This window comes from Mycobacterium lehmannii, assembly GCF_002245535.1.
GTDB classification, from domain to species: domain Bacteria; phylum Actinomycetota; class Actinomycetes; order Mycobacteriales; family Mycobacteriaceae; genus Mycobacterium; species Mycobacterium lehmannii.
The window spans coordinates 1-178,807 of the sequence record NZ_NKCN01000010.1 but is presented as its reverse complement, the minus strand read 5'-3'; the positions used below and the strand labels follow the sequence as shown (position 1 = coordinate 178,807).

The window sequence follows — 178,807 nt, the reverse complement described above, 5'->3', positions numbered from 1 at the left end:
AGCCATATTCGGTGGCAGCAAAAACTCCTGATCGCGCACCACCGGACGATACGAACGAGCCATACCTCATCGTTTCGTGCTCACCGGCCAACACAAAGGACATCCATCGGCATTTCGCAACAGCCACTGAGCGAACGAAATCACTCACAAATCGCTTGGGAGGGCCGGGCGCAGCCCCGCCAGCAGCGAGCGCACGCCGAGTCGCCACCGCTGCTCGATCGACGGCGCGGACGAACCCAGCCACCGCCCGAGTTCCTGGACCGCCAGCCCCTGCGCGAGCGCCAGCAGCACGTGAGCGATGTCGGCGACGTCACCTGCCAGCAGCCCCGCGTCGACGCAGCGCTGGATCCGGCCGGTGAATACCGCGCGCACCGAGGCGCCTGCCGCCGCTTCGTCGGGCCCAGGCTCCAATTCGGCGAACGGCCGCGCGAACATCAGTTGGGCGAGCCGGGGATACGACCGGCAGAACGACCGGAAGACCGGCACCAGCCGTTCGAGATCGGCGAGTGGATCCTCGGTCAGCGGAACCGTCTCCAGTTCGGCGCCCAGCAGCCGGAAGCCCTCGAAGACCATCGCCCGCAGCAGTCCCGCCTTGTCGGAGAACAGCTCGTAGACCGCGGGTACCGACGTGCTCGCCCGCTCGGCGACCCGGCGCGTGGTGAACCCCGAGATCCCGTCTTCGGACAACGTCGCGATCGCCACCTCGAGCAGGTGGTCCCTCAGCTCGGGCGTGCGCTGCTTCGCCCTCGGCATCGTGCTTCCTATCCGAGACTGAATTCGGTTGCCAGCCCGTTGATTCCGGCCCGAATGACGTCAAGCGCGGACTCGCGGGCCTTCAGCTTGGTCGCGACGTGCGCGCCGGTGTGCACGGTGTTCACCAGTTCCGTGGCCACCTCCTGCGCCCGCGTCAACACGCGATCGGCCTCGACGATCTCGTCGAGCCACCCGCCGTAGACGGCTTCGTCACCGGCGAATGTCGACGCCAGCGCCGCACCCCTCTGATAGACCGCCGGGGTCAGACGGAATCGCATGATCTCCAGCGCGGCGACCGGGATCGTCATGCCGATCGCCACCTCGATCGCCTGGCAGCGGGTCTTCGGCTGACCGACCCGGTGGTCCCCGGACAGCAGCAGGAACGACCCCATCGCGATGGCCGGGCCCGTCGCGGCCATGACCACCGGCACCGGGAAGGTCAGGCACCGCACCGCGAGCTCGAATCCGCCCGCGAGCATCCCCAGCGCCGCCTGCGCGTCGCCGGACTGAAACACGGTCAGGTCGAAACCACCGCTGAACACGCGCCCGTTGCCCGCGAGCACGACGGTCTTGGCGGCATCCTTCTCCGCGCGGTCGAGCGCCTCGTTGATCGCGGTCTGCATGGCCGGGCCGAGGACATTGACCTTGCCGTCGTCCAGCGTGATCGTGGCGACCGACTCGTTCAGTTCATAGCCAACGAGGCTGCTCATCGCTTCTCCTTTGAATGCGTACGGCTAATCGGATCGATGTTACGAAACATCGATACGATTGCCAAGAGCCATTATCTCGGCGCTGTCACGCGATACGGTGCCGCGCCGTGTTGGTCTTGAGGATCTGGGTGTGCGCTTCCTCGAATTCGGCGTCGATGTCGACCGGCCGACCGGGGACCGCCCCGTTGCGCCGTGTGCGCTGCGGGCCTTCGGTTTCCGTGCGGTACCGATCGCGAAGTTCGTCGACCGAGGACCGCACGCGGTTGATCTCCTGGCGCAGGACGTCTTCGCGGCTCTCGTTCGCCGCGTAGTGGTAGTAGGTCAGCAGATGACGCAGCAGTTCGAGCTTCTGCTTCTCCTGGCGGGCGAGGTCGTGCGTGGTCAACAGCTCCAGCCGCTCGACCGGATGCAGCGTCGACCAGTCCAGCACCGCCGTGGACCGGTACCGGTGGTGCGAGCCCTTCTTCTTGGCGTGCCCCTGCCGGTCGTAGTAGGTGACCGCGCCGTCGAACCGGGATGCGATGGCCTCGCCGAGTTCGCGACGGTCCAGCGCCGAATCCCAGACGATGCGCCATTCCTGTCCGGGCGCCAGATACGGGATCTCGGCGGGCAGGTTCAGCGGCGCGATGTCGACATAACGGTCGTCGTAGACGTTCTCGTACTTGGCCACCGTCGGCGGATGCGCGAAGTCGAACCGGATGTTGTAGGCCGGTGTCCGGCCGAAGTTCTTGACCACGAGCTCGATCAGATGCCAGTCGTTGGCCGCCGGCTCCATGAACATCGCCACGTTGGGCGCCATGAGCTCTTCGCTCTGCCGCCGTCCCCGCTGATACTGCCGCCAGGCATAAACCAGGGCGGCGATTCCCACCACGACGGCGAGCCAGGCGGCCAGCGCCGTCCACATGCCGGCCGAGAGGCCGAGAACCCCATCCGCATCCACGCACCGCTGTATATCACGCAGCCGCGGATCACACACCCTTTGCCAATTTGGCGTGGGCGTCGATTAGAAAGCCCGCTGCGGACGATCTTGACCGGCGTAATTGGTCAGGATCGGCTCGCTGGGCTCAACTCCGCGGTATTGCTGACCAGCTCGCCGAACGACGCTGCGAACCCGATGTCGGCCATCGCTTTCTCGGCCGTCGCGCCCCTCGGACTGACCAGTCGCTCACCGCGTGCCGCCCAGTCGCGGTCCGACCACGTCACGCGGGCCGGTAAGCGCTTCCAATACTGCGGATGCTCGCGCAGGTACAACTCGACACTGGAGTGCACGGCCGCCTCCTCGGGGAGCTTGCGGAGCGAGATCGTGTGGGCGGTTTCGGCGAGCGCGTCGTACTGACCGGGTGCGGGCAGCGTGTCCGTGCGCTCCTCGGAAATCGCCAGCCCAGCGCTCAGCGCGCCGTCGATCAACCAGTCGAAGCTGATGTCGGCCAGCGATCTGCACGCCCCCGGCCCTCCGGCGACGTCGCAGTGGGCGCCGCGGAACCACACCTCCTCGATGCGCTCCGACGCCGAGGTCGTCAACCGTTCGCCGGGGCGCCCGTCGATCGCGACCGCGTGCCTGCCGGATTCGACGTTGGGCATCGGGGCCGGCATCGACCGGTGCGTCAAGCCCGGGATGCTCACCGCGTCCCAGATGCCCAAAAACCGGACGGCGACGGGGATTTCGCGCTGCTGCTCCAACTCGGTGGCGATTTGTGTGACGCGCGTCCAGTCCTGCTGGTCGCGGCCGGTCCGGGGCAGGGCATACGCGCCGAGCACGAAATCCGTCAGCTCCGGAAGCACCCCGACGGTGGCCAGTAAACGGGTCAGGCTCTGGGCGCAGTAACCGCCGCGACCGACGCCGAACAGATAGATCGGGTCGCCGGGTTCCCAATTGTCGACCAGGAAGCGATACGCCTCGGCGATGGCGCCGCGAGCGTCGTCGGCCGCGGCTCTGAACGGCCGCAGCGTCATCCCGGAGTTCGCCCTGACTCCCGGGTGGTACCAGATGAGCTGGTCGGAGACGTCGTCGAGCAGACGAATGAGTCGATGCGCGTTCGTCGCGGTTCCAGGGTCGGGATAGCCACGAGTGCGGTCGAAGCACAGCACTAGCTTCTTCATCTTGGCCCCCGGCCCGAATAATTGACGCTAGGGTCTACAAGTTTGCCCCCGTGCGGCCATCTTGTCCAGAAATTCGCGCCTTTTAACCGTTATGCCGCAAGCACCTGCGAAAACGTCGGGCGCCAAACCGTCGGCGGAGTTCATGTCACAGTTGCCGAACGGTGGCGCACCCTCCGGTAGACCGCCGCCATATCCGGTGCCGTCGGTGTACTGATGCGCCACCTTTCCGGGATACGGAGGGTTGTATCCGTAGGCGGCGACCACGACCCGAAGCCCCGGCGGCTTGTGCGGCCACAGGGTGTTCAAGTCGCCGACGTTGCCGTATCCGATCACCTTCGCCGTGCTGCCGACGAACGCGCCGATCTCGCGGCAGCTGGCGTTGATCTCCGCCGAGCGGTCGCCGCGGATCTGGCCGCCCCACGACTCGACGTCGAGCATCACCGCCATCCTCGGGTGCGGAGTGCCCACCTGGTCGCGGAACGTGGCCACAGTCTCGCGCCAGTTCGGTCGCCACACGAAGTACACGAGGAAAAATGTCAGACGCCCGTCGTCGGCACTGCGGCGGCACCAGTCGTAGTTGTTGCGCCACTGACGATCTCGATACGTCCCATCGTTGGAGCGGATGCACAACACCGGGTACTGATAGCTGTCGTCGACTCCGGCCTGCCATTCCGAGACGTCGGCATAGAGCGTGTCCGCCATGTCGGCTAGTCTGTCGGAACGCTACGTCAACGGGGTTTGCACACCCGGGCTCAACGGATCGGCGTGTACCTCGATGAAGCCAGGCACCGTTCCCGTCGGCACGTCGTAGGCGAGGCCGACCAGCGCCTCGGCGCCGGAATCGATCTCGACGAATCCGCCGCCCACATAGAACATCGCCTCGTCGTCGATGGAATAGACGGTGTTTCCGGCGTGCAGCTTCTGCAGGGCGCCGCACACGGCGAGGTAGCGGGTGAGCAGTGTGCGGTTGTCGTTGGAGCGCGGTTCGGCGCGCATCCGTGGTTCGATGGCCGACGGCGGCTCTGCGGGCTGCGACGTCGGGTCCGGCGAACGGTGCTCGGTCCACGTCGAACCGTCCCAATACCGTTGGCCGCCAGCGCCGTCGGGGTCGGGATACCAGCCTGCGGGGGTGGGTGGTCTCGCAGGCGATCCTCCCGATAGGCGCCGAGCAAACGGGAGATTAGCGCAGCAGCATTCTGACCGGCGCTTTTCGCACGTCAGACCGGTACCGGCGAGTCAGCCGCCCATCAGCATGCGCCACTGGTCGAGGTTGCTGGCCCGGTAGACGTAGTTGGTCTGGCGCACCTCCGACAGGGAGGCGCTGGGCTCGGCGGAGTACCAGTGGCCGGGGAACACCGTCGGGTCGCCGGACAGTTTCGCCAGCGCCTGCAGGCTGCGGAACATGTCGTCGACGTTGCCACCGGGGAAGTCGGTGCGTCCGCACCCTTCCAGGAACAGGGTGTCACCGGCGACGAGCCGCCCGTCGAGCAAGAAGCACTGGCTGCCCGGAGTGTGGCCGGGCGTATGCAGCAGTTCGATGTCGATGTCGCCGACCTTGACGACGTCGCCGTGCTGGTGCGAGGTGAGCTCGCTGCGCGCAATGCCGGTTATCTTCGAAACCCAGTCGGCCTCAAGCTGGTTGACGTGCACCGGCACGCTCGTGCGCTCGAGCAGTTCGGCGAGCCCCTTGAGTTCGAAACCCATCATCGAACCGCCGACATGGTCGGGGTGGTGGTGGGTGACCAACACGCCGGACAGCCGCATGCCGTCGGCCTCCAGCGCGTCAACCAGATCGCCTGCGGCGTAGGCGGGGTCGACGATCACCGTGTCACCAGTCTCGCGGTCGCCGATCAGGTAGGCGAAGTTGCGCATCTGCTGGGCGATCATGTCACCGGCCGCGAAGTCGCGACCGGACAACAACTGACGGAAGTAGAGCCGATCCGAAGCCATGACCGTCAGCGTATCTGGGCCCGGATTTCGGGACTCAGTCCTGGCTGCGCAGCCGCACCATGCGGATGGTACTGCTCTCGTCGAGTTCGACCAGGTCGGTGTGCGAGCGCAGGAAGTCGCTGAAGGACTTGAACCCGAGGGACTTCTCCGAGAACGACGGGTCCATGCGCCTCATCTGAGCCTTGACCGCCGAATTGTGCAGCCAGTCGGAGTCGTCCTTGCCGTGCGCGATGCGCAGCGCCCGCTCGAGCAGCGCGGTCCCGGCGGCCTGCGGATCGGGCTGTTCTGCGTCCTGCTCGGCGTCGGCCTTGGTGCGTCGCCGCTTCGGGGCTTCCGTCTTGACCGCCGGAACGCCGGGCAGCGCGTCGTAGGAGACATACTCGTCGCAGGCCGCGGTCAGCGACCGGCTGATCGATCCGGTGATGCCGATGCCGACGACGTAGCGCCCGAGGCGTTTGCACCGCTGTGCGAGCGGGATGTAGTCGGAGTCGCCGGCGACGATGACGACGTGGGTCAGGTCGGGCAGCCGGAACATGTCCTCGACGGTGTCGACCGCGAGTCGGATGTCGGCCCCGTTCTTGCTGTACGCGGCGGCCGGGAACAGCTGCACCAGGTCGACTGCGCGCCCGACGAGCTGGTCTCGGTAGTCGGCGTTGACGTCGGTTGACCAGTCGGCGTAGGCCTTGGTCAGCACCAACGTGCCGAACGACGACGCGTAGTCGATGATTGCGCCGACGTCCACGGTTGCCTGCGTCAGCCGACCCGGATTCTTGTGAAAGCCCGCAGCCTTATCACGCTGAAACGAGTTGCGCCCGTGGATCTGGTCGTACCGCGAGATCACGATGTTGTCGAAGTCGAGGTACACCGCTACACGGGTCGCGCCGGGTTCGGTCACTGTTCCGTCCTATCACTGTCCGACTAGAGTCGGACAGTAACGGTTGCGGTGATCAGCGGTTTGGCGCGGCAATCGGCGAGAATGTACCCTCTTTAAGGCTCGCGCCGCGGTGCGCGAACCTCGAGGTAGGCAGGCCCCCTTAGCTCAGTCGGCAGAGCGTTTCCATGGTAAGGAAAAGGTCAACGGTTCGATTCCGTTAGGGGGCTCGGTGAGCGGGCGGACATCCGCCCGGATCCCGGGGCGGTGTAGCTCAGCTGGTTAGAGCGCACGACTCATAATCGTGAGGTCGGGGGATCGAGCCCCCCCACCGCTACAGGCAGCATCGAACGCGTAAACGAAGGACGAAGAACCGTGGCCTCCAGTACCGACGTACGGCCGAAGATCACTTTGGCGTGCGAGGTGTGCAAGCACCGCAACTACATCACCAAGAAGAATCGCCGTAACGACCCGGACCGGCTCGAGATCAAGAAGTTCTGCCCGAACTGCGGCAAGCACCAGCCGCATAAGGAATCGCGCTAAGACGAGTCAGCCCGTAGGCGTCGCCCGGGTGGTAGGTAGGTTCACTAACTGTGTCGTTGTCCGAGCGCATCGTCGGGATGCAATACCGCTACCCCGACCACTACGTCGTCGGTCGCGAGAAGGTTCGCGAATACGCGGTCGCGGTGAAGAACGACCATCCCGCGTTCTTCGATGAGGATGTCGTGGCCGAACTCGGCCACAAGGCGCTGCCCGCACCGCTGACATTCATGAGCGTCCTCGGGTACATGGCGCAGATATCGTTCTTCGAGCACGCAGGCGTCGGAATCAAAGACGCGAAGATCGTGCAGGTCGACCAGGTGATCAAGTACCTCAAGCCGATCTTCGCGGGCGACAAGCTCTACTGCGAGGTGCAGGTCGACTCCGTGCGTCAGGCGCATGGCACCGACATCGTCGTGTTGAAGAACATCGTCACCAACCAAGCCGGTGACGTGGTGCAGGAGACGTTCACGACCCTGGCGGGTCGGACGGGTGACGGAGAAGAGGGTTTTTCAGATGCCACTGCGTGAGTTCGCCTCGGTGAAGAAGGGCGACGAGCTTCCCGAGAAGGTGATTCCGCTGACGCGGCAGGACCTCGTCAACTACGCCGGGGTGTCGGGTGACCTCAACCCGATCCACTGGGACGACGACATCGCCAAGCAGGTCGGCCTGGACACCGCAATCGCGCACGGCATGCTGACCATGGGCCTGGGTGGCGGGTACGTCACCGAGTGGGTCGGCGATCCGGCGGCGGTCACCGAGTTCAACGTGCGGTTCACCGCTGTGGTGCCGGTGCCCAACGACGGCATCGGGGCGGAGATCGTCTTCAACGGACGCGTGAAATCCGTTGAACCCGAGACCAAGTCGGTGACCATCGCGCTCTCGGCAACGACCGGGGGCAAGAAGATCTTCGGCCGCGCGGTGGCCGTCGCGAAGCTGGCGTAGCCGTGGCTCTCAAAATCGACATCAAGGGAATGGTCTGGAAGTACCCGGAGCCCTATCACGTCGGCACGGAACAGATTCGCCAATACGCGAACGCCGTCAAGGCCCACGATCCGCAGAGCCACAGCGTGGAGGCGGCCAAGGCGTCGGGCCACGACGGGCTCATCGCCCCGCCGACGTTCATGTCGATCTTCGCGGTGATGATTCAGCGGCATTTCTTTCAGCACAACGATGTGGGCTTCGAGACCATGCAGATTGTGCAGGTGGACCAGAAGTTCAAGTTCCATCGTCCGATCCAGGCCGGTGATGTGCTGACCGGGACGCTGGAGATTCAGTCGGTGGACGAGCGCTTCGGCGCCGACATCGTCACCACCCGCAACATGCTGATCGACCAGAACGGCGTGCTCGTGATGGAGTCGTTCACCACCCTGATGGGCCACGAGGGCGACAACTCGATCTCGGCGGGCTGGGATCCGGAGACGGGGCAGGTCGTACGCAAGCCCGTCGTCCACGATCCGGTCGAGGATCCCGATGGCGCCGAGAGCGTGAACGGCGAGGCGTCCGTTTGATCGCCGGCTTGCCGGTCGAAGCCCGATGACCGGCTCGCCGGTGGATTAGTAACTCGGACGGGTGGCGCGCTACACTCGGTCCTCGGGGTTTTCCCAGTCCAGCGCGCTGTCCGTCGGTTTGAAGATCGACCGATCGGGGAGCGCGCGAATTGTGTGAGCCCCGAACGGGTGGCCTTTCGCAGTGCCACTCTGAAGGGGCGTAGCTCAACTGGCAGAGCAGCGGTCTCCAAAACCGCAGGTTGCAGGTTCAAGTCCTGTCGCCCCTGCTCAACTGAATACTCGACAAGTGTGGACACTGGAAGGTGACCCACAAACCAGATGACCAGACAAGGGAGCATGCGGTGAGCGACGAGCACGACGATGCCGGCTCCGACACCGAAAACGGCCGTGGCGCCGTCGTGACCCGACCCACCCGTCCGTCGGGCAAGCGGACCCGTCGGGCAGCCGCCGGCGAAGACGCCAGCGAAGCCGTCGACCTGTCCACCGGCACCGCGGCGTCACCCACCAAGAACGGGTCGGGCACCGCGAAGAAGGCCGCCAAGAAGCGCGCCGACGGACCGTCGCGGAACCCTTTCCTGTTCGTCTGGAACTACCTGAAGCAGGTCGTGGCCGAGCTGCGCAAGGTGATCTGGCCGAACCGCAAGCAGATGGCCACCTACACCGGCGTGGTGCTGCTGTTCCTGGCCTTCATGCTGGCGATGATCGGCGGCGTCGACTTCGGCCTTGCCAAGCTGGTCTCGCTGGTGTTCGGCTGACGAGTACGCGCGACGGATGAGAACTTCGAGAGGACTGACAAGTGACTAGCTTCGAGGGCGATACGCCTTCGGCCGACAGCGTTGACCTGATCGACGAGACGACGGACGCGACGACCGACGCGACCACCGACCCGGCGACCGAGAACGCCGACGTCGCCGGTGACGCCGTGAGCGACGAGGCGGCCACCACGGACGACGCGGCCGGTGAAGCGCCTGCCGCTGAAGTCGAGCCCGAGGAAGAGGATCCGGCGGTCGCGCTGAAGAAGGAGCTGCGGACCAAGCCGGGCGACTGGTACGTCATCCACTCCTACGCCGGTTACGAGAACAAGGTGAAGGCCAACCTCGAGACCCGCGTGCAGAACCTCGACGTCGGCGACTACATCTTCCAGGTCGAGGTGCCGACCGAAGAGGTCACCGAGATCAAGAACGGTCAGCGCAAGCAGGTCAACCGCAAGGTGCTGCCCGGCTACATCCTGGTGCGCATGGAGCTCAACGACGAGTCGTGGGGCGCGGTGCGCAACACGCCGGGTGTGACGGGCTTCGTCGGTGCGACGTCGCGGCCGTCGCCGCTGTCGCTGGACGACGTGGTGAAGTTCCTGCTGCCGCCCGCCGCGGCGAAGAAGCCCGGGAAGGCCGCCGCCGCCGCGGGTGCGACCGCCGCGGAGGCCGGGGGCATCGAGCGCGCGCCGATCGAGGTGGACTTCGAGGTCGGCGAGTCGGTCACCGTCATGGACGGCCCGTTCGCGACGCTGCCCGCGTCGATCAGCGAGGTCAACGCCGAGCAGCAGAAGCTCAAGGTGCTGGTGTCCATCTTCGGCCGCGAGACACCTGTCGAACTGACCTTCAACCAGGTCGCCAAGATCTAAGCCCGGCGATTTGGGCACGTCTAGGAGCGCTCGGCGGCGCAACAAACCGTGCACAAATCGCAGAGAACCGAGAGAGGAAACACCACACCAATGGCCCCGAAGAAGAAAGTCGTCGGGCTGATCAAGCTGCAGATCCAGGCCGGGCAGGCCAACCCCGCCCCGCCCGTCGGTCCGGCGCTCGGCCAGCACGGCGTCAACATCATGGAGTTCTGCAAGGCGTACAACGCCGCGACGGAGAACCAGCGCGGCAACGTCATCCCCGTGGAGATCACCGTCTACGAGGACCGCAGCTTCACCTTCAACCTCAAGACACCGCCCGCGGCCAAGCTGCTGCTGAAGGCCGCCGGTGTGCAGAAGGGCTCGGGCGAGCCGCACAAGACCAAGGTCGCCAAGGTGTCCTGGGATCAGGTGCGCGAGATCGCCGAGACCAAGAAGGAAGACCTGAACGCCAACGACATCGATCAGGCCGCCAAGATCATCGCCGGCACCGCCCGGTCGATGGGGATCACGGTCGAGTAGTTCGACCGATCCTCGTGGGAGGGCCAGCTGCGGCCCGGCGATGAGCGCTCGCGCGAAGAGCGTTCATCACAGACCACAACTCAGCAACTAGGAGAAACAAATGAGCAAGACGAGCAAGGCATACCGCGAAGCCGCCGAGAAGGTGGACCGCAGCCGGCTGTACACGCCGCTGGAGGCGGCGAAGCTGGCCAAGGAGACGGGATCGAAGAAGCAGGACGCGACCGTCGAGGTGGCGATCCGGCTGGGCGTCGACCCGCGTAAGGCCGATCAGATGGTGCGCGGCACCGTCAACCTGCCGAACGGCACCGGTAAGACCGCCCGCGTTGTGGTGTTCGCGGTCGGCGACAAGGCCGAGGCCGCGGAGGCCGCGGGTGCCGACGCCGTCGGTAGCGACGACCTGATCGAGCGGATTCAGGGCGGCTGGCTGGACTTCGACGCGGCGATCGCGACTCCCGACCAGATGGCCAAGGTCGGCCGCATCGCGCGGATCCTGGGCCCGCGTGGCCTGATGCCGAACCCGAAGACCGGCACCGTGACGCCCGACGTCGCCAAGGCCGTGTCCGACATCAAGGGCGGCAAGATCAACTTCCGCGTCGACAAGCAGGCCAACCTGCACTTCGTGATCGGCAAGGCCTCGTTCGACGAGAAGGCGCTGGCGGAGAACTACGGCGCCGCGATCGACGAGATCCTGCGGGCCAAGCCGTCGTCGTCGAAGGGCCGTTACCTCAAGAAGATCGTCATCTCGACCACGACCGGCCCGGGCATTCCGGTCGATCCGTCGGTGACGCGCAACTTCGCCGAGGCCTGAGCAAACCCGTGGCGCGGGTTTGCGCCACGACGTAGGGCCATTGAGCCGAGAACACCCTCGGGGGCGCTTCGCCCGACTGATGGCGATCGGTAGCTGGTAGTTGCGCTAAGCGACTCAAGGCCCGTTCTTCGGTCGGCTCGAGATCACCGACCGACGCCTCGGGAAAGTCCACGTCGTCGGCGGCGCAGCGGGGACGACGGCTGCGTTGGGCGAGTAGCGAACTGGCCAACCGAAAATCCCTCGGCGAACTTCGCCTGTTTCGTCGTCGCTGGCGCTGCTCCTGTGTGAAAGTTGACCCATGCGTAAGTGCATTCGGGTCGTCTTTCTCTCTTTGCTAGGCCTGCTGAGCGCTGCCGTCCTCAGCGCCGCGACCGCGCTGCTGGCGGCGGTCAGCCTCGCCGCCACGACCGCGCTGATCGTTCCGGGAACGGGAACGCCGAACGCGAACGACGTCACCGACTACATGCCGAATTACCGCGACTACTACATGAAGCGGACGGACTGCACCGTCGCCAACAACTGCCAGCTGGACGGCATCGATTACTTCGCATCGTTCTGGCCGATACCGTTGCCGGGCTGGTGCGACCCGGGTCGATGCGAAAAGTTTGACGTATCCGTGGCCGATGGCGTGAAGAACCTGAATGAGGTGTTGGCGGCGATGGAGCGCGCCGGGTACGACGGCGACCTCGTGATCGCCGGTTATTCCCAGGGGTCGCGCGTGGTCACCATCTCGAAGATGCAGTTCGCCAGCGGACAGTGGAAAGATCTGGTCGATAGCGCGGACTCCATCGAATTCGTCTATATCGGCAACCCGAACCGCCCAAACGGCGGCATCCTGTCGCGGTTCGGAATTCTGGGACATATCCCGATTCTCGACGTGACGACCGGTCAGCCCACGCCGACGAACACACCCTTCGAAACAAAGGACTGGGCTATTCGGTGGGAGGGCATCGCGGACTTCCCGCAGTACCTGCTAAACCCGCTTGCCATCCTCAACTCGGTCATGGGCTTCTACTACGACCACGGCACCTACCTCGCGATCAACGGCAAGAGTGATCCTGGCGAGACTCCCGCCGGATACACCGTCGCCGAGTGGAAAGAGCTCACCACTTACCCCGAGAAGCACCCGGACCTCGTCCAGATTCAGAAACTCCCCAACAGCGACACGACGTACTACACCGTCAGGCCGAAGGTGCTTCCGCTGGTGCGCCCGCTGCACTCCATCCCATTGATCGGCAAGCCGATCGCAGATTTTTGGGAACCGATACTCGAGGTGCTCATCGAGGAGACCGGATACAACCGCAACATCCCGTTCGGGCAGTACTCCCCGATCGGATTGATCCCGTTCTTCAACCCGATCACGCTGGTGCTCAGGATGATTCCGGCTGTGTTCCAGGGCGTCGTGAATTTCCTTGGCAACTTCATCCCGTCGCTGGCGCCGAAGCCGATTGAGATCACGCCCGAACCGGCGACCACGTCGCTCGCGCCTGGGTCGGATGAGGACGATTCGCTGGACAATGAGGTCGAGAATCTGGCGGATGCCGGCGAGAATCAAGGCGACAATCTGCGGCGATTCGCCGCGCGGGGAGACGCCGAGGGAACGGTGCTCGCCGTCACCGGCAACGGAGAACTCGCGCTGACTGCAGGCGCGGAAGACCCGGCCATCACCGATCCGGCCGAGGGCGAGATCATCACGGACCCGAATGCGGGCGAGGTCATCGAGGGTGAGGAGTTGCCGGGGGCCGTGCTCGAGCCCATCCCGATCTCCGACCCGGAAATCGTGGAGGAGAAGATGACCGACCCGGCCGACGGCAACGCCCTGGTTGCCGTGAAGGATCCGGAGGTCAAGAAGGATCCCGAGGGACAAATGGCCCCCCAGCTCAAGAGCAACCTCCCACAGAACCGGATCGACGCGAACGGTCGCAGCGTGTCGTTGAATGCCTCGCCGAACCAGTCCGGTGAAACGCCCAAGGATGCCGGGAACGGCGCGGTGCAGAAAATCACCGCGCCGAGCCCGGAGCCCTCTGAGGGCCTCACGACGAAGCCCGAACCCACCGGGGCCATCAAAGATGCGCAGGACGCCGACGACGCGGACGTCTCGCAGGATTCTGAGCCGGCCGCGGCCTGATCGCGCTCAACCGTCGGGACCAGCGTCTCTCTGCGAACGCAAATTCGCTGTGTGTCACGATTGGTCGCGTGAGGGGCATTATCTTGGCGGGCGGGAGCGGCACGCGTCTGCACCCGATAACCCTGGGTGTGTCGAAGCAATTGGTGCCCGTCTACGACAAGCCGATGGTGTATTACCCGCTCTCGACGCTGATGCTGGCCGGCATTCGCGACATCCTGGTGATCACGACGCCCCACGACGCGGAGGGCTTCGAACGCCTGCTCGGTGACGGATCGCGCTTCGGAGTGTCGATCACCTACGCCAAGCAGCCGTCTCCGGACGGTCTGGCACAGGCTTTCACGATCGGCGAGACGTTCGTCGGCACCGACAATGTGTCCCTCGTGCTCGGTGACAACCTGCTGTACGGGCCCGGCCTGGGCAGCCAGCTCAAACGGTTCACCACCATCGACGGCGGTGCGATCTTCGCCTACTGGGTGGCGGATCCGTCCGCGTACGGCGTGATCGAATTCGACGACAACGGTTTGGCCATCTCACTCGAGGAGAAACCCGACCGACCCAAGAGCAATTACGTCGTCCCGGGTCTGTACTTCTACGACAACGACGTGGTCGAGATCGCCAAGGGCCTGAAGCCCAGTGCCCGCGGCGAGTACGAGATCACCGACGTCAACCGCTGCTACCTCGAGCGGGAGCGCCTTCAGGTGCACGTGCTGCCCCGCGGAACCGCGTGGCTGGACACCGGCACCTTCGACCAGATGACCGACGCCGCCGAGTACGTGCGCACCATGGAACGGCGCACCGGGCTGAAGATCGGCGCTCCCGAAGAGATCGCCTGGTTGCAGGGCTGGATCAGCGACGACGAATTACGGGAACGTGCCACGCCTTTGGTGAAGTCCGGCTATGGCAACTATCTGTTGAACCTCCTGGAGAGAGGACGCTGATGTCGCGACTTCTCGTCACCGGTGGAGCGGGCTTCATCGGCTCGAATTTCGTGCGGTACGTCATCGACCACACCGACCATCACGTCACGGTGCTCGACAAGCTCACCTACGCCGGCAATCGCGCCTCTCTCGCCGGATTGCCCGAAGACCGAATGACTTTCGTGCACGGCGACATCGCGGATGTCCCTCTGGTGGACGAATTGTTCGCCGACGCCGACGCGGTCGTGCATTACGCCGCCGAATCGCACAACGACAACTCACTCGCGGACCCCGAGCCGTTCCTGCACACCAACCTCGCGGGCACCTTCACCCTGCTGGAGGCCGCGCGCAAGCACGCCACGCGCTTCCATCACATCTCGACCGACGAGGTGTACGGGGACCTGGAACTCGGCGACCCGCGCCGGTTCACCGAGCAGACGCCGTACAACCCGTCGTCTCCGTACTCGTCGACGAAGGCGGGAAGCGATCTACTGGTGCGGGCGTGGGTTCGGTCGTTCGGTGTGGCCGCGACGATCTCGAACTGCTCCAACAACTACGGTCCCTATCAGCACGTGGAGAAGTTCATTCCGCGACAGATCACCAACGTGCTCCGCGGGATCCGCCCCAAGCTCTACGGCGAGGGCCGCAACGTGCGGGACTGGATTCACGCCGATGACCACTCCTCGGCGGTGCTGACCGTCCTGGACAAGGGCCGTATCGGCGAGACGTACCTGATCGGTGCCGACGGTGAGAAGGACAACAAGACCGTCATCGAGTTGATCCTCACCCTCATGGGCCAGCCGGCCGACGCGTACGACCACGTCACTGACCGAGCCGGCCACGACTTGCGGTACGCCATCGATTCCACCAAGCTGCGGGACGAACTCGGCTGGCGACCGCGATATCAAGACTTCGAGAAGGGTTTGATGGCGACGATTCAGTGGTACCGCGACAACGAAGACTGGTGGTCCCCGGCCAAGGATGCCACCGAGAGTTTCTACGCACGCCTGGGCCAGTGAGAGAACTTACGACAATGACTGAATCTCCAAAAGCACTGCGCGCCAACGAGACTCCTATACCTGGCCTGGTGATATGGGAATTGCCGGTGTTCGCGGACAATCGCGGGTGGTTCAAGGAGAACTGGCAGCGCGAAAAGATGGTCGCGCTCGGCCTGCCCGACTTCAAGCCCGTGCAAAACAACATCTCCCATAACGGTCCGGCGGGCACGACCCGCGGAATTCACGCTGAACCGTGGGACAAGTTCGTTTCGGTTGCGACCGGACGCGGCTTCGCTGCCTGGGTCGATTTGCGAGCCGGCCCCACGTTCGGCACGACGTTCAGCACCGAAATCGACCCGTCCCGGGCGGTTTTCGTTCCCCGCGGCGTCGGCAATGCGTTCCAAACCTTGGAACCCAACACCGTCTACGTGTATCTCGTCAACGACCACTACTCACCTGATGCCCAGTACACATCTGTGAACCTGGCAGACGAGACGGCCGCGATCGACTGGCCAATCCCGCTCGATAAGGCCGAGATGTCAGCCAAGGATCGCGACCATCCGCGCCTGGCCGACGTCAAGCCGATTCCGCCGCGGAAAACGCTGGTCCTAGGTGCCGGTGGTCAGCTGGGTCGGGCACTTCGTGAGGTGTTCGCCGACACCCCCAGCGTTGAATTCGCCGAACGCGGCGATATCGATCTCACTGCCCCCGGTATCGAATCCGCGCGCCGCTGGCGCGAATACGAGACCATCATCAACGCCGCCGCCTTCACGGGTGTTGACGCGGCCGAGACGCCGGAAGGCCGTGCGGCGGCGTGGTCCACCAACGTCGCCGGTGTGGCCGCGCTGGCGCGCGCTGCGTCCGACAACAACATCACGCTGGTACACGTCTCCAGCGACTACGTCTTCGACGGCCACGTCACGAGGGCGTACCGCGAGGACGATCCGGTTTCACCGCTTGGTGTGTACGGCCAAACCAAAGCGGCGGGCGACCTTGCCGTGGCGACCGTGGATCGGCACTACATCCTTCGGACTTCGTGGGTGATTGGTGACGGCCACAACTTCGTGCGCACCATGCTGTCTCTAGCCGAACGTGGGGTGAACCCGTCTGTCGTCAACGACCAACACGGCCGGCTGACGTTCACCTCTGAACTCGCACGAGCGATCCGGCATTTGATCGAGACGCGCGCCCCGTACGGCACGTACAACGTGACGGGCTCCGGTCCGGTGATGACGTGGGCTGAGGTCGCGCGGCGGACCTTCGAATTGGCTGGCCATGATCCCAACCGGGTGACGGATGTGACCACCGAGCAGTACTTCGTCGACGCTGCGAAACCTGCCGCCCCTCGACCGGCCAACAGTGTTTTGGATCTAGCCAAGGTTCAGGCCGTCGGTTTCGAGCCCGCTGATGCAGGCGGGACTCTCGCGAATTATGTGCGCGAGCAAGTGCCTGCTGCACAATAGATCTCGGCGATCCGCACCTGCTTAACGGCAGACTCTCAACGGTGCTCGCCGAATACGCGGCCCAGTTCTGCCCGTGATCTGATTCCGAGTTTCCGGTAGATGCGAGACAGGTTCGTCTCGACCGTCTTGGGGCTGATGAACAGCGCGGTGGCCACATCCTTGGTCGTCATACCCGATGCGGCGAGTTCGGCGACGCGGTGCTCCGACGGCGTCAGACCCAGATGTCCGTTGCTCGACGCGCCGGCTCGCGCGAGTTCGGCGCGCGCCCGCTGCGCCCACAGAGGGGTGCCCAAGCTCTCGAACACGTGCAAAGCCTCGGTCATCGTGGTGCGCGACGCTTCCTTCTGCCGCTGACGCCGCTGTAACTGGCCGAGTAGCAACAGCGTTCGGGCGCGCTCGAAGGGCATCGGCAGGCGCTCGTGATGGGCCAGCGCTCGCCTCGCCATGTCGGCCGCCTCGTCGACCTCACCCTGGGCTGCCAGCCAGAGGCTGCGGCACCGTGCGGCCATGGCCAGCATCCACGGCCTGTCCAACAGCCTCCCGTTGGCTTCCAGCGCCTCGATCATCGGCTCGGTTTCCGCTGCGCGGCCGAGCGCGACCATCGCCTCGACCGCGTCGGGGACGAATCCCGCGGTGATGATCTCCGTGCCGGGCAGGAACGGGAACCGGTCGACCAACGGCTGCAATATGTGCAGCGCCTGCTCGTAGTGTCCCAACGACACCTCGAGGAACGCCAGGTTGACCGAGGCCCAATCCGCCAGCCGGGGCGAACCGCAACGTTCGGCGAGGTCGATCGCCTTCCGCGCGACAGCGCGGGTCTCGTCCTGCCTGCCGGCATACGCCGCGACCGCGGACTGGATGGTCTTGGCGACCACTCGCATGTGCTCGCCGCCGAGCTGTTGTGCCCGCTCCACGGTCTCCTCGGCGATGCGGGTCGCCTCCTCGTAGCGTCCCCGCCAGATCTCGATCAGCGCACTGAACACCGCGACGAAGATCAGATCGGTTTCGGCCCCTCGCTCGTTGCAACGCGCACGCACGAAGGCCATCTGATCGATCGCCTCATCCAACCGTCCCGTGAACGCCAGCAGCAGAGCGTGATTGGCTCTGGCGCGGAACGCGATTGGCGCCTCGCTGGTCAGATCCTGCAGTGCCAAGGCTCGGCTGATGCCCGCCCAGTCGACGCCGCGACCGCACATGCAGGCGATGTTGGTGCGCACCGCCAGGACCTGACTCGTGAGGTCGGCGATCCCCACGTCTTCCGCGTACGCGGCCGCCCGTTCCGCGCTCTGCAGCGCTGCCCCGAACTCGCCGGCGTTGAGCCGTGCATATGCCAAGAGCAGCAGCGTGCGCACGCGAACCTCGCGGTCGCCCTCGTCATGGTCGAGCGCCTGTTCCAGGAGGACGACGGCATCGGTGAAGTTGTTGTGCTGAATGTGCATGCTGGCCAACAAGTTCAACGCCTTCGCCCGGTGCACGCCACCCGTCACGCGCTCGGTCAACCCGTCGAGCAGCGAACGCGTGCGCTCCAGATCGCCGGCATGCAGGTAGTGGTCAGCCGCGCGAATCCGCCGCGCCGGTGTGTCACCGCCCAGACCGATTGCGAGCTCGAGCAATTCGCCGGCCGCCGCGGGCGCACCGCGTGCAACCGCCGTATCAGCCGCGATGTCCAGTGCCTCCAGGGTGGCCGGGTCGGCGCTGGCGGCTGCCAGAGCCATATGCCTGGCTCTCGATTCGTCAAGAATCACCGCCTCGGCCAGCGACCGGTGCATCGCGCGTCGCTCACTCGGTTTGGCATCGGTGTAGACGCTGCGCGCCAACAGCGGGTGCGAAAACGCCACTGCGTCACCGTCGATGGTCACGATGCCCTTGCTTCTGGCGTCGGCCAGCAGTTCGGCCGTGCGATCGGCCGTGCTGCGGGTGACCCGCGCCAGCAGGTCGACGGTCGGGGCGGCCTCGCACGCCGCGGCCAGCAGCAGGACCTGGATCTCAGGTTCCAGACGGCCGATGCGTCGGCGCATCAACTCCGCGAGCGTCGCGGGCAACACCGACTGGGAACCGCCCGCGTCGATCGCCCGTGCCAGCTCGAGTGCGTAGAACGGGTTGCCGCCGGAGATCTCGGCAATCCGGACCATCGTCGGGCGAGGAAAGGTCCGGCCGAGCCGCGTCGAGATCAGGGCGTGCAATCCGCCGAGACTCAACGGACCCACGTGTACCCGGCGCACCCCGGATCCGTCGACCACCTGCAGCCAACACGCCGCATCGGGTCCCTCGTGTTCGGTGCGTTCGGTGACCAACATGCCCACGTGCCCGCTGAGCCGCCGCGCGGCGAAGGCCACCACGGCTTGGCTGGACGGATCCAGCCACTGCACGTCGTCGAGCGCGATGAGCACCGGCGCGTCTCCGCAGAGTTGCTCGACGGCGGCGGTGAAGGCGGCCGCCACCGCTCGCTGGTCCGTCGGTGGGCCGTCGCCGTCAGCGCGAAGCAGCACCCGATCCACAGCGAGGCGCTGCAGGTCCGGCAGGTCGGCGAAGGCTTCAGAGGGCATGTCGCCGAAAAGGTCGGCGACGGCCGCATAGGCGAGGGCGGTCTCCGCCTGTCCGGCTCGCGCCGTCAGCACACGGAAGCCGCGTTCGCGGGCCGCCGATATACCCGTCAGCCACAGGGTGGTCTTGCCGGCTCCGGCATCGCCCTCGATGACCAGTGCACCGGGCCCGCTGCCGGCGGATTCCAGGAAATCGCTCACCGCCCGAAATTCGGCCGGACGCTCGATTACGCCGGACACCAGAACCACACCCCTCATCGACAGCAAATCGAGGATATCCGCTGACGTATGAGCGCAGAAGTCGTAGGCCCGGGGATATGCAGCTAAGAGGTGTGCTTAATCGGCGGAGCCGGGAAGGGCGCGAAGTACGGCAACGTCATGTTCGGTTATGGCGCCGGATCCGGGTGCCCACCGGAGCGGACAGCCGTTGGTGTGGCGCACCCGCGGCGAGGCAGGTCCGAGAGACGATCTCTCGGGAGCCGGCGCCGAAGACGCCGTAGAGCACCTCGTCGCTGGGGACGGCCAGCGTGATCAACAGCTCGACGGGAGTCCCCTCGCCGGTGGCGGCGGCCGCCGCGGCGTCAAGACGCGCGACGAGGTCCTCGACGGATTGCTCGGTGAGCTCGGGTAGGTACCACTCCGCCAGGTAACACGCGGACTCCCCACTCCCGCTCATCTGTCGAACGGTAGCGATTCCTCACGCCGGGCGAATCAGGTATTTCCCTACGTTCTGTCCCTACGCGGCCGCGCCGGACTTGAGATAGGTGACCAGGCTGACGTCGATGCCCTCGTCGATGAAGTACCACTGGCAGCCCTTGAGGTACCGCATGTAGCGGTCGTAGTTCTCCTCGCCGGCGGCTGCGATCGCGGCGTCCTTGTTGCGCTCGAGGCGGTCGGCCCAGATGCCCAGCGTCTTGATGTAGTGGTTGCGCAGGGAGATGGCCTCGGGAACCTGAAAGCCGGCCTTTTCGCCGTGCTCGATCATCATCTGCGTTGTCGGAAGGCGGCCGCCCGGGAAGATCTCGGTGATCATGAACTTGATGAAGCGAGCCATCTCGAAGGTCAGCTTCTTACCGCGTGCGGCCAGGTCATAGGGGTGATAGCCGACGCTGCTCTGGATGGTCATCCGGCCGTCGTCGGGCAGGATGTCGAAGCACGTCTTGAAGAAGTCGTCGTAGCGCTCGAACCCGAAGTGCTCGAACGCCTCGATGGAGACGATGCGGTCGACGGGGGAGTGGAACTGCTCCCAGCCCTCCAACCGGACGTCGTAGGTGCGCTGGGTGTCCAGCTTGCTCAACAGCTGGTTGCAGTAGGCCTGCTGGTTCTTCGACAGCGTCAGCCCGATCACGTTGACGTCGTACTTCTCCATCGCACGCTGCAGCGTGAGGCCCCACCCGCAGCCAACCTCCAGCAGGGTCATACCGGGTTTGAGGTCCAGCTTGTCGAGGTGCTGGTCGACGTTGGCGATCTGCGCCTCTGACAGCGTGACATTCGGGCCGGTGAAGTATGCGCAGCTGTACTTGCGCGTCGGATCCTGGAACACGCCGAAGAAGTCGTCCGACAGGTCGTAGTGCGCCTGGATGTCCTCGAAATGAGGCCGCATGTCCTTCGTGCCGGTTGAGTTGTCAGACATATTTCCCCTGCTTGGCCTTTCCCAATGCGTGACGCGGGCCTGCACGCCGTCACGTGATGATGGTCGACACCATATCGTTCGGCGCTTGCCAGACCCTAATTCGGCTTGCCGCCACGTGGACGGCGGTTTGTGGGGAGCCGGGGCTATTTCTGGAGCGTGAACTGGTTGACGTCGATGTATCCGACGCGGAAGCCGTGCGCGCAGCCGGTCAGGTAGTGCATGTAGCGGTCGTAGACCTCTCGGGATTGGATGGCGATCGCTTCGTCCTCGTGGGCTTGTAGCGCCGCTGTCCAGCAGTCGAGGGTGCGCGCGTAGTGGGGCTGCAGGCTCTGGCGCCGGGTCAACGCGAAGCCGGCCTTTTCGGCGTGCTCGCCGACCAGTTCGATGGTCGGCAGATAACCGCCCGGGAATATCTCGGTGAGGATGAACTTCACGAACCGGGCCACCGAGAACGTCAGCGGCATACCCCGCTCGGCCATCTGCGGAAGCGTGAGCGCGGTGATGGTGTGCAACAGCATCACCCCGTCGTCGGGCAGTACGCGGTGAGCCATGGCGAAGAAGTCATCCCACCGGTCCCTGCCGAAGTGCTCGAACGCGCCGATCGACACGATTCGGTCTACGGGTTCGTCGAACTGTTCCCAGCCTTGGAGCAGCACCCGCTTGGACCTCGGGCTGTCGGATGCCGCGAAGACCTTCTCGACATAGGCGTGCTGGTTCTCGCTCAAGGTGAGCCCGACGACGTTGACGTCGTATTTCTCGACGGCCCTCATCATCGTCGAACCCCAGCCGCAGCCGACGTCGAGCAGCGTCATCCCCGGCTCGAGACCCAATTTGCCCAACGCGAGGTCGACCTTGGCGCGCTGAGCTTCCTCGAGCGTCATGTCCTCGCGCTCGAAATAGGCGCAGCTGTAGGTCTGTGTCGGATCCAGCCAGAGCCGGAAGAACTCGTCCGAGAGGTCGTAGTGCGCCTGCACGTCTGCGAAGTGCGGCGCCAAGTTGCGTGTTGCGGCCACGATGGTGCCTTTCTGGGCGGAATCAGAGCTCGCGTCGCCTGTGACAGTTCAAGGCCGAAGCACTCGGGACGAATGTACGCGCAGCCGTGCCGGCCGGCCACTCGTGGAACGCTTGCGCCGACGTCAAAAAGTCGCGGCGAAAACGGTTTTCAGTTCACCGATGATGTCGTCCCACAGCGGTTCGGGCAGTTCGTGACCCATGCCGTCGAACTGCACCAGCCGGGCGTTCTCGATGGCTTTGGCGATCGCTCGCCCGCCGGACGGTCGCATCAATTTGTCGGCCTTGCCGTGCAGCACCAGTGTGGGCGCCGTGATCTCGCGGTCGTAGGGCAACAGGCTGCCGCTGCCCAGGATCGCTGCGAAATGCCTGCCGATCCCGGCCGGGTAGTAGCAGCGGTCGTAGTCCTCGATCGCGTCGGCGCGCAGCCGCTCCTCGGACGCGGGGAAACCCGGGCTGCCGATGATCTTGCTGACCCTGATGGCGTTCTCGATGACCGCCTCGCGCGTGTTGCCCTTGGGCCGGCGCAGAATGGCGAGCAGCTGCCGCGGACCGGGTGGCGGCAGCAGCGCTTGGTTGTTGCTCGAGAAGATGATCGCCAACGACTGGGTGCGCGCTTTGTGCCGTGCGGCGAACACCTGGGCGATCATCCCGCCCATCGACGCGCCGACGATGTGGGCGCGCTCGATCTCGAGATGGTCCAGCACGGCGGCCGCATCATCGGCCATGTCTTCGAGTGTGTAGGCGGCCGGGCTGCTCAGCCCGAGCAGCGAGCGCAGCATCCGCGGCACCAGCGGTGCGTCGGTATGCAGCCCGCGCAGTTTGGACGAGAGGCCGACGTCGCGATTGTCGAATCGGATGACTCGCAGGCCCTGGTTGATGAGCCGCTCACAAAAATCCCTGCGCCACATCACAAGCTGCGCGCCGAGTCCCATGATGAGCAGCACCGCCGGATCGTTCGGGTCGCCCATGTCCTCGTAATGGATGTCGAGAACGCCGGACTTGGCATCTTTTGACTTGGCATCTTTTGACTTGGCATCTTTCGACTTGGCGATGCCGGTTCGGACCTGCATTCAGTTCCGAACCTCGCTGTCGAGTTCCGCGTCATGCTCTCGGCTGACCTCGACCATGAAGTTGGCGAAGTAGCCGGTCAGCTGCGGATCCGACATCATCTGCCACTTCGGCGCGAGTAGTTTCATGTAGCGCTCGACGTAGAGGAACTGCTTGCCGATCAGCACCAGTTCGCGCGGCAGCTTGACGTCGTAGGCCTCGGCGAGTGTCGACAGTTGCTTGCCGATCTCGGCGTAGCTCATGTCGCCCAGCGTCGACATGGTCAGCGGCGTCGCGAACTTTTCCAGGTCCTTGGCCGCCTGCGCCTCGGGCTTCATGGTGCCGACGGCGCCCATCAGCACGACGATCTTGCCTGCCGCGGCGTGGTCCTTCTTGACCAGCAGCGCGTACACCAGTTCCCGCAGCAGCCAACGGGTTCGCGGGTCGATGCGGCCCATGATGCCGAAGTCGAAGAACACGATCTTGCCGTCGTCGTCGACGTAGAGGTTCCCCGCATGCAGGTCGCCGTGGAACAGGCCGTGCCGCAGGCCGCCCTCGAAGACGCTGAACAGCAGGGCCTTGACCAGTTCGGTTCCGTCGAAACCCTTCTCGCGGATGGCTTTCACGTCGTCGATGCGGGTGCCCTGGATGCGTTCCATCGTCAGCACGCGTTCGCTGGTCAGGTCCCAATAGACCTGCGGCACACGGATGTTCTTGCCCAGCGGCGAGGCGTGCATGTGCGCGACCCACGCGTCCATCGACTGCGCCTCGAGCCGAAAGTCGAGTTCCTCGGCCAGGTTGTCGGCGAAGTCGGCCACGACGTCCTGAGCGCTCAGGCGCTGACCCAGCTTGGCGAATTCGACCAGCCGCGCCCCGCGCTTGAGGATCTGCAGATCCGCGGCGACCCGCCTGCGGATGCCGGGCCGCTGGATCTTGACGACGACCTCTTCCCCGCTGTGCAGCGTCGCATAGTGCACCTGGGCGATCGACGCGGATGCGAACGGCTTCTCGTCGAAGCTCTTGAACAGGTTCGCGGGTTCGTCGCCGAGGTCCTCGACGAACAGCTTGTGCACCTCTTGGGGGTCCGCAGGCGGAACCCGGTCGAGCAGGCTGCGGAACTCCTTGGACAGCGGCTCACCGAACGCGCCGGGGCTCGAGGCGATGATCTGGCCGAACTTCACGTAGGTGGGTCCAAGGTCGGCGAAGGCCTGCGGGACCTGCTTGATGATCTTCTGCTGCAGCGAACCGCGGCCGCCGATCTTGGAGACGACCCGCGCACCGGTTCGGGTGATCTGCCAACCCGTGGCACCGACGCGGGCAGCCTCGATCGGCAGGGGGACCCTGTCCAGTTTGGCTACATCGCGGTGCTGCGTCTTTCGCGTGGCACTCATGGGAGCCAGTGTCTCAAAATCCGCGGTGGCGCGTAAAAACCTGTGCACCGGCTCACAGTGCGCGGCGAGATTCACGCTTCGGCGAAACTGCGCTCGACCTCGTCGCGGCTCAGGACCGTGTCGTCGCCCAACCGGTATGTCGGCAGCGTGTGCGGCACGTCGGTGCCCGAGGCAACCCTGGCCTGCGCCTGGCGGAACTCCGGTATCGGGCCCTGCGCGAGGTGCAAGCCGTTGATCACCGACCAGACGGTCGCCCGGCGCGCGGTGCGCTCGAGGATGTTGGGGTCCTTGTGCTGGATCAATTGCTTGGCCCAGCGCGGCATCGTGTCGCGGATGGCCCAGTTGATCGCGCTCTGCGCCAGCGGCAGGCCCGGTCCTGTGGCGAGCGCCGTGCCGTGCGTGACGGCCAACCGCGGTAGGTAGGACTCGAGGCAGTCGGCGACCTCGGCCTTGGTCTCGGGCAGGTCGGTGCCGCCCAGTGCGTGGCCGACCCGCACGAACTCGCGGTAGTAGCGGTCGATCTTGTTGCCCCGCAACGGGTTCGGATGGTAGAGCTCGTGCGCGGTGGCCAGGCCCCACACCACGGTGGCGTAGTTCCATCGCAACCAGTCCGGGTCGTCGGCGTCGTAGCGGGCGCCGTCAGGACGTGTGCCCTTGATGGTGTGGTGCATTGAGCGGACGGCTTTCGCCAGGCGCTCGGCGGTCTCGGTTGAGCCGTAGGCGGTGCCGATGAAGAACGCGATCGAGTGCCCCAGGCGTACCGCCGCGCCCTTGGGGTCGATCTCGGGAACGGCGACCCCTGTTTTCCGGTCGCGCTTGACCAGCCGTGAGTGGTGCATGCCCATCCAGTAGATCGACGGATCGAGCCGCTCCATGAACGCCGCGCACTGCAGACCGAAGATCAGCGCCTGCATGTGCGAGTGCACATGCCAGACCGCGCTGCCGGGGCCGAACCAGCCCGGATCGCCCACCGGCGCGGCGAACTCCATACCGCGGAAGTAATTGCGCCGGATGTCCTTGTCGAAGCGCTGGTTGAGGGCCTCTCCGAGGAACTGGTGCGGCAGCAGAATCACGTCGGCTCCTAAGTCCAAACTCTGGTCACGGCTGTAGCCAGAATACATTTTGGTCACGTATGTGACCAGAGTTGGCGCGATGCCGCCTACGCTGTGATGGTGTCCAGTCCGACCCGATGGGCGGGCGTGCCGCTGACGGACCGCCGCGCCGAGCGCCGAGCCCAGCTGATCGACGCCGCCTTCCGGCTGTTCGGCGATGGCGGCGAGACCGCCCTGTCGGTGCGGTCGGTGTGCCGTGAATGCGGGTTGAACACGCGGTATTTCTACGAGAGTTTCGCCGATACCGATGACCTCCTCGGGGCCGTCTACGACGAGGTGAGCGCCCAACTGACCGATGCGATCGAAGGGGCCATGTCGCAGGCCGGCGAATCTCTGCGGGCCAGGACCCGGGCCGGGATCGCGGCGGTGCTCGGGTTCAGCTCCGAGGATCCACGACGCGGCCGGGTGCTGTTCACCGATGCGCGATCGAATCCGGTGCTGGCGGCTCGGCGTGCGGCGACGCAGGATCTGTTGCGCGAAGGCGTGCTCACCGAGGGCTGGCGACTGGAGCCGGACTCGGATCCGATCGCGGCGCAGGTGGGTGCGGCGATGTACACCGGCGCGATGGCAGAACTGGCTCAGCAGTGGCTGACGGGCCGGCTCGGGACCGATTTGGACGCGGTCGTCGAGCACGCCGTGCGGCAGTGGCTGCGCTAGGCGGGGTACCACCTGTTTCTCTGCCAGCCTCTGAGCGACTCTGTCGCTGAAATGATGACGGCCGATAGTAGATGAGCGACATTGTCGCTCCGAGGCTGGCAGAGAGGCACATACTCCCGCAGGGCGCCGGTTATCCACAGGGCCGGCCACGACGGCGGTTTTGTGTCGGTGGCCGATGCCACCGTCGAGGTATGACGCGACGGAAAGTGTTGCGCGGCACCGAGCTACGTCACGTGTTGACGATGTATCTCGCGGTGCACGGTGCGACCAGCGTCGACGCGTTGATCCGGTTACTCGACCACCACTTCTTCACGGTCGACGGGCGGCCCTCCAAAACGGTGTCCGACGCGCTGCGGTGGGAGGTTCGGCGTGGCCGCGTCCGGCGGCTCCGACGCGGCCACTACGGCCCCGGCGCGATGCCGCGCTCCACCGAGCACTACATCCACCGGCGTGTGATGGCGCTGCGCGAGGAGGCCGCCGCGCTCGCGGCCGACGACGAGTCCGACAGTTTCTGGAACCGGCTGTGCGGCGACGAGCTATGACGCCACGGCGGGACGCCACCGCTTGACGAAGTCCGTCTCCGGCCACTCCTCATTGGCGGCCATCAGCTCGTACATCGTTGCGCCGTCGATCGATTCGCGGATGATGTCGGCGTGGCCGGCGTGTCGGGACAGCTCCTCGATCAGGTGCAGCGCAACCCAGCGCACGTCCCAGTGGTCGATGTCGTGCGGGAACCACGGCACCTCGTGCGGAATGGGAACCGGTGTCGACAGATCGGCTTCACGAAGGGCCTGCAGCGTCAACTCGCTCTGTGTCCGCAGCGTGTCGAGCAGGCCGGCGAGTGTCTCGTCGTCGCGCATCACGTACTGGTCGGCGTACTCGGCCATGATCTCGTCCATCGGACGGTCGTCCTTCGGCGGGAAGTGCGGCGCCGCGACGATGCGCTCCGTCCAGCCCTTTTGCACACCGGCGGCATGTTTCACCAAACCGCCGATCGACAGCGTGCTGACCGACGGCGTCGACCGTGCCTGCTCGTCTGTCAGTCCGTACGCCACCGAGAAGAACGCGTTCTGCTGGAAGGCGAGGAAGTGCACCAGCGTCTGACGTTGGTCTGCGGCGGGCGGCGGCATTCCTGGCATCGTTACTTTCCCTTTCGATCGGTGTGGGCGTACAGGTCTCGAAGGCAAGCGATTTCGGCGCCATGGTGGATGAACTCGCGATTGATGTGCAGGACGAGCGCGATGATCGGATACTCGGCGTACGGACCTTCTGCCGGCCCGCACGGTCGGTTCAGATCCTCGTCGGACAACCCGCGCACACCGTCGATCCAGGTTTGGTACTGCTCGTCGAGCTGCCGCAGCGCCGTCGCGGCGTCGGTGGCGTACTGCCAGGACTGGTAATCGGCGGACGGGGCGCCGAAATGGCTGTGGTTGCGCATCGCGAACACGCCGACGATGACGTGCGCGAGGCGCCAGGCGATGGTCGTGAACGGTGCCGGGGTCGGTTCGGGGTAATCGAAGTCGATCGACCCGTCCGGATGCACGGTCCAGCAGTCGGGGACCGGCTGCCAGAAATACTCGTCGTCGGTGAGCCCCTCGAACCGGGGGCGCAGGAAGTTGATCCAGTGGAAGTCGGCCTGTTCGGCCAGCTCGTGCGAGATCCTCGTCGGCATAGAATCACTCTGACAGGGTTATAGGACAGTTTCGGTCCTCTGAATGAGGCAGGCTGCGTTCATGTCGGAGACGACGAGCCGGATACTGCAGCTGTTGGGGTTGCTGCAGTCGCGGCGGGTGTGGACGGGTGAGGAGCTCGCCGAGCGGTTGGGGGTGACGACCCGCAGCGTGCGTCGCGACATCGAACGGCTCCGCGATCTCGGCTATCCCGTCCACGCCAGCAAGGGCCACGGTGGCGGATATCAACTCGGCGCCGGTGCGGCGTTGCCGCCGTTGCTGCTCGACCCCGACGAGGCCGTCGCGATGGCCGTATGCCTGCGCCTGGCCGCGGGCGGAACCGTAGCGGGCGTCGGCGAATCGGCGCTGCGGGCACTGAGCAAGCTCGATCAGGTGATGCCGTCCAAGCTGCGGTCGCAGGTGGCCGCGGTGCACGAATCGACCGTCACGCTGATGGCGCCCACCTCCGATACGGTCGAACCCGACGTTCTGATGACCCTCGCGCGGGCCTGCCGCGACCACGAGCACGTGGCGACCGGCTACGTCGACATCCGCGGCAATGCCACCCAGCGTCGGATCGAGCCCTATCAGTTGGTCACCACCGGGCGGCGCTGGTATCTGCTGGCCTACGACCGCGACAAGCAGGATTGGCGCAGCCTGCGACTGGACCGGATGAACGACGTGCGCGCGCAGGGCAGCACCTTCGTGCCGCGCGAGGCGCCCGACGCGGCGGCGTACGTGCGGCGATCGATCAGCAGCTCACCGTACCGATACGTCGCGCGCGTCCACTTCAGCGCACCGGAAAGCGTTGTTGCACAGCATTTCTCACCGTCATCGGCAATGATCGAGCCTGACGGACCGGATGCATGTGTCGTCACCGCCGGCGCCGACGACCCCGAACGCATGGTGCTCTACTTCGCGGCGGTCGGATGCGATTTCCGGGTGCTCTCACCGCCGGAGGTGATACAGGCGGCGGAGGCGGTCTGGAAGCGTCTGCGACGAAGCGTCAGCCGGTGAGCCCCAAGCGGTCGGCCAGCATCAGGAACGCCGAGGCGAACGGGTTGTCGGCGGTCTCGGCGCGCAGTTGCTCCCAGTCCAGCTGTTCGCGGACCGCACGCACGGCGGGAAGCAGTGCGGCGAAGTCGCAATGGTGTTCGTTGAGGGAGTTCAGCTTCTCGCGCATGACCTCGGTCGGCGCCAGCACACGCATCCGGACCGCGAGCACGTCGTACTCCTCGGCCGCCAGGATGCTCTCCTTGTCGACCGGAACGCCGTTGAGCCGGTGCAGGACGTCGATGACGAAGTCGTCTTCGACGCACGCCTTGAACAACCAGTCCTCCGGCGTGCGCTCGACCCGGAAGCCCGCCTCCTCCAGCGTCGCCGCGGCCTTCTCGGTGTCGGGCTCGGCGACCACGAAGTCGACGTCGTGCACGGGTTCTGGACCCCCGAACACCCAGAGCGCGTAGCTGCCACCCAGGGCGAAATCGGGGCCCTGTGCGCGCAACGCCGACGCGGCACGCTTGAGCGCGTCGCGCAGATCATCGTTTCTCTGGGGCACTACTCTCCTGGGGCCGACTGATCGGCTGGCAGCCATTGTGGGTAGCTAGTACCCATGCAGATGCGGATGGCCACCTTCAACATCTTGCACGGACGCAGCGTGCACGACGGGCTCGTTCACCGAGACCGCCTCGTGGAGGCCGTCCGGGATCTCGACGCCGACATCCTGGCGCTGCAGGAAGTCGACCTCGACCAGCCGCGGTCGGGGATGGCCGACTTGACCGCGGTCGCCGCCGAAGCGATGGGCGCGGTGAGCCACCGGTTCGTGGCGGCGATCTCCGGCACGCCCGGAGCCACCTGGATGGCGGCCACCGGCGACGAGCAGCCGGGAACCGCCGCCTACGGCATCGCGCTGCTGTCGCGGTTCCCCGCCGAGTCGTGGCAGGTGCTGCGCCTACCGCGGATCCCTGTGCCATTTCCGATGTATCTGCCGGGACCGAACCGGGTGCAAATCGTCAACGAGGAGCCTCGGGCGGCGGTGGTCGGCCAGTTGAACACTGCGCTGGGACCGCTGACCGTCGCCAACACGCATCTGTCGTTTGTGCCGGGGTGGAATCGGATGCAGTTGCGCCGACTGCTGCGCGACCTGCGTGGCTTCCCGTCGCCGCGAGTGCTGATGGGCGATCTGAACATGGTGCCGCGAACGATCCGTCGCTGGACCCGCCTGCGACCGCTCGCCTCGGCGGTGACGTTTCCGGCCGACGGGCCCGACCGCCAACTCGACCACATCGTCACAGACGACCCCGGCCTGCGGGTGGAGCGGTGCTGCGCCCCTTCGCTTCCGATCTCGGATCACCGCGCCCTGGTCGTCGACATCTCCCGAGCCTGATTTCCACCGCGATGCGGGGGTGACCGCACGTAGGGTTTGGCTGTGCGGGTCATTTCGGCGGAGTCGACGGATCTGTTCGTCGGGCCCGCGGACGCGCCGTCGCAGATCGTGCGGGTCACCTATACCGATGGCGCGGGTGAGGTGCGCGTCGACGGTGACGGGCTCGAGGGCCACGCGCGAGCGGCGGCCGGTGACGGCAGCGTCGAGGTGGCGGTCACGGTCACCGACCCGGTCCCCGGTGAGCGGCGCCCGGCGCGGATCGTCACGGGCGACGGCATCACACCGTTCGCGTTCACCGTCGCCGAACCCGGCTGGACGATGTACATGATCAGCCATTTCCACTATGACCCGGTGTGGTGGAACACCCAGGCGGCGTACACCAGTGTGTGGAGCGAGGACCCGCCGGGCCGGTGCCGCCAGACCAACGGCTTCGATCTGGTCAGCGCCCATCTCGAAATGGCCCGCCGGGAACCGGAATACAAGTTCGTGTTGGCCGAGGTCGACTACCTCAAACCGTTCTGGGACACCCACCCCGAGGATCGCGACGATTTGCGCCGCTTCGTCGCCGAGGGGCGCGTCGAGATCATGGGCGGAACGTACAACGAGCCGAACACCAACCTCACCAGCCCCGAGACGACCATCCGGAATTTCGTGCACGGCATCGGGTTTCAGCGCGATGTGCTCGGCGCCGACCCGGCCACAGCCTGGCAGCTGGACGCGTTCGGCCATGACCCGCAGTTTCCGGGTATGGCCGCCGACGCCGGGCTGACGTCGAGTTCGTGGGCCCGTGGCCCACACCATCAGTGGGGCCCGATGGCCGGCGGCGGAGACCCGGAGCGCATGCAGTTCAGCAGCGAATTCGACTGGCTCTCCCCGTCCGGGCGCGGACTGCTGACGCACTACATGCCCGCGCACTACGCGGCCGGCTGGTGGATGGATTCGGCACCGACGTTGGAGGCGGCCGAAGCCCAGACCTATGGACTGTTCACGTCGCTGAAGAAGGTGGCGTTGACTCGCAACGTCCTCCTTCCGGTCGGCACCGATTACACGCCACCGAACAAGTGGGTCACCGAGATTCACCGGGACTGGAACGCCCGATACACCTGGCCGCGGTTCATCTGTGCGGTGCCCAAGGAGTTCTTCGCCGCGGTCCGCGCCGAACTGGCCGAGCGCGGTGTCGAGGCGTCGCCGCAGACCCGGGACATGAACCCGATCTACACCGGCAAAGACGTCTCCTACATCGATACCAAGCAGGCCAACCGGGCGGCCGAAGACGTCGTCCTCGACGCCGAGAAGTTCGCGGTCTTCGCTGGGCTTCTCGGTGGTGCGACCTATCCTCAGGCCGCTCTGGCCAAGGCGTGGGTTCAATTGGCCTACGGCGCGCACCACGATGCGATCACAGGCTCGGAATCCGACCAGGTCTACCTCGACCTGCTGACGAGCTGGCGAGACGCATGGGAGCTGGGCAGGGCCGCCCGCGACCATGCGCTGGCCGTGTTGTCGGGGGCGGTCGACGAATCGGTCGTCGTGTGGAATCCCGTCGCGCACAAGCGCACCGACGTCGTCACCGCCCGCGTTCCGCAGGCCGTCGGAGCGGTGCGGGTTGTCGGTTCCGCGGGTGAGGAGATACCCGCTCACGTCGAGCACGGCGGGCGAACGGTCACCTGGCTCGCCGGTGACGTGCCTTCGATGGGGTGGCAGTCCTACCGAATCGAGCGGTCGGACGGCTCGGCGGCGGGCTGGAAACCGGTGAGCGGGAACGAGATCGGCAACAACCATTACCGGCTGCGGGTCGATCCGTCACGGGGTGGTGCGGTCGAGTCGTTGGTCGAATGTGGTTCGGGCCGGTCCTTGATCGCTCCCGGCCAGGTCGGCAACGAGTTGGTGGTGTACGACGAGTACCCCGCGCATCCCGAGGCGGGCGAGGGGCCGTGGCACCTTCTGCCCAAGGGCCCAGCGATCGGCTCCTCGTCATCGCCTGCCACGGTGCAGGCTTACCGCGGCGTGCTCGGAGAGCGTCTGGTGATCGACGGCGCCGTTGCCGATGTGCTGCGCTACACGCAGGTTCTGACCCTGTGGCACGGTGTGGCGCGCGTCGACTGCCGGATCACGATCAACGAATTCACCGGCGCCGACCGGCTGTTGCGGTTGCGCTGGCCGTGTCCGGTTCCCGGGGCGATGCCGGTCAGCGAGGTCGGTGACGCGGTGATCGGACGCGGGTTCGCGCTGCTGCACGAACGCGGCCGCGACACGGCGATCGACGCCGCGACGCATCCGTGGACGCTGGACAACCCCGCATACGGCTGGTTCGGGCTGTCGTCGACGATGCGGATCCGGGTCGGCAAGGCGTGTCGCGCGGTCTCGGTTGCCGAGGTGATCACCCCGACCGAAGACGAAGCCGCGATGGTGCGGCCGTTGATGGTCGCGCTCGCGCGCGCAGGTGTCACCGCGACATGCAGCGGCTCCGACAGGCCGCGCTACGGCGATCTCACCGTCGACTCCAACCTTCCGGATGTGCGGATCGCACTCGGTGGCTCAGACCAGAACCGCTTCACTGCAACAGTTCTCGATGCCGCCGATTCGTCGTACGCCGAAGAGGTGAAGCGACAGCTCGACGCGACCGGCGCGGCCAGGGTATGGGTACCGGCGGCCCGTCGCCTGGAAGCGGCGTGGGTGCCGAGCGCGGATCTGCGCGATGTGCGCGCGCTACCGGTGCTGATTCTGGCCGGGTCGGCCCTGGACCATGTGGTGCAGGGTGTTGTCGACGACCTGCGCGGTTGGGAGATCGTCGTCGAGCAGGCCGCGCCGGCCGATATCGAACCGTTCGAAGACCGGACGGTCGCGCTGCTCAACCGCGGCGTGCCCGGGTTCGCCGTCGAATCGGATGGAACGCTGAACCTTTCGTTGATGCGGTCATGTACCGGTTGGCCCTCGGGCACGTGGATCGATGCGCCGCGACGCACCGCACCGGACGGGTCCAACTTCCAACTGCAGCACTGGACACACACGTTCGACTACGCGCTGGTCTGCGGGGACGGTGACTGGCGCCGGGCCGGTGTTCCGGCTCGCAGCATCGAGTTCTCAAATCCGCTCCTGGCGGTGACCGAGAAGTGGGGCACGGTGGGCGGTCTGCCGCCGTCGGGTTCGCTGTTGGAGATTCAGCCGACGGGCTCGGTGCGGCTGGCCGCGCTCAAGGCCGCGGGCAACCCGCTCGCGAGCGGTAGCGCGCGGCCGGTCCACCCCTCTGACGGCGTCGCGATGAGGTTGGTCGAAACCACCGGGAGCACAACCGAAGTCACGGTCACTTCGGGGTTGCGCCGGGTATCCGCCGCGGTTCGGGTGGATCTGCTCGAGCAACCGCGGGTGCAGGAGGTGACGCCCGAAGGCCTGTCGTTGCACGGTTTCGAGGTCGCCACCGTTCTGGCCCGGTTCAATCTGCCGCAGGTTCTACAGGCCGATCATGCCGCCCTCGCGCCGGAGGCGGAGCAGGCCCAGCCGCTGTATGCCAGGTACTGGCTGCACAACCGCGGTCCGGCCCCGCTCGGCGGCCTGCCCGCCGTCGCCCATCTGCACCCGCAACACGTGGTGTCATCGGGTTCGGCGCTGCAGCTTCGTCTCACCGTGGCCAGCGATTGTTGCGACGAGATTCTGCACGGCCGGGTGCGGCTGCTGTGTCCGGATGGTTGGGCGGCAGAACCCGATGTGTTGCCGTTCATGCTGCCGCCCGGCGAATACGTGGACACCACCGTGAACGTAACCCCGTCGAATGCCGTGTCACCCGGGCTGTATCCCATACGTGCCGAACTCGCGTTGACCGGTGCGCACGTTTCGATCCCGCCATCGTGGCGCCAGGTGGTCGAGGACGTGTGTGTCGTCGCGGTCGACGCGCTTCCGGACGACGCCCTGTTGCGCCTCGTCGCTGGACCGGAGCCGGTCGACGTGGTGGCAGGTGACACGGCCCGTATCGGGGTCACCGTCGGCACCGACGCGTGCGCCGACGTCGCGGTCGAGGCACACCTGATCAGCCCGTGGGGTACATGGGAATGGTTGGGCCCGGCGGTATCCGGTGTCGAGCTGAGCGCTCGCGGCACGACTGAGATCGACTTCGAGGTCGCCCCGCCGGAGTGGGTCGAACCGGGTGAGTGGTGGGCGCTCATCCGATTGGCCGCCGCCGGACACCTCGTCTATTCACCCGCGGTGAAGGTGACGGTGCGGTGAACGATTCCGGGTGGGCCGGCGTCGCGGCTACCGTGGACGGTGTGCCGGTGTCGGTCGACGAGGTCGATGCTCGCGAAGCCACCCTGCGCGCCTCACCGATCGCGTCCTCGCTGCCGCGCCCCGGCACCAGCGAAGGTCGACAGCTGCGGCGTTGGCTGACCCAGCTCCTGGTTGCCGAGCGCGTCGTGACGACCGAGGCCGCGGCACGCGGAGTGAACGTCGATGACGCGCCGGCCGAGGCCGAGGTGCTGCCGGACATGACCGTGCGGATGGAGATCGGCAGCGTGGCTGCTTCGGTGCTCGCCGACCCGTTGGCCCGCGCGGTGTTCGCCGAGGTGACGGCCGGTACCGACGTCACCGACGACGAGGTGGCCGCGTACCGGGAGCGAAACCCGTTGCGCTTCAGCGATATAGCTTCGGCCGCGGCGCACCTGCGTGCCGCCGCGCGGCGCCGGGCCTTCCGGCTCTGGCTGGACGCCCGCTGTGCGGCGGTCGTCGAGCTCGCCCCGGGCTATGAACATCCCGGGGATCCCCGTCAGCCCGACAACACCCACCGGCACTGATGGCCGACCTCGTTCTCGCGCTCGACATCGGCGGCACGAAGATCGCCGTCGGTCTCGTCGACGATGCGGGCACGCTGGTGCACAGAGCCACATTGCCGACACCGGACGGTGATGCGGAAACGATCTGGGCCGTCGCGGATTCGCTGCTCACCGAGGCCTTGGCCACCGCCGACGGACGGGTCCGCGGCGCCGGGATCGCCTCGGCCGGACCGATCGATCTGTCGGCGGGCACCGTCAGTCCGATCAACATCGGCTCGTGGCAACGGTTTCCGATCGTCGAGCGGGTGGCGATGACCGTCGGCGCACCGGTGCGACTTGCCGGCGACGGCCTGTGCATGGCGATGGGGGAGCACTGGCGCGGCGCCGGACGCGGCGCCGACTTCCTGCTCGGGATGGTGGTCTCGACCGGTGTCGGCGGAGGCCTGGTGCTCGACGGCGCCCCCTACGACGGCCGGACCGGCAACGCGGGCCACGTCGGGCACCTCGTCGTCGACCCGAACGGCGCGCCATGCACGTGTGGCGGGCGCGGCTGCGTCGAAACCATCGCCGGTGGCCCGCGCATGGCGCAGTGGGCCCGCGAGCACGGGTGGGTGGCCCCCGCCGATGCCGACGCCAAGGAACTCGCCGATGCCGCCAATGCCGGAGACGCGGTGGCGCTGAGCGCCTTTCGCCGCGGTGCGGCGGCGGTGGGGGCGATGATCGCGTCGGTCGGCGCCGTCTGCGACCTAGACCGGGTTGTGATCGGCGGTGGCGTGGCCAAGTCGGGGGCGCTGCTGTTCGACCCCGTGCGGGAAGCGCTCGCGTCCCACGCCGGGCTGGACTTCATCCGTGGCGTCGAAGTGGTGCCGGCCGAACTCGGCGGCGACGCCGGCCTGGTCGGGGCGGCCGCCCTGCTGCGCGAGCACACGGGGGGACGGCTGACCTGAGCCGGATGTGTGTCCTCTTCTGTCTGCCTGGAGTGCGTGCGGGCCCTGGTCTTTCGGCCCCAGTCGCGCAGTCTCCCAGAGCTGCCGAATGTGTCAGTACCTTGTTTTGTGTCAGCGTGATGGGCACGGTCGAGGTATGGACGCAATTGTGCACGTGCTGGCCCTGCTGATCGTCGGACCGTTGGTCGGGGTCGAACTCGCGGTCGCGGTGTTCCTCAACCCGGTGCTGGGCCGGCTGCCCGACGAAGCGTTCGCACAGGCCCGCAGCGACAGCGGGCGGGTACTGGGAAAGGTGATGCCGTTCTGGTACGCCGCGGCGCTTGTTGTTCTGATCGCGGCGGCCGTGCTGTTGCGGACGGATTGGCTGTTCATCACCGCGGCCCTGACCATGGCGCTGGCGGTGGTGGCGACCGTGGCGTTGATGGTGCCGATCAACAACCGCATCGGGCGCTGGTCCTCCGGTGCCGACGTCGACCGCGGGTTGGCGCGGCAGTGGGATCGGCTGCATTGGCGTCGGGTGGCCTTACTTGTCGTGGTGTTCGGGCTGGCGGTCGTCGCGGTGGCGGGGGTTTAGGCGGTTTGCGCACGCCCGCGTCCGGGTGAGGGTGCGCGAGCTGCTGGAAAATTGCGGTGTGTCGTGGGCAGACGCGCACGGTCGCGCGGAAAGGGATTCGCGTGGATCGGGTGCGTTTTGGCTGATGAGCAGGTAGTCGGCTATTCTCGACGGCGTTCCACCGAAGACCGTCGGTCACCGAGCAATCGGTTGAAGGTCCCGGACCACCCGGGCGGCCCACGCAGGAGGACGAGGCTACAGCTATTGCGCGCCCCGACCTGTCTGCGTCGGGGCGTTCGTCGTTTCCGGCCCCGCAACCCTTACTCGGCCCACGGTTCCCATCCACGAGGAGGCATGCATGGCCAAGGCTGACAAGGCCACCGCGGTTGCCGACATCGCCGAGCAGTTCAAGGAGGCTTCGGCGACGCTCGTCACCGAGTACCGCGGGCTGACGGTGGCCAACCTCAAGGACCTGCGCCGTTCGCTCGGTGATTCCGCCACCTACACAGTCGCCAAGAACACGCTGGTCAAGCGTGCCGCGGCGGAGGCGGGCATCGAGGGGCTCGACGAGTTGTTCGTCGGCCCCACCGCGATCGCGTTCGTCAAGGGCGAGGCCGTCGACGCCGCCAAGGCGATCAAGAAGTTCGCCAAGGACAACAAGGCCCTCGTCATCAAGGGCGGCTACATGGACGGCCGCCCGCTGAGCGTGTCCGAGGTCGAGCGCATCGCCGATCTGGAGTCGCGCGAGGTGCTGCTGGCCAAGATGGCCGGCGCGATGAAGGCGAACCTGTCCAAGGCCGCCGGTCTGTTCAACGCTCCGGCGTCGCAGGTCGCACGGCTGGCCGCCGCTCTGCAAGAGAAGAAGGCCGGCGAAGGCGAAGAAGCCGCATAACCACCCACCATCCCCGCGGTTTGTGGAGCCGCACCGGCGCTGACCGCCGGTAACACGCCACAAATCGCACTGAAAGTAAGAATCAGAAAGGACCACTCATGGCCAAGCTGTCCACCGACGAGCTGCTCGACGCGTTCAAGGAACTGACGCTGCTGGAGCTCTCCGAGTTCGTCAAGAAGTTCGAGGAGACCTTCGAGGTCACCGCCGCTGCCCCGGTCGCCGTCGCGGCTGCCGGCCCCGCCGCCGGTGGTGCGCCCGCCGAGGCCGCCGAGGAGCAGTCTGAGTTCGACGTCATCCTCGAGGGTGCCGGCGACAAGAAGATCGGCGTCATCAAGGTCGTCCGCGAGATCGTCTCGGGCCTGGGTCTCAAAGAGGCCAAGGACCTCGTCGACGGCGCTCCCAAGCCGCTGCTCGAGAAGGTCGACAAGGCTGCCGCCGACGACGCCAAGGCCAAGCTCGAGGCCGCGGGCGCGACGGTCACCGTCAAGTAGCACCGCGCCGGCGTGCCGGCAGTACCACAACTGTGGGGTCGATCCAGCAAAGCGGGTCGGCCCCACAGTCGTTTTCTCGATGGGTCACAATCAACCCCAGACTCGTGTTGTGGCCAGGAGCGGTAGGCTACAGTGACTCAAGCCACAAGCGGTGAGGCCTGTGGCGTGACGATTATTGGCGGAAGGATCTCGCGTGGGCATTGGTATCCAGATTGAGGGACTGACCAAGTCCTTCGGCCCCCAGCGAATCTGGGAGGACGTCACATTCGACCTGCCGCCGGGTGAGGTGAGCGTTCTGCTCGGCCCCTCCGGTACGGGTAAATCCGTGTTCTTGAAGTCGCTGATCGGGCTGCTGCGCCCCGAACGCGGCAAGATCATCGTCGACGGCACCGACGTGATTCAGTGCACCGCCAAGGAGCTCTACGAGATCCGCACGCTGTTCGGTGTGATGTTCCAGGACGGCGCGCTGTTCGGCTCGATGAGCCTGTACGACAACACCGCTTTCCCCTTGCGTGAGCACACCAAGAAGAAGGAAAGCGAAATCCGCCAGATCGTCATGGAGAAGCTCGAGCTGGTGGGTCTGGCCGGTGACGAGAACAAGTTCCCCGGCGAGATCTCCGGTGGTATGCGCAAGCGTGCCGGCCTGGCCCGCTCCCTGGTGCTCGATCCGCAGATCATCCTCTGCGACGAGCCGGACTCGGGTCTGGACCCGGTCCGTACCGCCTACCTTTCGCAGTTGTTGATCGACATCAACGCGCAGATCGACTGCACGATCCTGATCGTGACGCACAACATCAACATCGCCCGGACGGTGCCCGACAACATGGGCATGCTGTTCCGCAAGCACCTGGTGATGTTCGGTCCGCGCGAGGTGCTGTTGACCAGTGACGAGCCGGTGGTGCGGCAGTTCCTCAACGGTCGGCGTATCGGTCCGATCGGTATGTCCGAGGAGAAGGACGAGTCGACGATGGCCGAGGAGCAGGCCATGATCGACGCCGGTCACCATGACGGTGGTGTCGAGGAGATCGAGGGTGTGCCGCCGCAGATCCAGGCGACGCCCGGTATGCCGGAGCGCCAGGCCGTCTACCGCCGGCAGGCCCGGGTGCGCGAGATCATGCACACCCTGCCGCCCAAGGCTCAGGAAGCCATCCGCGCCGATCTCGAAGGCTCGAACACCCATGCGGGCAGCGCCTTCCCGGATGCCACGACGGCTCGGCACACCACGGTCGACGAAGAAGCACCGACCGGCGCCATCCCGCGCGCACAGCAGTAGGCCGCCCGATGTGAACGTCGACGAGCGCTTGCGCTGAGAGATGACGCGCGAGCACCGGACGACGTTCTGCCGGATCTGCGAGCCGCTGTGCGGCATGATCGCGACCGTCGAAGACGGCCGACTGGTCGAGCTGCGCCCCGACAGGGACCATCCGCTCTCATCGGGATTCGCCTGCCAGAAGGGCATCGCCTTCACCGAGGTGGTCAACGACCCCGACCGGGTGACCACACCGCTGCGACGCACTCGTTCCGGGTTCGAACCCGTCGGCTGGGACGAGGCGATGACCGACATCGCCGCCCGACTCTCCGTCATCCACTGCAGGCACGGTGCGGGCGCAATCGGCTGGTATTTCGGTAACCCGGGCGCGTTCAGCTACTCGTACACTCTGGGCCTCAACATGCTGATGGGCGGATTCGGGCTCGGGCTCCTCGGCGGTCCCGGCCGCGGCCTGCACGTGTTCACCGCCGGCTCGCAGGACGTCAACAACCGCTTCGTCGCCAGCCAGTTGCTCTACGGGTCGCCGCTCGCACTCCCGATACCCGACCTGCTGCGGACGGACTTACTGGTGGTCATCGGCGCCAACCCGGTCGTCTCGCACGGCAGCGTGCTCACCGCGCCGCGGATTCGGGATCGCATGCACGACATCGTCACGCGCGGTGGCCGCGTACTGGTCATCGACCCGCGCAGGACCGAGACCGCAGCGCAGTTCGAGTGGCTGGGCATCGTCCCCGACGGCGACGCCTACCTGCTGCTGTCCCTGCTGCATGTGATGTTCGGTGAGAACCTGGCCGACCGCCGAGGGCTCGCAGAGCGGGCCGACGGCGCGGCCTGGCTCGAGCGGCTGGCCACACCGTTCAGCCCCGAGGTCACCGAGGCGCGCACCGGGATCGACCCCGAGACCGTCCGCGCCCTGGCCCGCGACCTGGCCGGAACCGAACGGGCGGCGGTCTACGGTCGCGTCGGCACCAGCGTCGGCGAAAACGGAACGCTGACGACTTACCTGCTCGACGCCGTCAACCTGGTGGCAGGGAACCTTGATGTGCCCGGCGGCAGCATGTTCGGCCGGCTCGGTATCCCTGGGGAGCGGTGGCTGAACAAGGCCGGCGGCGCACTGCTGCGCGCCGTCTACACGCGCAAACGGTCGCGCATCGGCGGGTTTCCCTCCGTCCTCGGTTCCGAACCCGCGGGCGTGATGGCCAAGGAGATCACCACGCCGGGACGCGGGCAGGTCAGGGCGCTGTTCGTCGGCGCGGGCAACCCCGTGCTTTCCGTGCCCAACGGCGACGAACTCGAGACCGCGTTGGAGTCTCTCGAGTTGTCGGTCGGCATCGACCTCTATCTCAACGAGACGCTGGCGCACTGCGACTACGTACTGCCCGCCACGTCGATGTACGAACGCGACGACTTTCCGCTGCCGTTCCAGACGCTGCAACCCACGCCGTTCCGGCAAGCCACCGAGGCCGTTGTCGCGCCGGTGGGCCAGGCCCGCGCGGAGTGGGAGATCATCGACGACCTCACGGCCAGGATGTGGCGGGCGACGCCCGGCCTGGCGTTGCTCGCCGGTGTGCGAAAGGCATTGTCCGCGTTCGGGGTCCGACTCAGCCCGCGGATGCTCGCCGATGCGGTGATCCGGTTGGCCGCGGGCGGCGACCGGTTCGGCCTGCGACGCGGCTTGAGCTTCTCGAAACTCACCGCCAACCATCCGCACGGCACGGTGCTGGCGAACCATCTGCGGGCCGGTGTGCTGGGCGACATCGTCGTCTACCGCGGTGGCCGGGTGCGTCTGCGTCACGACGAGGTCGCCGCCGAAGTCGACAAGCTGTCGCGCCGCCGCGTCGCCGACGACTATCCGATGCGGCTGATCGGCATGCGCGAGGCGCGGTCGGAGAACTCGTGGATGCACAACTCGCCGCTTCTGATGCGCGGTGAGCGTTCGCACCGGGCACTCATGCACGTCGACGACGCGGCCGCCGCCGACATCGCCGACGGTGACACCGTGCGGATCACCTCGCGACATGGCCAGATCGAGATTCCGGTCATCGCCACCAAGGACATCGTCGTCGGCGTGATCGCGGTCCCACACGGTTGGGGACACAAGGGCACGGCGGGATGGCGCATCGCCAACGACGCCGGCGGCGCGAACGTCAACCGATTGATGTCCAGCGATCCGGCCGAGATCGAGAGCCTGGCCGGGATGGCCCGGCTCACTGGTGTCCCGGTGCGCGTCGAGCGGGTCGCGTCGGTGGCCCCGCAACCCGAGCGGGCGCAAACTTTCGGATAAGGCCGGTTCGCGGCCAGCAAACCCGTTATCTTTCTCCCGTCGTCGAGCGGGAGAGGTCATGGTCGACCGGTTTCTGATCTGGGTGAGAGCGGGTGTCGTCACCGCGGGACTGTCGGCCGCAGTGCTCGCCGGTGCGGGTGCGGCGATCGCCGACGACGGTTCGTCGTCAGATGGCGGTGGGTCCACGGCCTCGGAGTCGTCGAATTCCGCTGACAGTCCGAAGGATTCGGTCGCCGGTGAGTCCTCGGTCACGGCCGGTGGCCGGTCCTCGAACGCGCGCACCACCCGCACGAGCGGCGACGCCCCGCGCACCCGCGTCGGCGCGAAGGCTCCCGACGACACGAAGGACGCGAAGGGTTCCGAGGCCACCAGCGATACCGACCGTGGCGAGGAACGGAAAAAGCCCGCTTCGAGCCCGACGGACGCCGCCGACGCCGCAACAGATCAGGCAAAGGACGACAAGACCGCCGACACCCGAACCACCGACGACGCCGCGGGCACCGACGCCGTGGTCGAGCAACCGGTGGTCGACGCCGTGGTCGAACAGCCTGTGGTCGACGACGAGGTGATCGAGGAGGTCGTCGCCAAGTCCGACTCGGACCGTGACCACACGGTCCAGCAGGGGGCGGCCCGGGTCTCTGCGAACGTCCCCACGGTCACCTCGGACAACGACGCCACCGACCGGACCGAGCCGGACCGGACCGAGAAGAAGGCCGCACTCGTCGCGGAGACAGGCGACACCGGCGACCCGACCGCCCCTGAGCAACGCATGGCGGTGGTCCTCGAACAGCCGGTCGCCGGCGTCGTCGAGGACGCCGAGGAAGTCGGTGTCCAGGCGGTGGCCTTCGCATCGGTGCCACCGGCGGTGACCACTGCGACCGCCCCCCAGGTCCCCCTCATCCTGCGGGTGATCGGCACGATCGTGTTCGACCTGTACGCCGTCGCGACCCGACTGCTGGGCGGCCCACCGATCCTGCCGCCCAACAGCACGGTCAGCGTGCGCTCGTCGACGCTGCGGATCGACTGCGCCTGTGCAGAAGGTGAAGGCAAGGAAGTGCCCGCGGACTGGTACATCCCGGAGACGGCAACCGGCGAGCCGCCCGAGCGCCTGATCTACCTGCAGCACGGCTTTTTGGCCAGCGCCCCGTGGTACAGCCACACCGCCGCCGCGTTGGCCGAGCGGACCCAGAGCATCGTGGTCGCACCGTCGATCAGCTCCAACTTCTTTGCCGTCGACGGATGCTGGCTCGGCGGGGCGCCGATGCACGAGGCGATGGCGGGACTGTTCGACGACGGAAACACCGCGCTGGAGGACAGTGCGCGAGCCGCCGGGCACGCAGGGGACATCCCCGACCGCGTCGTGCTGATGGGCCACTCGCTCGGCGGCGGCGCGGTGTCGGGGATCGCCGGCTACCTGGCCGACGACGAGCGCATCGACAGGCTGGCCGGGGTCGTGCTGCTCGACGGCGTGGCGCTGGGCGACCCGGCGCGGATGACGGAATCGCTGAGGAAGGTCCCCGTCGACATCCCGATCTACCAGCTCGCCGCACCGGTCTACATGTGGAACAACTTCGGCGCCGGCCTCGACGCTCTGGCCGCCGCGCGACCGACCGGGTTCATCGGCGTCACATTGGTCAACGGCTCACACGTCGACGCCATGCGGGGCGGCAATCCGCTCATCCAGTTCGCCCAGGAGCTGGTGGCCGGCTTCTCGCGGCCCGAGAACGCCGCCGCCGCGCAGATACTGATGGTCGGCTGGGTCAACGACATGTTCGCCGGTGACCGGAAGACGGGTATCTACCTCGAGCGCGGCGAGCAGTTCCGCTTCGACACCCCGGCCGGGCAGGCCACCGTCGTCGCACTGCCCAATACGTTGACCAAGCCGTACCTGCTGAACTTCCTGAAGCCGTTCATGCCGTTGGCCGACGGGTTGTTCTCCATGGACCCGGTGTGTGTGCGCGAATCGGTCGGCTCGGCCGGGTCCGGACACTGCAGCAACGCGATCGCCGCCTGACGCAAAACTCCACAACAACGCGTGTTATCTCTTGACGGGAAGCCGCAGAGGGGCCAATCTGTTCTGCAGCAATGTATGGACGTATGAGAAGGATCGAGTCGCCAGCCAGCGCCCCGATGCGTGCCATACATGCGGTTGGGTTGTGGATGTTCTGCGGATGTTGAGGAATACGCCGTCCTGCGGTACTGTTGGACGTTGCGCTGGCTGCATCCTGCCCACCTAAACCCGCACCTGACACCGATGTCCTAGCCTGAGCCCAGCTCAGTGATCTAGTCGCGTGCCGTGCGTTCGGGAAGTTTGTGGTCGTGAGTGGCCAGCCGAACCGACGCAGATATCGCGACGAAACGGACCGGTGGTCTACCGGCACGATAGTCGCATGAGGTGCTGGAAGGATGCATCTTGGCAGGGTCCCGCCCAAGCAAGACAGCAGAAGCTACTAAAAACTCCGTCCCAGGAGCACCAAACCGAATTTCCTTTGCAAAGCTCCGTGAGCCCCTCGAGGTTCCCGGGCTTCTCGACGTTCAAACCGAGTCTTTCGAATGGCTGATCGGCTCCGACGCCTGGCGTGAAAAGGCCAAGGAGCGCGGCGAGGAAAACCCCGTTGGTGGCCTCGAAGAGGTGCTTTCCGAGCTGAGCCCGATCGAGGACTTCTCCGGCTCGATGTCGCTGTCCTTCTCCGATCCGCGCTTCGACGAGGTCAAGGCCCCCGTCGACGAGTGCAAAGACAAGGACATGACGTACGCGGCCCCGCTGTTCGTCACGGCCGAGTTCATCAACAACAACACCGGTGAGATCAAGAGCCAGACGGTCTTCATGGGCGACTTCCCGATGATGACCGAGAAGGGCACGTTCATCATCAACGGCACCGAGCGTGTCGTGGTGAGCCAGCTGGTCCGGTCGCCGGGCGTCTACTTCGACGAGAGCATCGACAAGTCCACCGAGAAGACGCTGCACAGCGTCAAGGTGATCCCTGGCCGCGGCGCGTGGCTGGAGTTCGACGTCGACAAGCGCGACACCGTCGGCGTGCGCATCGACCGCAAGCGTCGTCAGCCGGTCACCGTGCTGCTCAAGGCGCTCGGGTGGACCAACGAGCAGATCACCGAGCGGTTCGGCTTCTCCGAGATCATGATGAGCACGCTGGAGAAGGACAACACCGCCGGAACCGACGAGGCGCTGCTGGACATCTACCGCAAGCTGCGCCCGGGCGAGCCGCCGACCAAGGAGTCCGCGCAGACCCTGCTGGAGAACCTGTTCTTCAAGGAGAAGCGCTACGACCTGGCCCGCGTCGGTCGCTACAAGGTCAACAAGAAGCTGGGCATCACCGAGAACCCGGCGCAGACCACTTCGACCACGCTGACCGAAGAGGACGTCGTCGCCACCATCGAGTACCTGGTGCGGCTGCATCAGGGCGACAAGACGATGACCGTCCCGGGTGGTGTCGAGGTTCCCGTCGAGGTCGATGACATCGACCACTTCGGCAACCGTCGTCTGCGCACCGTCGGCGAGCTGATCCAGAACCAGATCCGGGTGGGCCTGTCGCGCATGGAGCGCGTCGTGCGTGAGCGCATGACCACTCAGGACGTCGAGGCGATCACGCCGCAGACCCTGATCAACATCCGTCCCGTCGTGGCGGCGATCAAGGAGTTCTTCGGCACCAGCCAGCTGTCGCAGTTCATGGACCAGAACAACCCGCTCTCGGGCCTGACCCACAAGCGCCGCCTGTCGGCGCTGGGCCCCGGCGGTCTGTCCCGTGAGCGCGCCGGCCTCGAGGTCCGCGACGTGCACGCGTCGCACTACGGCCGCATGTGCCCGATCGAGACCCCGGAGGGTCCGAACATCGGCCTGATCGGCTCGCTGTCGGTGTACGCGCGGGTCAACCCGTTCGGCTTCATCGAGACGCCGTACCGCAAGGTCAAGGACGGTGTTGTCACCGACGACATCGAGTACCTGACCGCCGACGAGGAGGACCGCCACGTCGTGGCGCAGGCCAACTCGCCGATCGATGACAACGGCCGCTTCCTGGAGGAGCGCGTCCTGGTCCGCCGCAAGGGCGGCGAGGTCGAGCAGATCTCGTCGAGCGAGGTGGACTACATGGACGTCTCGCCGCGCCAGATGGTGTCGGTCGCGACGGCCATGATCCCGTTCCTCGAGCACGACGACGCCAACCGCGCCCTGATGGGTGCCAACATGCAGCGCCAGGCGGTTCCGCTGGTGCGCAGCGAGGCCCCGCTGGTCGGCACCGGTATGGAGTTGCGTGCCGCGATCGACGCCGGTGACGTCGTCGTCGCCGACAAGGCCGGCGTCATCGAGGAGGTCTCGGCCGACTACGTCACCGTGATGGCCGACGACGGCACCCGGCACACCTACCGGATGCGTAAGTTCGCGCGCTCGAACCACGGCACCTGCGCCAACCAGCGCCCGATCGTGGACGCCGGCCAGCGGGTCGAGGCGGGTCAGGTCATCGCCGACGGGCCGTGCACCGAGAACGGTGAGATGGCGCTGGGCAAGAACCTGCTCGTGGCGATCATGCCGTGGGAGGGGCACAACTACGAGGACGCGATCATCCTCTCCAACCGCCTGGTGGAAGAGGACGTGCTCACCTCGATTCACATCGAGGAGCACGAGATCGACGCCCGCGACACCAAGCTGGGCGCCGAGGAGATCACCCGGGACATCCCGAACGTCTCCGATGAGGTGCTGGCCGATCTCGACGAGCGCGGCATCGTCCGCATCGGCGCCGAGGTCCGCGACGGCGACATCCTGGTCGGCAAGGTCACCCCGAAGGGTGAGACCGAGCTGACCCCGGAGGAGCGGCTGCTGCGTGCGATCTTCGGTGAGAAGGCGCGCGAGGTCCGCGACACGTCGCTGAAGGTGCCCCACGGTGAGTCCGGCAAGGTGATCGGCATCCGCGTGTTCTCCCGCGAGGACGACGACGAGCTGCCCGCCGGGGTCAACGAGTTGGTTCGCGTGTACGTCGCGCAGAAGCGCAAGATCTCCGACGGCGACAAGCTGGCCGGGCGCCACGGCAACAAGGGCGTCATCGGCAAGATCCTGCCCGTCGAGGACATGCCGTTCCTGCCCGACGGCACCCCGGTGGACATCATCTTGAACACCCACGGTGTGCCGCGTCGTATGAACATCGGTCAGATCCTGGAGACCCACCTCGGGTGGGTGGCCAAGAGCGGCTGGAAGATCAACGGTTCGCCGGACTGGGCGAGCGCGTTGCCCAAGGAGCTGCTCGAGTCCGAGCCGGGAAGCATCGTCTCGACACCGGTGTTCGACGGTGCCCGCGAAGCCGAGCTGCAGGGTCTGCTCGGGTCCACGTTGCCCAACCGCGACGGCGAGACGCTCGTTGACGAGGACGGCAAGGCGATGCTGTTCGACGGTCGCAGTGGCGAGCCGTTCCCGTACCCGGTGACGGTGGGCTACATGTACATCCTCAAGCTGCACCACTTGGTGGACGACAAGATTCACGCCCGTTCCACCGGCCCGTACTCGATGATCACCCAGCAGCCGCTGGGCGGTAAGGCGCAGTTCGGTGGCCAGCGGTTCGGCGAGATGGAATGTTGGGCCATGCAGGCCTACGGCGCGGCGTACACGCTGCAGGAGCTGTTGACCATCAAGTCCGACGACACCGTCGGCCGGGTCAAGGTGTACGAGGCGATCGTCAAGGGCGAGAACATCCCCGAGCCGGGCATTCCGGAGTCGTTCAAGGTGTTGCTCAAGGAACTTCAGTCGCTGTGCCTCAACGTCGAGGTGCTGTCGAGCGACGGCGCCGCGATCGAGATGCGCGACGGCGACGACGAGGATCTGGAGCGCGCCGCGGCGAACCTGGGAATCAACCTGTCGCGCAACGAATCCGCGTCCGTAGAAGATTTGGCCTAAATTTCTAGTCCCGCAAGGGGAAAGGGAGTTACGTGCTAGACGTCAACTTCTTCGATGAACTCCGCATCGGTCTTGCCACCGCGGACGACATCCGTAACTGGTCGTTCGGTGAGGTCAAGAAGCCGGAGACCATCAACTACCGCACGCTGAAGCCGGAGAAGGACGGCCTGTTCTGCGAGAAGATCTTCGGACCGACTCGCGACTGGGAGTGCTACTGCGGCAAGTACAAGCGCGTCCGCTTCAAGGGCATCATCTGTGAGCGCTGCGGCGTCGAGGTCACTCGCGCCAAGGTGCGTCGTGAGCGGATGGGCCACATCGAACTGGCCGCGCCCGTCACGCACATCTGGTACTTCAAGGGTGTGCCCTCGCGGCTGGGCTATCTGCTCGATCTGGCGCCGAAGGATCTCGAGAAGATCATCTACTTCGCCGCCTACGTGATCACCGCCGTCGACGACGAGATGCGCCACAACGAGCTCTCCACGCTCGAAGCCGAAATGGCCGTGGAGCGCAAGGCCGTTGAGGATCAGCGCGATCTCGATCTGGCCGAGCGGTCCCAGAAGCTCGAGGCCGACCTGGCCGAGCTGGAGAAGGAAGGCGCCAAGAGCGACGTGCGCCGCAAGGTGCGCGACGGTGGCGAGCGCGAGATGCGCCAGATCCGCGACCGGGCCCAGCGGGAGCTGGACCGGCTCGAGGAGATCTGGAACACCTTCACCAAGCTGGCGCCCAAGCAGCTCGTCGTCGACGAGGTGCTCTACCGGGAGCTGCAGGACCGCTACGGCGAGTACTTCACCGGTGCGATGGGTGCCGAGGCGATCAAGAAGCTCATCGAGAACTTCGACATCGAGGCCGAGGCCGAGGAGCTGCGCGAGGTCATCCGAAGCGGCAAGGGGCAGAAGAAGCTTCGCGCACTGAAGCGGCTCAAGGTGGTCGCGGCGTTCCAGCAGTCTTCCAACTCGCCGATGGGCATGGTGCTCGACGCGGTTCCGGTGATCCCGCCGGAGTTGCGCCCGATGGTGCAGCTCGACGGTGGCCGGTTCGCGACGTCGGACCTCAACGACCTGTACCGCCGCGTGATCAACCGCAACAACCGGTTGAAGCGACTGATCGATCTCGGCGCGCCCGAGATCATCGTCAACAACGAGAAGCGCATGCTTCAGGAGTCGGTGGACGCGCTGTTCGACAACGGCCGCCGCGGCCGTCCGGTCACCGGACCGGGCAACCGTCCGCTCAAGTCGCTGTCGGATCTGTTGAAGGGCAAGCAGGGTCGGTTCCGTCAGAACCTGCTCGGTAAGCGCGTCGACTACTCCGGCCGTTCGGTCATCGTGGTCGGCCCGCAGCTCAAGCTGCACCAGTGCGGTCTGCCCAAGCTGATGGCTCTCGAGCTGTTCAAGCCGTTCGTGATGAAGCGTCTGGTGGATCTGAACCACGCGCAGAACATCAAGAGCGCCAAGCGCATGGTCGAGCGTCAGCGTCCGCAGGTGTGGGATGTCCTCGAAGAGGTCATCGCCGAGCACCCGGTGCTGCTGAACCGCGCACCGACGCTGCACCGCCTCGGTATCCAGGCGTTCGAGCCGCAGCTGGTGGAGGGCAAGGCCATTCAGCTGCACCCTCTGGTGTGCGAGGCGTTCAACGCCGACTTCGACGGCGACCAGATGGCCGTGCACCTGCCGCTGAGTGCGGAGGCACAGGCCGAGGCGCGCATCCTGATGCTGTCGTCGAACAACATCCTGTCCCCGGCGTCGGGTCGGCCGTTGGCCATGCCGCGTCTGGACATGGTGACCGGCCTGTACTACCTGACGACGATGATCGAGGGCGACACCGGCGAGTACACGCCGGCCGCCAAGGATCAGCCGGAGACCGGTGTGTACAGCTCGCCCGCCGAGGCGATCATGGCGATGGACCGCGGTGCGCTGTCGGTGCGGGCCAAGATCCGCGTGCGGTTGACGCAGCTGCGTCCGTCCGCCGATCTGGAAGCCGAGCTGTTCCCGGAGGGCTGGAAGCCCGGTGACGCCTGGACCGCGGAGACCACTCTGGGTCGGGTGATGTTCAACGAGCTTCTGCCGCACGGCTATCCGTTCGTCAACGAGCAGATGCACAAGAAGGTCCAGGCGCGGATCGTCAACGATCTCGCCGAGCGCTACCCGATGATCGTGGTGGCGCAGACCGTCGACAAGCTCAAGGACGCCGGCTTCTACTGGGCCACCCGTTCGGGTGTCACCGTGTCGATGGCCGACGTGTTGGTGCCGCCACAGAAGCAGGAGATCCTGGACCGCTACGAGAAGGAAGCCGACCAGATCGAGAAGAAGTACCAGCGCGGTGCTCTGAACCACGACGAGCGCAACGACGCACTGGTCAAGATCTGGCAGGACGCCACCGAAGAGGTCGGCGAGGCGCTGCGGGCACACTACCCGAAGGACAACCCGATCATCACGATCGTCGACTCGGGTGCCACGGGTAACTTCACGCAGACCAGGACCCTGGCCGGCATGAAGGGTCTGGTGACCAACCCGAAGGGTGAGTTCATCCCGCGTCCGATCAAGTCCTCGTTCCGTGAGGGCCTGACGGTGCTGGAGTACTTCATCAACACCCACGGCGCCCGAAAGGGTCTGGCGGACACCGCTCTTCGTACCGCCGACTCGGGTTACCTGACCCGCCGTCTGGTCGACGTTTCGCAGGACGTCATCGTGCGCGAGACCGACTGTGAGACCGAGCGCGGCATCAATGTCACGCTGGCCGAGCTACAGGGTGACGCGTTGGTGCGCGATCAGCACATCGAGACGTCGGCCTATGCCCGGACGCTGGCCACCGATGCGGTCGACAAGGACGGCAACGTCGTCGTCGAGCGCGGCCACGACCTGGGCGATCCGGCGATCGAGGCACTGCTGGCCGCCGGCATCACCGAGGTGAAGGTCCGCTCCGTGCTGACCTGCGCCACGGGCACCGGCGTGTGCGCGATGTGCTACGGCCGCTCGATGGCCACGGGCAAGCTCGTCGACATCGGCGAGGCCGTCGGCATCGTCGCCGCGCAGTCCATCGGTGAGCCCGGCACGCAGCTGACCATGCGCACGTTCCACCAGGGCGGCGTGGGTGAGGACATCACCGGTGGTCTGCCCCGTGTGCAGGAGCTGTTCGAGGCCCGCATCCCGCGGAACAAGGCGCCGATCGCCGACGTCACCGGCCGGGTGCAGCTCGAAGAGGGCGAGCGCTTCTACAAGATCACCATCATCCCCGACGATGGTGGCGAAGAAGTGGTGTACGACAAGCTCTCTCGTCGTCAGCGCCTGAAGGTGTTCAAGCACGACGACGGCACCGAGCGTCTGCTCGCCGACGGTGACCACGTCGAGGTGGGCCAGCAGCTGATGGAAGGTGCGGCCGACCCGCACGAGGTGCTGCGTGTCCAGGGCCCCCGCGAGGTGCAGATCCACCTCGTCAAGGAGGTCCAGGAGGTCTACCGGGCCCAGGGCGTGTCGATTCACGACAAGCACATCGAGGTCATCGTCCGGCAGATGCTGCGTCGCGTCACGATCATCGACTCGGGCTCGACGGAGTTCCTGCCCGGCTCGCTGACCGAGCGCGGCGAGTTCGAGACCGAGAACCGTCGGGTGGTCGCCGAGGGCGGCGAGCCCGCGGCCGGTCGTCCGGTGCTGATGGGTATCACGAAGGCGTCGCTGGCCACCGACTCGTGGCTGTCGGCGGCGTCGTTCCAGGAGACCACCCGCGTGCTCACCGATGCGGCGATCAACTGCCGCAGCGACAAGCTGCAGGGTCTGAAGGAGAACGTGATCATCGGCAAGCTGATCCCGGCCGGTACCGGTATCAACCGCTACCGCAACATCCAGGTGCAGCCGACCGAAGAAGCCCGCGCTGCGGCGTACACGATCCCGTCGTACGAGGATCAGTACTACAGCCCGGACTTCGGCCAGGCCACCGGTGCCGCGGTGCCGTTGGACGACTACGGCTACAGCGACTATCGGTAAGAGTTCACGAAAAAGCCTCCGGGTCACGGCCCGGGGGCTTTTTCGTGCCCAGATCTGCGCGCCGAACGTGGGTTACCCGCACGTCCTGCGCGTGTTTTGCGTGCCACGAGCCCACACTCGGCGGTCGGTGACCTGATGCTGACGAACATCGTGTGGTTCCTCGCTGGGCTGAGCGCATTGATCATCGGCGCCGAGGTGATGGTCCGAGGCGGAGCCGAAGCCGCTGTGCGACTGGGGATCAGCCCGATCGTCATCGGGCTGACGGTGGTCTCGATCGGCACCAGCATGCCCGAATTGGCGGTCGGTGTGGTCGCGGCGGGGGAGGGCAGCGGTGCGCTGGCGGTCGGCAACATCGTCGGCACCAACGTGGTCAACGTGTTGCTCATCCTCGGTCTCAGCGCCGCGCTGGTGCCGCTGACGTTGCAGTCGCGCACCATCCGGTTCGAACTGCCGATCATGGCTATCGCGGCGCTGCTGCTGTTGGTGCTGGCCGCCGATGGCGTGCTGACCCGGCTCGACGGCGCCATCCTGGTCGTGTGTGCGGTCGTCTACACCGCCGCGGTGATCTGGTCGGCTCGACGCGAATCCCACGCCGTCGCCGTTGAATTCGCGGCCGAGCTGGTTGCCGAGTACGCGACCGAAGAGGTCGGCTCGGTGACGACCAAACGGCGGTGGACCTCGACCAGTGTCGCGATGACGCTGGGCGGTATCGCGGTCGTCGTGCTGGGAGCGGATTGGCTTGTCGACGGGGCGGTCGGTATGGCGCGTCAGTTCGGCGTCTCCGACGCGCTGATCGGCCTGACGGTGGTCGCGATCGGCACGTCTGCACCGGAGTTGGTGACCACCATGATCTCTACCATGCGCGGTGACAGGGACATCGCGGTCGGCAATCTGATCGGCAGCAGTATTTACAACATTCTGCTCATCCTCGGCGTGGCCTGCCTCGTGCCGGCGCAGGGGCTGAACCTGCCGTCCAGCCTCGTGACGATCGACCTGCCGATCATGGTGATCGTCGCGCTGGCCTGCATCCCGATTTTCATCACTGGGCGGCGCGTCTCGCGCGCCGAGGGCGTGGCGATGGTCACCGCTTACGTGGGCTACCTGTGTTTCCTGCTGACCACCCAGACGTGACCGCGGTTCAGCACACTCGGCCGGCTCGCCGGCGCCGCGAACGTGGGTTACCCGCACGCCTGGCACGGATTCGCGTGACATAACCCCACAGTCGGCGGGCCGGGGAGGCCTAGCTTGCTCGTCGTCGCCGGCGTAGCCGCCACGGATACTTCTCGTGCGGCCACATCTTTTCGATCTCGGCGTTGAACTCGGCGCCCAGCAACACCGCGAAAGCCGTGATGTAGAGCCACAAGACGACGGCGATCGGCACGGCGAGCTGGCTGTATACGGCGTCGTCACGCGCGCTGACCGCCAGGTAGGCGCGCAGCCCCGCTGATGCCACCAGCCACAGGACCATCGCCAGCACCGCCCCGGGGATGTCACGGCGCCAAGGCAATCGCCACGGAACACCGAGGTGATACAGCGTGACCAGTCCGACGAGGATCAACAGCGCCACGCCTGGCCAGAACAGCAGATCCAGTGCGCGCAAAGTACTTTCGGTCAACGGGTCCGGCGTCACCCACGCCACGAGGTCAGGCCCGAGGACAAGCGGCGGCAGAATCGCCACTGCGCCGAGGAGCCCGCCTGCGGTCAGCCCCAACGCCAGCAGCCGTCGTCGCCAAGCAGGCCTGGGCTCGACACCGTAGGCGATCGTGATCGTTTCCAGGTACCGATTGACTGCCCGTGAACCCGTCCACAGGCTCAGCACAATTCCGATGGAGATCACGCTTCCTCGGGATTGCATGAGCCCCGCCTCGACCACGCGCTGGTATGACTCGAAGGTTCGCTCGGCAAGGAAGGAGCTGGGCACGTCGAGCAGCAGCCGATGTAGTCGCGCGGTGCCTTCAGGGCCGAGCGCTTCGGCGATGAACCCGAGCGAGCCGAGGACAGCAATCAACAGCGACGGCAGCGAGATCAGGGAGAACAGCGCGACCTCGGCGGCCAGCCCGGGTACGCGGTCACGCAGCGTGTCGTTGACGGTGCGGGCGATCAGCCGGCCTGCCTGCCGAACCGGCCGGGGTGCACGCGACAGCATCGAAATCGTGCGTCGTTGCAGGGTCGAACGGGCGGAAGCGACCGTATCCGACCACGACGAGAACGGAGACGGGTCGCTTCCAGGTCCCACGCTCCGAGCCTAGGCGGCCGGGAGAGATGGTCTCGCCAGCCATGTCGGTGGCTCTGCCTAGACTGGCGTCGTGCTCATCGGTTCGCACGTCCACGGTGACGACCCCCTGGCCGCGGCGGAAGCTGACGGCGCCGACGTGGTGCAGTTCTTCCTCGGCAACCCGCAGAGCTGGAAGAAACCCAAACCGCGAGACGACGCGGAGACGCTCAAGGCGTCCAGCATCCCGCTCTACGTCCACGCGCCGTACCTGATCAACGTCGCGTCGGCCAACAATCGGGTGCGTATCCCGTCGCGCAAGATCTTGCAGGACACCTGTGACGCGGCGTCGGAGATCAACGCGACGGCGGTCATCGTGCACGGCGGTCACGCCGACGACAAAGACTGGGAAGCCGGTTTCGAACGCTGGGTCAAGGCGCTGGATTACCTCGAAACCGATGTGCCCGTCTACCTGGAGAACACCGCGGGCGGCGACCACGCAATGGCCCGCCACTTCGACGTCATCGCCCGGTTGTGGGACCACATCGGCGACAAGGGAATCGGCTTCTGCCTGGACACCTGCCACGCGTGGGCCGCAGGGGAGAAGCTGATCGACGCCGTCGACCGGATCAAGGCCATCACCGGACGCATCGATTTGGTGCACTGCAACGACTCGCGCGATGCGGCGGGGTCGGGCGCCGACCGGCACGCCAACTTCGGCACCGGTCAGATCGATCCGCAGTTACTGGTCGCGGTGGTGCATGCCGCCGGCGCACCCGTCATCTGCGAAACCGCAGACGAGGGCCGCAAAGACGACATCGCCTTCCTGCGCGAGCACATCACGACCTGATAACCGAACCGCAGTCGAACGCGCGGCAACTGCGGGGTGAACTAGATTCAACTAAGTGTCTGCGGTCGACGAGTCGTCAGTTGCGTCGCAGCGCGCTCCCGAGGCGGCCCAGACGCGGGACCGCCGGCTCACCTACGTGCGCAGGATCGCCGTCGCGATATGGGCTGCGGTCATCGTCTACCGCACGGTCACCGAGGGTTTCGCCTTCAACCGTGAGCTGGTGCTGCTCTACATCGCCACCGGCCTGCTGGCTGCGAGCATCGGTCAGGTCCGCCGGATGCTCTATGTCATCCGCGACTGGCTTCCGTTCGCGCTGATCCTGCTCGCCTACGACCTGAGCAGGGGTGCTGCGGACATGATCGGGCGACCGACGCTGTGGGACTGGCCCGTCGAGGCCGATCGTTTGCTTTTCTTCGGCACCGTGCCGACCGTGTGGCTTCAGGAGCAGCTCAAACAGGGACAACCACCGTGGTGGGAAGTCGTTCTGAGCTGCGTCTACATGTCCTTCTTCATCCTGCCGTACGTGGTGGCCGGGGTGCTGTGGCTGCGTGATCGCGCGGAGTGGAAGGCGTTCGTGCGTCTGTTCGTCGGCTTGAACTTCGCGGGCTTGGCCATCTACGCCCTGGTGCCGGCCGCGCCGCCGTGGGCCGCGGCCCGCTGCACCCCTGCCGACGTCGAGGGCGGACCGGCGTACGCGCGCTGCATGTTCCGGTCGGCGCGAGGAGTGCCTGACGGCGGTGTGCTCGGGGCGATGCAATCCAGTCAGGACGGGGCGAACCCGTGGATCGAGCGGATTGTCGGACGCGGGTGGGGCAACCTGAACATGCATACCGCGAGCGCGCTGCTCGATGCCGGCCAGGCCAGCGTCAACCTGGTGGCGGCGATACCGTCCCTGCATGCCGGAATGACGGCAGCGGTCGCGGCCTTCCTATGGCATCGCGTGCACGGAGCGTGGCGTCCAGTGCTCGCGGCCTATGTGCTCCTGATGGCCTTCACGCTGGTGTACACCGCCGAGCACTACGTCATCGACATCCTGCTCGGCTGGGCGCTGGCCGCCGCGGTCATCGTCGTCCTCCACCGTTACGAGAAGTGGCGACGAGCGAGGGCCTCGCGCGCTGCAGAGCGCTCCGTCGAGATGGTCCCGTTCTACGAGCGACCGGACGCCCCCGAGCCCTCGGCCGAGCCCGACCCCCCGGTTGCACCGGCGCCCATCACGAAACCGGAGCCCATTGCGAAACCGGAGCCGCGCCGCCGAGACGTCGTCGCCGAACTCGACAGCCGCTGACTGATCTGTCGCAGCCGGGGAGGGGAGGTCCAAGGCGTGAAAACCGACCTGCTGCTTACCACCGTGGGCGTTCTCGGTGTCATCGTCGCCGCGTTGTCGGCCAAGATGCGCCGACTGCCGATCTCCGAACCGCTGCTGGGGCTCGTGGCGGGAGCGCTGATCGGCTCGCAGCTGCTCGACGTGTTTCACATGGCGCCGCTGACCAGTGAGCATTCGCTGCTTCACGAGGTGAGCCGGGTGCTGCTTGCGGTGTCGGTGATGGCGGTGGCCTTGCGGTATCCGTTCGCCGACGTGAGGCGCTGCTGGCGTCCGGTGACGGTGCTGGTACTGGTGGCGATGCCGGTGATGGCGGTGGTGACGGCCGCGCTGGGCTGGCTGATCCTGTCGATTCCGATCGCGACGGCGGCGTTGCTGGGTGCTGCGGTATGTCCCACCGACCCGGTGCTGGCCTCGACCGTGGTGACCGGTGAGGACGCCGAACGAGACATCCCGGCCCGCAACCGCCAGCTGTTGTCGTTGGAGTCCGGCGCCAACGACGGCTTGGCGTTACCGCTCGTGTTGGCGGCCATTGCGCTGGCGGGAGGGATGGACGCCGGCGCGGCGGTTCGCGAGTCACTGTGGCAGGTCTTCGGCGCGGTCGCGGTCGGCGTGGCGATGGGCTGGGCCGGCGGGAAGGCGCTCAAGTGGGGCGACGAGTACGGCGCCACCGACACGGCACCGGCCTTGTTCTTCACCGTCGTGTTGGCGCTCGGGATTCTCGGGGTGTCCGGACTCCTGCATACGGACGGCGTTCTCGCGGTCTTCGTCGGTGGTCTCGTCTTCAATGTGGTTGGCACGGGCGGAGAGCGGGCGGCGGAGGTGTCGATCGACGAAGCGATCAACCGGTTCGCCGTGCTGCCGATGTTCGTTCTCGTTGGGGCGACGCTGCCGTGGCAGTCCTGGCTTGACCTGGGCTGGCGCGCGGTCGCCCTGGCGCTGGCGGTCCTGCTGCTGCGACGCATTCCCATCCTGCTGGTGCTGGGCTGTCCGCTGCGCCTGAAGATTCGGGACGCGCTCTACCTGGGCTGGTTCGGCCCGGTCGGGGTGTCGGCGCTGTTCTATCTGACGTTGGAAGCCGACCGTATGGGCGTCGACGAGACGGTGTTGGCGGCCGGGTCGCTCGTGCTCGTGGTCAGTACGGTCGCCTTCGGGCTGAGCGGGGCGGGCGGGCGCAAACTCTACGCCAGGTCGGCAGAGTCTCGTCAGGACCAGCCCGCGGAGTGACCACTGCTGTTACGACTATTGTGCAGCTGTTTGTAAAAGTGTAATAGTGGTCTCATGCCAGATACGCATGTCGTCACCAACCAGGCCCCTCCGCTGGAGGACTACAACCCGGCGACCTCGCCCGTGCTCACCGAGGCGCTGATCCGCGAGGGCGGCGAATGGGGCCTTGACGAGGTCACCGAGTTGGGCGCGCTGTCGGGCTCGCAGCAGGCGCAGCGCTGGGGCGAGCTGGCCGACCGCAACCAGCCGATTCTGCGCACGCACGACCGCTACGGCCATCGCGTCGACGAGGTCGAGTACGACCCCGCCTACCACTCGCTGATGACCGTGGCCATCAGGCACGGCTTGCATGCCGCACCGTGGGCCGACGATCGGCCGGGAGCACACGTCGTGCGCGCCGCCAAGACCTCGGTGTGGACACCCGAACCCGGTCACATCTGCCCGATCTCGATGACCTACGCCGTGGTGCCTGCACTGCGCCACAACCCCGAACTGGCGGCGGTGTATGAGCCGCTGCTGGTCAGTCGCGAGTACGACCCCGAGCTCAAGGTGCCTACCACCAAGGCCGGTATCACCGCCGGCATGTCGATGACCGAGAAGCAGGGCGGATCCGATGTGCGGGCCGGCACCACCGAGGCGGCCCCCAACGGCGACGGCAGTTACTCACTGCGCGGGCACAAGTGGTTCACCTCGGCGCCGATGTGCGACATCTTCCTGGTGCTCGCCCAAGCGCCCGGCGGGCTCTCGTGCTTCCTGTTGCCGCGAGTTCTGCCCGACGGCAGCCGCAACCGGATGTTCCTGCAGCGACTCAAAGACAAGCTCGGCAACCACGCCAACGCGTCGTCGGAGGTGGAATACGACGGCGCCGTCGCCTGGCTCGTCGGCGAAGAGGGCCGCGGCGTGCCGACCATCATCGAGATGGTCAACCTGACACGTTTGGACTGCGCGCTCGGCAGCGCGACCAGCATGCGCAACGGGCTCGCCCGCGCGATCCATCACACCCAGCACCGAAAGGCGTTCGGCGAGTACCTGATCGATCAGCCGCTGATGCGCAATGTGCTGGCCGACCTCGCGGTCGAGGCCGAGGCGGCCACGATCCTGGCGATGCGCATGGCCGGCGCGACCGATGCCGCAGTGCGCGGCGACACCCGCGAGACCCTGCTGCGGCGCATCGGCCTGGCGGCCGGCAAGTACTGGGTGTGCAAACGCGCCACCCCGCACGCGGCCGAGGCGATGGAGTGCCTGGGCGGCAACGGCTATGTCGAGGAGTCGGGCATGCCGCGGCTGTACCGGGAAGCGCCGCTGATGGGCATCTGGGAGGGGTCTGGCAACGTCAGCGCGCTGGATACGTTGCGCGCCATGGCGACTCGCCCGGAGTGCATCGACGTGCTGTTCGACGAACTCGGTCGGACCGCGGGTGCGGACGCGCGTCTCGATGCCCACGTCGAGGTATTGCGGCCGGCCCTGGGTGAACTCGAGACCATTCAGTACCGCGCCCGCAAGGTTGCCGAGGACATCAGCCTCGCGCTGCAGGGTTCGCTGTTGGTGCGCCACGGGCACCCCGCCGTCGCGGAAGCGTTCTTGGCCACCCGGATGGGTGGCGCCTGGGGCGGTGCGTTCGGAACCCTGCCCACCGGACTCGATCTCGCGCCGATCATCGAACGTGCTTTGGTCAAGGGATGACCCACGCGATCAGGCCGGTCGACTTCGACGATCTGAAGACCATGACCTACGAGGTCACGGACCGGGTCGCCCGCATCACGTTCAACCGACCGGAGAAGGGTAACGCGATCGTCGCGGACACACCGCTGGAGTTGTCCGCGCTCGTCGAACGCGCCGACCTCGACCCGAACGTACACGTGATTCTGGTTTCCGGTCGGGGCGAAGGGTTCTGCGCCGGATTCGATCTGTCCGCCTACGCCGAGGGATCGTCGTCTGCCGGTGGCGGTAGCCCCTACCGCGACACCGTGCTGTCGGGCAGGACGCAGGCCGTCAACCACCTGCCGGATCAGCCGTGGGACCCGATGATCGACTACCAGATGATGAGTCGGTTCGTCCGCGGCTTCTCCAGCCTGATGCACTGTGACAAGCCGACGGTGGTCAAGATCCACGGTTACTGTGTCGCGGGCGGCACCGACATCGCGCTGCACGCCGATCAGGTGATCGCCGCTTCAGACGCCAAGATCGGCTACCCGCCGACCCGCGTGTGGGGGGTGCCCGCGGCCGGGATGTGGGCCCACCGCCTCGGCGATCAGCGCGCCAAACGCCTTCTGCTGACCGGGGATTCGATAACGGGTGCGCAGGCCGCCGAATGGGGGTTGGCGGTCGAGGCGCCGCCGCCCGAGGAGCTGGATGCGCGCACCGAACGGTTGGTGGAGCGGATCTCCCGCGTACCGATCAACCAGCTGATCATGGTCAAGCTGGCGATGAACTCCGCGCTGTATTCGCAGGGGACGGCCAACAGCGCGATGGTCTCCACCGTCTTCGACGGCATCGCCCGCCACACCCCAGAAGGGCACGCATTCGTGGCACAGTCACGCGAACACGGCTTCCGGGAGGCGGTCCGGCAGCGCGACGAGCCGTTCGGTGACCACGGCCGCAGGGCTTCGGAAGTCTGATGACGAAGTCGCTGTCGCGGATGACCGCCCGCTCCGTCGTGCTGAGCGTCCTGTTGGGGGCACATCCGGCATGGGCGACCGCGAGTGAACTGGTCAAGCTCACAGCAGATTTCGGCATCAGGGAGTCAACGGTGCGGGTCGCGTTGACGCGGATGGTCGGCGCAGGCGATCTGGTTCGTTCCGAGGACGGCTACCGGTTGTCCGACCGCTTGCTGGCGCGGCAACGACGGCAGGACGACGCCATCAACCCCCGGACGCGGCCGTGGCGCGGCGACTGGACCACGGTGGTGATCACCAGCATCGGGTCCGACCCCCGCGCCAGGGCCGGTTTGCGAAGCACGTTGCAAGACGGCCGATTCGCCGAACTGCGCGAGGGGGTGTGGCTGCGACCGGACAACCTGGACACCGCGCTGCCACCTGAGGTGTTGCATCGGGTACGGCTGTTGGTTTCCCGTGACGCCAAACCCGCCGAGTTGGTATGCCTGCTGTGGGATCTGCCGGCCTGGGCGCGGGAGGGCCAGTCGTTGCTCGACGAGATCGGCTCGGCGCCCGAGGTTCCCGACCGGTTCGTCGCTGCGACCGCAATCGTGCGTCACCTTCTCACCGATCCGGTGTTGCCGGAGGAACTGCTGCCCGACGACTGGCCGGGCGCGGCGCTGCGCTGCGCCTACAACGACTTTGCCGCGGAGTTGTCTGCGCGGCGCGATAACACTGGATTGTCGCTCACGCGACGCGACCAACTGATGGAGGCGAGATGACGGGCGGAGTGCGGGTCGAGAAGAACGGCGCCGTGACAACGGTGATCATGAATCGACCCGAGGCGCGCAACGCCGTCAACGGCCCTGCCGCCGCCGGGTTGTACGCCGCTTTCGACGAGTTCGACAAGGACGACTCGGCCGCCGTCGCGGTGTTGTGGGGTGACAACGGAACTTTCTGTGCCGGAGCGGATTTGAAGGCATTCGGAACGCCCGATGCCAACCCGGTACACCGCACCGGCCCCGGCCCGATGGGTCCGAGTCGAATGGTGTTGTCCAAACCGGTGATCGCGGCGGTCAGCGGCTACGCCGTGGCCGGCGGTCTGGAGTTGGCGTTGTGGTGCGATATGCGCGTCGTCGAGGAGGACGCGATCATGGGGGTGTTCTGCCGGCGTTGGGGTGTCCCGCTGATCGACGGTGGGACCGTGCGGTTACCGCGGTTGATCGGCCATAGCCGGGCGATGGACCTCATCCTCACCGGCCGTGCCGTCGACGCGGCGGAGGCCTTTGCGATGGGTTTGGCCAACCGGGTGGTGCCCACCGGTGAAGCACGCCAGCGGGCGGAGCAACTCGCCGCGGATCTGGCCCAGCTGCCGCAGCAGTGCATGCGCGCCGATCGGCTGTCGGCTCTGAGCCAGTGGGGCCGCTCGGAGCCCGAGGCGATGGACTTCGAGTTCGGCAGCATGTCGCGCGTCGCCGCCGAATCCCTGGAGGGGGCAGCCCGTTTCGCGGCCGGTGCGGGCAGGCACGGCGCCAACGCCTAGCGCAGCCTGCGGACCGTCGACCCGGCGCGAGCGACCGCAAAGTGCCGCAGACCCGCGGCGTGTCTTGTGCAGACACGGTCTCTCGCGCAGAAAAGAGCGGGGTTTCAGCCCTTGGTGATCGTGTTGTTGTTGCCGGTGTCGTTGATGTTCGGATCACCGTCTTTGTAGGTCACCGTGTTGTTGAGGCCGACGACGCTGATCTCCTTGTCGACCCGCTCGAAGGTGACTTTGTTGTCGGCGCCGCCGATGTTCACGTTCGCGCAGGTGCCCTTCACCGTGAGGGTGTTGTTCGACCCGCCGATGTTGAGCGATTTGCCGTCGGCGCAGTCGATGTCGGCGGTCGTGCCGAACGAGCCGTAGTTGATCGTGTTGCCGACCTCGACCTGGGCGCCCGACGTGCCCGCCGTCGCGGTGGGGGTGTTGGTGTCTGAGCTTTCGGATCCGCAGCCTGTGAACAGAAACGCGGCGGCGGCCGCACCGATGAGGGGATAGGCGATGGATGTGGCTCGCATGCTCATGCGGGTACCCGGTTGATGCGGTTGGTCATTCCCAGTTCACGTCCGCGGTCCAAGACGATCGGGTTGCCGCTTTTGTACAACACGGTCTGGTCCCACCCGTAGACCGTGATGTCGTTGATCACGTTGTCGGCGACGACGACATTGCCGTTGCCCTGCATCGTCACCGCCCAGCAGGTGCCCAGCGTGGTGATCTGATTGTTCGCGCCGTTGACGAGCAGCGTGGAGTTGGCGCAGTCGATCGTCTCGACAACACCGATACCGGTGATCGTGGTGTCGGTTCCCTGATGGCGACCGACGACGCTGTTGTCGGCGCACTCGCGCGCCAACGGGTTGCAGACCACCGGTTCCGCCTGCGCCACGGGAGCGGCGAGGATCAGCGGGAACACCACGGCGGATGCCGTCAGTGACCGAGTCACAGCTGTCCACATCATGGAGGAAGCGTACGTCGCGACCGGCGAGATCCACAGACGTTCACCCGAGTCGCTATTGACGGTCGCGCTAGGTAGCGTGAGCGGCGATGCGTTGGCGGTTTCCGATTGCTGTCGCGGCGGTCGTGGCGGTGGTGACGGTGGCGGGGTGTGCTGAGACCGTCAGCGGAACCGCGCAGCGAGCCACGCCGGCCGTACCGGATCCCGAACGGAACTACGGTTACGTCGACGACCGCTGCGCCCTGCTCGACGACGACACCGTCCAGGAGATCCTGGGAGCCGAGAGCGTCGTGCGGCCCTACAGCGGAGCGGTCTGCCAGTACGTGGCGTTCCGCGGCGACGTGACGATCGACGCGACGTTCTCCTGGTTCCAGACCGGAAACCTCGATCGCGAACGCGCGTTGGCCACCGAGCGCGGCGCGAAGATCACCGAGACCGTCATGGAACGCCATCCGGCGTTCGTCGCGCGCCGCGACGTCACGGGCGCGGCGTGCTCGGTCACCGCCGCGGCGGGCAGCGGGGTGCTGAGTTGGTGGGTGCAGTTTCGCAATCAGCGCGCCGGTGATCCGTGCCGGGAAGCCCACCAGCTCCTCTCGGCCACCCTGAAGTCGGAGATGTGACCCGTGCCCGCGCGCTGGACTCTCCGACTCGTCGCGCTCGCCGCCTGCGCCGCCACGCTGACGGCCTGCGGATCGTCCGATGACGCGCCGGCCTCTCCGGCGCCCGCGAACCCGGACGGCGGATTCCGCAGCGTGGACTGCAACGGGATCACCGACGCCGACATCGCGGCGGCCGCCGGGACGGACGGGTTCACCAAGGCCGTCGTCAGCGACGCGGGCTGCTTCTGGCAAGAGAACACCATGTTCGGCACCGTCGGCGCGGGGATGGGCATCTCGACCTGGTGGTACCGCGGCAGCGATATGGACACCGAGCGGTCGTTGGAACAACAGGCCGGCCGCACCTTGACCGAACTCTCCGTCGACGGCAACAAAGGCTTCAAGGCGTTCGACGGAAATGCGTGCAGCTTCTATGTGGCCAAGGGCGGCGACGTCATCACCTGGTCCATCCAGACCATGAACCCCGCGACGCTGCCCGACCTGTGCTCGATCACCGAGCAACTCGCCGAGCTCAGCCAGGAGCGCGTCAACTGACTGCGAGCGTACTAGAGGTGTTAATCTACAGTCGATCCGTTCGTCGATATGCGCTCTAGCTGCGAGTTTACTACACCAGCACCGTGCACAGCGCTCCCACTGTAGGATTATTCCGAACTCGGAAGTTTGCGGAGGGTTGCCCCATGCTGGATTTGGACGATCTGCTCACGTCGTGGCTGCGCAGGCTCAAGGGTGAGCGCAAGAGCCGCCACACCATCGCCAGCTACGGCACCTCCGTGCGGTCGTTCCTGGCGTTCTGCCGCGACACCGGTCGGCCTGTCGAATTGTCCCGTGACAACGTCGTCGCCTACATGGGGTCGCGCAGCGGGGAGGTGTCCACGGCTCGGCTGAACCTGTCGGTGCTGAAAATCTTCGCCCGCTGGATCGCCACCGAGGAGGACTACGACCCGTCCGAGGTGTTGTCGGTGCGAGCGCCCAAACCCGACCAGCGCAGTGTGCCCGACCTGACCGACAACGAGGTGGCCCGGCTGCTCAAGGCGTGCGAGGGCACCGAACTGCGCGACAAGCGCGATAAGGCGCTGGTCGCCCTGTTCGCCGAGACCGGCTTGCGCGCCGCCGAGATGCTCGCCCTCGACGTCGCCGACGTGGACCTGGACCGCTGCGTCGTGCACGTGAAACGCGGCAAGGGGGGCAAAGGTCGTTACGTCCACTTCAGCGTCGGAACCGCCAGCGTTCTGGACCGTTACACCCGCGCCCGGCACCGCGCCGTCCTGCGCCCCACCGCCGGGCCGCTGTGGGTGTCGGCCAAAGGTGAGCGCCTCACCTACACCGGCATGCACACGGCGCTCAAGGCGCGCGCCGCCGACGCCGGAATCATCGGCTTTCACATGCACCGGCTGCGGCACACCGCGGCCGTGCGATGGCTGCGTGCTGGCGGTACCGAAACCGGCTTGATGGCTCACGCCGGTTGGACCAGCACCGCGATGGTCGGCAGATACGTCAAGGCCGCCTCAGAGGATCTCGCGGGTGAGGAGTTCACCCGTCTCGGTCTCGGCGTGGTGGACCTGTGAGCGCGCTTCATCGGTTCTTCTACGAGGACCCGTTGGTCGCTGCCAGGTGCACGCGCTGCGGCAAGCTGGTCGCCGTCTACTGGGGCCACGACGCCGGCTGCTCCGACTGCGACGGCGATGAGGGGTGGCGGTCCACCGGCAAGTGCCGGTGCAACCCGCCGCTTCCCGCGAGAAGTCAGATGGCCGCGCAGATCGCGAAAGCGTATGCCGCCAAACGGAAACGGCCCAAACGGAAACCGCTGCGCCACGCCGCAACCACGATCTACGTGTAGCAGGACCGACCGGCCGTTAGCATAGGGCTACACGCTTAGTCCATGCACCGGACACCCCACCCTCGGAGGCGAAGCGCTCCGGAAGCCTTGAAAGGGCCTCCGAAGCATGCTGTCCGCATCTGAGCGGGTGCTACGTGCACAACTTGCCGCCCATACGTCGTGGGCCAACACCCCAGATCGCAGCGCCCGAACCGCGCCGGGACGCCGGGCGCTGGAGGACAAGTGGCTCGCCGAAGCCGGTGGCGATCCGGTTCGCGCCGAGCATCTGCGCAAAGCGTTCTACGCCAAGATGGCGCTCAAGTCCGCTCAGGCCCGACGCCGTCGCAACGGTGGCGATGGCTCATGAAACGCGAAGCGCCGGGCCCCCTCTCAGAACCCGGCACCCGCACGGCGATCCAAACCGATAGCGACAGTCTAGGCGATGCCGGGCCGCTGACGGTGCCCGATCTGCCGCCCGACGTCGACACCCTGAGCGCCGCGCTGGCCTACGCCAAATGCGGGTTCTACGTGCTGCCGGTGCGCCGCACCGACCCCAAGAATCCCGGCAAGAATCCCGGCAGCGTCGTCGGTAACGACTGGACCGCCAAATCATCCCGCGACCCCAAGGTCATCGCCGCATGGTTCGCGGGCACCGACCACAACATCGCGTTGCACCTGGGCCGGTCCGGCGCTGTGGCGTTCGACGTAGACGACCCCGACAAGGTGCCCGACGCGCTCGCTACGGCGTGCGCCGCAGCGCCGTATCAGTCGAGCCGCCCCGACACGCCGGGCCGAGGGCACTACGTGTTCCGTCAGCCGCCCGGCCGCACGCTGGGCAACGGCACCGGCCGCCTGGCGGGCGGATGGGGCGAAGTCCGCGGCCACAACGGGGTGGTCATCGTCGCCCCGTCGTGGCACCCCGAGGGCGGCGAATACCGCTGGCAATGGGTCGGCCCGGTGCCGGTGCTGCCCGCTGGCGTCGCCGCCGACCTCGACGACGCCAGCCCCGCCGACGACGCCGCCACCGACGCCCAGATCGCGGCGTTTCTGACCTCGTGTGTCGGTGACAGCCGCCCAGGCGCGCTGGCCGGACTGGTCAAGGCGCTCGAGCGCAAGTACACCGCCGGGGAGTCCCGGCACCACTCGACGGTGACGGCGCTTGCCGGAGCGTGCAAAGAGGCAGCCGCGGGCCTGTATCCGGCGACAGCGGCCGTCGAGGCCATCAAGGCGCTGTTCCTTGCCGCCGTCGCCCGTGACCCGATGCCCGGCGGTAAGCAAGGTGCGCCGCGCGTGGGTCCGGTGGCTGAATCCGAGTGGCGCGGCATGCTGGCATGGGCGGTCGGCCAAGCGTTGGCCGCCGACCTCGACGCTGTTCGTGCCCGCGTGGACGACAAGCTGCCCGACAACTGGGCGTGGCTGAACAGGGTCGGCGCCAACGGGCAGCAGGAGGCATCGGCCGGTGAGCCCGAGGAGCCCACCGCCGAGGACACCGTCCCTGCGCTCAAGTCCCCTGCGCTCAAGTTCTCAGACGGCCACCGGCCCACCGACGTCGGCAACGCCGCCCGACTCCTGCAGGTCGCCGGGCACCGGCTCCGCTATGTGCACGCCTGGGGCAAGTGGCTCGTCTACCGGCGCGGCCGCTGGATCATCGACGAGAAGGACGCCCTGGTCACCGAGATCGCCAAGCAAGTGGCCAAGGGACTGTTCGAACTCGCCGCCAAGACCGCCGAGAACGAGCCCAACGGCGTCGCCAAGGCCGTATGGGCGTGGGCGCTCAAGTCCGGCACCTCGGGTGCCATCGCGGCGATGATCCGGTTGGCCCGCGGCGCGCCGGGAATCCTCGTCGACCACGAAGACCTCGACGCCGACCCGTGGCTGCTCAACGTCGCCAACGGCACCATCGACCTGCGCACCGGCCAGCTACGCCCCCACGACCCGGCCGACTTGTGCACCCTGCAGGCCCCCGTCGCCTACGACCCAGACGCCACCGCACCCCTGTGGGAGGAGTGCCTGCGACGGTGGCAACCCGACGATGACATCCGCGAGTATCTGCAAACCCGTGCCGGTGCCAGCGCCACCGGGGAGCCTACCGAGACCGTCGACATCGACTACGGCGGCGGCGGAAACGGCAAGTCGAGGTTCCACGGCGCGATTCAGCACGTCCTCGGCCCCTACACCGCCGTGCCCCACAAGTCCCTTCTTGTCGCCGGGCGCTTCGAACAACACCCCACCGTGGTCGCCGACCTGTTCCGCAAACGGCTGGCGGTGGCGTCGGAAACCAAGCACGCCGAAGCCCTCGACGACGAATCGGTCAAAAACCTCACCGGCGGCGACCGCCTCAAAGGCCGCCGGATGCGCGAGGACTCGTGGGAGTTCTGGCCCACCCACACCCTGATCATGTTCTCCAACCACAAGCCGTCTGTCGCCGGCCGGGACGAGGGCATCTGGCGGCGGCTGCGGCTGGTGCCGTGGGCGGTCACCATCCCCGAGGCCGAACGCGACGAGGGGCTCGCCGCCAAACTGCGGGCCGAAGCGCCGGGCATCTTGGCCTGGATCGTCGCCGGTGCCGTCCGGTTCAACAGCGCCGGGCTGCGCCCACCCGCCGTGGTCCGCGTCGCCACCGACCAGTACCGCAAGGACGAAGACGTCATCGGCCGGTTCATCGCCGAAACGCTGGAGTTCTCCCCGGCCCTGCGGTGCTTCTCCAGCGACCTCAAGAGGGAGCTCGACGCCTGGTGCGCCGAACAGGGCATCGAGACCCCGCCGCGGATGAACGAGATCGCGGCAACCCTCCGGGAAAGAGGCTGCGAAGTCGCTGGGCGCAAATCGATCCGCGGGCAACGGTCCACGCTTTGGCGCGGCGTGGCTGTCACCCAAAAAGAGGACGAAACGCCGTGACCTGCATTAATGCCACCCTTGCCACCCTCTCCTTATTCATTCCAGGAAAACGCACGCGCGAGAAACAAACCAACGGTGGGTGGCAAGGGTGGCAGCCCATCCGCGCCAGCAAACGAAAGGGCATCCGATGATCGACTGCCGACACTGCCGAGTCCCTGACGACCTCACACCGGGCCGACACCCGTGGGGCGACGGCCCGGCCCCCGCCTGGCACTGCCGTTGGTGCGGTCGCCACATCGGTCGGCGGGCACTTCACTTCGTCGTGATCGCGCGCTGGGCGCTTCGGTATGTCTTGTGCGCCGGGTGCTATCGCGCCGGACTGGCGCGCGATCTGCCCGCCGGTGATTGCACCAACCGCCCAGGAGCGTGGCGGCTGATTCTCGACGCCTATGAGCAGCACACCAGTCGGTGATCTGCGGCGCTTCCTGGCGTCGGTGCCCGCGCTGCCCGGCGCGGCGTGCAAGGGCCGAGGGCCGCTGTTCGACGGTGAGACGCCCGCCGACCGCATCCGAGCCGAACGGCTGTGCCGCGACGCCTGCCCGTCGCTGGGGCGCTGCCGTCGCTGGGTGGGCTCGCTGTCGCCCTCGCGGCGGCCGACCGGCGTGATCGCGGGCAAGTTCCGGGAAGGTCGCTGGTGAGGTGTTCAGAAGTTGAACACTCCGAGTTCGCCTGTCCCGCAATGGGTTTGACCAAATGGTCCTGGCATACCGAAAAAGATGTACGACCGTACCAGAAAGGCGCCGGGTTTGTTTTTTTCTGCTTGACTGGGCCGGCAACACCTGTCGCCCGCCGTTATAGGTTTAACGTCAGAGTTTGGCCCTGGAAAATTGAACCAGATTTGTGCGCCAACATGATTCGTCGTCACGAAGACGGGAAAGCGTCAGACTTACAGCATGTTTCGGCGCGTTACGTCCCGATTATACTCGGAACTGCTCGAAGGAGGCGGACGAATGGCGGCGAGGACAAACGCGCCGCGCGGGTTGGGCGATTCAGGTCGGCGACTGTGGCGGGCCGTGGTCGACGGCTGCGACGAAATCGACGAGCATGAGCGCGTCCTGCTGACCCGGTGCTGCCGGACCCTGGACGTCATCGACGGGCTTCAGAAGATCGTGGACGCCGAGGGCCTGATCACCGATTCGTCGCAGGGTGCCCGCGCACACCCGGCGCTGACCGAGATGCGCCAGCAAGAACTCAAGCTGGCCCGCCTGATGGCGACGCTCAAGCTGGACTTCGGAGCTGAGGTGGCCGTCCCGATGCGCGAACGCAAGACGCGATTCGAGGTGATGAAAGGTGCGTAGGCGCTGGCTTGAGTCACCCGGAGGTGAGGCCGTCGACGCCGACGCTTGGGATCGCGCCGATGCTCTCGGGCTGCCGCGCACCTGCGAGTCGGCGGCGTGGTCGCGTCCGGCGGGCCGCGACGAGATGGCCTGTGCCTTACACGGGTTGACGGTCGCCGAGCACGACACCCTGATCTGATCGGAGGCGACCCGCCGGGCCGATGGAGCCGCACTACTCGGACTCGCGCAGTTCGGGACGATCCGGCAGCCATTCTCTCCCGCGCGCCGGGGCCGATGTTGTCTCAAACCGGCGTGGTGCCCGGCGGGTCGCAATCCAGTGTCGCACCGATTTACACTCGGAGGTGCCCGGCGCTGCGCCGGGCTCGCCAGCCGAGAGGGCTTCGGTCGCTGAGAGGGCGTCGTTGGTCGAGAGGACCGTTCAGAAACGACGATTCCGAAAAGGACCCAGACCGATGCCACGATTCGACATCAACCAACTCGCCGAGCTTGAGCCTGCCGAGCTTGACGCGCGACTAGCCGAGTGCCGCAGTCGCATCAACACCCGATTCACCCTGGCCCATGACCAATGCCGCGACCTGAGCCCCGACGAGGCTGGGCAAACGGCCATCGACCGCGACGAGTTGACCGCGCTGGCCGCAGCGAAAGCCTTGAGGGCGGGCAACGATGAGCGCTCCGAGGTCATCGGTCGGGCGCTCGCCGAGGCGCGTTCGGCCGGGTGGCGCGGCGACGACGGCGGCCCGCTGGCCGAGTTCGCCGCCGGACTGGCCGCCGGGGTGCCTACACGGGCGGCGGTGGAGTGCCGCTCCGTCACCAGCGCGACAGCGGGCGCACGCGGCGCGGTGGCCGCCGAAGCGCTGGGACAGGCCGACTGGCTCTGGCAGGTGGCCAGTATCCCGTTCACGCCCGCCGACAGCCTGACCGTGGCCGGGCCGCGCTACGCCGCCCTGGTCGCCCAGGACGCCACGCCCGAGGAGGCCGACAAGCCCGCGATGGCCGATCCGGCCAAGGTCAGCGCCACGCTGGAGGCGTTCGGTGTGACCCAGGTGGTTTCGGACCAGGTGATCCGGTTCGGCATCGGCGCGACGGCGGTGAGCGCCCGACTCGCCAGCGAAGTGGTGTTCAGCGTGAACGCGGCGACCGCGGCGGCGCTGGAAACCGCGGCGGGCACCCCGCTGGGTTTCGCGGGCTCGCCCAGCTACAGCGCCGACCTGGGCATCGCCACGATATGGGCGCAGACCGGGGCGAAACCCACGCTGCTGCTGGTCAACCCGGCGGACTATCCGGAACTGTCCGACAAGGCCGCGGTCGGTCCCGGCGACACCATCGGCGCCGAAGTGGTGCGGTTCAACGGGGTTCCGCTGGCGGTCAACGCCGCGGTAACGGCAGGCGTCGGGGTGGTGCTCAACGGGCGGGCGTTCAGTGCGCACGGCACCGATGTACTGTTCGCCAGCCTGCCGAACCTGGGTGACAACACCGTCACGCTGCGGGCCGAGGCGTATTTCGCGTTGCTGCAGCACGACGCCGGTGCGGCCGTGGCCGTCGACCTGCTTGGCTCGTAACCCCCGTCTGCGCACCTGACCCCTCTCCGGCCGGGGAGGGGTCAGCAGTTCAATCGTCGTCACCTTCGGCGAGTCGGGCCTCCATTTCGGCGATCAGGCGCGCGGCGTCACCGACGATCGCAGCGTCGAGGGCTTCGTATTCGGCGGCGGCCCGCAGTAGGCCCAGCGCCAGACTGATCGCGCCCGCGGCGGTGCGCGTGCCGATCATCTGCGGCGCTTCAAGGGCGCTGCTCTGCGCCCAGAGATGGACGCAGTCGGGGCCGTGGGTGGTGAACACCCAACTGCCATCTTTGGTCCAGTCGTGGTGGGCGGGCGCTGCGGCGGGTCCGTTCCAGGTCATTGCGGGAGGTCCTTTCGGTTTGCGGGATGTCGGATAATGAGCGGCATAACGCTGGTCGGCGACCTTTGATTAGTCCTGACGGGCACAGCGCTGCCATTCCGGTTAGAGGTGTTAGTTTTCTCCGGGTATCAACCAGGACAGACCACACGGTAGGGGGCGAGGCGCGCATGGCACAGCCCCCGAGCACGTCGACCAGGAAGGCCCCCCGGCTCAGTCGCGAGACGATCGTCAGCGCCGCGCTGACCTTTCTGGATCGCGAAGGCTGGGATGCGCTGACCATCAACGCGCTCGCCACCCAGCTCGGCACCAAGGGCCCGTCGCTCTACAACCATGTCAACAGCCTCGAGGACCTGCGCAGAACAGTGCGGATGCGCGTCGTCGGCGATCTCATCGGCATGCTCACCAACGTCGCGGAGGGCCGCACCCGCGACGATGCGGTGACCGCGATGGCCAGTGCTTACCGCAGCTATGCGCATCACCATCCGGGACGGTATTCGGCCTTCACCAGGATGCCGCTCGGCGGCGACGACCCGGAGTTCACCGAAGCCACCCGGGCGGCCGCCGCGCCCGTCATTGCGGTCCTGGGCTCCTATGGTCTCGAGGGTGAGAACGCGTTCTATGCGGCGTTGGAATTCTGGTCGGCGATGCACGGTTTCGTCCTGCTGGAGATGACCGGGGCGATGGACGGTATCGACACCGACGCGGTGTACAGCGATATGGTGATGCGGTTGGCCTCCGGGATGGAGCGTCGTTAGCCACATACGCCACAGGCCTCCGGAGAAGGTCTTCTGACCTGCGGTTAGGGCATAATCGACGGGTTTGGAGCGCTGCCCCTGTCCTGGTATTGTGGACGATCGTGCCTGGCAGATAAGGCGCTTCGCGGGGCCGTGTACGAAAAGGACCTGCTAAGCGTGCCTGCACGCCGGGCCAATTCGCATGTCGCCATGCTCCGAGAATTGAGGCAATGCTTCGAATTGTTTCGGGCGGGCGCGTGCGACACACCCGGTCGCGGGGTACGTGCCCGGGGTAAAAGCGCAGTACACAGACTTGACCAGAACTTAAGAAGCAGCAACACAGAAAGCCGGTAGATGCCAACCATCCAGCAGCTGGTCCGCAAGGGTCGCCACGACAAGCCCGCCAAGGCGAAGACCGCGGCCCTCAAGGGCAGCCCGCAGCGCCGCGGAGTGTGCACCCGCGTGTACACGACCACCCCGAAGAAGCCGAACTCGGCGCTTCGGAAGGTCGCGCGCGTCAAGCTGACCAGCGCGGTCGAGGTCACGGCCTACATCCCGGGCGAGGGCCACAACCTGCAGGAGCACTCGATGGTGTTGGTGCGCGGCGGCCGTGTGAAGGACCTGCCCGGTGTGCGCTACAAGATCATCCGCGGCTCTCTGGACACCCAGGGCGTGAAAAACCGCAAGCAGGCGCGGAGCCGCTACGGCGCCAAGAAGGAGAAGAGCTGATGCCGCGCAAGGGACCGGCGCCCAAGCGTCCGTTGGTCAACGACCCGGTGTACGGGTCGCAGCTGGTGACTCAGCTGGTCAACAAGGTTCTGATGGACGGGAAGAAATCGTTGGCCGAGCGCATTGTTTATGGTGCGCTCGAACAGGCCCGCGACAAGACCGGCACCGATCCGGTGGTCACCCTCAAGCGCGCTCTGGACAACGTCAAGCCGGCACTCGAGGTTCGCAGCCGTCGCGTCGGTGGCGCCACCTACCAGGTTCCCGTGGAGGTGCGTCCGGATCGCTCGGTCACGCTGGCACTTCGTTGGCTGGTCAGCTTCTCCAAGGCCCGTCGCGAGAAGACGATGATCGAGCGCCTGGCGAACGAGATCCTCGACGCCAGCAATGGTCTGGGTGCCGCCGTCAAGCGGCGTGAGGACACCCACAAGATGGCCGAGGCAAACCGCGCGTTCGCGCACTACCGCTGGTGAGCGTCGAAGCTCGCTTCGGCGCGCGAGCGTAGCGAGCACGGCGATCCAGACCAGCCTTTAGACCGTTTACTTCCCGAAGGGAATGCTGTGGCACAGAAGGACGTGCTTACCGACCTGAACAAGGTCCGCAACATCGGCATCATGGCGCACATCGATGCCGGTAAGACCACGACGACCGAACGCATCCTGTACTACACCGGTGTCAACTACAAGATCGGTGAGACGCACGACGGCGCTTCGACCACCGACTGGATGGAGCAGGAGCAGGAGCGCGGTATTACCATCACCTCCGCGGCTGTCACCTGTTTCTGGAATGACAACCAGATCAACATCATCGACACCCCGGGCCACGTCGACTTCACCGTCGAGGTGGAGCGCAGCCTGCGTGTGCTCGACGGCGCCGTCGCGGTGTTCGACGGTAAAGAAGGTGTGGAACCGCAGTCCGAGCAGGTGTGGCGCCAGGCCGACAAGTACGACGTGCCGCGCATCTGCTTCGTCAACAAGATGGACAAGCTGGGCGCGGACTTCTACTTCACCGTGCGCACCATCGAGGAGCGCCTCGGCGCCACGCCGCTGGTGATTCAGCTGCCGATCGGCGCGGAGAACGACTTCATCGGCGTGGTCGACCTGGTCGAGATGCGCGCCAAGGTGTGGCGCGGCGAGACCGCCCTCGGTGAGAAGTACGAGGTCGAGGACATCCCCGCCGACCTGGCCGAGAAGGCCGAGGAGTACCGCACCAAGCTGCTCGAGGCGGTCGCCGAGACCGACGAGGAGCTGCTGGACAAGTACGTCGGCGGCGAGGAGATCTCGGTCGACGAGATCAAGGCCGCGATCCGCAAGCTGACCGTCAACTCGGAGCTGTACCCGGTGCTGTGCGGCAGCGCGTTCAAGAACAAGGGCGTGCAGCCCATGCTCGACGCGGTCATCGACTACCTGCCGTCGCCGCTGGACGTCGAGTCCGTGCAGGGTCACGTGCCCGGCAAAGAGGACGAGGCCATCAGCCGCAAGCCGTCGACCGACGAGCCGTTCTCGGCGCTCGCGTTCAAGATCGCGGTGCACCCGTTCTTCGGCAAGCTGACCTACGTTCGCGTCTACTCCGGCACCGTCGAGTCCGGTTCGCAGGTCATCAACTCCACCAAGGGCAAGAAGGAGCGGCTGGGCAAGCTGTTCCAGATGCACGCCAACAAGGAGAACCCGGTCGAGCGGGCTTCCGCGGGGCACATCTACGCGGTGATCGGTCTCAAGGACACCACCACCGGTGACACGCTGTCGGACGCCAACGAGCAGATCGTGCTCGAGTCGATGACGTTCCCGGACCCGGTCATCGAGGTGGCCATCGAGCCCAAGACCAAGAGCGATCAGGAGAAGCTCGGTACGGCGATCCAGAAGCTGGCCGAAGAGGACCCGACGTTCAAGGTCCACCTGGACCAGGAGACCGGCCAGACCGTCATCGGCGGGATGGGCGAGCTTCACCTCGACATCCTCGTCGACCGGATGAAGCGCGAGTTCAAGGTCGAGGCCAATGTGGGCAAGCCGCAGGTGGCCTACCGCGAGACCATCAAGCGCAAGGTCGAGAAGGTCGAGTTCACCCACAAGAAGCAGACGGGTGGTTCGGGCCAGTTCGCCAAGGTCATCATCGACCTCGAGCCGTTCACCGGCGAGGACGGGGCGACCTACGAGTTCGAGAACAAGGTCACCGGCGGCCGTATCCCGCGCGAGTACATCCCGTCGGTCGACGCCGGCGCACAGGACGCCATGCAGTACGGCGTGCTGGCCGGCTACCCGCTGGTCAACCTCAAGGTCACGCTGCTCGACGGCGCCTACCACGAGGTGGACTCGTCGGAAATGGCCTTCAAGGTCGCAGGTTCGCAGGTGCTGAAGAAAGCGGCACAGGCTGCGCAGCCGGTGATCCTCGAGCCGATCATGGCGGTCGAAGTGACCACACCCGAGGACTACATGGGTGAAGTGATCGGTGACCTGAACTCCCGCCGTGGTCAGATCCAGGCCATGGAGGAGCGATCGGGTGCCCGCGTCGTCAAGGCGTTGGTACCGCTGTCGGAGATGTTCGGCTACGTCGGCGACCTTCGGTCGAAGACCCAGGGCCGGGCTAACTACTCCATGGTGTTCGACTCGTACGCCGAAGTTCCGGCGGCCGTGTCGAAGGAGATCATCGCGAAGGCGACGGGGCAGTGAGGACACGAGGGCGCCAGCCCGAGGCCCGGAGCTGGCTCGGAGTCGAGCAATCGATCATCGCGAAGGCGACGGGGCAGTAACCCCGGTTGGTTCGCGGCGAGAAACAACTGCAAAGATCAACACTGCTTTAGACAAGCACTAACAGTCCAGGAGGACCACACAGTGGCGAAGGCGAAGTTCGAGCGGACGAAGCCGCACGTCAACATCGGGACCATTGGTCACGTTGACCACGGCAAGACGACGCTGACCGCAGCAATCACCAAGGTGCTGCACGACAAGTTCCCGGAGTTGAACGAGTCGCGCGCATTCGACCAGATCGACAATGCGCCTGAGGAGCGTCAGCGCGGCATCACGATCAACATCTCCCACGTGGAGTACCAGACCGACAAGCGCCACTACGCGCACGTCGATGCCCCCGGTCACGCCGACTACATCAAGAACATGATCACCGGTGCCGCCCAGATGGACGGCGCGATCCTGGTGGTCGCGGCGACCGACGGCCCGATGCCGCAGACGCGTGAGCACGTGCTGCTCGCCCGTCAGGTCGGCGTGCCCTACATCCTGGTCGCGTTGAACAAGGCTGACGCGGTCGACGACGAGGAGCTCATTGAGCTCGTCGAGATGGAGGTCCGCGAACTGCTGGCCGCCCAGGACTTCGACGAGGAGGCTCCGGTCATCCGCGTGTCGGCGCTCAAGGCGCTCGAGGGCGACGAGAAGTGGGTCAAGTCGGTCGAGGAGCTCATGGAGGCCGTCGACGAGTCGATCCCGGACCCCGTCCGCGAGACCGACAAGCCGTTCCTAATGCCCGTCGAGGACGTCTTCACCATCACCGGCCGCGGCACCGTGGTCACCGGTCGCGTCGAGCGTGGCGTGATCAACGTGAACGAGGAAGTCGAGATCGTCGGCATCCGCCCCGACACCACCAAGACCACGGTCACCGGTGTCGAGATGTTCCGCAAGCTGCTCGACCAGGGCCAGGCCGGCGACAACGTCGGTCTGCTGCTGCGCGGCATCAAGCGTGAGGACGTCGAGCGCGGTCAGGTCGTCGTGAAGCCCGGCACCACCACGCCGCACACCGAGTTCGAGGGCCAGGTCTACATCCTGTCCAAGGACGAGGGCGGCCGGCACACGCCGTTCTTCAACAACTACCGTCCGCAGTTCTACTTCCGCACCACGGACGTGACCGGCGTCGTGACGCTGCCGGAGGGCACCGAGATGGTGATGCCCGGTGACAACACCGACATCTCCGTCAAGCTGATCCAGCCCGTCGCGATGGACGAGGGCCTGCGGTTCGCCATCCGCGAGGGTGGCCGCACCGTCGGCGCCGGCCGGGTCACCAAGATCGTCAAGTGATCTAGTTCTGTCGCGAAGCGGCGCTCACCTATCCGGTGGGCGCCGCTTTCGTTTGTGTGCTTCGCGAGACGTACAAGGGGGCTGCGATTCTTCGACGATCGCGACCCTGGTGTACGTCTCGCGAATGTGGGCAGTAACGCACGCGGACGCCTCGACGATGTATTTCGCGTATGCCCTGGTCGGGGCGAAGAAGGGTAAGGGTTCATGTTCGGTCGTCTCACCACGCTCGCCAGCGCCGCCGCGATCGCCGGCGCCGCATTCGCGGGTATTTCCACGGCTTCGGCTCAGGCCGCGCCCGACTGCCCCGATGTGCACTGGTTCGGCGCCGCGGGGTCCGGACAGCGTGACGGCGATCTGAGCTCGAACGCCGGAATGGGCGACGACATCTACCAGTCCTACCTCGACGTGCAGCAGCTGGTGACCGCCGACGGACGGACGATGACGGCCGAGGCCGTCGCATACCCGGCGATCGCGGTGCCCGATGACGACGGCGGCGTCGGGGAGTGGCTCGGCTTCATGGGCAGCGTCGACACCGGCGCAGCTGCTCTCGAGTCGCAGTACACGGCGTTCACCCAGCGTTGCCCGGAGTCGAAGGTGGTGCTCGCCGGCTATTCGCAGGGGGCGATGGTGGTGCACCGCAATCTGCACGCCGCGGGGACGAACCCGAACGTGGTGGCCGCGTTGCTGATCGCCGACGGTGACCGCCTGCCCGCCGACCCGACCATCAACATCGGCTCGGTTAGCAGCGTCCCCGGCGCCGGCAAGGGAGTCGCGCAGGACTGGCCGATTCTGGCTCACGCACCCAAGCCGCTCCCGCCGGCCATCGGCGCCCGAACGATCAGCGTGTGTGAGCTCGGCGATGCCGTCTGCGACTATGACCCCGACGCCGAAGAAGTGTCGAAGGTCGCGACGCTGATCCACACCAGCTATACGAAGTCTTCCGGTGGATACCGCTGGACTCAGCCGCTGTATCAACTCATCGGCCCCGGCCCCGTTACGCCTGATGTGCCCGAGGCCCTCCCGGTCATCCCGCTGGCCGCGGCGACGCCGATGGCTGCGACGGCGCCGAGCGAGTAACCGCTCGCCGGGCGGTCCACAGCACGATCGCACCCGCAACCAGGAGAAGCGCACCGAGCGCGGCAAGTATGGAGTCGATCGCACGCGCAGCTGGTATTCCGTTGTGCTGCAACACTTCCAGTACGGTCGATCTCCGGCCAGCGATACCCCGGCCGCCTCTCCGGCCCGCTCGGGACGCACCACCGCCTGCGTCGCGACCGTCGTGAACGCATAGACCAGTCCGAGAGTCAGACCGCACGCGCTGAGCGCGAGCAGATAGAGCGCCCACCCGCGGGATCCGGCGAGTGCGCAGAGGCTCAGGGCGGCGACGACCGCCGTCGCACCCATCACCACTACCGGTGCGCGACGGGTGGCGAGCCTGCCGGCCAGCACACCGCCGATGGCCGCGCCCGCCGCCGGGCCCAGAAAAAATCAGCCCGGCGGTCAACGGGTTCAGTCCACGAACGTCCTGCAGGGACACCGTGGACAAGAAGATGGTCACCGCGTACACGATGTTGGCGACCGCGGCGGCCAACACCAGAATCGTGAATCTCGCGTTGCGGACCAGCGACAGATCGACCAGCGGCCACCGGACTCTGTTTTCGACGACGACGAAGGCGGCCAGCGCAAGCAGTGATCCGGAGAACGCGATCAGCGTCGTCGCCGAGACCCACCCTCGGCCGGGCGCGCGTTCAAAGGTCAAGGTGAACAATCCGATTCCCGTGCTGATGAGCGCCAGCCCGGACACGTCGATTCGCGAGCGACACCAGGGTCAGAGGCAGGTTGAGCCAGAAGATCCACCGCCAGCCGATGGTAGCGGTGAACAGCCCGCCGATGAGTGGGCCTGCCGCGTTCCCCAAAGCCGCTATGCCATAGCCAATCCGATCGTGTGGCTGGCCTTGCGGCTCTGGTAGGCGTTGGTCAGCACGCTGACGGACACAGGGAAGATCAAGGCTGCGCCGATCCCTTGCGCCACCTGGAAGGCAATCAGCACGCCCAGAGACGGCGCCAGCGCACAGGCCACCGAAGCCGCCCCGAACAACGCGACGCCCGTCAGCAGCGCCTTCGTCGGCCATCCGGGGAAGGGCGAGATTCATCGCGAAGTAGTCGATCTGCACACCGAACAGTGCCATCGCGACGGCCGTCAGGGTCCTCCTCGACCGGGTCTCTGCTCCCGACGGCATCGCCCGACGATACGGCTCCCAGGCGGTCGATTGGCGTTAATCTGACACGCAGGCCGCGGACGACGGGAGTGTGACAGGCGATGTTGTGGCGTTACATCAAGGTCCAAGCCTTCGTGCTGCTGTGCGGGATCGTCGGGCCGATCTTCCTGGTGATCTACTTCGCCACGGGCAGCGACCCGATGCTGAAGTGGATGTTCTGGACGGGCTTGCTGATCACCGCCGCCGACGTGCTGATCGCGCTGGCGATCACCGCGGGGGGAGCCCGATCGGCCGCCAGGACCGCCGAACTCGAGCAGACGGGAGTGCTGGCGCTCGCCCAAGTCACCGGTATTCACGAAACCGGAACGCGGATCAACGAACAACCGTTGGTGAAGCTGGACCTACAGATCGCCGGACCCGGCATCGTGCCGTTCGCCAGCCAGGATCGGGTGATCGCCTCGATCGCGAGGCTGCCGATGATCACCAACCGGAAACTGGTCGCGCTGGTCGACCCGATGACGAGCGAGTATCAGATCGATTGGGAGCGAAGCGGCTTGGTCAGCGGGATGATGCCCGCCACCTTCACCATCGCCGAGGACAACCGGACATACGATCTGACGGGTCAAGCCGAGCCGCTGATGGAGATTCTGCAAATCCTCAAGGCCAACAACATCGGTCTTAACAACATGATCGATCTGCGATCGAATCCCACTGCACGCCAACAGGTTCAAGAAGTGGTGCGCCGGGCTGCCGCACGCCAGGCGCGAGCCGCCGCAGCGCAGCCTCCTCCTGCCGCACCGTCCGCGACGGCCTCCACCGCGCCCCCTCAACCGTCGACCGCGCAGCGCTTGCAGGAACTGGAGACGCTGCGCGCGATGGGGTCGATCTCCGAGGACGAGTACTCGGCGAAGCGCCAGCAGATAATCGCCGACCTCTAGCCTTTGTCCGAAGTCACGCGGGCTTCTAGAACACGTTCCAGTTCGGCTGTTAACCTGTCGGAGGACTCTCACCTCCGGTGAGCGACCGCGAATGTCCGCGCCGGGGCGGCGTGTTGCGTACAGACACGGTCGCTCGCATGGGGCAGGTTCCTGGAAGGAGCAGCGGTGACGGGGATCAACCGACCACTGGAAGGCCGAGTGGCCTTCATCACCGGGGCCGCACGCGGCCAGGGCCGGGCGCACGCGGTTCGTCTGGCCACCGAAGGCGCCGACATCATCGCGATCGACATCTGCGCCCCGATATCGGAGACCATCACCTACCCGATGGGGACCTCCGAAGAACTGGCCGAGACGGTGCGCGCGGTGGAAGCGACGGGCCGCAAAGCGCTCGCCCGCGAGGTCGACATTCGGGACCTGGCCGCGCTGCAGCAGGTAGTGGCCGACGGTGTCGAGCAGTTCGGCAGGCTCGACATCCTGGTCGCCAACGCTGGTGTGCTCAGCTGGGGCCGCATCTGGGAGATGTCGGAAGAGCAGTGGGACACCGTCATCGACGTCAATCTGAACGGGACGTGGCGCACCATCCGGGCGACGCTGCCCGCGATGATCGCCGCGGGTAACGGCGGATCGGTCATCATCGTCAGTTCATCGGCCGGGCTGAAGGCGACCCCGGGCAACGCGCATTACGCGGCATCCAAGCACGGTCTGACCGCGCTCACGAACTCGTTGGCGATCGAGGCCGGCGAGTTCGGAATCCGGGTGAACTCGATCCATCCGTACTCCATCGAGACGCCGATGGTCGAGAAGGACGCGATGATGGCCATCTTCGCCAAGCATCCGAGCTATCTGCACAGCTTCGCGCCGATGCCGTACAACCCGCTCGACGAGGAGAACAAGGGTCTTCAGGGCTTCATGGAACCCGACGAAGTGGCCGACGTCGTCGCGTGGCTCGCCGGTGACGGATCGAAAACGCTTTCCGGCAGCCAGATCGCCGTCGACCGCGGCGCGATGAAGCACTGAAGCTAGTTCGCTAGAACGGCCGCGAACTGGTCGACGGCCCAGTCGATCTCGTCGTCGGTGATCACCAGTGGAGGAGCGAACCGCAGGGTCGAACCATGGGTGTCCTTGACGAGGACGCCGCGGCGCGCCAAGCGCACGCTGACATCTTTGGCCGTACCCGAGCCCGGATCGATGTCGACGCCGGCCCACAGGCCCTTGCCGCGGACCGCGGTGACACCCCGGCCGATCAACTGCCGCAATCTCTGGTGCATGTGCGCGCCGAGTTCGGCTGAGCGGCACTGGAATTGGCCACGCTGCAACATCGCCACCACCGTGGAGCCGATCGCTGCGGCCAGCGGATTTCCACCGAAAGTGGAGCCGTGCTCGCCGGGATGCAGTACACCGAGGATGCCGGAGTCGGCCACCACCGCCGACAATGGCATCACGCCTCCGCCGAGCGCCTTTCCGAGCAGGTAGACGTCGGGAACCACGTCCCAGTGCTCACAGGCGAACGTCTTCCCGGTGCGGGCCAGGCCGGACTGAATCTCGTCGGCGATCAACAGCACGTTGCGCTGTGAGCACAGCGACCGCAGACGCGGCAGGAAGTCGTCGGGCGGGACGATGATTCCGGCCTCACCCTGGATCGGTTCAATCAGCACGGCGACGGTGTTGTCGTCGATCACGTCGGCGAAGGCGTCGGTGTCACCGAACGGCACGGCGCGGAATCCTGGGGTGTACGGGCCGAAGCCGCGCCGGGCCGTCTCATCGTCGGAGAAGCTGACGATTGTCGTGGTCCGGCCATGAAAGTTGTTGTGCGCCACTACGATATTCGCCGCGTTGGCGGGGATGCCCTTGACGTCGGTGCCCCATTTGCGGGCCACCTTGATCCCGCTTTCGACCGCTTCGGCGCCGCTGTTCATCGGCAGCACCATGTTCTTGCCGCAGAGCCCGGCCAGTGCCGCACAGAAGGGTGCGAGCCGGTCGGAGTGGAACGCGCGGCTGACCAACGTCACGGTGTCCAGTTGCGCGTGTGCGACCGCGGTGATCTCCGGATTGCGGTGGCCGAAGTTGACCGCCGAGTAAGCGGCCAGGCAGTCCAGGTAGCGACGGCCCTGAACATCGGTGATCCACGCGCCCTCGGCGCTGGCTGCCACCACCGGTAGCGGGTCGTAGTTATGCGCCACACAGTGGTCGTCGATCGGGATCGCGGCACCCGTCGCTTCCAGCGTGATCACGAATGCACCTCCAACGTGCAGCATTTGATCGATCCGCCGCCCTTGAGCAGTTCGGAGAGGTCGACGCCGACGGGGTTGAACCCGGCGTCGCGCAGTTGGGCGGCAAAGTCGGTCGCCGCGGTCGGCAGCACGACGTTGCGACCGTCGGACACCACGTTGAGGCCGAAGGCGTAGGCGTCGGAACTGGTCACCTCGATCGCATCGGGGAACAGCGTTCGCAGGCTTACCCGAGAGGCGTTGCTGAACGCGGGCGGGTAGTACGCCACCGTAGTGTCGTCGAGCACCGCGAGGGCGGTATCGAGGTGGTAGAACCGAGGATCGACCAACTCGAAGCTGTACGTCGGTCGCCCGACCAACTGCGCGATCTCGCCGTGTGCACGTCGATCCGTCCGAAACCCGTATCCGGCCAACAGGATCGAACCGGCGACGAGAAGGTCGCCCTGACCCTCGTTGGTGTGGCGCGTCTGTACGGGTGCGTATCCATGGCGGACCATCCAATCGCCGTACGCAACCGCCTCGCCAGCGCGCTGCGGGTAGGCGAAGTTCGCGACCACCGCTGTAGCGCCGACCACCAGGCCGCCGTTGGCGGCGTACACCATGTCGGGCAGTCCGGAGACCGGCTCGACGAGGTCGACGACGTGCCCGAGTTCCTGGTACGTGCGCCTCAACGTCTCCCACTGGGTGAGGGCCAGCGCGGTATCGACGGGCGTTTCGATGTCCATCCACGGGTTGATCGAGTACTCGACAGCGAAGTGTGTCGGCGCGGTCATGACGTAGTGGCGCGCTCGGGCTTTACGTCTGCGGTGGCGACCCGACCGCGAGGGCGTCGCGACACTGAAAGACGTCATGAATCAACGGTAGAGACGGTTTCTGCTGCAATCCATTGCTGTTTATTGCGTGTCTAGCAGCAATTTATTGTGTACAGTCACGCCAAGCGGTGATTTATTGTGCGGAGGTGACCGTGGACCGCCTCGACGCGACCGACGAGCAGATCCTCGCGGCGCTGACCGATGACGCCCGCGCGACCTACGCCGAAATCGGGGAGCAGGTCAATCTGTCCGCGCCCGCGGTCAAACGCCGGGTCGACCGCATGCTCGACAACGGCGTCATTCGCGGCTTCACGACCGTTGTCGACCGGGCCGCCCTGGGCTGGACCACCGAGGCGTACGTGCAGGTCTTCCGTCACGGAACCATTGCCCCAGAACAACTGCGGGCGGCGTGGATCGACATCCCCGAAGTCATCAGCGCAGCCACCGTCACCGGCACCGCCGACGCGATCCTGCACGTCGTGGCGCGCGACATGCGCCACCTCGAAGAGGCGTTGGAGCGCATCCGTTCGGCCGCCCACGTCGAGCGCAGCGAGAGCGTCGTCGTGCTGACCAACGTCATCGACCGCGATCGCGGCTGAGCGCCATTGCCCGGGGTGGCGGACAAAAGGCAGTAGGGATCGTGTAAGAAACTGCCCATGACCACATCAGCGGGCATCGTCATCGTCGGCGGCGGACTCGCGGCCGCCCGCACCGCCGAACAGTTGCGCCGGTCGGAATACAGCGGTCCGGTCACGATCGTCAGCGACGAGGACCATCTGCCCTACGATCGGCCCCCGCTGTCGAAGGAGGTGCTGCGCTCCGAGACCGACGACGTCAGCCTCAAGCCCGCGGAGTTCTACGAGGAGAACGACATCACCGTGCTGCTGGGCAACGGCGCGCGGTCCGTCGACACGGCCACCCAGACGTTGACGCTCGCCGACGGCACCGAGCTGCCCTACGACGAACTCATCATCGCTACGGGCCTGGTGCCCAAGCGCATTCCGTCCTTCCCCGACCTCGCAGGAATCCACGTGCTGCGCAATTACGACGAGAGCGTGGCCCTGCGGCAGGAGGCCGGTTCGGCTCGTCGCGCCGTCGTCGTCGGAGCCGGCTTCATCGGCTGCGAGGTGGCGGCGAGCCTGCGCAAGCTCGGCGTCGATGTCGCGTTGGTGGAGCCGCAACCGGCGCCCCTGGCGTCGGTTCTCGGCGAGCAGATCGGTGAGCTGGTGGCCCGGGTGCACCGCGCCGAGGGTGTCGACGTCCGCTGCGGCGTCGGCGTTTCGGAAGTGCAGGGCTCGGATCGCGTCGAGACGGTGGTGCTCAGCGACGGCACCGAACTCGAAGCGGATCTGGTGGTCGTCGGCATCGGATCGCGCCCGTCGACCGACTGGCTCGAAGGCAGCGGCCTCAAGCTCGACAACGGGGTGGTCTGCGACGACCACGGCCGCGCCAGCGCGCCGCATGTCTGGGCCATCGGCGACGTCGCGTCATGGCGACACAACCTCGGCCACCAAGTGCGCGTTGAGCATTGGAGCAACGTCGCCGACCAGGCCCGTGTCCTGGTGCCGACGATGCTCGGGCAGGAACCCCCGACCGCGGTCTCGGTGCCGTACTTCTGGAGCGACCAGTACGACGTCAAGATCCAATGCCTCGGTGAACCGGAGGCCGAAGACGTCGTCCACGTCGTCGAGGACGACGGTCGTAAATTCCTCGCCTACTACGAGCGTGACGGTGTGGTGGCCGGGGTCGTCGGCGGTGGCATGCCGGGCAAGGTGATGAAGGTGCGCGCCAAGATCGCCGCGCGCGCACCCATCGCCGACCTCCTCGGCTGACTAGAGCTCGCCGAGGTAAAAGCGGGTGCCCTGGTCGTCGGTGCACAGCGCGGACTTCCCGTAGGACTGCTGCGACGGCTCGTCGATGACCGTGCCGCCCGCCTCCCGCACCCGCGCCGCCGCGGCATCGATGTCGTCGACCGTCCACATCGGCACGGTCACCGCATCTGCGTTACCACCTGCGACGCCGGACATCGGATGCGTCTCGCGCACCCCCCAGCCATCGTCGACGTGCCCGGGTTCGAAACTCCAGAACAAGAACCTGCTGTAGAACTCCTTGAACGCGCTGGAGTCCGGAACCTGATAGGTGATGTACGAAAGTTCCCCCGGCCCAGTGCCGTTGAGGGCTGGACGCGGTGTGCCCGGCGCCGGCCGGAAGACCGCGAATGCCATCCCGGTGGGGTCGGTGGCGTCGATGACGGTACCGAAGTCGAACTCCTGAGTCCGGCCCACGCTGCCGCCGCCGTCGACGATCGACTGCCGCGCGCCGTCGAGATCGGTGACCGCATAGCAGCACAGCATGCCCTGCGGCCTGTCGACGCTGAAGATGCCGATCCGCTGGTCGGTGTTGGTCACCTGGTGGGTCACGGGGTCATAGGTCCAGCCGAGCACATGACCGTAGAACCGCGCGGCCGCCTCGGCGTCTGGCACCCACACCGACACGTAGCCGACGTCACCGTGCTGGATCGGGACGGCCGCAGCCGTCACGGGCCCGGTGAGCATCCAGCGGTGGCCGAACGGATCGACGATCGCTGCGCTGCGCGCGCCGTAGTTCTCGTACGGCTCGCGCTGCACCTCGGCGCCGTGCCTGCGAGCCCGTTCGAGCACCGTGTCCGTATCGGCGACATGCAGCATCAAGCTCACCGAAACAGACTGCCTTGCAGGAGCTCTCAGCCCGATCTCGGGATACTCGTCGGCGAGGTAGAGCACGCCGTCGCCGATCGCCAACTCGGCGTGGCCGATGCGGCCGTCGTCCATCTCGAAGGGTTCACCGACCACAGCGGCGTCGAACGCGTCGACGTACCACGCGATCGCATCGCGAGCATTGCGGACCGTCAGGTACGGAAGTGCCGCCGACCGGGGGACCGTTGGCGCGACGGTCGGCTCGGACAGTTCGGCGATGGCGGTATCGGTTCCACTCATGACGACCTCCTCGGTTCGATTCGGTAGGGAAAGCGCCGACTCCAGTCGGGCGCGCAGCGCGGCGGCGAAAGCCGGGTCGGGGGCGACCGGAAGTTCGTCGCCGCGCAGCACGGCCAGCGGATCGTGGCTGTTGTTCACGACTGCCTCCCTTCCGGTTCCGGGTAGTGAGCGCGAAACGCTTTGCGGGCCCGCACCAGCAGCGCCTCTGTCGCGTGCACCGTGCGGCCGATGAGCTCGGCGCACTCGGGCACCGAGCAGTCGTCCATGTAGCGCAGTGCCAGAACCGTGCGGTGCTGCTCGGGCAGCTTGGCGAGCACGCTTTCGGCGACGATGCGGTCGAGTTCGGCGTCCCAGTCGTCGGGCGGCTCGACGGGTTCGGGCAGTTCGGCGACCGGCGTGGTGAACCGGTCGTGGCGGCGCCGGTAGTGGTCGGCCAACTTGTGGCGCGCCACCCCGAGCAACCACGGCACGGTCATCGGTGGCGGAGCGGCTTTTCTGGCGGCGTCCATCGCCGCCAGAAAAGTTTCCGACGTCAGGTCTTCGGCGGTTCCACGGTCACCACAGCGTCGGACGAAGTATCCGTACACCACTGGTAGGGATTCGTCGTACAGCGCGAGCAGCTCCCGTGGAGCGTCGGTGCCATTCGGTTCGGCGCTCACACCCATATCGTCGCCGTTACGCGCCGAACTCCGACGGTTCCGGCGGAACTTTTTTGCGCTGGCGGACAGGGTTGCAGGATCAGCCCCGGTATTCGGGAGTCCACCGCACGTCGGTGATCCGCTGCGCCAGCTCGTCGGGCTTGCGGGTGGGTGCGAAGCCGTCGGCGACGGCTTGTGTCGCGACCGCCTGCGCAATGCGTATGGCCACATCGGGGATGTCCGACCACGCGGGCAGCAACGGTGCCCCGGCATCGACGAGCGCGGGGGACGCGTCGCCGAGCGCCGCGGCCGCGGCCCGCATCATCTCGTCGGTCACCCGTGTCGCCTGCGCCGCGGTGACGGCCAGGCCCATCGCGGGGAAGATGTAGGCGTTGTTGCATTGGGCGATCGGCCGCTCCACCCCGTCGCGATCCAGCGGAGCGAACGGCGAACCCGTCGCCATCAATGCGCGTCCGCCGGTCCAGGTGTCGAGTTCGGCTGGGTGGGCCTCGGCCCGGCTGGTGGGGTTGGACAGCGGGAAGATGATCGGGCGATCGACCTTGGCAGCCATTTCGCGCACGATGTCCTCGGTGAACGCCCCTGTGGCGGTTGATAATCCGAGTAGGACGCCGGCATCGACATGATGGATGACGTCGGCGAGTTGAGCCGGCCCGGACAAGCCCCAGCTCGCCACCCGCCCGGCGGGTTGGGCGAAGGCCCGCTGGCCGGGGGACAGGTCGGTGCGGTCGTCGGTGAGCAGACCGTTGATGTCCACCACCCAGACCTGTGCCGACGCCTGCTGAGCCGACAGGCCCTCGCTGACCATCTGACGGTGCACCATCTGGAGCACCCCGATGCCTGCCGAGCCGGCGCCCAGCATCACCACCTGCTGCTGTGACAGCGGGCGTCCCACCACCTTGGCCGCGCCGTGCAGCGCGCCCAACGTGACCGCGGCGGTGCCTTGGATGTCGTCGTTGAAAGTGAGCAGCTTGTCGCGATAGCGCTGCAGGATCGGCAGCGCGTGCGCGGTGGCGAAGTCCTCCCACTGCAGAAGGACGTCGGGCAGCTCGTCGCGCACCGTGGTGACGAAATCGTCGATGAACGAGTAATACTCGTCGTCACCGATGCGGCGGTGCCGCCAGCCGAGGTACTGCGGGTCCTCGAGCAGCTCGACGTTGTCGGTGCCCACGTCCAGCAGCACGGGCAGCGTGCGGGCCGGGTCGATGCCGCCGATCAGCGTGTACAGGGAGAGCTTCCCGATGGGAATACCCATGCCGCCGATGCCCTGATCGCCCAGACCCAAGATGCGCTGACCGTCGGTGACGACGATGACGTCGACCTCCCGTCGCGGGCGGTTGCGCAGCATTTCGCGCAGGAACTCGCGGTCGGGGTAGGAGACGAACAGCCCGCGCGGGCGCCGGTAGATCTCGCTGAAGCGCTGGCACGCCTCGCCGACGGTCGGTGTGTAGACGATCGGCATGGTTTCGGCGATATGGTCGCGCAGCACCCGGTAGAACAGTGTCTCGTTGCGGTCCTGCAGGTTTCGAAGATAGATGTGCCTGTCCAGCGGGTCGCGGCGCCTGCTGAATTCGCGCCATGAATGTTCGGTCTGCTGCTCGAGGCTCTTCTCGGCCGAAGGAAGCAGCCCCAGCAGCCCGAATCGGCGGCGTTCTGCGTGGCTGAAAGCCGTTCCCTTCGTCCACAGGGAGTCGTAGAGCAGATCGTGACCTGTCTTCTGCTCGGCGCTGTGCTCGGCCATCGGCGTCCTTTCGCGACCGCCCCAAGCTATCGCGGTGGCCGAGCGCGCCGAGGTGATTCAGCGATCGAGTGCCCACAGCCCGTCGGCGACGGTGTCGAACGCCGCACCGAGCGCCTGAGCCAGGGAGACTTTCTCGTCGGCCAGCCAGTGTTCGTACGCCGAGAGCGCGACGCCGAGCATCGTCCACGCCACCGTCTGCGGTATCAGGTCGCCTGCGGTGGCTTCGAGGCGTTTGGCGACGAACTCGGCAACTACGCCGCGCCAGCCGGCGTACATGGTCATCGAGTAGGCCTGCAGCGCGGCGGTCTCCAAAATCACCCGCATGCGCATCCGGTGGCGCGCCGTCTCGGCGGCATCGAAGCTATTGAACGCCAGCAACGCGGTGCGCAGCGCCTCGCCGATGGGCACCTCGGGATCGAGATCGGCCAACAGGTTTCTCATGTGGGCCAGATGAGCGTCGAAATCGCCCCAGGGCAGGGCGTTCTTGGACGGGTAGTAGCGGAATAGCGTGCGCCGCGCGATTCCGGCGGCTTCGGCGATGTCGTCCACGCTGACGTCGTCGAACCCGTTAGTGGCAAAGAGGTCGATGGCAACGTTGCTGATGTGGTCCCACGTCGTGGAGCGCCGGCGGCCCACCCGGTGCTGGTCCGGCACCATAGGGGCCCCCCTTTCCATTTAGGCACTCGATGCCATATTATTGCGACCTCGATCACAGTTGTCGAGAACCGGTGATATTGAAAGGCGCAGCCATGGAGGGCCAAATGGAACCGCAGCAGCAGGACCAGAACGACGAGCTGGTTACCGAGACGCTCGTCGAAGAGGTGTCGATCGACGGGATGTGCGGGGTCTACTGATCGTGACCTCGTCGTCGGCGGTGCCCGAGCAAGGCATCGCATTCGACCCGGAGCTCGGCTGGCGGCTGCACCACCAGGTGGCGGTGCGGCCGGAGCCGTTCGGGGCGCTGCTCTACCACTTCGGGACGCGCAAGCTGTCGTTCCTGAAGAACCGGACCATCGTCGACGTCGTCAACGCCTTGTCCGACCATCCCGACGTCCGATCCGCCTGCCGTGCCGTCGGTATCGACGACGCGCAGCAGGCGCCGTACCTGCAGGCACTCGGCGTGCTTGCTCGATCGAAAATGCTGGTGCCGCAATGACATCGACCGAAGCCGTACGTGTGCCCAAGCTGGTTGAGCAGTTCGAGCACGGACTCGACGCCCCGATCTGCCTGACTTGGGAACTGACCTACGCCTGCAACCTGGCGTGCGTGCACTGCCTGTCGTCGTCGGGTAAGCGCGATCCGCGCGAGCTGACCACTGCGCAGTGCAAGGACATCATCGACGAGCTCGAGCGCATGCAGGTCTTCTACGTCAACATCGGGGGCGGCGAGCCGACCGTGCGTTCGGACTTCTGGGAGCTCGTCGACTACGCCACCGCCCACCACGTCGGTGTGAAGTTCTCCACCAACGGTGTGCGCATCACACCCGAGGTCGCGGCCCGGCTGGCCGCCAGCGATTACGTCGACGTGCAGATCTCCCTCGACGGCGCGACCGCGGAGATCAACGACGCCGTCCGCGGGGCGGGCTCGTTCGGAATGGCGACCAGGGCCCTGCAGAACCTGGCCGACGCCGGTTTCAAGGACGCCAAGATCTCGGTGGTCGTGACGCGCCACAATGTCGATCAGCTCGACGACTTCGCCGCTCTTGCAGCGCAATACGGCGCAACGCTGCGGATCACACGGCTGCGGCCGTCGGGTCGGGGCGCCGATGTCTGGGATGACCTGCACCCCACCGCCGACCAGCAGGTCCAGCTCTACAACTGGCTGGTCGCCAAGGGTGAGCGGGTGCTGACCGGCGACTCGTTCTTCCACCTCGCCGGGTTGGGTGAGCCCGGCGCGCTCGCCGGACTGAACCTGTGCGGCGCCGGCCGCGTCGTCTGCCTGATCGATCCCGTCGGCGATGTCTACGCGTGCCCGTTCGCCATCCACGACCGGTTCCACGCCGGAAACATCTTGACCGACGGCGGTTTTCAGAATGTCTGGCAAAACGCGCCGCTCTTCCGCGAGCTGCGCGAACCGCAGTCCGCCGGTGCGTGCGGCAGTTGCGGGCACTACGACAGCTGCCGCGGCGGGTGCATGGCCGCCAAGTTCTTCACCGGGCTGCCGATGGACGGCCCGGACCCCGAGTGCGTGGAGGGCTACGGCGCTCCCGCCCTGGCTCAAGATCGGGTCAAGCCGAAGTCCAGCGTCGACCACTCGCGATCCGGTCCGGTGATGCTGAAGCTGCTCACGACGCCTCCCCGATCGAATGTCGGCGCCGGGGCGCCTCCCCGATCCGATGTCGGCGCCGGGGCGCCTCCGAAACGTCTCTGCAACGAAAGTCCGGTGTGATCATGGCCGACACCTGGTTCGAAACGGTCGCCGCCGCTCAGGAGCGGGCGAAGCGCAGGCTTCCCAAGCCGGTCTACTCGGCGCTCATCGCCGCCAGCGAGAAGGGCGTGACGGTCTCCGACAACGTCGAGGCGTTCGCCGAGTTGGGCTTCGCGCCGCACGTCGTCGGCGCCACGGAGAAGCGCGATCTCGCCACCACCGTGATGGGACAACAGATTTCGCTGCCGGTGCTGATCTCCCCGACCGGCGTGCAGGCGGTCCACCCGGACGGTGAGGTCGCGGTCGCACGCGCGGCCGCCGCGCGCGGCACCGCGATGGGCCTGTCGTCGTTCGCCAGCAAGCCGATCGAGGAGGTGATCGCGACCAACCCCAAGCTCTTCTTCCAGGTGTACTGGCTGGGCGGGCGCGACGCGATCGCGGCCCGGGTCGAGCGCGCGCGGCAGGCGGGTGCGGTCGGTCTGATCGTCACCACGGACTGGAGCTTCTCGCACGGCCGCGACTGGGGCAGCCCGAAGATCCCCGAGCAGATGGACCTGCGCACCACCGTGCGCATGCTTCCGACAGGGCTGACCAAACCGCGGTGGATGTGGCAGTGGGGTAAGACCCTGCGGCCGCCGAACCTGCGGGTTCCCAATCAGGCCTCGCGAGGCGAGGAGGGCCCGCCGTTCTTCGCCGCGTACGGCGAGTGGATGGGCACCCCGCCGCCGACCTGGGAGGACATCGCCTGGCTGCGCGAGCTGTGGGGCGGTCCTTTCATGCTCAAGGGCGTGATGCGTGTCGACGACGCGAAACGTGCTGTGGACGCCGGTGTTTCAGCGATCTCGGTGTCCAATCACGGCGGTAACAACCTGGACGGGACGCCGGCATCGATTCGCGCCCTGCCGCCGATCGTCGAGGCGGTCGGTGACGACATCGAGGTGGTGCTCGACGGAGGCATCCGGCGGGGCAGCGACGTGGTCAAGGCGGTCGCGCTCGGTGCCCGCGCGGTCATGATCGGGCGGGCGTACCTGTGGGGTCTGGCCGCCAACGGGCAGGCCGGTGTCGAGAATGTGCTCGACGTCCTGCGGGGAGGCATCGATTCTGCATTGATGGGTCTGGGTCGCGCGTCGGTACATGATCTTGGGCCCGACGACGTCCTGGTCCCTCCCGGGTTCATCCGGGAGCTCGGCGTGCCCGGAGGTTCGGCCACCTGACGGCGGGCCCTGCGGTCGGGAACGTGCTGGTACAGGCGGGGCGCAGGGGGCTGGGGGGACGACGCCGGCGCCGGCGGCGAGAAATTCGGTGAATCAATTGCTGCGCATGCTTCAACAATTGGCGCACGACAGGTGAATTCGGCCTACCATCGGCGGGTGCCATCTGTCAGCTCGCTCGCGAATGCGACGTCGAAGCAGCTGCAGAGCAAGCCGTCAGCCCTCCTCGTGCCCGTCGGATCCACCGAGCAGCACGGCCCTCATCTCCCGCTGGACACCGACACCCGCATCGCGACGGCCGTTTGTGGGGCGGTTGCTGACCGGCTCGCCGACACCGACGGCGTGAACTGGATGGTCGCCCCCGCCATCGGTTACGGCGCGAGCGGCGAGCACGAGGAGTTCAGCGGCACCGTTTCGATCGGGACATCCGCGCTGAGGCTGTTGCTGGTGGAGTACGGCCGGTCGGCATCCCGGTGGGCGTCACGGCTGGTCTTCGTCAACGGCCATGGCGGCAACGTCGAAGCGCTGGCCGCCGCGACCGCTTTGCTGCGCTACGAGGGCCGGGACGCGGGATGGTGCTCGTGCACGGTGGCGGGTGCCGATGCGCACGCGGGCCATACCGAAACCTCTGTATTGCTACATATTTCGCCGCAGGACGTCCGTATCGACGAGCGGGTGCCCGGCAACATGGCGCCCCTTCGCGAGTTGATCCCCGAACTGCGGCGGGGCGGAGTGGCCGCGGTCAGTGAGGTCGGTGTGCTCGGCGATCCCACCACCGCGACCGTGGAGGACGGCGCCCGCATTTTTCCCGATATGGTCGAAACATGCCTTCGGCGGATCACGCGCTGGGCACCCGACCGCGACGGGATGCTCACATGACGGGACCGCGACTGCCCGACGGTTTCGCCGTTCAGGTGGACCGCCGGGTGAAGGTGCTCGGCGACGGGTCGGCCCTACTCGGCGGCTCCCCGACCCGCCTCCTTCGGTTGGCGCCGGCGGCGCAGACCATGCTCAATGGCGGCAGGCTCGAAGTGCACGACGCCGTCAGCGCCCAGTTGGCCCGGACCCTTCTCGACGCGACGGTCGCGCACCCCCGTCCCGCCAGCGGCCCTTCGCACCGGGACGTAACCGTAGTGATACCGGTGCGCGACAATGCTTCTGGGGTCCGTCGGCTGCTCACCGCCGTGCGCGGTCTGCGGGTGGTCGTCGTCGACGACGGCTCTGAGACACCACTCGAGGCGGCCGACTTCGCCGACGTCCACGCCGGGGTCCAGGTGGTGCGACACGAGCGCAGCCGCGGACCCGCGGCCGCCCGCAACACCGGTCTGGCCGCGTGCACGACCGACTTCGTGGCTTTCCTGGACAGCGACGTCGTACCACGGCGCGGCTGGCTGGAGGCGCTGCTGGGCCACTTCTGTGACCCCGCCGTGGCCCTGGTCGCACCGCGCATCGTCGGCCTCCGCGAACCGGACAATGTGGTCGCCCGCTACGAGGCGGTGCGCTCCTCGCTGGACCTGGGTCTGCGGGAGGCCCCGGTGATGCCCTACGGCACGGTGTCCTATGTACCCAGTGCCGCGATCATCGGCCGGCGGGCCATGCTGGGGGAGGTCGGCGGCTTCGACGAGACGCTGACCTCGGGTGAGGATGTCGATCTGTGCTGGCGACTCATCGAATCCGGTGCGCGTCTGCGCTACGAGCCCATCGCGTTGGTGGCGCACGACCATCGGACCCAACTGCGAGAGTGGTTCTCGCGCAGGTCTTTCTACGGTGAAGCCGCCGCACCGCTGTCGGTGCGTCATCCCGGTAAGACCGCTCCGCTGGTGATCTCGGGCTGGACGTTGGTGGCCTGGATGCTGATGGCGATGGGTTCGTCGATCGGATATCTGGCCTCGATCGTCGTCGCAACCATCACCGGCAGGCGCATCGCCAAGTCCCTGTCGAGTGTGGAGCCCGAACCCAAGGACGTCGCCGTCGTGGCCGCACACGGACTGTGGTCCGCAGCGATGCAACTGGCATCGGCGATCTGCCGGCACTACTGGCCGGTCGCGCTCGTCGCGGCACTCTTGTCCCGACGATGCCGACAGGTCGTGCTCGTGGCCGCGGTGGTGGAAGGGGTCGTCGACTGGCTGACCCGGAGCCGAAACACCGAAGACGAAACCCAACGGGTCGGCCTGCTCACCTACATCGCCCTCAAGCGCCTCGACGATATCGCCTACGGGGCAGGTCTGTGGACTGGTGTTGTCCGTGAGCGTCATCTCGGTGCGCTCAAACCCCAGATCCGGACCTGAGACGACCCTGCCGCGTGCGCAGTGCTCCAATACCTCCCCTCCGCAGTGACGTCCTGATCGTCGGTGCCGGCAGCGCCGGATCCGTTCTGGCCGAGCGGCTCTCCGCCGACCCGGCATGCACCGTCACCGTCGTCGAATCGGGTCCCGGGCCGTCCGACCCCCGGGTCTCGGCGCAGATCAACGACGGGCTACGGCTGCCCATCGGCACCGCGAGTTCAGTGGTGCGGCGGTACCCGACCACCTTGACCGTCGATCCGCTGCGTCATGCGATGCTCATGCGTGGCGAGGTGGTCGGAGGATCGGGCGCCGTCAACGGCGGCTACTTCTGCCGTGGGCTCCCGTCGGATTTCGACGACTGGCGCCTGCCCGGCTGGGCATGGCCGGATGTGCTCCCGCACTTCCGGGCCATCGAAACCGACCTCGACTTCGACAACGCCATACACGGCTCGGAAGGGCCGATACGGATACAGCGTGTCTCCGAATTCGATGGTTGCACAGCGTCGTTCGTGACGGCGGCCACCGAAGCCGGGCATCCTTGGATAACCGATCTGAACGGTTCGACGGACGACGCACCGGTGGGCGCCGGAGTGGGCGCGGTGCCGCTGAACATCCACCAGGGTGCCCGCATGGGTCCCGGCGGGGCCTTCCTGCAACCGGCTTTGGACCGTGCGAACCTCACCTTGCTCACCAATACCCGCGTGCACCGCATCCGCATCACCGCCGGGCACGCGGTCGGCGTGGAGTGTGCAAGCCAGGACGGTGCCACTTATCTCGAGGCGGACCGGATAGTGCTGTGCACCGGAGCAATCGGGTCGGCGCAGCTTCTGATGCTCTCGGGCGTCGGCCCCCCCGAAACCCTCGAGCGGGTGGGAATACCAGTGGCGGCGAATCTGCCGGTGGGAGCGGTGATGTCGGACCACCCCGAGTGGGTGCTGCCGGTGAACTGGACGGAAACACACGGACTCCCACCTCTCGAGGCCGTGCTCACCACCGACGACTGGCTCGAAATCAGGCCGTACACAGCCGGTTTCGGAGCTATGGTGAGCGGGCGGCGCGACGACCCCGGCGACCATCCCCATATCGGTGTGACATTGATGCGGCCGAAGTCGCGAGGCGTCGTCACGGTTGTCAGCGACGACCCCGATGTGCCTCCGGTCATCGAGCACCGCTACGACAGCGAGCCCGACGACGTCGAGAAGCTGCGCGCCGGAATCGCGTTGTCCCGCGATCTCGTCGGGGCAGCCGAGGTTGGGCAGGCATCATGGTCGACGTCGCAGCATCTCTCGGGGACCGCACCGATGGGCGACGATGACGACGACGTCGCGGTGGTGGACCCGAGGTGCAGGGTGCGCGGGGTCGAGGGGCTCTGGGTGGTCGACGGGTCCGTGCTACCGGTGATCCCCAGCCGTGGCCCGCACGCCACGATCGTCATGGTCGGGCACCGAGCGGCCGAGTTCATCGTGTGACCGCGAGACGATCCTCTCAATGAAGCGAAATTGCCTTCCGTCTCGGCCGGGTGCCCACAGCGCGATGAACGCCGCGGCAACGGCGCAGAGGACACCGAGGGCGATCAGCGAGATGTGCATGGCTTCCAGGAAGGCCAACTGCGCGAGCTCAGAGAGCCGGTCGCCCTGCGGACCCAGCCGCGCGGCCACTTCGAGCGCCTCAGCCAACGAGTTCGATGCGGGCGTGCGGAGCGCCTCGGGTAGTGCCTTCAGATGCGGCGCGAGCCGGTCGCTGTACTGCGCGGCGAGCACCGAGCCCGCCACCGCGATACCCAGAGCCGCGCCGACCTCGCGGGTGGTGTCGTTGACCGCCGACGCGACACCTTGCTTCTCGTTGGGCACCGCACCCATGATCGCCGAAGTTGTTGGTGCCGTGCACAATCCGATACCGGTGGACATGATGAGCAGCGGGAGCGCCAAGTCCAAGTACGGCGAGTCGACCTCGAGTGTCCTCGCGTAGAACAGCCCCGCCGCGATCAATGCCAGACCCGTCGACACCACGAGGCGCAGACCCAGTCGCGGCAGATACCACGGTGTGGTGATGCTGAGCAGCAGAACCGGAGCCATCAGGGGAGCCAACGCCAACGCGGTCTGCAACGGGGAGTAACCCAGCAGCAACTGCATGTATTGCATTGAGACGAAGAAGAATCCGAAGTTGGCGAGGAAGAAGAACGTCACCCCGACGGCGCCGGTGGTGAAATCCGGCTTGGCGAACAGGCGGATGTCGAGCAGCGGATGCGCGCTGCGCAGCTCCCATACCGCGAAAGCGGCCGCCAACGCCACCCCGACAGCCATGCATCCGTACACCACCGGATGGGTCCAGCCGCGGATCGGCGCCTCAAGGACGCCGTAGACGAACACCGCCACGGCCCCGCCCACCAGCACCGCGCCGGGCCAATCCAATGGCGTCGCTTCCTGATCGCGAGACGAGGCCACCGTGCAGGTGAGCACGAACAGTCCGAGACCCGAGACGACGAATGCCCAGAAGATCGACTGCCACGACCAGAAGTGAAGTAGCACACCGGATCCCAAGAAGCCGACCACCGCACTCGAGCCCGCGACGCCCGCCCAGATGCCGACGGCCTTGTTGCGCTCCGCTTTCGGGTATGCGGCCGTCAACAGCGACAGGGTGGCGGGCATGACGAACGCCGCGCCGACGCCGGCCACGGCCCGGGCGATGATCAGCGCCAGCGGACCGTCGACGATCAGCGGCACGCCCGAGGCTAGCGTGAAGATACCGAGACCCGCGAGCAGAGCACCGCGGCGGCCGTACCGGTCGCCGATCGCGCCGGCCGGCAGCAACAGACACGCCAGCACCAGGGTGTAACCGTCGACCACCCACGTTAGCTGCGACTGGGTGGCCGTGGTTTCCACCGCGATGTCGGGCAGGGCGGCGTTGAGGGCGACCATCGAGCTGATCACCAGCGCGACGCCCATGCAGGCGACGGTGAGTAGCCAGACGCGCGAACGGGAGGACAGGTCTGCGACGCTCGCGCCGATATCCTGGTCAGACCGGCTGAGGGTGTCGACCATACGTCGCTCTCTTCCGAAGGAGATTTTCGAGACTAACAGTCTTGTTAGGAGACCGATAGTCTTGTTCCCGGCGAGGAGGTGGGTTAAACGATGAGCGGGGCGAGCACCGACCCGAGGCCGGCCCGGTCGCGCGCCCGCCTGCTCGACGCGGCGACGACGCTGCTGCGGGCGGGCGGTCCGAGCGCGGTCACGATCGACGCGGTCACAAGAACCGCCAACGTCGCGCGGGCCACGCTGTACCGTCACTTCCCGAGCGCCAACGACTTGATGGCGGCGGCGTTCATGAGCCTGCTCAATCCGGCGCCGATGCCGCCCGCCGAAGGCAGCCTGCGCGACCGGCTGATCGCGGTCGTCGTCGGGTGGGCGGAGTCGATCGCCGAGGTGCCCGCGATGATCACCGCCATGACATGGATGGCGTCCGGTCCGGACGTGGGGACATACTCCGAAGTGCAGCAGTCGGATTCGGATGCTGTGGGCACCCTGAGGTCACGCATCATCGCGCTGTATTCGGCACCCTTCGACGCGATCCTCGACGGCGCCCAGGCGGCCGAAGAACTCGACGAGGTGGACCGGATCCAGACGATCGCACTTCTCATCGGCCCGCTGATTCTCGGGAGGCTGTCGACGGTGGCCGACTTCGACTACCGCGCGTGCGCGGAGGCCTCCGTCGACGGATTCCTGGCCACCCACGAGAAGAGGCCGAGCGAGATCACTTCAGCGAGTACCGAATCGGAAGATGTTTGAGCCCTCCGACGAACACCGTCGCGGCTAGTTCGGGTTCCCCGGCCAGCTCGATCGAGTCCAGCCGCGGCAGCAGTTCGGTGAATAGGCTGTTCATCTCCATACGCGCCAACGCGGCACCGAGACAGAAGTGCACCCCGTAGCCGAACGAGAGATGCTTGTTGGGATCGCGGCCGACGTCGAACTTGAACGGTTCGTCGAAAATCTCCTCGTCGCGATTGGCCGAAGCGTAAGCGAGATAGACGGATTCGCCCTTGGCGATCGGGACACCACGGACCTCGGTGTCTTCGGCGGCGGTGCGCATGAACTCCTTGACCGGCGTGGTCCAGCGGATCATCTCCTCGACCGCGGTGCCCATCAATTCCGGTTGTGCCTGAAGCCGTGCGAGTTGGTCGGGATTGTCGATCAACGCGCGGAGGCCCCCGGAGATCGCATCCTTGGTGGTGTCGTGGCCTGCGGTGGCCACGATGACGTAGTACGACGCGGTGTCCACATCGGAGAGCGGCTCACCGTTGATGGTTCCGTTGGCGATCGCCGAAGCGAGGTCATCGGTCGGGTTCGCCCGGCGTGAGGCGGTCAGCTCGTGGAAATAGGCGAAGAACTCGATCACCGTCTGCAGCTTCTCCTCGGGGGTGGTGCCGCGCTGGTACTCCTCGTCGTCGCCGCCGAAGATCTCCTGGGTCAGCTTGAGCATGCGCGGGAAGTCCTCCTCTGGCAGGCCGAGCAGCGACAGGATCACATAGAGCGGGTAGTGCACCGCGATGTCCTCGACGAAGTCGCACTCGGGCCCGATGTCGCGCATCTTGTCGACGTAGCGCTTGGCCAGCTCGTCCACCCGAACCTTCAACTCGCGCATTGCCTTGGGGCGGAACCAATCCGCGCCGATCTTGCGGACATCGCGATGATGCGGGTCGTCCATGTGGATCAGCGTTCGCAGTCCCATGCCCGCTTCCAGCTGTGCCCGTGCCAGGTCGTCGGCTTCGGCGGTCGCAAGCAGTGGCCGCGGCTCGCTCAGCCACAGGTTGTTGTCGCGCTCGATCGCCATGATGTCGGCGTGCTTGGTGATCGCGTAGAACGGCCGGTACGGCGGGTGGTCCACATAGGGCACCGGGTTGTGGGCCCGAAGATGAGCAAAGGCGGCATGCAGCCGATCGTCGTCGGCATAGGCCTTGGGATCGGCGAAGACCTTCGCGGCTTCCTGTGATTTCTGGTCCATCGTCGGCGTGCTCATGGGCTCCCTCACATCCGGTATGACGAACTTGACGGGTGTCAAGCACAGTCTATGTGACCGACACCACTTAGCGCCGCGAGGGTGGCTCCCATCGCCACAACGGGTTCGACTTCAGCGCAGCGAGTATCTGATCGGCAGGTGTTTGAGTCCGCCGACGAAGATCGTCGCGATGAACTCCGGATCGCCGGCCAACTCGATCGATTCCAGCCGTGGCACCAGCTCGGTGAAGAAGCTGTTGATTTCCATACGTGCCAGCGCGGCACCGAGGCAGAAGTGCACGCCGTAACCGAATGAGAGGTGCTTGTTGGGGTCACGGCCGACGTCGAAGCGGAACGGCTCGTCGAAGACGTCCTCGTCGCGGTTGGCCGAAACGTAGGACAGCAGCACCGATTCGCCCTGCCTGATCGGCACACCGCGCACCTCGGTATCGGCGGTGGCGGTGCGCATGAATTCCTTGACCGGAGTGGTCCAGCGGATCATCTCCTCGACCGCGGTGCCCATCAGCTCCGGGTGGGCTTTCAACCGAGCGAGCTGGTCCTGGTTCTCGATCAGCGCCAGCAGACCGCCCGAGATCGCCGCGCTCGTGGTGTCGTGGCCTGCGCTGGCGACGATGACGTAGTAGGACAGGCAGTCGACGTCGTTGAGGTACTCGCCATCGATCTTCGCGTTGGCGATCGCCGATGCCAGGTCGTCGGTGGGGTTGGCCCGGCGCTCGGCGGTCAGCGCGGTGAAGTAGCGGAAGAAGTCGGTGATGACCTCGTGCAATTCCTGCGCGCTCTTGCCGCGGGTGAACTCGTCGTCGTCGCCGCCGAACATCTCCTGGGTGAGCTTGAGCATGCGCCCGAAGTCGGATTCGGGCAGGCCGAGCAGCGACAGGATCACGTAGAGCGGGAAGTTCACCGCGACCTCTTGGACGAAGTCGCATTCGGGACCTTTTTCGACCATCTTGTCCACGTAGATCTTGGCCAGTTCGTCGACGCGGGCCTTCAGCGCGCGCATCGCCTTGGGCCGGAACCAGTCCGCGCCGATTTTGCGGATGTCGCGGTGCAGCGGGTCGTCCATGTGGATCAACGTGCGCAGTCCGCCGCCGGCGGCGAGGTTGGCCTGTGACAGATCGTCCGTGGCGGCCGTGACGAGCATCGGGCGCGGCGCATTGATCCAGAGTTCGTTGTCGCGCTCGATCGTCATGATGTCGGCGTGCTTGGTGACGGCCCAGAACGGTCGGTAGTCGGGCACGTCGACATAGGACACCGGGGCGTTCTCGCGCAGGTGGGTCAATGCGGCGTGCAGGCCCGCCTCGTCGGTGTAGGCCTTCGGATCGGCCAGCACCTTAGCGGCGTCCGCGATGATCGGCGTGCTCATAGGTTCCCTCGCTCGGGGTCATTCTTGACAGCTGTCAAGTATGCACTCTAAGCGATGGTCCGGGCCGGGGGATCCGCGCCGCGTCAGTACGCTCGCGAGGTGGCGAGTGCAAGGGGCGGCCAGCCTGTCCGGCGCGGGGTCGGTCGCGCTGCGGCGGCGCTCGTCCTGTTGGCCGCCGCGGTCTCCGGTTGCGCCGAGGGTCAGACCGCTGCGGTGGAGGTGCCCGACGACCCCGGGGTGGTGCGAACCGTTGCGGGCGCGGTCCGCGGGACCGTCGCCGACGATCACCGGTACTTCGCTGGAATCCCTTACGCCGCACCGCCTCTCGGTGTACTGCGCTGGCAGTCGCCCGCGCCGGTCGAATCGTGGACGGGATTCCGTGACGCGACTCGCCCCGGTTCGCGCTGCATCCAGGACACCAGCTCCGACGTCGACCGACGCCCGCCCAGCGAGGATTGCCTGACCCTCAACGTCTGGATGCCGCCGCCGTCGGACGAACCGCAGCCGGTGATGGTGTGGATCCACGGAGGCAGCTTCCTGAACGGCAGCGGAGACATCTACCCCGCGCGGCGGTTGGCCGGTCGCGGCGTCGTCGTCGTCACGCTCAACTATCGCCTCGGGGCGCTGGGCTTCCTCGCTCATCCCGCGTTGGGTTCCGGCGGCGACGTCGGCAACTACGGCCTCGCCGACCAGCAAGCCGCGCTGCGGTGGGTCCGCGACAACATCGCCGGATTCGGCGGGGATCCGGACAGGGTCACGATCGCCGGCGAATCGGCGGGCGGGATGGCGGTGTGCGACCACCTCGTCGCGCCCGGGTCCCGAGGGTTGTTCAGCGCGGCGATCATCCAGAGCGCGCCATGTCAGGCGCAGTACGACCTGCCGGCCGCCAAGGAGGCCAGCACCGCATACGCAGCCGATGTCGGATGCGCCGATCCCCGCGTCGCGGCGGATTGCCTACGGTCTCTGCCCGCCGATCGGCTAGCGGCCCCGCTGACGTACGCCCGGTTCGGGACCGAACGCCTGAGTGGTCCGGTGGCGGGCACCGAGGCGCTACCCGAGAAGTCGTTCACCGCAATCACCAGCGGTGAGGCCGCCCGGGTGCCGGTGATGATCGGCACCACGCAAGACGAACACACGCTGTTCGCGGCGCTGCAGGCGTTGCGCGGGCGGACATTCGACGCCGCGACCTACCCCGGACTGCTGGCCGAGGCGTTCGGACCGCACGGGCCCGCCGTGGCGGCGCGGTATCCGCCGGAACGGTACGGCGGGAACGTCGCGCTGGCGTATTCGGCGGCGGTGACGGCGGCCGAATACGCGTGCGTGACCGACCGGATGGCCGACGCCCTTGCCGACCAGCCCGTCTACGCCTACGAATTCGGCGACCGTGACGCGCCGGCACCCGAACCGTTGCTCGAGGCGCCGTTCCCGGTGGGGGCGGCGCATTCGTTGGAGCTTCGCTACCTGTTCGACGTCGGCGGCGCACCACCGCTGGACCCTGCCCAACAGCGGTTGTCCGAGGAGATGGTCGACTACTGGGCGCGGTTCGTCGCGACCGGCTCACCAGGGCCCGGTTGGCCGGAGCTGACCAGCGGGCCCGCGGGTGAGCGGATGTGGCTGCAACCGGACGGCAGCCGCGTCATCACCGATTTCGAGCAGAAACACCAGTGCGCGTTCTGGGCCGGCCTGGGAAGCTGAACCCGGACGGACGCGGACTCGACGGCACCGCTGCAGTCACGGGTACGGTGGCCCTCCGGGCCCGGCGTCAGGGCCAGCGGGTATCCCGTGGCCAGGGATTTGGAGCGTGCCGTTTTCTAGGGCATACTGTTCGGGTTGCCTTGAGCCGGGACGGTGCCTGTTCGGACCGCGTGGCCGGGGCATACGACCGGCGCCCAACCGGGCGCATCCGGTGCCAATCTCGATCGCGAAGATTTTCCGAGCGGACGAGTGCGTGTGCGGGCGACACACCCGACCGCGGGGGCCGGTGGACCACAGACAGAAGAACAGCGGCGGCATGCAGCGTGACTGCGCCGGTGAGAACGGCCCGATTCCGGGCCCAGTATGAGTGAGGTAGGAGAAGCGTGGCGGGACAGAAGATCCGCATCAGGCTCAAGGCCTACGACCACGAGGCGATCGACGCCTCGGCGCGCAAGATCGTGGAAACGGTCACCAGAACCGGCGCCAGCGTGGTTGGTCCTGTGCCGCTGCCGACCGAGAAGAACGTGTACTGCGTCATCCGCTCCCCGCACAAGTACAAGGACTCGCGGGAGCACTTCGAGATGCGTACTCACAAGCGGCTGATCGACATCCTCGACCCGACGCCGAAGACCGTTGACGCCTTGATGCGCATCGATCTGCCGGCCAGCGTCGACGTCAATATCCAATAGACATCTCAGTAGGAAGTGATACCAGGACATGGCTAGCGGTAATAAATCCGCCGCCCCGCGGCGTGGCATTCTGGGCACCAAACTGGGCATGACGCAGGTGTTCGACGAGAACAACCGGGTCGTGCCGGTGACGGTCGTCAAGGCCGGGCCCAATGTGGTGACGCGTATCCGTACCCCGGAGCGCGACGGCTACAGCGCGGTGCAGTTGGCCTACGGCGAGATCAGCCCGCGCAAGGTCAATAAGCCTGTCACGGGCCAGTATTCGGCCGCCGGGGTCAACCCGCGCCGGCATCTGGCCGAGCTGCGGCTCGATGACGAGTCCGCCGCCGCCGAATACGAGGTGGGCCAGGAGCTGACCGCCGAGATCTTCGCCGACGGCAACTACGTCGACGTGACCGGCACCAGCAAGGGCAAAGGTTTCGCAGGCACGATGAAGCGGCACGGTTTCCGCGGTCAGGGCGCCAGTCACGGCGCGCAGGCTGTGCACCGCCGCCCCGGTTCGATCGGTGGCTGCGCCACGCCCGGCCGCGTGTTCAAGGGCACGCGCATGTCGGGCCGCATGGGCAACGACCGCGTGACGACGCTGAACCTGGTGGTGCACAAGGTCGATGCCGAGAACGGCGTGCTGTTGATCAAGGGCGCAATCCCCGGCCGTAACGGCGGGCTCGTGATGGTCCGCAGCGCAATCAAGAGGAGCGAGTAATGGCTCTCAAAGTTGATGTCCACACGCCGGCGGGAGCGAAAGACGGCTCCGTCGAGCTACCCGCTGAGCTGTTCGACGTCGAGGTGAACATCGCGTTGATGCACCAGGTGGTCACCGCGCAGCTGGCCGCGGCGCGGCAGGGCACGCACTCCACCAAGTCGCGCGGTGAAGTCCGCGGCGGCGGTAAGAAGCCGTACCGGCAGAAGGGCACCGGCCGCGCGCGCCAGGGCTCGATTCGGGCGCCGCAGTTCACCGGCGGAGGCATCGTGCACGGCCCCAAGCCGCGCGACTACAGCGAGCGGACCCCGAAGAAGATGATTCGGGCCGCCCTGCGCGGTGCGCTGTCCGACCGGGCGCGCAATGACCGGATCCACGCGGTCACCGAGATCGTCGCGGGCCAGACGCCGTCGACCAAGAGCGCCAAGGCGTTCCTGGCCACGCTCGTCGCCGACCGCAAGCTCGAGAAGAACAAGGTGCTCGTGGTGATCGGCCGCGCCGACGAGGTCAGCGCCAAGAGTGTGCGCAATCTTCCGGGGGTGCACGTGATCTCACCCGACCAGCTCAACACGTACGACGTGCTGAACGCTGACGACGTGATCTTCAGCGTGGAGGCGCTCAACGCCTACATCAGCGCCAACCAGACTGCGAAAGAGGAGGTGTCGGCCTGATGGCGACCGTCACTGACCCCCGCGACATCATCCTGTCGCCGGTCATCTCCGAGAAGTCGTACGGGTTGATCGAGGACAACGTCTACACGTTCATCGTGCATCCAGACTCGAACAAGACGCAGATCAAGATCGCGATCGAGAAGATCTTCGGTGTCAAGGTCGACTCGGTGAACACCGCCAACCGGCAGGGCAAGCGCAAGCGCACCCGCACCGGATACGGGAAGCGCAAGAGCACCAAGCGCGCCATCGTCACGCTGGCCGCGGGGAGCAAGCCCATCGACCTGTTCGGAGCACCGGCTTGATTTCGTCAAGCCGGCGACTGAGGAAGACCTAGAGAATCATGGCAATTCGCAAGTACAAGCCGACGACCCCCGGTCGCCGCGGTGCCAGCGTCTCCGACTTCGCTGAGATCACTCGCGACCACCCGGAGAAGTCGCTGGTTCGGCCGCTGCACGGCAAGGGTGGTCGAAACGCGCACGGCCGCATCACCACCCGGCACAAGGGCGGTGGACACAAGCGTGCCTACCGGGTGATCGACTTCCGTCGCCACGACAAGGACGGCGTCAACGCCAAGGTCGCGCACATCGAGTACGACCCCAACCGCACCGCCAACATCGCACTGCTGCACTACTTCGACGGGGAGAAGCGCTACATCATCGCCCCCGAGGGTCTCAAGCAGGGCACCGTCGTCGAGTCGGGGCCCAACGCCGACATCAAACCGGGTAACAACCTGCCGCTGCGCAACATCCCCGCGGGCACCCTGGTGCATGCGGTGGAACTGCGGCCAGGCGGCGGCGCCAAGCTCGCGCGCTCGGCCGGCGCCAGCATCCAGTTGCTGGGCAAGGAAGGCACCTACGCGTCGCTGCGTATGCCCTCCGGTGAGATCCGCCGCGTCGACGTGCGCTGCCGCGCCACCATCGGCGAGGTGGGCAACGCCGAGCAGGCAAACATCAACTGGGGCAAGGCCGGTCGCATGCGGTGGAAGGGCAAGCGCCCCTCCGTCCGTGGCGTCGTGATGAACCCGGTCGACCACCCCCACGGCGGTGGTGAAGGTAAGACCTCCGGTGGTCGTCACCCGGTGAGCCCGTGGGGCAAGCCCGAAGGCCGCACCCGCAAGCCGAACAAAGCGAGCAACAAGCTCATCGTCCGTCGCCGGCGCACCGGCAAGAAGCGCTGAGAGTAGGCAGGTACAAGGAATATGCCACGCAGCCTGAAGAAGGGTCCGTTCGTCGACGACCATCTGTTGAAGAAGGTCGACGCGCAGAACGAGAAGAACACCAAGCAGGTCATCAAGACCTGGTCGCGTCGGTCGACCATCATCCCCGACTTCATCGGGCACACCTTTGCGGTGCATGACGGCCGCAAGCATGTCCCGGTGTTCGTCACCGAGGCGATGGTCGGGCACAAGCTCGGCGAGTTCGCCCCCACCCGCACCTTCAAGGGTCACATCAAGGATGACCGGAAGGCGAAGAGGCGCTAATGACTACAGCGATTGAATATCCGTCCGCGACGGCGAAGGCGCGCTTTGTGCGCGTATCGCCGACGAAGGCGCGCCGCGTCATCGACCTGGTGCGCGGTAAGTCGGTGTCCGAAGCGCTGGACATCCTGCGGTGGGCTCCGCAGGCGGCCAGCGAGCCGGTCGCCAAGGTCATCGCGAGCGCCGCGGCCAACGCGCAGAACAACGAGGGCCTGGATCCGTCCACTCTCGTGGTCGCGACCGTCTACGCCGACGAGGGGCCGACCGCCAAGCGCATCCGGCCACGCGCGCAGGGCCGTGCGTTCCGGATTCGCAAGCGCACCAGCCACATCACGGTGATCGTGGAAAGCAGAGTGAGCCAGGAGCAGCGTGGCGGCGGCCAGTCGGCCAGCGCGGCTCGGGCGCGTCGCGCTCAGGGCAGTAAGGCCAAGAGCGCTGAAGCGGCCAAGAAGGCTCCCGCCAACAAAACCGCAGAGCAGGTGCCCGCCAAGAAGGCACCAGCCAAGAAGGCAGCGCCCAAGAAGGCCGAAGCGAAAGCCGGCACCAAGGCTGAGAAATCGACTGCTGAAGCGTCCGATGCGAAGGAGGGCTCGGAGTAGTGGGCCAGAAAATCAATCCCCACGGCTTCCGGCTCGGTATCACCACCGACTGGAAGTCCCGGTGGTACGCCGATAAGCAGTACAAGGATTACGTCAAGGAAGACGTCGCGATCCGACGGCTGCTGGCCACCGGTCTCGAGCGCGCCGGCATCGCCGACGTGGAGATCGAGCGCACGCGGGACCGCGTGCGTGTGGACATCCACACCGCACGCCCGGGCATCGTGATCGGCCGCCGTGGCACCGAAGCCGACCGCATTCGCGCCGACCTGGAGAAGCTGACCGGCAAGCAGGTGCAGCTGAACATCCTCGAGGTGAAGAATCCCGAGTCGCAGGCGCAGTTGGTGGCCCAAGGCGTTGCCGAGCAGCTGTCCAACCGCGTGGCCTTCCGCCGCGCCATGCGCAAGGCGATCCAGTCCGCGATGCGTCAGCCCAACGTCAAGGGAATTCGCGTGCAGTGCTCCGGTCGCCTCGGTGGCGCCGAGATGAGCCGCTCGGAGTTCTACCGCGAAGGTCGCGTGCCGCTGCACACGCTGCGCGCCGACATCGACTACGGCCTGTACGAGGCCAAGACGACGTTCGGCCGTATCGGCGTGAAGGTGTGGATCTACAAGGGCGACATTGTCGGTGGCAAGCGTGAGCTGGCCGCGGCCGTGCCCGCCGGTGCGGATCGCCCGCGTCGTGAGCGTCCTTCGGGCACCCGGCCGCGTCGCAGCGGCGCATCGGGCACCACCGCGACGAGCACCGAAGCCGGCCGTGCCGCTTCGGGCGGCTCCGAGAGCGGCACGGCTCCGGCCGGAAGCGTCGCAGACAACGCCGCGGCTTCGCAGGCCGCAGCTGCGGCCGAGACGCCGACAGAAAATACGGAGAGCTGAATCATGTTGATTCCCCGCAAGGTCAAGCACCGTAAGCAACACCACCCGAGGCAGCGCGGCATCGCCAGCGGCGGCACGACGGTGAGCTTCGGTGACTACGGTATCCAGGCGCTCGAGCACGCGTACATCACCAACCGGCAGATCGAGTCCGCTCGTATCGCGATCAACCGGCACATCAAGCGTGGCGGAAAGGTGTGGATCAACATCTTCCCGGACCGCCCGCTGACCAAGAAGCCGGCCGAAACCCGCATGGGTTCCGGTAAGGGTTCGCCCGAGTGGTGGGTGGCCAACGTCAAACCGGGCCGCGTGCTCTTCGAGTTGAGCTACCCCGATGAGGCGACCGCCCGGGCGGCGCTGACCCGTGCGATCCACAAGCTGCCGATCAAGGCACGCATCGTCACCCGAGAGGAGCACTTCTGATGGCAGTGGGAGTGACGCCGGGCGAACTGCGCGAGCTGACCGACGACGAATTGAAGGATCGGCTGCGCGAGTCCAAGGAAGAGCTGTTCAACCTGCGCTTCCAGATGGCGACCGGCCAATTGTCGAACAACCGCCGGCTTCGTACGGTGCGTCAGGAAATCGCGCGCGTGTACACCGTGCTGCGCGAACGTGAGTTGGGTCTGGCCTCCGGACCCGTGGGTGAGGATTCGTAACAATGGCAGACAACGCTGCAAAAGGGCCCAAGTACACCCCGCGCAAGGACGAGGAGCGGGGCCGCCGCAAGACGGCCATCGGGTACGTGGTTTCGGACAAGATGCAAAAGACCATCGTGGTCGAGCTGGAAGATCGTAAGAGCCACCCGCTCTACGGCAAGATCATCCGCACCACCAAGAAGGTCAAGGCACACGATGAGGACGACAGCGCGGGCATCGGCGACCGGGTGTCGCTGATGGAGACGCGTCCGCTGTCGGCGACCAAGCGCTGGCGGCTCGTCGAGATTCTCGAGAAGGCCAAATAGGCTGGACCGCAAGGAAAACCCCCGAACACTTCAATGTGTCGGGGGTTTTCGCTCTGCGCTCAGTCTTCTGCAGGCCGCAGGACCGCCAGCACGGTCAGGAGCAATATCTTGAAATCCAAAAGCAGCGACCAGTTGTCGATGTAGTAGTTGTCCCATTCGGCGCGGTCGGCAATCGAGGTCTGTCCCCGGTAACCGTGCACCTGGGCCCAACCCGTCATGCCCGCCTTCACCCGGTGGCGTTGGCCGTAGCGACGCACGTGCATCTCGAACAACTCGACGAACTCCGGCCGCTCGGGGCGCGGACCCACCAGGCTCATCTCTCCACGTAGCACGTTGATCAGTTGAGGCAGTTCGTCCAGCGATGCCTTGCGCATGATGCGGCCGATGCGGGTGCGTCGGTCCTCGCCCTCGACTCCGCCCGGCGCCGTACCCTTCTCGGGTTCGAAACCCGCAGCGGCCTTCTCGGGTTGTCGCATGGTACGGAACTTCAAGCACCCGAAGACCTTTCCGTCGCGTCCGATCCGCTCTTGACTGAAGAAGATCGGGCCCGGCGAGCTGAATTTCACCGCCATCGCGAGCACGAGCAGCAACGGCGAGATGAGCACAAGTCCGACCAGCGCGGCCACGCGATCACCGCCATGCTTGACGGCGAATTGCCAGCCTTTCGGATTGACGCGGGTCAGCACCATGAGCGGTACGCCGCCCATGTGCTCGATTCGGGTGCCGCTGCCCACCGAGTCCATCAACCGCGGCACCACGCGCACACGCAACCCGAGTTCCTGAGCCAATTGCGCGGTCCGCGAAAGGTGTTCGTCGGGCAACGGCGACGGGGCGATGATGAGCTCCTCGGCCCGCGTGGCGCGCGCGGCGCTTTCGAGTTCGTTCGTACCACCCAGGTAAGGGACGTCGAACATCTCGACATCTGTGGGCCGCGTGTCGTCCAATACACCGACCGGGCACATGCCGTAGTCCCGGATCTGACGCATGCGGGAAATGAGCTGATGGGCGACCGGACCGGAGCCGACGACCAGTGCCGGCCTGCCGACTTCGAACCTTCTGCGCAGCCATCGGTTCACCAACGACCGAGCCAGGCGCACCACGGGAATGAGAATGGCGGCGAACACCCAGATCTTCAGGACGAGCTCGCTCGGGCGGACATACGGCGTGAGAACCTCACCGACCGGCAGCCGGGGCACCAGGAGCACCATCAGCGTCAACGTGGCCAAAGCGGCCACCGCGATCGACGTTGCCACGGGCTCGAACTGGTCCAGGAAGCCCTCGTTCAGCTTCTGTCGATACATCGACCGGGTGGTCATCACGATCAGCAGCATCGGGACGAAAAGCCACGAGAACAGGGCGATGTTGCGGTCCTGCTCCATGTCGCCCGGGATCCACCACTGGGCCAGCGCCACTGCGGCCACGGCCAGGATGGCGTCGATCGCCACGGTGATCACCGAGTACCACGGATCGACACGGAGAACTTCGACCCAGCGGGGTGTCGGATTGGGCGAAGGAGCCGGCACGACCTTCAACCGCGGCACCGTCGGACGGCTACTAGGCGCGTGCTCCGAGACATCCGCCTTAAGCTGCATTTATCACTCTCTCGGACGGAACTGGCAACTATGTTAGATGCACTGTACCGACCCCGATCTCAAAAAGCGCAGTCACGGCAATCGTTGAACACGCGCGTTGGCGTACCACGGATATCCAGGTTTGCTGAAGTTCCGTTATCGGGCGTTTGAAGTGGGAGGGACGCTGAAAATTCGTTCCGTAGTCAGTTGCGCGAGGTCGCTCAAAATCTGGACATGGCCGGTGCTCCACTGCCTTGGCTTGCTGTCGGACACACACAGCGTGCCGATCGCGTGGCCATCTTGATCGATCAGGGGTATGCCGAGGTAGGCGGCCATCGCACCGCCGCGCACCACGGGGTGGTTCATGAACACGGGGTCGGTCCGTGCGTCTTCGATGACCAGAGCGGCTCCATCGGCCACGGTGTACTGGCAGATGGATTGGTCGAACGGCATCGCTCGGTCCTCGATCGAGAGCTTGCCCATCCCGGCGGTGCTCTTGTAGAACGTACGGTCGGCATCGACCAGGCTCACCGCCGCAAACGGGGTCCCCAGCGCTTCTGCGGCCGCTCGGGAGATCCGGTCATAGGCAGGGTCCGGCGGCGAGTCGAGTAGTCCGGTCGAGCGCAGTGAGCTCAGTCGATCGGGGTCGTTTACCACCGTCGACACGTCCGGCATGGCATCGCTGTTCAGCACTCCTGATTCGGACAGGTGCGAGAGCAGTTCCTTCGCCGAGACGTTTGTGCGCATCTGGTCGGCGACCATTTGTGCTGCGACCGCACGTGCGACGTAGGTTTCCACGTCCGTGCCGGCATTGCGTGCGCATTCTTCGAGTTGGCGGTTGAGCCACTCATCGAAACGCCGAAACGAGCGAGTCACAATGCGAAACGGTATACGAATTGGCCGATCTGCACGTGTTGGTCGAATATCCACCGGTCGCGGGCGTCGTCGCGTCCGCTAACCGATCCTGGTGGCGATGCCGTCGAGCAGTTGACCCAATCCGGAACGGAAGTCGGCGGAAGGGTCGTTGTCGGTGGGGTCGAAGACACCCTCATGCAGCGCTGCGGCCAGTGCCGGGAACTTCTCCGGGTCGAGCAGGCCCCGAAGGAGCGCCGGATAGCCCGGCCAATCGGTTCGACCAGCCTCGATGTCGGCTGCCGCTGCGCCACGGACGAAGTGCAGGACCGCCATGACCGCGGCGAACTTGTCACGCTCGCTGAGCCCGGTGTCGGCGAGGGCGGCCAGCCCCGCGTCCAGCCACGCCACCTGGCCCGGATCGGCCGGCGGCCCGGCAGACACGGCCTGTAACACCCACGGGTGCCGGTGGTAGACGTACCACAATCCGTCTGCCCAATTCGTCAGTGCCTCAGCCCAATTGGCGGGCGCACCGGTTGGTGGACGGCCGACCGCAACAGCCGACATGAAGATCACGAGCTCGTCCTTGTTGGCGACATGTCGGTACAGCGACATCGTGCCGCACCCCAGACGCTCGGCCAGTCGGGCCATGGACAGTGCGTCCAGACCGTCGGCGTCGGCCAGTTCAACGGCGGTGCGCACAATGCGCTCCCGGTTCAGCCCAGTGGAGCGTGCGGGCTCGCTCGGCTCATTCCAGAGGAGCTTCAGTGCACGCGGTAGGGATTCGCTCATCGATGGTCAGCCTAAGCCACTGGACATCGAGCGCGTATGCCGTACGCTCTGTGCGTATGTCATACGCATCTCGTCATACTTCTCACCGGTGGGCGCTTGCACTCGCAGTCGTCGTGGCGTGCTTTCTGGGCTTCTCCGTACCCCCGTATCTGGCCGGCGGCACCCGGGTGCCTGCCACGTTCTGGCTGCACTACCCGCTGTTGGTGTTTCACGTCATGTTCGCGAGCGTCGCGATGGTCGCGGCGGTGGTGCAGATCTGGCCTCGGCTTCGTACTTCTCACCCCGCACTGCATCGCCGTTGCGGTCGCGTCTACGTCGTCGCTGCACTTCCGGCCGCCGTGTCCGCGATGGTGATCGGCGCGGTCACTCCGTTCGGACCACTTTTGGCTGTCAGCAACGTGACGTTGGGCGCGTTGTGGCTGTGGTTCACCGCGAGGGGCTATGCCGCGGCCCGGAGTCGCCTTATCTCCGAGCACCGGCGGAACATGGTGCGCAGCGCGGCGCTGGCACTGTCTGTCATCACCAACCGAATCTGGACGCCTGTCATCTATGTCTCCTTTCGACCGTTGCAGGACAACGTCTTTGGTGGCAATGCCGAACATTTCCAATGGTTTGCAGCCGGAGTCGGTGCATGGCTGGGGTGGACGGTTCCTCTCGGAATTGTTCAGTGGTGGCTGACCAGACGGGCGGTGACGGCGTCGTCGTCGAATCGTCAGCTAACCGAGACACCCCACGTGTAATCTCCGGGCCACACTGCGACGCGACACCGGACAAGGCTGGGCATGGCAACCGAATTCAACGGCAAGATCGAACTCGACATTCGCGACTCGGAACCGGACTGGGGCCCGTACGCTGCACCGACCGCCCCCGAAGGCGCCCCCAACGTGCTCTACCTCGTCTGGGACGACATCGGTATCGCCACATGGGACTGCTTCGGCGGCCTCGTCGAGATGCCCACGATGAGCCGTATCGCCGAACGCGGCGTTCGACTGTCGCAGTTCCACACCACCGCGCTCTGCTCGCCGACCAGGGCGTCCCTGTTGACCGGCCGCAACCCGACGACCGTCGGCATGGCGACCATCGAGGAGTTCACCGAAGGCTTCCCCGGCTGCAACGGGCGGATCCCGTTCGACACCGCGCTCCTGTCCGAAGTGCTGGCCGAACACGGATACAACACCTATTGCGTCGGCAAGTGGCATCTGACGCCGCTCGAGGAGTCGAATCTGGCCTCCACCAAACGACATTGGCCCCTGTCGCGCGGCTTCGAGCGGTTCTACGGGTTCATGGGCGGCGAAACCGATCAGTGGTACCCGGAGCTGGTCTACGACAACCACCCCGTCGCGCCGCCGGCCGCACCAGAGGAGGGTTACCACCTGTCAAAGGATTTGGCAGACAAAACCATCGAGTTCATCCGCGATGCGAAGGTGATCGCACCGGACAAGCCGTGGTTCTCGTACGTCTGCCCAGGAGCCGGACACGCCCCGCATCACGTCTTCGCCGAGTGGGCCGACCGCTACGCCGGCAAGTTCGACATGGGCTACGAGCGATACCGCGAGATCGTGCTGGACAACCAGAAGAAGCTCGGCATCGTGCCCTCCGACACTGAACTCTCGCCGATCAATCCGTACGGAGACGTCAAGGGGCCCAACGGTGAACCGTGGCCGACACAGGACACGGTGCGGCCATGGGACGAGCTCGGCGACGACGAGAAGCGCCTTTTCGCGCGCATGGCCGAAGTGTTCGCCGGATTCCTGTCCTACACCGATGCGCAGATCGGTCGCATCATCGACTATCTGGAGGACTCGGGTCAGCTCGACAACACGATCATCGTCGTCATCTCCGACAACGGCGCGAGCGGCGAGGGCGGCCCGAATGGCTCGGTGAACGAGGTCAAGTTCTTCAACGGATACATCGACACCGTCGAGGACGGCCTCCGTCTCATCGACAACCTCGGCGGCCCGGAGACCTACAACCACTATCCGACCGGCTGGGCGATGGCGTTCAACGCCCCGTACAAGCTTTTCAAGCGCTACGCCTCACACGAAGGAGGGATCGCGGACCCCGCAATCGTCTCCTGGCCCAAGGGGATCGCCGCACACGGCGAGGTGCTAGACAGCTACATCAACGTCTGCGACGTCACACCGACGATCTATCAGCTCCTCGGCATCACCCCGCCCGACACGGTCAAAGGAGTGCCCCAGAAGCCGCTGGACGGGGTGAGTTTCGAGGCGGCACTGCGGGATTCGTCGGCGGCAACCGACAAGCGCACGCAGTTCTACACGATGCTCGGCACACGGGGGATCTGGCACGACGGCTGGTTCGCCAACACCGTGCACGCCGCATCACCGGCAGGTTGGTCACATTTCGACAGCGACCGATGGGAGCTGTTCCATATCGAAGCCGACCGCAGTCAGTGCCACGACCTGGCCGCCGAAAACCCGGACAAGCTCGAAGAACTCACCAAGCTGTGGTTCGCCGAGGCCGACAAGTACAACGGCCTGCCGCTTGGCGACCTGAACATTTTCGACACCATTTCGCGGTGGCGGCCGGGGGTGGCGGGCCGGCGCGACTCGTACCGGTACTACCCCGGCACCGCCGACGTCGGAATGGGAGCCGCGGTCGAGATACAAGGGCGGTCGTTCGCGGCCATGGCCGAGATGGTGATCGACACGTCGGGCGCCGAAGGCGTGATCTTCAAACACGGTGGCGCGCACGGCGGTCACGTGATGTTCGTGCAGGACGGGCGGCTTCATTACGTGTACAACTTCCTGGGCGAGGACGAGCAGCGAATGTCGTCGCCGGATGCGGTGCCGTTGGGGCGGCACTCGTTCGGGGTCGCGTATGTGCGCACCGGAACCGCCGAGGGCAGCCACACCCCGATCGGAGACGCGGCTTTGTATATCGATGACCAGCAGGTCGCGACGTTGCGCGAAATGCGCGTCCATCCGGGGACGTTCGGGCTCGCCGGCGCGAGTCTGAGCATCGGCAGGAACGCCGGATCTCCGGTTTCGGGCTCGTACAGGCCGCCGTTTGCGTTCACCGGTGGCACCATCGTCGAGGTCAACATCGACGTCTCGGGCAAGCCGTATCTGGACCTGGAGAGGGAGTTCGCGCGCGCCTTCGCGAAGGACTGATCACACCGAGCATGGAGGCGGTACGGTTTCGATGAAGTACGCCGTGGGGCAGGCGATCGCTCTGACGTGGCTGCTGACCGCGTGTGTCGACAACAGCGAAGGCGTACCGATCGCAGAAGAGGCCGTCGTCTCCGACACGACGATCTCCGCCACCGCGACGCCGCCGTCGACCGCGCCGTCCGACCCGCCGGTTGACACCGCCCAGCCGGGCATCGTGCCGACCCCACAACCGTCGGCGGCCGATCGCGCTTGCGGCACGCCGCACCCCGATCAGGTGTCGGCCGCGGTGCCTGATCCGGCGGCGCCCAAGATCACGGTGGCTCTACCGGCGGGATGGTTCACGGCGGCGGGACAGGGGGATGTCGCGCTGCGGCTGACCGGGCCGGACGGGATGTGGGCGACGGTCACCATTGCCGAGACGACGCTGCCGCCGGCCGAAGCGTTCGAACGCTATGCCGACGACGCTGTGGCGGCAGCCGATATCAGCACGCTGAGCGTGCTGCCGGCCGAACTGTGCGGCTACAGCGGTCAGAAGCTGCTCGGGTCGTGGGCGGGCTCGCCGGGACCCGCGGTGCAGTTCGGCGACCGGCTCGCCCATATCCCGACGAGCACCGGCGACTACCTGGTGGCGGTGCACGTCGAAGCTCCCGCCCAGACGGCGGGCTTCGACCCGCTCGGCTCGCCGCTGCTGGGGGAGTTCGGCATCGTCATTCCCTGAGCGATCACCCATCGAGTCGAAACGACGTCGCTGATTACAGGACGCTCGGGGTCCCGCGAGCGTGCGAAAAGCGTCGAGAATCCGCGGCGGGTCGTCGACAAACACGCACGCTCGCGCCGCAGGGGAGGGCGTGATCAGCGACGATTTGGCTTCCTGCAGGTCCTCCCATAGAATCAAGCGGTTGCCTTGGGCAGACCTCGGCCAGTCGCGTGCGGCGGGCCCCGCGTGCCTTTCGGTGACAGCAAGACCGCGTACGTCCAGGTCGGTATCTGGCGTGCATACAAAAACCAGGTCGAGGAGATCGAGTGATTCAGCAGGAATCGCGGCTCAAGGTCGCCGACAACACGGGCGCCAGGGAGATCCTGTGCATCCGCGTGCTCGGCGGCTCGTCGCGGCGCTATGCCGGCATCGGCGATGTCATCGTGGCGACCGTAAAGGAAGCCATTCCCGGCGGCAACGTCAAGCGCGGCGAGATCGTGAAGGCCGTCATCGTGCGCACCGTCAAGGAGCGCCGTCGCGCCGACGGAAGCTACATCAAGTTCGACGAGAACGCCGCCGTCATCATCAAGGCCGACAACGACCCGCGCGGTACCCGCATCTTCGGTCCGGTCGGCCGCGAACTGCGCGAGAAGCGCTTCATGAAGATCGTCTCGCTTGCTCCGGAGGTGTTGTAGATGAAGGTCCACAAGGGCGACACCGTGCTCGTCATCTCCGGCAAGGACAAGGGCGCCAAGGGCAAGGTGCTGGTCGCCTACCCGGCGCGCAACAAAGTCCTCGTCGAGGGCGTCAACCGGATCAAGAAGCACACGGCGGTGTCGAGCAACGAGCGCGGCGCACAGTCCGGCGGCATCGTCACCCAGGAGGCGCCGATCGACGTCTCCAATGTGATGGTCGTCGACTCCGACGGCAAGCCGACCCGCATCACGTACCGGGTTGACGAGGAGACCGGCAAGAAGGTCCGCATCGCCAAGACCAACGGCAAGGACATCAACTGACATGACCACTGTCGAAAACACCGCAAAGGCCCTGCCGCGCCTCAAGCAGCGCTACCGCGAAGAGATCCGCGATGCGCTGGCCAAGGAGTTCGGCTACGCGAACGTCATGCAGATCCCCGGCGTGGTAAAGGTCGTCGTCAACATGGGCGTCGGCGACGCCGCCCGTGACGCGAAGCTGATCAACGGTGCGGTCAACGATCTCGCACTGATCACCGGTCAGAAGCCGGAGGTGCGCCGGGCGCGTAAGTCCATCGCCCAGTTCAAGCTTCGCGAGGGCATGCCGATCGGCGCCCGCGTCACGCTGCGCGGCGACCGGATGTGGGAATTCCTCGACCGGTTGATCTCGATTGCGCTGCCGCGTATCCGCGACTTCCGCGGGCTGTCGCCCAAGCAGTTCGACGGCACCGGCAACTACACCTTCGGACTCACCGAGCAGTCGGTGTTCCACGAGATCGATGTGGACTCCATCGACCGCCCCCGTGGCATGGACATCACCGTCGTCACCACGGCGACGACCGACGACGAAGGACGAGCGCTGCTGCGGGCGCTGGGCTTTCCGTTCAAGGAGAACTGAGTTATGGCAAAGAAGGCACTGGTCAACAAGGCCAACAAGAAGCCGAAGTTCAAGGTGCGCGCCTACACCCGCTGCCAGCGCTGCGGGCGGCCGCACGCCGTCTTCCGCAAGTTCGGCCTGTGCCGGATCTGCCTGCGCGAGATGGCACACGCCGGCGAACTGCCCGGCGTGCAGAAGAGCAGCTGGTAACCCAGCCCGAACCGACCAGACCAACCAAACAGGTTGCGGTAGGCCCGGATACCGGGAACCACCGCGAGAAAGGTGAACCGGCTGTCATGACTATGACGGACCCGATCGCAGACTTCTTGACACGTCTGCGCAACGCCAATTCGGCGTACCACGACGAGGTGACACTGCCCCACTCCAAGCTCAAGGCCAACATCGCCGAGATCTTGAAGAAAGAGGGCTACATCGCCGATTACCGGACCGAGGATGCTCGGGTCGGCAAGTCGCTTGTCGTGCAACTGAAGTACGGCCCCAGCCGGGAGCGAAGCATCGCCGGCCTGCGCCGCGTGTCCAAGCCCGGTCTGCGGGTCTACGCGAAATCCACCAATCTGCCGCGGGTTCTCGGCGGCCTCGGCGTGGCGATCATCTCCACGTCGTCGGGGCTCCGGACCGACCGCCAGGCAGCCCAAGAGGGCGTGGGCGGCGAAGTCCTCGCGTACGTGTGGTAGGCGAGAGGGAGTAGAGCTCAAATGTCGCGTATTGGAAAGCAGCCGGTCCCCGTCCCCAGCGGGGTCGACGTATCGATCGACGGGCAGAACGTGTCGGTCAAGGGGCCCAAGGGAACTCTCGAACTGGCAGTGGCCGAACCGATCCGGGTCGCCCGTGACGACGACGGCGCCATCGTGGTGTCGCGACCCGACGACGAGCGGCGCAGCCGTTCGCTGCACGGTTTGTCGCGCACGCTGGTGGCGAACCTGATCACCGGCGTCACCCAGGGTTACACCACCAAGATGGAGATCTTCGGTGTCGGTTACCGCGTGCAGCTCAAGGGTTCCAACCTCGAGTTCGCGTTGGGCTACAGCCACCCGGTGGTCATCACCGCCCCCGAGGGGGTGACGTTCGCGGTGGAGACACCGACGAAGTTCTCGATCTCCGGCATCGACAAGCAGAAGGTCGGCCAGGTCGCGGCGAACATCCGCCGCCTGCGCAAGAGCGATCCCTACAAGGGCAAGGGCATCCGCTACGAGGGCGAGCAGATCCGCCGCAAGGTCGGAAAGACAGGTAAGTAAATGGCTTCGACAACAAATTCGGCAGCGCCGACGCGCAAGCCCGTGGGCCAGAACATCTCTGAGACCCGGCGGGTGGCGCGGCTGCGTCGGCACGCTCGCCTGCGTAAGAAGATCTCCGGCACGGCAGAGGTGCCGCGGTTGGTGGTCAACCGTTCGTCGCGGCACATCCACGTGCAGCTGGTGAACGACCTCAACGGCACCACGCTGGCCGCGGCGTCCTCGATCGAGGCCGATGTGCGGGCGGTCGACGGTGACAAGAAAGCCCACAGCGTGCGGGTCGGTCAGCTGATCGCCGAGCGCGCGAAGGCCGCAGGGATCGACAAGGTCGTGTTCGACCGCGGTGGGTACACCTACGGCGGACGGATCGCGGCGCTGGCCGATGCGGCGCGCGAAGGCGGGTTGGAATTCTGATGACTGAGCTCAACACAATGGGAAGGACTGCATGATGGCCGAACAGGCAACAGCCGGCGGCCCCCAGGACGGCCGCGGGTCGCGGGGCGACCGCGACGGACGTGGTCGCCGCGACGACCGTGGCGGTCGTGGCCGCGACGGCGGCGACAAGAGCAACTACCTCGAGCGCGTCGTCTCGATCAACCGCGTCTCCAAGGTGGTCAAGGGTGGCCGCCGGTTCAGCTTCACCGCGCTGGTGATCGTCGGCGACGGCAAGGGCATGGTCGGTGTCGGATACGGCAAGGCCAAGGAAGTTCCCGCCGCCATCGCCAAGGGCGTCGAAGAAGCACGCAAGAACTTCTTCCGGGTTCCGCTGATCGGCGGCACCATCACCCACCCGGTGCAGGGCGAAGCCGCCGCCGGTGTGGTGATGCTGCGTCCGGCCAGCCCCGGTACCGGTGTGATCGCCGGCGGTGCGGCTCGCGCGGTGCTGGAATGCGCCGGCGTGCACGACATCCTGGCCAAGTCGCTGGGCAGCGACAACGCGATCAACGTGGTGCACGCCACCGTTGCCGCGCTGAAGCTGCTGCAGCGTCCCGAAGAGGTCGCCGCCCGACGCGGGCTGCCGATCGAAGATGTGGCGCCTGCGGGCATGCTGCGGGCGCGCCGGGAGGCCGAGGCGCTTGCCGCGTCGGCAGCGCGTGAAGGGTCGTCGTAAATGGCAGAGCTGAAGATCACCCAGGTGCGCAGCACCATCGGTGCACGCTGGAAGCAGCGGGAGAGCCTGCGGACGTTGGGGCTGCGCAAGATTCGCCAGTCCGTAGTCCGCGAGGACAACGCGCAGACGCGCGGCCTGATCAAGACCGTGCATCACCTCGTCAAAGTTGAAGCAGTAGAGGCCGGCGATGAGCGCTCGCGCGAAGAGCGGAAGGCTAAAGCATGACACCTATCAAACTGCACGACCTGAAACCGGCGCCCGGTTCGAAGACGGCCAAGACCCGGGTGGGTCGCGGCGAGGGTTCAAAGGGTAAGACCGCGGGTCGCGGCACCAAGGGCACCAAGGCCCGCAAGAACGTCCCCGCGACGTTCGAGGGCGGTCAGATGCCGATCCACATGCGGCTGCCGAAGCTCAAGGGCTTCCGCAACCGCTTCCGCACCGAGTACGAGGTCGTCAACGTCGGCGACATCAACAAGCTGTTCCCCAATGGCGGCGACGTCGGTGTGGACGAGCTGGTCGCCGCGGGCGCGGTGCGCAAGAACGCACTGGTCAAGGTACTCGGCGACGGCAAGCTCACCGTGAAGGTGAACGTCACCGCGCACAAGTTCAGCGGCAGCGCCCGCGAGAAGATCTCCTCGGCGGGCGGTTCGGCGACCGAGCTGTAACCCCGCGTCGACCGGGAGCCCCTGCCGTGGAGGCGGGGGCTTTCGTGTCGGGCGGTCGTAACGCGAGGCGCCGTCCGACGATATGGTGCGTAGGCGTGACACATCAGGAGCAGATATGACTTACCTCCGCCGTCTCACTGCCGTCGCTGGGGCAGCCGGTATCGCGTTGTTCGGCGGCGTGGCGACCGCCCACGCCCAGGACGACGATGCGAAGTTCGCCGATCACGTCGAGGCGCTGCAGATTCCACTCGGTGAAACCGACCTGCCTGCGTTGGGTCAGGGTATCTGCGACATGCTGACCGCGGGCCTGGACGGCAGCGCCAACCCGGTTCCTGTCGTGCGCGGTGTGGTCAACCGCCTTACCGGCACCGGTATGGATCGCGGGCAGGCCGCGGGGCTGATGCGCGCGGCGGTCGCCGTCTACTGCCCCCAGCACGGCCGCTTCATGGGGCGCTGACCGGGCTTCATTCGAGTCGACGCGGCTTCACTTCAGCTGCGGAATCACTTCTGCCGCAAGACGTTCCATCTGTTCGCGGTCTTCGGAGACATCCTCGCCGACGGGGTTGAGCAGTAGCATCTCGGCGCCTGCGTCGACGACATCGCGCAGCCCGCGGACCACGTCGGCGGGTGTGCCGGATACCGGGACCTCGTCGATGCCGGCCATACCGCCGTAGATGCGGCGCAGGCCGGCCAGTACCCGCTCCCTGGCGCGCAAGGGGTCATCGTCGACGATCAGGTACACGCGCTTGCCGACAGTGAAATCCTCTGCATCCCTTCGTTGTTCGGCCAGTTCGTGATGAACGGTTCTGACCGCTTCGGCGAACGCGGCCGTCGTCGACGAACCCGCCCCCAGGAACGCGTCGCCGTGGCGCACCGCCCTGGCGATGGCGCGAGGAACGTTGGCGCCGAACCAGAGCGGCGGATGCGGTCGCTGGACGGGTTTGGGTTGGATCGGCAGCCCGTCGACGTCACGAAACCGGCCGTGAAACGTCACCTTGGGTTCGTCGGACCAGGCCGCCTTCATCAACTCGAGCCCTTCGGTGAAGTTGCCGACGAACGTGGCCCGTTCTACGCCGAACGCCGCGAACTTGCGGGTGCCGCCACCAGGGGCCACCCCGAGGTCGAGCCGTCCGTGGCTGAGGTGGTCGACCGCCGTCACCGCTGAGGCCAGTTGAAGCGGTTCGTGCAGGGAGGTCACGAGGACGGCCACCCCCAGGCGGATCCGCTCGGTGTGTGCGGCGGCCCATGCGAGCATCTCCAGCGGTGCGAGCAGCGGTGAGGGCCCGATCGTCTGCTCCAGCGTCCACGCGCCGGTGAAGCCCAGTGCTTCAGCACGGATCAGGTAGTCGCGTGTGGCGCAGGCATCGAAGCCGCCCGCGACGCGCTGGGGGACGGAGATGTCGAATCGCACGGCACCACGGTAGACGCGCTCGCCGGGCCGAGGCGCTGCGCGGCGTCGGTAGGCTCGCAGCATGTCCGTTTTCCTGCCCGGCATGTCCGGACTCCCCGGTCTCGACGACGTGCGCGCGCTGGCGCGGCGCATCGACACCGCCCGCCACAACGGTGTCCCGAACGGATGCGTGCTCGAACTCGACCTGACGTCGGTGCCGAGCGAGACCGCCGGGTTCGACCCGCTGGCATTGATCTCCGGGGCGGGCCGTCCGCTTCTGTTGCGGGAGGCCGTCGCGGCGATCCACCGGGCGGCCGAGGACGACCGGGTCGCCGGCCTGATCGCTCGGGTGCAGCTGCCCGCTGCGTCGCCGGGCCCGGTGCAGGAACTGCGTTCAGCCATCGCGGCGTTCAGCGACCTCAAGCCGTCGTTGGCGTGGGCCGAGACCTATCCCGGCACGCTGTCGTACTACCTGGCCTCAGCATTCCGCGAGGTCTGGATGCAACCTGCGGGCACGGTGGGACTGGTGGGTTTTGCGACGAACGCACTGTTCCTGCGCGGCGCGCTCGACAAGATCGGAGTCGAGGCGCAGTTCATCGCGCGCGGTGAATACAAGTCTGCGGCAAACCGTTTCACCGAAGACGGTTACACCGAGGCCCATCGCGAGGCCGACGAACGGTTGATTCAAAGCCTGCACACCCAGGTGCTGGAGGCGGTCGCACAGTCGCGTCACCTCGAGCCCGAGGACGTCGACGCGCTCGCCGACAAGGCGCCGTTGCTGCGCGAAGACGCGCTCGCCGGAAGGTTGATCGACCGCGTCGGCTTCCGTGACGAAGCCTATGCACGCATGGCCGAACTGGCCGGCGCACCGGACTTCACGGCAGGCGCGGACGCCGACTCCGACGACGCGCCGCCGCGGCTGTTCCTGTCGCGTTATGCGCGTGCCACGGCGGAACGCCCGGCTCTGCCCGTGCCGTCCATCCCCGGACGCAAGAAGGCGACGATCGCCGTGGTGACCCTGCACGGCCCGATCGTCAGTGGTCGCGGCGGCACGCAACCGCTGCCGTTGGGCAGTTCGAGCGCGGGCGGCGACACGATCGCCGCGGCGCTTCGCGAAGCCGCGGCCGCCGAAGACGTTTCGGCGATCGTGTTGCGGGTGGACAGCCCCGGCGGCTCGGTGACCGGATCGGAAACCATTTGGCGCGAAGTGCAACAGAGCCGCGACAAAGGCAAGCCGGTGGTCGCGTCGATGGGCGCCGTCGCGGCATCCGGCGGCTACTACGTGTCGATGGCCGCCGATGAGATCGTCGCCAATTCCGGCACCATTACCGGCTCGATCGGTGTGCTGGCGGGCAAGCTGGTGGCTCGCGAGCTCAAGGGGCGTCTTGGCGTCGGCTCCGGGACGGTACGTACCAACCGCAACGCCGACGTCTGGTCGCTCAACGAGCCGTTCACCGACGAGCAGCATGCACACGTGGAGGCCGAGGCGGACCTGCTCTACACCGATTTCATCGAGCGGGTCGCCGTGGGCCGCAAGATGAGCGTCGAGGATGTCGACGCCGTCGCGCGCGGTCGGGTTTGGACCGGTGCCGACGCGCACGAGCACGGTTTGGTCGATCACCTCGGCGGCCTGCGCGCCGCGATCACGAGGGCCAAAGTGTTGGCGGGGATCGACGTCGACGCCGAGGTGCGCATCGTCACGTATCCGGGTTCGTCGCTGCTGGACCGGTTGCGGCCCAAACCGTCGTCGCTGCCGGCGGCATCGCTACCGGACGCCGTCGCCGGACTGCTCGGGCGGTCCGTGGTGCAGTTGGCCGACGAGACGGAGCGCTCGCTCAGTGGCGTCAGCGCGCTGTTGTTCGGCGATTACCGGTTCTGAGCGATCGGGTCAGAGCGAGGGGTTCAAGCAACTGCGCCCACCGGCGCGCCACTGAACGACAGAATTCCGTCGTCGATCGGATCCTCGAGCAGCAGCCGACAGTCCTTCTCGTAGTGCATGAGTACCTTCCAGGGAACGGCAGACCCTTGGCGAGGCAGAAGGTTTTGCGCGCGTCGAATGTACCCAGAATGCAAGTCGTCCATAACGCTCGCAGCTGTCGAGCAGGCATTGGAATCGCAAGGTCTTGCGACGGCGAATGCATTGTCGTCCATGTGTTTGAGCAGCCGGCACAAGTAGGCGCTCGCGATGTCGGCCTTGAGCGTGTACGCCGCATTGATGTAGCCGAACAACCAGGCGAAATTCGGCACGTCCTCGACTAGGACACTCTTGTAAGTCATGCGAGTGCTGGGATCACATGGCACGCCGTCGACCGTCAACTGCATCCCACCGAGAAACTGAAGGTTCAGCCCGGTCGCCGCGACGATAAGGTCGGCCTCGAGTTCACATCCGGACTTCAGAAGGATTCCGCCTTCGGTGAAGCGCTCGATCTCGTCGGTGACGATGGATGCAGACCCAGACTTCACTGCCTTGAAGAAGTCGCCGTCGGATGCGACGCACAGCCGCTCATCGAACGGCATGTATCGAGGCGTGAAATGCCGCATGTCAATCGAAGGACCCACCCGTCGACGAACGTGCCTTAGCAAGAGTCTCCGGGACAGCCGCGGCCAACGCCTGCACGCCAGATAGACCTTGCGTTGCATGACGATGTTGCGCTTGCGGGCAAGTCCGTACACCGTCTCTTCGGGAAGGACCCGCCCCAAGAATTCCGAGACCTTGTCGAATGCCGGCAATGACATCACGTAAGACGGCGAGCGTTGCAGCATCGTGACATGCTCAGCGCCGCTTGCCATTGCGGGGACAACGGTGACAGCGGTTGCCCCGCTGCCGATTACGACGACGCGCATACCCGTGTAGTCCAGATCCTGGGGCCAGTGCTGAGTGTGCACGAATCGCCCATTGAACTGGTCGGCGCCTGGAAAGTCGGGAAGATACCCGACGTCATAGTTGTAGTAACCGGTGCAGTTGATGAGGAACCCACAAGAGTAGTGGCGGATCTCCCCGGTGGCCTCATGCACGGCGTTCACTGTCCACCGGCAGTGGGTGGTGGACCATTCTGCGCTCAAGACTTTGAATCCATACAGAATCTTCTCGGCGATGCCGAACTCGGCTGCTGTATCGGCGATGTACTGGCGGATCTTGTCACCTCTCGCAACTATGTCGGGGCTACGCCAAGGGCGGAACCCGTATCCGAGCGTCAGCATGTCGACGTCGGACCGGATGCCGGGGTAGCGGAAAAGGTCCCACGTGCCACCCAGGTGCTCGCGTCGCTCGAGCAACGCCAAGCTCTTATGCGGGAGGCTTCTTGTCACGTGGCAAGCGGCGCCCACTCCTGCCAGTCCCGCGCCGATGATCAGTACATCGAAATCCGGTGCGCTCATGCCAGTAGCGTGGCGGCGCACGGCATTGACCGTCTTGACATTTTCCGACACACTTTTACCACTTCGCGACACCTTGGGGGTGGCCGAATGAGTGGCATGATCCGCGGCACGGCCCTGCGTGGGTATCCCGAGCTTGTTCGAGAGCTCGGAGGCGATCCCGCGGCGTATTACGCAAGATTCGCCATTCCCGCCGGCGTCGAAGAATGCGAAGACGCTCTGATACCGGTGCTTCCCTTCGGAAACATGATCACGGCGACCGCCGACGAACTACGGTGCGTGGATTTCGGTCTCCGGTTGTCTTGCATGCGTGGCATCGCCGTCGGGGGCCCCATCGCGGTAATAGTCCGGAATTCCGAATTCGTGGCGGACGCCATCCAGGCTGGAATGCGCTACAGCTACGCGCATTCCACGGCGTTCAAACTTGCCCTTGTGCCGCATACCGATACAGCCACCCGGCTCACATACGAGGTGATTGAACCGGACCTCGGGTACTACCCCTTGCAGGCGTACGAGATGAGTGTGGGGACCCTCGTTCAGGTCTTGAGGGTACTCGCGGGCAGGGAAACACCGGCCACTGTGGCATTCCGGCACGCCCGGCTGAGCCCGGAGAGCGTGTACCAAGACACCTTGGGCTGCCCGGTGCGCTTCGAACAGAGCTGGTGCGGTATCGAGCTGCCGACCTCCGTGCTCCACCGGCGCATCGACAACGTAGACCCCTTGGCCAAGCGCATCGCGGTCAAGTATGTCGAAGTCACGCATACCCCGAGCGATGGGCAATTATCCGATCGTGTCGCCGATCTGGCGCACCGCCTCCTGCCCGCTGGACTGTGCACGGTCGAATCCATCGCCGAGCAACTAGCACTGCATCCAAGGACGCTGCAGCGGCGGTTGGCAGCCGAAGGCGTTAGTTGTCAAGACCTGATCGACAGAGAACGCCGAGTGCAAGCGGCGAAGTACATGGCGATTTCAACCCTGCATCTGAGTCAGATCGCGCACCTACTGGGCTACTCCGAACAAAGTGCGTTCAATCGGTCGTTCCGCCGCTGGTTCGGTACGACGCCGCGGGAGTTTCGCGAACGTGCACATCTGTAGGGATTTTCGCGGCGCGTCGTGTGCAAACGCGCACGCTCGCGCAGCTTCGGGTCAGCGTTTGATCGCCGACAGGTAGCTCATATCGCTGAAAAAGCCGATCGTGCTGTCCTCGTCGAACGTGAAACCGTTGGCGGCATAGGCATCCGGCATGCTCTGCGTCGTGACGTCCCATCCGCGGTCGGTCAGATAGTCGACGACGTCGTTGCGCTCACCGTGATAGATGAGCTCACCCATCTCGATGTTCTGTCCGTAAGCCTGCAATTTCTCGGCGATCTCCCGGGCCCGCTCGTCGGAGAACATGCTGACGTCGGGGATGTGCTCGGTGGCCACCCGGCTATCCGGTGCGCTCAGTTCATCGATCCGGTCGAACAGCAGGTCCTGCGCTTCGGGCGGCAGGTAGATCAGCAGCCCCTCGGCGATCCAGGCCGTCGGTTGCGTCGGATCGAAGCCGTTGTCCAACAGCGCTTTCGGCCAGTCATCGCGCAGGTCGATCGCCACCACGTGCCGGTTCGCGGTCGGTTCGACCCCCAACGCCGAAAGGGTGTCGCTCTTGAACGCGATCACCTCCGGCTGGTCGAGTTCGAACACAGTGGTGCCTGCCGGCCACGGCAGGCGGTAGCCGCGGGCGTCGAGCCCGGCGGCCAAGATCACCGCCTGGCGGACACCACCAGCCGCGGCGTCGGCGAACAGCCGGTCGAAATGGCGGGTGCGCACAGCCATTCCCTCGGCGGCGCGGCGTGTGTTGAAGCGAGGGTCGATGTCGTCCAGCGATATCTCGCCGTCGAGCGCCCGGATGAAGAAGTCGAGCCCGACCGCGCGCACCAGAGGTTCGGCGTACGGGTCGTCGATCAGGCCCTCGCGGTGGCTCAGTACGCGCTGTGCGGCGACCATCGTCGCGGTCGAGCCGACGCTGGATGCCAGATCCCAGGTGTCGTTGTCGGTGCGGGCCATTCGTGCTCCTCAGTTGCGCATTGCGGTGATCGCGAGCGAATCACGCATCGGGGCAAGCAGTTCTGTGTCGGGAAATTCTCGGCCGTATCCCGCAAACACCTCGGGACGGCTCTTGGTGGAGACCTGCCAACCGTGCTCGGTCAGATAGTCGACGACGTGGCTGCGCTCGCCCTCGTAGAAGAGGTGCGAGATGTCGAGGTGGACGCCGTTCTCACCCCACTGTTTGCTGATCGCCTTACTGCGTTCGCCGATCGTCGCGGCGGCGTCGGGATGGTATTCGGTGGCGAGCCTGCTTCCCGGTGTGCTCAGCGTGCCGATGTCGTCGAACAGCTTGTCCTGCGCTTCCGGCGGCAAGTAGACGAGCAGTCCTTCCGCGCTCCACGCTGCGGGCTGTGCCGGGTCGAAACCGATGTCGCGCAACGCGTTCGGCCAATCATCGCGCAGGTCGATACCGACAGTGCGCAGCTGGGCAGAGGGGGAGGCCCCCAGCGAGGCCATCGTCGCGGTCTTGAACTCGATCACCTGCGGCTGGTCGATCTCGTAGACAACGGTCCCGTCGGGCCACGGCAGCCGGTAGGACCGCGAGTCCAGACCCGAGGCCAGAATCACCGCCTGCCGGATTCCACCTCCGGTGGAGGTGAGGAAGAAGTCGTCGAAGAACCGTGTGCGCACCGCGATCATCCTGGCCATGAAGTCGGCGCCGGCGCCGTCGATGTCGTTGCCCTCGATGCCCCCGTCGACCAGGCCCGTGAAGAAGTCGATGCCGACCGCACGCACCAGCGGCGCGGCGTACGGATCGACGAAGAGCGGGTCACTTTCGCGGCTGGCGATCGCGCGTGCGGCGGCGACCATTGTGGCCGTGGTCCCTACGCTGGATGCGGGGTCCCAACTGTCCGAATCCGTTCGGCTCATTTCTCGAGTATGCCGCTGATGTACTGCATCTCACCGAACCTGGCGTCGTCGTCCTCCGGCAGCGGAGGCAGTCCGTTCTCGGCCAGCAGCTCGCCGACCGCGCGGCGGGTCAGGCGCCAGCCCCGCTCCTCGAGGTAGGCTCCGGCCTCGTTGCGCTCGCCGATGTAGACGAGTTCGGAGAAGTCGAGTTCGAAGCCGTGTTCGCGCCACCGCTCCGCTGATTCCTGCATCCGGGCCAGCACCTTCTCGCGAGCGGCGGGGTCGCTGCTGGACGGGCCGCTCTCTACCGCGACCCGGCTACCCGGGGCGCTCAACTCGGTGATCGTGTCGAGCAGCTTGTCCTGTGCCTCCGGCGGCAGGTATCCGAGCAGACCCTCGGCGCTCCATGCGGTCGGCAGGGCGGGGTCGAAACCCGCGTCCTTCAACGCCGCGGGCCAGTCGAAGCGCAGGTCGATCGCCACCGCCCTGCGCTGTGCGGTCGGCTCGGCGCCGAGGTCGGCCATTGCCCGGGTCATGAACGCGATGACGTCGGGCTGGTCGATCTCGAAGACCGTCGTCCCGGCCGGCCATGCCAACCGGTAGGCGCGCGCGTCGAGCCCGGAGGCCAGGATCACCGCCTGCCGGACACCACCTTCGGCGGCCTCTGAGAAGAACTCGTCGAAGAACTTGGTCCGCACGGCCATGTTGTCGGTCATCCGGGCCATCCCGACCGTGGCCCCATCCGAGGTGTCACCGTCGAGGTCCTCGAGCGTGAGCTCACCGCTGGCCAGGCGGGTGAAGAAGTCCACGCCCACGGCGCGCACCAACGGTTCGGCGTACGGATCGCAGATCAGCGCGTCGGCACCCGTGCTGGCGATCGCCCTCGCCGCCGCGACCATCGTCGCCGTCGCACCGACGCTGCTGGCGAGGTCCCAGGTGTCTCCCTCAAAACGTGGACCCGTACGTGCCATCTCAACTCCTGACGCTATTGGTTAGTGGATATAACGAGATTGGTTCCACGGTATGTTCCCGGCCTGAGAGGTTGCTGTGAGGCGGGACGATCAGCGGGATGCGGGCCAACGGGACCCCAACTGTTATTCTCGTAGACTGTTTGACGGGTAACTCTGCAGGCTGCGCGCTTGACGGGGGTCCGCACACGACTTAACCAAGACGCTGGTCGAATCCAGCCCCATCCGCACGCCGCGATCAACAGGCCGGCTGCGCAGGAGGAAGAGTGCTTTCGGCTTTCATCTCATCACTGCGGACGGTCGACCTGAGGCGAAAGATCCTGTTCACCCTGGGCATCGTGATCCTTTACCGGGTCGGGGCCGCGATCCCGTCTCCGGGGGTGAACTACCCGAACGTGCAGGAGTGCATCGCTGAGGTCACCGGCGGTGAGTCCGGCCAGATCTACTCGCTGATCAACCTGTTCTCCGGCGGCGCGTTGCTGCAGTTGTCGGTGTTCGCCGTCGGTGTGATGCCCTACATCACCGCGAGCATCATCGTGCAGCTGCTGACCGTGGTGATCCCGCGGTTCGAGCAGCTGCGTAAAGAAGGCCAGTCCGGCCAGGCCAAGATGACGCAGTACACGCGCTATCTGGCCATTGCGCTGGCCATTCTGCAGAGCACCAGCATCGTGGCGCTGGCGGCCAACGGCGGCCTGCTCCAAGGCTGCTCGCTGGACATCATCCAGGGCCAGAGCGAGGGGCTGAACATCTTCACCCTCGTGGTGATGGTGCTGGTGATGACCGCGGGCGCGGCGCTGGTGATGTGGATGGGCGAGCTGGTCACCGAGCGCGGCATCGGTAACGGCATGTCGCTGATCATCTTCGCGAGCATCGCCTCGGCGATCCCTGGCGAGGGTCAGACCATCCTCGAGAGCCGCGGCGGCCTGGTGTTCGCGCTGGTCTGCGCCGGTGCGCTGGCGATCATCGTCGGCGTGGTGTTCGTCGAGCAGGGCCAGCGCCGAATCCCCGTGCAGTACGCCAAGCGGATGGTTGGCCGCAAGATGTACGGCGGCACCTCGACGTACCTGCCGTTGAAGGTGAACCAGGCAGGCGTCATCCCGGTGATCTTCGCCTCGTCGCTGATCTACATCCCGCAGCTCATCACCCAGCTCATCCAGAGCGGAAGCTCGAATCCGAACAGCACCAACTGGTGGAACACGTTCGTCGCGAACTACCTGACAGATCCCAGCAGCCTGGCCTACATCGGGGTCTACTTCGCGCTGATCGTGTTCTTCACCTACTTCTACGTCTCCATCACGTTCAACCCCGATGAGCGGGCCGACGAGATGAAGAAGTTCGGCGGCTTCATCCCCGGCATCCGGCCTGGCAAGCCGACCGCGGACTACCTGCGTTACGTACTGAGCCGGATCACCCTTCCAGGTTCGATCTACCTGGGTCTGATCGCCGTGCTGCCGAACCTGTTCCTCTCCGTGGGGAGCAGCGGGCCCGTGCAGAACCTGCCGTTCGGTGGTGTGGGCGTACTGATCCTCGTCGGGGTCGGATTGGATACCGTCAAACAGATCGAGAGCCAGCTGATGCAGCGCAATTACGAAGGGTTTCTGAAGTGAGAGTCGTTCTGCTCGGACCGCCCGGCGCCGGCAAGGGAACACAGGCCCAGAAGCTCTCCGAAAAGCTCGGAATTCCGCAGATCTCGACCGGCGACCTCTTCCGCAAGAACATCGGCGACGGCACCCCGCTGGGGCTGGAAGCCAAGAAATACCTCGACGCGGGCGACCTGGTGCCATCGGAGCTGACGAACAAGCTGGTCGAGGACCGCATCGAACAGCCCGACGCGGCCGACGGGTTCATCCTCGACGGCTACCCCCGCTCCGTGGAGCAGGCCAAGGCGCTCGACGACATGCTCAAGCGCCACGACACCAAGCTCGATGCGGTGCTGGAGTTCAAGGTTTCCGAGGACGAGCTGTTCAAGCGTCTCAAGTCCCGCGGCCGCGAAGACGACACCGAAGACGTGATCCGCAACCGCATGCAGGTCTATCGCGACGAGACCTACCCCCTGCTCGAGTACTACAGCAGCAACAACCTGCAGCAAGTCGACGCGGTCGGCGCTCTCGACGAGGTTTTCGCGCGCGCACTGCAGGCGCTCGGTAAGTAGCGGATATGGGCCTGATGGGCCTGCGCGGACGCAAGGTCGTACCGCAGCGCACCCCCGATGAACTCGACGCGATGGCCGTCGCGGGAGCCTTGGTGGCGTCGGCGCTGGCCGCGGTCCGGCAGGCCGCCGCCCCCGGCGTGACCACACTGGCGCTCGACGAGGTCGCCGAGTCGGTGATCCGCGACGGCGGAGGTGTGCCCTCCTTCCTCGGCTACCACGGGTATCCCGCGAGCATCTGCTCCTCGGTCAATGACCGTGTAGTGCACGGTATTCCGTCTGCGGCAGAGACCCTGGCGTCCGGGGACTTGGTGTCCATCGACTGCGGGGCGATCGTCGACGGCTGGCACGGCGACTCGGCGATCACGTTCGGGGTCGGGACGCTGATCCCGGTCGACGAGGCGTTGTCGCAGGCCACCAAGGAAGCCATGGAGGCCGGCGCATCCGCGATGGTGCCCGGCAACCGGCTCACCGACGTTTCCCACGCCATCGAGACCACGGCGCGCGCCGCCGAGAAGCGGTACGGCCGCAAGTTCGGCATCGTCGACGGCTACGGCGGACACGGCATCGGCAGGCAGATGCACATGGACCCGTTCCTGCCCAACGAGGGCGCGCCCGGGCGCGGACCCTATCTGGCGGTCGGTTCGGTGCTGGCCATCGAGCCGATGCTGACGCTGGGCACCACCAAGACCGTGATCCTCGAGGACGAGTGGACCGTCGTTACCACAGACGGATCGCGGGCGGCCCACTGGGAGCACACCGTGGCCGTCACCGAGGACGGGCCGCGGATCCTCACTCAGTAGGCCGCCCGCGCGAAATCATCCAAGGGCGGTTAGCCCTCGCCCATACCCTGCACGGGTTCGGGTGCGGCATCCCCGCGGACCGCCTTCTCGATCCGGGCGCCCAGATCGTCGTCGACGTTGCGCCAGTACTCCAGCGACCGGTCGAGCACCTCGCCGGTCACCCCGTCGAGGCTGCCCGCGATCGTCTCGACCGCCGCGGTGCGTTGCGCGTCGTTCCACACCTTGCGCACCATCGTGCCGGGCTGGCCGAAGTCGTCGTCCTCGGCGTGCAATGCGTAGGCCGAGCGCACCAGTTCGGCGTCTGCCTCCCAGCCGTCTTCGGCCGGGCCGGTGGTGTCCGACCACGGACGTCCGCCGCTGTTGGGTGCGTAAACCGGTGCCGCGCCGGAGTGGTGGTAGGTCATCTGGCCGTCGAACATGTAGGAGTTCATCGGCACCCCGTCGCGCGGCTGGTTCACCGGCAGCTGGTGGAAGTTGGTGCCGATCCGGTTGCGCTGCGCATCGCTGTAGGCGAACGCGCGGCCGAGCAGCATCTTGTCCGGCGACAGGCCGATACCCGGCACCGTGTTACCCGGGGAGAACGCCGCCTGTTCGATCTGGGCGAAGAAGTTCTCCGGGTTGCGGTTGAGCGTGAAGCTGCCGACCGGGATCAGTGGGTAGTCCGCGTGCGGCCACACCTTGGTCAGGTCGAACGGGTTGAACCGGTAGTCGGCCGCCTCGGCGTACGGCATCACCTGCACCGAGAGCCGCCAGCTTGGGTGCTCGCCCCGGTTGATCGCATCGAAGAGGTCTCGGCGGTGGAAGTCGCTGTCCTCACCGGCCAGGGCGGCGGCCTCGTCATTGGTGAGGAACTCCATGCCCTGGTCGGTGTGGAAGTGGTACTTCACCCAGAACTTCTCGCCTGCGGCGTTGACCCACATGTAGGTGTGCGAGCCGTAGCCGTTCATGTGGCGCCAGGTCCGCGGCAGGCCGCGCTCACCCATCAGGTAGGTCACCTGGTGGGCGGACTCGGGGTTCAAACTCCAGAAATCCCACTGCATCTGCGAGGACCGCAGGCCGGAGTCGGGCAGCCGCTTCTGGCTGCGGATGAAATGTGGGAACTTCATCGGGTCACGGACGAAGAAGATCGGCGTGTTGTTGCCGACCAGGTCGTAGTTGCCTTCTGAAGTGTAGAACTTCAGCGAGTATCCGCGCACATCCCGCCACGTGTCCGGGCTGCCCTGCTCACCGGCCACCGTCGAAAACCGGATCAGCAGATCGGTTTTCGCGCCCTTCTGGAACAGCGCGGCCTTGGTGAACTGCGAGACGTCCTCGGTGGCGTTGAACACCCCGAAGGCGCCGGAGCCCTTGGCGTGCGGGCTGCGCTCCGGGACGCGCTCACGGTTGAAGTGCGCCATCTGCTCCAGGAAATGCACGTCGTGCAGGACGAGTGGTCCGTTGGAGCCGACGCTGAGCGTGTTGCGGTCGCTGGGGGCCGGAGCGCCGGTGCCGGTCGTCGACCCGAATTTCGGTGTGGTCATGGGAATCTCCGTTTCAGTTGAGTTGTGCACTGCCTTGGCAGCCGGGGCAGATGCCCCAGAACGTCACTTCGGCCTCGTCGATCGCGTAACCGGTGTCACCGCTGGTGTGCAGGCACGGGGCCCGGCCGACCTCGCAGTCGACGTCGTCGAGGGCGCCACACACCCGGCAGACCAGGTGGTGGTGGTTGTCGCCGGTCTGCAGTTCGAAGCGCGCACGTGAGCCGGCGGGTTCGACGCGCCGCAACAGTCCGGCATCGGTCAGGGCATAGAGCACGTCGTAAACCGCCTGCGTCGACAGTGATCCGATGCGGCGGCGCGCTCCGGCGGCGATCTGCTCGACGTCCGCGTGCGGATGGGCTCGCACCTCGGCGAGCACGGCGAGTCGGGGTTTGGTGACACGCAGCCCGGCGGCCCGCAGATCGTCGTGCCAACGAGTCACGGACATGCGGCCCTCCGAATACTTGAACCAGTCAAGTTTCCATTCTGCCCCAATTCCTTGCATTCTGCAAGTCTTGCAAAAAGCAATACCTAGGAGGTCAGCAGTGCTGACTGGGTGTGCCCGCGTGCGACAATTTTGGCATGCACGCGCCCGGAATACCGACGTGACCAAGACACCAAAAGAAGAGCTGACGGCGTTCGAGGTGGCGGCCAGGGATTTGGTGGGCCTGGCGCTGCGCAGTGTCGAAGAGGTGGACGTCTCGCTGCCGCAGTTCCGGTTGCTCGCGGTGTTGCAACAGCGCGGTCGATCGACGTCGACTGAATGCGCCAAGGCGCTCGGAGTGGTCGGATCCACGGTGACGCGTCTGGCCGACCGACTGCATGCCTCTGGCCACCTGGTGCGCGGCTCGGATCCGTCGAACCGCAGCGTCGTCACCCTGGAGTTGACTGCTTCGGGCCGCAAACTGGTGCAGCAGGTCACCGCTCGTCGGCGCCGCGAACTGGCCCGGGTGCTCGACCACATCGACCCAGCCGAGCGGGCGGCGTGCGCGGCGGTGCTGCGCACCCTGCATGAACGGTTCGCCGAGAACCAAGCAGGTGCCCGGCGCAACTCCGTCCCGCTGTGAGGATGCAGCGCCGATACTGAACCGGATGACCGCCAACCTCGTGTCTAGGGCGGAGGTTGAAGTTGGACGACCCGGACGCGACCGTCATGCGGGTGCTCTATACCGAGCACGCCGCCGCGATCTGGCGCTATGCGGTCCGGCTGACCGGCGACACGGCCCGGGCGGAGGATGTGGTGCAGGAGACGCTACTGCGGGCGTGGCGACACCCCGAGGTGACGGCCGACGCCTCGAGGTCGGCGCGACCGTGGTTGTTCACCGTGGCCCGCAACCTCATCATCGACGAGACACGCAGTGCCCGCTTCCGTAGCGAAGCCGGCACCGCCGACATGGAGACGACCGCGGACCGGGCCGGGCCCGACGAGGTGGAGGCTGCGTTGAACCGAATGATGCTCGGCGAAGCCGTCGGTGCGCTGTCCGAGGAGCACCGCGCGGTCATCAGCCGCGCGTACTACCAGGGCTGGACCACGGCGCAGATCGCAGCCGACCTCCACATCGCCGAAGGCACCGTGAAGTCACGGCTGCACTACGGGGTACGAGCGCTCAAGCTCAAGTTGGAGGAGATGGGGGTGACACGGTGACGGCATTCGAACCCGTCCTCGGCCGAGCGGACGACGATCGGCACGCCACGTGGGACGCCGCCTACGTCCTGGGCTCGCTGACCGAACAGGACCGCCTCGAGTACGAGGCACATCTTGCGACCTGTGAGCGTTGCACGGCCGCGGTCGCCGAACTGCGCGACATCCCCACTCTGCTGGGCACGGTCGAACCGGCCGAGTTCGACGGCCATGAGCCCGCGCACGCACAACCCCCGCCAGAACTGTTGAGCGGGCTGTTGAACAGGGTGCGCGCGCGACGCAGGCGGTCGCGGTGGATGACCTCGGCAGCCATCGGTCTGGCCGCCGCCGTGCTGGTGGTCGGCATCGCGATCGCGGTCCGTCCGGAGACGTTCGGGTTGCAAACCGGCACACCGCCGCAGGCGTCCGGTCAGCAACTGGAGATGGCCAAGGTTTCCGAGACGCCGATCAACGCGACCATCTCGATGACGGGGTACGGCTGGGGCACTCGAATCGACATGGCATGCACCTACGGCGACTGGGGCCAACGCGATGCGCCGCCCCAGAACCTGGGGATGGTTGTGGTGGGACACGACGGCAGCCGCAACCAAGTGGCGACGTGGCTGGGGCTGTCGGGCGCGACCGCACTGCCGAGCGCCACTACGCCGATGCAGATGGACGAAATCGCTGCTGTGCAACTGGTTTCACCCGAATCCGGTGAAGTGCTTCTCGAGCGTTCGCTGTGAATGTTCTGAACCGATGAACTCCGCCTGCCCGCGCACCGTGTAACTCGCTGAAGTCCGAAAGCAGGTGAGAGATGGGCCATCGAGTCGTCGACCACATCGTCGAGTACCTTGCGGCGATCGGCGTGCAGTTCATCTTCGGTGTCGACGGTGCCAACATCGAGGATCTCTACGACGCGGCGTATTTCCGTTCCGACATCGACGCCGTGCTCGCCAAGCACGAGTTCTCCGCTGCCACCATGGCCGACGGATACAGCCGCGGCGGCTGCGGAATCGGCGTGGTGGCGGCGACGTCGGGTGGTGGCTGCCTGAACACCGTTCCCGCACTGGGGGAAGCGTTGGCCAGCCGAGTGCCGGTACTGGCGTTGATCGGACAACCGCCGAGCGCACTCGACGGTCGAGGCGCGTTCCAGGACACCAGCGGCCGCAACGGGGCACTCGATGCGCACGCGCTGTTCTCGGCGGTGTCGGTGCATTGCCGGCGGATACTCACGCCCGCGGACATCGTGACCGCACTTCCCGCAGCGATCGAGGCCGCAGCGGCCCGGCGAGGGCCGTCGGTGCTGTTGCTGCCCAAAGACATCCAGCAAGCCGCGGTGCCTGTCAACGGCGGTGTGGTGGTCGGCGAGCGTGTCGGTGTGACACCGGCTGCCCCGCATGCGGTCGCGCGGGCGCTTCGGCGAGTCGAGGGTCCCGTCACGATCATCGCGGGAGAACAGGTTGCCCGCGACGACGCGCGTGCCGAGCTCGAGGCGCTGCGGGCATTGCTGCGCGCCCGGGTGGCCACCGTGCCCGACGCGAAGGACGTCGCGGGCACACCGGGGATGGGATCGTCGTCGGCGCTGGGCGTCACCGGAGTGATGGGTCATCCGACCATCGCCTCGGCACTGGCCGACAGTGGGTTGTGCCTCCTGGTGGGCACCAGGATGACGGTCACGGCGCGGGCCGGCCTCGAGAACGCCCTGGCCTCGGTTCCCGTGTTCTCGATGGGCTGCGCCCCACCGTATCTCGCATGCACCCACGCGCACACCGACGATCTGCGCACCTCGCTTCGGGCGCTCACTGACGCGCTGTCAGGTGCGGGCCGGCCTGCGCGCCTGCGGGTGCCCGACACGGTGACCCGTGACGAGTTGCAGCCGCCGCCCCATCTCGGAACCGGCGTCCGGTATCGCGACGCGATGCTGGCGCTCGACGCGACGTTGCCCGACGGCGTGGACATCGTGGTCGACGCGGGCAATATCGGGGCGGCGGCGATTCATCACCTGCCGGTGCGGCGCGACGGCCGGTTCGTCGTCGCGCTCGGCATGGGGGGCATGGGATACAGCTTCGGCGCAGGAATCGGAATGGCCTTCGGCCGGGGCAGGCGGACGCTGGTGGTAGCGGGCGACGGCAGTTTCCTCATGCACGGCATGGAGATTCACACCGCGCGCGAGTACGGGCTGCCGGTGACGTTCCTCCTGTTCGACAACCACGCGCACGCGATGTGCCTCACTCGCGAGCAGGTGTTCTACGGCGATCGGTACAGCTACAACCGGTTCGGGCCGAGCCGGTTGGGGGCCGGACTTGGCGCGATGTTCCCGGGACTGCGCACCGCCGACATCGAGGACGTCGCGTCGCTGCCCGCCGCACTCACAGCTGCGCTCGAGACCGACGGCCCCGCCGTCATCAGCATCGAATGTTCTGCCGATGAGATTCCGCCGTTCGCGGCGTTCCTCGACCGAGACAGCGTCAAACCATCTGCCGCAGAGGAGATCCGCAACCATGTCCCTGCCCGCCCTTGACGACATCACCACCCATCGCGGCACTGGCGAGCCGCTCGACGGCCTCATTCGCGTCGAGACGTCACCGCGTGAGAAGGCCACCCCGATCATCATGGAGATGATGCGGTCGGTCTATCCGCACGACTACGTCTACGGCGAGTACTGCACCGTCAACGAGTACGTCGACTGTCCGCCCGGCGCGCTATTCGAATACCTCTCCGACACAAGGTGTCTGGAGGAATGGACCTACAGCCTGCGCGGTTTCGCCCCCACCGAGGAACCAGGGCTGTGGGTGGCCTACGACCGGCTGGGCTCGCAGACGCAGATATTCACCCGCACGGTCGCCAACGAGGCGGCCATGACGGTGGATTACCACTGCGCGTGGGATCAGGGCAGGCACCTGTGGATGATCTACCTGATGCGTGTCGTCGATGCCCAGCTTGTGTTCGACAAACCCGGTTCGGTGGTGCTGTGGACCAACTGTCATCACCCGTTCTACGACCGCAACCCGTATCCGGAGTCGGCCCCACCCGAGCGACCCGTATGGGTGGGCGACTTCTGGGATATGTTCGGCCCCGGCCACCTGCTCGAGTTGCGCAATCTCAAGGCCATCGCCGAGTACCGGCACCGCAACGGCCTTCCCGTGACGCCCGACTGGATGAGGTGAGTTCGGAATGACCGTCAGCCTTCTGGACGTATCGACGTACCTGCCCGGTGAGCCGATCGGCGCCGAATACTATGCGCAGTTCGCCGAATCCGACGATCTGCGGGACAACATGATGTTCCGCGCCCCCAGATTCCGCCATCACGTCGCGCCCGACGAGACCGCCGTCGACATGGTCGAGCGGGCGGCCGCCGGCCTGATCGAGCGTCGCGGCCAGGACGCCGTCGCCGGCGCCGACGTACTGATCACCCACACCCAGATGCCCGACGTCCCGTTCTACGGTGGCGGCGGTGCCATGGCGCACCGACTCGGTATGAAGCCGACATGGGTGCTCGATCTGCACAACGGCGGCTGCGCGGCGTTCGTGTTCGGGCTGCAGGTGGCGCGGCAGCTGCTGTCCTCCGGCGCTGGACGCACGGCGCTGGTCGCCGTCGCGCAGAACGCCGCCGGTCAGGTCTTCGACCAACCCCAGGTGCGGCGTAAGGCCCAGGCGTCGGTGCCGGGCGACGGTGCGGCCGTCGGCCTGCTGGCGGTGTCGGAGCAGTCACCGATCCTCGACGTCGAATGTCGCACCTACGGCGAGTTCGCCGGCGATATGACGATCGCGTCCGACCCGCCGCGCAAGTGGTGGCAGCCGGGCCCTGGGGAGGGTTACATCGGTTTCACCGAAAGCAAGATCACCAAGGTGCTGGCGCGAGGCAACCGCCAGGTTCCCGAGGTGTCGTACGCGGTATGCGACCGCATCGGGGTCAAGCCTCCCGATCTGAACCTGCTCGTCACCAACCAGCCGAACCGGGTGTTCTTGCGCAACTGGCGAGAAGCGCTCGAACTCCCGCCCGAGCGTCACGTCGACACCTTCGACCAGTGCGGCAACCTGTTCGCCGCGGGCATTCCGGTCAATCTCGATCGTGCAATTGACAGCGGAAGACTCAAACCGGGGGAGGTCGTGTTGATGGCGGCGTTCGCCCACGCCGGTGATTTCGCCGGGGCGGCCGCAGTGCGGTGGGGCGGCCGCGGCTGATGTCCGAACCGATGCACAGGGGAGCGGAGGCGCTCGGCGCGCTACCCACCTCGTTGGACCCGATGGCCCTGTCGCTCAACGAGAATCCCTTCCCACCACTGCCGTCCGTGCGTTCGGCGCTGAGCGCTTCGATCGAGGCGGCCAACCGGTATCCGGAGTATCTGCCCGAGCGGCTGCGCTCGCTGATCGCCGGACACACGGGCCTGCGCGACGAGCAGGTCGTGGTCGGGGCCGGCGCCACCGGTGTGATCATGCAGGTGTTGCATGCGGTGACGGATCCCGGTGATCGAATCGTCATGGCCACGCCGACGTTCGACGGATATCCGATCTTCGCGCAGATGGCGCGGCTGGAATCGGTCGCCGTTGCGTTGGACGCGCACGGTCACCACGATCTCGACGCGATGGCGTCGGCCGCGACCGGTGCCAGGGTCGTGGTGGTGTGCCGTCCGCACAACCCGACCGGCACAATCGAGCACGCCGCCGAACTCGAGCGGTTCCTTCGGTGCCTGTCGCCGGAGACAGTGGTCCTTCTCGACGAGGCCTACGCGGAGTTCCTGGCGCCGGAGTACCGCATGGACGCCGTCGGATTGGTCGCGCGGCACCCCAATGTGGTGGTGCTGCGGACGTTTTCGAAGGCCTACGGGTTAGCCGGACTTCGCATCGGGTACGGCTTCTGCGCCCCGCAGCTCGCCGGCAGGCTGTGGAGCATGCAACTGCCTTTTGGTGTCGCGATCACCGCACTCGTCGGGGTCGCGGCGTCGTTCGACGCGGAAGCCGAGCTGAGTCAACGCATCCGGATGATCACCAGCGAGCGTCGACACCTGCGCATGCGGCTGCGGTCCATGGGGGTGTACAGCACCGAGAGCAACGCCAACTTCGTCTATGTACCGGACTGTGGCCGTGGCTGGGGGAAGGTCTTCGAGACGAACGGAGTGCGTGTCCGCCAGTACGCCGACGGCGGCGTGCGCATCACCGTGGGAGACCGAAGATCCACCCGCGCCGTGGTGGCCGCGGTCGCCAAGGCCATGCGCTGAAATCTGCTGACCGCGCCGATCGATGCGGTATGAAGAGGCGTGGCCCCCCAACCGTCGCGGCAGGATGACCATGACCCGATCGCGCTCGCGCGGGCCAACTGGGAGCGCTGCGGGTGGGGCGAGGTCGCCGACGGCATGGTCGCGGTGACATCGGTGATGCGGGCCCACCAGATCCTGCTGGCGCGCGTCGAAAGCGCACTACGGCCCTACGATCTGAGTTTCTCGCGGTTCGAGTTGCTGAGGCTGCTGGCGTTCACCCGCAACGGCGCGCTGCCGATCACCAAGGCCTCCGATCGGCTGCAGGTGCACGTCACCAGTGTCACGCACGCGATCCGGCGGCTGGAGGGCGACGGTCTCGTCGAGCGGATCCCCCATCCGACCGACGGGCGCACCACGCTGGTTCAGATCACCGACCTCGGCCGCTCGACTGTCGAGGACGCCACGGTGACGTTGAACAACGAGGTCTTCGCCGACATCGGAATGTCGAGCACCGAGTCGCGGGCCCTTGCCGATTCGATCCAGACGCTGCGCCGCAACTCCGGGGACTTCTAGGTCCGGTCGGTGCGGGTCATGCCGCGTTCTGCCGCGCCACCCAGTCGTGGAAGGACAACAGATCGGGGTTCAGCGTCCGTACGAACGCCAGATCGCGCGCAGCGGTGAACCGTTCGGAGTCCTCGGCGTAGAACTGGAACATGTTGCCCATCTCGACGGCGCCGGGGAATCCCATGGCGCGCAGCTCATTCCAGGACTGCGGTCGGTAAGCTACCGGTTCTCCGTGCAGCCTGGAGAGTTCGGCGGCGAACTCGTCGCCGGTCAAGTGGTCACCGGCGATGCTCACGGTCTGGCCGATGAACTCCGGGCCCCGCTTGAAGATGCCGAGTGCGGTTCGGCCGATGTCGCCGACGGCGATCGCGGCCATCGGGCGGTCCGCCATCGGCAGCGTCAGCACCAGGTGCCCGCTCGGATCGCGGACAGGTTGGAGGTCGGAGAGGAACCCCTCGTAGAACCCGGCTGTTCGGAGAAATGTCGTGGGCACACCGTGTTCGGCGAAGGCGGCGTCCGCCTCTGCCTTCGCGTCGAAGTGCGGCACCTTGTACCGCCCCTCGACCGTCGGCACCCGTGCGTCGTCACCGAAGTGGTCCCGGGTGTCCTCCAACGTCGACCAGATGACGTGCGCCACGCCCGCTGACTTCGCCGCGCGCGCCGCCGTTTCGGCTTGGTACAGCTCCGATTCCGCCCGGGTGCGGACGGCTTCCTCTTCTGCCGTCCGCTCCGCCCAGTAATTGGTGACGACGAACGCCGCCTCGGCTCCCTCGAATGCGCGCTGCATGCCCGCGACGTCGTACAGGTCGGCCTCGACGACTTCCGCGCCCCCTGCGGCGAGCCGCTTGGCCTGCGTGGAGTGCCGGTTGCGCGTCACCGCACGAACCGAGAACTGCCCGCCGGGATCGGACAGGATCGCTCGGGCCAGTCCGCCGCCCTGGTTGCCGGTCGCTCCCACAACGGTGATCACATGCTGTGCCATGGTCATCTCCTCCTAGGTTGATACGTCAACCCCTTCGAGGGTAGTTGGCCGAGTTGATATGTCAACCTGATCCGGTAGGATCACCGTCATGGCTGGTAAAGGGCGGCTGACCGAGGAAGAACTGGGCGCCTGGCGCGCATTCGTGACGATGCGGCACAAGCTCGAGCGCCACCTGGTGATGCACCTGCAGCGCGAGTTCGGGCTCTCGGATGCCGACTTCGAGATATTGGTCAACCTGTCGGAGGCGCCGAAGGGGCGGATGCGCGCCTACGAGCTCGGCAGGGCCACCCACTGGGAGAAGACCCGGCTGTCACACCACCTGACCCGGATGCAGAAGCGTGGCCTGATCCGCCGGGAGGAGTCGACGGGCCGTTATCCCGACATCGTGCTGACCGATACCGGCCGCGCGGCGATAAAGGCGTCCGCACCGGCCAATGCGGAACGGGTGCGGGAACTGTTCATCGACGTGCTCGGGCCGAAGCGCCTCGAGGCTTTCCGTGAAGCCTCCCACGAGGTGATCGCCGCCATCGAGGAGCACCTCGCGAAGGACTGCACCCTGGAGTGACGCGGGCCTACTCCAGCACGGTCGGCAGCGGAATCGTCGCCGTCACCGCCGTCCCCGCTCCCGGGCGGGACCGGATGTTGAGCCGACCGCCGACGATCTCGGCGCGCTCGGCCATCGACAGCAGGCCGTAGCCGCCCATGTCGTCGCCGCCCAGCGGATGTTCGAAGGTATCGAAACCCACTCCGTCGTCGATGATTTCGAGACGTGCGACGTCGCCGCTGTCACCGGGGTCGACGGCGAACGTCAGCCGGGCCGACGTGGCCTTGGCGTGTTTGACGACGTTCTGCAGGCACTCCTGGGCGATGCGGTACAGCGCGAGCTCGATGTGGTCGGGGAGGCGGCGCTCGGCCAGATCCACCTCGATGCCGATCTGCGGTATCGATCGGGCGAGGCTGGCCAGTCCGCCGGCCAGTCCGAGGTCGTCGAGAACCGGCGGGCGCAACCCGCTGATCGCCGCGCGGGCCTCCTGCAGTGTCAGGTCGACCAACTCGCGTGCCTTGCCGAGCTGTTCGGCGACGATCGCGGGTTCGTCGGAACGGGTCGCGGCGTCCAGCCGATAGGACAAGGTGACCAGCCGCTGGGAGATACCGTCGTGGATATCGCCTGCAAGCCTTCGTCGTTCGAGCTCCTGAGCCTCGATCACCTGCTCGACGAAATTCTCGTGGGCCCGTTCGCGGGCCACCAGCTGCCGGTGCAGCCGGGCCTGGTGCATGGCCCCTGCGATGAGCCTGCCTATCACCACGAGCAACTCGACGTCGCGCTCGGCGAAGTCGCGGCGCTCCACGGTGTGCACGTTCAACACGCCGACAAGGCCGCCGGGGTCGGTCTCCATCGGCACCGACACCATCGACGTGAAATCGCTGCCCCGCAACGACTGAAACGGCATGTAGCGCGGATCGGACTCCTTGTCCTGCGTGATCACCACCGGCTCTCGGTGGCTGGCGACCCAACCCGAGATGCCCTGACCCAGAGGCAGTCTGATCTTTCCTATCTCGGCGTCGAACGGCGGTGTGGCACCGGCCAGCGTGAGCGACCGGTCGCTGTCGTCGAGGACATGCACGAAGCACACGTCGCTGGCGGTGGCCGCAGTGATCATCCGCGCGGCCGCGGCGGCCAGCGGTTCGACACCGGGACCCTTGGACGCGGCCTGGATCAGCTCGCGCAGCAGGGCCAGCTCGCGGTCGGCGGCCAGCGCGTACTGGCTCAGCTCCCGCACCGCGTCCGACGGACCCGATTCCGTCGTCACTTGAAGATTCCCTCGCGCAGGGCCGTCGCGACGGCGCCGGTGCGGTCGCTGACCCCGAGCTTGCGGTAGATCGAACTGAGGTGGGTCTTGACCGTCTCGTCCCCGATGACCAGCTTGGCCGCGATCGCCCGGTTGGACAGCCCGTTGACGACGAGCGAGAGGATCTCACTCTCACGCTGGGTCAACCCCTGGCGCGCGCCGGGCCAGAACTCGTCGCGCTGAAGCCGCGCCGCGGTGTCGACGGCCCTGGCCGCCATGCCCGGGTCGATCGCGGTCTCGCCACGGTGGACGAACTCCAGCTGCCGCACCAGTTCGTCGCTGCTGATGCTCTTGAGCAGATATCCGGACGCCCCGACCCGAAGGGCCTGGAACAGGTATTGCTCGTCGTCGTAGACCGACAGCATGACGATCTTGCGGTCGGCGTTGCGTTCGCGCAGTTCGGCGCACAGGTCCAGGCCGCTGGCACCCTGCATCCGCACATCGCACAGCACGATGTCGGGATCGAGATCGTCGATGACCGCGGTTGCGCGTTCGGCGCCGACGGCCTGCCCGACGACCTGTACCCGGTCGGCGAACGCCGCCAGCATGGCCTTGAGGCCCTCGATGACCATTTCGTGGTCGTCGACCAGCACAAGACGTACCGGTGGGCTGCTCGGCATGCACCTACCTTAGAGGTGCCATTTCCCAGGTGAAGCATGTCGGCGGGGTGCGGCGGGCCGAAGCGGCACCGACGATCCCCCGATTGGGGGAGGACGTCGCGTGTGATGGGGGCCACGCTCTACATATGCCGACAACGCAGGAGACGACGTGGCGCGCGGGCCGATTCTGGTGGGACTGTTCCCCTCCTGGTGCGGCGCCGGGTTCCGGCTGTGCCGTGCGCGGTCTGGTGTTCGACCTCGACGCACTGACGGACATCGAATGCGACGGCCACCGGGTCGCCTACAACGCCGCCTTCGCGACGCACGGCCTGGATTTCCAGTGGTCGGTGCCGCGCTACCGACAGCTGCTCGCGCTCACCGATGAGCGCCAGAGGGTCGCCGCCGAGCTTCGCAAGCGGTGCGTGGCCAGCGAGGCCGACGTGCTCACCAAGCTGCTGGCCGACGAGATCTACACCACCAAGACGATGCTGTTCGACGAGCTGATCCTCGAGCGTGACCTGACGCCGCGCGCCGGCCTGGTCGACTTCGTGATGGACGCGGTCGGCTGCGGGGTTCAGGTGGCCGTCGTGGTGAACGGGCAGCGCGGCTGGGCCGAGCCGCTGGTGCGCCAGCTGGTCGGCGAGGGACTCGTCGAGGTCGTGGTCTCCGCCGAGGACGTCGTCAAGCCGATGCCCGACTCGGAGGCCCACCGCCACGCGCTGTGGGAACTCGGCGTGTCGGCCGACGAGGCGTTCGCGATCAGTGGTTCGGCATCCGGGCTGCGGGCGGCCACCACCGCAGGCATGCCCGCCCTGGTGATCACGGGGGAGGGGACCCCTGACATCCCGTCCGCGGTGGCGGTGCGCCCGGACTTCGGCGGCGCCAGCCCGCTGCGATTCGCCGATTGCCAGCGCCTGCACGCCAACTGGTCGCGCGGCCGCAAGCAGACGGCCGCCTAGCTGCTCGAACCGGGCGCGTCCGCGCGCCGGCCGGCGGTAGCGTCGACCCATGACCGAGATCCCCACGACCGAAGACGCGCTCGCCCGCCTCGACATGCCGCTGGTCGACGCGATGATGACCCAGCGTGCCGTGCGCCGCGTACTACCCGACCCCGTCGACGACGCCGTCGTGCTGAAGTGCATCGAGCTGGCGCTGCGAGCTCCCACCGGGTCGAACGGGCAGAACTGGGAGTTCATCGTGGTGAAGGACCAGGCCGTCAAGGATCAGCTCGGCAAGCGTTACCGCCAAGCCTGGTCGCTGTACGGCGGAATCGGCCGGCGTCTGGCGGCCGGCGACGAATCGATGCAAAAGATTCTGCGGGCGGTGCAGTGGCAGGTCGAGCACTTCAGTGAGATCCCGGTCCTCGTCGTACCGTGCCTGCGCGGCGGTTCACGGCTGCCGTACATGCCGTCCCCGTTCGTCGGCGAGTCGTCGTTCTTCGGGTCGATCTACCCCAGCGTGCAGAATCTGTTGTTGGCTGCGCGGGCGATGGGTCTCGGTGCGTCGCTGATCACCCTGCCGCTGTGGAGCGTGACATCGGCCCGGCGAACCCTGGGACTGCCGCTGACCGTGACACCCATCTGCGTCGTGCCCTTGGGCTGGCCGCGTGGCCGGTACGGACCGACGACGCGCAAGCCGGTGGGACAGGTCGCCCACCTCGACACGTACGGCGAGCGCGCCTGGGTCGACGCCGACGCTCGGTGACGCCGGGTCAGTTGCCCCGCAGCGCCTCGATCACCGCGCTGAAGTCCTTGTCGGCATGGTCGGCGGCGAACTTCTTGTAGATCTCCGCGGCGTGGCTGCCCAACGGCGCTTTCGAACCGGTCGACTCGACCGCGGCCATGGCCAGGCCGAGATCCTTGTTCATCAACGCGGTCGCGAAACCGGGTTTGAAGCCGTTGTTGGCCGGTGACGTCGGGACCGGTCCCGGGACAGGACAATTGGTGTGCACCGACCAGCAGTTGCCGGTTGCCCCGGTGATCACGTCGAACAGCGACTGCGCCGGCAGTCCCAGCTTCTCGGCGAGCACGAACGCCTCGCCGATCGCGATCTGCTGCACCGCGAGCACCATGTTGTTGCACAGTTTGGCGGCCTGGCCGGTACCGGAGGCGCCGCAGTGAATGATCTTGCCCGCCAACGGTTCGAGCACAGGCCGGGCGCGTTCCACCGCTTCGTCCTCGCCGCCGACCATGAACGCCAGCGTGCCTGCGGTGGCACCCTTCACCCCGCCCGACACCGGGGCGTCGAGTTGCGCGAAGCCACGCTCGAGCGCCTGCTGATGAATGCTGCGCGCGTCGTCGACAGAAATGGTGGAGGTGTCGATGAACAGCGCGTTGTCCTTGGCCGCGGGGAGCACTTCGGCATAGCACGCTTTCACGATGTCGCCGTTGGGCAGCGAGGTGATCACGATCTCGGCCTCGCCGACCGCCTCAGCGCCGCTGCCGAAAACCGATACGCCCTTGTCGGCCGCGGCCGATTTCAGCGTCGGCTGGGGGTCGAACCCGCGGACCGTCTGGCCGGCGGCAACCAGGTTCGCCGCCATCGGCCCGCCCATGTTGCCCAGCCCCAAGAACGCGATCGTCGTCATTGATGACCTCTCCTAAGCGGACGCCCGCACCTTGGCGGCCTGCGACCGCCCGATGACCACCCGCATGATTTCGTTGGTTCCCTCGAGGATCCGGTGTACCCGCAGGTCCCGGACGATCTTCTCCAACCCGTACTCGTTGAGGTAGCCGTAGCCGCCGTGCAACTGCAGCGCCTGGTCGGCGACCGTGTAGCAGGCGTCGGTGACGTAGAGCTTGGCCATCGCGCACAGCTCGACCTTGTCGGGATGGTTCTCGTCCAGCGCAGTCGCCGCGCGCCATAACAGGTTTCGCGAGGTCTCGAGCGCGGTGGCCATCTCGGCCAGGGTGAACCGGATGGTGGGCTCGTCGAGAAGTGGGCCGCCGAACGCTTCGCGGTCTCGCACATACGCGGCGGCCTTGTCGTAGGCGGCCTGCGCACCGCCGAGCGAGCACGCCGCGATGTTGATCCGGCCGCCGTTGAGCCCGTTCATCGCGATCCCGAAGCCGGTGCCCTCGCCGTCGGCGCCGCCCAACATCGCATCGGCGGGAACGCGGACGCCTTCGAAGATCACCTGAGCCGTCGGCTGGGCGTGCCAGCCCATCTTTTCTTCGTCGGCCCCGAAAGTCAGCCCAGCAGCGTCCTTTTCGACGAGGAAGGTGGAGATGCCCCGCGGTCCCTCCCCACCGGTGCGCGCCATCACCACGTACACGTCGGAGGACCCGGCGCCGGAGATGAACTGCTTGACCCCGTCGAGAACGTAGTGGTCACCGTCCCGAACGGCCCTGGTGCGCAACGCACTCGCATCGGACCCCGCACCGGGCTCGGTCAGGCAGTAGCTGGCGATCGACTCCATCGACGCCAGCCGCGGCACCCAGCTCTTGCGTTGTTCGGGCGTGCCGTAGGTGTCGACCATCCACGTGCACATGTTGTGGATGGACAGGAACGCCGCCACCGTCGGATCCGCCGTCGCGAGCTGTTCGAAGATCCGCACGCCGTCGAGCCTGCGCAACCCGCTGCCACCGACGTCTTCGTTGCAGTACACCGCCGCCATTCCAAGCTCGGCGGCTTCGCGCAGCACGTCGGTGGGGAAGTGGTGCGTGCGGTCCCACTCCAGCGCGAACGGCGCGAGCCGCTTCTCGGCGAACGCGACCGCCGTCTCGGCGATCACGCGCTCGTCGTCGTCGAGCCCGAAATAGTCCATGCTGCCGGTGTTCTCGTGCGCTACTTCATGGTCGGCAGGACGAACTCCGCGCCGTCCTTGATGCCGGAGGGCCACCGCTGCGTGACGGTCTTCGTCTTGGTGTAGAACAGGATCGAATGTGGACCGTGCTGATTGAGGTCCCCGAAACCGGACCGCTTCCAACCGCCGAAGGTGTGGTAGGCCACCGGAACCGGGATCGGCACGTTGACGCCCACCATGCCGACCTGCACGCGTGACACGAAATCGCGGGCGGCATCGCCGTCGCGGGTGAAGATCGCCACGCCGTTGCCGTACTCGTGCTCCGAGGGCAGCGCCAGCGCCTCCTCGTAGTCCTTCGCGCGCACAATGCACAGCACCGGCCCGAAGATCTCGTCGGTGTAGATCGACATGTCGGTGGTGACGTGGTCGAACAGGGTGGGGCCGATGAACCAGCCGTTTTCCAGGCTGTCGTCGCCGAATTGCAGTTCGTCGCTGGCGCGTTCGCGGCCGTCGACGACGATCTCGGCGCCCGCCTCGACGCCGGCGTCGATGTAGCCGCGCACCCGCTGCAGCGCCGCCTCGGTCACCAGCGGCCCGTAATCGGCCTTCGGGTCCAGGCTGTGGCCCACCCGCAGGTTGTTGATCCGCTCGACGAGCCGGGCGCGCAAGCGATCTGCGGTCTCATCGCCAACAGGGACCGCGACGCTGATCGCCATGCAGCGCTCGCCCGCACTGCCGTAGCCGGCGCCGATCAGCGCGTCGACGGCCTGGTCGAGGTCGGCATCGGGCATCACGATCATGTGGTTCTTCGCGCCGCCGAAGCACTGCGCGCGCTTGCCGTTGGCCGTCGCGCCCGCGTAGATGTACTGCGCGATATCGGAGCTGCCAACGAAGCCGACGGCCTGGATCGCCGGGTGTTCGAGGATGGCGTCGACGGCTTCCTTGTCACCGTGCACAACCTGGAAGACGCCGGGGGGCAGGCCCGCCTCGAGGAACAGTTCGGCCAGCCGGACCGGCACCGAGGGGTCCCGCTCGGACGGCTTGAGTATGAACGCGTTGCCGCACGCCAACGCGGGGCCGGCTTTCCACAGCGGGATCATCGCCGGGAAGTTGAACGGGGTGATGCCCGCGACGACGCCGAGCGGCTGGCGCAGCGAGTACACGTCGATACCCGGTCCCGCGCCCTCGGTGAACTCACCCTTGAGCAGGTGCGGGATGCCGACGCTGAACTCGATGACCTCGAGGCCGCGCTGGATGTCGCCGAGGGAGTCGGCGTGGGTCTTGCCGTGCTCGAGAGACAGCAGTTGGGCGAGCTCGTCAGCATTCTGGTTGACCAGCTCGATGAACTTCATCAGCACGCGGGCCCGGCGTTGCGGGTTCCATGCCGCCCATGACTTCTGCGCCTCGGCCGCACCCGTGACCGCCACGTCGACGTCGGCGGCCGACGCCATCACGACCTGCGCTTGCACCTCACCCGTGCTGGGGTTGAAGACGTCGGCGGTGCGGCCCGACTGGCCATTGCTGCGCTTACCGTCGATGAAATGCGGAACCTGGGTGGTCATGAGCGTGCCCCTCACTACTAGATAGTTGGATATCCTAGTAATGCGGTGGCATGTGACGCAAGGGGCTCCGGCACGTGCGAGAGGGTGCTAGAGGCCCAATAGCCGGATGCTCTCGGCCCGCATCTCCACCTTGCGCACCTTCCCGGTCACCGTCATCGGAAACTCATCGACGATGTGGACGTAACGGGGGATCTTGTAATGCGCGAGCCTGTCCGTCGCATACGCGCGCACCGCAGCGGCGTCCACCGGAGCGCGGCCCGAACGCATCTTGATCCAGGCGCAGATCTCCTCGCCGTACTTCTCGTCGGGCACGCCGACCACCTGGGCATCCTCGATATCCGGGTGGGAATGCAAGAACTCCTCGATCTCGCGTGGGTAGACGTTCTCACCTCCACGGATCACCATGTCCTTGATGCGCCCGACGATCTGGCAGTAACCGTCGTCGCGCATCACGGCGAGGTCGCCGGTGTGCATCCAGCCGTCCGAATCGACGGCCTCGCGGGTCTTGATCTCGTCGTCCCAGTAGCCGGTCATCACCGAATAGCCCCGGGTGCAGAACTCCCCGGGGACGCCGCGTTCGACCGTCTCGCCGGTATCGGTGTCGACGATCTTGATCTCGACGTGCGGATGGACTCGTCCGACGGTGGCGGTCCGCCGGTCCAGGTCGTCGTCGATCCGGGTCTGGCACGACACCGGAGACGTCTCGGTCATCCCGTATGCGATCGACACCTCCGACATGTTCAGCTCGTTGATGCAGCGCTTCATGAGTTCCATCGGGCAGGTGGCCCCCGCCATGATTCCCGTCCGCAGGGTCGACATATCCCGGTGGGACAGATCCGGATGGGCCAACATCGCGACGAACATCGTGGGCACCCCGTAGACGGCGGTGCAGCGTTCGGTCTCGATGGCCGCCAACGTTGCGGCCGGGTCGAACCCGGGGGCCGGGATCACCATGGTCGCGCCGTGGGTGCTGCAGCCCAGATTGCCCATCACCATGCCGAAGCAGTGGTAGAAGGGCACCGGGATGCACAGCCGGTCGGCTGGCCGGAAGTTGATCAACTCCGTGACGAAGAATCCGTTGTTCAGGATGTTTCGGTGCGACAGCACCGCACCTTTCGGGGAACCCGTTGTGCCCGAGGTGTATTGGATGTTGATCGGGTCCGACGGCATCAAACCGCTCATCCGGGATCGGAGTCGGTCGGGCGATACGTCGCGGCTGCGGTCGCGCAGTTGTTGCCAGTCGTCGCTGCCGAGGAACACCACTTCGGTCAGGTCGGGCACCTCGGGGCGCACCTCGGCGACCATGTCTCGGTAGTCGGAGGACTTGAACTCGGTTGCCGACACCAGCATCCGGATGCCCGAGTGCCGCAAAACGTACGCCAGCTCATGCGTGCGGTAGGCCGGGTTCACCGTGACCAGGATCGCACCGACTTTCGCGGTGGCGTACTGCAGAATCGTCCACTCCGCGCAGTTGGGCGCCCAGATACCGACCCGGTCACCCTGAGCGATACCGCTGGCCATCAAACCTCTTGCGAAAAGATCGATTTCGGTATTGAACTCGGCGTAGGTCCAGCGACGTCCGGAGCCGATGTCGACCAGGGCCTCGACGCCGGGATGGGTCGAAACCGTGCGCTCGAGGTTGTGCCCGATGGTTTCCTCCAGCAGAGGCACATCGGTCGGCCCGGACAAGTAGGACAGGGGCGCGCCATACGCGCTGCGCAGCTCGTTCTTCAGGACCTTGCCTGCGGCGTTGCGGGGTAGCTCGTCGACGATCACGATGCGCCGCGGCAGCTTGTAGGCGGCCAGGTGCGCACGGCAGTGCGACTCGACCTCGGCCGTGGTCGGCGGATCGGCGGGATCGCGCGGGACGATCACCGCCAGCGGTGTCTCGCCCCACTCCGGGTCGGGCACGCCGATCACGGCTACCTCGGCGACCTTCGGTTGGGCCGCCAGCGCGTTCTCGACCTCGGCGCTGTAGATGTTCTCTCCGCCCGAGATGATCATGTCCCTTTTCCGGTCGACCACGTAGATGTAGCCGTCGTCGTCCTGCCGGACGAGGTCGCCGGAGTGGAACCAGCCGCCGCGGAAGGCTTCGGCGGTCTCCCTGGGCTTGTTCCAGTACTCCTTCATCACCAGCGGGCCCAGATAAACGATCTCGCCGACGGTGCCGGGGGTGACGTCGTTCATGTCCTCGTCGACGATGCGCACCTCGACGTTGAGCATCGGCCTGCCCACCGAACCGATCTTGCGGATCGAGTCCTCGCCCCGCAGCAGACATGTGATGGGGCTGCACTCGGTCTGCCCGAACGCCGCGATGACCTCGGCCTGGGGGAATGCCTCGATCATCCTCTGTAACAACGTCGTCGAGGCCGGTGCCGCACCCCACCACACGCGGCGCAGACGGGACAGATCCCAGGTCGCGAGGTCGTCCATCGCGCAGACGCTCTGCCACTGCGTCGGCGTCATGAAGCACGACGACACCCGCTCGCCGACGATCGTGCGGATCGTGGTCTCGGCATCGAAGCCGCCCGACGGCGTGATCACCACTTTGCCGCCGGTCAGGAACGTCGGCAACATTCCCGAGATACCCGCGGTGTGGAACAGCGGGGCGACCCCCATCCAGCAGTTGTCGTCGTCCCGGTGGCCGAGGCTGGCGATCGAACTGAACGCATGCAGGTAGAGGTTGCGGTGAGTGAGCACCGCGCCTTTCGGGAAACCCGTGGTACCCGAGGTGTACATCAGGAATGCGGGGTCCTCGTCGGCGAGCGCGGCGCTGGGCGCGCCGTCGGGGTCGGCACCGGCGATGGCCTCCTCGAAGTCGCCACCGATCGTCAGCATGCTGTGCACCGATGGCGCGGTGGCGCGGGCCTGGTCGGCAACGCTCGTCAGGGACGCGTCGACGACCAGCGCCGCTGAACCGCTGTCGGAGAGCACATACCCGACCTCATCGGCGACGAGGCGGAAGTTCACGGGCACCACGATCGCACCGAGACGCAGTGCAGCGAACCATGTTTCGATCAGCTCGAGGCTGTTCAGCCCCAGCACGGCGACCCGGTCGCCGTGGCCGATGCCACGTGCGGACAGCGCATGGGCCAGCCGAGTCACCCGACCGTCGAGCTCACCGAAGGTGCATCGGCGCCGGCAGTCGACGAACGCGACGTCGTTCGGACGCACGCGGGCGTGCCGGGCCAGAACGTCGCTGAGGGAGATTCCCGTGGACGGCGAGGGAACCGCCACGGTTGGTGTACTGGTCATCGTCGGCTCCTCCCGGATGCGGGGCTACAAACCGACACGGTCGGCGAGCAGCGCGCGGTGGTGGGTGCTGCTGCCGAACAGTGCCTCGGTGGTCTTGGCGCGGCGGAAGTACAGGTGAACGTCGTGCTCCCAGGTGAACGCTATGCCACCGTGCACCTGGATCGCCGAACCGGCGCACAGCGCGAAGGTGTCGGCAGCCTGCGCCTTGACCAGAGGCGCGGTTATCGCCAGCTGGTCGGGCTCTGCCGCACTCATCGCGGCGAACATGACAGCGACGCGGGTGGCGTCGATCTCGATCATCATCTCGGCGCACGCGTGCTTCACCGCCTGAAACGAGCCGATCGGACGGTCGAACTGTCTTCTGCTGCCGGCGTATTCGACGGACAGCGCGAGACACGCTTCGGCGCCGCCGAGCATCTCGGCGGCCAACAGCACCCTAGCCACGTCGAGCACACGGTCCAATCCGTCCGAACCGGTCAGCGGCTCCGCCGGCGCGTGCGCAAATGTCAGGCGGGCCACGGGTCGGGTGGCGTCGAACGACGGCAGCGGTTGCACGGTGACTCCCGGTGCATCGGCGGTCACGACAAAGGGGGTGACGGTGCCGTCGGTTTCGGCAGGGACAACGAACAGGTCCGCAACATGTCCGTGTAACACCGGCGAGCACTCACCGTGCAGGACGGGGAGGCCACTGCGGAGGCCAGCTCGCACGGTGGCCGTCGCGGGGTCGGCGGCATCGGGTCCGGCGGCGGTGAACGCCCCGATTCGCTCACCGCTCAGCAGTCCGGGCAGTAAGCGCTGTCGTTGCTCGGCATTGCCCGCCCGCAGCACGGTCTCGATAGCGAGGACACTGCCCGCCAACGGAACCGGTGTGAGCGCCCGGCCCAGTTCCTCGAAAGCGATGGCGGCCTCCGCCACGGTGCCGCCGGCCCCGCCGTACTCGGGCGGGAGGTGCAGTGCGGGCAGTTCCAGCTCGCTGCAAACCCGCTGCCACAGGCGCTGATCGTGGCCGCCCAAGCCCGCGATGTCACGCACCCGCGGCAGGGGTGCCGCCTCGGCGAGGAAGCCGCGCAGCGCGGCGCGGAAGTCGACCTGCTCGGTGCTGTAGCGGAAATCCATATCAGCGAGCTTCCTTGGGCAGCCCCAGCAGCTGCTCGCCGATCACGTTGCGCTGGATCTGCGAACTACCCGCGTAGATCGTGGCGGCCCGCGCGTACAGCAGTTCGTCCATCCAGCAGCCGACGGAGTTCGGCGTCCCGGCCACCGGAACCATCAGTGCCGCGCCGTTTCCCGGGCCGTGCGGGCTCAGCGCGTCGAGCGCGAGGATCTCGACCGCGAGTTCGGTGTAGCGCCGGAAGTACTCACTCCAGATCACCTTGTTGATCGCGGCATCGGCGCCCGGACGTTCGCCGCGCAGCAACGCGGTCAGGCCACGGTAGCCCTGATACCGCAGGATCTGGACACGTGAGTAGCACCACGCCAGCTCGTCGCGGATGTGGGGATCGGTGTGCCGTCCGCGGTCGCGGGCCAGGGCTATCAGCCGCTCCAGGTCCCTGCCGAATTCCACTGCGGCGGTGGTGATCTGCGAGCCACGCTCAAAGCCGAGCAGTGTCATCGCGGTGTGCCAACCGCCACCGACACCGCCGAGCACGTCGGCTGCCCGTGCACGGGCATCGGTGAAGAAGACCTCGCTGAAGGACGCGTGCCCCGCCGCGTTCACGATCGGCCGGACCGTGACGCCGGGTTGGTCGATCGGCACCAGCAGTACCGACAAGCCTTTGTGCTTGGGCGCAGCCGGATCGGTGCGCGCGAGCACGAAGATCCAGTTCGCCGTCGGTCCGGCCGACGTCCAGATCTTCTGTCCGTTGATCACCCACTCGTCGTCGTCGAGCGCCGCCTTCGTCCGTACCGACGCCAGATCCGAACCGGCTTCGGGTTCGGAGAAGCCCTGGCACCAGCGGTCCTCTCCGGACAGGATGCGCGGCAGGAATCGGCGCTTCTGCTCCTCGGAGCCCAACGCGATCATCGTGTTGCCCAGTAGGTCGATGCCGAGTAGGTCGTTTTCCGCGCGGTCCGGTGCACCTGCGCGGGCGAACTCTTCGGCGAGCACCGACTGTTCGATCGCCGAAAGCCCACCGCCGCCGTACTCCTTCGGCCAGGCCACCGCGATGAGGCCCCGGTCGGCGAGCACCTTGCGCCATCGAACCCCGAGTTGTTCACGTTCGTCCGGGGGCAGGACGCCGGCGCCGCCCCACTCGGCGGGCAGGTGTTCGGCCAGAAACGCCCGAATCTGGTCGCGGAAGGCGATCGCCTCGGGCGGGTAGTCGATGTCCACTTCTGGTCTCCGGTCAGGGCCGCCGCTTGGCCGCGGGCAGGATCTCCGGTGTCAGCCGCCAGTCCTCGAGGCCGTACTCGACACTGCCGATGCCCAAAGTATTGCCGGTCACGTCGGCCCAATGGGCGTGGTTGAGTTGGTGCAGCGAAAAGCAGGCGTCGAGCGCAGCGCCGAAACCCATGGCATCGACGGTCTGGTTCACCGACTCTTTGATCAGCAACGCCGTGAGTGGCGGCAGCTTGGCGATCCGGCGGGCGAATTCGACTGTGGCGTCCGGCAGTTCGTCACCGTCGAACACCTTGCTGACCATGCCGAGCGCATGCGCGTCGTCGGCAGTCAGGGCGTCCCCGGTGAGCAACAGCTCCTTGGCCTTGCGCGGGCCGAACTCCCACGGATGGCCGAAGTACTCCACTCCGCACATTCCCAGGCGAGTGCCCACGACGTCGGCGAAGATCGTGTCGTCGGCGGCGACGATCAGGTCGCAGCACCATGCCAGCATCAGGCCGGCCGACAGGACCATCCCGTGCACCTCGGCGATGGTGATCTTGCGCAGGTTGCGCCAGCGTTTGGTGTTCTGGAAGAAGTAGTGCCACTCCTGGCGATGGCGGGTCGCCACCCCGCCTAACGTCCCGCCGTTGCAGTGATACGTCGGGTGCTGACCGGGGCCCGACGATCGCTCGCGGATGTCGTCGGCGGAACCCAGGTCATGGCCCGCCGAGAAGCATGGTCCCGCACCGCGCAGGATGACCACCCGCACGGTGTCATCCTCTTCGGCGAGTTCGAACGCCGCTCCCAGCTCGACCAGCAGCCCGCGGTTCTGCGCATTGCGCTGTTTCGGGCGATCGAGCGTGATCACGGCGATTCGGCCGTCATCGAGCAGTTCGTAGTCGATGTAGTCGAAATGCTGCACGAAGTGCTCCCTTCAGGTCGTCACCGCTCGGCGCGCGGTCACGCTGCTGAGCTGCAGGCTACGCGGCGTGAAAGCAAAATGTCCATAGCCAGTACGGCAATCATAAAACTTTTGGTGAAGTAAATCACCAAGACAGTCGCCTACTTGCGCTCAATGAAGTATCTTGCTAGTACTGTGGTGCACATCGCAGCAAGCCGTCGGACGAGCGACCACTACCGAGAGGGTTGAAGATGGAACTGGGACTTTTCCTGATGCCGGCGCACCCGCCGGAGCGCAGCCTGTACGACGCAACCCAGTGGGATCTCGAGCTGATCCAACTCGCCGACGAACTGGGTTACGTCGAGGCGTGGGTCGGCGAGCATTTCACCGTGCCCTGGGAGCCGATCTGCGCACCGGACCTGCTGCTGGCTCAGGCGCTACTGCGGACGAAGTCGATCAAGCTGGCGCCCGGCGCCCATCTGCTTCCGTACCACCATCCGGTGGAGCTGGCCCACCGCGTGGCCTATTTCGACCACCTCGCCCAAGGCCGCTTCATGCTCGGGGTGGGTGCCAGCGGCATCCCCGGCGACTGGGCGCTGTTCGATGTCGACGGGCAGAACGGTGAGCACCGCGAGATGACCCGGGAAGCACTCGAGATCATGCTCAAGGTCTGGACTGAGGACGACCCGTGGGAGTACCGCGGAAAGTACTGGAATGCCAACGGGATCGCCCCGATGTTCGAAGGCCTGATGCATCGGCACATCAAGCCCTTCCAGGCGCCTCACCCGCCGATCGGGGTCACCGGATTCAGCGCCGGCTCCGAAACGCTCAAGCTTGCCGGTGAGCGCGGCTATCTCCCGATGAGCCTCGATCTGAACACCGAGTACGTCGCGACGCACTGGGACGCCGTGCTCGAGGGTGCCGCGCGCAGTGGCCGCACTCCGGACCGCCGCGACTGGCGACTGGTGCGCGAGGTCGTCGTCGCCGAAACCGACGAACAGGCTTTCCGTTACGCCGTCGACGGCATGATCGGCCGCTTCATGCGCGAGTACGTCCTGCCGACGTTCCGGATGTTCGGCATGACCAAGTACTACAAGCACAACCCCTCGGTTCCCGATGAGGACGTAACACCGGAATACCTGGCGGAGAACACTTTTGTGGTCGGCTCCGTCGAGACGGTGGTCGACAAGCTGGAGGCCACCTATGACCAGGTCGGGGGGTTCGGTCACCTGCTGATTCTCGGCTGCGATTACAGCGACAACCCTGGACCGTGGAAGGAGTCGATGCGGCTGCTTGCCGAGGAGGTCATGCCCAAGCTCAACGCTCGCATCGCCAAGAAGTCCACGGTCGCCATCGCCTAGCGCTCAACCGAAGGACATCCCGATGGAGGCGCAGAAGATCACCGTCCGGTATTCGGATGGAACGTGCAAGACGATGACGGCGCAGCCCGACCAGTCCATTCTGGAGGCGGCCGAAGAAAACGGCATCGCAATCGTCAACGAGTGCCAGAGCGGGATCTGCGGCACCTGCGTGGCCACCTGCCGGTCGGGTGATTACGAGATGGGCCGTACCGAGGGACTGTCCGAGGTCGAACGCGACGCACGAAAGGTATTGACCTGTCAGACTTTCGCCAACTCCGAATGCCTGATCGAACTGCAGTATCCGATGGACGGCAACGCGGCCAGCTTGGTGACGGGGCACGCGACGGTGATCGGGGTAGAACTGGTCTCGTCCACCACGGCACTTCTGCGGCTGGATGTTTCGGGTATGCCGCCGCTGACGTTCAAGGCCGGCCAGTTCGCGCAGTTGCAGGTCCCCGGCAGCGGGGCATGGCGCAACTACTCCTACGCGCACCCCGCCGGCGGGTGCGATGAACTCGAGTTCATCATCAGGTTGCTCCCTAGCGGGGTGATGTCGGACTACCTGCGCGACCGGGCGAAGCCGGGCGACCGAATCGCGCTGCGGGGCAGCAAGGGCAGCTTCCATCTGAGGCCGGTGCAGCGGCCGGTGGTGCTGGTCGCCGGTGGCACCGGGTTGTCGGCGATCCTGGCGATGGCGCAGAGCATGGCGCACAATGCCGGTCAGCCCGTCCACCTGCTGTACGGGGTGACCGACGTCGCGGACCTCTGCAAACTCGACGAACTCGACCGACTGCAGCGTCTGATCCCCGACTTGCATGTGCACACCATCGTGTCGCGTCCGGACGCCCACTGGTCCGGGCCGGTGGGGCTGGTGACCGACCTGCTGGACGACGCCATGTTCGGCGGCGGCGATGCCGACGTGTACCTGTGCGGCCCGGCCGGGATGGTCGAGGCGGTCCGGAATTGGCTGGACGAACGCAATATTCATCGCGTCGGCCTCTACTACGAGAAGTTTGTGCCGAGCGGTGCCGCGCGGCGGCGGGCCCCGCTGCGGCTGGACTATGCCGATGTCGACATGGCCGACGTGCGGCGGCGCGGCAGCGGCACCGCCGTGGTCATCGGGGGCAGCATTGCTGGCATCACCGCCGCCAAGATGCTGACCGAGTTCTTCGAGCGGGTGATCGTGCTGGAGAAGGATGACCCGCACCGCCGCCGCGAGGGCCGGCCGGGCGCGGCGCAGGGCTGGCACCTGCACCATCTGCTCACCGCGGGACGCATCGAGTTGGAGCGCATCTTTCCCGGCATCATCGACGATATGGTGCGCGAAGGCGCATTCGACGTCGATATGGCCGCCCAGTACCGCATCCGCCTGGGCGGCACCTGGAAGAAGCCGGGAACCGGCGACATCCAGATCGTCTGCGCCGGTCGTCCGTTGCTCGAGTGGTGCGTGCGCCGTCGGTTGGACGACGAACCGCGCGTCGACTTCCACTACGAGGCAGAGGTCGCCGATCTGGTCTACGACAGCGCCGCCAACACCGTGATCGGGGTCGCGGTGGACAGGCGTGGTGAATTAGAGGTCATACCGGCCGAATTCGTGGTGGACGCCTCGGGCAAGAACACCCGTGTCCCAGAGTTCCTCGACCAGGTGGGGATTGGGGCGCCCGAGGTCGAACAGGACATCATCAACTGCTTCTACTCGACCATGCACCACCGGGTGCCACCTGAACGACAGTGGCGGGACAGGGTGATGATGATCTGCTACGCGTACCGACCGTACGAGGACACCTACGCGGCGCAGTACTACACCGACAGCTCGCGCACGATCCTGTCCACCACACTCGTTGCCTACAACTGCTATTCGCCACCACGGACCGCCGAGGAGTTCCGCCGATTCGCCGATTTGATGCCCTCACCGGTTGTCGGCGAGAACATCGACGGGCTGGCGCCGGCGTCGCAGATCTACAACTTCCGCTATCCGAACATGTTGAGGCTGCGTTACGAGAAGAAGCGCAACCTGCCGCGCGGGCTGCTGGCGGTAGGCGACGCCTACACCAGCGCCGACCCGGTATCGGGGCTTGGTATGACGCTGGCGCTCAAGGAAGTCCGCGAGATGCAGACGCTCCTCGCCAACCACGGTCCGGGTGATCCTGAGCTGCCACGGCGGTACTACCGCCGGATCGCAAAGCTGGCCGATACGGCGTGGTTCGTGATCAGGGAGCAGAACCTTCGGTTCGACTGGGTGAAAGATGTGACCAAGAAGCGCCCGTTCTACTTCCGCGCGCTGACCTGGTACATGGACCGGGTGATGGAACTCGTTCACGACGACCCAGACGCCTACCGGGAATTCTTGGCGGTCGTCCATTTGGTCAAGCCACCCGCGGCGTTGATGTCGCCGAGGGTGGCCGGGCGGGTCCTGGGCAAGTGGGCGCGGACCAGGCTCTCGGGCCAGCAGACATTGATAGCCCGCAACTACCAGAACCGCACCATCCCGCCTCCCGACCATCTGGAGCGATCCGAGGACCCGGCAGTCGATTTCGTCGCAAGCCATTCCCGCTAGAGAAGGGACGCACATGTCGCAGATATCGCAGCTGTCGCCAATCCATCGGTTGCTCGACTGCCGCGGAACCCGCATCCACGCCGTGGAGCAGGGTGAGGGACCGCTGGTGATCCTGGTGCACGGCTTCCCGGAGTCGTGGTACTCGTGGCGCCACCAGGTTCCCGCGCTGGCCAACGCGGGATACCGGGTGGTGGCGATCGACCAGCGTGGCTACGGGCGCTCGTCGAAGTACCGGGTGCAAAAGGCGTACCGCATCAAGGAATTGGTCGCCGACATCGTGGGTGTCATCGACGCCTACGGCGAGAAGCAGGCGGTCGTCGTCGGCCACGACTGGGGCGCCCCGGTGGCGTGGACGTCGGCCTGGTTGCATCCGGAGAGGTGCCGCGGCGTCGTCGGCATCAGTGTTCCGTTCGCCGGCCGTGGGGTGATCGGCCTGCCCGGTAGCCCATTCGGTGAGCGCAGGCCCAACGATTACCACCTCGAGCTGGCCGGTCCCGGGAAGCTGTGGTACCAGGATTACTTCTCCGAACAAGATGCCATCATCGCCGAGATCGAAGAGGATCTCCGCGGCTGGCTGCTCGGCCTGACCTATACCGTGTCGGGTCAGGGAATGATCGCGGCCACCCAGGCGGCGGTGGCCGCTGGCGTGGATCTGGCGTCGATGGATCCCGTCGAGGTGATCCGCTCCGGTCCGTTGTGCCTACCGGAAGGGGCGCGCCTGAAGGACGCGTTCATCTACCCGGAAACGATGCCGGACTGGTTCACCGATGCCGATCTCGACTTCTACACCGCAGAGTTCGAACGATCCGGGTTCGGCGGGCCGTTGAGCTTCTACCACAACATCGACAACGACTGGTGCGACCTCGCCGAGCAGGACGGCACGCCGCTGACCCCGCCGGCGCTGTTCATCGGGGGCGAGTACGACGTCGGGACGACATGGGGCGCCGAGGCGGCCGAACGGGCCCACGAGGTGATGCCCAATTACTGCGGCACCCACATGATTTCCGATGTCGGGCACTGGATCCAACAAGAAGAGCCCAAGGAAACCAACCGGCTGCTGCTCGATTTCCTGGCGGGGCTGCACTAGTGGAACTGCACCCCCCACCCATTGACGGCGCCGAACTGCGACGGGTATACGGCTGCTACCCGTCCGGGGTGACCGCCGTGTGCGCGATGGTCGACGGAGAGCCGGTGGGGATGGCGGCGAGTTCGTTCACGTCGGTTTCGGTCGAACCGCCGCTCGTCTCGATCTGTATCCAAAACGACTCCAGGACGTGGCCACGGTTGAAAAAGGTCGCGCGGCTGGGCCTCAGTGTGCTGGCCGAGGACCACGGCGATGCATGCCGCAGTCTCTCGCGCAAAGACGGTGACCGGTTCGCCGGTGTGCCCTGGAGGGAGCTGGCGACCGGAGCGGTGGTCGTGTCGAGGGCCAGTGCCTGGCTGGACTGCCGACTACGCAGCGAGCTACGAGCAGGTGATCACACGATCGCGGTTCTCGAGGTCTGTGCCTTGGACGCGGATGCCGCCATGCCGCCACTTGTGTTTCACGGCAGCCGGTTTCACCGGATCGCCCGTGCGAACTTACAGGAGCAGATATGAAGACGACCGACACCAGGGTCCGTCGCGCAATCACGGCAGTGGGCGTCGGGCGCCCCGTGGTCATCACGATGGGCCCGGAGAACGACCATGAGGGATATCTCGCTTTCGCCGCCGAAGCGGCCACGCCCCAGTTACTGGCCTTCACGGTCCGGCATTCCTCGGGCTATGTCAGGGTCGCGCTGCCGACCGCCGAATGCGAGCGGCTGAACCTGCCGCCGATCTGCCACCGCGGCGACACCCACTCCGATACGGGCGCCCATCGGGTGGCGGTCGACTGGCAAGGTACCGGCACCGGGATATCGGCGACCGACCGGGCGGCGACAATCACCGCGCTGGCGGCGAAAAGCTCTGAGGTATCGGACTTTCGCCGGCCCGGGCACGTGGTTCCGGTCGAGGTGGCTCCAGACGGCGTGCTGGGACGGCCGGGTCCTGCCGAGGCAGCCCTCGACCTCGCCCGCCTCGCAGGCCGGCCAGAGGCCGCGGGGATGTGCGACATCGTGTCCCGCCACCGGCCCACCGCGATGGCGCGAGGTGGCGAACTGCTCGAATTCGCCTTCGAACACGGGTTGGCCGTCGTCTCCGTCGCGGAGCTCGTCAGCTATCGACGGCGCGTCGAGCCCCAGGTCGTGCGAATGGCCGAGACAGTGCTGCCGAACGGGGGCAGCGCGTTCCGTGCCATCGGGTTCCGTGACGCGCACGGCGACGGTGAGCACCTGGTGATCATCATCGGTGATGTCGGCGCCGGGGTGCCGGTACCGCTGCACGTCCACGTCGAGTGTCTGACATCAGATGTCTTCGGTTCGACCGCCTGCCGATGCGGTACCGATCTGGACCGCGCGCGCAGCGATATGAGGGCGCAAGCCGGCGGGGTCGTCATCTATTTGCGCCCGCCCGGTCCGATGCGCGCCTGCGGCCTGACGAACACCGAAGAGTTCGATTCGGAAGCGATCTCACAGACGGTAGCGTGGATTCTGCGCGATCTGGGCGTCTACACCGTCCGGCTTTCCGACGACGCACCGGGATTCGGTTTGGTGATCTTCGGCGCGATTCGCGAGCACGGGCTACGGGTCGCGGGGTGAAATGGCAGGGTGGCGACACGACCCGAGGTGATTCGATGACACATCCAGACCTCGCCGGAAAGGCCGCGATCGTGACCGGTGCGGGCGCGGGCATCGGCCTCGCCATCGCCGAACGACTCGCCGCCGAGGGCGCTCGCGTGCTGTGCGCCGACATCGACGGCTCGTCCGCCGAGAGGGCAGCGGCGACGATCGGGTCCGGCGCGGTCGCGCATACTGCCGATGTCAGCGACGAGCGGCAGGTGATCGCCATGGTCGCCGCCTGCACGGCTGCGTTCGGAGGCGTCGACAAGCTGGTCGCCAATGCCGGTGTGGTGCACTTCGCGTCGGTGCTCGACACCACGGTCGAGGATTTTGACCGCGTTGTCCGGATCAACCTGCGCGGTGCGTGGTTGTGCACCAAGCACGCCGCGCCGAAGATGATCGAACGCGGCGGGGGAGCCATCGTCAACATGTCGTCGCTGGGTGGCGTGGTCGCTGCGGCGGGCACGGCGGCATACGGCATGTCGAAGGCGGGAATCATCCATCTGAGCCGCATCACGGCGGCCGAATTACGGTCGGTCGGAGTCCGATCCAACGCGGTGCTGCCGGCGTTCGTCGACACTCCGATGCAGCGGACCGCGATGACGACGTTCGACGAGGTGCTCGGCGAAGGCGGGGCGGACACCATGATCGGCCGGCTGCAGGGCCGGATGGCCGGACCGCAGGAGATGGCCGGCGTGGTTGCGTTCCTACTGTCGGATGACGCGTCGATGGTCAACGGCACGGCACAGCTCGTCGACGGTGGCACCGTCGCCGCCCTGTGGTGACCGGATCCCTCATTCACGTTGCGGCAGTGAACAGTTGACCGAGAAATTCGAGCAGGAGTCGATTCGTTCCCCCAATGACACTCCTGCTGAATCCAGTGACCTGCGGAGGAGATCACCCAGCCTCCACGATAGACAGACAATTTCTCGTCCGCCCGTCCCATCGCCTCGGCTCCCCATACCGTGGCGATGTCGTATTTACCGCCGATGAACATCGCGGGCGGCGTCAGCGGTTCGTTCGCGACGTCCTCCAGTACCTGCCATCCCGCATCGACGTTGTGATAGAACGCCAGCCCACCGGAGAGGCCGGCGTACTCGAACTCGTTGGCATAGAAGTCCAGATCGTCGCCGGTGAACCATTCCGGCATCGCTTCGGGATAGACGAACGCAGCCGACAGCCGCGCCCCGTCGGCCAAACAGAGCGGCCCATAGCGCAACGCCACGACCGGATCCTCGGGTACCCCGCCGGCCGCAACCGCGGCAGCCGCTTCTCCGGAGACCGTGTAGACGAGGCCCAGGAGCCACCGCTGACCAAATCGTTCAAGCGGGCCTTCGACGCGACGCCGGCGGAGCTGCGTCGAGCGCCTTCGAGCGCTTAGTCCCGAGCAAGCCTGCACCGAGAACAGCGCAAGAGCATCCAAGACGGTGATGCCGCGCCGGTCGCACACTTTCGACCATGAATGCGAAAGACGCGGTCCGGTTCGGCAGCTTCGAGGGCCGACATGCCGTTGTGATCGGTGCAAGCACCACGGGCCTGGTTGCATCGGCCGTGGCCGCGCGCCATTTCGACAGGGTCACGACCATTGACCGAGACCGCCTTCCGGATGGCCCGACGTGGCGTAAGGGTGCGCCGCAATCCCACCACGGCCATCTGCTGCGCGGCGGACAGAACGTGTTCAACCACTATTTTCCCGGTGACCACCGACCTGCTCGGCAAGGGCTCGGTTGAGGTGGACATGGCCAACGACATCTGTTGGTACCACTCCGGTGGCTGGAAGAAACGCTTCGACAGCGGCCTGACGATGTTGTGCCAGACCCGGGGCTTTCTGGAGTTCCACCTTCGCGAGCGGCTTCTTCAGCTGCCGAACGTGACGCTGCTGCAAAACACCAAGGTGACCGGCTACCAAGCCACTGGCAAGCGGATCACCGGAGTGGAACTCGCCGGCGGGACGACACTGGACGCAGACCTGGTGATCGACGCGAGCGGTCGCAACTCCGAGACGCCCCGACACCTGTCTGCGATGGGATTCGGGTCGCCGGAAGTCAGCGAGCTGAAGGTCGATATCGGGTACTCCACAACACTTTTCAGTCCAGGTGATGAGTTTCGTGATTGGAAGGGGATGTTGATTCACTCCGCCGCCTGCCACCCGAACCGCGGCACTGCTCCCCACCGAGGGTCGCCGATGGATCGTGACGCTGCTCGGCTGGCAGGGTGACTACGCCGGAGGAGACCTCGAAAGCTTCCTCGAATGGGCGAAAGGATTGCCGGTACCGGGTCTGTACGAGGCGCTGCGCGAGGCGACCTGTCTGGAGGAGGTGCACCGGTGGCGGTTCCCGGCCAATCTCCGCCGCCACTACGACAAGCTGACGTCGCTACCGGAAGGTTTCGTCGTCGTCGGCGACGCGAACACCTCGCTGAACCCCCTGTACGCACAGGGCATGTCGCACGGTGCCATCGGCACGACCATCCTGGACAGATGTCTGAGCGAGCAACGGGACGCGGTGGCGCCGTCCCGAATTGAGGGCCTTTCCAGGCGCTTTCACCGGGCTTATAGTCGATTCCTCGACGAGTGCTGGTTCACCTCGACCGTGGAGGACTACGGTGCGGTGTCTGCGAATGGTGGCGGCAGGTTGGTGTCGATGGCGGCGAGTTGGAATCTCGGTAAGGTGACGGAGATGACCTGGCGGGACGCCGGCGTCGCGCGGGAGTTCATCGATGTCATGCATCTCCACGCGCACCCACATCGCTGATGCGCCCATCGATTGCGCTCAAGGCTGTCATGCCGTCGTCTGCGGCCGCCCACCAAACCCGGCCGATCCGCGCGTGAGCCGCTTCGATGCAATGGGCTCGACGGACGTCAGCGCCTGCTGGTCAGAATCGACAGTGCGAGCGCGGTGATCTCCTCGGCCACGCCGGAATAGCGCGTGAGATGCCATGTGCGAGAAACGTCGTCGACGAAGCTGTCGGCGGCCGCCACCAGTAGGCGTGCCTGTGCGACGGTGGTTTCGGGTACCAGTTTGCGGATGAGTTCACTCCACACCGCCTCTCGATCCGCCTGGCTCCTGGAATAGCCGTCCCGAACCTCATCGGAGGCGTGGGCCAGCTCGGTGATCGAGACCGCCACCAGATTCGGATCGTCCAGGCTGATGCGGACCCGCCCCGCGACGAGTCGGCGCAGGCTCTCGGCGTCGTCACCGTCGGCCCGCAGCGCGCGGACGCATTCGAGGGTCCACCATTCTTCGAGACGGTGGATCAGGGTGTCCAGGATGGCCTGTTTCGAGGAGAACGACCGGTACAGACCCGGTCCCGCGATGCCGACCGACTTCCCGATCTCGCTCGTGCTGACGGCTTGGTAGCCCTGAGCCCGAAACAGCCGCGCGCCCGCGGCCAACAGCGTCTCGTGTCGGGAGAACAACGCGCGTTCATCATGCCGCTGCACCGTGGTGGGCGAAAGGTCGCTGACCGGAGGCGTCCTCGCCGCAGCCATACAGGCCTGATAGAGAACGTCTTTCAGCTCCTCCCGTGGCAACGTGAGTGAGTGCCTGCCAAGGCTGGTCAGCGTGCTGGACACCGCCCAGGCGCGCAGTTCGGAGTGCCGGCCGCTCAATTCGGGCACTTCTAGGCGGACACCGGCCTGCATGCCCGCCACGATGGCGTTGATCCTGCTGCGTACCTCTGCGCGGTCGCCGTCGTTGAGATAGCGCGCCTCGCGCTGCCACAATACGGTGAGGGCGCGGGTGGCTACGGCGGCGGCGATGAGATCCGGTAGCTCGTCGCTCAGCGGCTGATCGGTCGCGTCCGATTCCCGGCCCAGCGGCCGGCGCACGCTCTGATACTCGTCCTGCGCGGTGATGATCGCGGCGGCGAGCAGCGCCTGCTTGTTCTCATAGTGGCGGTACAGGGCACGGGCGGTGACACCCGCCGCCTCTGCGATCTCCTCCAAGCGCACCGAGTGGAAACCGCGCTCGGTGAAGAGCCGCACGGCTTGCTGCAGGATCTGCTTCTTGCGATCCTTCGGGCGGCGCTTGACCGCGCCCGCGACCGGCTCCATGTCTCGCCCCCTTCCGTTTCACGACCTGCACGATCCGGACCACCTCGAATCCTGCCAGAAGTGCCTATCGTGACACTGCTACAGCTTGAACCCGCTTTGGCGTTCGAAGTCTGCGAGGTCGAAATAGTCACTGAAGCGGGTGATGCTGCCGTTCGCCGTCTCGAACACACCCGTCACGGGCAATTCGACCTTGCCGCCGTCGTTGAGCGTGAAGTAGTCGACCCGTTCGACGAGTGCCAGACCGGGCGCGGCGGCGAGCGAGACGATGTCCAGCTTGGCCTCGGCGAAGGCGTCAAGGAACGCCTGAAAGATCGCCCGGATGTCGGTGATGCCGGCAACCGGGTCCACCGGCACGTTGTGGTAGACGGCATCGTCGGCGAAGGCCGAACAGATCGTGTCGAGATCCCTTGTGGTCCATGCGCCGAGAAAGTCGCGAACAAGCGTTTCCGTTGCCTGTGCAGTGTCGGTCATCGAGACCTCCTTCGAGCCCGCCCCGCGTCTACCGCATACTAACAGTATCGTCAGAGGACTTGCTAATTTACAAAGCAAGTCGTCACAAGCTTTTTGGGTCTTGAACAGTCATGCGAAGTGATACCGATGATAGACATAGATGCCAAGCGGTTTGCGTAGTGTATCGACCCCGGACGCACCGGATTACCGAAAGGCCTTGCGTCAGCCGACTTTGGGCACGCTGGCCAGGCGCACATAGGCCGATGCCGCCTCGGCACGGTTGGTCGCGTGCAGCTTTCGCAGCACCCTCTTCACGTGGGACTTCACCGTGCCGGCCGAAATCACCAGCTCATCGGCAATCTGTTGGTTCGTGCGACCGGCCGCCATCAGCCGAAGCACCTCGACCTCGCGGCGCGTCAGCATCGCCATCACCCTCGTCTGGACCTCGGCCAACGATCGCGCCGCGGGGCTGCGCTCCAGCGGCTCGATCTTGCGCAAGTCCAAATCCGCGTCCTGTAACGCACGTGCCGCTTCGTCCGCTGACGCCAATGCGTTGCGTACCTCCGCGTGCTGGCGGCGCATCCTTTCCAACAGAACGGTGCGCTCGTAGGCGTAGCCGAAGCCCTCCGCGAACGCCCACACCGTGTCGCGGTCGATCTCGTCGACCATCCGGCCGGAGTACAACCGGTCGGCATGGAGGAAGCCGATCACCTTGCCGGTCGGCATGACCGGCGCCGCAACGTAGGAATGGGTCATCGAGAAGTCGACGATCGGCCTGTTGACGCGGGGGTCGTTGCGGGCGTCGCGCACGATCGCCGGCGCGTGGCGGCGGATCATCTGCGTCTCCAACAGCATGTGATTGAGCGGAGGCGCCACTGACTGGGCGAACGCAACCATCTTCTCGGCGCCCTCGCGGTCCTCGCCGAAGTACGCCGATTCCATGAACATCCGGCCCTCGTGCACGCGGAACAGCACCGCGCGATCGAACCCGCATGACTCCACCAATTCCAGTGGCGCCCGGTCGACGATCGTCGCGACGTCGTCGACCACGCGCAGCTTGCTCAAGCCCTCCTGCACCTGCAACAGCGCGAAGGTGCGCCGTCTCGCACCGTCCTCGATCAACTCTCGTTCGAGCGCGCACAGATCGAGCACCGATTCGAGCGCTAGGAGCGCCTCGTCGTCACCGCACGCTTCCAACGCATTTCGCACCTCGGTGGCCTTGCTGTCGATGGCTTCCGACACCACGGCCATCGGATCATCGGTGGGGTCGACACCCCAATCGGAAAATGTCTCCCGGTAGCGGCGAGCGGCCTCGCTTTCCCTGGCCGGGCGTGACGCCCAGCCAGGATGGCCGGTCAACGACTCGGCCGAGTCGGACTCGGGTGCGCCGCCGGCCATGATCATGGTGCCCACTGTCCTCCGGCGGCGGCTGCGTTGCGGTCAGAACCGCAAATTGCCCTCGTACGGGAGTGGGAGTACTCCCCAACGGGGGATCGCTTTGCTGCCGCGGCTGGCCGAGGCTGATGGACATGTCATCTACCACCATTTCGGCGCTCGAGCTGTTGACGACGCCACAGGGCATCGCCGACCCGTATCCGCTATACGACCAGCTGCGGGCCCACTCACCGGTCCCGGGCTACCGGGACTGGCCGCCGGGCACCGTGCCGGGTGCGGACGAACCCGTCACCGCCTGGGCGCTTTTCCGCTACGACCAGATCTTCGAGGCGGCGCGCGACAGTGCCACATTTTCGTCGCGGGACCCGCTGCAGGAGGCCTCGTCCGCGCCCAGCCTGATGCTGGTCAACACGGACCCGCCCAAGCACGAAGTAGAACGAAAGTTGGTCGGGCAGGCGTTCTCTCCGCGACGCGTCAAGCGGCTGGAAACCTGGCTCAACGGGTTGATCCCGCAACTGCTCTCCGATCTCGGCGAGGGTGAGGTCGACGTGATGACGTTCGCCGCCGAAATCCCCACCAGGGCCATGGTGCGCCTGCTGGGTCTGCCCGAAGGCGACCACGTCCGGTTCAGGCGATGGGCCAACGCATTCATGTTGTCCTCGGCGCTGACCCCGGAGGAGCGCATGGCAAGCAACGAGGAGATGGTCGCGACGTTCGCCGCCCGGCTGGCCGACCACACCGCACGGGTGGCCCAGCAGGGGACGAGCGAAGACATCGACGACGCCGAGGACCTCATCTCGGCGCTGTTACGCGCCGAGGTGGACGGTCAGCGGCTGACACCGGAGGAGATCGTCCGATTCTGCGTCACGCTGGTGGTCGCGGGCAGCGAGACCACGACCTTCCTCATCGGCAACCTGTTACATGCCCTCGCGCGCGAACCCGAGATCGCCGCGCGCATTCGCGCCGACCGGGCGCTGCTGACTGTCTTCATCGAAGAGACGATGCGGCTCGACGGGCCGCCGCAACGCCTGTTCCGGATCACCACCCGTGATGTGGAGGTGGGGGGCAAGCTGATCCGCGCGGGGGACTGGGTGGCGCTGTTCTTCGGTTCGGCCAATCGCGATCCAGCGGTATTTCCCGATCCGTCGCGGCTGGACATCGATCGCCCGAATCTGCGCAGACAGCTCTCATTCGGTCACGGGCTGCATTTCTGCCTCGGTTCCTCGCTGGCCCGGCTGGAAGTGACGGCGATGCTCAACGGGGTGCTCGACCGTTATCAGCACATCGCGTTGAGCGACGACCCCGGCACGAAGCAGACCGCCAGCCTGCTGACGCACGCGTATGTCCGTCTGCCCCTTCGCCTGTCATGACCGCCATCACCGAAGAGGCACGTAACATCGAGACGACGAAGGCCATCTACGCCGCAGTACCCGCGGGAGACCTGAACACCGCGCTGCGGCACCTCGATCCAGATGTCCGCATCACGTACTACGGCACCGAGGCGATCCCGTATGCCGGTGATTACCAAGGGATCGCGGAGGCGATGACGTTCTTCACCAGGGTCGGGCAGACCATCGAGATCGTCGAGATGGAACCGTGGAAGTTCATCGCACAGGGTGACGACCTCGCGGTGTGGGGCCGGCAGCGCTTCCGCAGGCTCGACACCGGGTACGAATGGCAGTCCGAGTTCGCGCACATCATCACGCTCCGTCGCGGGCGCTGGCTGCATTTCCGCGACTTCATGAACTCCGCCCTGAGCCAGGAGGCGTTCAGCCGATGAGAATCACCGCCGACCGGGAAATCTGCATGTCCGCAGGGATGTGCGTGATGACCGCTGGCGAGTTCTTCGATCAGGACGAAGGTGGTGTCGTCGTGCTCGCTTGCGCGGCGGTGCCCGACGACGAGCAAGCACGGGTCCGGCTCGCCGTCGGACTGTGCCCGTCGGGCGCCATCCAGGTGTTGCCGACGTGACTGCGCCATGCAGATTGTTCGATATCGACAAGATACTTGATTCGCGATAAGTGACTGTTAGAGCGTCAATTAATGTTCCATGATGCGCTCTTAAGGCGTATTGGCTATGGACATAACTGTGACGGACCGCGTACCCTCGCCAATGTCACACGTCCACATCGACCTGCCCGGAGGGAGGTGCACGGCGCCATGGTGATCGACGCGCAGACGATGGCCAAGCCCGTGCGCGCGGTCGGTGGATTCTTCGCCATGTCCATGGACACCCTCGTGATGATGTTCCGGCCGCCGTTCGCGTGGCGCGAATATCTGATCCAGTGCTGGTTCGTAGCACGGGTGTCGACCCTTCCGGGACTGCTGATGACGATCCCATGGGCGGTGATCTCAGGGTTTCTGTTCAACGTCTTGTTGTCCGACATCGGAGCCGCCGATTTCTCCGGCACGGGTGCCGCGATTTTCACTGTGTCCCAAAGCGGTCCGATTGTGACGGTGTTGGTCGTCGCCGGCGCCGGTGCCACCGCCATGTGCGCCGATCTGGGGGCGCGGACCATTCGGGAGGAACTCGACGCGCTGCGGGTGATGGGCATCGACCCCATTCAGGCCTTGGTTGTTCCGCGGGTGCTGGCGGCCACAACGGTGTCGCTGGCACTGAACTCGGTGCTGATCGTGACGGGTCTTGTTGGCGCGTTTCTGTGTTCGGTGTATCTCATGGACGTCTCGGCGGGCGCGTGGGTGGCCGGTCTGACCACGTTGACCGGCTTGGCCGACGTCATCATCTCGATGATCAAGGCGACCCTTTTCGGGCTGACGGCCGGGCTGATCGCTTGCTATCAGGGCATGTCGGTGGGCGGTGGTCCGGCCGGGGTGGGTCGCGCGGTGAACGAAACGGTGGTGTTCGCGTTCATCGTCTTGTTCCTGACCAACATCATCGTGACCGCCGTCGGCGTTCCGTTCATGGTGTCGTGAGGTGAAGCGATGTCGCTGAGTGTCCCGAGCGCGCTTCATCCACGGTTGCAGCGCACCGCGAAGGCCGGGGTGGGCGGGTGGCACCGACTCGGAGAGCAGACGCGCTTTTATGCCACCACGCTTGCCGGGATTCCCGATGCGGTGGTCAAGTACCGCAGTGAGCTGTTGCGAGTGATCGCCCAGATGGGTTTGGGCAGTGGGGCTTTGGCGGTGATCGGTGGAACGATCGTAATTATCGCGTTCCTGACGATCACCACGGGGGCGATCGTGGCGGTGCAGGGTTACAACCAGTTGGCCTCGGTGGGGGTGGAGGCGCTGACCGGGTTCGCGTCGGCCTTCTTCAACACCCGCGAAATCCAGCCGGGCACGGTGATGGTGGCGCTGGCGGCGACCATCGGTGCCGGCAGTACGGCTCAGTTGGGCGCGATGCGGATCAACGAGGAGATCGACGCGCTCGAGGCCATCGGTATCCGCACCGTGAGTTACCTGGCGTCGACGCGGGTGGTGGCCGGAGTGATCGTGGCGGTCCCGCTGTTCTGTGTGGGGCTGATGACGGCCTTCCTCGCCGCTCGGCTAGGCACCACCGCCGTCTATGGGCAGGGATCCGGTGTCTATGACCATTACTTCTACACCTACCTCAGCCCCACCGATGTGTTGTGGTCGTTGGCCGAGGTGGCCGCGGTGGCACTGATGATCATGCTGATGTGCACCTACTACGGCTATACGGCCAGCGGCGGGCCGGCCGGGGTGGGAGAGGCTGTGGGCCGGGCGGTGCGGGCGTCGATGGTCGTGGCGTCGTTGTTGATCCTGGTCATGACGCTGGCGATCTATGGCCAGTCCGGCGACTTCCACCTGGCGGCTTAGTGGCATGAACCGCAGGGCAGGGACACACCGCATCTCCACCGGGTGGTGGACGCTGATATTGCTGTTGGCGATCGCGTTGTTCTTGTTCGGGTCCGCCGCGGCGTTTTGGGGCACGTTCCGGTCGTACGTGCCGGTGACGTTGACCTCGGAGCGGGCGGGGCTGGTGATGGAGACTGACGCAGATGTGATGTTGCGTGGGGTGCGGGTGGGCCGGGTCAGCCAACTCGGCAGCGATGCGGACGCCACCAGGCTGCGGTTGGAGATCGACCCCGACCAGATCCGCTACATCCCGGCCAATGTGGGGGCCCAGATCAGTGCGACCACCGCGTTCGGCACGAAGTTCGTTGAGCTGATGATGCCATCGGATCCGAGCCCCAAGCGGTTGGCCGCCGGGGCGGTCTTGCATGCGGAGCGGGTCAGCACCGAGATCAACACCGTGTTCGAGAACGTCGTCGAGCTGCTCAAGATGGTCGACCCGCTGAAGCTGAACGCGGTGTTGACCGCGGTTGCCGAGGGCGTGCGCGGACAGGGCGAGCGGATGGGCCAAGGGATCACCGATCTGAACCAGGTGTTGTCGGCGCTCAACGCGCGCAGCGACACTATTGGGCAGAACTGGGTTTCGCTGACGGACTTCACCGACACCTATGGTGCGGTCGCCGAGGACATCGTGACAATTCTGGACGCCGTCAGTACCACCAGCACCACGATCACCGAACACGCCGGCGCATTGGATGCGTTGTTGTTGAACGTGATCGGCTTGTCGGACGCGGGCACCACCCTGCTGGGCGCAAGCAAGGACGATCTCGTCGAGGCGGTCAACGTCCTCGAGCCCACCACCGGTCTGCTGCTGCACCACAACCCGGTGTACACGTGCTTCTTGCAGGGCACCACGTGGTATTTGAACAACGGCGGCTATGCGGCGTGGGGTGGTGATGGGCGCACGCTGCAGCTCGACGTCGCGCTGTTGTTGGGTAACGACCCCTACGCGTACCCGCAGCACCTGCCCGTCGTTGCGGCCAAGGGCGGACCCGGCGGCAAGCCGGGTTGCGGGTCGCTTCCGGATGCCACCAAGAACTTCCCGGTGCGCCATCTTGTCACCAACACCGGCTGGGGCGCCGGCGTGGACATTCGCCCCAATCCCGGTATCGGACATCCATGCTGGGCGAATTACTTGCCGGTGACCCGCGCCGTGCCCGAGGCGCCGAGCATCCGCCAATGCATTCCGGGCCCGGCGATCGGGCCGGTGCCCTACCCGGGAGCCCCGCCCTACGGCGCGCCGCTGTACGGGCCGGGTGGAACGCCGTTGTGGCCGGGCCTCGCCCCGGCCGGGCCCGCGCCGGGCCCGGCGCAGCCCCACGGGAATGGACAGGGTCCACCGTGATCGCCGCCGCGACCGTGACCGTTGATACCCGACAAGAACAGGACGAAAGTCGTGGCTGACCTCAAGGGCGTCATCTGGCGGCTGGCCATCTTCTTGACCGCGTGTGCATTCGTCGCATTCCTGCTCGTGGTGACATTCGGACAGTTTCGCTTTGATGCGGGCAACACCTATTACGCCGAGTTCACCAATGTCTCCAACATGCGGGAAGGCACGATCGTGCGGATCGCCGGGGTGGAGGTCGGCAAGGTCGGCGACATCTCCATCAACCCGGATGCGACGGTGCGGGTGGCGTTTTCGGCCGACAAGTCGGTCGTGTTGACCGAGGGTTCTCGGGCCGTGATCCGCTATGACAATCTGGTCGGCGACCGCTACCTGGCACTGGAGGAAGGCACCGGCGGGGTCAAGACGCTGCATCCCGGACAGACGATCCCGCCGACCCGCACCGAACCCGCGCTGGATCTTGATGCGGTGATCGGCGGTTTCAAGCCGCTGTTTCGGGCGCTCGACGCTGACCAGGTCAACACACTCAGTGCGCAGTTGATCGAGGCGTTCCAGGGGCAGGGACCCGCCCTCGGCTCGTTTCTGGCCCAGGCCGCGGCGGTGACCAACACGTTGGCCGACCGGGATGTGTTGATCGGGCAGGTCATCGACAACCTCAATGTCGTCCTGGGCTCGCTGGGCGGACAAAGCGAGCGGCTCGACACCGCGGTGTCATCGCTGTCGGAGCTGATCGACGGACTGGCCCAACGGCGCACCGATGTGTCCAACGCGGTGGCCTACACCAACGCCGCGACCGGGTCACTCGCCGACCTGTTGGCGCAATCGCGCGCCCCGTTCCGCAAGGTGGTGCATGAGACCGACCGGGTGGCCGAGATCGCCGTGGCGGACCGCGACTATCTGGACAACTTGCTCAACACGCTGCCCGACAAGTACCAGGCACTGGTGCGCCAAGGGATGTATGGCGACTACTTCAGCTTCTATTTCTGTGATGTCGTGCTCAAGCTCAACGGCAAAGGCGGACAGCCGGTGTATGTCAAGGTGGCCGGTCAGAGCACCGGGCGGTGCGCGCCCAAGTGAAGTCCTTTGCAGAGCGCAGCCCGATCCTGATCGGGACCATCGGCATGGTGACCGTCGGCGCGATGGTGCTGGCGGCGCTGCAGTACCAGAAGTTGCCCTTCCTCAATTCGGGCACCCACTACTCGGCGTATTTCGCCGACGCTGGGGGGTTGAACACCGGTGCCGCCGTTGAGGTCTCGGGCTATCCGGTGGGCAGCGTCACCGGAATCGAACTGGAGGAGGCCGGCGTGCTGGTCACCTTCATGATCGGTGAGGATGTTCGCCTCGGCGACCGCACCGAGGCCGCGATCAAGACCAAGAGCCTGCTGGGCGCCAAGATCGTCGACGTGACTCCCCGCGGGGACGACCGGCTCCGCGGCACCATTCCGTTGGCGCGTACGGTCTCGCCGTATCAATTGCCCGATGCACTGGGGGATTTGGCCACCACCATCAGCGGGCTGAACACCAACCAGCTGTCGGACTCGCTGGCCACGTTGGCCCATACCTTCTCCGACACGCCCCCAGACCTCAAGGATGCGGTGGCAGGGGTTGCGCGGCTCGCCGAAACGCTCAACACCCGCGATGATCAACTGCGCCGTCTGCTCGACAACGCGGCCCAAGCGACCGGGGTACTGGCCAACCGCACCGACCAGATCGTGAGCTTGGTGGGTGACACCAATGCGCTGCTGGCACAACTGCGGACACAGAGCGCGGCGTTGGATCAACTCTGGGCCAACATCTCGGCGGTCTCCCGGCAGCTGGGTGGGTTCATCGCCGAGAACCGCGCACAGCTGCGGCCGGCGCTCGACAAGCTCAACGGGGTGCTGGCGATCGTCGATGACCGCAAAGAGCGGGTGGCCCAAGCGATCAAGCTGGTCAACACCTACGCGATGTCGCTGGGTGAGTCGATTTCGTCCGGCCCGTTCTTCAAGGCCTATGTCGCCAACCTGTTTCCCGGCCAGTTTGTGCAACCGTTCGTCGATGCCGCGTTCTCCGACCTCGGGCTGGACCCGGCGACCTTGCTGCCCTCGAAGCGCACCGATCCTCAAACCGGCCAGCCCGGCACCCCGGCGTTGCCGATGCCCTACCCGCGCACCGGCCAGGGCGGCGAACCGAGGCTGCAGCTGCCCGAAGCGATCACGGGCAACCCCGGCGACCAAGCGTGCGGGCCGGCGGGCATCGCGTTGCCCGGCCCGGGCTGCTACCCGCACCGCCCACCGCCGCCGGCGCCTGCCGCCGGTGGCCCGCCGCCGGGCCCGCCCGCGCCGGCCCCGGCCGAGTTGGCCGCCACGCCCGAACCGACCCCCGCGCCGGTCTATGTGCCGGCACCGGGTGAGGCACCGGCATCCCAGCAGCCCGGAGGCCAACCATGAGCAGGTGGCTGTCGAACCCGCGCGTGGTGGTGGCCGGCGTGCTGGTCGTGCTGTTGGGTGCGGGCCTGTTCGTCGCGGTTCGCCTGCCCACCCAGACCGACCGCATGACCGTGGTGGCCTACTTCGAGAACAGCACCGGGGTGTTCGCCGGTGATCATGTGCGCATCCGAGGGGTTTCGGTGGGCAAGGTCGAAAAGATCGAACCCGAGCCGCATCGGGCCAAGGTCACGATGTGGATCGACGCCAAGTACCGGGTTCCCGCCGATGCCAAGGCCGCGATCCTGTCGCCGCAGCTGGTCACGGCCCGTGCCATTCAGCTGACACCGCCCTACAGCGGCGGGCCGACAATGGCCGACGGGGCGGTCATCGGTCTGGATCGCACCGCGGTCCCGGTGGAATGGGACGACCTGCGGGTCCAACTCGAGCGGGTGACCGAACTGCTCAAACCCGATCAGCCCGGCGGCGTAAGCACGCTGGGTGCGTTGATCAACACCGCCGCAGACAACGTGCGTGGGCAGGGACCGTCCATTCGTGACGCGATACTCAAACTGTCCCAGACGGTGTCGGTGCTGGCCGATCACAGCACCGACGTGTTCGCCACCGTCAAGAACCTCTCGACGCTGGTGTCGGCGCTGCGAGACAGCGCCGATCTGCTCGAAGCGCTCAACCACAACCTGGCCGCGGTCACCGCGCTGCTGGCCGACGACCCCGACAAGGTGGGCCAGGCCGCCGAGGATCTCAACGCGGTGGTCGCCGATGTCGGAGAGTTCGCCGCCGAGCACACCGAGGCGATCGGCACCGCCTCTGACCAGATGGCGTCGATCACCGGCACGCTGGTCGACAGCATCGATGACATCAAGCAGACGCTGCACATCGCCCCGACGGTGTTGCAGAACTTCGCGAACCTCTACGAGCCCGCCAACGGTTCACTCACCGGTGCGCTTGCCATCAACAACTTCGCCGACCCGATTTCGTTTCTGTGCGGCGCGATCCAATCGGCCTCCCGACTGGGCGGCGAGCAATCGGCCAAACTGTGCGCGCAATATATGGCGCCCATCATCAAGAACCGCCAGTACAACTTCCCGCCGATCGGCGAGAACCTTTTCGTCGGCACCCAGGCCCGGCCCAACGAGATCACCTACAGCGAGGACTGGATGCGGCCCGACTTCGTTCCGCCCGCCGCCGAGACGGGGCCCGTAGCGGCGATTGCCACCGATCCGACCGACGGCCTGCCCGGCATGATGACCCCGCCCGAGGCCGGCTCATGACATCGCGATGGCGGGGTCGCAGGGCGGCCAGCCTGCTGCTGGTGGCGATCGTGTCGGTATCGGCAAGTTGTGGTTGGCAGGGGCCCAATTCGTTGCCGCTGCCTGGTGTGCAGGGTAAGGGGCCGGACTCGTTTGTGGTCCAGGCGCAGCTGCCCGATGTCAACAACATCCAACCGAATTCGCGGGTGCGTGTCGCCGACGTCGCGGTCGGGCATGTCACCAAGATCGAACGCCAGGGCTGGCATGCGTTGCTGACCATGCGACTCAATGCCGACGTCGACCTACCGGCCAACTCGACGGCCAAGATCGGTACCACCAGCCTGCTGGGTTCCTTGCACATCGAGCTTGCGCCTCCCACAACCGAACCCCCGAAGGACAAACTGCATGACGGTTCGCTGATTCCGCTGGCCCGTGCCGGCGCCTATCCGAGCACCGAGCAGACGCTGGCCGCGTTGGCGATGGTGCTCAACGGCGGCGGGGTGGGCCAGGTTCAGGACATCACCGAGGCGTTCACCACCGCGATGCGGGGTCGCGAGCACGACGTGCGCAGCTTGATTGGCCAACTCGACGAATTCAGCGCCCACCTCAATGAGCAGACCGGCGACATCGTCGCGGCCACCGACAGCCTCAACCGGCTGGTCGGCACGTTCGCTGACCAGCAGCCCGTGCTGGACCGTGCGCTGGCCACCGTCCCCGACGCCCTCGAGGTGCTCAACGCCGAGCGCGACAACCTCGTGGAAGCCGCTGATCGCCTCGGCGAGTTCAGCGCCCTGACCGTGGACACCGTCAATCAGACCAAGGACAACCTGGTCGAGGAGTTGCGCGACGTCGGACCGGTGTTCGAGTCGCTGGCCAACGCCGGTACCAGCATGACGCGGGCCCTCAGCCTGCTTCTGACGTTTCCGTTTCCCAATGAAACCTTCGAGAACTTCCAGCGCGGCGACTACGCGAATCTGACCGCCATCATCGACCTCACGCTCAGCCGCATCGACCAAAGCATCTTCACCGGCACCCGGTGGGAGTGCGATCTGACCGAACTCGAACTGCAGTGGGGCCGAACCATCGGCCAGTTCCCCAGCCCCTGCACGGCGGGCGGACCCAACAATCTCGGGAATCCGCTGACCGTCGCGTACCGGTGGGACCAGGGGCCTTAGCGTGCACCTGAACCGAAAGATCTGGATCCAGCTGACCATCTTCACCGTGGTCGCGGTTGGCGCGGTCGCGTTGCTGATGCTGCAATTCGTCAGCCTGCCGGCAACGATGTTCGGTGTCGGGCGCTACACGGTGACGATGGAGCTGCCCAAATCCGGCGGGCTCTACGAATCCGGCAACGTCACCTATCGCGGCACCAAGGTTGGCCGGGTGGAATCGGTGCAGCTGACCGACACCGGCGTCGAGGCGGTGCTATCGCTGAAATCGGGTATCGACATTCCCTCAGACCTGCAGGCCGAAGTGCACAGCCAGTCGGCGATCGGCGAATCCTACGTGCTGCTGCTGCCGCGTAACGCCACGTCGCGGCCGCTGCGCAACGGCGACGTGATCAAACTGGCCGACACCTGGGTTCCGCCCGACATCAACGCCCTGCTGGCCACCGCCAACACTGGTCTGGCGGCCATCCCGCGCGACAATCTCAAGACGGTGATCGACGAGTCCTACACCGCCGTGGGCGGACTGGGCCCGGAACTGTCGCGGCTGGTCAAAGGCACCTCCACGCTGGCCATCGATGCCCGCACCAACCTCGACGCGCTGACCACGCTGATCGATGATGCCCAACCTGTGTTGGATTCCCAGACCGCCACTTCCGAGGCGATCGAGGCGTGGGCAACACAGCTGGCTACGGTGACCGAAGAAGTGCGCGATCACGACCAGGCCGTCGCCGGTGTCATCGACGCCGGCGGCCCGGCGGCCGCCCAAACACGACACCTCGTCGAGCGGCTACAACCCGCCCTGCCGATCCTGATGGCCAACCTGGTCTCCGTCGGCCAGGTCGCGCTGACCTATCAGAACGACGTCGAACAACTGCTGGTCGTCTTCCCGCGGGTCATCGAGAACAACCAAGCCGGCATCCTGGCCAACCTGGACACGAAACAGGACTACAAAGGCCAATACCTGAGCTTCAACCTCAACCTCAATCTCCCACCCCCTTGCACCACCGGCTTCCTGCCTGCCCAACAACAGCGCGTCGCCACCTTCGAAGATTCTCCACCGCGGCCCCCCGGTGACCTGTACTGCCGAGTGCCCCAGGACTCCCAGTTCAATGTGCGTGGGGCACGTAACATTCCGTGCGAGACCGTGCCCGGCAAGCGCGCGCCCACGGTGGCGTTGTGCGAGAGCGACGAACAGTATGTGCCCCTCAACGACGGTTTCAACTGGAAGGGCGACCCGAATGCGACGTTGTCGGGCCAGGCGGTCCCCCACCTGCCCCCGGGATCTGTCTCTATACACATCT

Annotated in this window: 180 protein-coding genes, 3 tRNA genes and 3 pseudogenes; 129 read left to right on the top strand and 57 right to left on the bottom strand. The window is 66.3% G+C overall.

The window, feature by feature from the left end:
- Positions 1–144 precede the first annotated feature (144 nt).
- From CEX87_RS13735 to CEX87_RS13700, 9 genes and pseudogenes are all read right to left on the bottom strand, one after another.
- Positions 145–753 (bottom strand): TetR/AcrR family transcriptional regulator, encoded by a 609-nt coding sequence (locus tag CEX87_RS13735; protein WP_064419559.1) that lies wholly within the window; start codon positions 751–753, stop codon positions 145–147.
- A gap of 8 nt (positions 754–761) precedes the next feature.
- Positions 762–1,463, bottom strand: a complete 702-nt coding sequence (locus CEX87_RS13730; RefSeq protein WP_094287714.1) for a crotonase/enoyl-CoA hydratase family protein — start codon at positions 1,461–1,463, stop codon at positions 762–764.
- Between the two features lie 85 nt (positions 1,464–1,548).
- Positions 1,549–2,367 carry a hypothetical protein gene (locus CEX87_RS13725; protein ID WP_094287712.1) on the bottom strand — a complete coding sequence of 273 codons (819 nt, stop codon included), beginning with the start codon at positions 2,365–2,367 and terminating at the stop codon, positions 1,549–1,551.
- A gap of 140 nt (positions 2,368–2,507) precedes the next feature.
- Complete coding sequence (locus tag CEX87_RS13720; RefSeq protein WP_064400189.1) at positions 2,508–3,563, bottom strand: phospholipase effector Tle1 domain-containing protein; 1,056 nt, start codon at positions 3,561–3,563, stop codon at positions 2,508–2,510.
- A gap of 27 nt (positions 3,564–3,590) precedes the next feature.
- A complete protein-coding gene (locus CEX87_RS13715) occupies positions 3,591–4,265 on the bottom strand; it encodes a hypothetical protein (RefSeq protein ID WP_064400188.1) in 675 nt (224 codons plus the stop codon).
- Between the two features lie 21 nt (positions 4,266–4,286).
- The gene (locus tag CEX87_RS26960; RefSeq protein WP_099459192.1) at positions 4,287–4,559 is read right to left on the bottom strand and encodes a hypothetical protein; all 273 of its coding nucleotides are present in this window, start codon (positions 4,557–4,559) and stop codon (positions 4,287–4,289) included.
- A gap of 21 nt (positions 4,560–4,580) precedes the next feature.
- Positions 4,581–4,691: pseudogene (locus CEX87_RS27910) on the bottom strand (DUF2510 domain-containing protein); the annotation flags it as partial.
- A gap of 108 nt (positions 4,692–4,799) precedes the next feature.
- A complete protein-coding gene (locus tag CEX87_RS13705; RefSeq protein ID WP_064400186.1) occupies positions 4,800–5,513 on the bottom strand; it encodes an MBL fold metallo-hydrolase in 714 nt (237 codons plus the stop codon).
- Between the two features lie 34 nt (positions 5,514–5,547).
- Positions 5,548–6,408 (bottom strand): NYN domain-containing protein, encoded by an 861-nt coding sequence (locus CEX87_RS13700; protein ID WP_064400185.1) that lies wholly within the window; start codon positions 6,406–6,408, stop codon positions 5,548–5,550.
- 133 nt (positions 6,409–6,541) lie between these two features.
- On the opposite strand from CEX87_RS13700, the gene CEX87_RS13695 reads away from it, so the two are divergent.
- From CEX87_RS13695 to CEX87_RS13625, 15 genes are all read left to right on the top strand, one after another.
- Positions 6,542–6,614: transfer RNA gene (locus CEX87_RS13695), tRNA-Thr, on the top strand.
- A 33-nt stretch (positions 6,615–6,647) separates the two neighbouring features.
- Positions 6,648–6,721: transfer RNA gene (locus CEX87_RS13690), tRNA-Met, on the top strand.
- A gap of 38 nt (positions 6,722–6,759) precedes the next feature.
- Positions 6,760–6,927: a 50S ribosomal protein L33 gene (rpmG, locus tag CEX87_RS13685; protein WP_059101288.1), complete on the top strand. Its 168-nt coding sequence runs from the start codon at positions 6,760–6,762 to the stop codon at positions 6,925–6,927.
- A 50-nt stretch (positions 6,928–6,977) separates the two neighbouring features.
- Positions 6,978–7,454 (top strand): (3R)-hydroxyacyl-ACP dehydratase subunit HadA, encoded by a 477-nt coding sequence (gene hadA, locus CEX87_RS13680; RefSeq protein WP_094287710.1) that lies wholly within the window; start codon positions 6,978–6,980, stop codon positions 7,452–7,454.
- Positions 7,441–7,869: a (3R)-hydroxyacyl-ACP dehydratase subunit HadB gene (gene hadB / locus CEX87_RS13675; RefSeq protein ID WP_064415459.1), complete on the top strand. Its 429-nt coding sequence runs from the start codon at positions 7,441–7,443 to the stop codon at positions 7,867–7,869. Before hadA ends, hadB begins: the two co-directional genes overlap by 14 nt.
- A gap of 2 nt (positions 7,870–7,871) precedes the next feature.
- Positions 7,872–8,435: a (3R)-hydroxyacyl-ACP dehydratase subunit HadC gene (gene hadC, locus CEX87_RS13670; RefSeq protein WP_094287708.1), complete on the top strand. Its 564-nt coding sequence runs from the start codon at positions 7,872–7,874 to the stop codon at positions 8,433–8,435.
- A 193-nt stretch (positions 8,436–8,628) separates the two neighbouring features.
- Positions 8,629–8,701: transfer RNA gene (locus tag CEX87_RS13665), tRNA-Trp, on the top strand.
- Between the two features lie 75 nt (positions 8,702–8,776).
- On the top strand, positions 8,777–9,190 hold the full coding sequence (gene secE / locus CEX87_RS13660; protein ID WP_064345533.1) for a preprotein translocase subunit SecE: 414 nt from the start codon (positions 8,777–8,779) through the stop codon (positions 9,188–9,190).
- Between the two features lie 41 nt (positions 9,191–9,231).
- A complete protein-coding gene (gene nusG / locus CEX87_RS13655) occupies positions 9,232–10,056 on the top strand; it encodes a transcription termination/antitermination protein NusG (protein ID WP_064415462.1) in 825 nt (274 codons plus the stop codon).
- A 90-nt stretch (positions 10,057–10,146) separates the two neighbouring features.
- Positions 10,147–10,575, top strand: coding sequence for a 50S ribosomal protein L11 (gene rplK, locus CEX87_RS13650; RefSeq protein WP_059101294.1), 429 nt, complete (start codon positions 10,147–10,149; stop codon positions 10,573–10,575).
- Positions 10,576–10,675: 100 nt separating this feature from the next.
- Entirely contained in the window at positions 10,676–11,383 is a 708-nt protein-coding gene (gene rplA / locus CEX87_RS13645; RefSeq protein WP_064345536.1) for a 50S ribosomal protein L1, read from the top strand.
- A 298-nt stretch (positions 11,384–11,681) separates the two neighbouring features.
- A complete protein-coding gene (locus CEX87_RS13640; RefSeq protein ID WP_067393204.1) occupies positions 11,682–13,511 on the top strand; it encodes a PE-PPE domain-containing protein in 1,830 nt (609 codons plus the stop codon).
- A gap of 68 nt (positions 13,512–13,579) precedes the next feature.
- The gene (rfbA, locus tag CEX87_RS13635; protein WP_067393206.1) at positions 13,580–14,449 is read left to right on the top strand and encodes a glucose-1-phosphate thymidylyltransferase RfbA; all 870 of its coding nucleotides are present in this window, start codon (positions 13,580–13,582) and stop codon (positions 14,447–14,449) included.
- Positions 14,449–15,447, top strand: coding sequence for a dTDP-glucose 4,6-dehydratase (rfbB, locus tag CEX87_RS13630; protein WP_094287706.1), 999 nt, complete (start codon positions 14,449–14,451; stop codon positions 15,445–15,447). Before rfbA ends, rfbB begins: the two co-directional genes overlap by 1 nt.
- A 14-nt stretch (positions 15,448–15,461) precedes the next feature.
- On the top strand, positions 15,462–16,889 hold the full coding sequence (locus tag CEX87_RS13625; RefSeq protein WP_094287704.1) for a sugar nucleotide-binding protein: 1,428 nt from the start codon (positions 15,462–15,464) through the stop codon (positions 16,887–16,889).
- A 35-nt stretch (positions 16,890–16,924) separates the two neighbouring features.
- On the opposite strand, the gene CEX87_RS13620 is transcribed toward CEX87_RS13625, so the two are convergent.
- From CEX87_RS13620 to CEX87_RS13590, 7 genes are all read right to left on the bottom strand, one after another.
- Positions 16,925–19,690: a helix-turn-helix transcriptional regulator gene (locus tag CEX87_RS13620; RefSeq protein WP_094287702.1), complete on the bottom strand. Its 2,766-nt coding sequence runs from the start codon at positions 19,688–19,690 to the stop codon at positions 16,925–16,927.
- Positions 19,691–19,808: 118 nt separating this feature from the next.
- Positions 19,809–20,108, bottom strand: coding sequence for a hypothetical protein (locus CEX87_RS13615; RefSeq protein ID WP_064415469.1), 300 nt, complete (start codon positions 20,106–20,108; stop codon positions 19,809–19,811).
- Between the two features lie 60 nt (positions 20,109–20,168).
- Positions 20,169–21,065 (bottom strand): cyclopropane mycolic acid synthase family methyltransferase, encoded by an 897-nt coding sequence (locus CEX87_RS13610; protein WP_064415470.1) that lies wholly within the window; start codon positions 21,063–21,065, stop codon positions 20,169–20,171.
- A gap of 143 nt (positions 21,066–21,208) precedes the next feature.
- Positions 21,209–22,078, bottom strand: a complete 870-nt coding sequence (locus CEX87_RS13605) for a cyclopropane mycolic acid synthase family methyltransferase (RefSeq protein ID WP_094287699.1) — start codon at positions 22,076–22,078, stop codon at positions 21,209–21,211.
- 123 nt (positions 22,079–22,201) lie between these two features.
- Entirely contained in the window at positions 22,202–23,149 is a 948-nt protein-coding gene (locus tag CEX87_RS13600) for an alpha/beta fold hydrolase (protein ID WP_094287696.1), read from the bottom strand.
- On the bottom strand, positions 23,150–24,517 hold the full coding sequence (locus tag CEX87_RS13595) for an ABC1 kinase family protein (protein ID WP_064426557.1): 1,368 nt from the start codon (positions 24,515–24,517) through the stop codon (positions 23,150–23,152). It abuts the gene before it with no gap.
- 71 nt (positions 24,518–24,588) lie between these two features.
- The gene (locus CEX87_RS13590) at positions 24,589–25,587 is read right to left on the bottom strand and encodes an oxygenase MpaB family protein (protein WP_094287722.1); all 999 of its coding nucleotides are present in this window, start codon (positions 25,585–25,587) and stop codon (positions 24,589–24,591) included.
- Between the two features lie 102 nt (positions 25,588–25,689).
- Between CEX87_RS13590 and CEX87_RS13585 the strand changes: the two genes are divergently transcribed.
- On the top strand, positions 25,690–26,286 hold the full coding sequence (locus CEX87_RS13585; RefSeq protein WP_064426622.1) for a TetR/AcrR family transcriptional regulator: 597 nt from the start codon (positions 25,690–25,692) through the stop codon (positions 26,284–26,286).
- A 191-nt stretch (positions 26,287–26,477) separates the two neighbouring features.
- Positions 26,478–26,828: a hypothetical protein gene (locus CEX87_RS13580; RefSeq protein WP_094287694.1), complete on the top strand. Its 351-nt coding sequence runs from the start codon at positions 26,478–26,480 to the stop codon at positions 26,826–26,828.
- Here CEX87_RS13580 and CEX87_RS13575 read toward each other — a convergent pair.
- A complete protein-coding gene (locus CEX87_RS13575) occupies positions 26,823–27,425 on the bottom strand; it encodes a DinB family protein (protein ID WP_094287692.1) in 603 nt (200 codons plus the stop codon). The genes CEX87_RS13580 and CEX87_RS13575 overlap by 6 nt on opposite strands.
- Before the next feature lie 2 nt (positions 27,426–27,427).
- A complete protein-coding gene (locus CEX87_RS13570; RefSeq protein ID WP_064415476.1) occupies positions 27,428–27,958 on the bottom strand; it encodes a DinB family protein in 531 nt (176 codons plus the stop codon).
- Positions 27,959–28,019: 61 nt separating this feature from the next.
- Between CEX87_RS13570 and CEX87_RS13565 the strand changes: the two genes are divergently transcribed.
- Complete coding sequence (locus tag CEX87_RS13565) at positions 28,020–28,973, top strand: helix-turn-helix transcriptional regulator (RefSeq protein WP_094287690.1); 954 nt, start codon at positions 28,020–28,022, stop codon at positions 28,971–28,973.
- On the opposite strand, the gene CEX87_RS13560 is transcribed toward CEX87_RS13565, so the two are convergent.
- Positions 28,963–29,514, bottom strand: a complete 552-nt coding sequence (locus tag CEX87_RS13560; RefSeq protein ID WP_094287688.1) for a nucleotidyltransferase family protein — start codon at positions 29,512–29,514, stop codon at positions 28,963–28,965. The two genes, CEX87_RS13565 and CEX87_RS13560, sit on opposite strands and share 11 nt — an antisense overlap.
- A 60-nt stretch (positions 29,515–29,574) precedes the next feature.
- On the opposite strand from CEX87_RS13560, the gene CEX87_RS13555 reads away from it, so the two are divergent.
- The 13 genes from CEX87_RS13555 to CEX87_RS13495 all read left to right on the top strand — a co-directional run bounded on the left by CEX87_RS13555 (position 29,575) and on the right by CEX87_RS13495 (position 52,546).
- Positions 29,575–30,342, top strand: a complete 768-nt coding sequence (locus tag CEX87_RS13555) for an endonuclease/exonuclease/phosphatase family protein (RefSeq protein ID WP_094287721.1) — start codon at positions 29,575–29,577, stop codon at positions 30,340–30,342.
- A 42-nt stretch (positions 30,343–30,384) separates the two neighbouring features.
- Positions 30,385–34,560, top strand: a complete 4,176-nt coding sequence (locus CEX87_RS13550; RefSeq protein ID WP_094287686.1) for a glycoside hydrolase family 38 N-terminal domain-containing protein — start codon at positions 30,385–30,387, stop codon at positions 34,558–34,560.
- Positions 34,557–35,123 carry a DUF7158 domain-containing protein gene (locus CEX87_RS13545; RefSeq protein WP_094287684.1) on the top strand — a complete coding sequence of 189 codons (567 nt, stop codon included), beginning with the start codon at positions 34,557–34,559 and terminating at the stop codon, positions 35,121–35,123. The genes CEX87_RS13550 and CEX87_RS13545 overlap by 4 nt, the downstream gene beginning before the upstream one ends.
- Complete coding sequence (locus CEX87_RS13540) at positions 35,123–36,049, top strand: ROK family protein (RefSeq protein WP_067393248.1); 927 nt, start codon at positions 35,123–35,125, stop codon at positions 36,047–36,049. Before CEX87_RS13545 ends, CEX87_RS13540 begins: the two co-directional genes overlap by 1 nt.
- Before the next feature lie 136 nt (positions 36,050–36,185).
- The gene (locus tag CEX87_RS13535; RefSeq protein WP_067393250.1) at positions 36,186–36,623 is read left to right on the top strand and encodes an anthrone oxygenase family protein; all 438 of its coding nucleotides are present in this window, start codon (positions 36,186–36,188) and stop codon (positions 36,621–36,623) included.
- Positions 36,624–36,960: 337 nt separating this feature from the next.
- Complete coding sequence (gene rplJ / locus CEX87_RS13530; RefSeq protein WP_064345555.1) at positions 36,961–37,494, top strand: 50S ribosomal protein L10; 534 nt, start codon at positions 36,961–36,963, stop codon at positions 37,492–37,494.
- 98 nt (positions 37,495–37,592) lie between these two features.
- Positions 37,593–37,985 carry a 50S ribosomal protein L7/L12 gene (gene rplL / locus CEX87_RS13525; protein ID WP_064345556.1) on the top strand — a complete coding sequence of 131 codons (393 nt, stop codon included), beginning with the start codon at positions 37,593–37,595 and terminating at the stop codon, positions 37,983–37,985.
- 193 nt (positions 37,986–38,178) lie between these two features.
- Positions 38,179–39,258 carry an ABC transporter ATP-binding protein gene (locus CEX87_RS13520; RefSeq protein ID WP_064415484.1) on the top strand — a complete coding sequence of 360 codons (1,080 nt, stop codon included), beginning with the start codon at positions 38,179–38,181 and terminating at the stop codon, positions 39,256–39,258.
- A 40-nt stretch (positions 39,259–39,298) separates the two neighbouring features.
- Entirely contained in the window at positions 39,299–41,539 is a 2,241-nt protein-coding gene (locus CEX87_RS13515; protein WP_094287682.1) for a molybdopterin-dependent oxidoreductase, read from the top strand.
- Between the two features lie 58 nt (positions 41,540–41,597).
- Complete coding sequence (locus CEX87_RS13510; RefSeq protein ID WP_094287680.1) at positions 41,598–43,553, top strand: hypothetical protein; 1,956 nt, start codon at positions 41,598–41,600, stop codon at positions 43,551–43,553.
- A gap of 399 nt (positions 43,554–43,952) precedes the next feature.
- Positions 43,953–47,438, top strand: a complete 3,486-nt coding sequence (gene rpoB / locus CEX87_RS13505) for a DNA-directed RNA polymerase subunit beta (protein WP_082680793.1) — start codon at positions 43,953–43,955, stop codon at positions 47,436–47,438.
- Positions 47,439–47,470: 32 nt separating this feature from the next.
- Positions 47,471–51,415 carry a DNA-directed RNA polymerase subunit beta' gene (locus CEX87_RS13500; RefSeq protein ID WP_067393256.1) on the top strand — a complete coding sequence of 1,315 codons (3,945 nt, stop codon included), beginning with the start codon at positions 47,471–47,473 and terminating at the stop codon, positions 51,413–51,415.
- A 135-nt stretch (positions 51,416–51,550) separates the two neighbouring features.
- Entirely contained in the window at positions 51,551–52,546 is a 996-nt protein-coding gene (locus CEX87_RS13495) for a calcium/sodium antiporter (RefSeq protein WP_094287678.1), read from the top strand.
- Positions 52,547–52,655: 109 nt separating this feature from the next.
- Here the strand turns inward: CEX87_RS13495 and CEX87_RS13490 are convergent, their stop codons facing one another.
- Positions 52,656–53,651: a YihY/virulence factor BrkB family protein gene (locus CEX87_RS13490; protein ID WP_233151383.1), complete on the bottom strand. Its 996-nt coding sequence runs from the start codon at positions 53,649–53,651 to the stop codon at positions 52,656–52,658.
- A 70-nt stretch (positions 53,652–53,721) separates the two neighbouring features.
- Here CEX87_RS13490 and CEX87_RS13485 point away from each other — a divergent pair, with 70 nt between their 5' ends.
- Genes CEX87_RS13485 through CEX87_RS13455 form a run of 7 tightly spaced genes read left to right on the top strand, consistent with a single transcriptional unit; the run spans position 53,722 to position 61,162 of the window.
- Complete coding sequence (locus CEX87_RS13485; protein WP_064400150.1) at positions 53,722–54,477, top strand: deoxyribonuclease IV; 756 nt, start codon at positions 53,722–53,724, stop codon at positions 54,475–54,477.
- 55 nt (positions 54,478–54,532) lie between these two features.
- Complete coding sequence (locus CEX87_RS13480; RefSeq protein ID WP_082695129.1) at positions 54,533–55,762, top strand: phosphatase PAP2 family protein; 1,230 nt, start codon at positions 54,533–54,535, stop codon at positions 55,760–55,762.
- Positions 55,763–55,798: 36 nt separating this feature from the next.
- On the top strand, positions 55,799–57,025 hold the full coding sequence (locus tag CEX87_RS13475) for a cation:proton antiporter (RefSeq protein ID WP_066810608.1): 1,227 nt from the start codon (positions 55,799–55,801) through the stop codon (positions 57,023–57,025).
- Between the two features lie 54 nt (positions 57,026–57,079).
- The gene (locus tag CEX87_RS13470) at positions 57,080–58,708 is read left to right on the top strand and encodes an acyl-CoA dehydrogenase family protein (RefSeq protein ID WP_064427267.1); all 1,629 of its coding nucleotides are present in this window, start codon (positions 57,080–57,082) and stop codon (positions 58,706–58,708) included.
- On the top strand, positions 58,705–59,643 hold the full coding sequence (locus tag CEX87_RS13465) for a crotonase/enoyl-CoA hydratase family protein (RefSeq protein ID WP_064419529.1): 939 nt from the start codon (positions 58,705–58,707) through the stop codon (positions 59,641–59,643). The genes CEX87_RS13470 and CEX87_RS13465 overlap by 4 nt, the downstream gene beginning before the upstream one ends.
- On the top strand, positions 59,643–60,401 hold the full coding sequence (locus tag CEX87_RS13460) for a PaaX family transcriptional regulator C-terminal domain-containing protein (protein ID WP_094287674.1): 759 nt from the start codon (positions 59,643–59,645) through the stop codon (positions 60,399–60,401). Before CEX87_RS13465 ends, CEX87_RS13460 begins: the two co-directional genes overlap by 1 nt.
- Entirely contained in the window at positions 60,398–61,162 is a 765-nt protein-coding gene (locus tag CEX87_RS13455) for a crotonase/enoyl-CoA hydratase family protein (protein WP_064419528.1), read from the top strand. Before CEX87_RS13460 ends, CEX87_RS13455 begins: the two co-directional genes overlap by 4 nt.
- 104 nt (positions 61,163–61,266) lie before the next feature.
- On the opposite strand, the gene CEX87_RS13450 is transcribed toward CEX87_RS13455, so the two are convergent.
- Together CEX87_RS13450 and CEX87_RS13445 are read right to left on the bottom strand one after the other, a co-directional pair.
- Positions 61,267–61,674, bottom strand: coding sequence for a DUF3060 domain-containing protein (locus tag CEX87_RS13450; protein WP_094287672.1), 408 nt, complete (start codon positions 61,672–61,674; stop codon positions 61,267–61,269).
- Between the two features lie 2 nt (positions 61,675–61,676).
- On the bottom strand, positions 61,677–62,111 hold the full coding sequence (locus CEX87_RS13445) for a DUF3060 domain-containing protein (RefSeq protein ID WP_064400143.1): 435 nt from the start codon (positions 62,109–62,111) through the stop codon (positions 61,677–61,679).
- Between the two features lie 86 nt (positions 62,112–62,197).
- Between CEX87_RS13445 and CEX87_RS13440 the strand changes: the two genes are divergently transcribed.
- The 10 genes from CEX87_RS13440 to CEX87_RS13395 all read left to right on the top strand — a co-directional run bounded on the left by CEX87_RS13440 (position 62,198) and on the right by CEX87_RS13395 (position 70,296).
- Positions 62,198–62,728, top strand: a complete 531-nt coding sequence (locus tag CEX87_RS13440) for a DUF3558 domain-containing protein (RefSeq protein ID WP_064426572.1) — start codon at positions 62,198–62,200, stop codon at positions 62,726–62,728.
- 3 nt (positions 62,729–62,731) lie between these two features.
- Positions 62,732–63,259, top strand: coding sequence for a DUF3558 family protein (locus CEX87_RS13435; RefSeq protein ID WP_064426573.1), 528 nt, complete (start codon positions 62,732–62,734; stop codon positions 63,257–63,259).
- Positions 63,260–63,402: 143 nt separating this feature from the next.
- A complete protein-coding gene (locus CEX87_RS13430; protein WP_094287670.1) occupies positions 63,403–64,290 on the top strand; it encodes a tyrosine-type recombinase/integrase in 888 nt (295 codons plus the stop codon).
- Complete coding sequence (locus CEX87_RS13425) at positions 64,287–64,562, top strand: hypothetical protein (protein WP_094287668.1); 276 nt, start codon at positions 64,287–64,289, stop codon at positions 64,560–64,562. Before CEX87_RS13430 ends, CEX87_RS13425 begins: the two co-directional genes overlap by 4 nt.
- 106 nt (positions 64,563–64,668) lie before the next feature.
- Positions 64,669–64,908: a hypothetical protein gene (locus CEX87_RS13420; protein WP_094287666.1), complete on the top strand. Its 240-nt coding sequence runs from the start codon at positions 64,669–64,671 to the stop codon at positions 64,906–64,908.
- The gene (locus CEX87_RS13415) at positions 64,905–67,439 is read left to right on the top strand and encodes a phage/plasmid primase, P4 family (RefSeq protein ID WP_094287664.1); all 2,535 of its coding nucleotides are present in this window, start codon (positions 64,905–64,907) and stop codon (positions 67,437–67,439) included. Before CEX87_RS13420 ends, CEX87_RS13415 begins: the two co-directional genes overlap by 4 nt.
- 389 nt (positions 67,440–67,828) lie before the next feature.
- Positions 67,829–68,077, top strand: coding sequence for a hypothetical protein (locus CEX87_RS13410; protein ID WP_094287663.1), 249 nt, complete (start codon positions 67,829–67,831; stop codon positions 68,075–68,077).
- 312 nt (positions 68,078–68,389) lie between these two features.
- A complete protein-coding gene (locus tag CEX87_RS13405; protein WP_198957220.1) occupies positions 68,390–68,737 on the top strand; it encodes a P27 family phage terminase small subunit in 348 nt (115 codons plus the stop codon).
- Positions 68,730–68,915: a hypothetical protein gene (locus tag CEX87_RS13400; RefSeq protein ID WP_094287662.1), complete on the top strand. Its 186-nt coding sequence runs from the start codon at positions 68,730–68,732 to the stop codon at positions 68,913–68,915. The genes CEX87_RS13405 and CEX87_RS13400 overlap by 8 nt, the downstream gene beginning before the upstream one ends.
- Positions 68,916–69,189: 274 nt before the next feature.
- Positions 69,190–70,296 carry a hypothetical protein gene (locus tag CEX87_RS13395; protein WP_094287661.1) on the top strand — a complete coding sequence of 369 codons (1,107 nt, stop codon included), beginning with the start codon at positions 69,190–69,192 and terminating at the stop codon, positions 70,294–70,296.
- 49 nt (positions 70,297–70,345) lie between these two features.
- Here the strand turns inward: CEX87_RS13395 and CEX87_RS13390 are convergent, their stop codons facing one another.
- Positions 70,346–70,636 (bottom strand): hypothetical protein, encoded by a 291-nt coding sequence (locus CEX87_RS13390; protein ID WP_094287660.1) that lies wholly within the window; start codon positions 70,634–70,636, stop codon positions 70,346–70,348.
- A 167-nt stretch (positions 70,637–70,803) separates the two neighbouring features.
- Between CEX87_RS13390 and CEX87_RS13385 the strand changes: the two genes are divergently transcribed.
- The 9 genes from CEX87_RS13385 to CEX87_RS13345 all read left to right on the top strand — a co-directional run bounded on the left by CEX87_RS13385 (position 70,804) and on the right by CEX87_RS13345 (position 80,289).
- Complete coding sequence (locus CEX87_RS13385; protein WP_064419526.1) at positions 70,804–71,391, top strand: TetR/AcrR family transcriptional regulator; 588 nt, start codon at positions 70,804–70,806, stop codon at positions 71,389–71,391.
- Between the two features lie 333 nt (positions 71,392–71,724).
- Positions 71,725–72,099, top strand: coding sequence for a 30S ribosomal protein S12 (gene rpsL, locus CEX87_RS13380; protein WP_064345572.1), 375 nt, complete (start codon positions 71,725–71,727; stop codon positions 72,097–72,099).
- Positions 72,099–72,569 carry a 30S ribosomal protein S7 gene (rpsG, locus tag CEX87_RS13375; RefSeq protein ID WP_064400139.1) on the top strand — a complete coding sequence of 157 codons (471 nt, stop codon included), beginning with the start codon at positions 72,099–72,101 and terminating at the stop codon, positions 72,567–72,569. Before rpsL ends, rpsG begins: the two co-directional genes overlap by 1 nt.
- Positions 72,570–72,656: 87 nt before the next feature.
- A complete protein-coding gene (fusA, locus tag CEX87_RS13370; RefSeq protein WP_082693965.1) occupies positions 72,657–74,762 on the top strand; it encodes an elongation factor G in 2,106 nt (701 codons plus the stop codon).
- Between the two features lie 162 nt (positions 74,763–74,924).
- Complete coding sequence (tuf, locus tag CEX87_RS13365; RefSeq protein ID WP_064400138.1) at positions 74,925–76,115, top strand: elongation factor Tu; 1,191 nt, start codon at positions 74,925–74,927, stop codon at positions 76,113–76,115.
- Positions 76,116–76,319: 204 nt separating this feature from the next.
- Positions 76,320–77,192 carry a cutinase family protein gene (locus CEX87_RS13360; protein WP_064419525.1) on the top strand — a complete coding sequence of 291 codons (873 nt, stop codon included), beginning with the start codon at positions 76,320–76,322 and terminating at the stop codon, positions 77,190–77,192.
- Positions 77,193–77,653: 461 nt separating this feature from the next.
- Positions 77,654–78,085, top strand: coding sequence for a hypothetical protein (locus CEX87_RS27235; RefSeq protein WP_158220774.1), 432 nt, complete (start codon positions 77,654–77,656; stop codon positions 78,083–78,085).
- Positions 78,086–78,435: 350 nt separating this feature from the next.
- Entirely contained in the window at positions 78,436–79,272 is an 837-nt protein-coding gene (locus CEX87_RS13350; RefSeq protein ID WP_064426574.1) for an SHOCT domain-containing protein, read from the top strand.
- Positions 79,273–79,458: 186 nt separating this feature from the next.
- The gene (locus CEX87_RS13345; protein ID WP_064426624.1) at positions 79,459–80,289 is read left to right on the top strand and encodes a mycofactocin-coupled SDR family oxidoreductase; all 831 of its coding nucleotides are present in this window, start codon (positions 79,459–79,461) and stop codon (positions 80,287–80,289) included.
- A gap of 2 nt (positions 80,290–80,291) precedes the next feature.
- Here the strand turns inward: CEX87_RS13345 and rocD are convergent, their stop codons facing one another.
- Both rocD and ddaH read right to left on the bottom strand, forming a co-directional pair.
- On the bottom strand, positions 80,292–81,527 hold the full coding sequence (rocD, locus tag CEX87_RS13340; RefSeq protein WP_082693966.1) for an ornithine--oxo-acid transaminase: 1,236 nt from the start codon (positions 81,525–81,527) through the stop codon (positions 80,292–80,294).
- Complete coding sequence (gene ddaH / locus CEX87_RS13335; RefSeq protein ID WP_198957219.1) at positions 81,500–82,351, bottom strand: dimethylargininase; 852 nt, start codon at positions 82,349–82,351, stop codon at positions 81,500–81,502. The genes rocD and ddaH overlap by 28 nt, the downstream gene beginning before the upstream one ends.
- 113 nt (positions 82,352–82,464) lie before the next feature.
- Here ddaH and CEX87_RS13330 point away from each other — a divergent pair, with 113 nt between their 5' ends.
- Entirely contained in the window at positions 82,465–82,911 is a 447-nt protein-coding gene (locus tag CEX87_RS13330; RefSeq protein ID WP_064400206.1) for an Lrp/AsnC family transcriptional regulator, read from the top strand.
- Positions 82,912–82,968: 57 nt separating this feature from the next.
- A complete protein-coding gene (locus CEX87_RS13325; protein WP_064400133.1) occupies positions 82,969–84,144 on the top strand; it encodes an NAD(P)/FAD-dependent oxidoreductase in 1,176 nt (391 codons plus the stop codon).
- On the opposite strand, the gene CEX87_RS13320 is transcribed toward CEX87_RS13325, so the two are convergent.
- The 4 genes from CEX87_RS13320 to mftR form a co-directional block, all read right to left on the bottom strand.
- Positions 84,145–85,425: a VOC family protein gene (locus CEX87_RS13320; RefSeq protein ID WP_064400132.1), complete on the bottom strand. Its 1,281-nt coding sequence runs from the start codon at positions 85,423–85,425 to the stop codon at positions 84,145–84,147.
- Positions 85,422–85,946 (bottom strand): RNA polymerase sigma factor, encoded by a 525-nt coding sequence (locus CEX87_RS13315; protein ID WP_064400205.1) that lies wholly within the window; start codon positions 85,944–85,946, stop codon positions 85,422–85,424. The genes CEX87_RS13320 and CEX87_RS13315 overlap by 4 nt, the downstream gene beginning before the upstream one ends.
- 79 nt (positions 85,947–86,025) lie before the next feature.
- Complete coding sequence (locus CEX87_RS13310; RefSeq protein ID WP_094287658.1) at positions 86,026–87,684, bottom strand: NAD-dependent malic enzyme; 1,659 nt, start codon at positions 87,682–87,684, stop codon at positions 86,026–86,028.
- 57 nt (positions 87,685–87,741) lie between these two features.
- Positions 87,742–88,341: a mycofactocin system transcriptional regulator gene (gene mftR / locus CEX87_RS13305; RefSeq protein WP_094287657.1), complete on the bottom strand. Its 600-nt coding sequence runs from the start codon at positions 88,339–88,341 to the stop codon at positions 87,742–87,744.
- A gap of 104 nt (positions 88,342–88,445) precedes the next feature.
- Here mftR and mftA point away from each other — a divergent pair, with 104 nt between their 5' ends.
- From mftA to mftG, 7 genes are all read left to right on the top strand, one after another.
- Positions 88,446–88,538 carry a mycofactocin precursor MftA gene (gene mftA, locus CEX87_RS13300; protein ID WP_094287720.1) on the top strand — a complete coding sequence of 31 codons (93 nt, stop codon included), beginning with the start codon at positions 88,446–88,448 and terminating at the stop codon, positions 88,536–88,538.
- The gene (gene mftB, locus CEX87_RS13295) at positions 88,523–88,840 is read left to right on the top strand and encodes a mycofactocin biosynthesis chaperone MftB (protein WP_198957218.1); all 318 of its coding nucleotides are present in this window, start codon (positions 88,523–88,525) and stop codon (positions 88,838–88,840) included. Before mftA ends, mftB begins: the two co-directional genes overlap by 16 nt.
- Positions 88,837–90,072 (top strand): mycofactocin radical SAM maturase, encoded by a 1,236-nt coding sequence (gene mftC, locus CEX87_RS13290; protein ID WP_094287655.1) that lies wholly within the window; start codon positions 88,837–88,839, stop codon positions 90,070–90,072. Before mftB ends, mftC begins: the two co-directional genes overlap by 4 nt.
- 2 nt (positions 90,073–90,074) lie before the next feature.
- Positions 90,075–91,265, top strand: coding sequence for a pre-mycofactocin synthase MftD (gene mftD / locus CEX87_RS13285; RefSeq protein WP_064400204.1), 1,191 nt, complete (start codon positions 90,075–90,077; stop codon positions 91,263–91,265).
- 132 nt (positions 91,266–91,397) lie between these two features.
- Positions 91,398–92,141, top strand: coding sequence for a mycofactocin biosynthesis peptidyl-dipeptidase MftE (mftE, locus tag CEX87_RS13280; RefSeq protein ID WP_064400126.1), 744 nt, complete (start codon positions 91,398–91,400; stop codon positions 92,139–92,141).
- On the top strand, positions 92,138–93,550 hold the full coding sequence (mftF, locus tag CEX87_RS13275; RefSeq protein ID WP_064400125.1) for a mycofactocin biosynthesis glycosyltransferase MftF: 1,413 nt from the start codon (positions 92,138–92,140) through the stop codon (positions 93,548–93,550). The genes mftE and mftF overlap by 4 nt, the downstream gene beginning before the upstream one ends.
- A gap of 14 nt (positions 93,551–93,564) precedes the next feature.
- A complete protein-coding gene (gene mftG, locus CEX87_RS13270; protein ID WP_233151381.1) occupies positions 93,565–95,016 on the top strand; it encodes a mycofactocin dehydrogenase MftG in 1,452 nt (483 codons plus the stop codon).
- Here the strand turns inward: mftG and CEX87_RS13265 are convergent.
- Positions 94,939–96,588 carry an MFS transporter gene (locus CEX87_RS13265; protein ID WP_094287653.1) on the bottom strand — a complete coding sequence of 550 codons (1,650 nt, stop codon included), beginning with the start codon at positions 96,586–96,588 and terminating at the stop codon, positions 94,939–94,941. The two genes, mftG and CEX87_RS13265, sit on opposite strands and share 78 nt — an antisense overlap.
- 90 nt (positions 96,589–96,678) lie before the next feature.
- On the opposite strand from CEX87_RS13265, the gene CEX87_RS13260 reads away from it, so the two are divergent.
- The gene (locus tag CEX87_RS13260) at positions 96,679–97,332 is read left to right on the top strand and encodes a TetR/AcrR family transcriptional regulator (protein ID WP_094287652.1); all 654 of its coding nucleotides are present in this window, start codon (positions 96,679–96,681) and stop codon (positions 97,330–97,332) included.
- On the opposite strand, the gene CEX87_RS13255 is transcribed toward CEX87_RS13260, so the two are convergent.
- Both CEX87_RS13255 and CEX87_RS13250 read right to left on the bottom strand, forming a co-directional pair.
- On the bottom strand, positions 97,298–98,560 hold the full coding sequence (locus CEX87_RS13255; RefSeq protein WP_064419514.1) for a cytochrome P450: 1,263 nt from the start codon (positions 98,558–98,560) through the stop codon (positions 97,298–97,300). The two genes, CEX87_RS13260 and CEX87_RS13255, sit on opposite strands and share 35 nt — an antisense overlap.
- A 111-nt stretch (positions 98,561–98,671) precedes the next feature.
- Positions 98,672–99,922, bottom strand: a complete 1,251-nt coding sequence (locus CEX87_RS13250; protein ID WP_064400121.1) for a cytochrome P450 — start codon at positions 99,920–99,922, stop codon at positions 98,672–98,674.
- Between the two features lie 54 nt (positions 99,923–99,976).
- Between CEX87_RS13250 and CEX87_RS13245 the strand changes: the two genes are divergently transcribed.
- From CEX87_RS13245 to rpsQ, 12 genes are all read left to right on the top strand, one after another.
- Positions 99,977–101,617, top strand: a complete 1,641-nt coding sequence (locus tag CEX87_RS13245; RefSeq protein ID WP_094287650.1) for a carboxylesterase/lipase family protein — start codon at positions 99,977–99,979, stop codon at positions 101,615–101,617.
- Positions 101,618–102,000: 383 nt separating this feature from the next.
- The gene (gene rpsJ, locus CEX87_RS13240; protein ID WP_003883485.1) at positions 102,001–102,306 is read left to right on the top strand and encodes a 30S ribosomal protein S10; all 306 of its coding nucleotides are present in this window, start codon (positions 102,001–102,003) and stop codon (positions 102,304–102,306) included.
- 28 nt (positions 102,307–102,334) lie between these two features.
- On the top strand, positions 102,335–103,009 hold the full coding sequence (gene rplC, locus CEX87_RS13235; RefSeq protein ID WP_064400120.1) for a 50S ribosomal protein L3: 675 nt from the start codon (positions 102,335–102,337) through the stop codon (positions 103,007–103,009).
- Positions 103,009–103,677 carry a 50S ribosomal protein L4 gene (gene rplD, locus CEX87_RS13230; RefSeq protein WP_064400119.1) on the top strand — a complete coding sequence of 223 codons (669 nt, stop codon included), beginning with the start codon at positions 103,009–103,011 and terminating at the stop codon, positions 103,675–103,677. Before rplC ends, rplD begins: the two co-directional genes overlap by 1 nt.
- On the top strand, positions 103,677–103,979 hold the full coding sequence (gene rplW, locus CEX87_RS13225) for a 50S ribosomal protein L23 (protein ID WP_064400118.1): 303 nt from the start codon (positions 103,677–103,679) through the stop codon (positions 103,977–103,979). The genes rplD and rplW overlap by 1 nt, the downstream gene beginning before the upstream one ends.
- Before the next feature lie 38 nt (positions 103,980–104,017).
- Complete coding sequence (gene rplB / locus CEX87_RS13220) at positions 104,018–104,854, top strand: 50S ribosomal protein L2 (RefSeq protein ID WP_064400117.1); 837 nt, start codon at positions 104,018–104,020, stop codon at positions 104,852–104,854.
- 21 nt (positions 104,855–104,875) lie between these two features.
- Complete coding sequence (gene rpsS, locus CEX87_RS13215; RefSeq protein WP_007167837.1) at positions 104,876–105,157, top strand: 30S ribosomal protein S19; 282 nt, start codon at positions 104,876–104,878, stop codon at positions 105,155–105,157.
- The gene (gene rplV / locus CEX87_RS13210) at positions 105,157–105,753 is read left to right on the top strand and encodes a 50S ribosomal protein L22 (protein WP_094287648.1); all 597 of its coding nucleotides are present in this window, start codon (positions 105,157–105,159) and stop codon (positions 105,751–105,753) included. The genes rpsS and rplV overlap by 1 nt, the downstream gene beginning before the upstream one ends.
- Positions 105,753–106,625, top strand: coding sequence for a 30S ribosomal protein S3 (gene rpsC / locus CEX87_RS13205; protein ID WP_064400115.1), 873 nt, complete (start codon positions 105,753–105,755; stop codon positions 106,623–106,625). Before rplV ends, rpsC begins: the two co-directional genes overlap by 1 nt.
- A gap of 3 nt (positions 106,626–106,628) precedes the next feature.
- Positions 106,629–107,045, top strand: coding sequence for a 50S ribosomal protein L16 (gene rplP, locus CEX87_RS13200; RefSeq protein WP_059101353.1), 417 nt, complete (start codon positions 106,629–106,631; stop codon positions 107,043–107,045).
- Complete coding sequence (gene rpmC / locus CEX87_RS13195; RefSeq protein WP_059101354.1) at positions 107,045–107,278, top strand: 50S ribosomal protein L29; 234 nt, start codon at positions 107,045–107,047, stop codon at positions 107,276–107,278. Before rplP ends, rpmC begins: the two co-directional genes overlap by 1 nt.
- Before the next feature lie 2 nt (positions 107,279–107,280).
- Positions 107,281–107,583 carry a 30S ribosomal protein S17 gene (rpsQ, locus tag CEX87_RS13190; protein ID WP_064400114.1) on the top strand — a complete coding sequence of 101 codons (303 nt, stop codon included), beginning with the start codon at positions 107,281–107,283 and terminating at the stop codon, positions 107,581–107,583.
- 59 nt (positions 107,584–107,642) lie between these two features.
- Here rpsQ and CEX87_RS13185 read toward each other — a convergent pair whose 3' ends face one another.
- The 3 genes from CEX87_RS13185 to CEX87_RS13175 all read right to left on the bottom strand — a co-directional run bounded on the left by CEX87_RS13185 (position 107,643) and on the right by CEX87_RS13175 (position 110,798).
- Positions 107,643–109,175, bottom strand: a complete 1,533-nt coding sequence (locus tag CEX87_RS13185) for a sugar transferase (RefSeq protein WP_064400113.1) — start codon at positions 109,173–109,175, stop codon at positions 107,643–107,645.
- A gap of 135 nt (positions 109,176–109,310) precedes the next feature.
- The gene (locus CEX87_RS13180; RefSeq protein WP_233151379.1) at positions 109,311–109,916 is read right to left on the bottom strand and encodes a GAF domain-containing protein; all 606 of its coding nucleotides are present in this window, start codon (positions 109,914–109,916) and stop codon (positions 109,311–109,313) included.
- 192 nt (positions 109,917–110,108) lie between these two features.
- A complete protein-coding gene (locus CEX87_RS13175) occupies positions 110,109–110,798 on the bottom strand; it encodes a TetR/AcrR family transcriptional regulator (RefSeq protein ID WP_094287646.1) in 690 nt (229 codons plus the stop codon).
- Between the two features lie 113 nt (positions 110,799–110,911).
- Here CEX87_RS13175 and CEX87_RS13170 point away from each other — a divergent pair, with 113 nt between their 5' ends.
- From CEX87_RS13170 to CEX87_RS13105, 14 genes are all read left to right on the top strand, one after another.
- A complete protein-coding gene (locus CEX87_RS13170; protein WP_332888889.1) occupies positions 110,912–111,538 on the top strand; it encodes a DUF2306 domain-containing protein in 627 nt (208 codons plus the stop codon).
- A 42-nt stretch (positions 111,539–111,580) separates the two neighbouring features.
- Complete coding sequence (locus CEX87_RS13165) at positions 111,581–113,932, top strand: arylsulfatase (protein ID WP_094287642.1); 2,352 nt, start codon at positions 111,581–111,583, stop codon at positions 113,930–113,932.
- Between the two features lie 31 nt (positions 113,933–113,963).
- On the top strand, positions 113,964–114,650 hold the full coding sequence (locus CEX87_RS13160; RefSeq protein ID WP_066810575.1) for a hypothetical protein: 687 nt from the start codon (positions 113,964–113,966) through the stop codon (positions 114,648–114,650).
- 305 nt (positions 114,651–114,955) lie between these two features.
- A complete protein-coding gene (rplN, locus tag CEX87_RS13155) occupies positions 114,956–115,324 on the top strand; it encodes a 50S ribosomal protein L14 (RefSeq protein ID WP_064400107.1) in 369 nt (122 codons plus the stop codon).
- Positions 115,325–115,645, top strand: a complete 321-nt coding sequence (gene rplX, locus CEX87_RS13150; RefSeq protein ID WP_064345605.1) for a 50S ribosomal protein L24 — start codon at positions 115,325–115,327, stop codon at positions 115,643–115,645.
- A 1-nt stretch (position 115,646) separates the two neighbouring features.
- Complete coding sequence (rplE, locus tag CEX87_RS13145) at positions 115,647–116,219, top strand: 50S ribosomal protein L5 (RefSeq protein ID WP_064400106.1); 573 nt, start codon at positions 115,647–115,649, stop codon at positions 116,217–116,219.
- A gap of 3 nt (positions 116,220–116,222) precedes the next feature.
- Positions 116,223–116,408 (top strand): type Z 30S ribosomal protein S14, encoded by a 186-nt coding sequence (locus CEX87_RS13140; RefSeq protein WP_059101363.1) that lies wholly within the window; start codon positions 116,223–116,225, stop codon positions 116,406–116,408.
- An 86-nt stretch (positions 116,409–116,494) separates the two neighbouring features.
- Positions 116,495–116,893: a 30S ribosomal protein S8 gene (rpsH, locus tag CEX87_RS13135; protein WP_064345607.1), complete on the top strand. Its 399-nt coding sequence runs from the start codon at positions 116,495–116,497 to the stop codon at positions 116,891–116,893.
- A gap of 21 nt (positions 116,894–116,914) precedes the next feature.
- Entirely contained in the window at positions 116,915–117,454 is a 540-nt protein-coding gene (gene rplF / locus CEX87_RS13130) for a 50S ribosomal protein L6 (protein WP_064400105.1), read from the top strand.
- Complete coding sequence (gene rplR / locus CEX87_RS13125; RefSeq protein WP_064400104.1) at positions 117,455–117,865, top strand: 50S ribosomal protein L18; 411 nt, start codon at positions 117,455–117,457, stop codon at positions 117,863–117,865. It begins immediately after the preceding gene.
- 34 nt (positions 117,866–117,899) lie between these two features.
- Positions 117,900–118,562 carry a 30S ribosomal protein S5 gene (rpsE, locus tag CEX87_RS13120; protein ID WP_064423144.1) on the top strand — a complete coding sequence of 221 codons (663 nt, stop codon included), beginning with the start codon at positions 117,900–117,902 and terminating at the stop codon, positions 118,560–118,562.
- A complete protein-coding gene (gene rpmD, locus CEX87_RS13115; RefSeq protein ID WP_064400102.1) occupies positions 118,563–118,787 on the top strand; it encodes a 50S ribosomal protein L30 in 225 nt (74 codons plus the stop codon).
- Positions 118,784–119,227 carry a 50S ribosomal protein L15 gene (rplO, locus tag CEX87_RS13110; protein WP_064400101.1) on the top strand — a complete coding sequence of 148 codons (444 nt, stop codon included), beginning with the start codon at positions 118,784–118,786 and terminating at the stop codon, positions 119,225–119,227. Before rpmD ends, rplO begins: the two co-directional genes overlap by 4 nt.
- A 115-nt stretch (positions 119,228–119,342) precedes the next feature.
- A complete protein-coding gene (locus tag CEX87_RS13105; RefSeq protein ID WP_064400100.1) occupies positions 119,343–119,684 on the top strand; it encodes a DUF732 domain-containing protein in 342 nt (113 codons plus the stop codon).
- A gap of 27 nt (positions 119,685–119,711) precedes the next feature.
- Here the strand turns inward: CEX87_RS13105 and CEX87_RS13100 are convergent, their stop codons facing one another.
- Positions 119,712–120,638: an LLM class flavin-dependent oxidoreductase gene (locus CEX87_RS13100; RefSeq protein ID WP_064400201.1), complete on the bottom strand. Its 927-nt coding sequence runs from the start codon at positions 120,636–120,638 to the stop codon at positions 119,712–119,714.
- Positions 120,639–120,699: 61 nt separating this feature from the next.
- On the opposite strand from CEX87_RS13100, the gene sppA reads away from it, so the two are divergent.
- Entirely contained in the window at positions 120,700–122,496 is a 1,797-nt protein-coding gene (gene sppA / locus CEX87_RS13095) for a signal peptide peptidase SppA (RefSeq protein WP_064400099.1), read from the top strand.
- Between the two features lie 23 nt (positions 122,497–122,519).
- Here sppA and CEX87_RS13090 read toward each other — a convergent pair whose 3' ends face one another.
- Positions 122,520–123,995: a flavin-containing monooxygenase gene (locus CEX87_RS13090; protein ID WP_064400200.1), complete on the bottom strand. Its 1,476-nt coding sequence runs from the start codon at positions 123,993–123,995 to the stop codon at positions 122,520–122,522.
- Positions 123,996–124,082: 87 nt separating this feature from the next.
- Here CEX87_RS13090 and CEX87_RS13085 point away from each other — a divergent pair, with 87 nt between their 5' ends.
- Positions 124,083–125,087 (top strand): AraC family transcriptional regulator, encoded by a 1,005-nt coding sequence (locus CEX87_RS13085; RefSeq protein ID WP_094287718.1) that lies wholly within the window; start codon positions 124,083–124,085, stop codon positions 125,085–125,087.
- A gap of 51 nt (positions 125,088–125,138) precedes the next feature.
- On the opposite strand, the gene CEX87_RS13080 is transcribed toward CEX87_RS13085, so the two are convergent.
- Genes CEX87_RS13080 through CEX87_RS13070 form a run of 3 tightly spaced genes read right to left on the bottom strand, consistent with a single transcriptional unit; the run spans position 125,139 to position 127,900 of the window.
- Positions 125,139–126,038 (bottom strand): class I SAM-dependent methyltransferase, encoded by a 900-nt coding sequence (locus tag CEX87_RS13080; protein WP_094287640.1) that lies wholly within the window; start codon positions 126,036–126,038, stop codon positions 125,139–125,141.
- Positions 126,039–126,047: 9 nt separating this feature from the next.
- Complete coding sequence (locus tag CEX87_RS13075) at positions 126,048–126,950, bottom strand: class I SAM-dependent methyltransferase (RefSeq protein WP_094287638.1); 903 nt, start codon at positions 126,948–126,950, stop codon at positions 126,048–126,050.
- The gene (locus tag CEX87_RS13070) at positions 126,947–127,900 is read right to left on the bottom strand and encodes a class I SAM-dependent methyltransferase (protein WP_094287636.1); all 954 of its coding nucleotides are present in this window, start codon (positions 127,898–127,900) and stop codon (positions 126,947–126,949) included. Before CEX87_RS13070 ends, CEX87_RS13075 begins: the two co-directional genes overlap by 4 nt.
- Positions 127,901–128,163: 263 nt before the next feature.
- On the opposite strand from CEX87_RS13070, the gene secY reads away from it, so the two are divergent.
- The 3 genes from secY to map are packed head-to-tail and all read left to right on the top strand — an operon-like array spanning position 128,164 to position 130,849.
- Positions 128,164–129,504, top strand: coding sequence for a preprotein translocase subunit SecY (gene secY, locus CEX87_RS13065; protein WP_064400094.1), 1,341 nt, complete (start codon positions 128,164–128,166; stop codon positions 129,502–129,504).
- The gene (locus CEX87_RS13060) at positions 129,501–130,049 is read left to right on the top strand and encodes an adenylate kinase (RefSeq protein ID WP_064400093.1); all 549 of its coding nucleotides are present in this window, start codon (positions 129,501–129,503) and stop codon (positions 130,047–130,049) included. The genes secY and CEX87_RS13060 overlap by 4 nt, the downstream gene beginning before the upstream one ends.
- Positions 130,050–130,054: 5 nt before the next feature.
- On the top strand, positions 130,055–130,849 hold the full coding sequence (gene map, locus CEX87_RS13055) for a type I methionyl aminopeptidase (protein WP_066810564.1): 795 nt from the start codon (positions 130,055–130,057) through the stop codon (positions 130,847–130,849).
- A 29-nt stretch (positions 130,850–130,878) separates the two neighbouring features.
- Here map and CEX87_RS13050 read toward each other — a convergent pair whose 3' ends face one another.
- Together CEX87_RS13050 and CEX87_RS13045 are read right to left on the bottom strand one after the other, a co-directional pair.
- Positions 130,879–132,369, bottom strand: coding sequence for a catalase (locus tag CEX87_RS13050; protein ID WP_094287634.1), 1,491 nt, complete (start codon positions 132,367–132,369; stop codon positions 130,879–130,881).
- A 13-nt stretch (positions 132,370–132,382) separates the two neighbouring features.
- The gene (locus CEX87_RS13045) at positions 132,383–132,814 is read right to left on the bottom strand and encodes a Fur family transcriptional regulator (protein ID WP_094287632.1); all 432 of its coding nucleotides are present in this window, start codon (positions 132,812–132,814) and stop codon (positions 132,383–132,385) included.
- A gap of 157 nt (positions 132,815–132,971) precedes the next feature.
- Here CEX87_RS13045 and CEX87_RS13040 point away from each other — a divergent pair, with 157 nt between their 5' ends.
- The 8 genes from CEX87_RS13040 to CEX87_RS13005 all read left to right on the top strand — a co-directional run bounded on the left by CEX87_RS13040 (position 132,972) and on the right by CEX87_RS13005 (position 139,761).
- Positions 132,972–133,433, top strand: coding sequence for a MarR family winged helix-turn-helix transcriptional regulator (locus tag CEX87_RS13040; RefSeq protein WP_064400090.1), 462 nt, complete (start codon positions 132,972–132,974; stop codon positions 133,431–133,433).
- A 62-nt stretch (positions 133,434–133,495) separates the two neighbouring features.
- Complete coding sequence (locus CEX87_RS13035; protein WP_064400089.1) at positions 133,496–134,011, top strand: sigma-70 family RNA polymerase sigma factor; 516 nt, start codon at positions 133,496–133,498, stop codon at positions 134,009–134,011.
- Positions 134,008–134,733 carry an anti-sigma factor family protein gene (locus CEX87_RS13030; RefSeq protein WP_064400088.1) on the top strand — a complete coding sequence of 242 codons (726 nt, stop codon included), beginning with the start codon at positions 134,008–134,010 and terminating at the stop codon, positions 134,731–134,733. The genes CEX87_RS13035 and CEX87_RS13030 overlap by 4 nt, the downstream gene beginning before the upstream one ends.
- A gap of 71 nt (positions 134,734–134,804) precedes the next feature.
- Positions 134,805–136,511: a thiamine pyrophosphate-binding protein gene (locus tag CEX87_RS13025; RefSeq protein ID WP_064427251.1), complete on the top strand. Its 1,707-nt coding sequence runs from the start codon at positions 134,805–134,807 to the stop codon at positions 136,509–136,511.
- Positions 136,492–137,157 (top strand): hypothetical protein, encoded by a 666-nt coding sequence (locus CEX87_RS13020; protein ID WP_064400086.1) that lies wholly within the window; start codon positions 136,492–136,494, stop codon positions 137,155–137,157. Before CEX87_RS13025 ends, CEX87_RS13020 begins: the two co-directional genes overlap by 20 nt.
- 7 nt (positions 137,158–137,164) lie before the next feature.
- A complete protein-coding gene (locus CEX87_RS13015) occupies positions 137,165–138,175 on the top strand; it encodes a 3-oxoacyl-ACP synthase III family protein (protein ID WP_064400085.1) in 1,011 nt (336 codons plus the stop codon).
- Complete coding sequence (locus CEX87_RS13010) at positions 138,175–139,209, top strand: pyridoxal phosphate-dependent aminotransferase (RefSeq protein WP_064400198.1); 1,035 nt, start codon at positions 138,175–138,177, stop codon at positions 139,207–139,209. The genes CEX87_RS13015 and CEX87_RS13010 overlap by 1 nt, the downstream gene beginning before the upstream one ends.
- A 39-nt stretch (positions 139,210–139,248) precedes the next feature.
- Positions 139,249–139,761 carry a MarR family transcriptional regulator gene (locus CEX87_RS13005; protein WP_064400084.1) on the top strand — a complete coding sequence of 171 codons (513 nt, stop codon included), beginning with the start codon at positions 139,249–139,251 and terminating at the stop codon, positions 139,759–139,761.
- Positions 139,762–139,777: 16 nt separating this feature from the next.
- Here CEX87_RS13005 and CEX87_RS13000 read toward each other — a convergent pair whose 3' ends face one another.
- On the bottom strand, positions 139,778–140,734 hold the full coding sequence (locus tag CEX87_RS13000) for an NmrA/HSCARG family protein (protein WP_233151378.1): 957 nt from the start codon (positions 140,732–140,734) through the stop codon (positions 139,778–139,780).
- A gap of 88 nt (positions 140,735–140,822) precedes the next feature.
- On the opposite strand from CEX87_RS13000, the gene CEX87_RS12995 reads away from it, so the two are divergent.
- Entirely contained in the window at positions 140,823–141,299 is a 477-nt protein-coding gene (locus CEX87_RS12995; protein ID WP_064400082.1) for a MarR family winged helix-turn-helix transcriptional regulator, read from the top strand.
- A gap of 7 nt (positions 141,300–141,306) precedes the next feature.
- Here the strand turns inward: CEX87_RS12995 and CEX87_RS12990 are convergent, their stop codons facing one another.
- Together CEX87_RS12990 and CEX87_RS12985 are read right to left on the bottom strand one after the other, a co-directional pair.
- Positions 141,307–142,545 carry a GAF domain-containing sensor histidine kinase gene (locus CEX87_RS12990; protein WP_064400081.1) on the bottom strand — a complete coding sequence of 413 codons (1,239 nt, stop codon included), beginning with the start codon at positions 142,543–142,545 and terminating at the stop codon, positions 141,307–141,309.
- Positions 142,542–143,204, bottom strand: coding sequence for a response regulator (locus CEX87_RS12985; protein WP_064400080.1), 663 nt, complete (start codon positions 143,202–143,204; stop codon positions 142,542–142,544). Before CEX87_RS12985 ends, CEX87_RS12990 begins: the two co-directional genes overlap by 4 nt.
- A 125-nt stretch (positions 143,205–143,329) precedes the next feature.
- Here CEX87_RS12985 and CEX87_RS12980 point away from each other — a divergent pair, with 125 nt between their 5' ends.
- Together CEX87_RS12980 and CEX87_RS12975 are read left to right on the top strand one after the other, a co-directional pair.
- Positions 143,330–144,142 carry an HAD hydrolase-like protein gene (locus CEX87_RS12980; protein WP_064400079.1) on the top strand — a complete coding sequence of 271 codons (813 nt, stop codon included), beginning with the start codon at positions 143,330–143,332 and terminating at the stop codon, positions 144,140–144,142.
- A gap of 49 nt (positions 144,143–144,191) precedes the next feature.
- The gene (locus tag CEX87_RS12975; RefSeq protein WP_064400078.1) at positions 144,192–144,887 is read left to right on the top strand and encodes a nitroreductase family protein; all 696 of its coding nucleotides are present in this window, start codon (positions 144,192–144,194) and stop codon (positions 144,885–144,887) included.
- 7 nt (positions 144,888–144,894) lie between these two features.
- Here the strand turns inward: CEX87_RS12975 and mmsB are convergent, their stop codons facing one another.
- From mmsB to CEX87_RS12940, 8 genes and pseudogenes are all read right to left on the bottom strand, one after another.
- Positions 144,895–145,770, bottom strand: coding sequence for a 3-hydroxyisobutyrate dehydrogenase (gene mmsB, locus CEX87_RS12970; RefSeq protein ID WP_064400077.1), 876 nt, complete (start codon positions 145,768–145,770; stop codon positions 144,895–144,897).
- 12 nt (positions 145,771–145,782) lie between these two features.
- Entirely contained in the window at positions 145,783–146,949 is a 1,167-nt protein-coding gene (locus CEX87_RS12965; protein ID WP_064400076.1) for an acyl-CoA dehydrogenase family protein, read from the bottom strand.
- 20 nt (positions 146,950–146,969) lie between these two features.
- A complete protein-coding gene (locus CEX87_RS12960) occupies positions 146,970–148,490 on the bottom strand; it encodes a CoA-acylating methylmalonate-semialdehyde dehydrogenase (RefSeq protein ID WP_064400075.1) in 1,521 nt (506 codons plus the stop codon).
- A gap of 87 nt (positions 148,491–148,577) precedes the next feature.
- On the bottom strand, positions 148,578–150,188 hold the full coding sequence (locus CEX87_RS27585) for an AMP-binding protein (protein WP_233151384.1): 1,611 nt from the start codon (positions 150,186–150,188) through the stop codon (positions 148,578–148,580).
- Positions 150,189–150,209: 21 nt separating this feature from the next.
- Positions 150,210–151,745 (bottom strand): annotated as a pseudogene (locus CEX87_RS27580) (long-chain-fatty-acid--CoA ligase); the annotation flags it as partial.
- Between the two features lie 24 nt (positions 151,746–151,769).
- Positions 151,770–152,861: an acyl-CoA dehydrogenase family protein gene (locus tag CEX87_RS12950; protein WP_064400074.1), complete on the bottom strand. Its 1,092-nt coding sequence runs from the start codon at positions 152,859–152,861 to the stop codon at positions 151,770–151,772.
- Position 152,862: 1 nt separating this feature from the next.
- Positions 152,863–154,077, bottom strand: coding sequence for an acyl-CoA dehydrogenase (locus tag CEX87_RS12945; protein WP_064400073.1), 1,215 nt, complete (start codon positions 154,075–154,077; stop codon positions 152,863–152,865).
- Positions 154,078–154,090: 13 nt separating this feature from the next.
- Positions 154,091–154,987, bottom strand: coding sequence for an enoyl-CoA hydratase (locus tag CEX87_RS12940; RefSeq protein ID WP_064400072.1), 897 nt, complete (start codon positions 154,985–154,987; stop codon positions 154,091–154,093).
- A 230-nt stretch (positions 154,988–155,217) separates the two neighbouring features.
- Here CEX87_RS12940 and CEX87_RS12935 point away from each other — a divergent pair, with 230 nt between their 5' ends.
- Genes CEX87_RS12935 through CEX87_RS12910 form a run of 6 tightly spaced genes read left to right on the top strand, consistent with a single transcriptional unit; the run spans position 155,218 to position 162,368 of the window.
- Positions 155,218–156,327 carry an LLM class flavin-dependent oxidoreductase gene (locus CEX87_RS12935; RefSeq protein ID WP_064400071.1) on the top strand — a complete coding sequence of 370 codons (1,110 nt, stop codon included), beginning with the start codon at positions 155,218–155,220 and terminating at the stop codon, positions 156,325–156,327.
- Between the two features lie 22 nt (positions 156,328–156,349).
- Positions 156,350–158,884: an FAD-binding oxidoreductase gene (locus tag CEX87_RS12930; RefSeq protein WP_064400070.1), complete on the top strand. Its 2,535-nt coding sequence runs from the start codon at positions 156,350–156,352 to the stop codon at positions 158,882–158,884.
- 31 nt (positions 158,885–158,915) lie between these two features.
- Positions 158,916–159,971, top strand: a complete 1,056-nt coding sequence (locus tag CEX87_RS12925; protein WP_094287717.1) for an alpha/beta fold hydrolase — start codon at positions 158,916–158,918, stop codon at positions 159,969–159,971.
- Entirely contained in the window at positions 159,971–160,483 is a 513-nt protein-coding gene (locus tag CEX87_RS12920) for a flavin reductase family protein (RefSeq protein WP_094287626.1), read from the top strand. Before CEX87_RS12925 ends, CEX87_RS12920 begins: the two co-directional genes overlap by 1 nt.
- Positions 160,480–161,562, top strand: a complete 1,083-nt coding sequence (locus CEX87_RS12915; RefSeq protein WP_064400067.1) for a 3,4-dihydroxy-2-butanone-4-phosphate synthase — start codon at positions 160,480–160,482, stop codon at positions 161,560–161,562. Before CEX87_RS12920 ends, CEX87_RS12915 begins: the two co-directional genes overlap by 4 nt.
- A gap of 35 nt (positions 161,563–161,597) precedes the next feature.
- The gene (locus tag CEX87_RS12910; RefSeq protein WP_064400196.1) at positions 161,598–162,368 is read left to right on the top strand and encodes a glucose 1-dehydrogenase; all 771 of its coding nucleotides are present in this window, start codon (positions 161,598–161,600) and stop codon (positions 162,366–162,368) included.
- A 13-nt stretch (positions 162,369–162,381) separates the two neighbouring features.
- On the opposite strand, the pseudogene CEX87_RS27905 reads toward CEX87_RS12910, so the two are convergent.
- A pseudogene (locus tag CEX87_RS27905) lies at positions 162,382–162,889 on the bottom strand (alpha/beta fold hydrolase); the annotation flags it as partial.
- A gap of 152 nt (positions 162,890–163,041) precedes the next feature.
- Between CEX87_RS27905 and CEX87_RS27225 the strand changes: the two are divergent.
- The 3 genes from CEX87_RS27225 to CEX87_RS12890 are packed head-to-tail and all read left to right on the top strand — an operon-like array spanning position 163,042 to position 164,336.
- Complete coding sequence (locus CEX87_RS27225; RefSeq protein ID WP_064400065.1) at positions 163,042–163,314, top strand: hypothetical protein; 273 nt, start codon at positions 163,042–163,044, stop codon at positions 163,312–163,314.
- On the top strand, positions 163,280–163,801 hold the full coding sequence (locus CEX87_RS12895) for an FAD-dependent oxidoreductase (protein WP_064400064.1): 522 nt from the start codon (positions 163,280–163,282) through the stop codon (positions 163,799–163,801). The genes CEX87_RS27225 and CEX87_RS12895 overlap by 35 nt, the downstream gene beginning before the upstream one ends.
- Positions 163,776–164,336 (top strand): hypothetical protein, encoded by a 561-nt coding sequence (locus CEX87_RS12890; protein ID WP_094287624.1) that lies wholly within the window; start codon positions 163,776–163,778, stop codon positions 164,334–164,336. Before CEX87_RS12895 ends, CEX87_RS12890 begins: the two co-directional genes overlap by 26 nt.
- A gap of 107 nt (positions 164,337–164,443) precedes the next feature.
- On the opposite strand, the gene CEX87_RS12885 is transcribed toward CEX87_RS12890, so the two are convergent.
- The 3 genes from CEX87_RS12885 to CEX87_RS12875 all read right to left on the bottom strand — a co-directional run bounded on the left by CEX87_RS12885 (position 164,444) and on the right by CEX87_RS12875 (position 167,491).
- Positions 164,444–165,637 (bottom strand): TetR/AcrR family transcriptional regulator, encoded by a 1,194-nt coding sequence (locus tag CEX87_RS12885; protein ID WP_064400062.1) that lies wholly within the window; start codon positions 165,635–165,637, stop codon positions 164,444–164,446.
- 78 nt (positions 165,638–165,715) lie between these two features.
- Entirely contained in the window at positions 165,716–166,108 is a 393-nt protein-coding gene (locus tag CEX87_RS12880; protein WP_064400061.1) for a limonene-1,2-epoxide hydrolase family protein, read from the bottom strand.
- A 201-nt stretch (positions 166,109–166,309) separates the two neighbouring features.
- Complete coding sequence (locus CEX87_RS12875; protein WP_064400195.1) at positions 166,310–167,491, bottom strand: LuxR C-terminal-related transcriptional regulator; 1,182 nt, start codon at positions 167,489–167,491, stop codon at positions 166,310–166,312.
- Positions 167,492–167,616: 125 nt separating this feature from the next.
- On the opposite strand from CEX87_RS12875, the gene CEX87_RS12870 reads away from it, so the two are divergent.
- From CEX87_RS12870 to CEX87_RS12820, 11 genes are all read left to right on the top strand, one after another.
- Positions 167,617–168,852 (top strand): cytochrome P450, encoded by a 1,236-nt coding sequence (locus CEX87_RS12870; RefSeq protein ID WP_064400194.1) that lies wholly within the window; start codon positions 167,617–167,619, stop codon positions 168,850–168,852.
- Positions 168,849–169,262 carry a nuclear transport factor 2 family protein gene (locus tag CEX87_RS12865; RefSeq protein WP_064400060.1) on the top strand — a complete coding sequence of 138 codons (414 nt, stop codon included), beginning with the start codon at positions 168,849–168,851 and terminating at the stop codon, positions 169,260–169,262. The genes CEX87_RS12870 and CEX87_RS12865 overlap by 4 nt, the downstream gene beginning before the upstream one ends.
- Entirely contained in the window at positions 169,259–169,453 is a 195-nt protein-coding gene (locus tag CEX87_RS12860; RefSeq protein WP_094287622.1) for a ferredoxin, read from the top strand. Before CEX87_RS12865 ends, CEX87_RS12860 begins: the two co-directional genes overlap by 4 nt.
- Positions 169,454–169,642: 189 nt before the next feature.
- Positions 169,643–170,416, top strand: a complete 774-nt coding sequence (locus CEX87_RS12855; protein ID WP_064400193.1) for an MlaE family ABC transporter permease — start codon at positions 169,643–169,645, stop codon at positions 170,414–170,416.
- A gap of 9 nt (positions 170,417–170,425) precedes the next feature.
- Positions 170,426–171,280, top strand: coding sequence for an ABC transporter permease (locus CEX87_RS12850; protein ID WP_064400058.1), 855 nt, complete (start codon positions 170,426–170,428; stop codon positions 171,278–171,280).
- A 4-nt stretch (positions 171,281–171,284) separates the two neighbouring features.
- Positions 171,285–172,661 carry an MCE family protein gene (locus tag CEX87_RS12845; RefSeq protein ID WP_094287620.1) on the top strand — a complete coding sequence of 459 codons (1,377 nt, stop codon included), beginning with the start codon at positions 171,285–171,287 and terminating at the stop codon, positions 172,659–172,661.
- Between the two features lie 51 nt (positions 172,662–172,712).
- The gene (locus CEX87_RS12840; RefSeq protein ID WP_198957217.1) at positions 172,713–173,738 is read left to right on the top strand and encodes a virulence factor Mce family protein; all 1,026 of its coding nucleotides are present in this window, start codon (positions 172,713–172,715) and stop codon (positions 173,736–173,738) included.
- Positions 173,735–175,090, top strand: a complete 1,356-nt coding sequence (locus CEX87_RS12835; RefSeq protein ID WP_094287716.1) for a virulence factor Mce family protein — start codon at positions 173,735–173,737, stop codon at positions 175,088–175,090. Before CEX87_RS12840 ends, CEX87_RS12835 begins: the two co-directional genes overlap by 4 nt.
- Complete coding sequence (locus CEX87_RS12830; protein ID WP_094287618.1) at positions 175,087–176,358, top strand: virulence factor Mce family protein; 1,272 nt, start codon at positions 175,087–175,089, stop codon at positions 176,356–176,358. Before CEX87_RS12835 ends, CEX87_RS12830 begins: the two co-directional genes overlap by 4 nt.
- The gene (locus CEX87_RS12825) at positions 176,355–177,512 is read left to right on the top strand and encodes a virulence factor Mce family protein (RefSeq protein WP_064400054.1); all 1,158 of its coding nucleotides are present in this window, start codon (positions 176,355–176,357) and stop codon (positions 177,510–177,512) included. Before CEX87_RS12830 ends, CEX87_RS12825 begins: the two co-directional genes overlap by 4 nt.
- 1 nt (position 177,513) lies before the next feature.
- Positions 177,514–178,807: MCE family protein (locus CEX87_RS12820; RefSeq protein WP_099459191.1), on the top strand; the 1,294-nt coding region annotated here is incomplete at its 3' end.

Bases quoted from the DNA above. Each gene is read 5' to 3' on its own strand.
- rplW (WP_064400118.1), top strand. From the start codon at position 103,677: ATGGCGACCGTCACTGACCCCCGCGACATCATCCTGTCGCCGGTCATC.
- CEX87_RS12870 (WP_064400194.1), top strand. From the start codon at position 167,617: ATGTCATCTACCACCATTTCGGCGCTCGAGCTGTTGACGACGCCACAG.
- CEX87_RS12935 (WP_064400071.1), top strand. From the start codon at position 155,218: ATGGAACTGGGACTTTTCCTGATGCCGGCGCACCCGCCGGAGCGCAGC.
- CEX87_RS13570 (WP_064415476.1), bottom strand. From the start codon at position 27,958: ATGCCGACGAGGATCTCGCACGAGCTGGCCGAACAGGCCGACTTCCAC.
- CEX87_RS13600 (WP_094287696.1), bottom strand. From the start codon at position 23,149: ATGCAGGTCCGAACCGGCATCGCCAAGTCGAAAGATGCCAAGTCAAAA.
- CEX87_RS12875 (WP_064400195.1), bottom strand. From the start codon at position 167,491: ATGATCATGGCCGGCGGCGCACCCGAGTCCGACTCGGCCGAGTCGTTG.
- CEX87_RS13440 (WP_064426572.1), top strand. From the start codon at position 62,198: ATGCGTTGGCGGTTTCCGATTGCTGTCGCGGCGGTCGTGGCGGTGGTG.
- ddaH (WP_198957219.1), bottom strand. From the start codon at position 82,351: ATGACGTCTTTCAGTGTCGCGACGCCCTCGCGGTCGGGTCGCCACCGC.
- CEX87_RS13070 (WP_094287636.1), bottom strand. From the start codon at position 127,900: ATGGCACGTACGGGTCCACGTTTTGAGGGAGACACCTGGGACCTCGCC.
- CEX87_RS13395 (WP_094287661.1), top strand. From the start codon at position 69,190: ATGCCACGATTCGACATCAACCAACTCGCCGAGCTTGAGCCTGCCGAG.
- CEX87_RS12825 (WP_064400054.1), top strand. From the start codon at position 176,355: ATGACATCGCGATGGCGGGGTCGCAGGGCGGCCAGCCTGCTGCTGGTG.
- CEX87_RS13265 (WP_094287653.1), bottom strand. From the start codon at position 96,588: ATGGTCGACACCCTCAGCCGGTCTGACCAGGATATCGGCGCGAGCGTC.
- CEX87_RS12965 (WP_064400076.1), bottom strand. From the start codon at position 146,949: ATGGACTATTTCGGGCTCGACGACGACGAGCGCGTGATCGCCGAGACG.
- rplL (WP_064345556.1), top strand. From the start codon at position 37,593: ATGGCCAAGCTGTCCACCGACGAGCTGCTCGACGCGTTCAAGGAACTG.
- CEX87_RS12975 (WP_064400078.1), top strand. From the start codon at position 144,192: ATGACCGAGATCCCCACGACCGAAGACGCGCTCGCCCGCCTCGACATG.
- CEX87_RS13445 (WP_064400143.1), bottom strand. From the start codon at position 62,111: ATGATGTGGACAGCTGTGACTCGGTCACTGACGGCATCCGCCGTGGTG.
- CEX87_RS26960 (WP_099459192.1), bottom strand. From the start codon at position 4,559: ATGCGCGCCGAACCGCGCTCCAACGACAACCGCACACTGCTCACCCGC.
- CEX87_RS12830 (WP_094287618.1), top strand. From the start codon at position 175,087: ATGAGCAGGTGGCTGTCGAACCCGCGCGTGGTGGTGGCCGGCGTGCTG.
- mftA (WP_094287720.1), top strand. From the start codon at position 88,446: ATGGAACCGCAGCAGCAGGACCAGAACGACGAGCTGGTTACCGAGACG.
- CEX87_RS13180 (WP_233151379.1), bottom strand. From the start codon at position 109,916: ATGGTCGCCGACCAGATGCGCACAAACGTCTCGGCGAAGGAACTGCTC.
- CEX87_RS13385 (WP_064419526.1), top strand. From the start codon at position 70,804: ATGGCACAGCCCCCGAGCACGTCGACCAGGAAGGCCCCCCGGCTCAGT.
- CEX87_RS12985 (WP_064400080.1), bottom strand. From the start codon at position 143,204: ATGCCGAGCAGCCCACCGGTACGTCTTGTGCTGGTCGACGACCACGAA.
- rplR (WP_064400104.1), top strand. From the start codon at position 117,455: ATGGCTTCGACAACAAATTCGGCAGCGCCGACGCGCAAGCCCGTGGGC.
- rpsG (WP_064400139.1), top strand. From the start codon at position 72,099: ATGCCGCGCAAGGGACCGGCGCCCAAGCGTCCGTTGGTCAACGACCCG.
- CEX87_RS13325 (WP_064400133.1), top strand. From the start codon at position 82,969: ATGACCACATCAGCGGGCATCGTCATCGTCGGCGGCGGACTCGCGGCC.
- CEX87_RS13090 (WP_064400200.1), bottom strand. From the start codon at position 123,995: ATGAGCGCACCGGATTTCGATGTACTGATCATCGGCGCGGGACTGGCA.
- mftF (WP_064400125.1), top strand. From the start codon at position 92,138: ATGACGGGACCGCGACTGCCCGACGGTTTCGCCGTTCAGGTGGACCGC.
- rplK (WP_059101294.1), top strand. From the start codon at position 10,147: ATGGCCCCGAAGAAGAAAGTCGTCGGGCTGATCAAGCTGCAGATCCAG.
- rpsH (WP_064345607.1), top strand. From the start codon at position 116,495: ATGACTATGACGGACCCGATCGCAGACTTCTTGACACGTCTGCGCAAC.
- CEX87_RS13625 (WP_094287704.1), top strand. From the start codon at position 15,462: ATGACTGAATCTCCAAAAGCACTGCGCGCCAACGAGACTCCTATACCT.
- hadB (WP_064415459.1), top strand. From the start codon at position 7,441: ATGCCACTGCGTGAGTTCGCCTCGGTGAAGAAGGGCGACGAGCTTCCC.
- rplF (WP_064400105.1), top strand. From the start codon at position 116,915: ATGTCGCGTATTGGAAAGCAGCCGGTCCCCGTCCCCAGCGGGGTCGAC.
- CEX87_RS13495 (WP_094287678.1), top strand. From the start codon at position 51,551: ATGCTGACGAACATCGTGTGGTTCCTCGCTGGGCTGAGCGCATTGATC.
- CEX87_RS12885 (WP_064400062.1), bottom strand. From the start codon at position 165,637: ATGGAGCCGGTCGCGGGCGCGGTCAAGCGCCGCCCGAAGGATCGCAAG.
- CEX87_RS13310 (WP_094287658.1), bottom strand. From the start codon at position 87,684: ATGGCCGAGCACAGCGCCGAGCAGAAGACAGGTCACGATCTGCTCTAC.
- rplD (WP_064400119.1), top strand. From the start codon at position 103,009: ATGGCTCTCAAAGTTGATGTCCACACGCCGGCGGGAGCGAAAGACGGC.
- rpsS (WP_007167837.1), top strand. From the start codon at position 104,876: ATGCCACGCAGCCTGAAGAAGGGTCCGTTCGTCGACGACCATCTGTTG.
- CEX87_RS12855 (WP_064400193.1), top strand. From the start codon at position 169,643: ATGGTGATCGACGCGCAGACGATGGCCAAGCCCGTGCGCGCGGTCGGT.
- rplP (WP_059101353.1), top strand. From the start codon at position 106,629: ATGTTGATTCCCCGCAAGGTCAAGCACCGTAAGCAACACCACCCGAGG.
- CEX87_RS13735 (WP_064419559.1), bottom strand. From the start codon at position 753: ATGCCGAGGGCGAAGCAGCGCACGCCCGAGCTGAGGGACCACCTGCTC.
- rplA (WP_064345536.1), top strand. From the start codon at position 10,676: ATGAGCAAGACGAGCAAGGCATACCGCGAAGCCGCCGAGAAGGTGGAC.
- CEX87_RS13470 (WP_064427267.1), top strand. From the start codon at position 57,080: ATGCCAGATACGCATGTCGTCACCAACCAGGCCCCTCCGCTGGAGGAC.
- CEX87_RS13430 (WP_094287670.1), top strand. From the start codon at position 63,403: ATGCTGGATTTGGACGATCTGCTCACGTCGTGGCTGCGCAGGCTCAAG.
- mmsB (WP_064400077.1), bottom strand. From the start codon at position 145,770: ATGACGACGATCGCGTTCTTGGGGCTGGGCAACATGGGCGGGCCGATG.
- CEX87_RS12980 (WP_064400079.1), top strand. From the start codon at position 143,330: ATGCCGACAACGCAGGAGACGACGTGGCGCGCGGGCCGATTCTGGTGG.
- CEX87_RS13540 (WP_067393248.1), top strand. From the start codon at position 35,123: ATGGCCGACCTCGTTCTCGCGCTCGACATCGGCGGCACGAAGATCGCC.
- CEX87_RS13360 (WP_064419525.1), top strand. From the start codon at position 76,320: ATGTTCGGTCGTCTCACCACGCTCGCCAGCGCCGCCGCGATCGCCGGC.
- rpsL (WP_064345572.1), top strand. From the start codon at position 71,725: ATGCCAACCATCCAGCAGCTGGTCCGCAAGGGTCGCCACGACAAGCCC.
- CEX87_RS12845 (WP_094287620.1), top strand. From the start codon at position 171,285: ATGAACCGCAGGGCAGGGACACACCGCATCTCCACCGGGTGGTGGACG.
- CEX87_RS13555 (WP_094287721.1), top strand. From the start codon at position 29,575: ATGCGGATGGCCACCTTCAACATCTTGCACGGACGCAGCGTGCACGAC.
- rplJ (WP_064345555.1), top strand. From the start codon at position 36,961: ATGGCCAAGGCTGACAAGGCCACCGCGGTTGCCGACATCGCCGAGCAG.
- rpsE (WP_064423144.1), top strand. From the start codon at position 117,900: ATGGCCGAACAGGCAACAGCCGGCGGCCCCCAGGACGGCCGCGGGTCG.
- CEX87_RS13405 (WP_198957220.1), top strand. From the start codon at position 68,390: ATGGCGGCGAGGACAAACGCGCCGCGCGGGTTGGGCGATTCAGGTCGG.
- rplE (WP_064400106.1), top strand. From the start codon at position 115,647: ATGACCACTGTCGAAAACACCGCAAAGGCCCTGCCGCGCCTCAAGCAG.
- CEX87_RS27225 (WP_064400065.1), top strand. From the start codon at position 163,042: ATGAATGCGAAAGACGCGGTCCGGTTCGGCAGCTTCGAGGGCCGACAT.
- CEX87_RS12995 (WP_064400082.1), top strand. From the start codon at position 140,823: ATGGCTGGTAAAGGGCGGCTGACCGAGGAAGAACTGGGCGCCTGGCGC.
- CEX87_RS13415 (WP_094287664.1), top strand. From the start codon at position 64,905: ATGAAACGCGAAGCGCCGGGCCCCCTCTCAGAACCCGGCACCCGCACG.
- CEX87_RS13410 (WP_094287663.1), top strand. From the start codon at position 67,829: ATGAGCAGCACACCAGTCGGTGATCTGCGGCGCTTCCTGGCGTCGGTG.
- rpsQ (WP_064400114.1), top strand. From the start codon at position 107,281: ATGGCAGACAACGCTGCAAAAGGGCCCAAGTACACCCCGCGCAAGGAC.
- CEX87_RS12930 (WP_064400070.1), top strand. From the start codon at position 156,350: ATGGAGGCGCAGAAGATCACCGTCCGGTATTCGGATGGAACGTGCAAG.
- CEX87_RS13165 (WP_094287642.1), top strand. From the start codon at position 111,581: ATGGCAACCGAATTCAACGGCAAGATCGAACTCGACATTCGCGACTCG.
- CEX87_RS13245 (WP_094287650.1), top strand. From the start codon at position 99,977: ATGGTCCGGGCCGGGGGATCCGCGCCGCGTCAGTACGCTCGCGAGGTG.
- sppA (WP_064400099.1), top strand. From the start codon at position 120,700: ATGTCCGTTTTCCTGCCCGGCATGTCCGGACTCCCCGGTCTCGACGAC.
- CEX87_RS12880 (WP_064400061.1), bottom strand. From the start codon at position 166,108: ATGACCGACACTGCACAGGCAACGGAAACGCTTGTTCGCGACTTTCTC.
- rpmC (WP_059101354.1), top strand. From the start codon at position 107,045: ATGGCAGTGGGAGTGACGCCGGGCGAACTGCGCGAGCTGACCGACGAC.
- CEX87_RS13350 (WP_064426574.1), top strand. From the start codon at position 78,436: ATGTTGTGGCGTTACATCAAGGTCCAAGCCTTCGTGCTGCTGTGCGGG.
- CEX87_RS12860 (WP_094287622.1), top strand. From the start codon at position 169,259: ATGAGAATCACCGCCGACCGGGAAATCTGCATGTCCGCAGGGATGTGC.
- rocD (WP_082693966.1), bottom strand. From the start codon at position 81,527: ATGCTGCACGTTGGAGGTGCATTCGTGATCACGCTGGAAGCGACGGGT.
- CEX87_RS13715 (WP_064400188.1), bottom strand. From the start codon at position 4,265: ATGGCGGACACGCTCTATGCCGACGTCTCGGAATGGCAGGCCGGAGTC.
- CEX87_RS13720 (WP_064400189.1), bottom strand. From the start codon at position 3,563: ATGAAGAAGCTAGTGCTGTGCTTCGACCGCACTCGTGGCTATCCCGAC.
- rplB (WP_064400117.1), top strand. From the start codon at position 104,018: ATGGCAATTCGCAAGTACAAGCCGACGACCCCCGGTCGCCGCGGTGCC.
- mftD (WP_064400204.1), top strand. From the start codon at position 90,075: ATGGCCGACACCTGGTTCGAAACGGTCGCCGCCGCTCAGGAGCGGGCG.
- rplX (WP_064345605.1), top strand. From the start codon at position 115,325: ATGAAGGTCCACAAGGGCGACACCGTGCTCGTCATCTCCGGCAAGGAC.
- CEX87_RS13615 (WP_064415469.1), bottom strand. From the start codon at position 20,108: ATGAGCGGGAGTGGGGAGTCCGCGTGTTACCTGGCGGAGTGGTACCTA.
- CEX87_RS12910 (WP_064400196.1), top strand. From the start codon at position 161,598: ATGACACATCCAGACCTCGCCGGAAAGGCCGCGATCGTGACCGGTGCG.
- CEX87_RS13105 (WP_064400100.1), top strand. From the start codon at position 119,343: ATGACTTACCTCCGCCGTCTCACTGCCGTCGCTGGGGCAGCCGGTATC.
- CEX87_RS13080 (WP_094287640.1), bottom strand. From the start codon at position 126,038: ATGGCCCGCACCGACAACGACACCTGGGATCTGGCATCCAGCGTCGGC.
- CEX87_RS13515 (WP_094287682.1), top strand. From the start codon at position 39,299: ATGACGCGCGAGCACCGGACGACGTTCTGCCGGATCTGCGAGCCGCTG.
- CEX87_RS12950 (WP_064400074.1), bottom strand. From the start codon at position 152,861: ATGGATTTCCGCTACAGCACCGAGCAGGTCGACTTCCGCGCCGCGCTG.
- CEX87_RS13050 (WP_094287634.1), bottom strand. From the start codon at position 132,369: ATGACCACACCGAAATTCGGGTCGACGACCGGCACCGGCGCTCCGGCC.
- CEX87_RS13185 (WP_064400113.1), bottom strand. From the start codon at position 109,175: ATGCAGCTTAAGGCGGATGTCTCGGAGCACGCGCCTAGTAGCCGTCCG.
- CEX87_RS13140 (WP_059101363.1), top strand. From the start codon at position 116,223: ATGGCAAAGAAGGCACTGGTCAACAAGGCCAACAAGAAGCCGAAGTTC.
- CEX87_RS12915 (WP_064400067.1), top strand. From the start codon at position 160,480: ATGAAGACGACCGACACCAGGGTCCGTCGCGCAATCACGGCAGTGGGC.
- rplV (WP_094287648.1), top strand. From the start codon at position 105,157: ATGACTACAGCGATTGAATATCCGTCCGCGACGGCGAAGGCGCGCTTT.
- CEX87_RS13510 (WP_094287680.1), top strand. From the start codon at position 41,598: ATGGTCGACCGGTTTCTGATCTGGGTGAGAGCGGGTGTCGTCACCGCG.
- CEX87_RS13075 (WP_094287638.1), bottom strand. From the start codon at position 126,950: ATGAGCCGAACGGATTCGGACAGTTGGGACCCCGCATCCAGCGTAGGG.
- CEX87_RS13420 (WP_094287666.1), top strand. From the start codon at position 64,669: ATGCTGTCCGCATCTGAGCGGGTGCTACGTGCACAACTTGCCGCCCAT.
- CEX87_RS13610 (WP_064415470.1), bottom strand. From the start codon at position 21,065: ATGTCTGACAACTCAACCGGCACGAAGGACATGCGGCCTCATTTCGAG.
- rplC (WP_064400120.1), top strand. From the start codon at position 102,335: ATGGCTAGCGGTAATAAATCCGCCGCCCCGCGGCGTGGCATTCTGGGC.
- rfbB (WP_094287706.1), top strand. From the start codon at position 14,449: ATGTCGCGACTTCTCGTCACCGGTGGAGCGGGCTTCATCGGCTCGAAT.
- CEX87_RS13015 (WP_064400085.1), top strand. From the start codon at position 137,165: ATGACCGTCAGCCTTCTGGACGTATCGACGTACCTGCCCGGTGAGCCG.
- CEX87_RS13725 (WP_094287712.1), bottom strand. From the start codon at position 2,367: ATGTGGACGGCGCTGGCCGCCTGGCTCGCCGTCGTGGTGGGAATCGCC.
- CEX87_RS13575 (WP_094287692.1), bottom strand. From the start codon at position 27,425: ATGCCAGGAATGCCGCCGCCCGCCGCAGACCAACGTCAGACGCTGGTG.
- rpmD (WP_064400102.1), top strand. From the start codon at position 118,563: ATGGCAGAGCTGAAGATCACCCAGGTGCGCAGCACCATCGGTGCACGC.
- mftR (WP_094287657.1), bottom strand. From the start codon at position 88,341: ATGGTGCCGGACCAGCACCGGGTGGGCCGCCGGCGCTCCACGACGTGG.
- CEX87_RS13460 (WP_094287674.1), top strand. From the start codon at position 59,643: ATGACGAAGTCGCTGTCGCGGATGACCGCCCGCTCCGTCGTGCTGAGC.
- CEX87_RS13020 (WP_064400086.1), top strand. From the start codon at position 136,492: ATGTCCCTGCCCGCCCTTGACGACATCACCACCCATCGCGGCACTGGC.
- CEX87_RS13565 (WP_094287690.1), top strand. From the start codon at position 28,020: ATGTCGGAGACGACGAGCCGGATACTGCAGCTGTTGGGGTTGCTGCAG.
- CEX87_RS13620 (WP_094287702.1), bottom strand. From the start codon at position 19,690: ATGAGGGGTGTGGTTCTGGTGTCCGGCGTAATCGAGCGTCCGGCCGAA.
- CEX87_RS13010 (WP_064400198.1), top strand. From the start codon at position 138,175: ATGTCCGAACCGATGCACAGGGGAGCGGAGGCGCTCGGCGCGCTACCC.
- CEX87_RS13250 (WP_064400121.1), bottom strand. From the start codon at position 99,922: ATGAGCACGCCGATCATCGCGGACGCCGCTAAGGTGCTGGCCGATCCG.
- map (WP_066810564.1), top strand. From the start codon at position 130,055: ATGGGCCTGATGGGCCTGCGCGGACGCAAGGTCGTACCGCAGCGCACC.
- CEX87_RS13160 (WP_066810575.1), top strand. From the start codon at position 113,964: ATGAAGTACGCCGTGGGGCAGGCGATCGCTCTGACGTGGCTGCTGACC.
- CEX87_RS13580 (WP_094287694.1), top strand. From the start codon at position 26,478: ATGACGCGACGGAAAGTGTTGCGCGGCACCGAGCTACGTCACGTGTTG.
- CEX87_RS13455 (WP_064419528.1), top strand. From the start codon at position 60,398: ATGACGGGCGGAGTGCGGGTCGAGAAGAACGGCGCCGTGACAACGGTG.
- CEX87_RS13595 (WP_064426557.1), bottom strand. From the start codon at position 24,517: ATGAGTGCCACGCGAAAGACGCAGCACCGCGATGTAGCCAAACTGGAC.
- CEX87_RS13465 (WP_064419529.1), top strand. From the start codon at position 58,705: ATGACCCACGCGATCAGGCCGGTCGACTTCGACGATCTGAAGACCATG.
- CEX87_RS13025 (WP_064427251.1), top strand. From the start codon at position 134,805: ATGGGCCATCGAGTCGTCGACCACATCGTCGAGTACCTTGCGGCGATC.
- CEX87_RS13390 (WP_094287660.1), bottom strand. From the start codon at position 70,636: ATGACCTGGAACGGACCCGCCGCAGCGCCCGCCCACCACGACTGGACC.
- CEX87_RS13260 (WP_094287652.1), top strand. From the start codon at position 96,679: ATGAGCGGGGCGAGCACCGACCCGAGGCCGGCCCGGTCGCGCGCCCGC.
- CEX87_RS12865 (WP_064400060.1), top strand. From the start codon at position 168,849: ATGACCGCCATCACCGAAGAGGCACGTAACATCGAGACGACGAAGGCC.
- CEX87_RS13730 (WP_094287714.1), bottom strand. From the start codon at position 1,463: ATGAGCAGCCTCGTTGGCTATGAACTGAACGAGTCGGTCGCCACGATC.
- CEX87_RS13535 (WP_067393250.1), top strand. From the start codon at position 36,186: ATGGACGCAATTGTGCACGTGCTGGCCCTGCTGATCGTCGGACCGTTG.
- CEX87_RS13000 (WP_233151378.1), bottom strand. From the start codon at position 140,734: ATGGCACAGCATGTGATCACCGTTGTGGGAGCGACCGGCAACCAGGGC.
- rplO (WP_064400101.1), top strand. From the start codon at position 118,784: ATGACACCTATCAAACTGCACGACCTGAAACCGGCGCCCGGTTCGAAG.
- CEX87_RS13450 (WP_094287672.1), bottom strand. From the start codon at position 61,674: ATGCGAGCCACATCCATCGCCTATCCCCTCATCGGTGCGGCCGCCGCC.
- CEX87_RS13705 (WP_064400186.1), bottom strand. From the start codon at position 5,513: ATGGCTTCGGATCGGCTCTACTTCCGTCAGTTGTTGTCCGGTCGCGAC.
- CEX87_RS12850 (WP_064400058.1), top strand. From the start codon at position 170,426: ATGTCGCTGAGTGTCCCGAGCGCGCTTCATCCACGGTTGCAGCGCACC.
- CEX87_RS13085 (WP_094287718.1), top strand. From the start codon at position 124,083: ATGAGTGGCATGATCCGCGGCACGGCCCTGCGTGGGTATCCCGAGCTT.
- CEX87_RS13640 (WP_067393204.1), top strand. From the start codon at position 11,682: ATGCGTAAGTGCATTCGGGTCGTCTTTCTCTCTTTGCTAGGCCTGCTG.
- CEX87_RS12960 (WP_064400075.1), bottom strand. From the start codon at position 148,490: ATGACCACCCAGGTTCCGCATTTCATCGACGGTAAGCGCAGCAATGGC.
- CEX87_RS13045 (WP_094287632.1), bottom strand. From the start codon at position 132,814: ATGTCCGTGACTCGTTGGCACGACGATCTGCGGGCCGCCGGGCTGCGT.
- mftC (WP_094287655.1), top strand. From the start codon at position 88,837: ATGACATCGACCGAAGCCGTACGTGTGCCCAAGCTGGTTGAGCAGTTC.
- CEX87_RS13255 (WP_064419514.1), bottom strand. From the start codon at position 98,560: ATGAGCACGCCGACGATGGACCAGAAATCACAGGAAGCCGCGAAGGTC.
- CEX87_RS13175 (WP_094287646.1), bottom strand. From the start codon at position 110,798: ATGAGCGAATCCCTACCGCGTGCACTGAAGCTCCTCTGGAATGAGCCG.